Raw genomic sequence first — 230,686 nt, forward strand, 5'->3', positions numbered from 1 at the left:
CGCGGTTTTGGATCAGCTGTTGGAACGATCCGGACGCCAGGAGCAGGCGATGATGACGACCCTTGCGGGGCTGATCGTCGTTCTGATGATGATTATTCAGCAAATCAGCACTCTGTTCAAAACGATTAAATCCATATTTGGCCTGTAAAATGAATATCGTTGGAATTGCGGGAATCGCTGTTTGCGCGGCGGTGATCGCCACCATGCTGCGCCGGTACCACCAGGAATATGCCGTTTTGCTGAGCATCGCGGCCGGAATCGTCATTTTGCTGGAGATTTTTGCGAATGTCACTCCGGCTATGAAACAGCTCCGGACACTGTTTTCCGCCTCCGGTCTGCCGGTGGATTATCTGCTGATTTTATTAAAGACGCTCGGGATCAGTTTTCTGGCTCAGTTTGCGGCCGATTCCTGCCGTGACGCGGGGGAAAACGCGCTGGCTTCCAAAATGGAACTTGCCGGAAAAATATCAATCGTGGTTCTGTCGCTGCCTCTGTTTGAAAAAATTGCGGAGACGGCCGTGAACCTGATCGGTGGGTGAAGGATGAAAAAAGCGGTTTGTCTGATTTTTGCGCTAGCTTCCGTCATACTGTTTTCCTGTTCCGTGTCTGCGGCGACAAGCGGATCATCGTTGTCCCAGGATGCGGCGGAGCGGCTTTATCAGGATCAGCTCAGACAGAGCGGAGCGGACGATCTTCCGGACAGCTTATCGCCGGAGACGAAGAAAATTCTCACTGAACTCGGAGTGAATGGAACCGACTGGAACTCCATCACTTCAATCTCACCGCAAAATTATTTTCAAAAGATTCTGCAAGTTTTTTCAGGACAGGCCAGGAGTCCTTTCAAGGTCCTGTGCGGCGTCATCGCCGTGGTCCTCCTCTGCGCGCTGTTAAACGGGATGAAGCTGTCGTTTGGGGATAAGCCGATGGGCGGCGTCATCGGGATGGTGGGCACGCTCTGCGTCTGCACCATTGTCGTCGCGCCGATTGTTTCCTGCATCGGCGACGCGGCGGATGTTCTGAATGCCGCCTCCGGTTTCCTGCTTGCGTGCATTCCGGTTCTGACGGGAATTATGATCGCAGCGGGGCAGCCGGTCTCCGCCGGTTCCTACCACATTCTGATGCTTGCCGCGGGAAATGCGGTTTCGGTCCTCTCCTCGAATTTTTTCATCCCGATGCTGAACATTTTTCTGGCGCTGTCGATTGTGTCGGCTGTCTCTCCTGGAATTAACCTGAGCGGGCTGTGCGCCGCGCTCAACAAGATGGTCAAGTGGATCATGGGACTTTGCATGACGCTTTTCACCAGCCTGGTCACCATGCATTCCATTGTGGCTTCCTCGCTGGACAATACCGGCTCGAAAGCGGCGAAGTTCGTTGTCAGCAGTTTTGTTCCCGTGGTCGGCAACGCGTTGGGGGAAGCGCTTCAGACGGTAACCGGCTGCGTCAAACTGCTGAAATCCGGCGTCAGCGCGTTTGGACTTCTCGCTGGCATTTTTATTTTCCTGCCGGTTGTCGCGGAGTGCTTCCTGTGGATTCTGACGCTGAACCTGTGCGCGGGGATCGGACAGATCTTCGATCTGAGCGGCATTACCTCCCTTTTGAAGGCTTCCTCCGACGTGGTATCGACCATGCTGGCGATCCTGCTGTGCAGCATGATGATCCTGATCATTTCAACGGTCGTGATGCTGATCGTCGGAGGCGTTAAATGAGCGGGGTAAGGGAATGGGCCACGGTGATCTGCCTTGCGGCCCTGTCGGCTGCCATGCTGCAAAGCCTCGTGCCGGACGGCTCGATGGAACGAATGGCAAAATTTGTAATCGGGGCTTTTATTATATGCGCCCTGATCTCTCCGCTTTCCAAAGCCGTCCCGCAGATCAGGTCGGGGCTGGGGACGAGCAACCGACCCGCGGAGGAAAATAAAAAGCTGAATTCCACAGTGGACCGGCAGTTCAAAGACGCGGCGAAAGAAAGCATTACGGGGCTTGTTCAGGCGGAATTGAAACGAATGGGGATAAACTGTAAAAATGTTCAGGTGATAATGGATACGGACGAAAATGGCAGCATATCAATTAATAAAGTGATTGTAACCATCGAAGGAAAAACAGGATCCGGACGTGCCGGCGTGTCATCCGCGCTGGAAAAGACGCTGGGAATTCAGACGGAGGTCGTTTTCGATGAAGGCTGATGAAAGGGACGAAAAAATTCGAAAGGGCGGCCTGCTGAACCTTTTGGCCGGAAATGAGAATTGCCGTAAAATCATTCTGGGCGCCGGGCTGATCGGAATTGCTCTGATTTTTCTTTCCAGCTTTCTGACAAACAGCGGAAAGACCGAACAGAAAACGGATCCCTCCGGAACGGCTTCCACAGCGCAGGACTACGAAACGCATCTGGAAAAGGAACTGACGGATCTGATCATGAAAATACAGGGAGTCGGCAATGCCAGCGTCATGGTGACTTTGGAACAGACAAAACAATCGGTTTATGCGAAGGAAGAGAAGAACAGCGGCCAGACGACGAAAGATCAGTCCGACGGCTCGACAAGAAATGAGACGGATCAAAGCAATGAAACCAATTATATCCTGGTGAAAGGCGCCGACGGCTCCGAACAGGCGCTCGCAGTCACTGAGATCCAGCCGGTTGTCAAGGGCGTCGTGGTGGTTTGCGACGGCGGGGGCAATGCGGCGGTTCAACAGAGTGTCATCGACGCCGTCACGACGGCTCTCGATATTTCTTCCGTGCGGGTGTGCGTGATAAAAGCAAAATAAAGAAAACAGGGGGAATTCTATTATGGCAATGGGCAAACGGCAGCTTGTTCTCGCGGCTTTGGTTGTTGCGCTGGGGGCGGCCGTCTATCTGAATTGGGCGCTGTCGGGCAACACGCAGCTTCCCGCGACGGACGCCGTCACATCCGGACGGGAACTCGGAGAAACTCTGCTGGTCAACGCGTCCGGAAGTGAAAGCGGCGCAAGCTCAGGCGAAAATTCATCGGCCGTCAACACCGGAGCGAGCGTCGCGGGAGACGACTATTTTACTTCCGCAAGGCTGTCAAGAGAGAAGGCAAGGGACGAATCCGTTGAAATGCTGCAAAAAGTCGTCAGCGGCGTGAGCGAAACGGACGCGGCGAAACAGACGGCGGTTTCTCAGGCAAACACGATCGCGCAGGACATCGTAAAAGAGACGGAGATTGAAAATCTGGTCAAGGCGAAAGGATTTGCCGACTGCGTCGCATTTCTGCAGAACGGCGAGTGCAACGTCGTGGTAAAAACCAAGTCCAATACCCAGAACGACGCGATTGTCATACGGGATATCGTGTCGGATCAAACGGGGATCACCTATGATAAAATCAAGATTGTTGAGTGCGAATAGTTGTGTTCACCCGCAAATGTGGTATAATAATTCCCGTGGATGAAACGGCAAATAAATTGACCCTCCACATTGTGGAGGGTTTTTCCATTTAAAACTATAAAATCACGGGGGAAATCATGAAAAGACGCGAAGCGCGCGAACAGGCTTTTGCTCTTGTTTTTGCAAAGAGCATCAACCATGAGAACATAAAGGACATCGTAACCGCGGCAAATGAAGCCGGTGAAGTCCCGATCGACGATTTTGCGGAGGCGGCCGCGTCCGGTGTGGAGGCAAACGAAACGGCTCTGGATGGGAAGATTGAAAGTTTTATCCGCGGGTGGTCCGTAAGCCGGCTTTCGAAAGTTTCGCTTTCCATCCTGCGTTTGGCGGCGTATGAGATCCTGTTCGAGAAGGATATCCCCGCCAGCGTGTCGATCAACGAGGCGGTCGAGCTTGCCAAAAAGTACGGTACTGCCGAGGATGCGCCGTTTGTCAACGGAGTGCTGGGTTCCCTCGTGAGAAAACAGGAAGAACAGAATGTTTAGTGTTCTTGGAATCGACACCAGCAACTATACCACCTCCGCGGCACTTTGGAGGGCCGGGGCAATGCTTCAGAATAAGATACCGCTGCCGGTCAAAAAGGGGGAACTCGGCCTCCGCCAGAGCGACGCCGTTTTTCATCATGTCGTCCAGCTCCCGCAGGTCCTGTCCCGCCTTCCGATTGTGGGCGCAGAGCTCGCGGCCATAGGGGTATCCGACCGGCCCAGAAGTGCGGAAGGTTCCTACATGCCGTGTTTTCTCACTGGACTGGGAACGGCGCAGGCGATCGCGCAGGCCGGCGGCACTTCGCTCTATCGCTTTTCCCATCAGCAGGGCCACATCGCGGCGGCGCTGTACTCCGCGAACCGGCTTGATCTTTTCAGGCAAAGGTTTCTCGCGTTTCATGTCTCCGGCGGAACGACGGAAGCGGTGCTGGTGACGCCGGAGGAAAACCAGGTCTTTCGGACCGAGATCGCGGCGCGTTCTCTCGATCTGAAAGGCGGACAGGCAGTCGACCGGGTGGGGGCCATGCTGGGACTTTCGTTTCCCGCGGGAAAGGAACTGGAAGCTCTCGCGCGGCAGTCAAACCATATGGAACCTGTTCACGCGGCGATGAGAGGAGCCGACTGTTCGCTCTCTGGCATAGAGAACCGCTGCAGGGCGATGCTGGACCGGGGAACGCCGAGGGAGGAAGTCGCCGCATTCTGCCTTTCCTCGCTTCTCGCGGCGCTGGAGGGCATGACGGAAGCACTTCTGGAACGCTTCGGGACACTTCCCCTCGTTTTCGCGGGCGGCGTGATGTCTGACGGCATCCTGCGGGAAGCGATTGAGGAAAAGTACGGGGCGTTCTTCGCGCAGCCGGAGTACTCCTGCGACAACGCAGCAGGAGCCGCCGTGCTCGCCGCCTGGAAAGGGGGTCTTCTGCAATGAACCGGACTGCGCCGATGATCCTCAGCGTGACGCAGCTCAACACCTATATCCGCTCCGTTTTTGAGCAGGACCCGCATTTGACGCAGGTGTTTGTCACAGGCGAAATTTCCAACTTTAAAAACTATTACCGTTCCGGCCACCTGTATCTCTCTTTGAAGGATGACAAGAGTATTGTCAAGGCCGTGATGTTTGCTAGGTATGCGCAGCGGCTTCGCTTCATGCCGGAAGACGGCATGAAAGTCATCGCGCGCGGTTCGGTGAGTGTTTACGAAGCGTCGGGGCAATATCAGCTCTATATTGAGGATTTGCAGCCGGACGGCGTGGGCGCTCTCAGCGTTGCATTCGAACAGCTGAAAAAGAAACTGGAGTCCGAGGGGCTTTTCAGCAATAAAAAACCGATTCCGAAATTTCCGGAAACCATTGGAGTCGTTACGTCACCGTCCGGCGCCGCGGTCCGCGACATTTTCACCGTGCTCGGCAGAAGATACCCTGCGGCGCAGATCGTGTTCTGTCCGGTTGCGGTACAGGGAAGGGATGCCGCGCCCCAGATTGCGGAGGCGGTCGGACGGTTCAACCGCTTGCGCTGCGCCGACGTGCTGATCGTGGGCAGAGGCGGCGGTTCGCTGGAAGACCTGTGGCCGTTCAATGAGGAAATCGTCGCCCGCGCGGTAGCGGCATCCGAAATCCCGGTTATCTCCGCCGTCGGACACGAAACGGATTTTACCATCTGCGATTTTGCCGCGGACCTTCGGGCGCCGACCCCCTCCGCTGCGGCGGAACTGGCCGTGCCCGACCAAACGGAGCTCGTTGCGAGACTCGATCACCTCAATCGCCGTTTCAGGCAGTCGATGGAGACGGTACTTTCCGGCGCAGGCCGCCGGATGGACCGAATCTCGGAAAGCCGCGTCTTTCGGAACCCTCTGGAACGCCTGGAACTGCGGCGCATCGAAATCGACCGGCTGACTTCCGCTTTCCAGACCGGTCTGAACCGGCAGCTGGAGTGTAAAAAAAGCCTGCTGGCTTCGGCAAGCGGCCGGCTGAACGCAATGAGCCCTCTGGCTGTTTTATCGCGCGGCTACGCGCTGGCCTGCGGCGAGAACGGGAATCCGCTCAGCCGTGCTTCAGAAGCAAGACAGGGCCAATCTCTGACTCTCAAAATGAACGACGGCGACCTCGACTGTAAAGTGGAAAAAGTTACAATCCGCAGAAAGAAACGATCGGAGGCGGGCAAGCTATGAAACAGAAGATGACTTTTGAAGAGGCGGCCGCGAGGCTGGAGGAAATTGTCGGACAAATGGAAACGGGGGAACCCACACTGGAAGAATCCCTCAAGCTTTTTGAAGAAGGCTCCGCTCTGTCCTCCTTTTGTTACCGCAAGCTGTCGGAAGCGGAGCAGAAGGTCCGCCAGATTTCGGAGCTGGAGTCAAAGGAAGGAAAAAAGGATGAGCAGGATTGAACCGCAAAAATACGGCGAAGTGGTCCAGGCATACCTGGAAAAATACGTTCCGGAGGAAAAACTTCTTCAGAGCGGTCTGTTTCAGGCGATGCGCTACAGTTTGCTTGCCGGCGGCAAGCGGATCCGTCCGATCCTCCTTCTGGAATTCTGCGGCGCCTGCGGAGGGGATCAGGAATCCGCGCTTCCGTTTGCGTGCGCCGTCGAGATGATTCATTCCTACTCTTTGATCCATGACGATCTCCCCTGCATGGACAACGACGACATGAGGCGCGGAAAGCCATCCAACCATGTTGTGTTCGGCGAGGCGCAGGCCCTGCTTGCGGGAGACGCTCTGCTGACGATGGCGTTCGAGACAATGCTTTCTCCTGACAGCGTCGCCGCGGTCGGAGCGTCCCGCGCGGCCGAGGCGGCGGGAATCCTTGCAAAGGCCGCAGGCGCTTACGGCATGGCGGGCGGGCAGATGATCGATCTCCAAAGCGAGGGAAAACAGATTTCCGCCGATACGCTGATCCGGATGGACGAGTGCAAAACGGGCGCGCTGATCTGTGCCGCGTCCAAAATGGGCTGTGTTCTTGCCGGGGCGAAGGAGCGGATGCTTCACGCGGCGGAGAAATACGCGAAGGCGATCGGCCTGGCGTTCCAGATCACCGATGATATTCTGGATGTGGAGGGACAGCAGGCTCTGCTCGGCAAACCGATCGGCAGTGACCTGGAAAAAGGAAAAAGCACCTACGTATCCACTCTGGGATTGGAGAAAGCGCGCACGCTGGTGAGGGAATTGACTGACGAGGCGGTCTCCGCGCTCAGCTGCTTCGAAGAAAGCGGGGATTATCTGCGCAGTCTTGCCGTCACGCTTTCCACAAGGAAAAATTAAAACCATCCCAATTGACAAATTTGACGGGACATGATATCATAAATAAGCCGCTTATTCCGGGCTGTAAGAGGGAAACCCGCCCGAGAATAGCGAGATTGAGAAAAGGCAGGGCCTAAAATCATGTTTGCAATCATTGAAACAGGCGGCAAGCAGTACAAGGTGCAAAAAGAAGATGTCATCTTTGTGGAAAAGCTTGCGGCTGAAAAAGATTCCACCGTTCAGTTTCCGGTGCTCGCCGTGGTCGGTGAGGACGGGACAAAAGTTGGCGCGCCGTATGTGGAGGGCGCGACCGTTACCGCCAAAGTCCTGAAAGAGGGAAAAGGGAAAAAGATCACGGTCTTTACCTATAAAGCCAAGAAGAATGAAAAACGCAAAATGGGACACAGACAGCCGTACACGCAGGTTCAGATCGCGGAAATCAACGGCTGAAAACTATGATACGCGCTGAATTTTTTACGTTTTCCGATGGAGAAAGCGCCGGATTCCGCGTCAGCGGCCATTCCGGAGCAGGAGAAGCGGGCTATGACATCGTCTGCGCCGCGGTATCCTCTGCGGCTTATCTTGTGGCCAATGCGATCACGGATGTCGCCGGTATAAAGGCCTCGGTTCACGTGAAAGACGGCGATATGGATTGTAAAATTGCTCCGGAAGACGCCGAAGCCTGTGCGGTTCTTCTGAAAGGACTCCGGTTCCATTTGATGGCGCTTTCCCGGCAGTATCCTCAGAATATTCAGATCATCGATACGGAGGTGTAAAGCATGCTGCAAATCAACATTCAGCTTTTTGCTCATAAAAAGGGAATGGGTTCCACTAAAAACGGCCGCGATTCCGAGTCCAAGCGCCTTGGGGTCAAGCGTTCCGACGGCCAGTTCGTTCTTGCAGGGAATATCCTTGTCAAACAGCGCGGGACACACATTCATCCGGGCAACAATGTCGGGATCGGTTCCGATGATTCTCTGTTTGCCCTGATCAGCGGTAAGGTGAAGTTCGAGCGCTATGACCGTGACCGCAAAAAGGTCAGCGTTTACGCAGAGGAGCAGTAACTCCGCCTTACGATTGCGGACAGGATAAATCCCGGGTGGCGAACCCGGGATTTTTTTTCCGTTCCTGAGCAAAATATGATATACTGAAATGGAAAGTTATGGTTGGTTCGCAAGGGGCGAAAAGTAAGGAGTTTTTATGTTCATTGATCATGCAAAAATCAAGATCAAGGCGGGCGACGGCGGCGACGGAGCCGTTGCGTTTCACCGGGAAAAATATGTCGCCTCCGGCGGCCCCGACGGGGGAGACGGCGGACGGGGCGGAGATATTGTCTTTCAGGTGGACGACAACCAATCCACGCTGTCGGATTTTCGTTACCGCAGAAAATTCGCGGCGGAGAACGGGCAGAGTGGGTCCGGCAAACGCTGCAATGGCCGCCGCGGCAAGGACCTTGTCATCCGCGTCCCGAGGGGAACGCTGATAAAGGATGCCGAGACGGGAAGGCTGATTGCCGACCTGTCGGCGGACGAGCCCCAGGTGATTGCAAAAGGCGGGCGGGGCGGCTGGGGAAATTCCCATTTTGCGACGGCGACAAGGCAGACCCCGCGCTTTTCCAAACCAGGCGCCACGGGGGAAGCTTTTGACGTTCAGCTGGAATTGAAGCTGCTGGCGGATGTCGGTTTGGTCGGTTATCCCAGTGTGGGAAAATCCACGCTGGTTTCCGTCGTCAGCGAGGCGAAACCTCAGATCGCCGACTATCATTTTACGACGCTGACTCCGGTCCTGGGCGTTGTCCGGATGGGCTCCGAGCGGTCGTTTGTAATCGCGGATATTCCGGGGCTGATCGAGGGTGCGAACGAAGGCGCCGGGTTGGGCCACCAGTTTCTCCGCCATGTGGAGCGGTGCAGGCTGCTGGTTCACATTGTCGACATTTCAGGCAGCGAGGGAAGGGACCCGAAAGAGGATTTCCGGGTCATTAATTCGGAATTAAAAAAATTCAATCCGGAGCTTGCCGAACGGCCGATGCTGGTGGCTGGGAACAAATGCGACCTTGCAAGCGAAGAACAGATTCAGAATTTTGAACGATTTGTGCGGAATCAGGGGTACGAGTTCTTTCCGATCATGGCCGCCATCCGCTATCAGGTCGACCCGCTGCTGAACCGCATCGACGAGCTGCTTCAAAAACTTCCTCCCGTCATCCGCTACGAGCCGGAGCCGGAACCTGAGCATCCGGAAACGGCGGGCGGCGGTGAAGTGAGCGTGGAAAACCGCAACGGTGTTTACGTCGTGGAAGGACAATGGCTGATTCCTGTTCTGCGTTCCGTCAATTTTGACGACGCGGATTCCCTGCGCTATCTTGAACGTGTTCTTCTGCGCACGGGCGTGGATGACGCGCTGCGCAAGGCGGGAGTCCGCGAGGGTGACACGGTCAGCATTTATGGGATGGAATTCGATTATGTGGAGTAGGAGTGCGCCGGTTGAAACGGTTTTATGATGCTGTCTGCGACCCGAAAAGGATGGGCGCTTTATCCCTTGCCTTTATCGGTGACGCGGTTTTTGAGGTGTTTGTCAGAGAACGATTGGTCTGTCAGGCGGAGCGTCCGGTTTCCCAACTGCACCATGCCGCTGTGGAACAGGTTTGCGCGCAGGCACAGGCCGGATTCGTCCGCAAACTTTTGCCCGTTCTGACTCAGGAGGAACAGGAGATTCTCCGTCGGGGCAGGAATGCCCACAGCAACCATGTCCCCAAAAATTCGGATCCGGCCGATTATCACGCCGCAACCGCCTTTGAGTCTCTGTTCGGATATCTGTATCTAAGCGGAAGGCTGGACCGTCTGCGCGAGCTGTTTGAAGCTGTTTGCGGGGAGGATTGATTTGTTAATGCTGCCTTACCTGAAAAACGGGGCGAAAGAGCTGCTGGGTGATCTTCTCTATTATGTAGCTGCAAGCGTATTGTGTGCCGTCAGCGTCAGGATGTTTACGGCTCCGAACCACATCGCGCCGGGCGGCGTGACAGGACTCAGCACCGTGATCAATTACCTGTTCGGCCTGCCGATCGGCATGATGGGCCTGCTTCTGAACATTCCGATTTTTGTCTGGGCTATCCTGCAGATCGGCTATAAAATGGTGGGCAAAACCATAATTGCAACTGTCTTTGTCTCAAGCGCGATCGACATCCTTTCCGTCGTTATTCCGGCTTACAGCGGCAATCCAATGCTGGCGGCGATTTTCGGAGGATTTCTGGACGGCGCCGGGCTGTCCCTGGTGTTTATGAGGGGGGCGACCACCGGCGGAACGGATTTGATTGCCAGGCTTCTGAACCGCAGGGTCCGGTTCGTTTCCATGGGCAAACTGATGCTTTGCGTTGACTTTGTGATCGTCGTGATTTCCGCGTTTGCATATCGGAGCATTGAAAGCGCATTGTATGCCCTGATTGCGATCTTCGTCTCCTCCAGAATGATCGACACGATCCTTTACGGCACGGATGTCGGAACCGGAAAAGTCATTTTTATTATCTCCGAAAAAAATGAACAGATTGCCCAGGAAATTCTGACAGATCTGGAGCGCGGCGCGACCTATCTGGATTCCAGAGGGGCTTACACCGGAAAAAAAGGGGAAGTGCTTCTCTGTGCGGCCCGCCGGTACGAGGTAGTGAAAATCAAGGATATCGTCAGGTCGATTGACAAAAACGCGTTTCTGATCGTCGGGGACGCTGGGGAGATCACCGGCGAGGGGTTTCGGGAAGCCCGCCCGGAAGACAAAACGCTTCGTGAACTGATCCATAAATTAAAAATGCAAAGAAAATAGCCGGATGAAATTTCATGTTCTCATTTTTCACGGTTCCCGCTTACATGATTCTTGCCGGCGGAACGGACCGTAAAGGTATCCTGGCGGAAATTCAAATATTGCAGAATTGGGAGTCGCCATGCGAGAGCTTCGATTTACGGTTCCATCCTGCTTTCAAGGGAGCAGACTGAAGAGCTTTCTCCGCGAGTACTGCGGAATTTCCACCCGGCTCTTGGCAAAATTGAAAAGAGAGCCAATGGGGATTGCCGTAAACGGCCGGCATGCGATCGCGACCGACCGTTTGCAAAAGGGAGATCTGATTTGTCTCCGTTTGCCGCAGGACGAAAAAATACCGGAGTCGGAAAATCTTCCTTTTCCGGTTGTTTTTGAGGATCAGGATCTTCTTGTCGTGAATAAACCGGCTGGAATGCCGATGTATCCCTGCCCCGGACACGACCGGGACAGCCTTTCGAATGCGTATTCGAATTATTGCGCGGTCCGCGGGGAACCCTCTTCTTTTCGCCCTGTTTATCGGCTCGACAGGGATACGACGGGCCTTGTCGTATTGGCCAAGCATTCCTATGCGGCTTCCGCACTTGCGGGAAATGTCAGAAAAACCTATCTGGCGGTCTGTGAAGGGATTCTGCGGGACAGCGGAAAAATAGAACAGCCGATTGGAATGAAAGAAGGTTCACGGATTCAGCGCACTGTCCGGCCCGACGGAAGATATGCGCTTACCCGTTGGAGAAGCCTTAGCGCGGGGAATGGACTCAGCCTGTTGGCGCTCCGGCTGAAAACCGGGCGGACCCATCAGATCCGCGTTCATCTGTCGAACTGCGGGCACCCTTTGGCCGGCGATGATTTTTATGGCGGAAGTCTATCCCTGATCCGCAGGCAGGCCCTTCACTGTGCTGAAATCCGTTTTGTCCATCCGGTGACAAAACAAAAAATCAGATTTGTTCAAAGGTTACCAGAGGATATGGAAAAGCTTTTCCTTTTTATGCAACAATCCGTATGCAAAGAAAATATTGAATAATATTTCAATTCAATTTCATAAACTACTTGATTTATGAATAATTATGCGTTATAATGCTTTACAGTCAATGATCTTATGAAATAAACAAAGGGGCTGTTTGTTATGAAAAAAACAAAGAAGCTTGCGGCGCTTTTCCTGGCGGTCGCCATGACCGCTTCTTTGGCCGCCTGTTCGCAGGGCAGCACTTCTTCCAGTGCGGCGTCTTCGGAAGCGTCTATCACGTCTTCGTCCGCCGGTGTTTCCTCAACTGCCGCATCTGTTCAGACGATTACGGACGGTACGCTGACCATGTCCACAAACGCGGAGTTTGAACCGTTCGAGTACAAGGATAACGGCAACATCGTCGGAATTGATGTGGAAATCGCCAATAAAATTGCCCAGAAACTGGGCCTGAAGCTCAAAATCAACGATGTCAATTTTGACTCCCTCACCGTGGAACTGCAAACCAACAAGTGCGATTTTGTGGCCGCGGGCTGGTCGATCAAGCCGGACCGCCAGAAGAACGTCGATTTTTCCAATGTTTATTACGACGCTTCCCAGGCCATTATTATTCCAAAGAGCAGTTCGATCAAAGCACCCACTGACCTGAATGGTAAAACCGTCGGTGTTCAGCAGGGAACGACCGGAGACACTTACTGCACGAATGAAGACGGCAAGAGCGAAGTGAAAGTCGGCACGGTGAAACGTTACAATAAAGCGCCGGACGCCATTCTGGATTTGATCAACGGAAGAATCGACGCAGTCGTCATTGACGATTTTCCGGCAACCAAGTATGTTGGGAAGAATTCGGACAAAATTGAGAAACTGAACGATGCTCTTACCAATGAGCAGTATGCAATCGGCGTGAAAAAGGGAAACACGGCTTTATTGGATGTGATCAACGGCGTTTTAAAGGATATGGAGTCGAGCGGCGAACTGGACCAGATCGTTGAAAAGTATAAACAGGGCTAAAATCGATCCCTATCGCAAAAGTGACAAGTAAAAATGCAGGGCCGCGGAGCTGTTTCGCGCCCCTGCATATTTCTGTTTCCAGTGGGAGGATGTGCATGAACCTGCAGTTTTCTTGGATTCCGATGCCCTTGACCGCAGACACGGGCAACGGCATCGCACAGTTTTTTGTCAACTTATATTCGAATCTGTCCGACCAGTTTTATCAGTGCTTTATCTATCAGAACCGCTATCGTTACGTGACGGACGGCTTGAAAAACACCCTGATTATCACTTTCTTTGCCGTCCTGCTCGGCGTTGTGTTGGGGACCATCATTGCCCTGGTCAGGGTTGGCCATAGCAATAATCCGAAAAAGCTCAGGATCGCAAACAGTATTTGTGCGTTATATTTGACGCTGATTCGCGGGACGCCGGTTGTCGTTCAGCTGATGATTATGTATTATGTGATTCTGAGCCAGGCAAAGGTGAACGATATCACCGCGGCCATCCTGGCTTTTGGAATTAATTCAGGGGCTTATGTCGCAGAAGTGATCCGAAGCGGAATTCAATCGGTTGACAGAGGGCAGATTGAGGCGGGCCGTTCGCTTGGATTGAGTCAGCGTACGACCATGGTAAAAATCGTTTTTCCGCAGGCTTTGAAAAACGTGCTGCCGGCGATTGGAAATGAGTTTATTGCATTGCTCAAAGAAACATCTGTGGCCGGTTATATCGGGATTCAGGACCTGACAAAGAGCGGCGACATTATCCGCAGCATTACATACCTTGCCTTTACTCCCCTGCTGACGACGGCTGCGGTGTATTTGATTGTCGTCATAGGGCTGACTGCGGTTCTGGCACGCTTGGAAAGGAGGCTGCACAGAAGTGATAATCGTTAAAAATCTTTCCAAAAGCTTTCATACGCTTGACGGAGAGATAGAAGTGTTAAAGGGGATTAACCAGGAGATTGAAAAAGGAGAAAAGGTTGTGATTGTCGGACCTTCCGGCTCCGGTAAAAGCACATTTCTCCGCTGCCTGAATCTTTTGGAACAGCCGACTAAGGGCGAAATCTGGTTTGAGGGGCAGCAAATCAACACGCCGAAATGCGATATCGACCGGCACCGCCGGAAAATGGGAATGGTTTTCCAGCACTTTAATCTGTTTCCCCATCTGACTGTCAAAGCAAACATTACGCTTGCGCCTGTGACGCTGAAACTGAAATCCCCAAAGGATGCGAATCAGCAGGCGGAACGCCTTTTGGAACGGGTAGGACTTGCCGATAAGGCGGATGCTTATCCGGGGCAGCTTTCCGGCGGGCAGAAGCAGCGGATAGCGATTGTCCGCGCGCTTGCCATGGAACCGGACGTTATGCTGTTCGATGAACCAACCAGCGCGCTGGACCCGGAAATGGTAGGCGAAGTGCTGCAGGTCATGAAGGAACTGGCCGACGAGGGCATGACCATGGTCGTCGTCACGCATGAAATGGGTTTTGCCAGAGAAGTTGCAACCCGCGTACTCTTTATGTCCGACGGCCAGATTTTGGAGGAAGCAAAACCGGACGAGTTTTTCAGCCAGCCCAAAAATCCAAGGCTGCAGGACTTTTTGTCAAAGGTCCTTTAAAATTTTTCCATCCTGTGCTAAAATGAGGAATACGGCAATCGGCCGCATTCCTTTTTTTCGTTGCGGGAATACGTTGAATCATTCCGATCGCCAGAACCAGAAAAAGAGATCAGATAGCGGGGACGGTGATTGAATGCCGGCGGCGATCACGCATTATTATCAGGCGCTCAGGGTATGGGACAGCTGCAACCGGGGGATCCCGCCAAAATCAATGGACGCGTTCCTTTGGGGTGCGCAGGGACCGGATTTTCTATATTACCATCGCCTGCTTGAACCCTGGAGCAAAAACATCCGCGAAATCGGCGGTCGGCTGCACCATGAAAAACCATCCCGTCTGCTGTCTGCCATGCGCGATTATCAGAGAAACAAAGGAAATCAAATCACGGAATACTATCTTTTCGGCTTTCTTTGTCATTACAGCCTTGACCGGACCGCTCACCCGTTTGTTTACTGGGATGTAAAATCGCTGCGTGGACTTTATCCGGGCAGAGGGGACAGTTTTCTGCACAATCAGGTGGAGTCCGTGCTCGACAGTATTCTTCTTCGTTCGTTTACGGGAAAACTGGCGACTGATTTTGACCTGAAGCAGACCGCGCCGGATCATCCGGAAACGATGAGCGAAATTGCACGGCTCTATTCCGCCGTTCTTGAGCGGCTGTATGGAATTCACGGCCTTCAAAAGGCGCTTTTTCAATCCATGTCGGATTGCAGAAAAATCTGCGGCCTTCTCAATGACCGGTGGATGGTCAAAAAGCCGCTTGCGGAAGCCCTTGAGAGGCTCACGCATCACTACCTGTTTTCCAGCACGATCCGTGGAATCAGCGAACCGGATGAATTCGATTACGCCAATGTGCTGCATTCCGAGTGGAGATGGCCGGAAAGCCAATCGATATCCAGAAAAGAAAGTTTTTTTGACCTGTTTGAAGCCGCTGTCAACGAGAGCGTTTATTTTATGAATGAATTTGAAACTGCCAACCTCAGTGATTTGACACAAGACATTCCGTTTTGTTAAGGAGGAAAGAACAATGGAACGTATTGCCAGCTTTTGCGTCGACCATAACAGCCTTCTGCCCGGTATTTACACCTCCCGCATCGACGGGGACATCGTGACTTACGACATTCGGATGAGGAGACCCAATCTGCCGCCTTATCTTACGAATCCGGCTCTGCACACCATCGAGCATCTCTTTGCTACTTTCGCAAGGAATTCTGTTTGGAAAGACAATGTGATCTATTTCGGACCGATGGGATGCAGGACTGGATTTTATCTATTGCTGCGGGACATGGAGCCAGAGGATGCCATTCGCCTGATCGTCGATACCTTTCGGAAAATCGCTGATTACGCCGGACCGATTCCGGGCGCGTCCGCCTCGGAATGCGGAAATTACCGGGAACATGATTTGACTGGGGCCGTTCTGGAAGCGAAAAAGTTTCTGCCGGTCGTTCAGAACTGGAAAACGGAACAGCTAAACTATTCCGCTAAAAGTAAGTAATTCCTTTTAAAGGGTTGCAAATTTGTAACTTTTGTTATACAATTAAGGACAGGGTTACAAAGTTGTAATTATTTTGCCCTTGAAAGGATTTGTTTGAATGCAGGTCCAAAAGCTGGCCAGGCTGCCGGATGTCGACTGGGCTTCGGCCGGATTGAAGTTGCGGGATGCAAATATCTGCTTTTGCCGTTTCTTATATGTCGTAGGAGTCCAGTCGATCCGGATCATGAAGCACCTGCGCCGAAATTTGGCCATATTTTTCCGGCCGTTCACGAATGTCTGCGAGCACTTGTACTTTCTTGCGATCGGCAGAAGGCTCGTTTGGCTAAAAGAAGAAATTCATTCGATCCAAAGCGGATTTTTAATTGCAAAGCAGCGCCTTTTAAAAGCAAGAAGCCATGGAGCGCTTGCCGTTTTAAAAGAGTGTTTTCATGTTACGGGAATCAGCTTTCGTCTGCACAAAAGCTTTGTTCTATCGGTCCTCGGCGTCGCCGCTCCGTTGTTTTCGATTTTGCTTCTTTTTTTTACGGTACAATATTGGAATCACTTAAGCTACGGGTTGATTCTCGAAAACAATGGAAAGCAAATCGCATTTATCCAAAATGAGAACACCTATGAACAGGCGACGGAAATGGTGAACCAACGCATGGTTCACGATACGGTGGATGGGGAGTCCCAGCTTAAATTCAAACCGAATTTTCAGCTTTCCATTGGCGGCAGTGTTTATGCAACCGCATCTTATGTATGCAACAAACTGATAGAGCAATCAAACGGCATTATAGAAGAAGCCAGCGGCCTTTACGTGGATGGAGAACTGATGGGCGTTGTAAAAAGCGGCGCCGATCTGAGGTATTTGATTCAGAATCTGTTGGATGCCGCGAAGGAAAACGAAAAGAATGCCACGGCACAGTTTATTCAGAATGTGCAAATTGAAAACGGACTTTACCCGACGACTTCGATCATTTCCACGGACGACATGAATCAGCTTGTGACAAGTACTTCCAAAGCCGGCGTGACCTACACGGTGAAGGAAGGGGATACGGTTACTTCGATTGCCAAAGCCAATCACATGAAGATTTCCGATTTAAACAAGATCAACGGAAATCAGCTTGGCGATTCGATTCATCCGGGAGACTTGATTAATATTGAAGTTGCGGAACCGAGACTGAAAGTTGAACTGATCAAGACAGAGACGGATCAGGTATCGATTCCTTTTAAGACAGTCACCCAAAACGATGATTCACAGTATACCGATTATACAAAAGTCCTGACTCAAGGAGCCGACGGACTGCAGGAATGCGTCGAAAAAGTTTATACGGTAAACGGCATTGAAACGAAGCGCGAGACTGTCAGCAATACGATTCTGTCACAGCCGGTCGATAAGGTCGTTTTGACCGGGACCAAAAAGAGGCCTAAAACGGGAAGCGGCGTCAGCAGCGGGAGCCTGATGTGGCCGGTTCCGTCACTTCACACGATTACGACTTATTTTACCTGGCGGTGGGGACAATTCCACACTGGGATTGATATTTCCGGCTCAAGCGCGTATGGAAAAACAATTGTCGCCGCAGACGGCGGCGTTGTAATCGCAGCGGGGTGGGACGGAGGCTATGGAAATCGGGTTGTTGTCCGCCATAATGGAACTCTGAGCACTTTGTACGGCCATTGCAGCAAAATCCTTGTATCAACCGGGCAGAAGGTTTCAAAAGGCCAGGCGATTGCGCAGGTGGGCAGCACTGGAAATTCCACCGGACCGCATTGCCATTTTGAAGTGATTAAAAACGGAACAAAAGTAAATCCTATAGGATATGTACACAATTAAACGGTGATTCGCCGTTTTTAACAAACGGCGAATCATTTTTGTGTTTTTATTGACTTTTGCAAAATCCTGTATTATTATCAATAAGGTGTAATATTGCCTGATTCCCTTTCAAATGGATGTTGGCTTATACCATTTTTTATGTTCAAAATTAGATGTTTTCGTTCAAATATTTACATGTGCGGAAATGGAAAGATCATTAAATATTTGAAAAAAATTTGTTATAATAGTATTGTCAAATTAAGATTGGAGCGACCGCATTGGATAAATTCGTAATTAAAGGCGAATGCCGTCTTTCCGGTGAGGTTACCATCAGCGGAGCAAAAAATGCAGCGGTGGCAATCATCCCGGCGGCAATCCTTTCTGACGGCGTGTGCCGTATTGAAAATGTCCCCGATATCACAGATGTTTCGTCTATTACCGGCATCTTATATGATATGGGCGCCAAAATCCGTACAATTGATAGGTCCACCTTCGAGATTGATCCAGGTCCGATTCGCACCCACGTTGTTTCGGATGAGTTGGCGAGGCATATTCGCGGCTCTTATTATTTGATGGGAGCCTTGCTTGGGCGTTTTCACCATGCGGTTGTTACGATGCCGGGCGGCTGCGATTTCGGCGTGCGTCCGATTGACCAGCATTTAAAGGGCTTTTTGGCGCTGGGCGCAAAATACAAGCTGGAGAACGGAATGGTCGACGTCTCCGCCGATCATCTCAGCGGAGCCAGCATTTATCTTGACGTTGTTTCGGTCGGAGCCACGGTAAACATCATGCTTGCCGCGGTCAAGGCCGAGGGGACAACCATCATTGAAAACGCCGCCAAAGAGCCGCACATCGTTGACCTCGCCAACTTTTTGAATTCCATGGGAGCCGATATCCGCGGGGCCGGTACGGACGTAATTAAAATCTATGGAGTTCAGCATTTGAATGGCACAACCTATTCCATCATTCCCGATCAAATCGAAGCCGGAACTTATATGGTGGCCGCCGCCGCCACCAGCGGGGATGTTCTGGTTAAAAATGTGATTCCGAAACATCTGGAGTCCATTTCTGCCAAGTTGGAGGAAATGGGGGTCAAGGTGGAGGAATTTGACGATTCTATCCGCGTGGTACGCGACGGAGTTCTGAATAAATGCAATATTAAGACCATGCCGCATCCTGGATTCCCTACGGATATGCATCCTCAGATCGCAGTCCTTCTCTCCATTGCACAAGGGACAAGTATTGTAAACGAAAGCGTATGGGACAACCGTTTCCGTTATGTTGAAGAACTGAAACGGATGGGGGCTCAGATTTCCGTTGACGGCAAACTGGCCGTGATAGAAGGTGTCGACCATCTGAATGCCGCCCCCGTCCGTGCGGTTGATCTTCGTGCAGGGGCGGCAATGATTATTGCCGCTCTCTGTGCCCGCGGCACCACGCAGATTGAGGATATCCGTCATATTGAACGCGGATACGAAAATGTGGAAAGTAAGCTGCGCATGCTGGGAGCGGATATTCGCCGGATTCATATCCCCGATACCGAATCGGCCAAAGTTGTTTGAAAGCGGAGGGGTGGACAGGAGTCCTCCCTTTTTTCTTTTGTACCAATTAAGAAATCAAATTATTTGGGGGAAATCAATTGGCTCGATTTTGCGCTTTGTTCAGCGGGAGCAGCGGGAACAGTTATTACATAGGGTCCGAACGGTCGGGAATTCTGGTCGATGCCGGCAGAACGGCAAAACAGCTTGACGCCATGCTTGAAAATTGCGGAATCCGGTGTGAGGCGGTCCAGGCTGTTTTTGTGACCCATGAGCATTCCGACCATATCAAGGGCCTGAGGGTGTTTGCGTCAAAGCACCATCTGCCGGTTTTCGCATCCGCCGGTACTCTGACGGAGCTGGAACTTCTCGATTGTCTCAGTCCCAAATATGAAGCAAATGTGATCGGCGAGTCCGGAATGGAATGTGCCGGGATGTTTATCAAACCATTTCACACGTCTCACGACAGTGCGGAGAGTATCGGTTATCGAATCGAGACCCACGACGGACGGACAGTCGCCGTTTCGACGGACTTGGGATTTTTGACGGATGAGGTCCGGCAGGATTTGACCGGCGCCGATATGATCGTGTTGGAATCTAATCACGATGTCGGCATGCTGCAGAGCGGTCCGTATCCCTATTATTTAAAAAGGCGTATCCTGTCAAAAACCGGACATCTTTCCAATATGGACTGCGCGGGGGAGTTGAGCGGTTTCGCGGCCAGCGGCACGACGCGGTTTGTTTTGGCTCATCTCAGTTCGGAAAACAATACTCCGGAATTGGCTTACCAAACGTCTCTTTGTTCCCTGACCATGTCCGGGCTGAAACAGGGAACGGATTTCGAACTGTATGTTGCCCCTAAGGAAAACAGGGAAGGAAAGCTGATTCTATTTTAAAATGCTGAGATGCAATCTGATTTGTGTTGGGAAACTAAAAGAAGAATATTGGAAAAAAGCCTTTCAGGAATACGAGAAACGTCTGCAGCCGTTCTGCCGCTTTTCTGTAACCGAGCTTCCGGAGAGCTGTTTGCCGGATCAGCCGAGCGAGTCCCAGATTTCTCTGGCTCTTAACCTGGAGGCGGATCGAATTTTAGCTTCTGCGGAAGGCTCCGTTCTCATCGCTTTATGCATTGAGGGGAAATCTGTTTCTTCGGAGCAGCTGGCAAGCCAGCTCAGAGACATTGCTTTACATGGGACCAGCAAAATCAGCTTTGTCATAGGGAGTTCATTTGGACTTTCGGACAGAGTGAAACAAAAAGCATTTCTGCGGCTTTCCATGTCTGCGATGACTTTTCCGCACCAGATGGCGCGTGTTATGCTGATTGAGCAGATCTATCGTTCTTTTCAAATCATCCATAACGGTAAATATCATAAATAGCTGAAAGCATATCATAAATCACTCCCCGCATATACTTCTGCGTGGGGTGGTTGATTTTGAAGGCGACGAAAAGAGGCTTTTTGAGTAATTCGATCCCTGTTATCGTGTTGATAATTTGCTGTATAGCTTTTTTGATGCTGTCCTATTTATCTTATCACCGGATTGGCCAAATCGCTTCTACGCTCGCCGAGGGGCAGGCGCCCCGCACTGTAGTCATCGATGCAGGTCACGGCGGGGAAGACGGCGGGGCATCAGGTGCTTCCGGGGTGCCGGAAAAAGACATAAATCTTGCAATTGCAAAGGACCTGGAACAGCTGTTGACGGTTTCGGGTTACCAGGTTGTAATGACCCGAACAGACGATGCGGAGATCGGCGATAATACTTTAGGCACGATCCGCGCGCGGAAGGTCAGCGACATGCACCAGCGCCTGAAGATTCTGGAAGATCAGGGAAGCTGTATTTTTATCAGCATTCATCAGAATTTTTTTACTCAGAGCCAGTATTCCGGCACTCAGATTTTTTACTCGAAAAACAATGCGGAAAGCAAACCTCTTTCGGAGGATATCAGGGCAAGAGTGGTCGGGCTGCTGCAAAAAGACAACAAAAGGGAAACAAAACCCGCCACCAGCGCTATTTATTTGCTGTGGGAAGCGAAAGTTCCCGCGGTGTTGGTGGAATGTGGATTTTTGTCCAACGCCCAGGAGGAAGCGAAGTTGAAAGACACCTCTTATCAGCAAAAAATGGCTTTTTCCATATACAGTGGATTTTTGGATTACTGCTCCGGAATCCGCCAGCCTTCCTGAATATCCGATATATGAAATATGGCGATCATGCTGAAAGGACGTGGATTATCATGGCTGGGAAAAGAAAAAGCGTCTATATCTGTTCGGAATGCGGCTTGGAATCTCCGAAATGGTATGGAAAATGTCCCGGATGCGGCCAATGGAACACCATGAACGAGGAAATCGTAGAGTCCGCGCCCTCAAAAGCGGCGGGAAACAGTGGCGCAAGATCCGGAGGACTCGTCAGGGCGGTCTCGCTGTCGGAGCTTTCCGCCTCTGAAGAAGAGCGGTATCATACCGGAATGAGTGAGTTGGACCGTGTTCTGGGCGGAGGAATTGTCAGGGGATCTCTGGTACTTGTCAGCGGAGAGCCCGGCATTGGGAAATCAACCATTTTACTTCAAATCTGTCAGCATCTTGGACAAGCCTTAAAAATACTTTATGTTTCCGGCGAAGAATCCGGAAGGCAGATTAAGCTTCGCGCCGCGCGTCTTGGCGTGGACAGCGAAAATCTGTACATCCTGACGGAGACGGACATTCAGGCGGTTATTGAGCAGGTGCGGGAGCAGAAGCCGGATCTTCTCATGATCGATTCCATTCAGACGATGAACTTTACGGATCTGAACTCATCGCCCGGAAGCGTAACGCAGGTCAGGGAGTGCACCAATGCGATTATGCGCGCGGTAAAGTCGCTTGAAATACCGGCTTTGATCGTGGGCCATGTCAATAAGGATGGTGCCATCGCAGGGCCGAAAGTACTGGAACACATCGTCGACGCGGTCCTTTATTTCGAAGGAGACCGGCAAATGTCCTATCGTTTGCTGCGGGCCATTAAAAACAGGTACGGCTCAACCAACGAGATCGGTGTCTTCGAAATGGGGGAGGACGGCCTTCATCAGGTTGAAAATCCTTCGCAGGCCATGCTGTCCGGCCGGCCAAGCCATGTGGCGGGAACCTGCGTCACCTGTGTGATGGAAGGTTCCCGTCCGATTCTTGCGGAAATTCAGGGGCTTGCGACCACCTCCGGCTATGGGACTCCGCGCCGGATGGCCACCGGGTTTGATTACAATCGAATGTCGCTGCTTCTTGCCGTCCTTGAAAAACGGGCCGGATATTTTTTTTCCAATCTTGACGCCTATGTAAACGTCGTGGGAGGACTGCGCCTTGACGAGCCGGCCTGTGACCTTGCGGTTGCGCTGTCGTTGGTCTCCAGCCTGAAAAATAAGCCGATCACTGATTCTGCCATTGTATTCGGCGAAATCGGCCTCGCGGGGGAGTTGCGTTCCGTCACGCAGATCGATGCCCGCATCGGCGAGGCAAAACGTCTTGGCTTCAAAGTCTGCGTTCTTCCCGACCACAGCCTGAGCCGGACCCGCATCAAATGGGATGGAATCCGGCTGGTAGGTGCTAAAAATGTGAAGGAGGCGTTTGAGGCCGCGACTGATTGATATCATCCGGAGAGCGCGGCGTCACTTTAATGCAGTGAACGCATCCGTCGCCGGTGTAATTTGTAATCGCCGAGGGCGTTTCAAGGGCGCAGTAGCCGTCGTGCTGATAAATGCAGTCAACATCGCACTGAATAATACTCATGAAAATTCACCTCAATAATAGTTTGGTGGATTTCCTATGATTTATTCACCCCAGCTTTTCCGCTTGATGTTATATTTTCCCTCTCTTATCACAAAATAAGCGTGATGGGGGAATGAAAATGAAACGATATCTTTTGCTTTTCGCTTTTACACTGATTGCAGCAGCTACAATTTTCACAGCGGGCAATACGATGAAAAATTCCATTCTAAAGTTGGACGTGACAAAAATGGAACCCGTTCAGGAGGTGGAATCGGTTACCTGCACCGGAAAGGTCGAACTGTCATCGAATGGAAATGTATATGCGCCCGCTCACTCGATTGTCCAAAGGGTTTACGTCAGCTCAGGACAGAAAGTGGAGGTTGGACAGGCGTTAATGGAGGTGGACGTTCTCTCTGATGGAGAGGACGATTCTCAGGAAACCGATGCCTCCTCCTATCTGGAGCAGGAAAGCGATCTGCCGAGAACGCAGACAATCGCGGCCCCCGTCAGCGGCACGGTTTCTTCTGTTTCCGTCACGGACGCAGGTTACTATATTGATCCTACGCAGCCGGCCGTCGTCATCCGCAATTCTTCGGGACTTCAAGTCCGTTTAAACGTAAATGAATCTCAAATTTCAGATATCAAAGTGGGGCAAAAGGCAGAGATCACCGGAGTTGGTTTTAAAAGTTCCAGCTATTCCGGAAAAGTAAAGGAAATATCTTCCGAGGCAAAACAAGTGCTGACCACTTCCGGACAGGAAACGGTTGTCGAGGCTGTTGTCAGCGTGACGGATGTAAAAGAAGATATCAAGCCTGGCTTTACAGCGAAAGTGAAAATTATCACATCAAGCGATTCCTCCGTTCTGGTTGCCCCCTACAGCGCAGTCCAGGCCGACCAGGACGGAAGCGAATACGTACTCCGTGTTGTGGGGGGAAAAGCGACAAAGACTCTGGTTCAGACAGGGCGCGAATTCGACAGCGGATTTGAAATCAAGTCCGGTGTTTCCAAGGATGACAGGATTGTGACAGACGCGGAAGATATACCGGATGGTGCGCGTGTCGTTCCGGTCATCGGCAAGGCGGTGAGCGCTCAGTGATAGTGGATTTTTTGAAATCCGCATTCCGGAATTTGCGGAGAAAGAGTGCCCGAACCTTGCTCACGGTGTTGGGCATCGCAATTGGAGTTTCTTCTGTTATTATTATTGCCAATATCAGCCAGAGTGGAACGGATTCCCTGAACGACGAGCTGGAAAGCCTTGGCCTTAGCGGACTTTCCATTTCTACAAAGTCGGGAACAAATGTATCTTTGACGGAGGACGACTTGGGTTTCATCCGGAAATTCAGCCAAGTGGAACAGGCTTCTCCGGTCATGGTAGAAGATACAAGCGTCACTGTCCATGACAAGACCGCTTCCACACTGCTTTGGGGAATCGATTCCAAGGCGAGCGATATCATATCTCTGCAGGTTTTATATGGCCGCTTGTTTAATCAAAGAGACATAAACACTTGTGCGAATGTTTGTTTGGTTGACGAACAATTTTCCGAAAGCGCTTATCACAGGGGCAATATGGTCGGCAAAACCATCTCTTTTCCCTGTGGAGGAATCGAACAGGATTTTACTGTTGTGGGAGTGATTAAAACGGGAACCGGTCTTTTGCAAAATCTAATCGGAAATTACATTCCTACTTTTATCTATGTACCATACACTACGATGCAGGCTTCTACCGGCCGGGACAGTTTTGACCAAGTAGCCGTAAAAATTCATACGGGGGACAATGCTGAGAACGTAGGAAAAATGATCGTGAACCATCTGGATCTTCGCAGCGGAACAGAAGCGTTTGTATCAAATAACCTGGCAAAGCAAAAAGACGGTTTGCTGCAGGTGCTTGACCTTGTGACGCTGATTCTGTCCGCCGTCGGTTCGATTTCGCTTCTGGTCGCCAGCCTGAGCATCATGACCGTTATGCTTGTGTCGGTAAACGAGAGAACCCGTGAAATAGGAATCAAAAAAGCGCTGGGTGCAACCCGGGGCGCGATCATGCTGGAGTTTTTGTTTGAGGCGGTACTCATTTCACTGATCGGCTGCATTTTGGGAACCGGTACAGGGTACCTGATCTCCTGCGCCGGTGCGGCCTACTTTCATGTAGCGTTTCATTTCAGGATCGATATCATTTTAATGGCGGCAGGCTTTTCCATTCTTTCGGGGACTGTTTTTGGCGTATATCCGGCCTATAAGGCCGCCCGCCTGAAACCAGTGGATGCACTGCGGCAGGAGTAATCATGCGGTATATTCAAACCCCAAACCTCCCTGAGACGGATGTCAGCCTTCTCACGGCCTCCGCGGCCTATCCCGGAATATTAATGGAGCTGAAGAGATTGGGGATCAGTGCCATTCCTGTCGATCCAAGCAAATCGCTGCCGGCGCCAGTACAGGCTCACGCGGACATGCTGTGCCATCCTCTTGGCGGCCGGCGGGTTATCGTCGCGAAAGGGGAAAAAAGATTAGCGGCAGATCTGAAACAATTCGGTTTCAAAATCATAGAATCCGTCTCAAGTATTGCGGGCTCCTATCCAAATGATTCCGGACTGAACGCGGCGAGAGTTGGCAACAAATTGATTGCAAATCCCCAAATTCTTGATAAAGCGATATGGGATGATTGTTTATCAAAAGGTATAAAAATCATCGAGGTCCGGCAGGGTTATACGAAATGTTCAACCGCCGTTGTAGATGAACATTCCATTATCACATCGGATGATGGAATTGCAACGGCGGCATTCAAAGCAGGGCTGGAAGTGTTGAAAATTCAGCCGGGACATATCAGGCTTCCCGGGTATTCCTATGGATTTATCGGGGGCTGCTGCGGACTGATCGGTCGGAATCGAATGGCATTTGCAGGCAATCCGAACAGCCATCCGGATTTTTGCAGAATCAAAGAATTTCTCGACCGGAGAGAAATAGAAGTTATAATACTTTCCAAAGATTCGCTTCTGGACATCGGCGGAATGATCCCGTTGATGGAAGGGGAATAAGAGGAGTGGAAATAAATATTGACAAGAGATAAAAGAAGTGATAATATTATACAAAATAAATATTTTGTATAATTCAGGGGACCTGAATTTCCGCTTACGCATACAAAATAAGCGTTTTGTGCAAGCTGGGCAAAATGAGCGATTGATAAGCCCGCTCCATATACTTTAATACTTACTGAAAGGAACACGTTTATGAAACCAGAACTTCTCGCCGAAGCCCCCCCGGTGATCCGGGAATTTTTGGGATATATTGAAACGATCCGGGGAAAGTCGCCAAAAACAGTCGAAGAATATTATCTTGACTTAAGGACTTTTTTCCGTTACATAAAGCTGCGTCGCGGCCTTGTGCCGCCGGATACCGATTTTGAAAAAATCTGTATTTCCGATATCGACCTCGATCTGATCAAAACAATCGATTTGACGCAGGTCTTCGAGTACATGAACTATCTGAGCACCATGCGCGGAAATCGGGCGTCGACACGCTCACGAAAGGTTTCAAGTCTGCGCAGCTTTTTTAAATATTTGACTAATAAAACAGGTAAGTTGGATGTAAATCCAGTAAAGGAGCTGGAAACACCAAAACTGAAAAAATCTCTTCCCAAATATTTGTCTCTGGAACAAAGCATGGAGTTATTATCAAAGGTCGAAGGCAAAACAAAGGAACGCGACTACTGCATGCTAATTCTTTTCTTGAATTGTGGGATGCGGCTTTCAGAGTTGGTCGGGCTGAACCTGACAGATATTCATTTCGGGAATTCCACTGCCAATATCACCGGCAAGGGCAATAAAGAACGGATTGTGTATCTGAACGATGCCTGCCTCGACGCATTGAAGCGTTACCTTGCCGTCCGTCCGCGCGAGGGGGTCATCGACAAAAACGCGCTTTTTATCAGTGGGCAGCGAAAGCGGATCAGCCCGAAAACCGTTCAGCATCTCGTAAAAAAATATCTCTCTATGATAGATCTCGGCGGACCTGGCTATTCTGTACACAAGCTCCGCCACACGGCCGCGACCCTGATGTACCAGCATGGACATGTCGATATCCGGGTCCTGAAAGACATCCTGGGGCATGAGAATCTGGGAACAACCGAAATCTATACCCATCTTTCCAGTGAACAGATGGCGACGGCGGCACAGGCAAATCCGCTTTCACACGTTAAGCAGAGACCGTCTTTGGGTTCTGAAAAGCCGAAGAAAGAATAAGGAAGAGTTAGTTATAAAAAAAGAAGCGGTTTCGCTTCTTTTTTTATATGTGCAGATTATTTTTTATCCTCCGATTCCAGATCCGTTTCTTCCTTCTGAAGGCCGGTTTCCGGTTGTTTTTCCTGTTGCTTTTGATAGGGTTGAATCATCGTTTGATAGACCAAAGGATAGATGACATAATTGATCATAAAAAAGCTCAGGGAGAACAGTAATGTTGCGGCGAACAAAATTACAATTATCAGGCTGAACGGTGTGATTTGTGAGATATAAAATCCAAAATAGATTCCAAATGACAGAGCGGCCAGCAACACCGTCAGCAGGAAATTGCGCCATAGTCCTATCACCGCGAAAATCAGCGCATTTTTATAAATCTGAATCAGTTTCAGGTCGAAGGTAACGATCATGAGAGGAACGTAATATTGGGCAAAAACCAGGAATATTGCGACGGTAATGCAAAGATAGAACGCGATTGCATGGATTGCTCCGTCGGATAACCGGTCAAAATAAAACCGAATGGAAAAGTTAAGGATAAAATATAAAACATAGCAAATGAAACCGTTGATCAGGAATGCTTTCCAGTTCAGTTTCACCGCGTCGAAAAAATCAGATACCAAAAACACATGTTCTTGTTTCGCATAATTCCGTGTTACAAAAGTGATCCCGGCCAAAAACGGCGAAATCAGCAGCACGGGAATCAAACCGGACAGAAAAGGGGAAAGAAATTTTTCAGCGAAGTATGTGGTTACAAGCGAGATAGCGGCGAAAATGGAAAACAGGAGGTTCAATTCAATAAATTGGGAAAATTTCCGAAAAAAGATTAAAAAGAATCGGACGACCGCATTTTTCTCCGGTTCATCCTTTCTGACTCCTGGTCCCGGTTTATCATAATTAATGTGGAAAAGGCCCAATAAACATCCTCCCCTACCCCAGTTTTGCCCGTGGATGGCACTGGTTGTACACTTCTTTGTAATGATCGTTCAGCAGATGGACATAAATCTGTGTGGAAGAAATGTCGGCATGCCCCAGCATTGCCTGAATGTCTTTCAGCTCCGCTCCGTTTTCCAGAAGATGAAGCGCAAAGGAATGGCGAAGCGTGTGCGGCGTAATTTCCTTTACGATTTTCGCCTGTTCCGCATATCCTTTTACAATTTTCCAAAATCCCTGGCGCGTCAGCCGGCGTCCGTTCAGGTTGACAAAAAGGGCCTGTCCTCCCGCCGGGGTGATAATTTGGGACCGGACCCTCGCGATGTAATCAGAGATAGCGCTAATCGAAGTGGGGTAAACCGGGATGACGCGTTCATTTCGATCAGAACAGCACCGGAGCATTCCCGTGGAGAGGCTGATGCTTCCGATATCGAGGTCCACCAGTTCCGAAGCGCGAATCCCCGTTGCATAAAGAAGCTCCAGCATAGCCTTGTCACGGCATCCCTTGGCTTCCTGGATGTTGGGCTGGGACAACAGAAGCTCGATTTCCTTGCCGTTTAAAATCTGCGGGAACTTTTTTTCCCCTTTTTTTAAGCGGATTGATTTTGCCGGATTGGCGCTGGCAAATCCAGAAAGGACCATATACTGATAAAAGCATCGAATGGATGCGAGATTTCTTGTAATGGTAGCTTCGGATTTTTTGTTCCGTTTCATGTCTTCAATGTAGGATTTCATCGTTTCCGTGTCGGCGGAAACCGGGTCCCCTGTTCCCTTTTCGGAAAGATAAAAAATAAAATGCTCCACGTCCCTCATATAAGACTCCAATGTATTGGCAGAAACCGATTTTTGATTCACCAAATATTCGCTGAAACCAAAACAAAAATCCTTCATTTTATTTGGTCCTTTCCATTTTGTTAAAAGGAAAACAGGCCGCCGAAACAGGCGGAGAAAAGAAGGTCAATCAGCGCCGCAAAAAAGGCAATGCCCAAAACAGCGCCGAAATGCAGCAAATAAATCTTCAATTTTGAGCGACTAATCGTTTTTGAGCCGCAGGAAACCAGCAAACGAGAAAAAGCAATGCCCTCCCTGGCCGCGAGCAAAACAGACAGGCAGCAAAAGAAAGCCCCCGGCAAAATTACGACCAGATTAAATAGGATCCCATAACCGCCGTAATTCGAGTAAAGATACCCGGAAGTCAATCCGAGGCCTAAACCTCGAAAAAATGGAATGAACGGAATCAGCAACATCCCCCACAGGGATAAACCGCATAAAAAGCAGGCGAAAATAAACAGAAAAGCGGAAGCAAAGGAAGCCACAAAGATCGAAAGAAAAGAAGCAGTCATCCGCGCTTTAAAGTTCCCCGCAAAAAGAAAATCCATCCGTTCCAGCGCCTGTGGGTCCGCGTTTCTTGCGTAGACAGCTCCGACTGCCATTCCCGCCAAAAAAACAGCCGCCAACAGAACCAGCTCCCAGTTCAGACGTGCCGCTTTTATCATATCATGCCCACAGAAAGCCGATTTTTTCCGAAATCCGTGGGCAACAACCATTACCCTTCTCATACTGATCAATTCCTCCCAACGGAGATCCTATCAAAGTGTATGAGGGACAAACGGATTCTATGTTTACTTTCCCAATTCCTCAGCGCGCGCGGTGCAGGCTCTCATCGCTTTATCAATCGTCTGTTCAAAGTGATTTTTTTCCAAAACGTCCAGCGCGGCGACAGTCGTTCCGCCGCGGGACGACACCTTCCGGATCAGTTCATCCGGCGTATCCCCCGATTTCAAAAGCATTTCCGCACTGCCAATCAGCGTCTGGCAGAAAAGCGGCAGCGAAACCGACGGCTGGATCCCCTGCTGTTCGGCGCTCTCCAAAACCGCCTTGGCAAACAAATAAATATAAGCCGGGCTGCTCCCGTTTACCGCAATGACGGCGTTCATCTGGCTTTCCTCGATCTGCGACACCATGCCGCAGGATGAAAAAAGCTTTAATACCAGATGATAAGTTTCGTCCGCCACGTTTCCGGTCCGGCAAACCGCCGTGGCACCTTTTCCGAGCGTCAGCGGTGTGTTGGGCATCGCGCGGATCACGGGACAGTCGCAGGAAAGGGCGGAGACAATGGAAGAGGATGAGATCCCGGCGGCGATAGAGACCAGAGTTTTCCCCTTTTCGACTACAGGCCGGATTTCATCCAGCATGGGCGGAAAACTCTGCGGTTTTACGGCGAGAAACACAATGCTGCATGTTTTGACCAAATCACAAGCGAAATCCACAGCAAGAATGCCTGCCTTACGGTGCAGGCTCTCCCTCTTTTCCTTATGAATATCGTAGACATAGATCTGGTCCGCGGGAAAAGTCTGATTTTTCACCACTCCGCTGATGATGGCCGCCGTCATGTTCCCGCCGCCGATAAAGCCGATTTTCTGATTTTCCATTTTTCCCCTCCGGGCATTTGAGATATCTTTATACTAAACCAATTCCCTATTTGAATCAATACAAAAAGTTACAAGATTTTGATTTTTATTGGATTCGTAAAAATTCGCGATGCAAATTTATGTAAACCATCCTCTTTTATCCCTGATCCGCGAGAGCCGCCTGGATCATAATGGCGCATTCCAGTCGTTTTTTCTCCAGCGAACAGGAAATCGCATGCGGTTTGTGAAGATCGCCCTCATATTGCCAGTTGTTCGCATTGCAGCCTCCGCTGCAATAAAATTTTGCCCAGCAGTTTCTGCACTCAGGTTTTGAATAGACGTTTGCAAGGGCAAAGCGGTCCTTCATTTCCAGATTCAGGCTTCCGTCCAGCACGCTGCCCATTTTCCACTCTTCCTGTCCGACAAACTGATGACAGGGATAAATATCTCCGGAAGGAGTCACTGCGACATACTCGTTTCCGCAGCTGCACCCCCGCAGCCTTCGGATAGCGCAGGGGCCCTGGTTCAGATCGATCATAAAATGATAGAAATCAAACCCCTTCCCTTCCCTGCTCCGCTTGATAATCAGATCGGAGAGCGTATCATATTCCTCAAAGATCCGGGGCAGGTCCTCTTCCTTGACGGAATAGTCGAGCCTTTCTTCCGAAACGACGGGTTCCATGGAAATCTCATTAAAGCCCAAGTCCAACAGATGTTCAACATCCTTGGTGAAATCCAGGTTATATTTTGTAAAAGTGCCTCTCACATAATAGTCTTTGTCCCTGCTGCGTTTGGCGACCAATTTCTGGAATTTGGGAAGGACGCTGTCATAGCATCCGGATCCGTCCACGCGCGTGCGCAGCCGGTCATGAACGCTTTTTCTGCCATCAAAGGACAAAATGCAGTTTGACATTTCGCGGTTGATAAAATCGATTTTATCATCGCTGAGCAGCAGACCGTTTGTCGTTATGGTAAAACGGAAGTTCTTATCGTAAGCCTTTTCTAAGCCTCGCGCGTAGGCAACCGTCTGTTTTACCACGTCAAAATTCATCAGGGGTTCTCCGCCGAAAAAATCGACTTCCAGATTGTGGCGTCCGACGGATTTTTCAATCAGAAAATCGATGGCGCTTTTCGCCACTTCAAACGGCATCAGCATTCTTTCGCCGCCAAAATCTCCCTGCGCCGCAAAACAGTATTCGCACCGCAGGTTACAGTCGTGAGCAATATTCAGGCACATGGATTTAATGGGAGCGTTTTTCAGCATGGCCGCGAATTTCTCATATCCATCCGGTGAAAATAACTGCCCCTTTCGGTGCAGTTCCTGAATTTCCCCGTAGGCTTCCCGGAGCGTTGCCTCATCATAACGATTCTTTAAAGCGTCCATCATCGTTTCGGGCGGATGTTCAGGCACATCGGCATCAGCCAAATAATCCAATATATCAAACGGAGCGTCGTCGAAAAGGTGGACCGCGCCGCTGTTGGTATCCAAAACGATTTTATATCCGTTTAAAGAATACTTGTGAATCATTTACATTTCTCCATCCGAACAAAATTTAAGGGACAGAATCCTGTCCCTTTGCGGCTAATTCAAATAGCCTTCTGCTATCTATTCTTATTTTCGCACTTCTGGTTGGAAACCGTGCAGGAAGTTTTGCATGCCGACTGGCAGGATGCCTGGCATTCGCCGCAGCCGCCCTTCGCAGCGCTTTCCCGCAAATTCGCCTGATTCAGCGTTTTAATCTGCTTCAATTTTAAAGCCTCCGTTTCACGAGTAAGTTATGAACGAAACTATTATAGCAATGATGGAAGGAATAGTCAAAATTATTTCCGTTTCAGCTTCGTTTTTCTGCTGACGGCAAGCACGCCGCCAATGGCGCCGGACAGAACCATCACCAGCAGGCGTATTCCGCATTGAGCCGGTTCGACCGCTTTATTCGATACTGCAAGTCCGGAAAAGAGGAACAACGCAAATAAAAGCATTCCGGAAGCCGCGCCGAACAGCAGTCCGCGCTTTTTAGAGATTCTCGCCGCGATGTATCCCGCCGCAAAAGCGCTGAGAACGGATACCGCGATGACAAGAGGGGATAAAAGCCCCTGAGGAATGCTTTCCGCAGAAACAAAAACCAATGCTGAAACACCCAAAAAGACCGCACAAATCAAAGCTCCCGCAACGGAACCGATCACGATGGCGCGAATGGCATCTAACACAGGTTTTTGACGAATGGACTTTGAACTTTTCATCATAACCGCCCCCTCCAATATCCTGACAAATAGATATTCGGAAAGGGCGGCAGATATTACAAATGATCCGGGCTATTCAGCCTGATCATGAGTCGTTTCAATACTGCCGACAGCCCATTTTTTGATTTTGATCTTTGCGCGGTCCGTACCGGTTTCAATAATCAGTGTGCCTGTATCTTCTTTGATTCCAACCACACGCCCTTCAATTCCGCCGATCGTCGTGATATCGTCTCCGACCTGGACGTTGCTGCGCATCTTTTCTTCCTGCTTTTTTCTCTTTTGCTGAGGTCTCATCAAAAGGAAATAAAAGACGCCGACAATCAGGACCATATAAAGGATTGTAATCCAAAGGCTGCTGCCTGTTCCGGCAGTTCCGCCGGTCAGTAGGAAATTCATGAATACCAACACCTCTCTCTTAATGTTTAGATTATATCAGCAAATAGGATTTCATGCAAGGTTTTCTCATATTCTGCGGTTCAAAACTTCCAGATTCTCCCGATAAAACCTTTCAAATGTTTCATTCTGCAGAGAATCCCTGATTTTTTCAAAAAAGCTGTTGTAAAAATAAATATTATGCATGACGCAAAGCCTCATGGCCAGCATTTCGCCGCTTTTGAACAGGTGGTGGAGATAAGCGCGGGAAAAGTTTTTGCAGACCGGGCAATCACAGTCCGGGTCCAGCGAAGTATCGTCCAACTCGTATTTTGCGTTGAAAAGGTTGCGTCTTCCCTGCCGTGTAAAAACGTGTCCGTGCCTCGCGTTGCGGGTCGGCATCACGCAGTCAAACAGGTCCACTCCCCTCCGGACCGCTTCCAGAATGTTCCCCGGCGTTCCCACGCCCATCAGATACCTGGGTTTGTCCATCGGCATCTCCGGGACGACCGCCTCGATGATCCGGTACATTTCCTCACTGCTTTCCCCAACCGCCAAACCGCCGATCGCATAGCCGTCCAAATCGAGGTCCCGGATCCTTTTCATGCAGTCGACGCGCAGGTCCTCATAGGTGCTTCCCTGATTGATTCCAAACAGCATCTGCCTGGGATTGATGGTTCCCGGTTCCCGGTTCAGGCGGTTCATTGCCTCCTTGGAACGGCAAAGCCAGCGGACGGTGCGGGCACAGGAATCGCGCGCGTATTCGTATGGCGCGGGATTCTGGACGCACTCATCGAACGCCATGGCGATGGTCGAAGCGAGGTTCGACTGGATTTTCATGCTCTCTTCGGGCCCCATGAAAATTTTTCTTCCGTCGATGTGGGACGCGAAGGTCACACCCTCCTCCGTAATATTCCGCAATTTTGCAAGGGAAAAAACCTGAAATCCGCCGCTGTCGGTTAAAATAGGCCCATCCCATCGCGTAAAGCGGTGGAGCCCGCCCAATTTCCGGACGGTTTCATCCCCCGGGCGCAGATGCAGATGATAGGTGTTGCAAAGCTGCACCTGACATTTCAGGTCTTTTAGATCCAGCGCGGATACCGCGCCTTTTATCGCGCCTGCGGTCGCAACGTTCATAAAAGCGGGGGTCTGAATTTTGCCGTGAGGCGTGGTGAATTCCCCGCGCCGCGCCGCATCGCAGTTTTGAATCAGATGAAACATAGCTGCCACCCTTTTAATAAATCAGCATTGCGTCGCCAAAACTGAAAAACCGGTATTTTTCCTTTACCGCGACTCGATAGGCGTTCATAATATGGTCGTAGCCGGCCAGTGCGGAAACCAGCATGATCAGCGTGCTTTCCGGCAGATGAAAGTTGGTGATCAGACCATCTAGCACCTTGAATCGATAGCCGGGATAGATAAAAATATCCGTCCATCCGGCACTTTCCCGGATGCACCCCTCTTTGGTTCCGACCGCTTCCAGCGTTCTGCAGCTCGTAGTCCCGACGGCGATCACGCGGCCGCCGTTCCGCTTTGCCCGGTTGATCTGTTTCGCTGTCTGCGCGGAAAGATAGTAATGCTCGGAATGCATCTTGTGCTCCGTGACCTTTTGCGCCGTGACGGGGCGGAATGTCCCCAAGCCGACATGGAGCGTCACGAAAGCCAAGTCGATCCCCTTGTCCTTGATCTTCTGGAGCAACTCCGGAGTGAAATGAAGCCCGGCCGTCGGCGCGGCGGCGGACCCGATCTCTTTGGAATAGACCGTCTGGTAGCGCTCGTTGTCCCGGAGTTCTTCTTTGATATAATGAGGAAGCGGCATCTGCCCTATTTTGTCCAGAATTTCATAAAAATTTCCTTCGCAGGTAAAACGGGCAAGCCGATTTCCGTCCTCGATAATATCTAAGACCTCCGCGCGAAGGAGCCCGTCGCCGAAGGTGAATTTCGAACCGATCTTTGCACGCCTCCCCGGGCCGGTCAGGACCTCCCACACGTCGCCTTCCCGGTGGTTCAGCAATAAAAATTCAACTTTTGCCCCGGTTTCATCCTTGACTCCCAACAACCTGGCCGGAAGGACGCGGGAATCGTTCAGCACCAGACAATCCCCCGGATTCAGGTAATCAATAATATCGTAGAAATGCCGATGCTCCACTTCTCCCGTTTTCCGGTTCAAGGTCAGCAGGCGGGAAGAATCCCTCGGCTCCGCCGGTGACTGAGCAATCAGGTCTTCTGGCAGATCATAATAAAAATCTTTTGTTTTCAGATTGTCAAGATCCAGTTCCATTTTCATGTCTCCCATTCTGTCACAGGTAAATACCAATTGTCTATTATAAATAAATTGACAATCAATAGCAACCCATGCTATTATATTTTAGGATTTATCTTGTTGGTTTTACAGACGATGAAACTTAGGATAGAGGCGCGAATTTCAAGATGAGCGGGGCGAGGCTGCCAAAGCCGATGAACCCACGCGAAAGGGGAAATCGCCGAAGGGGATACTTTGGCAGAGTATTCGCCTGGTCAGCATGCAAACAGTGTGCGGACTGTCATCAGATTCTGATGGAGAGCTATCGACCTTTGAAAAGCGGCGCGCGCTGCTTTAAAATCGAGAAGCGCCACAATACTCTGATGACCGGTATTTTACCGGCTTTTTTATTACGCAGATATTTTTTCTTGTTCCTTTCATATATTATTTAGGAGGCCTGTTCTCATGAAAAATTATCGGGTGGGAATCGTCGGCGCGACCGGAATGGTTGGACAGCGTTTCGCCGTCCTTTTGGAAAACCATCCCTGGTTTACTGTAACCGCACTGGCCGCGAGTGAGCGGTCGGCCGGCAAAACCTACCGGGAAGCGGTCGGGAAACGCTGGCTGATGACAACCCCTATGCCGAAAAACTTGGAAAACATGGTAATCATGGACGCTGAAAAAGACAAGGACAAAATCGTGGAAATGGTGGATTTTGTCTTTTGCGCAGTCAATATGGAGAAACAGAAAACGAGAGAGCTGGAGGAGATGTATGCGAAGTCAGAATGCCCCGTCGTTTCCAATAACAGCGCGAACCGCCTGATTCCCGACGTTCCGATGCTGATTCCGGAAATCAACCCGGGGCACGCGGATATTATTCCGTTCCAGAGAAAACGGCTCGGGACAAAGCGCGGATTTATTGCCGTAAAGCCCAACTGTTCCATACAGGCTTATGTCCCTGCGGTTACACCCCTCCTTGATTTGAATGTGACAAAGATCCTTGCCTGCACCTATCAGGCGATTTCAGGAGCGGGCAAAACATTTGAAACCTGGCCGGAGATGGTTGACAACGTCATTCCGTTTATTGGAGGCGAAGAGGGAAAATCCGAAAACGAGCCGATGAAAATCTGGGGCCGCATTGAAAATGGCGCGATCGTCAACGCCGCCGCCCCCAATATCACAACGCAGTGTCTGCGTGTTCCGGTCAGCGACGGTCACATGGCCGCAGTGTTTCTGTCCTTCGAAAAGAAAATCCCCATGGATGAAATGATCGACCGATGGAATCATTTTAGCGGAGAGCCGCAGAAGCTTGCTCTCCCGAGCGCTCCCAAAAAGTTTTTGTATTATTTCCGGGAGGATGACCGGCCGCAGACTCGCCTGGACCGCAATCTGGAAAACGGCATGGCGGTTTCGATCGGACGCCTGCGCCCCGACAGCCAGTATGACGTAAAATTCGTGTGCCTGTCCCACAACACGCTTCGCGGCGCGGCCGGAGGCGGGGTTCTGATGGCTGAATATCTCTGTTCAAAGGGATTTATGGATGAATAATACTGCCAAAACCGGGAGGTAGATTTTTTATGAAAAAGCTTGTATTTACGGGTTCCGGCGTTGCATTGGTCACTCCGATGAAACAGGATGGCTCTGTAAATTACGATGTCTTGGAGCGTCTTGTCGATTTTCACCTTCAGAATGGAACCGATGCGATCGTTGCCTGTGCCACGACGGGCGAATCCCCCGTTCTCAGCCACGAGGAGCATTGCAGAATTGTTGAACTGATCGTTAAAAAAGTTCAAAAGCGGATTCCGGTCATTGCAAGCTCCGGAAGCAATGACACCCAATATGCCGTCGAGCTTTCACGCTCGCTACAGGACATCGGAGCGGACGCCCTTTTGCTGATTACGCCATATTATAATAAAACGTCTCAGACTGGGCTGATCAGACACTTTCATTATATTGCGGACCGGGTCGATCTCCCCATGATTCTCTATAATGTTCCATCCCGGACCGGCTGCAATATTCAGCCGGAAACTTATCAGGCAATTGCGGAGCATCCTAACATTGTCGGTACGAAGGAAGCGAACGGGGATTTACCCGCCTGTGCGAAAACGATTTCGCTCTGCGGGGATAATCTTACGGTTTACTCCGGAGAAGACAATCAGACTCTTCCGATTCTTTCTTTGGGAGGCAAGGGCGTCATCTCAGTTGCCGCAAATATTGTTCCAGAAGCAATGAAACAAATTTGTACCGACTACTTGAACGGAAATGTGGAAGCGTCGCGCAAATCCTTTTTAAATTATCTGGAACTGATGGACGCGCTCTTTTGGGATGTGAATCCCATTCCGGTGAAAACCGCTATGAATTACATGGGATTCAACTGCGGCGACTGCCGCCTCCCGCTCACCGGCATGAGCGGCGAGCTGAATGAAAAGCTCCTGAGGGTCCTAAAAAAATATCAGCTGATCAAATAATCAATGTAATTCAAAATAAAGGACGACTGAAACTGAAATGACAAGAATCATTCTGAGCGGCTGCGGCGGTGCCATGGGCAAGGTCGTTTCCAGTTGTGCCGCGGACCGAAGCGATATCGATCTTGTTGCGGGAATCGATCATCACGCCGATCAGGACCTTCCCTATCCGCTTTATTCATCCCCGGACAAGGTAGACAGAAAGGCCGATGTCCTGATTGATTTTTCCCACCCAACGCTGCTGTATCCGCTTTTGGAGTTCGGTAAAAAAACAAAGACTCCGCTTGTCCTCTGCACGACTGGATATGACAAGGAGCAGGTTCGGGCGGTGGAAGACGCTTCACGTGAAATACCAATCTTTTACTCGCGCAACATGTCTCTGGGGATCAATTTATTGATCGAGCTGGCCAGGAAAGCGGAAAGTGTTCTTGGCACTGGTTTCGATGTCGAAATAGTTGAGGCGCATCACAACCAAAAAATCGATGCGCCCAGCGGAACAGCCCTGATGATCGCAAACGCTGTGGCCGATGTTTCCGGCGGGCAAATGCACTATATGTATGACCGTCACTCCCAAAGGAAAAAACGTTCCGAAAACGAAATCGGAATTCATTCGATCCGCGGCGGTACCATCGTTGGCGAACATAAGGTCGTCTTTGCGGGTCCACATGAAATTCTTACAATTTCACACTCCGCACAGTCAAAAGAAATTTTTGCCCATGGAGCGCTGAATGCAGCCATATTTCTTTCACGTAAAGGAAAAGGGCTTTACTCTATGGCCGATCTCATTCGACAGGAGGATTGAAAATGAATTTGTCGCCTACAATCGCCACCGCCAATGACATTACGCTGATCACTCTTCAAAAATGCCCTTCCGAACTAAAGTTTATCGCTTATATTTTTCAAAGCATCGCCGGCTTTGACGTCGATGTGGATATGATATCCCTCGCACCGACACAAGGCGCCTATACTTCCGTTTCCTTTACGATTCCCGACGCCCATCTTGACAAGATCCTGAGCTTTACATCCGAACTCCGAAATCAAAACCAAATCAGTGCCGTTGTCAGCAGCGGCAATTGTAAAATATCCGTTTATGACGCCGGAATGAAAGACACACCGGGCATGGCTGCTGAAGTTTTTGAAGTGGCATCCTCTGCGCAGACGGATATTCGGCTCATTACCACGTCTGAAGTGGATATCTCTCTGCTTGTCACCGCCGCTGATTTTCAGGAAACTTTGGACGCTTTGAAAAACAGATTTCATAAATCTTAAAGAGATTTCCGTTAACCTTCAATCGGGAAGGCTTATTGCGGCCCCTCACATTCTTAATGTGAGGGGCTTTTTCGAATATAAACACCGATACGAATGTTCAGTTGATTTCTATTTTTGCATTGCAATCCGACGACGCAAATGCTACAATCGAATTTGGAGAAGCGAATAAAAAGAACCGGCAAGAACCCAGTTGCACTGTCACAATCATTGGAAGAATGAATAAGAATCCAGACTTTAAGTTTCGGAGGAGATGTTTGATAATGAAAACAGTGTTTTTGAATGCTCAAAAAATGGATTTTGACGAAAAGCTTGATTTTTCTGCCGTTATGCAATGCGGACCAATGGAAATCTATCCGTCGAGCGAAAACGATGAAATCATCGAGCGGGTTCAGAGCCACAATGTGGTGGTCACGAAGGAAATGCCGGTCGGAAGGGAAATGATCGGGAGGTTTCCCTCCTGCGTGAAAATGATCTGCGAAGCGGGAACCGGATATAACAATATCGATATTGCCGCGGCAAAGGATAAAGGAATTTTAGTCTGCAATATTCCAAGTTACAGTACGGATGCCGTCGCACAGCTCGCCATCACGTTCGTTTTGGCATTGAGTTCCTCCCTGACAAAACAGCAAGTCATGCTGAAGCAGAAAAATTATGATAATTTTTACCAATTCCTTGGTGTGCCGCACTCGGAAGTCAGCGGAAAGACTCTCGGTGTGATCGGTACCGGACATATCGGTCAGCGGGTCATCCATTCGGCCCGGGCGCTTGGGATGAATGTTCTGTGCTACAGCCGGACCAAAAAAGAATGGGATGACCCGAAGGTCAGTTCCGTAAGGCTTGAATCTCTTCTTTCAAAAAGCGATTTCGTGACGATCCATTGTCCGCTTACAAAAGAAACGACTCACCTGATCAACAGGGAAAAATTCGCTCTTATGAAGCCCTCGGCTTTTCTGATCAACACTTCCAGAGGCGCTGTTATCAATGAAACCGATCTGATTGAGGCTTTGAAAAACGGAGTGATTGCCGGAGCGGCACTCGATGTCCTTGAAAAAGAACCTCCGGAAAAGGACAATCCGCTGTTCTCGATGGAGCAGGTTATTCTGACCCCGCACATCGGGTGGAAATGCATCGAAACAAGGCAAAGGCTGATTGACCTGATTGCGGAGAACATTCAGGCGTTGATTAGCGGAAAACCAATTAATGTGGTGAACTGACTTAATTGCACGGTGGGCAAGTTGCAAGGAGCCCGGAAATCGCTGTAACGCGGTTATCCGGGCTTCTTAATGCTATTATTCCCACTCAATCGTAGCCGGGGGTTTGGATGTAATATCATAAACGACGCGGTTGACATTCTTTACTTCGTTAATGATACGGCTGGAAACCTGTTCGAGCACTTCGTAGGGAATCCGCGCCCAGTCCGCAGTCATGAAATCAGTGGTCGTTACGCCCCTGAGCGCAACCGTGTTGTCATAGGTCCGGCCGTCTCCCATCACACCGACACTTTTGATGCCAGTCAGCACGGCGAAATATTGGTTGATTTTTCTGTCGAGCCTTGCCCTTGCAATTTCCTCACGGAAGATGGCGTCCGCTTCCTTGAGAAGAGACAATTTTTCCGCCGTGACCTCCCCCATCACGCGAATGGCAAGCCCGGGCCCCGGAAACGGCTGGCGCCATACCAGAGTATCCGGAAGACCGAGCTCGGTACCGACCCTCCGGACTTCATCCTTGAACAGATAGCGAAGAGGTTCCACAAGCCCGGTAAAGCCGATCTCCTTTGGCAGCCCGCCGACATTGTGATGACTTTTGATCACGGCCGCATTCCCGGTCCCGCTCTCCACAACATCAGGATAGATCGTCCCCTGGCACAGAAAATCGACGCGCCCGATTTTTCCGGCCTCTTCCTCAAATACACGGATAAACTCTTCACCGATGATCTTACGCTTTTTCTCAGGCTCCGAAATGCCCTCTAAACGCTTCAAAAAACGATCCTGGGCATTCACGCGGATCAGATTCATATCAAACTGGCTGCGAAATACATGTTCAACCTCGTCGCCCTCGTCCTTCCTTAAAAGGCCGTGGTCTACAAAAATGCAGATAAGCTGTTTTCCGACCGCGCGGTGAACCAGTGCCGCCGCGACGGAGGAATCCACGCCGCCCGAAAGCGCGCAGATCACTTTTTTATCTCCAATGGACTGTTTCATCTGTTCAACCGCAGTCTGGATAAAAGAATCCATTTTCCAATCCCCGGAGCAGCGGCAGACACCATAAAGAAAATTGTGTAAGATTTCTTTTCCGTGAACGGTGTGTTCAACTTCCGGGTGGAACTGTGTGGCATAGAGTTTTCGTTCCGCATTCTCCATGGCAACCACCGGGCAGCTCGAACTGACAGCCGTGATGCGGAAACCCTCCGGCGGGGTTTTAATATAAACCGTATGGCTCATCCAGCAAACCGATTGTTTTTCAATTCCCTGAAACAATTCGGAATCCGCGGTGATCTGAAACTCTGTTTTTCCGTATTCGCGGATTGCAGCGTTGCCGGTTTCTCCGCCAAGGGAAAATGCAATCAGCTGAGCGCCGTAGCAGATACCGAGGATCGGAATTCCGAGGTTGAAAATTTTTCTGTCGCATTTCGGAGCACTTTCATCATAGACGTTATCCGGCCCGCCGGAAAAGATGATTCCTCTGTATCCGGCGGCAGCAATTTCTTCAGCAGGCGTGCGAAAAGACTTGATTTCACAGTAGACATGCTGATCGCGCACCCTGCGCGCAATCAGCTGACTGTATTGTCCGCCGAAATCCATGATTAAGACAGTCTCTTTTTGTTTCATACGGCCATTCTCCTTACTCAACGGTAACTGACTTGGACAGATTGCGCGGTCTGTCAATATCGCATCCTCTCAATGAAGCGATATCGTATGCAAGCATCTGAAGCGGGACAATCGCAAGTGACGGCATCATCATCTCGCAGATTTCAGGAAGATAGTACTGGTAGTCGGTTTCTTTCTCAAACTGTAGGTCGTTTTTGGACGTCAAAGAGAGGACGACAGCTCCGCGCGCCTTGACTTCTTTGATGTTGCTAATGACCTTACTGGTAAGGCGGCCCTGAGTAGCCGGGGCAACAACCAGAGTTCCTTCTTCAATCAGGGAAATCGTTCCATGTTTCAGTTCTCCCGCGGCGTATGCCTCGGAATGTATGTAAGCAATTTCTTTCAGCTTATGCGCGCCTTCAAGCGAAAGGGCATAATCCAGATTTCTTCCAATAAAAAAGATATCCTTGCAGTTATAAAATTTTTTGGCAAACTTTTTTACCATGTTCCGTCCGTGAAGAACCTCTTTAATTTGATCAGGAAGAATTTTCAATTGTGAAATATAATAGGCGTACTCCTTCGGGGAAAGGAATCCAAGGAGATCCGACAGGTAAATGGCAAGAAGATAAATCACCGCCAATTGTGTGCTGTAGGCCTTTGTTGCCGCAACCGCTGTTTCCGGGCCGGCCCATGTGTAAATCACATCGCTTGATTCGCGGGCAACGGAGCTGTCAATTGCGTTGACGATTGAAATCACGCGGGAACCATGCCTTTTTGCTTCCCTTAGAGCCGCGAGGGTATCCGAAGTTTCCCCGGACTGGCTGATAACGAGGGTAAGCACGTTTTGATTGATAATTGGGTGGCGGTAACGAAATTCGGAGGCCACATCCACTTCGACCGGAATCCGCGTGAACTGTTCCAGAATATATTTCGCGGCAACACCAGCATGATAAGCAGAACCACAGCCGATAATTTGGATTCTCACAATATTTTTCATCTGCTCCTGCGTTAGAACCATCCGGTCCAGCACGATTTTTCCATTCTGAATTCTGGGCGATATGGTATCGCGGACGGCCTTTGGCTGCTCCATGATTTCCTTTTCCATAAAATGGCTGTATCCGCTTTTTTCGGCAGCCGCGATATCCCAGGAAATATGGGTAGTTTTTTTGGGGATCGGATTGCCGTCCAAGCTGCGGATTTGAACGGAATCCTTTTTTATGATTGCCACTTCTTCTTGTTCCAAGCGGTAGACGTCCCGTGTTTTGCCCAAAATGGATGGAATATCGGACGCGATAAAATTTTCATTTTTTCCAATTCCGACCGCAAGAGGACTGTCCTTGCAGAAAGCGATGATCCGGTCGGGACAGTCACGGCAGAGGACGGCAAACGCGTAGGAACCCTCGATTTTTTGAATCGTTTTGAAAACGGCCTCAAGAATATCTCCCTCATAAAAAAATTCCAGCAGCTGGGCGGCTACTTCCGTATCCGTATCGGAGATAAAGTGAAACCCAATATCGGTTAAGCGATTCTTCAGCACACGATAGTTTTCAATGATGCCGTTGTGGACAACGGCAAACATTTCGGAGCCGCTCGCCTGCGGATGCGCGTTCACGTCCAGCGGCTTGCCGTGCGTCGCCCATCGGATGTGTCCAATCCCAACGGTACCCGAAACGTCGGTCCCATAATGTGTTTTTTCTTTCAGAACTTTCAGATTTCCCCTTGCCTTCGCTATTTCAAGAGAAGACCCATTGTAAACGGCAACGCCGGCTGAGTCGTATCCTTTGTATTCCAGCTTTTCCAGTCCCTGAAGTAAGATTGGGGCGGCCTGTTCCCCGCCCGCATACCCGACGATACCGCACATGGAGGATTCACCTCTTTCAGAAATTCCGTTAAAGAAAGAAATCCAAAACGCCGGCAAGGCGGGCTGCACTGGCAAAACCGCCGGGCCGGACATTTCAGGTCCCTATTGAGATTAAGAAAATTAACGATACAGGATATCTTCACGGGACGGGCCGTTGGAGACCATGTGAATCGGCACCCCGATCTCTTTTTCCGCAAACTCCACATAATTGCGGGCATTTTCCGGAAGGTCCCCGTAGCGCCGGATTCCACGGATATCACATTTCCAGCCCGGCAGCCTTTTCAGAATCGGTTTGCATCGCTTGAGATCCGGCGTGGTCGGGAAAGAATCGATTTTCTTACCGTCGAGCTCATAGGCGACACAAACCGGAATTTCATCCAGATATCCCAACGCATCCAGGACGGTAAAAGCGATGGAAGTGGCGCCCTGAACGCGGCATCCATAGCGCGAAGCGACCAGATCCAGCCAGCCCATTCTGCGCGGACGTCCCGTGGTAGCCCCAAATTCTCCGCCGTCTCCCCCTCTGTTGCGCAATTCGTCGGCTTCTTCCCCGAAAATTTCGCTGACAAATTCCCCTGCGCCAACCGCGCTGGAATATGCCTTTACAACTGTAATGATGTTTTTGATTTCATAGGGTGGAACCCCCGCTCCGACCGCACCGTAGGCAGCCAGGGTGTGCGAAGAAGTCACCATCGGGTAAATTCCGAAATCGGGGTCTTTCAAAGCGCCGAGCTGGCCTTCCAGAAGAATATTCTTTCCCTCACCGACGGCATGATAGAGAAATTCAAAAGTGTCCGCCACGTATGGTTCCAGTTCCCGCCTGTACTTTTTCAATTGTTCCATAAGTGCATCCACAGTCAGCTTCGGCTGGTGATACAAATACTCATAATAAACATTCTTCAGCGTCACGATCCGCTCCGCCTTTTCCCTCAGATCCGCCTCATCCCCAAAAAGCTCGCTGATCTGAAAGCCGATCTTTGCGAATTTGTCCGAATAAAACGGGGCGATTCCGGACCGTGTGGAACCGAATGAACGGGAGGAAAGCCTTGCCTCCTCAAACGAATCGAGCTGGATATGGTAGGGCATGACCAGCTGCGCCCGGTTTGAAACCATGATCTTCGGTTTCGGAACACCGCGCTCCTCTAAAGATTTCAATTCCGCAATAAATTTTTCCGCACTCAGGGCAACGCCGTTCCCGATAATATTGGTGGTATGATCATAGAATACTCCGGATGGAAGCTGATGCAGGGCAAATTTGCCGTAATGGTTGATTATGGTATGGCCCGCATTGCTGCCTCCCTGAAAGCGAATCACGATGTCAGACTTCGCAGCTTCCACGTCCGTGATTTTGCCTTTTCCTTCGTCTCCCCAGTTCGCACCAACAATCGCTGTAATCATTTTCTCACTCCGCCGCGCCGCTACGGTAAAAACTTACTGCCCTGCGGCCGGATTTAAGGCAGCATCCACACAACCTGTTTATCATAACATAAACGGACTGCAAAAACAAATGGTTAAACGGTAATATCGGCCTTAATTTCCTTCATCTGCCCGTATCGTTCCAGCGCGGGCTGGACGATTTCGCGGAGAAAGTCCTCCGTTTGCCGGGGGGCCCTTCCCACAAATTTCTCAGGGCTGACCGTCCGGTCCAGTTCTTCCCTGGTAACTCCGAAAGCGGGGTCGGCGGCGATCCGGTCCAGGAGATCGTTCTCTCCGCCCTCCTCTTTGACGATGCGGGAGGCCGCCATGGAATGCACCCGGATGCGCTCATGGAGCTGCTGGCGGTCGGCGCCGCGCTTGACGGCGTCCATCATGATATTTTCGGTCGCCATAAACGGCAGTTCCCGGTTCAGGTGCTGTAAAATCACTTTTGGATAAACGACCAGCCCGTCCGCCACATTCTCATAGAGATTGAGAATTCCGTCCACAGCCAAAAACGCCTCCGGAACGCTGATCCGCTTGTTCGCCGAGTCGTCCAGCGTGCGTTCAAACCATTGCGCCGCTTCGGTGATGCAGGGATTCAGGCTGTCGACGATCACATAGCGCGCAAGGGAAGCAATCCGCTCGCTGCGCATCGGATTCCTCTTGTAAGCCATCGCGGAGGAACCGATCTGATTCTTTTCGAACGGCTCCTCGACTTCCTTTAAGTGCTGAAGAAGGCGGATGTCGTTGGAAAACTTCGCGGCGCTTTGGGCAATCCCGCTCAAGACGGCCAAAATGCGGCTGTCCAGCTTTCTGGTATAGGTTTGCCCGGAAACGGCAAAGCAAGCCCTGTAGCCCATTTTCTCCGCGATGAGGTCATCCAGGCGCTTTACCTTTTCCTGGTCGCCGTCGAAAAGCTCCAAAAAACTCGCCTGCGTGCCTGTCGTCCCCTTGGAACCGAGCAGCTTCGACTGGGAAAGCAGATATTCCACGTCGTCCAGGTCCATCAGAAGGTCCTGAATCCAGAGGGTTGCGCGCTTCCCGACTGTGGTCGGCTGGGCGGGCTGAAAATGAGTAAACGCCAGCGTCGGCAGATCCTTATATTCCAGCGCAAATTTGGAAAGGACCCGGACCGTGCCGACCAGTTTGTTCCGGACAAGCCGGAGAGCTTCCGTCATTACGATAAGATCCGTGTTGTCGCCGACATAGCAGGAGGTCGCGCCAAGGTGGATGATCGGCTCCGCCTTCGGACACTGCTGTCCAAAAGCATAAACATGGGACATGACATCGTGCCGGACGATTCTTTCGCGCTCTTCGGCCACTTTGTAGTTGATATCGTCCTGATGGGCGGTCATTTCATCGATCTGTTCCTGGGTAATGTTCAGACCAAGCTCTTTTTCCGCCTGTGCCAGGGCGATCCATAGCCTGCGCCAGGTGCGGAACTTTTTATCCGGAGAAAAAAGATAACTCATTTCCTTACTGGCATATCGTTTGGAAAGAGGTGATTCATAGCTGTCTTTCAATCGTTTCGGCCTCCATGCAGATTACAGCCGTTTGATCGGCATGCAGTAATCATAATTTTTCTTGGCAACCAGATAATCCGGAACTTCAGCCGGATATTTTCCCGAAAAACAGGCGTCACAGCAGCCGCTGCACCCGATCCCTGAAAGGTCAAGCATCTTCGGCAGATTTTCAAGCCTTAGAAAATCGATTGAATCCGCGAAGCTCATCTTCCCGATTTCTTCAACGCTGTGGTGACAGGCGATCAGATCATCTTTCGAGGGAATATCGGTCCCATAGTAACAGGGCCACAGGAACGGAGGAGAGCTGATTCTCAGGTGAACCTCTTTCGCGCCGGCCTCCTTGAGCATGGACACAATGCGCGCGCTGGTCGTGCCGCGGACGATGGAATCGTCCAGCATAATGACGCGCTTCCCTTTTACCGCGGTGTGAAGGGAATTCAGCTTGATCCGCACGCTGTTTTCCCGTTCCGACTGGCTCGGCTTGATAAAAGTCCGCCCGATGTAGCTGTTTTTGACGATCCCTTTCTGATAGGGAATACCGGATTCTTCGCTGTATCCGATCGCCGCGTCGATTCCGGATTCGGGGACGCCGATGACGATATCTGCGTCGACCGGATGTTGTCTGGCAAGAAGGCGCCCTGCTTTTTTCCGCGCCTCATAGACGCTGATCCCGTCGATCACGCTGTCCGTTCTGGCAAAATAAATATACTCAAAGACACAGAGCGACTTCTTTGCCGTCACCTCGTCCCGGATGGAACGCAGCCCGTTTTCATCGGCCACAACGATTTCGCCCGGCAGCACATCCCGCACAAATTCCGCGCCGCAGGCGTCAAGCGCACAGGTTTCGGATGCAAACACATAGGAGTTGTTGATCTTACCGATGCAGAGAGGGCGGAATCCGTGAACGTCGCGCACGGCAATCAGCTTCTGCGGGCTCATGATCACCATGGAGTAGGAACCGTGGACCTTTTTGACGGCGCGGTGAACGGCTTCTTCAATGGAAGGCGCCTCGACCCGTTCCCGCGCGATCATATAGGCAAACACTTCCGTGTCGATGGTAGTTTGGAAAATGCTGCCCTGTTTGGCAAGCAGCTGATGTAATTCGTAAGCATTTGTCAGATTTCCGTTATGCGCGATGGCAAGAGTCCCCTTGATATATCGCATGACCAAGGGCTGCGCATTTTCACGCACGCTTGCCCCCGCCGTGGAATACCGGACATGACCCACCGACATCTGCCCCTTGAACCGGTCGAGAATTTCGTGATTAAATACTTCCGTAACCAGACCCATGTCCTTATAGTAGGAAATCACACCCCGGTCGTTCACTGCGATGCCGCAGCTTTCCTGCCCTCTGTGCTGGAGAGCAAGAAGGCCGTTGTAGGCCGCATAGGCGGGGTCCAGAGTGCCGTCGGAATAAACGCCGAACACGCCGCATTCCTCATGCGGATGTCCGAAATCAGGTTCCGCAACGGAACAGTTCAAAAGACCACCCTCCCTTTCTTTACAGTCCGATCCGTTCCATGACCTCTTGATAGGCTTCTTCCACTCCGCCCATGTCGCGGCGGAACCGATCCTTGTCCAGCTTCTCGTGGGTGTGAACGTCCCAGAAACGGCAGGTGTCCGGGGAGATCTCATCCGCGAGGATGATTTTGCCGTGATAGCGCCCGAACTCCAGCTTGAAATCGATCAGCTCAATATTGACCGACAGGAAAAATTCTTTCAGAATTTCATTGATCTTCAGAGCGAAAGAGGAAATTTCGTCGACTTCCGCCTTCGTTGCATATCCAACAGCCAGAACGTGGCTCTCGTTGACCATGGGGTCGTCGAGCTCGTCGCATTTATAGCTGAACTCCAAGACGGGGCGCTTCAGTTCCATTCCCTCTTTCAAACCAAGCCTTTTTGCCATGCTTCCCGCGGCCTTATTGCGGATAATCACTTCCAACGGAACGATTTCCACTTTTTTAACCAGCGTTTCACGGTCGCTGAGCTGTTCCACAAAATGGGTCGGGACTCCTTTTTCTTCCAGCAGCTTGAAAAGATAGTTGGACATTTTATTGTTGACAACGCCTTTTCCGGTAATCGTTCCCCGTTTCTGGCCGTTAAATGCGGTCGCATCGTCCTTGTAATCCACAATGCAAAGATCCCTGTCGTCGGTCGCGAAAACCTTTTTTGCTTTTCCCTCATAGAGCTGTTCCAATTTTTTCATTTTCTTTTCCTCCAGACGGTTAAATAAAGTTCAAAAAAGCGGAAACTTTCGTAATATCGATGACGGACAGCTTCATGCTGTCCACATGCAGCGCGCAGTTCAGGAACGCGTTCGCCGTGTCGAGCGAGGTCAGGCACGGAATGCCGGCCTCGACGGCGTTCCGGCGGATCAGGTATCCGTCGCGCTTGTGCTCGTCCACTTTGGACGGGGTGTTGATGACCAAGTCGATTTCCCCGGAAATGATATGATCCAGAATGTCCGGTTTCCCCGCCCCTACCTTTTTCGTCCGGATGGTGGGAATACCGTTGTCGTTCAGAAAATCGGAGGTCCCCTTGGTGGAATAGATCTTCCAGCCCAGGTCGTAAAGGCCCCGCGCGATGGGCAGCATTTCCTCCTTGTCGCCGTCTTTTACCGTAAGTATGACGTGGCCTTTCTGGATCATGTGGACTCCCGCGCCGTAAAAGGCTTTGATCAGCGCCTCGTCGTAAGTATGCGCGATGCCGAGCACCTCGCCGGTTGATTTCATTTCGGGTCCAAGATTAACATCCTGCCCGTACAGTTTTTCGAACGAGAAAACGGGCATCTTGATGGCAATGAGGTCTCTTTCGTGCTGAAGCCCGTAATGATACCCCATCTCGGGGAGTTTTTTCCCGAAAAAGGCTCTGACGGCAAGCGGGACGATCGGAATGCCGGTGACCTTGCTGATATAGGGAACCGTGCGGGAAGAGCGCGGATTCGCCTCAATCACATAGACCTCATCATCCCTGACGATATACTGAACGTTCAGAAGACCGACGACATGCAGGGCTTTCGCAAGGCGGCGCGTGTATTCCACAATCCTGTTCTGCATTGCCTTCTCCACGCCGATCGCGGGGTAAACGGAAATGCTGTCCCCGGAGTGGACACCAGCGCGTTCGATATGCTGCATGATGCCGGGGATAACCGAATCGGTGCCGTCACAGACGGCATCCACTTCCACCTCGGTCCCCATAATGTACTTATCGACTAGGATCGGATGTTCCTGAGCCACGCGGTTGATGATTCCGATCTGCTGAACAATGTCCTCGTCGGCATAGGCGATCTGCATCCCCTGTCCTCCGAGCACATAGGACGGACGCACCAGAACCGGATAGCCAAGCTCATGCGCCGCCGAGATCGCTTCATCGCAGGTGAAAACGGTCCTGCCGTCCGCTCGGGGAATGCCGCACTGATTCAGAATCGCGTCGAAACGCTCGCGGTCCTCTGCGGCATCAATGCTGTCGTAGGAGGAGCCAAGCAGCGGAATTCCCATGCCCTCGATGGCCTGCGCGAGCTTGATCGCGGTCTGGCCGCCGAACTGGACAACCGCGCCGTCCGGCTGTTCCAGTTTGATGATGTGATAGACGTCCTCTTCCGTCAGCGGCTCGAAGTACAGCTTGTCGGCGATATCGAAATCCGTGCTGACGGTTTCGGGATTGTTGTTGACGATGATGGTTTCATAGCCGAGTTCTTTCAGCGCCCAGACGCTGTGTACAGAGCAGAAGTCGAATTCGATCCCCTGCCCGATCCGGATGGGCCCGGACCCGATGACCAGAATCTTTTTGCGCTCTTTCTGCGGAACCGACTCGTTCCCGGTCCCGTAGCTGGAATAGTAATACGGGGTTTCCGCGTCAAATTCCGCGGCGCAGGTATCCACCATCTTGTAAACGGGCTGAATCTTCCATTCTTCTTCGAGAGAACGGATCTCCTCGACGCTTTTGCCGCAGAGCTTCGATATGGTTTGATCCATAAACTCATATTTCTTCGCCTTCAACAGCAGAGCGTGATCCAATTCCTTTTCGGCGAGTTCTTTTTCCACCTGAATGATATTATAAAACTTCTGTAAAAACCAACAGTCAATTTTTGTAATCTCATGAATATGATCAAACGAAACGCCGCGGCGAAGAGCCTCCGCCACCGCCCACATTCGCCGGTCGTCGATCACATGCAGCCTGTTGTCCAGCTCCGGATCGGACAGCTCTGCGAACTCGGCATCCATCAGGCTATATACGTTCTGTTCCAGGCAGCGGATTGCTTTCATCAATGCCGCCTCAAAGTCGGGCGCGATGCCCATGACTTCTCCGGTCGCTTTCATCTGGGTCCCGAGAATTCGTTTTGCAAAAATGAATTTGTCAAACGGCCAGCGCGGAATTTTTACAACGCAGTAATCCAGCGTCGGCTCAAAGCAGGCAAAGGTTTTTTGGGTGATCGCGTTCGGAATTTCATCCAGCGTGTAGCCAAGCGCGATCTTTGAGGCGACTTTCGCAATCGGATACCCGGTCGCCTTGGAGGCAAGGGCCGAGGAGCGGCTCACGCGCGGATTCACTTCAATTACAACGTACTCAAAGCTGTCCGGGTTCAGCGCAAACTGTACGTTGCAGCCGCCCTCCACCTTCAGTTCCCGAATGATGGAAAGCGCCGCGCTGCGCAGCATCTGCAATTCCTTGTCTGCAAGGGTCTGGCAGGGGGCTACGACGATGGAATCGCCGGTGTGCACGCCGACCGGGTCGATATTTTCCATGTTGCAGACGGTGATGCAGTTGTCGTTTTTGTCCCGCATCACTTCGTACTCGATTTCCTTCCAGCCCGCGATGCAGCGTTCGATCAAAACCTGATGGACACGGCTCCGGTGCAGCCCGACCGTGGCGATATTGATCAGTTCCTCCTCGTCGGCCGCGATTCCTCCGCCGGTCCCGCCGAGGGTGTATGCCGGGCGCACAACAACGGGATATCCGATCTTCTTTGCAGCCTCGACGCACTCGTCAATGCTTTCAGCGATGGAACTTTCCGCCATCGGCTGACGGATGCGCTCCATTGCCTCCTTGAAAAGCTCCCGGTCCTCCGCCATCCGTATCGTATTTGCGTCTGTGCCGATCATTTCAACATGGTTCTGTTTCAGAAAGCCGGATTCTTCAAGCTCGACCGCAAGGTTCAGCGCGTTCTGGCCGCCCAGAGTCGGAAGGACGCTGTCTGGATTTTCTTTCAGAATTACCTTTTTGATCGTCTCAATCGTCAGCGGTTCAATGTAGACCTTGTCGGCGATCTGGCGGTCCGTCATGATCGTCGCAGGATTGGAGTTGATCAGAACGACTTCGATTCCCTCTTCGCGCAGCGCGCGGCAGGCCTGGGTTCCGGCATAGTCGAATTCCGCGGCCTGGCCGATGATAATCGGCCCGGAACCGATAATAACGACTTTTTTGATATCCTGTCTTTTGCTCACAGACGGCTCCCTCCCATCAGGGCAATAAACTTGTCGAAAAGAAATCCGGTGTCGAGCGGGCCCGGCGAAGCCTCCGGATGAAATTGTACGGAAAAGACTTTGCCGTTTTTATAAGTCAATCCTTCAATGCTGCCATCGTTCATACTGGTAAAACGAATGTCCGCAACTGAAGGATCGACTGTGCCGCCATTTACCACATAGCCGTGGTTCTGGGAAGTGATAAAGACCCTGTTTTCAAAAAGGTCCTTTACAGGGTGATTAATTCCTCTGTGGCCGTATTTTAATTTATAAGTATCAAACCCCATGGCAAGCGCCATCAACTGATGTCCCAGGCAGATTGCAAAGGTAGGGATTCCGTATTCGTATACCCTTTTTAACTCCGAAATGGATTTTTTACAGTCCTTGGGATCTCCCGGACCGTTTGTCAGCATGATTCCATCCGGCTGAAATTCCATCATCTCCTCAAACGATGCGTCATAGGGGAAACGCTTCACGGTGCATCCGCGCCTGACGAGAGAACGGATGATATTGTTCTTGACCCCGTAATCCGCCAGTGCCACACGGACCGGGCCGTCGCCGTAAACGGAGCTTTCCCTGCAGCTGACAATCGGTACGGTAGGCTCCAGGACAAAAGACTGAACCTGTTTCTTCATCCTCTCCGGATCAATGGAATCCCCGTAAGCGACCATTCCGCGCATGGTCCCGCTTTCCCGCAGAATTTTCGTCAGCGCTCTCGTGTCAATTCCCTGCATCCCGGGAATATGGTTATTCTTCAAAAAAGTATTCAGGTCCACATCGCAGCGGAAGTTGCTCGATCTTTCCGATAAATCGTGAACAATGTAGGCGGAGACCCACGGCCTTGTCGATTCCATGTCGTCGTAGCAGATTCCGTAATTTCCAATCAGCGGATATGCCATCACAACGCCTTGCCCCGCGTAGGATGGGTCCGTGAGAAGCTCCGAGTAGCCGCACATTGCGCTGTTAAAAACGACCTCGCAGAGGGTATCGTGTTCGTCTCCGAAGCCTGTCCCTTCAAAAGTCATGCCGTTTTCCAGCGTCAGCAGTGCTTTCATTCCATCACCAACCATTCTAAATCTCTGTTTTATATCAATTTCTTAAAAATTCAGGATGCGGAAAAAGATTCAACGATGCGTTGAACCGCTTTCTGTGTGTTTTCCGTGGTGTTGAAGCTGGTAAGACGGAAGTAGCCCTCGCCCGCCTGTCCAAACCCGGAACCCGGCGTCCCGACGACCCCTGTTCTGGAAAGGAGAAGATCAAAAAACTCCCAGGAGGAAAAGCCTTTCGGTGTTTTCAGCCAGATGTAGGGAGAATTGGTTCCTCCGTAAACTTCGAATCCGGCCTGAGCAAGACCATCCAGGATGATTTTCGCATTGCTTTGATAATAGGCGATATTTTCGCGGATTCCCCGATGCCCTTCTTCGGAATAGACCGCCTCCGCGCCGCGCTGGACAACGTAGGAAACGCCGTTCATTTTTGTGGATTGGCGGCGTGCCCACAGGGCGTTCAGAGAGACACCGTTGACCAAAAGTTCTTTGGGAATGACCGTGAACGCGCAGCGGACTCCGGTAAAACCGGCCGTCTTGGAAAAACTGCGGAATTCGATTGCGCACCGTTTCGCCCCATCTATTTCATAGATGCTGTGCGGCATTTCAGGGTCTGTAATAAACGCCTCATACGCCGCGTCGTAAAGAATGACGGAGTGATGCTCCAAGGCGTAATCCACCCATTTTTTCAGCTCCGCTTTATGGATCCCCATGCCGGTGGGGTTATTGGGAAAACAGAGGTAGATCATATCCGCCGGCTGTTCCGGCAATTCCGGAAGAAAGCCGTTTTCTTTTCTGCAGGGCATATAGACGATTTTGCTCCATCCGGCTATTGGTGAATAGTCCCCTGCCCGTCCGGCCATCACGTTCGTATCAACATAGACCGGATACACTGGGTCGCAGACCGCCACGGTATTTTCCCGGTCGAAGATATCGCCAATATTTCCAGTATCGCATTTTGCGCCGTCGCTGACAAAGATTTCATCCGATCCGATCTCGGCGCCCCTGCTCTGATAATCATTTTGGGAAATTGCATCTCTTAAGAATAAATATCCAGCCTCAGGACCATATCCGCGAAAAGTTGAAGTATCCCCCATTTCCTGTGCGGCGTTTTTCATGGCATCGACAATTGCTTTTGGCAGAGGCCTTGTCACATCTCCTATTCCAAGCCGAAGGACTTCTTTTTCAGGATGTTGCTGTGAAAACGCTTCTACCTTTTTCGCAATATCAACAAACAGATAACTTGCGGGCAGCTTCACAAAATTCTCATTGATTTTAAGCAAATTCAGCCATTCCTTTCCCCGACAATTCAGAAGTATTCATTCCAAATGTATATTATATCAGATTTTCACCACGCCGTCAAAGACAAATTCCGCAGGTCCCTTTAAGAAAATTTCATCTGTTTCTTCGCCCCAGCGGATGGAAAGGTCCCCGCCTCTCAGATGTATTTTCACCTGCCGCCCGGTTTTCCGGTTCCACGCCGCAGCACAGGCCGCAGCACAGGCGCCGGTTCCGCAGGCAAGCGTTTCGCCGGAACCCCGCTCCCAAACACGCATTTTTAATTCATCCTTTCCCAGGATCTGAACAAATTCCGTATTGACGCGGTCTGGAAAGATCGGATGATGTTCAAACAGCGGCCCGATTTCCTCCAGCTTCAAAGCGTTTACATCCTCAACGAACACAACGCAGTGGGGGTTCCCCATGGAAACGCATGTGATCCGGTATTCCCGGCCGCCGACGGACAGCGGCTCGTTCAGGACCGCTTCTTTGGAAAAAACGACGGGAATTTCGGACGCTTTCCGGATCGGCGTCCCCATGTTCACTTCCACCGATGCCACCCGGCCGTTCCTAACGTCGAGGCGCAGGGTTTTGACACCGCTGAGGGTTTCAACTTTCAGAATTTCTTTCTGGATGATGCCGCGTTCATAGACATATTTTCCGACGCACCGGATTCCGTTGCCGCACATCTTTCCCCTGGAGCCGTCCGCATTATACATATCCATTTTACAGTCGGCAAGCTCAGACGGTTCAATCAGAATGATGCCGTCAGAACCGATGCCGAAATGGCGGTCGCTCAGTTTGACGGCAAGCTCAGACGGATGTTCAACGGCTTCGTGAAAACAGTCCACATAAATATAATCGTTGCCGATCCCCTGCATTTTCGTGAATTTCATTTCAGGCCCTCCTCAGGAATTCAGAATGATCAAGGCTGCCTCCGCCATCTTTTTTCCTTTATCCATACTTTTTTTCTGAATAAATCGATGCGCCTGCGGTTCCGTAAAGTTGTTCCGTTTCATCAGTAAATCCTTTGCATTTTTAATGGATTGTTTTTCATCTAAATTTTCTGAGGCCAGCTTTTTTTTGATTGTAAGTGAGGTGTAATCGGCCAAATTCAAAAACATATTCACCGTGGAAATCAGGTCCATTCTGCTGATCGGGAGCATCAGAGTTGCCTGTTCCAGCGATTCGCACATGGAGGCGAGCTGAGAACTGACTAAAAAGAGGAAATCATAGGCGGAACCGACCATCCGTGGAAGATTGACGGCAGCCATGTCCCGCAGTTTTACGCTGCACACCACAATTCCGCCGTGGTAATGTTTGCTGGTAAAATCCATCACTTGAGCGCCGGTTGTGCAGACGGTGCTGACATATAAGCCGCTTGACCGAAGAACCGCCGTTATTTTTTTAGCGTATTCCGGATTTGAATTTGCTACGACAATGCTGCTCATAATTAACAACTCCGAAGGGAAGGATAAGACGCTGGTTTTTAAAGCCGGTCCAAATAGCGGTGCAGTTCCCAGTCAGTCACAGCGGTGGAGTATTGACGCCACTCCTCTTCTTTCGCTTCGACATACTTGTGAAAAACAAGATCGCCCAGAACCTTTTTGACAAAAGGATCTTCTTTCATCATCCGAACCGCATCCCCCAGATCGGCTGGAAGCATCTCTGAATCCGCCGGTATCGCCTCAGGCAAATGCATCGAAACGACAGAGGGAGGCGGAAGCAGGTCGCGGTCGATTCCATCCATACCGGCGGAGAGAAGCAGCGCAAAAGAAAGATACGGATTACAGGTGGGGTCCGGACTTCTCAGATCAACGCGGCTGTCGGGGCCGAGCGGCGAGGGGACGCGAATCAGGGTCCCCCTGTGATGAAAAGACCAGCCCACCAGACTGGGAGCCCCTTCGCCGCCGGGAATCAGGCGCTTATAAGAATTCACCAGAGGATTTGTGACCGCGCAGATGCTTCTGATGTGCAGGAGCAGACCCGCTATGAAGTTCAGTGCGGTACGGCTCAGACCATTTTCAGAGGAGGCGTCATAAAAAGCATTCCGCCCATTGCGAAAAAGCGAAATGTTGATGCACATGCCCGATCCCGCGCGGCTAAAAACAGGTTTCGGCATAAAAGTAGCATATAGCCCGTTCTCATTTGCACAGGATTTGACCACCATTTTGAAAGTTAAAAAATGATCCGCGGCAGTCAGTGCTTCCGCTTCTTTGAAGTCGATTTCATGCTGCCCATAGGCAGCCTCATGATGGGATGCCTCGATTTCGAATTCCATCTGCTCAAGGTCCAGGCAGATGTCGCGCCTGGCATTTTCTCCCTGATCCGCAGGTCCGAGGTCAAAATATCCGGCAGTGTCGTTTGTCTCGGTGGTAGGATGCCCCAGTTCGTCCGTCTGAAACAGATAAAATTCACATTCCGTGCCGATATAAAAAGTAAAGCCCTGATCGGCAGCCCGCTTCAGAGTCTTTTTCAGTACGCATCTCGGGTCACCCGGATACGGAGTGCCGTCCGGCCCAATGATCTCACAGATCAGCCTTGCGGCCCGGCCGCTTTGCGTACTCCAGGGATAAATCAGAAAGGTTTCGGGATCGGGCTGCAAATACATGTCTGATTCCTGAATCCGGACGAAGCCTTCCATGGAGGAACCGTCAAACATGCATTGATTATTCAGGGCCTTTTCAATTTGATCGGCGGTGACCGTGACATTTTTAAAGGATCCAGGAATATCGGTAAACTGAAGACTTAAAAAATCGACATGATTGTCATGCAGCATTTGAATCATATCGTTTCTTCCCATGCACGGCATTTAGATACCTCCCGGAACAAACACATCATATGGTATTTGGTTTTCGTCAGGTGTGTCCTAATATAATATATTTATATTATGCTTTTTCAAAAGCCGTGTCAATCATTTTTGAATTGAAAGAACGATTTCATTCTAATGCACAAAATTCGACTGAATTTCGGCCTCTTTCCATGTTTTTGCAGCCTTTCATAAGCAAAAATGCAAAAACAGCGAAGAAATTATTCTTTATAGCTAAAAAGGAACCCTGTTGAAGAACAGGGTTCCTTCCTACCATTGTCAGTGAAAAATCGTAATTTTATGATATACTTTTTTGCCCTTTTTAATAATCAGGCAGGCTTTCCCATTTCTGTCAAAGTCCTGTTCCGTAAAGATGGCAGCCGGATCGGAGACCTTATTTCCGTCGGCGGAGATGCCTCCCTGAACGACCAGCCTTTTGGCTTCACCGCGCGACGGCGCGAGATTTGCCTTGACCAGAAGATCAAGGATCCCAATGGCTCCGTCTGCAAAATCGGAGGGCGACAGCTCCGTGGTCGGCATGTTTTCCGTATCCGTGCCGCTCCCAAAAAGCGCCCGCGCCGCATCTCTGGCTTTCACCGCCTCATCCTCTCCGTGAATCTGCTTTGTCACTTCAAAGGCCAGAAGCTCTTTCGCGGGGTTCAGCTGCTCGCCGCTCAGAGAGGAGAACGCGTTGATTTGATCCATCGGGACGAAGGTCAGAATTTTCAGGCATTTTAAAACATCGGCATCCCCGACGTTTCGCCAGTACTGATAGAACTCAAACGGCGATGTTTTTCTCGGGTCGAGCCACACGGCTCCCTTTTCCGTTTTGCCCATTTTTTTGCCCTCGCTGTTGGTCAGCAGGGTAACCGTAATCCCGAAAGCTTCCTGATTTTCTTTCCTGCGGATCAGCTCCACGCCGCCGATAATGTTGCTCCACTGGTCGTCTCCGCCAAGCTGCAATCTGCAGCCATAACGCCGGTACAGCTCCAGAAAATCATAGCTCTGCATGATCATATAATTCATCTCAAAGAAAGAAAGGCCGCGCTCCAGCCTCTGCTTGTAGCATTCGGCGTCCAGCATGCGGTTCACGGAAAAGCAAACGCCGATGTCTCGGAGAAAGCTGATATAATTCAGATTGGAGAGCCAGTCCGCGTTGTTGGCCATAATTGCCTTATCATCTGAAAAATCGATCAGCCTGGACATCTGCTTCTGAAAGCAGGAGATATTGTGCGCGATTTCCTCCTCCGTCAGCATTTTCCTCATATCGGTCTTCCCCGTCGGGTCGCCGACCATGCCGGTGCCGCCTCCGAACAACGCGATCGGCGTATGGCCGGCCCGCTGCAGATGAGCCATCACCATGATCGGAATATAATGCCCCACATGCAGGCTGTCCGCAGTTGGGTCGAATCCGACATAAAACGTCGCCTTTTCCTCGTTAAGCAGGTGGCGGACCCGTTCCCGGTCCGTTGTCTGCGCAATCAGGCCCCGCTCTTCCAAAGTCTCAAAAACACCCATTCTATCATCCTCCATTTTGTCAGGGAACAATAAAAAAGCCCCCCGCAAAGTAGTTTTTGCAGAGGGCGGAAAATTCCGCGGTACCACCTCAGTTTACCGGCTTCCTCACGGAAGCGGCCTTACGGGTACAAAACCATACCCACACGCTGTAACGTGCGTTCCTTACGGCCGGACCTACTGGACGAATTCAATCCGGCGGCTCCAGGATGTATTTCATCCGGCAACCGCGCCTACTCGCACCGACCGCAGGCTCTCTGAGCGTTTGTTCCGGAGTACTTCTTCCCTTCTCAGCTGTTGAAAAATATTATAGATGCATTCCGTTCTCTTGTCAAGCTTCCGGCCGTCTTTCCGCCATCCGAAGCATTTCCTCCGCATTTTGAAGCATCAGCGGCGTGACATTCTCTCCGCCCATGATCCGGGCGAGCTCCTTCCGCCTTCCCTCCCGGTCCAGACGGTCCACCCGTGTGAACGTGCGGTTTTCCCGGACCTGTTTGCGGATCAGAAAATGCGTGTCGGCCAGCGCGGCGATCTGCGCCAAATGCGTCACGCAGATGACCTGGCGGTTTTGGGAAACTTCCCGCAATTTTAGTCCGACTTTCTGCGCCGCGCCGCCGCTGACGCCCGTGTCCACCTCGTCGAAGATCAGGGTCCCGATATCGTCCCTGCCCGCAAGGACCGTCTTGATTGCCAGCATGATGCGCGAAAGCTCGCCGCCGGATGCCACTTTCGCAATCGGCTTGGCCGGTTCCCCCGCATTGGTGGAAATATAGAATTCAATCCTGTCGCAGCCGGTTTCATCCATCGGAATAGAATCCTGCCGGATTTCAAAAGTCACGTCCGGCATGTTGAGGAACTGAAGCTCCGCCTTTACTTTTTCCGAAAAGACCTTTGCCGCACCGGCACGCCAGCAAGAAATCTCCTCGGCGAGGGATCTTGCCTGCGAATGAAACTTTTGATAGCTTGCCCTGAATTTCGCCGCGTTTTCATCCGAAAGCCGGATTGTCTCCAGTTCCATCCGGCATTTTTCAAGGTATTCAAGCATTTTCTCGACCGAGCCGCCGTATTTCAGGCCCAAACGGTAAATCGCGTCCAGTCTTGTCTCAATTTCGTCCAGTTCCGACGGATCATATTCCAGTTGAGAGGAAAAGCCTCTCATTTCCTCTCCACAGTCGTCCAGATCGTAGGAGATGGATTGAAGGCGCTCCGCCAGGCCGTGCAGCTCCGGGAGGAACCGTTCCGCATCGTTCAGCGCGGCGGCAGCCTCTGAGACGGCCGAAACAGCCCCCAATGTTTCCTCGTCTCCGCCAAGCGCCGCTTTTGCCCGAGAAATCGCCTGCGCGACCCGCTCGGAATTGCGGTACAGATTCTTCCGGCGATCCAGCTCTTCCTGTTCGCCCGGATGAAGATCCGCAGATTCCAGCTCGTCGATCTGATAGTTCAGCAGGTCGATCTGCCGTGCCTTCTGGGCCTGGTCTGTTTGACAGGAATCCAGCCCCGCTTTTGCGGCCAGCATGGAGTGATAGGCCTCCCGATAGCGCAGAGAGAGGTCAGCGGGCAAACCCATGCTGTCCAGATAGCCGACATGCAGCTCCGGAGACAGCAGACCGTAGCTCTCATGCTGTCCGTGTATGTTGATCAGCAGACTCCCGACTTCCTTCAGTACGGAAACGGTGGAAGGCCGTGCATTGATCCTGCAGGAGGTTTTGCCATCCGGGGAAATTTCCCGCTGGACAATCACGGTCCCGTCGTCTTCCACGGAATAGCCAAGCTCCCGAATCCTGTCGGCGGCGCGGCCGTTCTCAAGCTGAAAAACCGCGGAAACCAGAGCGCGGCTTGCGCCCGTGCGAATCAGCTCCCGCGACGTTCTTTCCCCCAAAACCGCATTGATGGAATCGATGATGATGGATTTGCCGGCGCCGGTTTCACCGGTCAAGATGTTGAACCCGGTGCCAAAATCGATCTGTGCTTTTTCAATCACGGCGATGTTTTCGATATAAAGCTGTGACAGCATGGCAATCACCTGACAAATTTTTTCAGTTCTGAAGACAACCTTTCCGCGGAACTATCATCCCTGGTCAAGATAAAAATCGTGTCGTCGCCTGACAGCGTTCCCACAATATTTTCCCATTGAAGAGCATCCATCGCGGCGCACACCGCATTTGCCATTCCGGTCAGGCACTTGACCGCGACCATATTCTGCGCGTAGTCGACGGAAAGGGCGGAATCGGAAAACAGAGAATAGAATTTTGTGGTGTAATCCTTTGTCTCGTCCTGCCCCACCGTATATTTGTATTTGCCGCTCGCGGTCAGGGTCTTGATCAGACGAAGCTCCTTGATGTCACGGGAAACGGTCGCCTGAGTCACTTCATACCCCTCTTCACGCAGACGGCGGAGCAGTTCCTCCTGTGTATCAATGGAATATTTCCCAATCAGCTCCAGTATTTTGGCGTGCCGTCGTTCCTTCATGGTCCGATTCTCCTCTCTCCAAGTTTATCGGTTACAATCTCATAAAAATTATTATTCTTCAGCTTTAATATTTTAACGGTGCCGGAAGATCTGGAAAATTCGATTCGGGTTCCGTCCGGAATTTTTAAAAAGATTTCACCGTCGATCGTAAGAATAATTTCGCTTTCATAATCAGAATGTGCCCGAACGCTCAGCTTTGCGTCCGGCCCGAAAACCACCGGCCTGCTGAGCAGAGAATGAGGGCAGATGGGAGAAAGAAGAATACAGTTCATCTGAGGATCAATGATCGGACCGCCTGCGGAAAGCGAGTACGCGGTGGAACCGGTCGGCGTGGAAAAAATCAGCCCGTCGGCTCGGTAATCGCACACTTTGGTGTCATCCAGCCGGACTTTGAAATCGAGAATCCGCGAAAGCGTTCCTCTCGCGATGACGGCGTCGTTGAAAGCGGTAAATATTTTGGATTTTTCCTCCTGATCGACCCGGACTTCCAGCATCATCCGGTCTTCAATCGTATAATCTCCGCTTGTCAGCTTTTCCAGGCGGTCCATCTCGTTGGTTTCCAGTCCTGCAATATAGCCCAGCCTTCCGGTATTGATGCCTAGAATCGGCTTTTGAGCAGTCGCGGCGCTACGGGCACAGTGGATAATCGTTCCGTCCCCGCCTACGGCAATAATAATATCACAGGCCTGGATCATTTCCGCTGTGTTGGAAAAAAGCAAAATTTCCTCGCCCGGAAACGACGGCCGGAACTCGGCCTTCATCAAGACCTTAATTTCAAGCTTTCGCAGCTTCTGAATCAGTCTGCGCGTGTAATACACCGCATGGTTTCGGCTCAGATTTGGAATCACCGCAGCCTTCAATCCGTTTCACCGCCATTCAGCCGCAAATGGGACTCTTTCACCAACGCGTCAATATCCGGCGCGACAGACACGGGGCAGTCAGATTTCTGAAGATATAAAAGGTATTCTATATTCCCCTCCGGCCCCTTGACCGGGGAATATGTCAACCCAAGGACAGAAAAACCATTCTCCAGAACAAAACCTATGATATTGTTAATCACCTGAGTATGAATTCTCTTGTCTCGGACGACGCCTTTCTTTCCAACGTTTTCACGCCCCGCCTCAAACTGGGGCTTGATCAGGCAGACGGCCTGTCCGTTCCCGGATAAAAAGCGACGCGCTACAGGCAGCACCAGGCGCAGAGAAATAAAGGAGACATCCACACTGAAAAATCCGATCGGCTCCGGCACCTGCTCGTTCGTCAAGTAGCGAACATTCGTCCTCTCCAAGCTGACGACACGGGGATCAATTCGCAGTTTCCAGGCAAGCTGACCGTAACCGACATCGATGGAATAAACTTTTTTCGCTCCGTTCTGAAGCATACAGTCCGTAAATCCGCCGGTGGAAGCCCCGATATCCATCGTAACTTTTCCCCTCAGGTCAATAGGAAACGCGGCAAGCGCTTTTTCCAGCTTGAGCCCCCCGCGGCTTACATAGGGAAGCCGGTCTCCCCTCACCTCAATCTGAACTTCCACTGGAAGCAAGGTACCGGGTTTATCCTGCTTTTGTCCCTCAACATAAACCTGGCCCGCCATAATGACCGCTTTGGCTTTTTCCCTGCTCTCCATGAGTCCCCGGTCAAAAATCAGGCAGTCCAGTCTTTTTTTCTGAATCAATTCGAGCACTCCGATGCAATCAATTCGGCAATACCCCCGGCGCTGAGTCCAAGCTGTGCCAAAGCCTGGGCCATCGTTTCGTGCATGACGAAACCGTTGATCGCACGGAGGTAAAATTTGCCGGCAAAAGAAGCTTGGCTGAGAAGATAGGCGAAACATTCCCCGATGCCGCCCTGTGCAATGCCTTCTTCAAAGAAGAAAATGGTCCTGGCATTTAATACACAGCGGATTGCTTCGGGATCAATCGGGAAAATGCGGTTTAACTTCAGAATTCGGATGTTCAGCCCCTTTTCCCTGAGGTAAGTCAATGCCTGACATGCATTGGAAAACAGTCTTCCATAGGTGACAAGAACGATATCGGCAGACTCTTCTCCGTAAAGGTCAAAAGCCTCGCGGCTGCCGTGAAAGTCAAACGGGCGGAAAAGCTGTTCTCCCCTTGGATAGCGCACCGCCGCCAGCCCGTCACAGTCATAGAGTGCCTGATGGAGACAGTTCTGAAGCTCATCGTAATAAGAAGGGGAATAGATCGTGATGCCGGGAACCGTTTTAAGAAAAGCGGTGTCGAAAATCCCCTGATGCGTCTCGCCGTCTTCGCCGACGATTCCCGCCCGGTCGACCGCCAGAACAATTTTAACTCTTTGCAGTGCGACGTCGTGGATCACCTGGTCATATCCCCGTTGCAAAAAAGAGGAATACACCGCAAAGACGGGAAGCATCCCGCCGCAGGCAAGCCCTCCGGCGAAAGTGACGGCATGTTCCTCGGCGATTCCGGTATCAAAAAAGCGTTCCGGAAACTTTTCGGAAAAATCCTTCAGCCCGGTGCCTTCCTGCATGGCGGCGGTAATGGCACAGATCCTTTCGTCCTCCGACGCGAGAGAACACAATTTATTTCCGAATACCGAAGAAAAACTTCCGGCCGATTTGACCGGTTTTCCCGTTTTCACATCAAAAGAGGAGATCCCGTGAAAAGCTTTGGGATTTTCCTCGGCAAATGCATAGCCCTTTCCTTTGCGTGTCAGAACATGAATGAGGACTGGGTGCTGTATGCTTTTTACGTTATTGAATACTTCGATCAGTTTTTCCGTGTCATGACCGTCAAACGGGCCGTAGTAGTAAAAGCCCATGTCCTCAAAGATCGTGCTGTTATATAAAAGCTGCTTGAGAACAGATTTCGATTTGGTCAGCGCGTGCCGGAACGGCTTGCCGACTCCGGGAATATGATCCAGGATATTCTCAATATTTCCCTTGATTTTAAAGTAAGAGGGCTTGGTGCGGATGCGCGCCAGATAGCGGGCCATGGAGCCAACGTTGCGGGAAATAGACATCTTGTTGTCATTTAAAACGACGATAAAATTCTTATGAAGGCGGCCCGCATTATTCATCCCTTCATAAGCAAGACCGCCGGTCAGGGCGCCGTCTCCAATGACGGCGACCACATGACCCGGTTCACCCTTCAGTTCCTTGGCTTTGAAAATTCCAAGGGCAGCCGAGATGGAAGTACTGCTGTGCCCGGATGTAAACGGATCGTGAGGACTTTCCATGCGGTTTGGAAAGCCCGAGATCCCCCCGTGCGTCCGAATGGTCCCAATGCGGTCAAATCTGCCCGTCAACATTTTGTGCGTATACGACTGATGCCCCACATCCCAGACGATTTTATCCTCCGGAGAATGAAAAACCCGATGCAGGGCGACGGTCAGTTCGACAACCCCAAGGTTCGAAGCCAGGTGCCCTCCGTTCGTGGAAACCGTTTGGATGATTTGTTCCCGAATCTCGTCGCACAACTGCTTCAGCTGGCCGGGCGCAAGCCGCTGCAGATCTGTCGGGGAGGAAATTGATTTTAACAGGCTGCCCATAGAATCAGCGGACTTTCTTCTGGTCCGGAATCGCGTTTTGGATTTTCGCCGCGGTCAGAGTGTTTCTCAGAAGCATGGCGATCGTCATGGGGCCAACTCCTCCCGGAACCGGAGTAAGGTAAGACGCCAGCTTGCTGACGGGCTCAAAATCAACGTCTCCGCACAGTTTGCCGTTTTCGTCGCGGTCCATGCCCACGTCGATCACGCAGGCGCCCGGCTTGACCATGTCGGCCGTGATGAATTTCGGCTTTCCGACGGCCGCAACCAAAATATCCGCCCTTCGGCAGACTTCACCAAGGTCTTTTGTCTTGCTGTGACAGATGGTGACGGTGCCATTCTCATGCATCAGCAGCATAGCCATCGGCTTGCCGACGATGTTGCTGCGTCCCACGACAACGCAATTTTTTCCCCCGACCGGTATCTTCTCCCGGTGCAGCAGCTCCATGATCCCCGCCGGAGTGCAGGGAAGAAAACGGTAATTGCCCACCATGATCCGTCCAACATTGGAAGGATGAAACGCATCCACATCCTTCCAGGGGTCGATTGCCTCGATGACAGATTCTTCATCCAGTCCGTCAGGCAGCGGAAGCTGAACAAGAATTCCATGAATTTCTTTTTTATGGTTCAGCCGGTTCACCAATTCAAAAAGCTCATCCTGGTGGGTGCTTTCCGACAAAGCATATTTTTCAGAGTAAATGCCCACCGCCGCACAGGCTTTCTCTTTTAGATTCACATAGGTCTGGGAAGCGGGATCGCTGCCGACCAAAACCACGGCAAGACCGGGGACAATTCCCTTCTGTTTCAACTCCTGGACCTCAAGCGCAACTTCGGCTTTGATTTCCGCGGAAATCGCTTTTCCGTCAATCAGCTTTGTCATTGCCTGTTTCCTCCTTCCCTTCCGGCTTCACTTCGATGGAAGAATCCGGTTCCTCACGATTTTCTGCCGCCGGTTTTTCATTCGCTTCGCCGTTGTGAGTTTCATCAATGCCCTCCGTTTCTCCTTCAATAATGGTTTTGGCCTCGTCGGCGGAAGCAAAAATTGTGCTGGTCCCGTCGTCGGTATAGCTTTCGTCGATTTCTTCCGGTTTGACTTCATCGACAATGGAATTGAGTTCCATGATTTTGCGCGATCCGCAGCCGGTCAGAACCGTTCTGTTCCGGAAAACGATCAGAAGCGCGACAGAAGCGATCACCGCGACAACCGCAACAACCTGGGATACCCTGAGAGGAACGACCGGGGTGATGAGGCTGTCGGTCCGGAGTCCCTCGATAAAGAAACGCCCCACGCCGTACCAGAGAATATAAAGAAGGAAAACCTGTCCATCGTATCTTCTGTATTTTCTGCTGACGATATGTAGCAGGAGAAAGCCGAACAGGCACCAGAGAGACTCGTAAAGAAAGCAGGGATGTACCCCTCCCGCGGAGACGAGGTCGGTGTTTTCACTGACCATCCTCCAGGGAAGGCTGGTTCCCGTGCCAAAAGCCTCCTGATTGACAAAGTTGCCCCACCGGCCGATGGATTGTCCGATCAAAAATCCAAGGGATGCGAGATCCAGGACCGCCGGAACGCTGAGTTTCCGAAATCTGGCCATCAGCGAACCGGACAGCAGCCCGCCGATAATGCCGCCGTAGATGCCAAGGCCGCCGTTCCAGATATATAGAATGCTGACCGGGTTTTTGAGGTATTGGTCGCTTGCGTCAAAGAGGACGTAATAAAGCCGCGCCCCGATGACGCCGAAAATGATTCCGACCATGACGACGTCGACAAAACGATCAGGATCGACCCTCAATTTTTTGCAGCTTGCCATCGCATATAGAAATGCCAACAGGAATCCGGCTGCAATGATAATCCCATACCAGGCGATCGGGTGGCTCCCGATCTTGAAGGCAATGGGATTCAGGGTAATATTGATCCCCAGCCCCGGGAATTGAACATGATACATCTCGCACCACCATTTCTCCACGCAATACAGCTTTTAAGCTCTCAGTTCCGCCGGGCCTCAGCGTGGAAAGCTCCGCCGGTATCCGTTTCCTTACTGGTTTGGCAATACGACGGACAAAGAAGAGAGCTCCGGCCGCAGTTGATCCTCCAGCCTGGCCAAGATGGAATCCATATCCGCTTCCGCTACCGCGTCAATGTATTCAAATAACTCACGTCCGGAAAAAGCGAGCGAAACAAGGGAATTCGCAATGCTGCCGACATGATTGAGCGAAGCAATGTTTTTCCCGTAAACCGACTTTTTGGCACGTTCGAGCATCTGCCGGTCAAAACCGTTTTTCCGCACGTTTTCTATTTCCTGTTTGATTTCCCGCGCAACCCGCTCAGGGTCCTTGGATTCTCCTGAGAAAATGACGGAGGCATAGCCGGGCCCTTCAAAATATTCATTGCCGAAAGAGGCTTCGTTAATCAAATCCGCATCCAGCAGACGGCGAAACAGAGGCGTCGCACTGGATGACAGCGCTTCCAGTAAAATCTCGGTTTCCGCAACCTGTTTCGTCGAGGGCCTTTGTCCGACGTTGAGCTCTTTAAAGCCTAGCTCAAAAAGCGGCACCGCGACGGAAAGCTTCTGTTCCACCCGGGCTTTTATAATATGGTTCGGTTCCTCTTCAAAAATGCGGTCGATCTGGACGGGTTTAGAAGGCTTGAGCATTTTATCGCAGAGCTCCGCAACCCGGTCCGGCTGAACATTCCCCGCAATGCACAGAGCCATATTATTCAGGTTATAAAACGTATGATAGCACTGATACAGCAGTTCCGGCGTGATCTGCGCAATGCTTTTCACCGTGCCGGCGATATCCAGCCTGACCGGATGCTTCTGGTAAAGCGCTTCCAGAAGGTTGAAAAGGACCCTCCACTGGGGGTCGTCGTCATACATTTTGATTTCCTGACCGATGATCCCCTGCTCCTTCTGCACGGTCTGCTCCGTAAAATAAGGCGACTGGACAAAATCAAGCAGGATTTCAAGGGATTCGTAAACGCTTTCCGTGCACGAAAACAAATAGCACGTCATATCAAACGACGTATAAGCGTTTGCCGACGCGCCGGTTTTCGCAAAGCGCTCAAAGGCGTCGCCGTCCTCGCTTTCAAACAGCTTATGTTCCAGATAATGGGCGATGCCCGCCGGAACCCGATGAGGTTCGCTTTCATCCTTTGTTTTAAAGCAGTTGTCGATCGATCCGTATTTCGTTCCGAAGATCGCATAAGTCGAATTATTCTTTTCCTTCGGATAGACCGTTACCATCAGCCCGGAGGAGTGTTTCCCTGTAAAATAATAGTCTCCCGTGCGTTCGCTTGTTACTTTTTTCAGCCAATCCATCAGGCTTCCACCCCGCTTCCTTCCAGGCGATAAACCGTATCCAAAGTGATTTTCCTCGCCGCCTCCACGACCTGTTCCCTCGTCACACTGCCGACCAGTCCCGCTTCCTCCTCCGGCTTTTTGACTTCCGGACGGAACGTCTGGGAAAGATACCACGCTTCCAGTCCGTCGAGAGAATCGGAGAGGGTCCGGTAACTGTTGCAGAGGCTCAGTTTGGCGGCGGACAGTTCCTCTTCGTCGAAATTGCCGTCTTGAACTTCTTTCAGCTGATGAAGGATCTCCTGCTTCGCGCGGTCAATATTTTTTGTTTCCACGCCGCTTTGGACCAGCATGATGCCCTTCATCGGATTGAACGTCGAACTGCAGTAATAGCAGAGGCTCAGCTTTTCCCTGACATTCAGAAACAGTTTGGAACTCGGGGTTCCGCCAAAAAGAGCGTTGAGCAGCTTCATGGCAGGAACTTCGGCCGACGGTTCCGCGCAGGCGGTGCGGAAACCCATCACCAGCTTGGACTGCACCACATCCATCTTTTCAGCGGATTCAGCCACCTTCTGTGCGGACGGAACAACTTTGTTCGGGCACTCGACGGGGTCTGTCCGGGCAAGATTCTGAAACGCCGCGTAAAAATCCCGATAAACGGGTTCCGGGTCACAATCTCCAAGCACCATGATTTCCGCTCTGGAACGGTGGATCAGATTTTCCCACGCCGGAGTGAGTTCCTCAAGCTTCAGACCCTGAAGCTGCTGACGAGTCCCGCAGCGGCCGATCCCGTAGGGCTCCTTTGAACACATCAGCTCTTCGCATTTCAGTTTGGCGTACATGCGTTTATCGTTGAATTCAGAATCCAGCATTTCGATCAGCTGTCTTTTTTCCTGGTTAAAACCCTGAACAGAAAAAAGGCCGTTTTCAAACGGAGGATCGAAAACGATACTGCAAAGCAGCTTTGCAAGCTCCGCGGAAACACGTTCTCCCTTTAAGGAATACCGGTCGGCGATGCCGGATGCGGATATGGACAGGACCTGGACGTCTCCGAGCTTTTGCACATTTGCGTCCAACACGGCGCCGTACAGTTCCGCAAGGTGTTCATTCAATTTTGTATAATCGGGATATTTTCTGCTCGCGCGGCTTAGTAGAAATGGTAAAATCGAATGCGCGAAAACGGTTTCTTTTGCAAGAGGCCATAAAAAATGAACGGACATGCGGATTGTTTTAAAACGATCGTCACGAATGCTGCTGAAATTCACGCCGCTGCAAACAGCCCGCTGTTCAATTCCTGTCATGTTAGATTTCATCTCCAAAACAGATTCGGTGAAACAAAAATAATTATACCACAATTCAACAACATAGAAAAGAATGATTCGATAGGATTCCATTAAAATTTACAGGATAGAAAACGAACGGCTCTGTTCTGTCTTGTCGATTGCGGAAAACGGTGCTATAATGTTTTTTTATCAGACTGGGATAGAGGTGTTGTCTTGAAAATCCTGCGGAATCGGTCGGTCGCTGCCGAATTGGGAATTGTTTTGGTCACCATGATCTGGGGAAGCAGTTTTGTCGTTGTGAAAAATGCAACGGACACCATTGGGCCTGCGGCGATTATTGTTTTTCGGTTCGGCACTGCGGCTGTTTTTCTCTGCCTTTTCTTTTTTCGGCGTTTAAAAGAGATCCGGATATCACACGTCAAATGGGGATTGCTGATCGGTCTTCAGAACTTCGTCGCATACGAATTTCAGACGATTGGCGTAAAATACACAACCGCGGGAAAAAATGCATTTCTTACCGCGGTTTATTGTGTCATTGTACCGTTTTTATACTGGGCTGTCAAGAAACAGAAACCGCGCCTTTTCCATCTTATTTCCGCCTTTTTATGCATGGCGGGAGTCGGCCTTCTTTCCGTCCAAAGCGGCTTCTCCATCAATCTGGGAGACCTGCTTTCTCTCGTCTGCGGACTGTTTTTCGCCATGCAGATTGTAACCATCAGTATTCTAACCGAAAAAAGCGACCCTATACTGCTTTGCATCACACAGGCGGTCGCGACCACAATTTTAGCACTGCCGTTCGCGCTTTTCACAGAGAATTTTCCAACCGCTCTGCCGACGCAGTCGGTCTTTTCCCTTCTTTATCTCGGAGTAGTCGGGACCATGCTGACGACGGTGCTTCAGACGATCTGTCAAAAATACACACCGCCGTCCAAAGCTTCCTTGATCATGTCCCTGGAATCGGTGTTCGGCACCATCTGCGGGATTATTTTTCTGCATGAATCTCTGACCCTGCGTTCTTTCGGCGGTTTTCTGATGATTTTTCTTGCCATCCTGCTTTCAGAACGCGGAGATCTGCTGTTCGCCGCAAGAGGGAAACTGAAAACAGGCCAGAGCAGCTGATAAAATTGCCTCCCGGTTGGCTGCCGGGGGGCAATTTTTATCAATCGTCTGCGCGGGTCACATTTTTTCCAGTGAGCCGCGGATATCGTCGAGGATATCTTCTATATTTTCGATGCCGACGGACATGCGGATCATACTCGGGCTGATCCCGGCGGCTTTCAGCTGCTCGTCATTCAGCTGACGGTGAGTTGTGCTTGCGGGATGCAGCACGCAGGTGCGCAGATCCGCAACGTGAATGACGATGGAAGCAAGTTTCAGATTTTCCATAAACTTCGCCGCCGCCTCCCTGCCGCCTTTCACCCCGAAGGAGATGACACCGCAGGTTCCGTGGGGCATATATTTCATCGCAAGAGCGTGGTATTTGCTGCTTTCCAGTTCGGGGTAATTGACCCATTCTATTTGATTGCTGCTCTCCAGAAATTTCGCGACCGCCAAAGCATTGGAACAATGACGCTCCATTCGCAGCGCGAGCGTTTCGAGCCCCACATTCAGCAGGAATGCATTCATGGGAGCGGACTGCGCCCCAAGGTCGCGCATCAGGTGGACGCGCGCTTTCACAATGTAAGCGCTTTTCCCAAAATCCTTCGTATAGACCGTGCCGTGGTAGGATTCGTCAGGCTCGGTCAGCATCGGGAATTTCCCGTTTTCCCAATTGAAGTTTCCGCTGTCGACAATCACGCCGCCGACCTGCAACGCATGGCCGTCCATATACTTCGTGGTGGAATGCACGACAATATCAGCCCCGAACTGAAACGGGTGGCAGTTGACGGGAGTCGGGAACGTGTTGTCCACAATGAGCGGAACGCCGTGCGCGTGAGCAACTTTTGCGAAAAGCTCCAGATCCGTTACGACAAGAGAGGGATTGGACAGCGTCTCTGCGAACACACAGCGCGTATTTTCCCGGAACGCCGCATTCAGTTCTTCTTCCGTACATTCCGCGGAGACGAAAGTGCATTCGATTCCCATTTCACGCATCGTCTTATTGAAGAGATTGAAGGTCCCGCCGTAAATCGCGCTGCATGCAACAAAATGGTCGCCCGCATGACAGACGTTCAGAACGGAGATCAGGGAGGCGGCCTGGCCCGCAGAGGTCATCAGCGCACCGACGCCGCCTTCCAGCACGGCGATTTTCTTTTCCACGGCATCAACGGTAGGATTGCTGATTCTGGTATAAAAAAAGCCGTCCTCTTTCAGGTCGAAAATCGCACCGAGAGTTTCCGCGCTGTCATACTTGAAAGTCGTGCTTTGAACGATCGGGAGGACTCTCGATTCTCCGTTCTTCGGTTCGTATCCCGCATGGATGCAGTCGGTGTCAATATGATGTCCCATTCTTTCCAAACTCCTTTGTTTCGATTCATTTAAATGGTTGGTTTTATCAGTGGAATGCCGACTTTAAAAAATCGATCAAACGATCCGCCATCGTCACTACGGCCCAAACGAGGATTAAAAAAGCAGCAGCGGACACAATGCGCACAAAGGTGCGCTTCCAACGGCTCATGGCCGTTAAATCAGGTTCCTCTTCCGCCTGATTTTCAAAAGCGACCTTCTGTGCGGATCCACTCTCGTCCAATGCTCCGATTCCCTTAAGAATTTCCTCACAGCGTTCCACTTCTCCGTATGGCACAAAAATGTGATAAAGCGAGTTCGGCATCTTCCCATACAAAATGGAAGGCGGCGCACCGGGCCCACACATCCGCTCTTCATGCGGAATGCCGCCCTCATCAAACGCAGCGCGGATCATGCCGCATTTCGTTTCATCCGCCGTATAGAGCAAAACAGGGTCGTTTGCCTCAACCTCGCGGAGCTTTCTGTTTCCGCAAGACGGACATGCAGCCCCTGTTTTGACAAGGATCTGGCATCTTGGGCAGTAGCGCATCGGTTTCACTTCCATTTCTTTTCCATCATAACAATTTTTAAATTAAATTTCAAGCGGTGATTCTACTTTCCCCTTTCCCAAACCGGCTGAAGCTGTTCTCCTTTCAGTGCCGCCAGGGCGGCGGGCAGAATCAAACTGAAATCCGCGACCACAGAATTTGGCTTTTCTTCCGGATTATCCTGCTGCATGGGCACGAAATAAATATGTTTCGCATTCATCAGTCTTCCGAGGTTCTGCGCGGAAACCGCCAGCGCGTCATTGGTGGCGGGGGCCAGAACAATCGGAATGCCGATTCTCAGGCACGACTTTACAGCCATCGTAACCGAAGTGTCCGTGATGCCGTTCGCCAGTTTCGCGAGGGTATTGCCGGTGCACGGCGCGACGATCATCAGGTCCGCGAGCTTTTTCGGGCCGATCGGTTCTGAACCCACAATGCTGGTAATAACGTCTCTGCCGCAGATATCGCTGACCTGCCAGACGAAATCCTTCGCCCTCCCGAAACGCGTGTCGGTGGAAGATGCGTTTTCCGACATGATCGGCAGAAGCCGATACCCTTTGGCAGCAATTTTTCTCATCTCGTCCAGCACGGTATCAAATGTGCAATAGGATCCACACATGGCGAATCCGAATGTGAGCTCGTTCACAGCGCCGTCACTCCTTCAAAATGTGATAGATGGTTTCTTTGATGATTTCTCCCGCCGCCTTCGGCGCCACCTTACCGGGAAGATTCAGTGCCTGAACGACCGGGATTCCCAGTTCCTCCGCCGCCTGCCGGTCAACGCCTCCGGGCAGGGAGGCAAGGTCTATGATCAGAGGGCGGTTCTGCATCTTTGCCAGCACGGGACGGCTGAAAACCGGTGCGGGCACCGTGTTGAAGATCATGTCGCACTCTATTTCCCCGGCTTTTTCCGTCAGCACGGCGGAATATCCGTAGGACCGGATCCAGGCAAGATCCTGCGCCTTTCTCGCGCTGACGGTCACATTGGCGCCGATTCCTCTCAGCATCCAGGCAAGCACCTTTCCGATCCGTCCGAAGCCCGCCACAAGGCACCGGCTGCCGTTCAGCGTGCCGGCATATTCCCCGATCGCGATCCGGATCGCTCCTTCCGCCGTCGGGACCGCGTTCCTTACGGCAAATTCCTCCCACAGGCTGAAATCGTGGGTACGAATCGCTTCCCACAGCCTGCTCGTCTGAAAAAGCTGTTCCATTTTTCCCCCGAACACCCGTTTTTCAAGCAGCAGCTTTGCAAACCCGTCGTCCAGAACAACCTGTTCCCCGCTGTAGTCCATTTTCAAGTGGACCCCGTCCTTTGTAACCGGCAGAGGAAGAACGACGTTTTCATAGCTATTTATGGTTTCTTCCAAATCAGCCTTTTTGATCTTTCCGGTAAAATCGACGTCGTCAAATCCAAAAACAGCGACCGGATATCCATCCGAAGCGATGGACTCCGCCATCGCGATCTGCCGTCCGTCACCGCCCAGAATCCCAAAACTCCAGCCGACCGCCATATGAAAACCTCCGTTATTGTTTTTCCCTCATAATATGGAGAGCTTCTCCGCTGTGTGATTTCAGCGGAGAAGCATAAAAATATATTTTCTGTTGCATATCTTCCAAAAGATGATTATTATAAATATGTTTGGCAATATATTTATTGAGGCAATCTCTTCGCAAAAACGACGGTAAGGAGCATAACTGATGGAATTTGACGACATCCTGTCAAAAATTAAAAAAATACATTTTATTGGAATAGGCGGTTCGGGGATGTGCCCGATCGCGGAAATTCTGTTTCATAAAGGATATGAGCTGACCGGTTCCGACATCAGCGAATCGGATACTCTCGAGCGGGTCCGTTCTTACGGCATTCCTGTTTTTATGGGGCAAAGGGCCGAAAATATCGGCGAAGCGGAGCTGGTGGTTTATACCGCCGCCGTGAAACAGGATAATCCGGAACTGGTGGCGGCACGCGAAAGAAACATCCCTACGGTGGAGCGCTCCGTCATGCTCGGCATGGTGACGCAGCGCTACAAAAACGCGGTGGCGGTTTCCGGCACCCACGGCAAAACGACGACGACCGCCATGATCACCCAGGTCCTGCTGGGAGCGGGGAAAGACCCCTCCGCAATTATCGGCGGAAAGCTGCCGCTGATCGGCGGCAACGGCCGCGTGGGACGTTCCGATACCATTGTCTGTGAAGCCTGCGAATATGTGGATACGTTTCTGCAGCTCCACCCTGCGGTTTCCATTATTCTGAACATCGACAACGACCACCTCGACTATTTCGGCACGGTGGAAAACACCATCCGTTCCTTCCATCAGTTTGCCGAACAGACATCCCGGTTGATTATCGTAAACGGGGACAATGAAAACGCCAGAAAGGCGGTCGAGGGAGTCAGCGGACCGAAGATTGTCACGTATGGCTTTGGGAAAGAAAATGATTACTATGCGGACGAAATCCGCGATTCCCTGCGGGCGCGTGAACAGTTCAGCGTCTTCTATCGCGGCAGGAAACTGGCTGAAGTCGATCTGAGCGTTCCGGGAAAGCACAATATCTACAACGCTTTGGCCGCCTTTGCAGCGGCGGACGATCTGGGCGTCGACGCTCAGGACATCGCGGAAAACCTCCATCGATTTACCGGTGTTCACCGCCGGTTTGAACGCCTGGGCGAATTCGGCGGCGTGACGGTTGCGGATGATTTTGCACACCATCCGACCGAAATAGCAGCCACACTGACCGCGGCAAAGCAGATGGGCTTTTCCCGGGTATGGGCGGTTTTTCAGCCGCATACCTATTCCAGAACCTTTCTTTTGCTGGACGATTTCGCAAAAGTGCTGCGGATTGCCGACCGGGTCGTCCTCTCCGAAATTCTTGCCGTCCGGGAGACGAACACGTATAACATCTACGCGAAGGACCTTGCCGCAAAAATCCCCGGCTGCGTCTGGTTTAAGACGTTCGATGAGATCGCCGGCTATATGATCGAGAACGCAAGGGACGGCGACCTGATCTTGACCCTCGGCGGCGGCGATATCTATAAATGCGCGAATTTAATCGTCGAGAAATATCAGAAAATGGGCAAAAAATAACGGCGGAATTTTCCGCCGCAAAAATTTTCAGGAGCCGGTTCCGGCTCCCCTTTTTTATGTCAGAATTCTTTCCCCGGTCAGAAACCGCTCCAGCTCCTCCGCCCCCGCGAAACGATGTCCCTGAAAGCCCTGCCGCACCGCCTCGTCGATATTTTCCTGCATGTCGTCGATGAACAGGCATTCCGAAGGAAGAAGTTCAAATTTCTCACACAGCCGCCGGTAGATGGCCGGGTCCGGCTTTACGAGCTTTTCCTCCGCGGAAATCAGGAAGCCGTCGAAATGCCGGAACATCGCCACCTCCCCGTAAAACCGGAGGAAGCGCAGGCTTACATTCGAAAGCAGATACAGGCGGTATCCGTTTTGCCGGATCCGGTCCACCAGTTCCGGCATTCCCGGAACCGGGTCCAGAACGCAGCGCCAATGGTCCATGGCGGTCGCGACGGCTTCCGCAAACTGCGGAATGCGTTTCTGGACTTCAGACACGGCATAGCTTTCCTCTATGGTCCCGGCGTCCAGCAGCAGCCATTCCGGCCCGCCGAACAGCTCCTTCACCACGGCGTCGGCGGCCTCCGGGTCCTCCAGCAGAGATTCAGCGTATTTCCTCGGATTGTAATCGGACAGGACATTGCCCATGTCGAATACGACGTTTCGGACCACCGGACTCCCCCCTTTCTCACACGGCCGAATGATTTCCCGCCAGAATCTTTTTCAGGTACTGCCCGGTGTAGGACTCCGGCACCCGTGCCACCTCTTCCGGCGTGCCGGCCGCCACGACCTGTCCTCCCGCGTTACCGCCCTCCGGGCCTAAATCGACGATATAATCCGCCGTCTTGATCAGATCCAGATTATGCTCGATGACGAGGACCGTGTTTCCTCCGTCCACCAGCTTCTGCAATACTTCGATCAGTTTGTGAACGTCCGCGATGTGCAGGCCCGTGGTCGGCTCGTCCAGGATGTAAATAGTGCGGCCCGTCGGGCGCTTTCCCAGTTCCGCCGCCAGCTTGACACGCTGCGCCTCACCGCCGGAGAGAGTGGTCGCGGGCTGGCCGATCTTCACGTATCCAAGGCCCACGTCCTGAATCGTCTGCAGCTTGCGCGCGATGCGGGGAATTTCGGAAAAGAACTGAAGGCCTTCCTCCACAGTCATTTCGAGAACGTCGTAGATGCTTTTTCCCTTGTATTTGATTTCGAGCGTTTCCCGGTTGTACCGCTTTCCCTTGCACACGTCGCAGGGGACGTAGACGTCCGGAAGGAAATTCATCTCGATCTTGATGATACCGTCGCCCTCGCACGCCTCGCACCGTCCTCCCTTCACATTAAAGGAGAAACGGCTCGATGTATAACCGCGCAGCTTCGCATCCTGGGTGGAGGCGAACAGGATCCGGATATCGGTAAACACGCCGGTATAGGTTGCCGGATTGGAACGGGGCGTGCGGCCGATCGGCGACTGGTCGATCTGAATGACCTTGTCGAGCGCGTCAAGGCCGGTTATTTTTTTGAAAGAGCCGGGCCGGCTTTTCGCTCCGTTCAGTTCCGCGGCCAGATACTTGTAGAGGATTTCATTGATCAGCGAGGACTTGCCGGAGCCGGAGACACCGGTGACGCAGATGAATTCTCCGAGCGGAAATTCCACGCTGATGTTTTTCAGGTTGTTCTGCGAGGCCCCGGCGACGGAAAGTTTTTTCCCGTTGCCCTTGCGCCTGACTTCCGGAATTTCCACTTTCCTGCGGCCGCTCAGGTAGTCGCCCGTGACGGAGCCTTTGCAGTTCAGAATATCCTTCACCTTTCCGCTGAACACCACTTCCCCGCCGTGAACCCCGGCGCCCGGGCCGATATCGACGATGTGGTCGGCGGCCAGCATGGTCTCCTCGTCGTGCTCGACGACGATCACCGTGTTGCCGATATCCCGCAGGTGCTTCAGGGTATCCAGCAGCTTCGCGTTGTCTCTTTGATGCAGGCCGATGCTGGGCTCGTCCAGAATGTACAGCACGCCGGTCAAAGAGGAACCGATCTGCGTCGCGAGCCGGATCCGCTGGCTCTCCCCGCCGGAGAGCGTCCCCGCGGAGCGCGAAAGCGTCAGGTATTCCAGCCCGACGTTCTTCAGGAAGCCGAGGCGGCTGCGAATCTCCCGCAAAATCAATCGGGCGATCATGGTTTCCCGGTCCGTCAGCTTCAGCCCGTCAAAAAATTCAAGCGCCTCCGTCACCGATTTGCCGCACAGGTCGGCGATATTGATCCCGCCAACCGTGACGGACAGGCTGGTGGGCGACAGGCGCTTGCCGTGACAGGCATCGCAGGGGATTGCGCTCATATACGACTGGATCTCCTCTTTGATCCAGTTGCTCTGCGTGTCCCGGTAACGGCGCTCCAGGTTATTGACGATCCCCTCGAATTCCGTCTGATAAACGCTGTGCGCGTATTCGCTGCTGCGCTCCACCCGGATCTTTTCCCCGTTCGTGCCGTACAGCAGGATGTCGATCACCTGCTTCGGCAGTTCGCCGATTGGAGTGTCGAGTGAAAAATGATAATGCTTCGCAAGCGCGCGGAAATACATCGCCGCAATGGTGTTGCCCTCCATGGCCCATCCCCCCGCTTTGATGCCGCCCTGGTTGATGGAGAGGGATTTGTCCGGAAGGATCAGGTCCGGGTCGATTTTCATGAAGACGCCGAGTCCGGCGCACTTAGGGCAGGCCCCGAAGGGGTTGTTGAAGGAAAACATGCGGGGCGTCAGTTCCTCCACGCTGACGCCGTGTTCCGGGCAGGCGTAATTCTGGGAAAAAACATGGTCTTCCCCGTCCACAACGCTGACGACCGTCAGGCCGCCCGACAGTCCGGAGGCGGTTTCAATGGAATCCGCCAGACGGGAGCGCACGGAGGGATGGATTACAAGCCGGTCCACCACGATTTCAATGGTATGCTTTTTATTCTTTTCCAGCTTGATCGTCTCGGAAAGGTCATAGATGATGCCGTCCGCGCGTACACGGACATACCCGCTTTTTCTGGCGGCCTCAAACTCCTTGAGATGCTCTCCCTTTCTCTCGCGCACCACCGGCGCCAGCACCAGGATTTTTAAACCTTCCGGCAGATTCATGACCTGGTCGACGATCTGATCGACGGTCTGCTGGCGGATTTCCCGTCCGCAGACCGGGCAGTGAGGAATTCCGATCCGCGCGTACAGCAGACGCAGATAATCGTAGATTTCCGTCACCGTGCCGACCGTGGAACGCGGATTTTTCGAGGTCGTCTTCTGATCGATGGAAATCGCCGGGGACAGCCCGTCGATGGAATCGACGTCCGGCTTGTCCACCTGGCCCAGAAACTGGCGCGCGTAGGAAGAAAGCGACTCCACATATCTGCGCTGCCCTTCCGCGTAAATCGTGTCAAACGCAAGCGAGGACTTCCCGGAGCCGGAAAGTCCTGTAAAGACGATCAGCTTGTCGCGCGGAATCTCCAAATCAATATTTTTTAGATTATGTTCTCTTGCGCCTTTAATCAGAATGTTTTTTGCTGGCATAGTTCCTCCGTAATTCCCTCTATTTCCCGCTGCTGAGTTCCTTGATCCGATCGCGCAGCCATGCGGCGTGTTCAAATTCGAGCAGCTTGGCGGCCGCCTTCATTTCCCTGGTCAACTGTTCGATCATCTGTTTTCGTTCCGTGGCGGTCAGGCGTTTCCGTTTCTTTCCGCTCCCGGATTCCTCTTTCCGGGTGCTGATTTCCAGAATGTCGGAAACACCCTTGATGATCGTTTTCGGCGTGATGCCGTGTTCCCGGTTGTACTGCATCTGGATGTCCCGCCTGCGCTGTGTCTCCCGGATGGCGGCTTCCATGGAAGGGGTGACGGAATCCGCGTACATGATGACCTGCCCGTTCGCGTTTCGCGCCGCGCGCCCGATGGTCTGGATCAGCGAGCGTTCGCTGCGGAGGAAACCCTCCTTGTCCGCATCGAGGATCGCGACGAGGGAAACCTCCGGGATATCGAGCCCCTCGCGCAGCAGGTTGATGCCGACCAGCGTGTCGAATTCCCCGAGCCGCAGGTCGCGGATGATCTCCATGCGCTCGATGGTGTCGATATCGTGATGCATATAGCGCACGCGGATGCCCATCGAGTCCAGATAAGCGGTCAGGTCCTCCGCCATCTTTTTGGTCAGCGTCGTGACCAGCACGCGCTCTTTCTTCGCGGTTCTCAGGTTGATTTCCGAAATCAAGTCGTCGATCTGCCCGTCCGTCGGCTTCACGATGATCTCCGGGTCGACCAGCCCGGTCGGGCGGATCACCTGCTCGACGATCTGGGCCGACTTTTCCTTTTCGAGATCACCCGGCGTCGCGCTGACAAAGACCGCCTGATTGATATGCCGGTAAAACTCGTCGAAATTCAACGGGCGGTTGTCATAGGCGGACGGAAGGCGGAATCCGAAATCGATCAGCGTCTCCTTGCGCGCGCGGTCTCCCGCGTACATGGAGCGGACCTGCGGCAGCGTGACGTGGGACTCGTCCACGAACAAAATAAAATCCTTCGGGAAATAGTCGAGCAAGGTAAACGGAGAACTGCCGGGCGCGCGCCCGGAAAGAATTCGTGAATAGTTTTCAATCCCCTTGCAAAAACCGATTTCCCCCAGCATTTCCATATCGTATCTGGTGCGTTCCTGAATGCGCTGCGCCTCGATCAGCTTGTTCTGGCTTTGAAACAGCGCGACGCGTTTCTCCATTTCCCGGTTGATCTCTTCGATGGCACGATGCATTTTTTCCTTTGGAACAATATAATGGGATGCCGGGTAAATCGCAATGTGCTTTAAATCGGACTTGATGTCTCCGGTCAGCGGGTTGATCTCCCGGATCCTGTCGATTTCATCCCCGAAGAACTCGATCCGGACGGCGGTGTCGTTGGACTGAACGGGGAAAATCTCCACGACGTCCCCGTGAACGCGGAATTTATTGCGGATGAAGTTGACGTCGTTTCGCTCATATTGGATTTCCACCAGCTTTTTCAGCAGTTCGTCCCGGTTCTTCTTCATGCCCGGACGAAGGGAAATGACCATGGTGCGGTAATCGATCGGGTCGCCCAGGCTGTAAATGCAGGATACGCTGGCAACGATGATCACGTCCCTGCGCTCCGAGAGTGCGGAAGTCGCGGAGTGCCTCAGCTTGTCGATCTCATCGTTGATCGCGGAGTCCTTTTCAATGTAGGTGTCCGTCGTCGGGATATAGGCTTCCGGCTGATAATAATCGTAATAGCTGACAAAATACTCCACGGCGTTTTCCGGAAAAAATTCACGGAATTCAGAGCAGAGCTGGGCGGCGAGGGTTTTGTTGTGGGCCAGAACCAGCGCGGGGCGGTTCATCTGCGCAATCACGTTCGCCATGGTGAACGTTTTGCCGGAGCCGGTCACGCCCAGCAGGGTCTGCTCCCGGTCTCCTTTGTGGAGGCCGTCCACCAGCCGGCAAATCGCCTTCGGCTGGTCGCCGGTCGGCTGATATTTGGAAACCAATTTGAAATCCATGTTTTTACTCCAGTTCCGAGTTGAAGAGCTCCGGCATCAGCTTGCTCTGCGCGATGGACAGATAATCGTTGCCGCTGACAATAATATGGTCGATCAGCCGCACCTCCACGGTATCGAGCGCCTCGTAAACCCAGCGCGTCGTGCTCAGATCCTGCTTGGACGGCAGACAGCTTCCGCTCGGATGGTTATGGGACAGAATCGCGTAAGAGGCGTCGTACTGCACGGAAAGCCTGACGATTTTTTTGATATAGATATTGGCGGAGTTGACGGATCCCTCGTCTACGACGTCGCAGAAAAGGATCCGGGTCTTACTGTCGAGCAGCATTAGGACGACGACCTCGTTCTGCCGGCCGATGAATTTGTTGACCAGCCGCTTTCCCGCTTCATCATAGCTGTAAATGACGATCTTGTCTCTGTCAATATCTTCCTGGTACCGGCGGCAGATCTGCGGGATCAGCTTGATCAGCGTCGCGGCGGATCTTCCGATCCCGTCCACTTTCAGAAGCTCTTCATACGGCGCGTCGAAAGTGCCGGACAGGGAACCGAATTTCTGAAGAAGCTGATGCGCGATCGGATTGGTGTCCTTGAGCGGGATTGCGTAATAAAGAAGAAGCTCCAGAATAGAATGAGGCTGAAAAGAATCCAATCCGTTTTTCAGGAACTGACTTTTTACCCGTTCCCTGTGTCCGCCATGCAAGGATTTTGCTTCGGGCTGTTTTCGATTTTCATCAACGGGCTTTTTCTCCAAAACAGCCGCTCCCTTTTTCACGAATCAGCTTTTCCTGCTTCCCGGCTTCACGGGCGCCGGGGCTCCCGCTTTACACAAAGGGCAGTCCCGCGGTTCCCATGACTCGACTTCCAGTGAGACGACCGCCTGATACGGCACACCGAAATCGATTTTTCCTCCCGTGCGGTCCACGATGGAGCCGATGCCGGCGACTGCGCCGCCGCTTTGCCGGACCAGCTCCATCACTTCCCGGACGGAACCGCCGGTTGTGACGACATCCTCCACAATCAGCACGCGCTGCCCCGGATGGACGGCAAATCCCCGGCGCAAGGCCATTTTTCCGTCTTCGCCGCGCTCGGTAAAAAAATTCTCGCAATGAAGCGCGCGGCTGACCTCGTAGGCCATCTGCACCGCGCCCATTGCCGGGCCGATCACGACCTCGATTCCGTCTTTTTGATACTTTTCGGCAAGAGCGGCGCAGAGCTCTTCACTATATCTGGTATTGCGGAAAACCTTCGCGCATTGAAGGTATCGGTTGCTGTGGCGTCCGGAAGTCAGCTTGAAATGCCCTTCCAGCAGCACGCCCGCCTCCCTGAAAATTTCCAAGGCCCGTTCCTGAGTCATCTATCGAATCTCCTTTGTGCTTTGCAGTTTTTTTCTATTATATACTAAAATAATTTTTTTGAAAAGCCTTTTCGCCTTTTCGGTCCTCCCAAATCATGCTATAATCGATTCCAAAGTCTATGATTTGCAGGAGAACACACACATGAGAAAAACAATGATCATCGGCGCAAACGATGCGGGACAGCGCCTGGATAAATTTCTGACGAAATCCTTTCCGAACCTGCCGCAGTCCATGCTGTACAAAAGCATCCGGAAAAAGGATATCAGGCTCAACGGCAGGCGATGCGAAATCTCGGCCCGGCTCTCGGAAAACGACGTGCTTTCCATGTATCTGAAGGACGAATTTTTGCAGAAGGAACCGAAGGAATATGATTTTTTGAAAGCGCCCAACCGGCTGAACATCGCCTACGAGGACCAAAACCTTCTTGTTTTGGACAAGCAGCCCGGGCTGATCGTCCACCCGGACGAAACCTATCATTTCGATTCCCTGATCGCAAGGGTCCAGCACTATCTTTACGAAAAGGGAGAATACGACCCTGACGCGGAAAATTCCTTCGCCCCGGCTCTGATCAATCGTATCGACCGCAATACGGGCGGCCTTGTGCTGGCGGCGAAAAACGCGGAAACGCTTCGCATCATGAACGAGAAGGTGAAGCAGAGGGAGCTGCAGAAGCTCTATCTCTGCGTCGTCTGCGGCGTTCCGCAGAAAAAGGAAGCCACGCTGGAAGGATATCTGCAAAAGAACGAAAAGCAGAACCGGGTCTATATTTCGGACGGGCCGACGCGCGACGCGCGGATGATCCGGACAAAATACCGGGTTCTGGCGCAGCGGAGAGCGTTCAGCCTGCTGGAGGTCGAGCTGCTGACCGGCCGGACCCACCAGATCAGGGCGCACCTGGCCTCCATCGGGCATCCTCTGGCTGGGGACGGAAAATACGGAACGAACGCCCAAAATAAAGCCTCCGGCTTTCCCTATCAGGCGCTTTACTCCTATAAGCTGAAATTCCGGTTCACGTCGGACGCCGGAATCCTGGAGTACCTGAACGGAAAGGAAATCGAGGCAAAGGACATCTGGTTTTTAAAGGAGTTTTACCGGTTCCCCGAAGCGGACGGCCGGAACAGGGAGGAAACGAAATGCTGACGAAGGAAGGATTTGACCGGTGGGCGGGGGATTACGAAACGCCGCCCGGACTTTTTGATCCGGGCGGCGTTTTTCATGTATTCCTATCGACCTGATGGAATTTTTTGAGATTCCCCGTCTTTTCGCTCCGCTTTTCCAGTTCCGTTTCCACTTCCTCCAACGAAATTCCTTCATTGGCCATCAGTACGGTCAGATGATAAAGCAAATCGGAAATTTCTGAAACCGTGTCGGAATTTTTCCCGTTTTTCGCCGCGATGATCACTTCGCTGCACTCTTCCCCGCACTTTTTCAGGATCTTGTCCAGCCCTTGCTCAAACAGATAACAGGTATAGGAACCTTCGAGATGCTCCTTCTTGCGGTCCAGAACGGTTTGGTACAGGTTCTGCAATGCGTCATTCATTGGTGTCCCTCCAGATTTCGTTGAAAAAGCAGCTGTGGGAACCGGTATGGCACGCGGCGCCGGTCTGATGGACGACAACCAGAAGCGTGTCGCTGTCGCAGTCCCCCAGAATGCGTGTCACTTTCTGCACATGGCCTGAGGTGGCGCCCTTGTTCCACAGTTCCCCGCGCGAACGGCTGTAAAACCACGTGTATCCCGTTTCCAGAGTCTTCCGCATGGACTGCCGGTTCATGTAAGCAAGCATCAACACCTCGCCGGTCTCCGCCTCCTGAACGATCGCCGGGAGCAGATCCGCCTTTTGAAAAAAAGGCTCGATCGCATCCTCCGGAATCTCGGTCCGATACAGATTCACTTTGTTTCAATCTCCTTCTGTCTTTCCGCAGAGAGCAACCGCTTCCCTCAGATCGAGGCCACCGGAATAAAGCGATTTGCCGCAGATCGCCCCATACAGTTTTAAATCCCGGAGATCCTTGATATCTTTCAGGCCACTGACGCCGCCGCTCGCGATAATCCGGCAGGAAACACTGTTTTGAAGCTGTTTCAGCATCGAGAGGTTCGGGCCCGTCAGGGTTCCATCTCTGGAGATGTCCGTAAAGATAATATACTTTACGCCCACCAGCTCCATGTGTTTCGCCATGCTGAGATAATCGATAGAGGAAGTTTCGGTCCATCCTTTCTGTGCGACCATCCCGTCCCTCGCGTCGACGCCGACGGCGATCCTGTCCCCGTATTTTTCCACCGCCGAAACGACAAGTTCGGGGCTGGTCACCGCGGCCGTTCCGAGGATCACCCGGGAAATGCCGTTTTTCAGATAAAAATCAACAGTTTCCATATCCCGGATGCCGCCGCCGACCTCCAGCCGGAGCCCCGACGTTTTCCGAATGCGGAACATCAGGTCCGCGTTCACCGGCTTCGCGGCCTTCGCCCCGTTCAAATCGACGACGTGCAACCATTCGGCTCCGGCCTCCCGAAACGCGTGCGCCGTTTCCAGCGCGTCCTCGGCGACGCGGCGGGCCGTGCTGTAATCGCCCTGAAACAGGCGGACGCACTCCCCGTCCTTCAAATCAATTGCCGGCAAGAGTATCACAGCAGTTCCTCCAAATTATAAAGTTCCTTTTGTTGAAAGAGTGCCTTGCCCGGTAGGCGAAACCGCAAGGCGCATGGCATGCCCCGCCGCCTTGAAGAGAGCTTCCGTCTGGTGATGCGCGTTGGTCCCGTATTTTACCGAAGCATGGAGAGTGATCCCGGCGTTCATGGCAAACGCTCTCATGAATTCCTCCGTCAGACAGGAATCGTAATCGCCGATCCGGTCCTGGCGGAAGTCGGCGCCAAAGACAAGAAAGGGGCGCCCGCTGATATCGACGGCGGCAAATGCAAGCGCTTCGTCCATCGGAACATAGAAACTTCCGAAGCGCGCGATTCCGGACCGGTCCCCCAGCGCCCCGGCAAACGCCCTGCCCAGGACAATGCCCGTATCCTCCACCGTGTGATGCCCGTCCACATTCAGGTCGCCGGAAACCGCGATTTTTAAGCCGAAGCCTCCGTGTACCGCAAACGAATTCAGCATATGGTCAAAAAAGCCGATCCCCGTTGAAATTTCCACTTTCCCGCCATCCAGGTTCAACTGCACGGAGCAGTCGGTCTCTTTTGTCTTTCGGATCTGTTCGGAAGTCCTCACGGCGTGCGCCTCCCTTTTATAATACCGCTTCAAGCCGACGGATCAGTTCCATGTTTTCTTCCGGGGTGCCGGCGGTAATCCGAAGGTAATCCCCCATATACCGGACGACGATCCCCGCTTTCATCAGGCCCTCAAAAACACGCCTGCTTCCTGCGGCGCCGATCAGCGTGAAATTGGTCACGCTGTCATAGACATGGATTTGGCTTGGATGACGGGCCTCCAGAGATTTCAGCATGGTAAAAAGCTCTTTTTGCGATGCCTGGATTTCCGCAAGGCCGGAACGGATCCAGTCCCTTTCCCTCAGCACAACGGAACCGATTTTCTGTGAACACGCGTTGACATTGTAAGGGGATTTGACGGCGCGGATTGCTGCGGTCAGCGCCGGGTTCGCGACCGCGAAGCCCAGGCGGAGCGCGGCCATTCCGAACATCTTGGAGCAGGTCCGGAGAAGAATCAGATTATCGTACTGTTCCGCTTCGCGAATCAGGGACTGATCCCAGAAATCCATGTACGCCTCGTCCAGAACGACGAGCGCGTCGACACTGCCGACCAGCTTCCGCACCTCTTCCCTTGTGAGTCCCCGCCCGGTCGGATTGCAGGGATTCGAGAAGACCAAAGCCCTGACGCCGCTTCCCCGAACAGAAGCAATCAGCTCATCCGGATCGACGGAAAAGTCCGGATTTTTGGGGTATTCCAGACACTTTGCTTCATTCAGGTAGCCGTAAAAGCGGTACATGGAAAAGTCGGGGGAAAGCGTCATCACGGGATCGCCATTCATTATGAAAGCGCCGAGAATGACGGAAATCAGCTCGTCGGAACCGTTTCCGGCGGTGACGTTCGATCGATCCACGCCGTAGTAATCGGCAAAAGCGGCGCAGAGCTCCTCCGCATAAGGGTCGGGATACCGGTTGAACGCAGCGCTTGCCGCGGCATTTCTGATTTTTTCAAGGATTTCCTCCGTCGGACGCCGAAAGGATTCGTTCGCGTCCAGGCGGATCGGATACCGGCCGGTGACCGGCTCATAGGGCTTCAGGTCTCTGATTTTCGAGTTCAGACGATACGCCATCGGAATCCCTCACTTCAATTGAATTGGCGTGCGCGGTCAGGCCCTCCGTCCGGGCAAGCGTGATGATATCGCTTTTTGCCGAATTCAGAGCTTTTGGGGTATAGTACAGAAAACTTGACTTTTTTACAAAACTGTCCACGGAAAGCGGGGAACAAAACCGCGCGGTTCCGCTTGTGGGCAGCACGTGGTTTGGCCCCGCAAAATAGTCGCCGAGCGGTTCCGGGGAGTATTCGCCGAGGAAAACCGAACCCGCGTTGTCAATTCTTCCCAGGTATTCCATTGGCCTTTCAACACACAGTTCCAGATGCTCCGGGGCAAGCTCGTTGGCAAAGGCGACGGCGTCCTCCATGTTTTTACAAACTACAACGGCCCCGTAGTTTTCCAGGGATTTTTCGATCAGCTCCCGGCGGGAAAGCGCTTGAATCTGGCGGGAAATCTCCGCGACTGTTTTCTCCGCAACGCTTCGGGAGGTCGTCAGAAGAACCGCGGAAGCAAGGACGTCGTGCTCGGCCTGCGACATCAGGTCGGCGGCCAGAAAAACGGGATTCGCGGTTTCATCCGCCAGAATCAGGATCTCGCTCGGCCCGGCAACCATGTCGATCCCGACCGTGCCGTAAAGCTGTTTTTTGGCCGTCGCGACATAGATGTTTCCCGGTCCGACGATCTTATCGACCGTCGGAACCGTTTCGGTCCCGAACGCCAGCGCGGCTACCGCCTGCGCCCCGCCGATCTGAAAGATCCGGTCCACGCCCGCCGTATAGGCCGCCGCCAGGATGTTCGGATTCGGTTTTCCGTTTTTGCCCGGCGGCGTCGCCATCACGATCTCACCCACTCCGGCGATTTTCGCGGGGATCGCGTTCATCAGCACGGAGGAAGGATACGCCGCCGTGCCGCCCGGAACATAAATGCCGACGCGCCTGAGGCCGCGGACCCGCTGTCCCATCATCACGCCGTCCGGGCCGGTCGTAAACCAGCTCTGCTGCTTCTGCCGTTCGTGGAAATCCCTGATATTCGCCGAGGCGCGGTCAAGGGCAGCGAGGAAGGCGGGTTTGCAGCCCTGCGCGGCGGCCTTCATCTCTTCCCTGCCGAGTTTCAACGGTTCCGGGATCGAACCGTCGAACTTCATGGTATATTCGCGAACCGCCGCGTCGCCGCGCTCCCGGACCTCCGCAACGATCTCCGCGACGGTCTGTTCGATCTCCGGGCTTGACTTGCCCCCGCGCCGTTTCAGCTGAGCAATCAACTCCCTGCCGGCATCACCGTTTCCGTCCAGAATCTTCAGCATATTTTTTCCTCCCTTTCGCGGGAAGACGACCGGTGAATGAACTGTTCCATCCGGCCGGTCAGGGTCTCGATCTCCGTTTTCCTGAGTTTCATGCTCGCCGCGTTGACGATCAGCCGCGCGGAAACATCGCAGATGGTTTCGATCACCGCAAGCCCGTTTTCCCTCAGAGTCGTTCCCGTCTCGACAAGATCGACGATTGCGTCGGCAAGGCCGAGGAGCGGGGCCAGCTCGACGGACCCTTCGATCCTGATGATCCGGACGTCCATCGCCTTGCTCTCAAAATAATTCCGCGCGACCCGGGGATATTTCGTCGCGATGGTCTTGGCGGAATACCCGCTGAAAAAATCAACATTTTTCGGACCGGCTAAAGCAAATCTGCACCTGCCGAAGCCTAAATCCAACACCTCATAAAAGCTTCCGCCTTTTTCAAGGATCGTATCTTTGCCGACCACGCCGAGGTCGCAGACGCCGTATTCCACATAGGTGATAACGTCCGCCGCTTTCGCAAGGACGACTTCCATTCCGTCTCCGACCGGAAGGATCAGTTTCCTTCCCTTGTTCCGGACCGCCGAGCAGTCGCAGCCGATTTTCTCAAGAAGGCCGACCGTGCTGTCTTCCAGCCTGCCCTTTGTCAGGGCGATTCTCAGTGGTTTCATCTTTTCCCGCCTTATATCAGATTGATCGTCTTCACGGTTTCGCCGACAAAATCGATCCGTTTGATTCCGCTTGTCTGCGCATAAGCGATCGCATCGTCCTGCGTTTCGAACACGCTGGTTTCGCAGTGCAGCCCCTTTGAAATCAGATCGGAGGCATATTCGAGGGCCTTGACCTCGCAGCCTGCGTCCCCGTGGACCAGAATGTCCATCGGGAGAACCGGGCAGACATTTCCCCGGTCCAGCAGGGTCTTGGCAATCGCGTCCACGTTCACGGCGAATCCGATGGCGGGCATCGGCTGACCGAAGTGCCCCAGCAGATTGTCGTAACGGCCTCCCAGCAGAACGGCGTCGCCGAATTCCTCCACATAGGCGCTGAACACGATGCCGGTATAGTAGTCGTTTCTCTGTACCAGTCCCAAATCGATCATCAACTGGCCGCTCTGTTCCAGCTCGGAAAGAGATCGATATACTCCCCGCAGATAGTCAAGGATGCCGGCAAGCCTCTCATCGCCGCACAGATGCGAAGCGCGGTCGAACACTTCCTCGCCGCCGAAGAGCCTTGGCAGTTCCCGCAGCGCGAGCACGTCCCTGCTCTCCGGCAGTCCGTCCAGAATGCCGTTCAGGCGGGCGTAATTTTTCGTTTCGATCGCGCTTCGAATCTCTTCCCTCAGATTTTCCCCGGCTGGAATCCGCCCGGCAAGGGTACGGAAAAATCCGGCGTGGCCGATTTCCAGGCGGTATCCAGGCAAGCATTTTCCCAGCGCTTCCAGCGCCGTCGCAATCACGTCAAGGTCGGCACGGAGTCCTGAGGCGCCCAGAAGCTCGATTCCGGTCTGTACGGATTCGTCGCTTCGGCCGGTCAGCCCCGGATTGTTCCGATAGATCGGCTGCGTATAGTACAGCCGGATCGGTTTCGGCAGATTTTGAAGCCGGGTCGCGGTCAGGCGCGCGATCGGCAGCGTCGAGTCCGGACGCATGACGATCAGCCGCCCGTGCTTATCCGACATTTTGTACATGACGTCCTGGGAGATGCCTGAAAAATCCGGATCAAAAACATCATAAAACTCCAGCCCCGGGGTTACCACCTCATGAAACCCGCGGGAGGAGAAGACATCGCCGATCGTTCTTTCAATATATCTTCTTGTCAGGCACTCTTCAAATAAAAAGTCCTTGGTGCCCTCCGGCGTGATCCTGTCATTTTTCTTCATGAATGCGCTCCTTGTTTTCCCGCGGTACGCTTTACCGTGCTAATAGGATAGCATACTAAAATACTGTTGTCAACTAAAACAGAGACATCTGGCTGCTCTTGGGCAAATCTTTCAGCACTCCGGCCGTTTCAAAGGTTTCAATGACGGATTTTGACACTTTAGACCTGCCCTGCAGGTCATCCACGGAGATATACGGTCCCTTTTTCCCGGCTTCCGCAAGGCTGTTTGCGGCGGCTTCGCCGACCCCGGAAAGCGAGAGGAACGGAAGCCGGATCTTTCCGTCCTCCACCAGAAACTTCTTCGCGTCAGACCGGTGCAAGTCAAGCGGAAGGACTTCGATTTTCCTGGCCAGCATCTCATTGACGATCTGCAGCGTGGAATAGGCGGATTCCTCCTTGGCGGAGGCTTCTTTGCCCTTCATGGCGATTTCGCTCATTTTTCGCCGCACCGCCTCCCTGCCCTGCATCACGAGCGCGCCGTCGAAATCCTCGCCGCGCACGGTGAAGTAAGCGGCATAGTATTCCACCGGGCGGTGGACCTTGTACCATCCAAGCCGAAGGGTCGAAATCATGTAGGCCGCGGCGTGAGCCTTGGGGAACATGTACTTGATCTTCATGCAGGAGTCGATGTACCACTGGGGCACGCCGTGATCTTTCATGGCCTGAATGTAGTCCTCGGTCAGCAGCTTCGGCGCCTTGCCCTTTCGGGTGATCTCCATGATCTTGAACGCCATTTTCGGTTCCAGCCCTTTATGGAGCAGATATGTCATGATGCTGTCGCGCGTTCCGATGACCTCCGAAATCGTGCAGGTCCCGTTCTTGATCAGTTCCTGCGCGTTGCCGAGCCAGACATCCGTGCCGTGGGACAGCCCTGAAATCTGAAGAAGGTCGGAGAAAGTCTTCGGATTGGAGTCGAGCAGCATCTGGCGGACAAAGCTGGTGCCGACTTCAGGCAGCGAAAACGTGCCGGTCTGGGAATCGATATCCTCCGGCTTCACGCCGAGCGCTTCCGTGGAGGTGAACAGGGACATCACCTGCGGGTCGCTCATGGAAACGTCCATCACGGGAATGCCGGTGTAATCCTCCAGATAGCGGTAAATGGTCGGAACATCGTGTCCGAGCTCGTCCAGCTTGCAGATGGTGTCGTGGATGGAATGGAAGTCGAAATGCGTCGTGATGCTGTCGGAGTTCTGGTCGTTGGCCGGGTGCTGCACCGGGCAGAAATCAAAAACTTCCTTGCCCTTCGGCACAACGACCATGCCCCCCGGGTGCTGGCCCGTGGTGCGCTTGACGCCGGTGCAGCCCGCCGCGAGGCGCAGTTCCTCCGCACGGTGCAGCACCAGCCCCTTTTCCTCCTCGTATTTCTTGACAAAACCGAGCGCTGTCTTGTCGGCCACCGTCGCGATCGTTCCGGCTTTGAACACATGGTCTTTGCCGAACAGCGTCTCCGTGTAGCGGTGGGCGCTCGACTGATATTCGCCGGAAAAATTCAGATCGATATCGGGGGTCTTGTCCCCGTCGAACCCGAGAAAGGTCTCGAACGGGATCGTATGGCCGTCCCGGCTATACTCCGCTCCGCAGACGGGGCACTTCTTCGGCGGAAGGTCGAAGCCGCTGCCGATGCTGCCGTCGGTGATGAACTCGCTGTGTTTGCAGTTCGGGCAGACATAGTGCGGGTCCAGCGGATTCACTTCGGAGATTCCCGCCAGATTCGCGACGAAGGAAGAGCCGACCGAGCCGCGCGAGCCGACCAGATATCCGTGCGCAACGGAATCCGCAACCAGCTTCTGCGCGATCATATACAGGATGGAAAAGCCGTGCTTCGTGATGGAACCGAGTTCCCGCTCCAGCCGCTTTTGGACCAGTTCGGGCAGCGGATCGCCGTACAGTTCCTTGGCGCGCGTCCAGGAAATTTCAGTGAGCTGCTCCTCCGCGCCCTCGATGAACGGGGGAAAAGTCCCCTCCGGAATCGGCCGGATTTCCTCGATCCCATCCGCGATCCGGTTTGGATTCGTCACGACGACCTCATATGCCTTTTCCTTGCCCAGATAGGAAAACTCCCGCAGCATTTCCTTTGTGGTCCTGAAATAAAGCGGAGCCTGCTCATCCGTATCTTTGAAGCCGAGGCCCTGCATCAGGATTTTGCGGTAGTCCCCGTCCTTCGGGTCCATGAAATGAACGTCGCAGGTCGCGACGACGGGCAGATTCAGCTTTTCGCCCAGCCTGACCACCGTGCGGTTGAATTCACGGATTTTCTCCTCGTCCGGAACCAGCCCTTCCCGCACCATGAACCGGTTGTTCCCGATCGGCTGAATTTCCAGATAATCGTAAAACGACGCGATTTCGCACAGGGCGGACCACGGCTGCGCGCCGGAAATCGCTCTGTAAAGCTCACCGGCTTCACAGGCGCTGCCGACTATAAGGCCCTCACGGTATTTCAATAATTCAGACTTCGGAATCCGGGGATTTCGATAAAAATAATCCAGGTGTGATTTGGAAATCAGCTTGTATAGATTTTTAAGGCCTGTCTGGTTTTTTGCCAGCAGAATCATATGGTAGGATTTCATTTTTTTGATATCCCCGCCGGCAAGGCAGCTATTGATATCCTGCACCGTTTTCGCGCCGGTATCCTCTTTGAGCTGCTGAACCAGCCTTAAAAAAATCTGCCCGAGCACCGCGGCGTCGTCACAGGCGCGGTGGTGGTTGAACGGGTCGAGCTTCAGATATTTCGCGACGGTGTCCAGCTTCGCGTTTTTGATCCCCTTTAAAAGGGAGCGGCACATCGGAACGGTGTCTATGTAGGTGTTCTCAAATTCAAATCCGCTCCGCCCGGCGGCAATCCGGATAAAGGATGTGTCGAAATCCGCGTTGTGGGCAATCAGCACCGCGTCTTTTCCGCAGAATTCAAAAAATTGCCGCAGAGCCTGGGACTCCGACGGAGCGTCCCGCACCATTTGATCCGTAATTCCGGTCAGCTCCGTGATTTTCGCGGGGATGCCGCGTTCCGGATTGACAAACGTGTCGAAGGAATCTTTGACTTCTCCGTCCACGATGCGGACCGCGCCGATTTCTGTAATGCGGTCGGCGTTAGGGCTCAGTCCCGTCGTTTCAATATCGAAGGAAATGAATTCGCCCGAAAGCTCCCGGTTGTCGCTGCCCTTGACGGCCGGCACCAGATCGTTGACAAAATAGGCTTCCGTGCCGTAGAGAATTTTGATCGGCTGATCTTTCTTTTTCAATTCCTCCGCGGTGTTCATCGCATCCGGAAACGCCTGCACAACGCCGTGGTCGGTCACGGCGACGGCCTTATGCCCCCATTTTGCCGCCCGGCGGATCAGATCGGACACGGAGTTGACCCCGTCCATTGCGGACATGTTGGAGTGAAGATGCAGTTCCACGCGCTTTTCCTGCGCGTCATCCATCACTTCCACCTGCCTGACCGTCGCGATGCTCTTGGGCCGGAGGACGATCTCATGGTCGTATTTATCGTATTCCACATCTCCGCGAACTAAAACGGACATCCCTTTGGCCAGCGTGTCCAGCATTTTGCATTGGGTCGCCATCTCGATGATCTTCAGCGTAATGGAACCGGTGTAATCCGTCACGTTGACGGAATAAATTTTCCGCTGCCTGTCCCGGGTCGCCTTCTGATCGACGGAAAAGATTTCGCCCCAGATGGTGGCGCTTCCGATATCGGGCGTGATTTTGGAAATCGGGATCGGCTTGGCGCGCGGCAGATGTCCGTAAATTTCCCTGGCGCTGTCCGGAATGATGGTCGGATAAAGGGTTTCCCCTTCCCTTACGCTGATGGTTTTTGGGGTCGTTTTTTGCTGAAGGGAACGCTCCGCCGAATCCACATTTTCTGTAATCTCTTCCCTGCGGCGCGCCTCTTCCCTCACGATCTTCCGATTGATGAACGCGGCGGCCCCCGGTTCAGCCGCCAGAACACCGCCGAATTCAACGGCAAGGCTGAGTCCGAACTCCTCGCGGATCAGTCCGGAAAGAAGCCGATCCACGCGGCGGGTCTTCAGAATCTCTCCGCCGCCGTGTTTTAAAGTGATCAGAAGCCTGCCATCTTTCAGTTCCGCAATGGAATCCGTAAAAGTTCCGTTCAGGCTCGCCTCCCGGCGTTTCAATTCGGCAATCAAGCTCGGATAATAATCGGTTGAAAAAGAAGCCTGCGGAAAGGTTGGTTTCACGCAGGCTTTGGAGAGCCGGAGCGGCTTGCAGGAAACAATGCTGCGTTCCACATGGTCCAGTACGTTCCGCTCCACCAAGGCCGGAAAAAGGACGTTGGCCGTGAGCGTCCTGACGGCCGAATCAATCTGGAGGGAAGCGATCGCCCCTTCGCGGACCGGTTCCGGCAGCCGTGAAACATCTATGTATTCATGAAAAAAATCTCCAAACTTCTTCAATGACCTTCATCCTTTACATTTGGTCGATTTCCCCCAGCAGGGCTTCAACCAGCTTATCCTCCGGGACTCTGCGGACGATTTCGCCCTTTTTAAAAATCAGCCCGGCTCCGTCGCCCCCGGCAATCCCGATATCCGCTTCCCGCGCCTCTCCCGGTCCATTGACCGCACAACCCATCAAAGCTACCGTCAAATCCTTTTGAGAACCGGCAAGACGCTTTTCCACTTCATCCGCAATGGAAATCAGGTCTATTTTGGTCCTGCCGCAGGTCGGGCAGGAGACGATCCGAATGCCGCCGCGCAGAGAAAGCGCTTTGAGCAGGTCGATTCCGGCTGCCACCTCGCGCACTGGATCGGCCGTCAGGGAAACCCTGATCGTATCTCCGATTCCCCTCTGCAGCAGGGAGCCGATGCCGATCGCAGACTTCATGATTCCCATCCGTTCGCTGCCGGCTTCCGTCACGCCGAGGTGGAGCGGATAGCCGCACTGGCCCGCGACCAGTTCGTTCGCCTGAATCATCCGGTTCACATCGGACGATTTAATGGAAATGACAATATCTTCAAAATGGGATTTTTCCAGCAAGGCCGCGTGTCGCAGGGCGCTTTCCGCCAACGCTTCCGGAGCCGGTCCTCCGTATTTCGCCAGCAGGTCCTTTTCCAGCGAACCGGAGTTCACGCCGATCCGGATCGGAATTCCGCGTTCGGAACAGGCTGCGGCAACTTCCCGGACGCGTCCGTCCGAACCGATATTTCCCGGGTTGATCCGCACGGCATCCACCCCCGACTCCGCGCACGCGAGTGCAAGCCGGTAGTCAAAATGGATATCCGCCACAAGGGGAATCTTCACCGCTTTTTTGATCGCGGGCACCAGTTTCACCGCGTTTTCATCCGGCACCGCGACGCGCAGGATCTCGCATCCGGCGCGTTCCAGCGCTTCGGCCTGCCGCACATTCCCCGGAATGTCACCCGCGGGCCGGTTCAGCATCGACTGCACTGTGATTCTGGCTCCCCCGCCGACGGCGACGGGACCGACATGAACCGTTCTTGAGATTCTCACGTTCAGCCCAAGCCCTTTCCGGTGATCAGCCTCAAAATATCGCTGTAAGTCACAACCACCATAAAGCCCATCAAAAGGCAGAAACCCGCCGTCTCCACAATTCCGACATATTTCTGCTGCAGAGGCTTGCGGCGAATTGCTTCCACGAGCAAAAACAGAACTTTGCCTCCGTCCAGCGCCGGGAACGGCATCAAATTGACCACGCCGAGGTTGACGGTCAGGACCATAATCATATAGAGAATATTGTCAAGGCCTGCGACAAAGCTCTGGGCAAGCCCCGCGGAAGCCGCCTGGTTGATCGCGCTGACCGCCCCGACCGGACCGGCGACATCGTTGAATCCAAATTTGCCGGTCGCAAATCCGACCAGGCTGTACCAGACCATACGGACGGTGGATACCGTATCCTGAAAGGATTTGGTAATCAGCGTGCCGAAATTCTTTTTTATCGGCATCACATAAAAATCGAGGGTCAGATAATTTTTTCCGTTCACTTTGCGGCTGTTGAATTTCACGTTGTCAAACGCAAGTTTTTTGCCGTTCCTCAGCACTTCGATGTCGACGGAATCGGGATTCGCCGTCGCAAGAGCGAAGCTCAGATCCCGGTCCCCATAGATATGGTAGTGGTCGACGGAGACAAATTCGTCTCCCCGTTTCAGGCCGGCCTGCTGAAGAGCGGAGTTCTGATCGAACTGTGAAATCGTGGTGGAGGAAAACGCGGTTTCCTGCCCCAGAATCGTCATCATCAAAACAAGCCCGAGCAAAATATTCATCAGGGCGCCCATCACGACAACCAGCAGGCGCTTCCATACCGGCTTTTTCCCGAAGGAGCGTTCGTCCCCGCTCTCCTCGTCCTCCCCCTCCATGGCGCAGAATCCGCCGATCGGCAGCAGGCGCAGGGAGTAGCGGGTTTCTTTTCCCTGCTTATGAAACAGGGTGGGACCCATTCCGATCGCAAACTCGTTGACGCGGATCCCGCATAACTTCGCCGTGAAAAAATGACCGAATTCGTGGATAAAAATCATAAAGCCAAACAACAGAACCGCGATGATAATCAGAATTGCTTTTATGATGACACTCACCTCTCAGGGATTCACTGTATGGTAAACGTAACTGCGCGCCCGCGCATCCGCTTCCAGAATTTCTTCCATCTCTTTCACTTGTTCCACATCCGGTTGGCGTTCCGTCGCTTCCCATACCAGGTCGCCGATCTCGCAGAAGGAAATCCGGTGATCCAGGAACAGCTTTACCGCGGCTTCATTCGCCCCGTTCGCCGCCGCAGGCGCGAGGCCGCCGCGCCGCAGCGCGCGCCGGCAGGCTGCAAGGCAGCGAAAGGTTTTTTCATCCGGCCTTGCGAAGCTCAGCGTACCGTATGCCGCAAGGTCGAGCTCCTCCGTCTGGGAAGGAAGCCGTTCCGGCCAGGTGATGGCGTACTGGATCGGAAGACGCATATCCGGCACACCCATCTGGGCGATCACGGACCGGTCCTGGAATTCCACCATCGAATGAATCACGCTTTCCCTCTGCACCAAGACGTCGATTCTGTCGTCCGCTACGTCAAACAGCCGGGAAGCTTCGATCACTTCAAGGCCCTTGTTCATCATGGTGGCAGAATCGATGGTTACTTTCGGTCCCATATGCCAGTTCGGATGTTTCAGCGCCTGTTCCGGCGTCACATCACGAAGCGCCTCGGAGCTCTTTCCAAAAAAAGGCCCGCCGGAGGCCGTGAGGATAATACGGCGCACCGCCCGCTTTCCCGGGCTGCCCTGCAAACATTGAAACACGGCGGAATGCTCGCTGTCGACGGGAAGGATTTTGACATGGTGTTCCTCTGCCTCCCGCATAACCAGGGCCCCGCCGGCCACAAGAGTTTCCTTGTTGGAAAGCGCGACGTTCTTTCCGGCACGGACGGCGGCAAGCGTCGGCTTCAAGCCGACCATTCCGACAACGGAATTGCAAACAAGGCCTGCCGTTGGCAGGCAGGCCGCTTCGCACAGGCCGTCCATTCCCTGCACTACCCGGACGGGCAGGTCTCTGACCGCCGTTTTCAGTTGTTTTGCGGCGGCCGGATCAAAAACCGCGGCGACCTGCGGATGAAATTCCCTGATCTGCCGCTCCAGCAAAGCGACGTTCTTCTCAGCCGCCAGCGCGCAGATTTTCAGACCAAGGCCGCGCGCAACATCCAAAGTCTGGGTGCCGATAGACCCCGTGGAACCAAGAACAGATAAAGGTTGTTTCATTATTATTCACCAAATGTTTCGATTATTGCAATCCCGCGGCAAAATACTCACTGAACAATGGGAAGAACCTGCACAAGGAGATAAACGAAAGGAGCTTCAAAGATCACGCTGTCAAAACGATCCAGAATCCCGCCATGTCCCGGGATGATTTCACTGAAGTCCTTGATATGACAGCTTCGTTTGATCAGCGAAAAGCTGAGGTCCCCCAAAATAGAGATCACCGTTCCAAAAATGCCAATCAGCAAGAGGGGCAGATAGGAAACCCGGACGCTGTAGGCATAATAGATCGCGTGAAACAAGTAGCCGAAGACCAGCATCGCGGCCGTATTGAGCAGAAGGCCGCCCGCCGCACCCTCAATGGTCTTATTGGGGCTGATCGTAGGACAGAGTTTGTGTTTCCCCCAAAAAGTCCCGGCAAAAAAAGCGCCGACATCGGCCGTCCATGCGGAAAAGATCCCGATGATCACATAAAACATGCCGTGCTCGCCGCCGATATCCCGGAGGCTGATGATGGTTCCCAACGCGGAAGGAATCAGCAGGGACATGCTGTAGATGACTCCGACTTCACGGAATGTAATTTCGGAATGGTAAAAAATCAGCGCGGCGAAGATTACGACGGTATATAAAAAATACGCGACATCATGCCGGAAAGGAGTTGAAAGAAACGGAAATACCGCTGAAAAAAGCAGGCTCGGAATCAGAAGAATCAGATTTTTGGCAAGACCCAGCGCGGTGATGATCTCATTGACCGCGAGAACGGAGATAAGCCCAATCGCAAAATTCAAGGCAAGCGGAAGCGTGCTGTTGCAGATGACGATCGCAGCCAAAAAGATAGTCAAGGTAATTGCCGAAGAAATTCTCGTTCTCAATCAAATCCCTCCGAAACGCCTGTTGCGGGCGGCATAGAGTTCCAGTGCCCGGTCCAAATCCTCCGGCCTGAAATCAGGCCAGAGAATATCCATAAAAATAAATTCCGAATAAGCGGACTGCCACAGAAGAAAATTGGAGATTCTCTTCTCTCCGCTCGGGCGGATGATCAGATCCGGGTCGGGCTGGCCGGCCGTATATAATTTTTGTGAAAAAGCCTTTTCGTCAATTTTTTCCGGGGACAGAACTCCATCTTGAACGTCTTGAGCCAACAGCTTCGCCGCATTGAGAATCTCGGCGCGCCCGCCGTAGTTCAGCGCAATATTGAGAACCATGCCAGTTCTGTTTTTGGAAACCTCTGCGGTTTCGTCGATCAATTCTCTCAGACGGGGATCGAAGGCGGTCTCGTCACCCAGAAAACGGACCTGAATGTTTTCATCCAAAAAATTCGTGAGCGCATCGCTGAGATACTGCTTAAACAGCTTCATCAGGGTAAGGACTTCATCCTGCGGCCGCTTCCAGTTTTCCGTCGAAAAAGCATAAACCGTCAAATGCCGGATTCCGATTTTGCTGCAGTAACGGACGATGGTTTTAAAGACCGCCGCGCCGGCCGCATGGCCGGCGGACCGGGGAAGCCCCCGTTTCTTTGCCCAGCGGCCGTTGCCGTCCATAATGATCCCAACATGTGCAGGCAATTCCTTCATCGACATCGATTCTATATCTCCAAAATTTCCTTCTTCTTATTTTCCAAAACCTGGTCCGCTTCTTTGCAGTATTTGTCGGTCAGCTCCTGCGTCTGTTTCTCGGCAGTCTTTAAATCGTCTTCCGTCAGTTCGGAATTTTTTTTCTTCGCTTTCAGCTTCTCCATGGAATCGCGCCGGATGGAGCGAATCGCCACCTTGCACTCTTCCGCCATTTTGCCGATCTCCTTGACCAGGTCGCGCCGCCTTTCTTCCGAAAGCTGAGGAAACGTGAGCCGGATCACCTTGCCGTCGCTTTGGGGATTGATGCCAAGGTCGGAAGTCTCAATCGCGCGTTCGATCACCTTGCAGAGAGAAATGTCCCATGGCTGAATGGTCAGCACGCGCGCTTCGCTGACGGAAACGGCGGCAACCTGACTGATCGGGGTCGGTGATCCGTAATAATCCACCCGGATCTTATCCAGCACGGCGGGATTGGCCCTGCCCGCGCGAATCGCGCCATAATCACCCGAAAGGACGGAAACGCTCTTTTTCATACGGCTTTCCGCATCAGACAATATTTCTTTCATGACTCATCCTCCTTTATATCTTTTACGATGGTTCCGATCGGTTCTCCGCAGACCGCCCGGATAATATTTTCCGGCTGGTCAATGCTGAAAACCAGAATCGGTATGTGGTTATCCATGCAAAGCGAAGCGGCGGTGCTGTCCATGACCTGAAGCCCGCGGTTGAGCACATCCAGAAAGGAAAGGGAACTGAACTTGACCGCGTTTTTGTTTGTCCTGGGATCACAGTCATAAACCCCATCCACCATGGTGGCCTTCAGAACGATATCCGCGTCAATTTCGGCAGCTCTGAGAGCCGCGGCCGTATCGGTGGAGAAGAAAGGGTTTCCCGTGCCGCAGCCGAACACCACAACTCTTCCCTTCTCCATATGCCGGACCGCGCGGTTGCGGATATACGGCTCCGCGATCTGTCTCATCTCAATGGCGGTCTGGACGCGGACCTGGACGCCGAGCTGTTCCAGAGCGTCCGCCACGCCGAGCGCATTGATCGTGGTGGCGAGCATTCCCATATGATCCGCGCGCGTCCGGTCCATTTTTCCGCTGCTGCGCCCGCGCCAGAAATTTCCGCCGCCGACAACAATGCCGATCTGCACTCCCATTTCGGCGCACTCCTTGACCGGTTTGCAGATTTCCAGGACCCTGTCGAAATCGATCCCGTGGGTCTTGGCTCCGGCCAGACTTTCGCCGCTGAGCTTGAGCAATATTCTTTTATATTTTGGCTGCAATTCCAACACTCCTATTCAGTTTCTCTTATTTTACATGATGGATTGTGCAAAGTAAAGCGTTTCATCGCTAAATATAGTTATTCTTGCCAGGTTGCGGCTGACAAAGACAACCCTGGAAAACCTTTTTCAGCCGGTCATAAAAACAGCCGCCCAACTTCTTCACAATTGGCGGCTGGACATCCGTTTCCCAAGCGGTGAAAAACGGATTATTTAGATTTGCTCTTTATGATCCGATTCAACTCGTCCATAAACGTGTTGACATCTTTAAACTGGCGGTATACAGAGGCAAAGCGCACATAGGCCACTTCGTCCACCGTTTTCAGCTTTTCCATCGCATACTGGCCGATCAGGCTCGACGGAATTTCACGGTCCAGCGAATTTTGAAGCATGTTCTCGATTTCGTCGACGATCTTTTCCAGCGTTTCGATGGAGACAGGGCGCTTTTCACAGGCGCGCAAAAGGCCGTTCATCAGCTTATTGCGGTCGAACGCCTCTCTGGATTTATCTTTTTTGATTACGATGATGGGCACCGTCTCAATCACCTCATAGGTGGTAAAGCGCTTGGAACATTTCAGGCATTCCCTGCGTCTGCGAATCCGTTCTCCCTCATCCGTCGGGCGGGAATCAATTACCTTGCTTTCTGCGTAACCGCAATATGGGCACTTCATCGGTCGGATCACCTCTGGCTTATTATACCAATTTTCCTTATCAATATCAAGCGAAACTATGAAATCCTTCCTGTTAATTCTTCAACCACCCGTTTCGCCGCAAGCAGTTCTTCCAAACGGTTAAAGTTGTGCCGGTATACTTCAATAATAAAGTCTCCGCTGTAGTGAAAACTTTTCAGAAGACGCAGCAGCGCCGGATAATCCATGGTCCCGCAGCCGGGAAGCAGACAGTCAAAACCGGGCCTGTTGTCATTCATGTGCACATGGACGATTTGATCCCCCATCGCGGCGCAAAGCCGGAACGGGTCCTGCCCGCCGCGGACCGCCTGCTTGATGTCCAGCACAAACGCGCAGTCCTGGCCGCAGTATTTTTTCATTTTTAAAAGGAAAGCAGGATCGTCGCTCAGAAACTGATTGACATTTTCCTGTGCCACCGTGACGCCGAATTTCCTGCCGAGCTGAAATAAATCTCCGTACCGGTCAAAATACTGCTCCTCTGAAACCGGAGAATGCTTGTCGTTCCTTTTGCCATGAAGGACGAGAAAATCGGCTCCCAGCAAGTTGCAGACCTCCAGGTAGCGTTTGTAAAATTCCAGCCCGTCCTGAAACCTTCTTTCGTAATCGGAAAAAAGGAGAAAGCTTTCATAGCCGGAAGTAAATGGATGCAGCGACTTGACGCGGCTGCCGGTATCCGCGGCTTTCAGCCGGAGATCCCTGACAAAATCCGGTTTCAGTTCACTGAATGTATTGATAAAGATTTCAAATTCATGAAATCCCAACTGCAGCAATGTGGAAAAAGCGTCTTCCAAGAGCATGGGGTACAAACAGGCAGTAGAAATGCCAGCCTTCATAAAACCACCTCTAAATGATTATATCATATCGCCGACGGGGTGAAAAGTCCAGATTAAACCGCCTTGCATCCGGGCATCCTATTATTTGGTCAAGAACCGGGAGGAAGGCTGTAATGAAGCGAAAGAAAAAAAGGAATCTGATTACCGCGGAACTGTTACGGGTCTCCCGGTTAAGCATGGAAGCGGCCGAGCTGGTCCTTCCGGTCATCCGGGATGAAAATCTGAAGTACCAGGTGGAACGGCAGCGGGAAGCATACCGCACCGCCGCAGCGCGGTCCGCCGAGCTTCTCCGGAAAAACGGATTGGATCCCATCGAACAGCCGGATTTAATGGAGCGGGTTCTCCGCGGCTCCATTAAAACGGACACTTTCTGGAACAAGAGCGCTCCCCATATCGCGCAGATCGCCATTCACTGCACGGATGCCGCGATGAAGGATCTGGCCAAAACGATGAACCTGTCCGCCGACGAGGGAACGGAAAGCCGAAAGCTTGCGGAAGAGTTCCTGGACGCGGGGCAAAGGAACATCGACCTTCTGAAGCAATACCTGTAAGAATGCAGGCGGCGTCTGTCCGCTTGATTTCGACCCTCGATTCCGTTATAATAAGGAAAAAGCGGGAATGCCGCGTTCTGCGCGGGTCCGCAGTACATAGGAAGGGCATTGCATGGGCTACCTCAGTGTTGGAAATCTGGCAAAGTCGTTCGGGACCCAAACGGTTTTGAACGGCGTTTCTTTTGAAATACAGGAAAACGACAGGGTCGGTCTTATCGGAAGCAACGGCTCCGGCAAAACGACGCTGTTTAAATTGATTGCAGGAGAATTGAATCCGGATACGGGAACCATCTCCATGGCAGGCAAAACGGCGCTTGGCTATATGGAGCAACATGTTTGCCGCGACCTGGACCGGAGCGCGGTCGACGAGGTTCTGACGGTGTTTTCGCCGCTGATTTCCCAGGAGCGCGAATTGGAGGAAATCGGGCGGACCCTGCGAAGCGGCGCCGCGGACAACCTAGACGCCCTGGTGGAACGCCAGACCGCCCTGAACGACCGATTTATCGCGAACGGCGGCCTGACATTCCGAAGCCGGGCCCGTTCCGCCCTCCTTGGCCTTGGTTTCGCGGAGGAACAGGCCGGGGTTCCTGTGGGAAAGCTGAGCGGCGGGCAGCGCGCAAAACTGCAGCTGGCCAGACTGCTTCTCAGCGGCGCCAACCTGATGCTGCTCGACGAGCCGACCAACCATCTCGATCTTGCGTCCGTCGAATGGCTGGAGGAATTTCTCCTCTCTTCCAAAGCGGCATTTCTGGTCATCTCCCACGACCGCTTTTTTCTGGACCGGGTGACAAACCGGACTTTTGAACTGAAGAATCACAAATTAAGTCTTTACAAAGGAAGCTATACTTCCTATTCGGAACAAAAAGATCACAAGGAACTGTCTTTAAGGCGAAGCTATGAGAATACGAAAAAGGAAATCAACCGGCTCGAAGGCATCGTGGAACAGCAGCGCAGATGGAACCGCGAAAAAAATATCAAAACGGCGGAAAGCAAGCAGAAGATGATTAACCGGCTGGAACAGACGCTTGTAAAACCGGACGCTCAGGAGGAGGCGCTCTGTTTCCATTTCGGAACCGGCCCGCGCAGCGGAAACGACGTGCTGACAACAAAAGGGCTTGACCTGTCGTTTGGGGAAAACCGCCTGTTCCGAAACGTTTCGTTTGACATCCACCGCGGAGACCGGATCTTTCTGATCGGACCGAACGGCTGCGGCAAAACTTCCCTGTTCAAAGTGCTGCTCGGCCAGATTTCCCCCGACCATGGGTTCTGCCGTATCGGGACCGGCGTGAAAATCGGTTACTACGACCAGCTGCAAACCGGACTGAATCCGGAAAAGCGGGTCATTGATGAAATTTGGGATTATTATCCCCGGATGACGGAAACACAGGTCCGCAGCGCGCTCGCGGTTTTCCTGTTTCAGGGGGACGACGTTTTCAAGCAGACCTCCGCGCTCAGCGGCGGCGAACGGGCAAGAGTCCTGCTGCTGCGTCTGATGCTTTCCCAGGCCAACTTTCTCTTGCTGGACGAGCCGACCAATCATCTTGATCTCCCGTCGTGCGAAGCGCTGGAAGCCGCACTGAAGGATTACGACGGAACTCTGTTCGTCATTTCCCACGACCGGTATTTCATCAATAAAACTGCCAGCAGGATCTATGCTCTGAAGCCCGAGGGAGTCGAAGATTGCGGCGAAAGCTACTCTGAATATCTGGACCGGGTCAAGGGAGAGCGATCCGATCCTTTCGTCCGTGAAGTCCGCGGGGACAGCGGCTACAAAATGAAAAAAAAGCAGGAAGCAGCTCTTCGGAAACAAAAATCCGCCATTCTTCGCCTGGAACGGCAGATCGAGCAAAACGAAACTGAAATCGCGGATTTGCAGGAAAAGTTTTCCGATCCCGCCACCGCGAGCGACTACCAGGCGGCAATGGAACTAACGGAAAAAATCGACGCGATGAAAGCGGAAAACGAAAAGCTTTTCGAGGAATGGAGCCGGCTCTCCCAAAGCCAGGAGGCATAAAAAAACAGCGCCGGTCTTTTCGGGCCGCGCTGTACCTCTCATTTTAAGCTTTTACCGGTATGGGATCACATTGGAACTGTTGTAACTGCCTGATAAAATCATCCGCATTATTGCTGTCGACTTCGATTTTCAACGGCTTGGACAAATCAAGGCTGAAAATTCCCATAATCGATTTTGCATCGATTTTGTACTTGTCGGTAGCAAGATTGATCGGAAAATTATAACTGTTTGTCAATGTTACAAATTTTTTCACTGCTTCAATGCTGGAAAGAAGAATCGAAGACGTGTACATACAGTTACCTCCCTTAGTAATTTATCAGTACAAATATATATCAAATTTGACAAGAGGTCAATATTCAATCTGCCTAATAGATTTTTTATTAAGGTAAAACAAAATATCTACTTTTTAAAGGTGTGCAAATGAAAGTAACCGTCATTACCCTTGGATGCAAGGTCAATCAATATGAATCCCAGGTTCTGCTGAACCGTCTGCAAGCGGCCGGTTTTACCGAATGCGGCCCTTTGGAGGAAAGCGACGTCGTCATCCTGAACACTTGCACGGTGACGTCGATGAGCGACCGGAAAACGCGCCAGATGCTTCACAAGGCACGCAGGGAAAATCCGGACGCCGTTCTGATTGCGACCGGATGTCTGCCGCAGGCGTTTCCCGGGGCGGCGGACGACCAGCTAGCCGAAGCCGACATCGTTCTGGGAAACTCCAACCGTTCCTCCCTCCTGCCGGACCTGCAGAAATTCTTAAGGGACCGCCGGAGGATCGTCGATATTGTCCCCCATGAAAAAGACGAAAAATTCGAACCGATGAGCACGAACGGTTTTTTTGAACGGACCCGCGCTTTTCTGAAAATAGAAGACGGCTGCAACCGGTATTGCTCTTATTGCATCATCCCCTATGCGCGAGGTGCGGTGCGTTCCAAGCCTCTGGCCGAGCTGAAAGCTGAACTGAGGGAGTTGGCTGCCGGAGGATACCTGGAAGTAGTATTAACCGGAATCAACCTGTCCGCTTATGGCCAGGACCTAGGCCTGACACTCTGCGACGCGGTGGAAGCCGCCTGCGCGACGGAGGGAATCCGGCGTGTCAGGCTCGGTTCCCTGGAACCTGAGCAGTTGGATGAATCCGTAATCGCGAGGATGCGGCGTCAGGAAAAACTTTGCCCGCAGTTCCATCTTTCCCTCCAGAGCGGCTGCGACGAAACCTTAAAACGCATGAACCGTCATTACGACACGGAGGAATACCGCGGGATCGTATCCAACCTGCGCCGGGAATTCGCAAACGCGGCCATCACGACGGATATCATGGTGGGATTTCCGGGTGAGACCGAAGAGGAATTCATGAAATCAAGAGCATTTCTGGAAGAAATCGGTTTTGCAAAGGCGCATGTTTTCGCTTACTCCCGGCGGCCCGGCACCGCCGCCGACCGCGCTCCGGGACAAGTGGACCCGAAAGGGAAAGAGGACCGCAGCCGCCGCATGATCGAAGCCGCCCAAAAAACGAGGTCGGCTTTTTTGCAGAGCCAACGCGGGCTGACGGAGTCCGTCCTGTTTGAGCAAAAATGCTCCGCCGGCGTCTACGAAGGTTACACGGCGAATTACACGCCAGTCAGAACGCACAGCGCAGAAGACCTCCGCGGAAAAATCCTGCCGGTCCATATTTCCGAAGCTACGGAGGACTTCTGTCTTGCGGAACCGGTTCAGGGCGAGCGCGCCAAAGCTTCCACAACGTTCTGAACCTCCTGCTTGGTCTGGTCTTTGTCCAGATAATCGGAGGAATAGAACATAAAGCCGTCGCAGGAGGTCTGGCGCCCGTATTCGACCTGGCTGGCCAGGATTCCGCTGGAGTCTTTCCATGTGCCGCTGTCCGCGTCGGAACCCGCCTTATAGACCGCAAGCCCTAAGTATAATTTGATGTCTTTGCCGGTGACCAATTGCCTCCATGTTTTTGCAGCAGTGTCGAACGGCAGAACCGGATTTTCAAAGTTTACATAAAGCTGAGGACAAATATAATCCACATATCCGGATACGGAGCACCATTCCGTGACGTCCGCACCCATCGCCAGGTCGTTCTGGACATTGCCCTGCGGCGCGATTCCAAACGGCATGGAAGGTTTGACGGATTTTATCTCCTGATACACCAGAGAGACCATTGCGCTGATATTGGCCTGCCGCCAGTCGGCCAGCGCCATCGGCGTTCCGGTTTTAGCGGCGGACGTCTTGTACGCGGCATACGCCGTCTGGTCGAACGATGCGTCCTGCGTCGGATAGAAATAGTCGTCGAATTGAATTCCGTCCACATCGTATTTTTGGGCAATTTCTTTTGTGCCGTCGGCAACCAGCCGGCGGACGCCGTCGTAAGCCGGGTTGAGATATTTGCCGCCCTCAAAGTCAACCGCCCAGTCGGATTTTCCGGAATCATTTTTCCAGGTGTTGTAGATATTGTTCACCGCTAAAATCGAAGGCGTATTGGAAACCTGGATCCGCAGAGGATTCACCCACGCCTGAATTTTCAGCCCGGCCTGATGGGAGGCTTTTACCATATCTGCCAAAGGGTCATACCCCGGATTGACTCCCTGCGTTCCGCCGACAACATGACTCCACGGAAAATAGGAGGACGGATAGAGCGCATCCGCGAAAGGCCTTACCTGGACAATCAGAGTGTTCATGCCGCATTTTTTCGCATTTCCGACAATCGTGTTGAACTTTTTCAGGAAAGCCTGTTCGCTTTTATCGTCGTCCCTGCTCATATTCAGGCTCAGATAGGGCACCCAGACCGCCCGCATCTCATCCGTGCTTCCCAAATTTTGAACGGCGGCTTCCACAGAGGAAACCGCACCGGCCGCGCCGGCTGATCCGGAAACCTCGGACAAAGATCCGGAAACGGTTTGGCTGCGGTTTAAGTTGACCGCCATGGTGACTGCGATCACAACCGCAAGGAGAAAAAAGCAAACAAAAATACTGTGCCGGTTAAACAGTCTGATTACCATTTTTTTCATCCTTTCCATCATTTGACAGGAACGGGATTATCGTGTAGAATAAGGCTCTCGGAGGTGGCAGCATGTTTTTCATCATTGGAATTACCAGCGGTACAAGGGAACTCGGCCTGCGAGACTGCGGCTTTTTCCCCTGTTGTTCCATCCGGGGAAGCAGAGCTCTTGTCACATGCGTTTACCGCCAGTTTACCTTCTTCTTTCTGCCTCTGTTCCGTTTTGGAAAACGATATTTTGTCTCCTGCCCCAACTGCGGCGCGGTATATGAAATCAACCGGGAGGAAGGCAGGCGGATCGAGCGCGACCCCTCCGCCGAAATCGATCCGGACGCGGTCTTCCGCGTGGCAGGGCGTGCAGCGCGGTTCTGCCCGAACTGCGGAACACAGGTTGACCCGGAGAGCCGCTACTGCCCGCACTGTGGGGCAAAGCTGTAAGGATAAAGGAAAAAACGATGCCTGATTATATATATTGGACTTCCTATCTGATTATTATTAATCTTGCCGCGGCGGCGGCCGTTGTTCTGGATAAACACCGGGCAAAACGTCATTTGTGGCGGGTTCCGGAAAGCAGGCTCCTGCTTCTTTCCGCTCTCGGCGGCTCCCCCGCGATGCTGCTCACCATGCTTTTGATCCGCCACAAGACAAAACACGCAAAATTCATGGTTGGGATCCCGGCAATTATGACCGTGCAGGGATTCCTTCTGTATGTTGGATTTCGATTCTTAAAGTAGCCATGAAGCAGCCGATGAAAAAAATACGCGGCGTAATCGCCGCGCTTATCGCACAAAAATGCGCTTTGAAAGATTTTAATCTATTCAAAGCGCATTTTGCAAAATAGTAATATTTATTTTTGGTTTTTTATCTACGGCAAGTATTGTTCTTCTACAGCGCTGGCCACACCATTTTGAATTGTCAGCCAAAACACAGAAGTCGATGATGCGGAAATTCTGTCCGCCAATCCGTTTAGGTCCGATTGAAACGGCGTGCCGCTTGTGTCTCTGAAAATGCTGATTTTCGCATCCTTTGCAATCTCTATGGGATTTGTCTCCTTTTTAGAATTATAAATATAAAATCCATCCGGCATATCGTCTTGGGTTAAATGCAGTTCTTCCATACGCTTTTGATCGGAAGCCGTAACCCATTCCACTCGATCAGCCGCAACGGTTCCCGACTTGCAATCACAGCGGCTGAGATACGCGATGAATTTTTCCTCACGGAGAGAGTCAGACGCTTGCTGACCATGATCCGGTTGAGAAGAAGAAACAGATACAGAGCCGACCGGCTCACTGTCGAAAGGAGCTTTTGCAGAACAGGAACTCTCAAATCCGGCAATCAGCAATGCCAGCACACAAATGCACGCAATCCGGAGGCATACAGGAATATTTGAAAACAACCCTATCACCCCGCAGAAAAAAATCAGTTACCGAACAACCAGATTGACCAGTTTCGCCGGGACATAAATTTCCTTAACCAGTTTCTTCCCTTCTATTTCAGCGGAAATCTTACCGTTCGCCTTCGCCTGGGAAAGGGCGTCCTCTTTCGCGATGTCCGCCGGGACCGTCAGCCGCGCGCGGACCTTGCCATTGACCTGGACGGCGATTTCGATGGTTTCATCCACGCATTTCGCCTCGTCAAATTCCGGCCACTCCTGCTGGCAGACCATGCCGCCGAATCGCTGGTTTTCCCAGACCTCCTCGCAGACATGGGGAGCGAACAGGTTCAGAAGGAGAGTGAAAGTTCTGAGTTCTCCTTTCGTAATGGAGCCGGCCGCCGTAACATCGTTGATCAGCGACATCAGAGCCGCGATGGCCGTGTTGAATTTCAGGTTTTCAACGTCTTCTCCGACCTTTTTGATTGCCTTGTTGAACGGCACTTCCAGCTCCCTGCGGATTTCATCCCCTCCGCAGACGATGTCCTGAAGGTTCCAGAACCGCTCGACAAAGCGGCGGCAGCCTTTGATTCCGTTGGTACTCCACGGCGCGGCCTTCTCAAAATCGCCGATGAACATCTCGTAAAGGCGCATCGTGTCGGCGCCGTATTCACGGACGATATCGTCCGGGTTGACAACGTTGCCGCGCGACTTGCTCATTTTTTCACCGTTTTCGCCGAGGATCATCCCGTGGCTGGTCCGCTTGGCATACGGCTCCGGAGTGGGCACGACGCCGATGTCGTAAAGGAACTTGTGCCAAAAGCGGCTGTACAGCACGTGAAGCGTCGTATGCTCCATCCCGCCGTTGTACCAGTCGACCGGAGTCCAGTATTTCAGCGCATCCTGGGACGCGAGCGCGTCATGGTCGTGCGCGTCGGTGTACCGCAGGAAATACCAGGAAGAACCGGCCCACTGGGGCATGGTGTCGGTTTCGCGCTGCGCCGGGCCGCCGCAGTGCGGGCAGGTGGTGTTGACCCAATCCGTCATGTGGGCCAGCGGCGACTCACCGTTGTCGGTCGGCTCATAGGACTTGACGTTCGGCAGCCGGATCGGCAGTTCGCTTTCAGGAACGGGCACATAGCCGCACTTCGGGCATTTGACGATCGGGATCGGCTCCCCCCAGTAGCGCTGGCGGGAGAAGACCCAGTCGCGCAGCTTGAAGTTGACCTTCGCGCGCCCGATCCCCTTTTCGATCAGAGCATCAATGATTTTTTTCTTTGCTTCCTCGACCGAAAGCCCGTTCAGGATCCCTGAGTTGACCAGAATCCCGGTTCCGCAGTCTGTAAAGGCCTCTTCCTGTACACTGCCGCCTTTGACGACCTCGATGATGGGAAGACCGAACTTTTTGGCGAATTCCCAGTCGCGGGTATCGTGCGCCGGAACAGCCATGATCGCGCCGGTTCCGTAGGAGACCAGAACATAGTCGGAAATGAAAATCGGGATTTCCGTCCCGTTGACCGGGTTGATCGCGCTGATTCCGTCCAGCCGGACCCCGGTTTTGTCCTTTGCGACTTCCGTGCGCTCAAAATCCGACTTTTTGGACGCTTCCTCCTGATAGGCGGAAACCTCGTCCGGATTTTTGACCATTCCCTTCCATTTTTCGAGGAGCGGATGCTCCGGGGAAACGACCATGTAGGTCACGCCGTAGAGCGTGTCGGGCCGCGTGGTGTAAACGGTGAGTTGATCCCCCGCCGTCGTGGCGAAATCGACCTCCGCGCCCGTGGAGCGGCCGATCCAGTTGATCTGCTGCGATTTGACCCGGTCCGGGTAATCCACCAGTGCGAGATCGTCGATGAGGCGCTGCGCATACTCCGTGATTTTCAGCATCCACTGCGATTTTACCTTGCGGACCACTTCGCTTCCGCAGCGCTCGCAAACGCCGTTGACAACCTCTTCGTTGGCCAGGACGCATTTGCAGGAGGTGCACCAGTTGACCGCCATCTCTTTTTTATAGGCGAGGCCGTGCTTGAACAGCTGCAAAAAGATCCACTGGGTCCATTTATAATACTCCGGATCGGTCGTATTGATCTCGCGCGTCCAATCGAACGACAGGCCCAGGGATTTCAGCTGCTCCTTAAAGCGGGCCACATTCTTTTTGGTCACCTCAGCCGGGTGCACATGATTTTTAATCGCATAGTTCTCGCTGGGCAGCCCGAACGCGTCCCAGCCGATCGGATACAGAACGTTGTAACCCTGCATGCGCCGCTTGCGCGCGATGATATCCATTGCCGTGTACGACCGCGGGTGTCCCACATGGAGTCCCTGCCCAGATGGATAGGGAAACTCGATCAGCGTGTAGTATTTCGGCATGTCATGACGGTCGGAGGCGTGAAAAACCCCGGCTTCTTCCCAGCGGTCCTGCCACTTTTTTTCAATTGGTCTGTGATCATATTTCATTGATTCATACGCCCCTAAATTTGTATCATTTTGCGCGGCAAAGGAACTCCGCCGCGCTGAAAGTCAATTTAAATATGGGGATAGATACACAATCTCTCCATCCTGCCAAAGCCTGTCCAGATCGTAAAATTTTCTGGATTCTTCTGTAAAAACATGGACCACTACATTCCCGTAGTCAAGCAGGACCCAGGAGTTGGAGCGGTATCCTTCCTTATGGCCGGGTTTGAGCCCGGATTCCTCAAGCTGAAATTCCGTTTCATCCGCAAGCGCCTTTACGTGCGTGCTGCTGGTGCCGGTTGCCAGGACAAAATAATCGGCAAGGATCGACACATCCCGGATTCCGATGATCTTGAGATCCTTCGCCTTTTTGCTGTCCAATATTTTCGCAGCCTTTGCGGCCAGTTCCAGTGACGTCATTCCCAACAACCTTTCTGATTCCGTTTTCTAAGATTGATTCTGCAAAATCGTATGGTTATAGGCCGCGATGGTGTCGGGGTGGATCGGCCGTTTCGCATCGGCCAAATCCTTGATCGTGAAGACGATCCCCGCGATCATGGCCTCTTCAAGACTGTTCCTCGCGGCTTCCCGCATCCGCTCCACGCCGGGGTAATCCCTGTCGTCCGAAATAAAATCGGCGATAAACAGAATTTTATCCAAAAGTGTCATGTTCTCCCGTCCCGTTGTGTGATAACGTACGGCCTGCAGGATTTCAGGATCGGTTACGCCCAATTCCCGGCGGATGTATTCCGCGCCCAGCATCGCATGCCACAGCTTCGGGGCACACCGCTCCACTTCCGTGAGACGGATGCCATACCGGTCCATGAGGTTTCTCTGCTCTTCCCGGGGAAGGTCCTTCATGATGTCGTGAAGGATCCCGGCGGTCTCCGCCTTCTTTTCGTCCGCGCCGTACCGACGGGCCAGCTGAGCCGCCGCACGGGAAACGCATACGGAATGCTCGTAACGCTGATCCCCCAGAAGGGTTCGGATCGCTGATTGATAGGACTCAAAGTTCATATGATTCCTCCGAATACAGGTGATGTCGGTAAATGTAATCGGCGACCGCCTGCGGGACATAAGCGGAAAGGTTTTCTTTTTTCCGAGCGGCATTCCGAACCATTGTGGAAGAAATCGGCAAAAATTCGATATCGCAGATCATCGTTTTCGCCCCCGCCCTTCCGACTCTTTCCGCATATTCGTTCAGCGCTTCGCACCCACGTTCGCTCCGCGGCGCGGCGCAGACCGTTGCCAAAGAATAAATCTTCTCCGGTTCGTGCCACTTCCCCAAAGTCAGAAACATGTCCTCCCCCGTAATGAAAAACAGCTCCGAACCGGGATTCTCCCGCTTCACAGCCAAAAGCGTGTCGGAGGTATAGCTCGGGCCGTCCCGTTCGATCTCGATGGCGCTGACCTCAAATCCGTCCCGCTCCACCGCAAGCCGGCACATCTCCAGCCGGTCCCGCGCCGGCGCCAAATCCCGGATGACTTTATGCGGCGGAATTTTTGTGGGAATCAGCAGGACGCGGTCCGCCCCGATCCTCTGCGCGAACTGGCGGACCAAATGCAGATGCCCGTTATGGACCGGATTAAAGGTTCCGCCAAAGACCGCTAGTTTCTGCATTGTTTTCACCCGGAACTCCCTTGTTTTTTTATCATATTACTTTTTTCCCGCTTTGGGAAGCATTATTTTCGGGTCCTTTTCGTTTTTGCGGTACAAAACGAACCGGGAACCGATCACCTGCACGGATTCGGCGTGAACCAGGGCGGCGATCCGGTCCGCCGCTTCCCGGGCGGAAACGGGCGAAGTTTCCAGCACTCTTCCCTTGATCAGTTCCCGCGCGGTCAGTGCATCGCCGGCCTGTTTGACCAGATCGTCCCCGATCCCGGATTTTCCAACGATCAGGATCGTATCGATCGGATTGGCAAGCGAGCGCAGATAGGCGCGCTGTTTTCCCGTCAGCATTTTGATTGCTCCTCATACTCTTTCAATTTTTCAGCAAAATCGCGCAGCGCGCGCCCCCGGTGGCTGATTCTGTCCTTTTCTTCTCCCGACAGTTCCCCGAACGACTTGTCCCCGACCAGAAACAGCGGATCGTAGCCAAACCCGCCTTCGCCCTTTGTGGCAAAGGCGATGGAACCCGCGCATTCGCCCCGCGCCGTGATCCTGCCGCCATTCGGGAACGCGCAGCAGATCGCGCAGACGAACCGTGCGCCGCGTTTTTCCACGGGGACGTCCCGGAGTGCGCTGAGCAGCTTTTGATTGCGGTCGGAGCTGCTGGCTCCTTCCCCGGCATACCGTGCGGAATAAACGCCCGGCTGCCCGTTCAGGGCGTCCACCGCGATCCCGGAATCATCTGCGACGGCAGGAAGCCCGGTAGCCCGGCAGGCGGCTTCCGCCTTTAGACGGGCATTTTCTTCAAAGGTCCGGCCGGTTTCTTCCACTTCCTCAAGCTCCGCCGTTTCCACCGACACGGACAGAGGCGATAAAATTCTTTGAAATTCCACGACTTTGTCTGGATTATGCGTCGCCACGATCAATCTCATCCGATTCTTCCTTTCTTTCAAACAATGCCCTCGCGAATTGGTCCGCATCAAATGCCTGAAGATCATCCACCTGCTCTCCAACCCCGATAAATTTTACCGGCAGGTTCAGCTCCTCCCGAATGGACAGAATTACGCCGCCCTTCGGGGTTCCGTCCAGCTTTGTCAGCACGATCCCCGTGATGTCGGCGGCGGCCTGAAATTCCCGCGCCTGATTGACGGCGTTCTGCCCGGTGGCCGCGTCCAGGACCAGAAGGACCTCTCGGTCTGCGTCCGGCGCTTCCCGCTGAATCACGCGGTTGATTTTGGCAAGCTCCTCCATCAAGTTCTTTTTATTGTGAAGCCGTCCGGCCGTATCGCAGATAACGACATCCGCTCCCCGGGCCTTGGCGGCGGCGACGGAGTCGAACACCACGGAAGCCGGATCGCTGCCCTGCGTCTGTTTGACCAGCTCCGCCCCGGAGCGCCGCGCCCACACTTCCAGCTGTTCGATCGCGGCGGCGCGGAAGGTATCCGCCGCGCCCAGGATCACTTTTTTTCCCTGCTTTTCCAGCAGGGCCGCAAGCTTGCCGATTGTCGTGGTCTTGCCCACGCCGTTGACCCCGATGACCAGAATCACGGAGGGTTTGGTTTCGATTTTCAGTTCTTCTCCGCCGCGGAGCAGATCCGCCACAATGGAGCGAAGCAGATCATAAACGGCGTTCGGGTCCTTTACCCCCTGTTCCCTGACTTTCCGGCGGAGCTCGTCGCAGATGCGGCCGGCAGTCGCAACCCCGACATCCCCCAGAATCAAGAGCTCCTCCAGCTCCTCAAACAGGGACTCGTCTATTTGGGTAAAAGAACTCAGCATGGCCGAAACGGAAGCGCCCATGCTTTCCCTTGTTCTTTTCAGGCCGTCCCTGATTTTTGAAAATAGTCCCACGGGTTTCCCCTCCTTGCCCCTCAGGGCTTGATTCCCATTTTTATCTCCAGTTCGGACGCCGGCATTTCCAGCATTTTGGAAACGCCCTCCTCCTGCATGGTCACGCCGTACAGAACGTCGGCTTCCTCCATGCTTCCGCGCCGGTGCGTGATGACGATAAACTGCGTGTTTTCCGTCATTCTGCGCAGATAAGCGGCAAACCGATTGACGTTCACGTCGTCGAGAGCCGCCTCGATCTCATCCAAAACGCAGAACGGCGGCGGATTCACTTTCATAATGGCAAAATACAGCGCAATTGCCACCAAAGCCTTTTCTCCGCCGGAAAGCGCCTCCAGATGAGAGACGATTTTCCCCGGCGGCTGAACGGAAATTTCGATTCCGGAACCAAGAACGTCGTCCGGCTCACTGAGGGAAAGCCCCGCTTCGCCGCCCTCGAACAGGTCGCGGAAGGTCTCGGAGAAACAGCGGTTGATCTGCTCGAACCGGACCGAAAACAGGTCGCGCATCCGGCCGGTCAGATCGCCGATCAGCTTTTTCAGCTCATCCCGGGACTGCTCGACGTCCGCGATCTGCGCCTTCATAAATTCGTACCGTTCGGAAACCTCCTTGTATTCCTCCACGGCAGAAAGGTTGACCGTGCCGAGCGATTTAATTCTGCTTTTCAGCTCGCTCAGCCTGCGCTGCGCTTCCTTTGGGTCCTGTGCGGGTTCCGCCTCCTGTTCCGCCTCCCGGCGGGTCAACTCGTACTCCTCCCACAGACGGGAAATAATCTCATCGTATTCCTTCTGGAGGTTGTTCCTGCGCTCTTCCAGGCGAGCCAGCTCGTGGCCGATTTTTTCCTTTTCCTCTGACTTTTCCCGTTCGGAAGCGCGCAGCTCCACCGACTTTTTCTCCAGCTCCATGCGCTCCCGGTTCAGACCATCGGCTTTTTCGGCCGCTTCCTTCGATTGGTTCCGCAATTCGCCGGCCTCCTGGCCAAGGCGTTCGATCCTGGCGTTCAGTTCGGCGTTGGAAGTTTCAATTTCCTTGATCTGATCCGCGAGGACGCCAAGTTTTTCCTTCTGCCCCAAACTGCGTTTTTCCAGATCCCCCACGGTATCCCGAAGAGACTGCGCGTCTTTCCGTGCGGAGAGGCGGTCCAGCTCGATTTGCTTCAGATCGGCGGTCAGCCTGTCCAGTTCCGTGCTGATTTCATCCCGGCTGCCCCCGGCCTTTTCAAGCTCCGTTTTCAGGGCTTCTATCTGACCGTTCAGTCTTTCCGATTCCGTCTGCGCGTTCCGGACGGCTTTTCCCTGCTCTTCCAGACGCGCATTTGCCGTCGCTTCCTCCTGCTTCAGGCTGATTGCGCTCTTCTCCGCGGTTTGCAGGTCCGCAAGGATTCTGCGGTGCTCCGCGTCGGCATGGACTCTTTCCTCCTGAACTGTCGCAAGTTCTCCCTTGGACGCCGAAAGGCCGGCTTCTTCCGATGAGACTTCCTGTGCGGCTGCTTTCAGCGTCTGGGCGGCAGCGTCAGCTTTTACGCGCAGCTCTTCCGCCTGCTTTTTCAGAGCCTCGATCTCGGAAGCTCTGCTCAGAAGACCGGAATTTTTCGCCAGGGAACCTCCCGTCAGGGAACCCCCCGCGTTCACCACCTGGCCATCCAGCGTTACAACACGGAACCGATACCCGTATTTCCCCGCAATCTGAACGGCAAAATCAAGATTTTCCGCGACGGCGATTCTGCCCAGAAGGGATTTTAAAATCTCCTGATACCGCGGGTCACAGGAGCAGAGTCCGGAGGCAACTCCGACAAAACCCGGGCATCCGGACAAACCCGGCTCCGCCAGAACCCTGCCTTTGATCACGGAGAGCGGAAGGAAGGTGGCACGGCCGGAATTTCTGTCCTTTAGAAAACCGATGGCGCGTTTGGCGTCCTGCTCCGTACCGACAACAATATTCTGCATGGAGGCGCCGAGCGCCGTTTCAACGGCCACGGCATATTCCTTCGGAACGCGGATCAGCCTGGAAACCGGGCCGTGAACTCCGTTTAATGCACCGCGGGAGGCCTCCTTCATCACCGCCTTGACGCTTTGGGAAAATCCTTCCAGATTGCGTTCCAAATCCTCCAACAGGCGGGCCCTGCGAAGGTGGTCCTCCAGATCAAGACGGAGACCGTCGCTTTGCCTGCGGGATGCTTCCAAGCGGTCCCGGCGGGTCTTCAAGCGCATTTCGTGTCCCTGCACCGTATTGCCGAGCGCTTCGATCCGTCGGTCATAATTTTCCAGCTTTTGTAAGTATTCTTTCTCTTTTTCTTTCAGCGATTCATGCTTTAATCGGATTTCTTCCGCATTTTTATGTATTTCATTCAGGCGGAGCCGGATCTCCGCAATGGACGCGGACGCCGTCATTTCGAGCATTCTGAAATCCGTAGCCTGAGAGGACAGTTCTGTCATTTCGCGGGTAAAGCCGTCCATCCTGCCCGCCGTTTCGCTCAGGCTGCCCTTCAATTGCTCCAGCCTCGCGGAACAGTCGGCAAAATCTGCGTCTCTCTTTTTGACATATCCGTTTTTTTCTTCGATCTGTTTTTCCTTATCCTGAATCATGCGCAGAAGCTCTTCCCCGGAAAGGCGGCTCTGCTCCATTTCGGTTTGAATGCGCTCTATGTTCTCGCGGTTGTGGAGAATGTCGTTTTTCAATACGGATGCTTCGGCGTCTTTTTGCGCGGCACTCTCCTGCAGCTCCGTCCCAAGCCTTCTTGTCTCGTCGATGCTCGCGGAAAATTGGTTTGACCGGCTGAAGATTTTTTCCAGTTCCTCGTCCAGCGAAAGGATCGACTGTTCCGCCGCGTCATGCTGGGACTTTGCCGCCAGAATTTTATCCTCCTGCTCCCGCAGAATGAGCGCGGATTGGTTCAGGGTCCTCAGCCACAGGCTGATTTCGGCCTTTCTTTTTTCCTCTGACAGTTTCAGGTATTCCTTCGCCTTTTCCGCCTGCTCCCCCAGCGGTCCCACCCGGCTTTCCAGCTCCGCCAGAATGTCGTTGAGGCGCAGCAGGTTGTCCTCCGCCTGGGAAAGACGGCGCTCGGACTCCTCCCTGCGGTAGCGGAAGCGGGAAATTCCCGCCGCTTCTTCAAAAATTTCCCGCCGGTCTTCGCTGCGGGCCGCGACGATGGCGTCGATCCTGCCCTGCCCGATCATGGAATACCCGTCCCGGCCGAGGCCGGTATCCATGAACAGCTCGTTGACATCCTTTAAGCGGACGTTCGTTTTATTGATCAGATATTCGCTCTCTCCGGAACGATAATAGCGGCGCGTTACGGCGACGCCGTCGGACTCAAAGGGAAGCTGACGCCCGGTGTTGTCGATATTCAGAGTGACCTCAGCAAAGCCGAGCGCCTTTCTGGCCGGCGTTCCTCCAAAGATGACATCCTCCATTTTCGTGCAGCGCAGGGAGCGGACGGACTGTTCCCCGAGCACCCAGCGGACCGCGTCGCTGATATTGCTCTTTCCGCTTCCGTTCGGTCCGACCACCGCTGTGATTCCGTCGTGAAAAGTCAGCGTCGTCCGGTCCGGAAACGTTTTAAAGCCCTGGAGCTCCAGCGATTTCAGCAGCAAGCCTTTTCCCTCCCGCATCACAAATTTGAAAATCCCCCCTGCTCAGGGCCGCGTCCTGTTCCAGCGCCGCGGAATAGCCGAATGCCGACAGCGCCTTCAGATTGCGCTTTTTCTGTCCGTTCGCAACAGAGATGCTTTTCGGATTGACCCGGATCACGATCCGGCCCTTCGGCACTCCGCTCACCGTCAGGCTGCGGGTGATCCTGTCCAGCATTCTCCGGCTTTCGCAAAGCTCTCGGAACGCCGGATGCCAGGGTCCCGCCAGAGTGTCCCGCTCCAGCTCCGGCGAAGCATGCAGCCCAAGGCGGATCACCGGAATGCGCCTCTCTTCAAAAAAATCGAGCAATCCGGCGCACAGGCTGACCGTTTCCTCCATTCCTGGCGGATGATATTTTCCCAGTAGGAACAATTCGCCCAGCTTCGTCCCCTTGAGGACAATGGTCGGGTAAATCCTCACACAGTCGGGGGATAAGGCAGCCAGTTCCTCCGCCGTATTCCATGCGCCGGATACGGTATCGCCATACAGGCCGGTCATCATCTGCAGGCCGAGAGAAAAGCCATAGGTATGGATCAGGGCGGCGGCACTTTTTACCTGCCGCGCGGTGTGCCCTCTTTCGTTCAGAGCCAGCACGCGGTCGTCCATGCTCTGGGCGCCGAGTTCAATGGTGGTCACACCGTAATTCCGCAGAATCGAAAGAATTTCAGAATCGACCGCGTCTGGGCGGGTGGAAAGCCGGATACCTGCAAAGGATCCCCTTTTTATATACGGATACGCCGCCTCCAGAAGCGAGATCATGTAAGTCCGTTCCAACGCGGTGAAGCTGCCGCCGAAAAAAGCAATCTCAGCGGATTTTGCCCGCTCCCCCAAACTGGACAAAGCCGTTTCAGCCGCGGAAATCACGTCGGCGGGCTCCGGCTGAACGGCTTTTCCCGTAATGCTCTTCTGGCTGCAGAAGCTGCATGCGTGAGGACAGCCGTTGTTCGGCACGAAGAGAGCCACGTTTGCGTGCCGCATCAGTGTCCCATCAATTCCAGAGCCTCGCGCGCCGCCTGCTGCTCCGCTTCCTTTTTGCTGCGGCCGCCGCCCTTGCCGATCACGTTGTTGTCCAGCCGGACCTCGACCGTAAAATGCTTGTCGTGGTCCGGACCGCTTTCTCCGGTCAAAACGTATTCAAGAATTTCTTCCGGATTTTTCTGTACGATTTCCTGCAGGAAGGTCTTATAATCCTTAAAAACTCTCGGCCTGGTCTCCTGTAAGAGAGGCAGAACAAAACCCAGGATGAATTTCCGGCTTTCCTCCATCCCGCCGTCCAGATAGATGGCGGCGGTGATGGATTCAAACGCATCCGCTAGAATCGAGGAGCGGGTTCTCCCGCCTGAGTTCTGTTCTCCCCGGCTTAACAGGAGATACTTTCCCACGCCAAGCTGCCGGGAAAACCCGCAGCAGGCTTTCTCACAGACCAAAGCCGCCCGTTTCTTGGTCAGGTCGCCCTCAGGCAGGTGGGGAAAGCTTTTGTACAGATAATCAGCCACCACCAGCCCGAGGATGGAATCGCCTAAAAATTCCAGCCTTTCGTTGCTCCCGCCGGGGACTTTGTTTTCGTTTGCGTAAGAAGAATGGGTCAATGCCGTTTTCAGATACTCCTGATCTCTAAAATGGTAACCGAGCTTTTCTTCCAGTTCAGTCAACCGAAACGCCCCCTTTCGTAGGTAATCGTCAGTCTTTCTTTTCCGACGAGCCGTATTTCGCGACACTGGAGGCAATTTCGTCCACGACATTGCCTTCCACATACGCCTTCGTCAATCGCAGAGCGTTATAAACCGTTTTCGCTTTCGCGCTGCCGTGCGTCTTGAAGACCGGCCTGGAGCAACCCATCAGCGGAGCTCCGCCGTATTCGTTATAGTCGAAATTCTTTTTCAGCGCCTTCACATCGCTGAGCAAAACGGCAGCCGCCAGCTTGTTTTTAACGCTGTGCGTGAAAATGTTTTTCAATTTTCCCATCAGCATCATCGCCACTCCCTCGAACATCTTCAGAATGACGTTGCCGGTAAAGCCGTCCGCCACAATCACGTCTCCGGCGTCGTTGGGAATATCGCGGGCTTCAACATTGCCGACAAAATTGAGTCCGCAGTTTTTCAGCAGGGAGAACGCGCCGTGCTGGAGCTCTCCGCCCTTATGGTCCTCCGTTCCGATGTTCGCGAGCGCCACGCGGGGATTTTTGATCCCCATGACCTTCTCCATATAAATGGAACCCATGATGCCGAACTGCTGCAGCATTTCCGGTTTGCAGTCCACATTGGCGCCGCTGTCGATCAGCATAAAGCAGCCTTTGTTTTTCGGCATGACAGGCGCGAAGGCGATGCGCCGGACCCCCTTGATCCGCTTGACGATCAGCGTCGCCCCGACCACCAGCGCTCCGCTGTTCCCGCCGGAGACAAAGGCGTCCCCCTTTCCCTGTGCGAGAAGGCGCAGGCCGAGGGCCATGGAGGAATCCGATTTTGCTTTCACGATATCGCCGGCGGAATCCTCCATCGTAATGATTTCCGGGGCGTCGCAGATTTCCATCCGCTCCAGGGACACGCCGCTTTCCTTCGCGACCGTGCGGATTTCCTGCTCCCGACCGGTCAGAACGATGTCGACGTCCAACCCTTTCACGGCATCCGCGCATCCTTTGATAATTTCAAGCGGAGCGTTGTCTCCGCCGAACGCATCGACGATGATTTTCATATCCAGCACCTCGATTCAATTGAACGTCTCTTTTTCTTCCGCCAAAACCCGGTCCAGATCGTTCAGCGCGCGCGCCGCCAGAGCGGCACAGCGTTCCCGCTTGTCCCTGATTTTTTCCGGCAGCGGCGGGATCACGCCAAAATTCGCGCCCATCGGCTGAAACGCCCCGGCCCCGCCGGATTCGACATAACGGCTGAGCGCGCCGATCATGGTCGTCTCCGGCAGGATCAGAGGTTCCCCGCCGGACCGGCGCCTAACGGCATTGATCCCGGCCATGATTCCGGACGCGGCGGATTCCATGTAGCCCTCCACGCCTGTCATCTGTCCCGCAAAAAACAGGTTGGGATTTTCCCGGAAAGCAAAGCCGGAGGTAAGGACTTTCGGCGAATTTAAAAATGTGTTCCTGTGCATCACGCCGTATCTCGCATATTCGGCACGCTCCAACCCGGGTATCATACCAAACACGCGTTTTTGCTCCGGAAACTTCAGGTTGGTCTGGAAGCCGACTAAATTATACATCGTGCCCGATTCATTTTCCTTCCGCAGTTGAAGCACCGCCCATGGCCGGTGCCCTGTCGCCGGATCGCGCAGGCCGACCGGCTTCATTGGCCCGAACCGCAGGGTATCGGGTCCGCGCCGGGCCAGAATTTCGACCGGCATGCAGCCCTCGTACACCTTCGGGTCGGCGATATCGAACTCGCGGACCGGGGCGCGCTCGGCGGAAATCAGCTCCGCATAAAAGGCTTCGTACTCCCCGCGGTCCATCGGGCAGTTCAGGTAGTCGTCCTCTTCCCCCTTGCCATATCGGGACGCGGCGAAAATCCGTTCCCGATTCAGGCTGTCCGCCGTTACGATCGGGGCCGCCGCATCGAAAAAGCTGAGGCTTCCGCCGCAGAGAGCGGAAATTTTCTCCGCCAGCGCGTCGGAAGTCAACGGCCCCGTCGCGACCACAGCAATGCCGTCCGGTGGGAGCTCCGTCAATTCTTCCCGGACCACATGGATCATCGGATGAGAAGCGATTTTTTCCGTGACCGCTTTTGCGAATGCGTCACGGTCAACTGCGAGCGCGCCCCCGGCAGGCACGCGGCAGGCGTCCGCGCAAGGCAGCAGCACCGATCCAAGCCTTCTCATCTCCTCCTTTAACAGCCCGGCGGCGCTCTCCCGCCGCTCCGCTTTCAGGGAATTGGAACAGACAAGCTCCGCGAAATTCCCGTTCCGGTGCGCCGGAGAAAATCGGAGCGGCTTCATCTCATACAGTTCGACCGGAATCCCGGCCTCTGCGATCCGCCAAGCCGCTTCGCAGCCGGCAAAGCCGGCTCCGATCACCCGGATGCTCATTCTTCCTCCGTTTTTTCATATCCGCAGTCCGGCGTGACGCAGTACAGCTTCGGATGCTTTCCCTTTTTCTTCAGAAGCGTTTTGCCGCATTTCGGACACTTTTCCATGGAAGGTTCGTCCCAGGAGACAAAATCGCAGTTCGGGTAATTGGAGCAGCCGTAAAAGACGCGCCCTTTTTTGGTTTTTTTAACAATGACCTTTCCGCCGCATTTCGGGCATTCGGCACCGGTTTCCTGCACGTATTTTTTCACATTTTTGCACTCCGGATATCCGGGACAGGCCAGGAACTTTCCGTAACGGCCGTTTTTAATCACCATATGGCGCCCGCACTTTTCACAGATGACGTCGGTCACATCCTCCTTAAGCTGGATCTTGACCCCCTGCATCTCTTCTTTGGCGGTTTTCAGCGTTTTGTCAAAATCTCCGTAAAAAACCTCCAGCGTTTCGACCCAGTCCGTTTTCCCGCTCTGAACCGCGTCGAGATCATCTTCTACCTGCGCGGTAAATTTGACGTTGACGATTTTCGGGAACCGTTCCTTCATCAGGTTGGTGACAGTCTCTCCCAGTTCCGTCGGCTTCAAAGCCTTTCCGTCGCGGACCACGTACTCTCTTCCCGTAATGGTGGAAATCGTCGCGGCGTAAGTGGACGGGCGCCCGATGCCGTTTTCTTCCAGCGCCTTGATGAGAGAGGCCTCCGTATAGCGCGGGGGCGGCTGCGTGAAGTGCTGGCTGCCCGCGATCTCCTTCAGCTTCAGCGGCATGCCGGCTTCCAGTTCGGGCAGGGCCGTACCTTCTTCTTCCTTTTCGTCCTTGGCTTCTTCGTAAAGCACGGTAAATCCGTCGAAGGTGACCGTGAATCCGGAGGCTTTGAAAATGTAGTTCTTTGCCTGAATATCGGCCTGCGTGGTGCTTTGCAGGCAATTCGACATCTGGCTGGCCAAAAACCGTTCCCAAATGAGTTTATAAAGCTTATACTGGTCGGACGAAAGGCTTTCCTTCACCTTTTCCGGGGGAAGAGACGGCATGCTGGGCCGGATCGCTTCGTGGCCGTCCTGAGCATTTGCCCTCGACTTGTAATGGCGGGGAGAATCCGGAAGATATTTGTTCCCCCACCGCTCCCGGATATAATCGCCCGCCTCCTTGATCGCGTCCTCCGAAATGCGCAGCGAATCCGTTCTCATATAGGTGATCAGGCCGACGGCCCCAAGTCCCGGGACCTCCACGCCTTCGTACAGCTCCTGTGCAGCCTTCATCGTCCGCCTGGCCTGAAATCCGAGCCGGCGCGACGCTTCCTGCTGAAGGGTCGAAGTGATAAACGGAGGCGCCGGGGATTTGCGCCTCGTTCCCTTTTTGACCTTGACAACGCTGAAATCGGCGCCCTTCAACTCTTCCAGAATCCGATTGGACTCCTCTTCGCTGGAGATCTTCATTTTGCCGTTCTCATCGCCGTAAAAAGTTGCGGCAAAAACCTTGCGGGATCCTTTTGGAATCAGTTTCGCGTCGATCGTCCAGTATTCTTCCGGAACGAAGCCGCGGATCTCGTTTTCCCGGTCCACAATAATGCGCACCGCGACGGACTGCACCCGCCCCGCGGACAGCCCCCGCCTGATTTTCTGTGACAGAAACGGGCTGAGCTTGTAACCGACCAGCCGGTCCAGAATGCGGCGCGCCTGCTGCGCGTTGACCAGGTCAAGGTCGATGTTCCGGGGATTCTGCATCCCGTTTGAAACGCCGGTTTTTGTTATTTCATTGAAAGTGACGCGGTTTTTCTGGTTCATATCCAAGCCGAGGATATAGGCCAGATGCCATGAGATCGCCTCGCCCTCCCGGTCCGGGTCGGTCGCGAGAAGGATGGAATCGCTTTTGCCCGCCAGGTCTTTCAGTTCCTGTACCAGCTTCTCCTTTCCCTTGATAATTTCGTATTTCGGCTTGAACTTATTTTTGATATCCACGCTTAAACGGTTTTCCGGCAGATCGCGCACATGGCCCATGGACGCCACGACATCGAAACCGGTCCCGAGATATTTTTTAATCGTCTTCGCTTTCGCCGGAGATTCCACAATCACCAGCTTGGACATAAAACCACCTCGCATTGATTCACATTTTCCGCTCCATACCGGGCAAGCGGCAAGAAGAGCGTCAGCGCCGCAGACTGTAGCGGCGGCCCGAATGGGATTCGACCGCGCCTTCCAGTTCCAATTCAGTCACGGCGGAAAGCAGCCTCGCAGCCGGAAGCCGGGTGACTTCGGCCAGTTCGGCAATCGGGCACGGCCTGTCGGTCAAACCGGACAATAGTATTTGCGCATCCGGCGAAAATTTATCCTCACAGGGCACAGCCCGCTTTTTATTTTCCAAAGAAGAATCGCTTTTCACGCTATTCTCTTCTATAATAACATTTGTTTTTGTATCGTCAAGGAAAAATTTACTTTTTCTCCATTCAGGGTATTCCTCAAGGATCTCTTTTGCTCCGCTGACCGGCTTTGCTCCGGACTTGATCAGATTGTTTGCGCCGGCCGAGACGGGACTGAAAATACCGCACGGGACCGCAAAAACATCGCGCCCCTGTTCCAGCGCGTAATCCGCCGTGATCAGGGAACCGCTCTTCGCGGCGGCCTCCACCACAAGGGTCCCGAACGACAATCCGGAAATGATCCGGTTCCGGATCGGAAAATTGGAGCCGGACGCCTGTGTCTGGGGAGGAAATTCAGAAATCAGCGCCCCTTTTTCCGCTATGACGCCGCGCAGGGATGCGTTTGCCATCAGATAGTCCGTGTCGATTCCGCAACCTAGGACGCAGACGGTTTTCCCTTCCGCCTGGAGAGCGCCCTGATGGGCCGCGGTGTCGATTCCAAGCGCGCCGCCGCTGACAACGACCACTCCGTTCTGAGCCAGTTCATACGCAAAGCTGCGCGCGGCGGCCTTGCCGGTCTGCGTCGCTTTTCTGGTCCCGACAATCGATATGGCGGGCTCGCTTGAAAAATCGGGAAGGATTCCCTTGTAATAAAGTGCGCACGGCGGATTGTGGATCTGACGCAATGGGCCGGGGTAATCGTCGCAATCGGGAGCCGTCACCTTTTGACCGATCTTTTCGCAGTAAGCCAAAAGAGCCTGTGCATCGGAAATGGAATAGGTTTCCATACCGCGGAGCTCTTTCGCGGTAAAATATCCCTCCAGCAGCCAGGCTTCCCGGCCAGCCGCATAAAAATCCTCCAGATTTCTCCATCCTTCAAGGATGCGGTTTTGCTTGGAGCTTCCGGCTCCGAGCGCATGCTGCAGCCAGAGCCAGAAAGCCTTTGGGTCATAATCGCTCATGTCGCGGCGCCCCCCGCCCTGTTTCTCATCATTTCCCAGATCAGAATCGCCGCCGCCGCGGATGCGTTCAGCGATTCCGCTCTTCCCGTCATCGGGATGGTGATCTCTCTGGAACAAGCTTCCCTTGTTTCCCGCGTCAGCCCGTTTCCTTCGTTTCCGACCGCCAGCACGCACGGCGCTGAAAGATCCGTTTCCGTCGCCGGCAAAGCGTCGCGGTCGGGGACAGCCGCGGCTGTGGTGAACCCGCGCCGGTTCAGATCCGGAAACAGCTCCGGCAGACTCTCTTCCCTATAAATCGGCAGGCGGAACACCGCCCCCATGGACGCGCGGAGGACCTTGGGGGAATAAAGATCGCAGCAGTCGCCTCCCAGCAGGACCCCTCCGACTCCCAACGCTTCCGCCGTGCGTAAAATCGTTCCCATGTTGGCGGGGTCCTGAAGGTTTTCCAGGGCAAGATAGGAGCCGGACGCCGGCAGCTCGGAGCCTTTCAGGATTTTGCGCGGCATCTCGCAGATGCAGAAAATCCCCTGGGGCGTCTTGGTGCGTGACAGGGCCTGCGCCGCCTGTGGGCCGACCAGATAGGATTCCCGCGCGTTTTTGAAAAGCGGAGCGAGGTATTTTCCGTATTTTCCCCCTGCGGATTCCGTATACAGCAGCATTCGGATCGTTACGCCGCTGAACGCCGCGTCCGCGCAAAGCCGCGCCCCCTCCAGGAAATACAGTCCGCGCTCCCTGCGGCACTCCGCGGAGCCGGACAGCCGGACGGCATTTTGAATAATTTCATTTCTGCGGCTTAAAATGATCTCGGGCATACGGTCAAAACCCCCAACGGATAAAATGAGCGCCCGGAACCAGCCGGGCGCAGCTTTCGGTATTTATACCGCGGATTTTGCTTTTTCGATCAGGCTTTTAAAAGCGGCTTCATCGGCAACGGCAATCTCCGCAAGCATTTTACGGTTCAGCGTGATTCCGGCCTTTTTCAGTCCGTTCATGAACATGGAATAACTCACGCCGTTCGCGCGGCAGGCGGCCGAAATCCGGGTGATCCACAGGCGGCGGAAATCTCTTTTTCTGGCCTTGCGTCCGACAAACGCGTAGTTGCCTGATTTCATGACGGCCTGTTTGGCCATTTTAAAGTGACGGCTCTTGGCGCCAAAATAACCTTTTGCAAGTTTTAATGTCTTTTTTCTTCTTTTGCGCGTCATCAACGCGCCTTTCACACGTGCCATTCTATAATACCTCCAATAAATGGTAGATTTCCGTTTTACGAGCAGTATTTACTTATAAGGAATCAGCTTTTTAATCGTTGCCACGTTCGTCTTGTCGGCCAGGGTCGTTTTGCGCAGGCCGCGCTTGCGTTTGGTGGTCTTTTTATTCAAGATATGAGATTTATAGGCATGGGCACGGATCACCTTGCCGTTTTTTGAAAGTTTAAAGCGCTTTTTCGCACCGGTATGTGTTTTGATTTTAGGCATAACTGCCCCTCCTTATCGAAACTTTACTTAACGGGTTTGGATGCAAGGAACATCAACATGTTGCGTCCCTCCAGCTTAGGCGGTTTTTCAACATTGGCAATTTCGCTCAGGGCCTCCGCAAAGCGTTTCATGGTTTCATAGCCCTGCTCCGGGTGACCCATCTCGCGTCCGCGAAACCGGATGGAAGCCTTGACCTTGTCACCGCTTTTCAAAAACTTTTCCGCATGGCCGAGCTTCGTATTGAAATCGTGCACATCAATATTCAGCGAAAGGCGGATTTCCTTGATCTCAACGGTATGCTGATTCTTTCTGGCTTCCTTGTCGCGTTTGGCCTGTTCAAACCTGAACTTGCCGTAATCGATGATTTTGCAGACCGGCGGAGTCGCCTGGGGAGCGATTTTCACCAGATCCAGATTCATTTCCATGGCTTTCTGCAAAGCCTGGGCGGACGACATCAGGCCGAGCTGGCTGCCATCCGAGCCGATTAACCGCACCTGCCTGTCGCGGATCTGTTCGTTAATCTGAAGTTCCTTGTTGCTAATAGCTAAGCACCTCCATAACACGTCAATCTCAGAATAAAAAACGCGGGCCAACCATCCGCCCGCGCATCAATACCCACTTAGCCCCCAGAGGGGCATCCGAATGTATTGACCCGTGACGGACAAAACCCCACAGGTGGAAATACTGTTTTTTAAACCGTACTCCGCTTTGTTTTACAGTGAATTATTATAACCAGATTTTACGTTTTTGTCAAGAATTATTTCCCGTAATTTCAGCGCCCAGCGCAAAGGAATAGAGCAGACACTGCTTCACTTCCTTTTCCGTGCAAATTTCCAGAGCGCGGCGATACCATTCCAGCTGCTCCCTGTAGCGCATCCAGAGTTCCGACGGGTCCCGCGTCCGGTCTGTTTTGTAATCGACGATGACAAGGCCGTCCGGTTCCTCGAAAACGCAGTCCACCGCTCCCTGCAGGATCACGGCTTCCTCCGCCGGTCCGCCCGTCAGCCCCGGACGTATTTCGCCCGCCGGGATCTCAACGGAAAATCGGAACTCCCGTTCCATCCGGCTGGAAGCGAGAATCCGTTTTGCCAGCCCGCTCCGGAAAAACGCGCCGACAGCTCCGAGGTCGACCGCCTGCGCCTGCCAGGAAGTCAGGAAACCCTCTTCCACCAGCCGGGAAAGTTCCCGTTCGGGGTCTGCGGACGCTCCGCGGTAATCCGCGAACTGAAGATAGGCGTGCAGCGCCGTGCCGCGCTCCGCCGGAGTCAGCCCTCCCTCCCCGAGAAACGCGGGGCGGGAAGACGCGGCATACCGGGCGGAAAACTTCCCGGCAGCCAGTTCGGAGGCGGCGACCTTCGCACACATCCCGCTGATTCCGGAATAAGAATAGGCGAAGTTCAAATCGGACTCCAGCCTTGCAAGAAGCACCGCGTCCGGTTCCGCCGGGCGCCGTATCTCCAATTCCGTTTCCTCCGCCGGTCCGCCCTCCTTGGGCCGGGTAACGAAAAAGGACCAGTGTCCCTCGTCCGGAACCGCAATTGTCCCGGAAACGCCCGCCATATCCCGAAGAATTCCGGCCTCCGGATGCCTCAGGGCGCAAAGAAGCAGCCAGTCGGAAATGCTGGAAGCTCCGCGCACAACATAGGGTGGAATCCGTTCCCCGCCCGTCAGCCGGGAAGCAAGAGATCGAAGCGTCTTCCGGGCGTCGTCAAGCGTCGTCACCAGAATCAGCTTCTCCTTTGCACGCGTCATCGCAACATAGAGGACGCGCAGCTCCTCGCTCATCTCGTCCCGCTCCTGTTCCAGCGCGACGGCCTCCCGCACCATGGTGGAACGTCGCGCGCCGGTGGCGGGGTCCCTGAGCCGGATGCCCGGGCCGAGCTCCGGGTGCAGCAGCACGTCCGAGCGTTCCTTGTGAAAACCGCGCGAACATCCCGCCAAAATGCAGATTGGGAATTCGAGGCCCTTGGAATGATGCACACTCATCACCCGCACCACGTTGGCCGATTCGCTGATGGTGGACGCCGCGGACAGATCGGCGCGTCTCCTCTGCATCCGCTCGAGAAAGCGAAGAAAACCGGACAGTCCGTTGTAGCCCGAGGACTCGTATTTGCGGGCGTAGGAGAGCAGAAGCCGCAGATTTGCCAGGCGCAGTTCCCCGTTCGGCATGGCCTGAACCAGATTGGAAAGGCCGGTTCTGGCGTAAGCGGACCGAATCAGCCGGTCGGACGGCATGGTGGCCGCCAGCGTCCGGAACCGTTTGATCTCGCCGAGGAACCCGGCGGCCTTCCCGTCCCCGTCCCGGGCTGCCGCCGCGACGGCGGGATACAGCCGGCCCGCGCGGGTATGCAGCCTGATTTCCGACACCTCGTCCGGGGTAAATCCGTAAATCGGACTCATCATCACGGCAAGAAGAGGAATATCCTGCATCGGGTTGTCGATCGCCTGAAGCAGCGACAAAGCGGTGCGGATTTCACCCGCGGCGAAAAAGCCCCCTGCCGTGTCGGCCCAGGCCGGAATTCCGAGCGCAGAAAGCTCTTTTGCGTATTCTGGCGCGTACTGGTTGGCGCTCCGCAGCAAAATACAGAAATCGCGGTAGACCGCCGGCCTTTGCCTGCCGTGATCCGTCACCGAATCCGAACCGGACGTCATGGAATAAATGAGGTCCGCGATGCGCAGGCATTCCGTCCGGATCAGATCGGAATCCTTCTTGAATTCCGTTCCGGAAAGGTCGATGATTTCCAAATCAACCGAGGGCTCCGCCTCCGGGGGATAATCCGCGCCGGGGACCAGCTCCTCCGATTTCGTGTAATCCAGCTCGCCCGCCTTTTTGCTCATCAGCTGCCGGAAGACGAAGTTCACCGCCCCGGTCACGCCGCTCCGGCTGCGGAAGTTGCGGTCCAGCACCACGCAGGACGGAAACGCGGGATGAACGGGATCGTAATCCGGCAGGACGGCGCGGCGGCGAAGAAAAATCTGCGGCATGGCCTGGCGGAACCGGTAGATGCTCTGTTTGACGTCCCCGACGAGGAACAGATTGGTTTCGCCGCGGGAAATGGCGCGGAAAATCATGTCCTGAGCCTCGTTGGTATCCTGATATTCGTCCACCATGATCTCTTCATACCGTTCGGAAAGTTCCAGCGCGTCCGGGGTCCGCTCAAACCCGTTCCCCGCGTCGCGGACCAGCAGCTTCAGCGCCCAGTGCTCCAGATCGCTGAAATCCGCGGCGCGGCGCTCCGTCTTCCTCTGGGCCAGGAGTGCGCCGAAGCGCTCGGTCACCCGGAACAGCATCCGGACGCACGGGGCGAGCCGTGACATCTCTTCCGCCCATTCCTCCCGGGAACAGGAAAAAAAGGAGGAAAGGCGGCCAGCCATGGCTTTGATCTCTTTTCTGGCATCCGCGACAGAGTTCTTCAGCGGGTCTTCCGAACGCCCCCGGACCGGCCGGAATTTTGGAAATGAAAAGTCCGCACAGCGGCGCGCGCAGAGTTCCCAGTCTCCGGATGCGACCGCCTCCCCAAGTGACGTCAGATCGGCAAGGTCAGACCGAAAGGCGTCGGAATAAGCGGTGAGAAGCTCTTCGTCTCCGCTGATTCGCGCAAGGGAACTTTGAGTGACCGAAACGCCGTACTCCACCGCCTCCTCCGCGAAAGAAAGGATCGTCCGGCCCCAGACAGTCTGTTCCGCGGGGACGGCGCTGTCATACAGAGCCGACTTTTGGGAAAGCCATCGTCCGGGGAACGGATGGGAACGGACAAAATCGTACAGGCGGTTCACGGTTTCGGCAATGCGGCCGTCGTCCCGGCCCGAAGAAAATTCTTCGACAAAGTTAAAAAAGGAGGGATCCGCTTCCGCGTAAAACTCGTCCAGAGTATCGGAAACCGTCTGAGAGCGCAGGACGGCCATTTCCCCGTTGTCCAGGATGCGGAAATCCGGAGCGATTCCGAGCTTGAAGAAATTTTCGCGCACCAAGTCGCTGCAAAAGGAATCGATCGTCCCGATCTTCGCCCTGGAAAGCAGAATCTGCTGACGCTGCAGCCGGACGTTGCCCGGGTCGTTTTCCAGCATGGACGCGATCTCAGCCGCGATGCGCCCGTTCATTTCCGCCGCCGCGGCTTTCGTGAACGTGACGACCAGCATCCGGTCCGCGTCGACCGGGCTGACCGGGTCGGTGATACGCTCGATGACGCGCTGCACCAGAACCGCCGTTTTGCCGGAGCCGGCCGCGGCCGAAACGAGGAGGGCCCCGCCGCGGGCATGGATCGCATTCTTCTGGCTCTGAGTCCAGTTCCTGCTCATTCCGTCTCCCCTCCTTTCGAAAATTCCCCGATCACGGCGTCACGGTCCCATTTCTGCATTTCACGCTCCAGGTCGTCGCGCTCGTGGCCGCAAACTGCTCCATAGGGACACCATGCGCACGCGTCGTAATCTCCGGACAACGGCACGGCGGCGATTTTTCCCCGCTTCAATTCTTCCGCCATATCCGCAACGAGCCTACGAATATAATGGAAGGCCTGTTCCAGTTCCCGTTCCGTAATCAGATGCCCCTCGCCCGAAGGAACGCCTCCTTTCAGCGTGACCGGGAGATAAGTCCCTTTTCCATCCGGCTCCATCGCGGCGACTACCTCCGCATCGTTTAAGATCAGACCGTCCATGCGAAGTTTCCTTCCGAAATCCTTTTCCAGCTTCTTTCCGTCATCCTCCCGCTTTGCAGCAGCAGACGGGCGGTTGGCAGGCATGTACAGCACCCCGGCCGGAAGCACCTCGCCGTAGCGTCTCTTCCCGTTTTCACAAAGTGCCGCCAGATAAATCAGCATCTGCAGATTCATGCCGTAAATCACGTCGGAGAGGCGGAATTCTTTCTGTCCCGTTTTATAGTCCACCACGCGAAGATACCGGACCCCGTTTCGGGCCATCACGTCCACCCGGTCGATTTTTCCGTCGATCTCCACCTTGCCGCCGTCCGGCAGCGGAATGGTCAGCGGAGGAATCTCGCCGCCGATGGACAGTTCAAAATCCACCGGTTCAAATCCGCTCTGCGCAAGCTCTTCGGCGATGCGCCTGGCAACGATCTGTGCGGAGTCCGCCAGCCGGGAAATCAGGTAGGCAAAGCGCGGCGTCCGGTTTTTCAGCCCGCCGAATCTCGCCTCCACATAATCTTCGAGAAATTTCAGAATGACGCCGCGGAGCTCACGGTCCGTGACGCCGTTAATTTGAGCGCTTCCGATCTCCTGAAACAGCCGCTGCAGCAGATAATGCATCAGGCTGCCGTACTCGAGCGCGTTGAGTTCGGCGGTTTTGCGTTCCCGGGCGCCGAGCCCGTAGCGGCAGAAATACTGGAACCGGCAGAGATGATAGATCTCAATCTGGGTGGCGGAAACCTGCATTTCCCTGCTGAAAAGGCTTGTCGCTTTACGCGGATCGTGAAACGCAAAGGGCCGCTTTTCCGCCGCTCCGGCAAGAGAAGCGAGTTCTCTGTCCTTTCCCCGGCGGCGCAGAAGCTCTTTCAGCGTTTCGGAAAAGGGGTCGCCGCCGTGCCATTTCTGAGCGGACAGTTCCATGACCGGTTTTAGCGCCGTGGCAAAATAGGTCTGTTCCAGCAGAAGTTCATTCCATATCTGCACTCCCGGAAGAACGGCGCGGGTTTCCGTAAGGATGGAAGAGGGGGAATTTGCTTTTCCATCCTCATCGGAGACCGGATAGCACAGAAAAAGCCGTTGGGAAGCCGTACACATGGCGGAATAGGCCAGAAAACGTTCCTGTACCGCCGCTCCCTCCCCCGTGTCGTTCAGTTCCAGCCCCAGTCCGATCAGCTCATGGCGCTCCCTGTCGCTGATCAGCCCGCCGGAGCCGGAGACCATCGGAAACTGGCCCTGCGCGCATCCCACAAGGAATACCACCTTGGGATCCGCGGGCCGGGAGCGGTCCGCCGCGCCGACGGTTACCTCGTCCAGCCCCTGCGGGATGCTCGCGATCCGGCTGGAGAGCACCACCATCCGAAGCAGCTCGGCGTATCGCATCCCTGTCACTTTGTTTTTTCCGAGAACAAGGGCAGTCTGGTCCAGAATCCCCATCAGCAGATCCCAGACGCGCAGTTCCCGTTCCGCCAGCGCAGGATTTCCGTCGTCGGAAAGCTGTTTGGCGAACTGTTTCAGATGTTCCGCCGCGTGCAGTTCTTCCAGCAATCGATACACGGCCCCCGCCATTTCTTCCCCGTCCGCGTCCGCCGTTCTGCCCGCGAATCGCTCCAAAGGGGCAACTACCGCGATCCTGAGTTCATTGAGCTCTTTCAGCTGCGCAGCGCCGCCGGGTTTTGTTTCTTCGGCAAAGCCCTCCGGGCTGTCCTTCCATTCCTCCCGCCATTTTTTTCCCGACAGATTCCATAGGAACGTATAATTTTCCAGCAGGGAGATTTGCTCCGGCGTCAGCCCGCACAGTCCCGTTTTCAGATAAAGGAACACATCGTCGGAGCGGAAGCCGTTCTGGGTGATGCGGAACGCCGAAAGGACCAAGCGCATCAGCGGTTCCGCGTCGATTTCCTCCGGCCTGTCCATAAAATACGGTATTTCCCAGTTTTCCAGCGCCGCGTCGAGAATCCCACGGTAGGATTCCTGACTGCGGGCAACCACCGCAAAGTCCCGGTAGCGGTATCCCCCGTCGATCATCAGACGGCGAATCGTCGCGGCCACAAACGCCGACTCGTCATAGCTGTTTTTCGCCTCGTAAATGGAAATCGCTTTACAGGCTCCGGAAAATGGCTTTCTATGAGAGGGCCGATAAATTCCCTCCTCCAGAGCTTTCAGATCCTCGCTCTGAAAGCGGGTTCCGCTTTCCAATATAATCGGAGCCGCAACCGGGACCCCATTTTGTTTTGCAAGACGAATCAGGATTTTTGCCGTCCTGCGAACCAGGGAAAACAGCCCCGCGCCGCACTCCGGGTCATCGAGCCGGTCCGCGCACAGCGCGGCGCGGACTTCCTTTGCCTGTCTGAGAATCAGGGAAAGCACGTCATATTCCTGAACGGTAAAGCTCTGAAAAGAATCCACCATCACGGTATAGCCCGAAAAGAAGTCGTTCTGTTCCAGCTTTTCCTTTAACCGTGTCAGGTCGTCGAGCGGATCTATGTAGCTCTGTGCCACCAGCGCATCGTAAGCCGAAAGGATCAGCGACAGCTCGGAAACTTTTCTTCGCAGCGTCCCGTCCGGCATTTTTTCCGCCGCTTTGAAAAGATCCTCCGGCGCGACGGCACACATCTTGAATTCCGCGCAAGTATCGAGAAGGAGGCCGATCAGCTCCGTGCTTTCCGCGTTCCGGCGGTAAATGTCGAGGCGGTCCTTCACCTGCTCGAGCGCCAGACTCATGAAAATGCTGCGGCCTCCGTCGTCCAGCCGCCTTCCGGCAAAGCCGCCGTAATGCCGCAGCACCTCTTCCGCCAGCCGGGAAAAGCTCACGACGCTCACGCGGCGGGCCAGCACCGGCCCAAGCAGCCGGAGCATGGCGCGCTCGTTCTCGAACGACGCCTGCTCCGGGACGATCAGCATCAGCTTGTCGTCGCCGGAGCCGGCCAAATCTTTGAGCGCGTTCCGCACGGCCATCGTCTTGCCGCTTCCGGCGCGGCCCAAAAGTAAACGCAGCATTTTATGCCCCACATCCTTTGAAAGAAAGTATAGCATAAAATGCCGCATGAAAAAAGTCTGCCGAATCTGCGCCTTACCGCTGGCCCAGCCACTGTTTCAGCTGTTCGTAATATTCGACCGTCTTGAATTTTACCTGATAGCCTCCTCCGTCCCGGACGATTTTCAATTCGTTCGGGTTCAAAACATCCTCAAGCTGTTTTTTATCCTGAGCGGCCGGAAGACAGAGCTGCGGAAAAATGACGCACCACCAGTTGTGCCCTTCTCCGGAACCGATGGTCACTTCCAGGGCGTCGTATTCTCCGGCGGGCAAAGTCACGTCGCCATATGTCCGGGTGGTAAAGTATGTTTTGGCAAGCCGGACCGTCACCGGATACCCATAGCCCTGCCGTTTCACTTCATCCTGCGCGGCCTCCTGCAGCTGATCCAGCCTTTGGCGGACCGCTTTTTCCGCCTCTTCCCTGTCCTTCACATTGTCCAGCATCCCACGGCTTTCCTCAAGGATTCTGTCTCGGACTTTCAGCTTCAGGCTCTGATCCTGCTGGGAATCGGAGTTGGCAAGGACGTGCAGCCGGAGCACCTGCGACGGGATTTCCTCACAGCCCGCTGTAAACCCGGTAAAGTTCAGCAAAACGGCAAAAACAAAAGCCAAGCACAATGCTTTTCCAAATGTTTTCATAAAACAGCTCCTTTTTGATTTTCATCAGGAGCTTTGACCAAAATTTTCCATTTTATTCTTTTTTCCATAACTTTTATTCGCTATAATGAGGATAAAAAAAGTAAGGAGTGTTATTATGCAGGAATCGTTTCTCAATCTGCTGGTCCGGCTCAAGGACCTCCTTTTTCAAGGATCGCTGAACCTGACCGGTGCTTTGCTGTGGGGGATGATCCTTTATTTGATCTGCCTGCCCCTGTTCTTCCGAAAAAAGGAGTTTCCCCAGAATCTCTGCATTGCCGTATTGTTTTTGTACACCGCCGCGCTTTTGCAGTCCTGCCAGTGCCTGACCGTCCCGAAATCCTGGAATCCGGACGGGCCTTCCATCGCCGCGGCCTTCGGCGCCATGGAGTGGAATCCCTTTCTTTTCTCCTCATTCGGCGTCAGCGGTTTGTGGACATCCCTTCTTTCTGATTTCCTGGTTTTGATGCCAATCGGCTTTTTGGTTCCGATGGCCAGCTTTCGGGTCCGGTTTTGGAAAATGATCCTGATCGCCCTGCTGTGCGGCACCGGTCTGGAGGCTGTCCAGCTGCTTGCGAACATTCTGACACAAAGCGCTTCCCGCAGCGTCAGTACGGGAGAAGCCATTTTAAGCGCCGCGGGTTGTCTGACCGGCTATTTAATTTTCTCCGGATTGAAAAAGCTTCCCGTTATCCGGCACAGAGCGCGGGCCCGTCATTACACACATCCCGGACAAGCCGTGTAAAAGCCTAACAAGAAGAATAAGGCTCACACAGAAAAACCTCCGGGTAAATTCCAGAAAGGTCCTTGGCACAGGTCTGAGCCTGTCCAATCCGCTCAAACAGCCCGAATACGGCGGAGCCTGTCCCCGTCATGCAGGCGGCCGCCGCCCCGGACTTCAGCATTCGCGTTTTAATTTGCGGAATTTCCGGCAACAAGGCCAGAGGTTCAAACACATTGCCCGCGTATTTCGCGATTTCGGTTAAATCCCCTCCGCGGAGCGCTCCCAGCATCGGCTCCGTAAAGCGGTCGCCAAACGTTCCGTCCCGGTCCAGGGCCCGATACGCTTCCTTCGTCCCGATCCCGGCGGCAGGTTTGCAAAGAAGGATATGACAGGCGGAAAGCGGCGGCAGGCGCGTCAGCCGTTCGCCGATTCCCTCGGCCAGCATTGTCCCGTTTGTCAGACAAAACGGCACGTCGGCGCCTATGTTCAGTCCAACCTCAGACAGTTCCGCTCCGCTCAGGGGAAAAGAAAAGCGTCTGTTTAAAAGCCGAAGGGCCGAGGCCGCATCCGCGCTTCCTCCGCCAAGGCCAGCCTGCCAGGGAATCCGTTTTTCCAGCAGAAGGAAAACACCGGGATTTTGGATCCCGGCCGCCCTGAAAAAAGCCTCCGCCGCGCGGTGCACCGTGTTGTCCCGTCCGCAGGACAGCCTTGGGCGGTCGCTGGCGACACGGATCTCACCCTCCGGCCCGCTCAGAAGAGTGAGCCGGTCACATAGCGTGATGCTTTGGAAGACGGAGCGGATTGTGTGATAGCCGTCCGGGCGCTTCCCCGTGACGTCCAGCGTCAGATTGATCTTCGCATAGGCGTTCTCGACGAGATCAGGCATTGGAGCCTCCAGACAGCGTCCGGATAAAGTGTTCGATCCTTGAAAGCGCCTCCGTAATATGCCGGATGGAGTAGGAATAGGAAACACGGACATATCCTTCGCCGCAGTCCCCGAATGCGCTGCCGGGCACCACGGCCACTTTTTCAGCGTAAAGCAGCTTTTCGCAGAATTCTTCCGAGTTCATCCCCGTGCTTTTGATGCATGGAAAAACATAAAACGCCCCCTCCGGCTCGAAACAGGTCAGGCCCATCGCGTTAAAGCCGTCGACAATCAGCCGTCTGCGCAGATCGTACTGATCCCGCATGGAATTGATATCCCCGTCTCCGTTTTTCAGCGCCTCGATGGCGGCGTACTGCGCCGTCGTCGGGGCGCTCATGATCCCGAACTGATGCAGCTTTGTCATCTGCCCGATAATTTCCTTCGGACCCGCGGCGTAGCCGAGGCGCCATCCGGTCATGGCAAACGCCTTGGAAAAACCGTTGACCAGGATGGTGCGTTCCTTCATCCCGTCGATTTCCGAAAAGGATACATGGCGGTAATCGCCGTAAGTAAGCTCCCCATAGATCTCGTCCGAAAGCACCAGCAGATTATGTTCCAAAACCACCCGGGCCACCGCTTCCAGGTTCTTCCGCCGCATCACGGCCCCGGTCGGATTATTGGGATATGGAAGAATCAGCAGCTTCGTCTTCGGCGTTATTTTCTTTTCCAGTTCTTCCGCCGTCAGCCGGAACAGGTCCTCCTGCCGGGTCACAACCGGAACCGGCACGCCCCTCGCCGCGAGAGTCAGCGGTTTGTAACAGACAAAACTCGGCTCCGGGATCAGGACTTCTTCCCCCGGCTCCACCAGACTGCGGATCGTCAGGTCGATCGCCTCGCTGCCGCCGACCGTAACGACAAGATCCGTTTTCGGGTCGTAGTCCAAATGATAATGGCGCTTTAAAAAAAGGCAGATTTCCTGCCGAAGCTCGAAAAAACCGCGGTTTGGCGAGTACCACGTTTTGCCGTCCTCCAGGGAATGGATTCCCTCCTCCCGCACATGCCACGGGGTTGTAAAGTCCGGTTCGCCGATCGACAGGGAAATCACGTTGTCCATTTCATTCGCGATGTCGAAAAAGCGCCGGATCCCGGAGGGCTTCATTTTCTGTACGTTGCTGTTGAGCATGCGCTGATAGTCAATCACAGAGCACACTCCTTCTTTCATCCTTCTCATCCTCCGTATTGAGGATCACATTGCCGTCCTTGTAACGGGTCAGGATGAAATGCGTCGCGGTGGAAAGCACGGAATCCAGCGTAGAGAGGCGGCGCATGACAAACATTGCGATATCCTGCATGCTTTTCCCGTGGACCTTGACCGCAAGGTCATAACCCCCGGACATCAGGTAGACGCTCTCCACCTCCTCGAACTGCATGATCTTGCCCGCGATTTCATCAAAGCCGCGCTCTCTCTTGGGCGAAACCCGCAGCTCAATCAGGGCGATCGCCTTATTTTTGTCAATCTTTTCCCAGTTGATCAGCGCTTTATATCCCCGGATCACCCCCGCTTTTTCATAGGCCGCAATGGCATCCTCGATTTCATGTTCCGTTTTTCCAAGCATTACGGCAAGCTGCCTGTTCGACAGTCTTGCATTTTCATTTAAAAGAGCCAGAAGACGATCCATTTTCATACACTCCTTAACGTTATGAATTATTCAACCGGCAGAAACTGTGGTTTTCGGCCGGAATAGACTGCATAGTGCTGAAATCCCGCTTTGCGGAGAAGCTCCAGGCCCTGTTCTACGCCCCCTCCGACATCCGCCCAGCGATGGGCGTCGGACCCGATGGTAATCAGGCTGCCGCCCAGTTCCCGATAGCGCCGAATGACAGGATAGTCCGGCATGGAGACTCCCAGCTTCTGGCGGAAACCGGATGTGTTTACCTCAAGGGCGATCTTTTTTCTAACCAGGCTTTTCAGAACCTCTTCGATTTTGTAAAGATACCGGGAAGTTGGAATAGAAAGGCCAGATTTCCCGACGATATAGCGCCAGGGGTAGGTTAAATGGGCGAGGGAATCAAATTTTCCCCATTCGATCATTTCCATGATCTCATCAAAATATCTGCCCAAAATGACGTCCATCTTTTCCGTGGAATAATCCAGTTCAAAAAAATCCTCTTTCTCTTTTATATTGTGCAGAGAAGCAAGAATAAAATCATAGCTGAAACAGTTCAGAACGTCTTCAGCAGCTTCCGGGTCCTGCATCGGCTGGCCCAGTTCGATGCCGGAGAGCACGTGGAGCCTTCCCTGAAACGCCGCGGCGGCTTTTCTCGACTCATAGCATGACTGACGGATGGATTTGTCATATCCGTCCTTGCGATAGGAATTGCATTCACAGTGATCCGTGATAGCAACGGCATAAAATCCCAGCCGTGCGGCGCTTTCGCACATCATCATCGCGGAATCGGCGCCGTCCGGGGAACAGTCCGTATGAATGTGGCAGTCCGAAAGATATTGAATATTCATTGCACTCTCCTATCCGCTGTTTTTATCTTATTTTTTATTTTACATTTAAAGCAAGGTTTTAAAAGTTTCATATTGAAATACTATCACATCTCAGCATAAAATCATAGATGAATCATTCCCATGTTCAAAGCGCAGTTTTTTCCTTTTTTTTGACATAATGTCATTCACGAATCCAAGGCCCCGGCTTGACAGAGACTTGACAAGGAGGCTTTTTCCGCACATAATAAATTTATTGATATTGCGTTTCGCCCGGAGGTGCCAAAATGCGAGCTGTCATCACTGTTATCGGCAAGGACATGGTCGGAATTCTCGCGCGTATTTCTTCTGTCTGCGCGGAAAATGAAGTAAACGTGGTGGAAGTGACCCAGTCGATTCTCCAGGACCTTTTTGCCATGATTATGCTTGTCGATATTTCAAAATGCCGGGTCCCTTTCCCGGAACTCTCGGAACGGCTGACCCGCGCCGGAAAAGACTTGAATCTTTCCGTCCATGTAATGCATGAGGACATTTTCAATTCCATGCACCGCATCTAAACGGATTTCAGAGGAAGGCTGGAGAATTCATACATGATAAATTCCCGCGATATTTTAGAAACCATACGGATGATCGACAATGAAAACCTTGACGTGCGGACTATCACGATGGGAATTTCTCTGCTTGACTGCACTGACCCGGACATCGGCCGCGCATGCGACAAGATCTACGACAAAATCTGCCGCTATGCCAAGGATCTTGTCAGGACCGGCGAGGCAATCAGCGCAGAATACGGCATTCCGATCATCCACAAGCGCATTTCCGTCACGCCGATCGCCATGATCGCAGCGGCCTGTCCCGACAAAAGCCCCGTTCGTTTTGCGAAGGCGTTGGACCGCGCCGCCAAAACGACCGGAGTTAATTTTATCGGCGGATATTCCGCCCTGGTTCACAAGGGGTTCGGCCCCGGCGATTATGCCGTGATCGAAAGCATCCCACAGGCGCTGAGCGAAACGGAACTGGTCTGTTCCTCCGTCAATATCGGCTCCACAAAAGCAGGGATCAACATGGACGCCGTGGAAAAAATGGGCCGCATCGTCCTCGATACCGCCAGGAAAACCGCCGACCGGGAATGCATCGGCGCGGCAAAGCTGGTTGTTTTCTGCAACGCGCCGGAAGACAATCCCTTCATGGCGGGCGCGTTCCACGGTCCCGGAGAGCCCGACTGTGTGATCAATGTCGGCGTTTCCGGCCCCGGCGTCGTTCGCGCGGCGCTGGCAAAGGCGGGGGATTGCAAAATGGACGAGGTCGCCAACATCATCAAGAAAACGGCGTTCAAAGTGACGCGGATGGGCCAGCTGGTGGCGCAGGAAGCCTCCCGTCGGCTCTGCGTTCCGTTCGGGATCATCGATTTGTCCCTGGCGCCGACCCCCGCGGTCGGAGATTCCGTCGCCCATATTCTCGAGGAAATGGGGCTGGAAAGCTGCGGCGCGCATGGTACTACCGCGGCACTGGCGCTTTTGAACGACGCCGTGAAAAAGGGCGGAGTCATGGCTTCTTCCCACGTCGGCGGCCTATCCGGCGCCTTTATTCCCGTCACGGAAGACGCCGGAATGATCGACGCTGCCCGCTGCGGTTCCCTCAGCCTGACGAAACTGGAAGCAATGACCGCGGTCTGCTCGGTAGGGCTTGACATGATCGCCGTCCCCGGTGACATCCCGGCCGAGATTATTTCGGCCATCATCGCGGATGAGGCCGCCATCGGCATGGTCAATTCCAAAACGACCGCCGTCCGGCTGATTCCCGCAATCGGCAAAAAAGCCGGCGATGAACTGAACTTCGGAGGTCTGCTTGGCGGAGGCCCCGTCATGGAGGTCAACCGCTATTCTCCGCTGAAGATGATCCGGCGGGGAGGAAGGATTCCGGCTCCGATCCAAAGTTTAAAAAATTAATCTTTTACAATTTTCTTCTATTTATTTATAAATTTTAGACATGTTTGATAAATCTTCTATCATTCTGATCGACTTTTCTTTTATTCAATTATAACTCAGGATTTCCGGTCTATTATTGCAGATATCCAATTCGGCACAGCGGTAATCATAGACTTTGCTTTAAAATACAAAAAATTAAATCTTTTATAATTTTTTGTGAATTTGTTTTTAAATACTGGACATATATAATAGATTTTTTTTCATTCTGATCGGCTTTTTTCATTTTTTTAATTATAATTTCAATTATAATTTCTCATCTTCAATTATAATTCCGCATTTATGGTATAATAATTATGAATTGGACGAAACAGCGGAATGCAAAGTTGTATTCCGCCAAATCGAAACATGCCGATCGATCTATGGGAGGTATTGCCATATGCAGGATCTGATGAAGCAGATCATTGAAATGGACCGGAAAGCCCGGCAGATCACGGAATCCGCTCAGCGGGAAAAAGTGGATTCCGAAAAGGAAATACAGAAAAGACGCGAGGAAATCCGGCAGAAATACCTTGAGGAAGCGCGAAGAAGAATTGCAGCGAACGAGCCGAAAGAACGCGCTGCCGCCGAGACGACATGGGAAGAGAAAAGGAAACAGAGCGAGGAGGTGGCCAATCATCTGGACCAGCTTTACCTCGAAAACGGAGACCGGTGGGTTGACCAAATTGTCGCAAGGGTTTTAGGGGAGTGATGGAAAAGGATGTTTTCCGAATTTTCTTCAAACGTTGTCCTCTCCAAAGCCCGCGCGATGTATGGAAAAAGGCTGACCGAACAAAATTATAACGACCTGCTCGCCTGCCAGTCGGTCGGTGAAGTTGCGGTCTATCTGAAAGACAATACGGCATACGGAAAAGTTCTTTCCGGGATCGAGGAGTCGGAAATTCACCGTGGCCAGCTTGAGGCAAAACTGAGACAGAAGCTCTTGGAAGACTACGCTTCCCTTTGTCATTACGAAATCACCGTGGGCGAGCATTTTTCGCAGTATTTTATCAAAAGAAACGAGATCGACCAGATTCTGCGCGCCATTCTTTTACTGGACGCGGGCATGCCGGAAGAGTATCTGTTCAACATGCCTTCCTATCTTCTCCGCCATACAAAAATCGACCTGAAATCCCTGAGCAAAATCAAGAATTTTGAAGATCTTCTCCGCGCTTTGGGTCATACCGACTACCGCCGGCTTCTGGAGCCCTTTCAGCCGGATGAAAACGGCTGGATCAATTATACGGGGATCGAAAGCGCGCTTTATTCCTATCTGTATTCGAACATGTTCCGAATCATCCAGAAGTATACGCATGGAGAAGCTGCCGCTCAACTGAATGACATTTTAAAGTCATTTATCGACCTCACCAATTTCACCAGAATTGTCAGGTTGAAAATCTCCTACCACGCAGACCCGGAATTTATCAAAAAGGCATTGTTTCCATACGGCACTTTCAAGGAACACCTGTTGGACAAAATGATCGAGGCGGAAGGCGAAGAAGGAATCACTGCGGTCCTCGAAACCACGGAAATCGGAAAACGCGCCTTAAAATTCGAGCACGGCTACGCCGGGGAAATCCAGCGCCGCATGAACTTCCGCAACTGCCACCACTACATTGATTTTTCTACGCATCCTTCCGTTGTCCTGATTTCCTACATCTTTACAAGTGAAGCGGAAATCAGCGATATCATCACGATTGTTGAGGGAATCCGCTATCGGCTGGCAACGGATGAGATTAAGAAACTGCTCATTATCGTGAATAATTAGTTGAGAAAGAGAGGGACCTAAGCATGGCCGTTGTGAAAATAAAAATCCTCAACGTCATCGGGAGGTTGTCCGAACTGGACGAAGTGACCACAGCACTTGGCAAATCCGGGGTTTTCCATCCGGATAACGCTTTGGCCTTTTACTCTGATACTTCCGAGTTTATCCCGTTAAACGACGAAAATCCTTATACGGACGCTCTGCATCTGATGGATGAAACCTTAAAATCCATCGACAGGCATGTCGATCTCCTGAATAGCCGCACGGTTGAAAAGATAGCGCCCACCATCAAAAACTGGCGTTCTTATGTCAAGAATTTTTCGGCTTCCGTCAATAATCTTTTAAAAAGCCGGGATGAAATCGACAAAAAGATCGCCGACGACAGCAGGGAACTCGAAAAGGTCGGCCGCTTTAAGGACCTGGACCTGAACCTCGACGACCTGCGCGAATGTAAATTCATCAAAATCCGTTTTGGTTCCCTGCCGCATGAAAGCTACGACAAACTCGCAAGCTATGACAAAGACCCCTATGTCGTTTTCTTCCCCGGCAGCAGGGATGAAGAGCGTTACTGGGGAATGTACTGCGCCCCCACCGAACGGATCGCGGAAGTGGACCGGATTTTCTCAGGCCTTTATTTTGAACGCACCCGCCTGCACGAACTGACCGGCACAATGAAGACCGCCCTCAGTCAGCTGGCAAGCCGACGCGAGAGCGAAGCAGCCCAAAGGGAAGAAATCGGACGGCAGCTCGACAACCTTTGGGAAAAAGAAAAGCAGACGGTCCAAAACATATATTCTTGGCTTTCGGAAGAGTATGTCTACTATAACATACGCCGTTATGCCGCGAGATACGGCGACAATTTCATTCTGACGGGGTGGATCCCCGCCGATCGGGAAAACCAGATTCAGGCGCAGATGAATGAACTTCAAACGGTCAAGTGCACTTTTGACCACGCGGAAAACCCCGAAGTCCTGATGCATTCGCCGCCGGTCAAGCTCAAAAACAAAAAACTCTTCCGGCCGTTTGAGTATTTTGTGGAAATATATGGCCTGCCTTCCTATGATGAGATTGACCCCACCGTCCTGGTGGCCATCACCTATTTTTTACTGTTCGGAATTATGTTCGCCGACTTGGGCCAGGGGCTCTGTGTGATAGCCGCAGGTTACTATATGTGGAAAAAGCTGAAGATGAAACTTGGAAGAATTTTGATTCCATGCGGAGTCAGTTCCTCCTTTTTCGGCATTCTGTTCGGTTCTTTCTTCGGATTTGAACATTTTTTGGATCCCTTTTATCACGCCGTTTTCGGCCTTGAAGAAAAGCCGATTTCCGTCTTGGAGCCGGAGACCACCAACTATATCATTCTTTTTTCCGTGGCGGTCGGCATTTCACTGGTTATGATCGCAATGCTGATCAATATCTATTCCTCGCTGAAAAGGAAGAATTACACCAACGCTTTCTTCGGGCCGAACGGAGTCGCCGGGTTGATTTTTTACTCGTCGATCGTATTCGGCTTTGGCGGACAGATCCTGCTTGGATGGAAGATCGTCACCCTTCCCTACGTTCTATGCCTGATCGTACTTCCTCTGATTGTCATGTTTTTTCGCGAAGTGCTGGGCGGACTGGCGGAGGCGCGCCCCGATTGGAAACCGGAAAAATGGGGCGACTACATCATGCAGAATTTCTTCGAGGTTTTTGAGTTCCTGTTGAGTTTTTTGACCAATACCATGAGCTTCATCCGTGTCGGAGCATTTGTCCTTGTGCATGCCGGGATGATGATGGTTGTGTTCATGTTGGCAGAAATGTCCTCCGGCCTCGGCTTCGCGCTGATCGTTTTGATCGGCAATATTTTCGTCATCGCTCTGGAGGGCCTGCTGGTCGGCATTCAGGCTTTAAGGCTCGAATTCTATGAGATGTTCAGCCGATTCTTCGATGGGGAGGGCCGGCCTTTTCTTCCGGTCGTTGTCCGTCAGGAATCCTGATGCATGAGTTACATATTTTCATTTAGGAGGATTTATTTATGAATTATGTTTATCTTTCTTTGCCGGTGCTCTTTCTGATCGTTTCCACATTTCTCGCCATCCGCGCAGTGAAGCGGGGCCGCAAAAAGCGCAGCGCGCTGCTTGCTCAGCTTTTTGCCTTTCTTGCCGTCTGCCTGATTTCCTTCGCTGCTCCGGCTGTCGCACATGCCGTCGTCCCTGTTGTCAATGCAACGCCTACTGAGGCAGCCACACAAACTGCTGCCGCCACGACAGACTCCTCCTCTTCTCTCGGATTTACCATGCTGGCTGCGGCCCTTTCCACCGGTCTTGCCGCAATCGGCGGCGGCATTGCCGTCGCGGCCTCCGCTCCCGCCGCAATCGGGGCAACCAGTGAGGATCCCAAGGCTTTCGGTAAAGCGCTGATCTTTGTTGCTCTCGGAGAAGGCATCGCAATCTACGGACTTCTGATGTCCATCCTGATTCTGAACAAAGTCTGACCATGATTGGGGAAACGGAGGCCGGTTTATGCGCTTTTATGTAATCAGCGACAACGTGGACACTCAGGTTGGAATGCGCCTCGCGGGCATTGAAGGCGTTGTGGTTCATACGGAAGACGAGGTAAAACAGGCTCTCCAGGCGGCGATGAACCAGGAAGATATCGCTGTGGTTCTGATTACCGAAACCCTGCTCTCCCTCTGCTCCGAAATGATTTATAACGTGAAGCTGAACCACAGGCGGCCGCTGATTGTCGAGATCCCCGACCGCCATGGCAACGGGCGCACCAAGGATTCGATCACCCGCTATGTCAGGGAAGCGATTGGCGTTAAGATATAGCCAAATTAAATTGGTCGAACGGGGGTTCATAAATGGCTTATACCGACGAGAAAAAAGATAAATTTTATATCGCCATTAATCATTATGCCGAAGAGCAGCGCAAAAAAATTGAAGACGAGATCGTCGCATTTAAGGAAAAAGAACTCGGCGAAGCAGAAATAGAGGTTCTGACGGAATGCTACCTCATGATCCAAAAGGAAATGACCCAGATGCGGACGGGGATTTCCCGGGAGCTGGCTGTCCGGGAGATGGATATGAAGCGGAGGCTGTTGGAAAAACGGCAGGAAATAGCCGGCAGGGTCTTTCAGCGGGCCGCCGAAAAATTGATTGAATTTACAAAGACGGATCGTTATGCCGACTTTCTGAAAGAATCGGCGGAACAGTTTTCAAAAACTCTGCAGGGAAAACAGGATACTGTGATTTTCATAAAGCCAGGCGACGAAAAATATGAAGAAATGATTCGCAGCGCCTTTCAGGGTCCCTGTTCTTTCCAGCCGCTTGAAAGCATCCGCATCGGCGGAATCAGAGCCCGGAACGACAGTTTGGGCCTTTTTGCCGATGAAACGCTCGACACCCTGCTGGAAAACCAGCACGATTGGTTTGAAGAGCAGTCCGGGATGGCCGTTGTCTAATGATACGGATTAGTTTTTCGGAGATGAAGTTATGGATTATAAGGATACAATATACGGAATCAACGGGCCGGTCGTGACCATCAGGAACTCCCGCAGTTTTTCCATGATGGAAATGGTATTTGTCGGGAAGGAGCGCCTGGTTGGCGAAGTAATCGGTGTTTCCAACGATATGACCACGATTCAGGTCTATGAAGAAACAACCGGCCTGCGTCCCGGCGAACCGGTTTATGGCACCGGAAGCCCGATGAACGTCACTCTTGGCCCCGGAATCCTGGACAATATATTCGACGGCATCGAGCGGCCTTTAAAGGAAATCGCCAAAAGATCCGGCTCATTCATAGCGCGCGGCAGCAATATTCCCGCCCTTGACGAAAATCGGGAGTGGGATGTTACGGTCACGGCTAAACCGGGAGACCATCTCAAGGGCGGGGACATCTATGCCGAACTGCCGGAGACTCCGGTCATCCGTCACAAGTGCATGGTGCCGCCCGGACTGTCGGGGACGGTCCTTTCCGTCAAACAAAACGGCAAATATCATGTAAACGATACAGTCGTTGAATTAAAGGACGATCTGGGAAAAGTGCATGAGCTCTCCCTCTGCCAAAAGTGGCCCATCCGCTCTCCCCGCCCCGTTGCGGGACACTTGCCGCCCAATATTCCCCTCATCACCGGCCAGCGCGTCATCGATACCCTATTCCCTGTTTCCAAGGGGGGCACGGCGGCAATTCCGGGCGGCTTTGGAACCGGCAAGACCATGACCCAGCATCAGCTTGCAAAATGGTGCGATGCGGATATTATCATCTATGTCGGATGCGGGGAACGCGGCAACGAAATGAGCGAGGTGCTGCAGGAATTTGCCGAACTGACCGATCCCAAGACAGGCCGCCTCCTGATGGACCGGACTGCACTGATCGCAAATACGAGCAACATGCCCGTGTCCGCACGCGAGGCTTCCATTTACACGGGGATTACGCTCGGAGAATACTATCGTGACATGGGGTATCACGTTGCCCTGATGGCCGATTCCACTTCCCGTTGGGCGGAAGCTCTGCGCGAGATTTCCGGCCGCCTGGAAGAAATGCCGGCGGAGGAGGGATTTCCCGCCTACCTGCCGAGCCGTCTTGCCGAGTTTTACGAACGCGCGGGCATGGTTAAAAACCTGAACGATACGGACGGCTCCATTACGATTATCGGGGCCGTGTCCCCGCAGGGCTCCGATTTTTCCGAACCTGTCACTCAGAATACAAAACGCTTTACCCGCTGTTTCTGGGCGCTCGACAAGGCATTGTCCTATGCCAGGCATTATCCCGCGATCAACTGGATGCAAAGCTACAGCGAATATTTTCCCGATCTCGACCCCTGGTATGCCAAGAATGCCGGAGAGGATTTTATCCATTATCGGAAAAAAATCAATCATATTCTCCAGCAGGAAAACAAACTGATGGAAATCGTGAAATTGATTGGGTCCGACGTGCTTCCTGACGACCAAAAACTGATCATAGAAACCGCCAGGGTAATCCGGGTCGGTTTTCTGCAGCAAAACGCGTTCCATGCGGAGGACACCTATGTCCCGCTGGAAAAACAAAAGCTGATGATGAAGGTGATTCTTCATCTGTATCAAAAGTCGAAACAGTTGATTTCGGCCAGCATCCCGATTTCAAGCATTATGAAAACCGGCCTGTTTGACAAATTAGTCAAGATGAAATATGACATCCCGAACAATAAGCCGGAGATGTTTGATGACTATATGAAAGAGATTGACAGCGTCCTCTCTAAAGTTGTATCCGGTTAGCGGGCTTGGCAGTCCCGTTAAACCTGCGCTGTAAAAATGATTCATTGGAAGGCGGTTTTACATGATTCTTGATTATATCGGTGTAAAAGATATCAACGGCCCCTTGATTGTACTGGACAACGTTCAGGACGCTTTCTTTGAAGAAGTCGTGGACATCCGGCTGGAAGACGGCAGCGTTCGCCAGGGCCGCATCGTTCAAATGGAAGGGAACCGTGCCGTGATCCAGGTCTTTGAAGGGACCCGCGGTCTTTCGCTGACCAACACAAGAACAAGGCTGACAGGGCACCCAATGGAAATGTCCCTGTCCCCCGAGCTTCTTGGCCGCACTTTCGATGGCTCCGGACGGCCGATCGACGGATTGGGAGATATCTTTCCCGTGAAAAGGGCCAATGTGAACGGAACCCCGATCAATCCTTACTCAAGAATCTATCCGAAAAATTATATCAATACCGGAATTTCAACCATTGACACTTTAATGACGCTGATCCGGGGACAAAAGCTTCCGATTTTTTCCGGCTCCGGCATGAAGCACAATGAGCTGGCCGTTCAGATCGCCCGCCAGGCGAGAATCAGTGACGAGGAAAGCGGTTTTGCCATTGTTTTTGCCGCCATGGGCGTCAAAAACGACGTTGCGGATTACTTCCGCCGTTCTTTTAATGAATCCGGGATTCTGCGCCGGGTCGTCATGTTCCTGAACCTTGCAAACGACCCGATTATAGAAAGGATCCTGACACCCCGGTGCGCGCTGACGGCCGCCGAGTATCTGGCCTTTGAACTCAATATGCATATTCTTGTCATCATGACCGATATGACCGCTTACGCCGAGGCTCTCCGTGAATTCAGCTCCTCAAAAGGCGAAATTCCCGGCAGAAAGGGATATCCGGGATATCTTTATTCCGATCTTGCCTCTCTTTACGAACGCGCCGGAATGGTGAATGGAAAAACCGGTTCCGTCACACAGCTTCCGATTCTGACCATGCCGAACGACGACGTGACTCATCCCGTCCCCGATCTCACCGGCTATATCACGGAAGGCCAGATTGTTCTTGACCGCTCCCTGGACGGACAGGGGGTTTATCCTCCCGTCGCCGTGCTTCCTTCCCTCTCGCGTCTGATGAAAGACGGCATTGGCGAAGGTTATACCAGGGAAGACCACTCCGCGCTCTCCAATCAGCTTTTCGCTTCCTATGCCAAGGTAATGGATGTCCGTTCCCTGGCTTCCGTCATCGGCGAAGAAGAATTGTCGCCTGAAGACAAAAAATATCTGGAATTCGGTAAAATGTTCGAGGCCAAGTTTGTAAATCAGGGCCCTTTGGAAAACCGCTCCATTGAGCAAAGCCTTGACCTTGGATGGGAGCTTCTCTCCACCCTGCCCCGCGAAACTTTGGACCGGGTTGACGATTCTACGCTGGATAAATATTACGAGCCGGCAAAGACGCGTCTTTTAAGCCGCGATAACTCGAAAAAGGGTGCCTCCCAGGCAATATGGGACCGCCTGAACCGGATCGACGGCGGTTCGAGTGAAGAAGACAGTGAAGACAGTGAGGACGATATGGAAGACAACGGCAGCGGAGGCGTTGAAAATGAGTGATCAGACCGTCCCCACCAAGGGCAATCTTCTGTCGGTTAAAAAGACCCTCGAGCTTTCGCGCTCCGGATTTGACCTGCTGGACCGAAAACGCAACATTCTGATCCGTGAAATGATGTCCTTGATCGAAAGGGCAAACCAATTACAGGGAAAAATCGATACGGCTTACGAAGAAGCATATGCGGCCTTGCAGCGCGCCAATATAACGCTCGGCATTGTCAAGGAACTTTCGCAGACCGTTCCAATAGAAAACGGATTGAACGTGGCTTATCGCAGCGTAATGGGCGTGGAAATTCCAATGGTATCTTTTCATCCGGAGGAAGTCCAGCTTCCCTTCGGATTGGTTTCAACCAATATCCTTTTGGATCGCGCTTATTTGAAATTCGATGAGGTCAAAAAATTAACGGCGGAACTCGCCGAGGTCGAAAACAGTGTTTATCGTTTGGCTTATGCGGTGAAAAAGACCCAAAAGCGTGCAAATGCGCTCAAGAACATTATGATTCCCCGTTTTGAACAAACAGTAAAGACCATCACGGAGGCGCTTGAGGAAAAGGACCGTGAAGATTTTTCGCGGATGAAAATTATAAAACACCATAAGACCAGCAAAACGGCGTAAAAGAGCTTCCCTTCAGGGAAGCTCTTTTTTCCTCTTATTAATTCATGCAGTCCTGATACAGATCTTTCAACGCCGCTTCTCAGACGTCTTCAAGGTCAACGTTTGTCTTGTCCGGAGTGGAAGCATACACAAGCCTGCTTACAATATCCTTCGTGTCGCGGGCAATGACAAGCTCTTCATTCGTATTGATCACGTATACGGATACGGTCGAATCAAAGGAGGAGATTTTCCCCTCTTTGCCAAGAATCAACTCGTCATTTCGGATCGGATCGATTTTAACGCCGAGATATTTCAGATTCTTGCAGATGCTATAACGCATCGGCGGCTGATTTTCTCCCAGCCCCGCGGTAAAGACAATGCAGTCCACCCCGTTCATCGCCGCCGTATAAGCGCCGATTTGTTTGGAAATCTGATAATTCAGCATTTCATGGGCTAGGATCGCCTTCGGGTCTCCTCCGATCTCCGCCTTTGTTACGTCCCGGTCGTCGCTGTAGCCACAGATACCGTACATTCCGGATTTGCGGTTCAGAATCTCATCCATCTGCTTCGGAGTCAGGCCCTCTTTCTCCATAATAAACGTCACAATGGACGGGTCGAGCGAGCCGGAGCGCGTCCCCATCATAAAGCCGTCCAGCGGGGTGAGGCCCATGCTGGTATCGATAACCTTTCCATTCAATATTGCCGTAATGGAAGAACCATTGCCGATATGACAGGTTATCATTTTAATATCTTCGAGCGGCTGATGCATCAAATGCGCACAGTGAAGGCTCACATAACGATGGGAAGTCCCGTGAAATCCATAGCGGCGGATATGATATTTTTCATAATACTCATATGGAATGGCATACATATAGGCCCTCGGGGGCATCGACGCATGAAACGATGTGTCGAAAACAACACACTGAGGCTTTTCCTTGCCGAATACTTTCTGGCACGCCAGAATTGCGGTTACCTCAGGGCCGTTGTGGAGCGGGGCAAGGGGAATCAGGCGCTCAATCTGATGGATCACCTCATCCGTCACCAGAACGGATTTGTCAAAAGCGGCTCCCCCCTGAACAACGCGGTGGCCAATCGCGGAAATCTCATCCAGGCTGGAAATCACTCCCGTTTCCTTGTCGACAAGGGCATCCGTAACAAGATGAAACGCGGCCATATGATCATCAATTTCAGTTGTAATCTTTTTCTCGCGGCCGTCAAAGGTTTTGTGCTTAAATACGCCGTCCACGCCGATTCGGTCGCAGACTCCCTTTGCAAGCCATTTTTCCGTATTCATATCAATCAACTGATACTTCAGGGAAGAGCTGCCCGCATTAATAACCAATACTTTCATTTATTTTCCTCCATTATTTCACGCATTCATAGAAGAACTGTTGTAAGAACCTTTAGAATCGTGTAATATAAATATATCATAATACAGGAAAGGTATAATTTCAAGGATATCTTATAAAATGTTATCAGCAGGAATTATCTGTGAGTACAATCCATTCCATCTCGGGCACAGCTATTTAATCCGCCGGCTCCGGGAATACGGAGCGACGCATATCGTCGCCGTCATGAGCGGCAATTTTGTGCAGCGCGGAGATGCGGCAATCCTCTCCAAGCCTGCCAGAGCCCTCCAGGCGCTTCTTTGCGGCGCGGATCTTGTGGTGGAGCTTCCCCTCCCCTGGGCCGTTTCCGGTGCGGAGCGGTTTGCGCTGGGCGGCGTTTCGTTGCTTGACGCCATCGGTGTCGACCTCATCGGATTCGGAAGCGAGTGCGGAAGCGTGGAACGTTTAAAAGAAGCGTCCCTGGCGCTTTCCTCTCCGTCGCTGCGGGAGGCCATGCGCCAATCTCTCGCGAAAGGGTCAACCTTCGCCGCGGCACGGCAGCGGGCCGTTGAACAACTGTACGGAATGAAAACGGCAGAACTGCTCCGCGACCCTAACAATATTCTTGGGATCGAATATTTAAAGGCAGTCGGCCGGATCGGTTCCGGCATCGCCCCCGTAACGGTTCAACGCTACGGCTCCGCTCACGGCGGCGAGTCCGGAAGCGGGCCTTATGCTTCTTCCGGACAGATCCGAAATATGCTGCAAAATGGGCGGGACTGTTCCGCACTGATGCCGCCCGCGGCATTCTCCGTTCTGCAGGAGGAGATCAGGTTGGAAAGAGCACCGGCAAGCCTGTTCCGCGCAGAACGTGCCATTCTTGCCCAGCTTCGGCGCATGACCCGGCATGATTTTGCGCTGCTGCCCGATATCAGTGAGGGGTTGGAAAACAGGATTCTGAATGCGGTCAGACAAGCGGCAGGTCTCGAGGATCTATATTTCCTTGCAAAAACCAAACGCTACCCTCTCGCAAGGATCCGCCGCATCGTCCTTTCCGCATTTCTGGGTCTGAAAGCCGGATCCGCCTCCGGGTTTCCTCCCTATATCCGCGTCCTCGGCATCGGAGAACGGGGGCCGGAGATTCTGCAAAAAGCCAAGGCCGCCGCAAAACTGCCGATTGTTTCCCGCCCCGCCGATCTGAATGCCCTTGGGGATCGGGCCAGGGAGATCGCGGACCTTGAAAACAGGGCCGCGGATTTATATGCACTGTGCCTTCCGAAGGTCGCTCCCTGCGGCCTTGACCGGACTGAAAAAATCATTACGCTTCCATATCGAAAAGGGGGTCCCGGCTCATGGAATTGACAGAACAGGAATATGAAAATTTCGGCCGCTGCGTCAGGATCACCAACGGCGTCATCGACTGCATTGTCTCGATTGAAATCGGGCCCCGAATTTTACGTTTTGGATTCGTTGGAGAAAAGAACATTTTATATACTGACCTGAAACGCAAGTATCAGCGTCCGGCAGACGAGGCTTCGGCAGCTTCCGATAAAAATACAATCTACTACCTGTACGGAGGGCACCGCCTTCAGATACGCCAATCACCGCAGGTCGATTTTCCTGACAATTCTTCAGTGGTCTATGGCACTCCGGCGGAAGGCGTTACTTTTACAGCGCCAAAGCTGAAAAAAAAAGAAGTCCAGCTCTCCTACGAGATTATCATGGGAAAAGACGCCTCGGATATCATGATTGTTCACGCAGCTAAAAACTGCTCCAAAGAGACAATGCTGCTCGGCCTGTCTCCGGCCACCCTTCTTGAAGGCGGCGGAGTCGCCGTGATTCCACAAAATCAGCAGACGCAATCCGGGCCGCCGAGCAAAACCCTGAATCTTTGGCCGGATACGGACATTAACGACCGCAGAATCTTTTATGGAAACCGCTTTCTCACCGTCCGGCATGAGCCCGGAAATGAAAAGCCTCTTAGAATCGGCACCAACAATTTTTCGGGCTGGACCGCCTATGCGGGGAGCGGTTTTACACTGGTCAAGAGGTTCGTGGCGAATCCTCAGGCCGCCTATCCGGACTCCGGAAGCTCCGGGGAAATTTGTCTCACCCCGGACTTCGTCGAGCTTTCCACCTTAAGCCCCCTGTACGAGGTAAATCCCGGCGAAACCATCAAACACGTTGAGAATCTGTTACTCTGCCGAAGCGGCATGGTCCCCGCTTTTTCCGGAGAAGACGAGATCGGGAAATGGACAGATGAAATACTAACTTAGCGTAGAGACGCGGAAATCTGGAAGCAAAATGCGTTTTGATGCGGATTTTTCTCGCATCAAAACGCATTTTTTGTCTTCGAGCCAAAGTTTTAATCTGTTTTTCAGAGTGCCTGTTCATCGGACACCGCCGCCACCGCCGCCGCCAAAGCCGCCGCCGCCACCGGAGAAACCTCCTCCTCCGAGGCCGCCGCCGCCGAAACCGCCGAATCCGCCGAATTTTCCGCCGCCGTTCATCGCCGGATTGGAAAGCCTTGTGGCAGCCGAACCAATCTGCTGAAAGGAACTGCCCAGAGCGGCGCCAAAATCAAAGGTGCCCCGCGCCGGCGCGAGCCCTCCCCAGTAAATTCTTGGCCCGAACATAAAATACAGGTAACTGCCGGTAAAATACTGATCACGAAAAGCGGCCTCCCCAAGCTGGGGATACGCCATCCTCAATTGTTTACAGACCTCGCCGGAAACACCCATCATGGTCGCGTAAACCAAATACTCCTCCCAGAGTTCGAGCTGCGGCACCCCGTATTCTTTCATCCGGGAAAACTCAACCATATATTTTTTCAGGCCGTGCCACACGCCGTATTCATACTCTCCCCTTTCGCTCAGCTTCATTTTCGCGGACCCGCCGACCCATAGCAGAGCGCCGGAAATTAACAGGGAAAGCGGCAGATAGACCAGCAGGGCATTCAAAAAGCTCGTCGACAGAAATACGGCGGCCGCAAGAAAGACAAGCAGGGCGCCAACCCATTTGGAAGTAGAAAACAAAATCGGCCTTGCTTCATAATACCCCCGCTTTGAAATTTCCCGCTTTGCCGCAGCCAGAAAATCCTCCATTTTGCTGCTGACATATGAGCCATGCTGCTGTGCGTATTCTTCGAATTCTTTCATCGTAAAAGAATTTTCCGATTCCTCGCCCACTGTGAAAATCAGCTCGAAAAAGACCTTTTCACTCTCCGTCAGTTCCTTTCCATCGCTGTCCCCGGTCAAGATCACGGACAGCCGGTCCCCGCTGCTTTCAAAACGGACAAGGCCCTTCCGTGCAAGGCTTAATAGAGTGGCGCTAAACATCCTGTTTTTTTCTTTTTCACGCAGACCCGAATAAAAATAATATAGGTTGGCGATGCCGCCCGGACTGTTTCCCGGAGGTATTTCGCGGGTGTATTCCGGAACGGTAACAGGGTACCTTCTGTTTTTTTTGCGAAGCCTGAAAAAGAAATACAAGCTCAGGATGATCACAAGAACCGCGCTGACGGCATCAAGGATTCCAAGCACGAATTCCCTGTGGAGCTTCTGCGCATATTCGTCAGCCCATTGCTGCTCTTCCTTCTGGATTCCGGATAAAACGGACTGGGAGGAAATCTTTCCGGAAGACGGAAAGAGCTGCGGGGGCATGCAAAGGCGCACTTCCACGGAATGCCCGGCCGGGATGGAAGAAGCACGAAATCCGATCTGATCGGCCGAATCGATCGACAGATTGCTGCTCACATCCGTATGAAGCCAGGCATTCACATTGTCCTTCAAGCCGCCGGACGGGAAGCGGACGGTACCGCTGAGCGACGTGATGGGCATACTGAAATTGTTCGACAGAAAATAGTTGTATAGAACCGCCGTGTCTGCATAGACACTGACGATATTTTTCAGCCTGTAAGAAAAAGTAAAGGTCCGGACGCCCCTTTTGAGCGCGGGCATGAACCAGCCGATTTCAACGTCTTGCCCCGACCGGTGCAAATAACACCGATCCTGCATCTCGTCTCCGGAAACACTTTCCGGGTCCACATCCCCCGCGAACGAATAGGAAATCCTGCGGTCTTCGTCGTAGACAGTCAAATCCGTGATGTCGTCCGCTTTTTCGGCGTCCATCGGAAAACTACGGTACAAATTGCGGTAAGGCCTGTTCCGGTCTTTCAGATCGACTTTCCAGGTCTCCGAAACCGTCATATCGCCGTTTTCCATCAGAACGGCGGAGATGTTCAGCTGATCCAGAACCTGCTTGGAATGTTGGCCATAGTCCGAACAGCCGGAAAGCGGGATCATGCTGAAAAGCATCGCCGTGAAAAGAATCAGTCTGCCAAATCTAGCTTTTGAAACCATACGCGGGACATTCCATTTATTTAATCTCAAAACTTTACCTGCGGCACAGACCGGTCCGCTTCTTCGACTTCAAAATATTTCTTTCGTTCAAAGTGAAAAACCGACGCGATCAGATTCGATGGAAAATGCATGACATATTCATTGTATTTCATGGCAGTATCGTTATAGAACTGACGGGACATCGCGATTTTTCCTTCAATCTCACGCAGCTGTCCCTGCAGGTCCAGAAAGTTCTGATTTGCCTTCAATTCGGGATATTGTTCAGCGGTGGCGAAAAGATTGAAAATAGCCTTTGATAGCTTCGCATTATTTTCCATTGCCTCTTCCGGGGTTTTGGAATTCATTGCCGCGCTGCGCCATTTCGTCACCTCTGACAGAGTTGACTTTTCGTGAGCGGCATAGCCCTTCACGGTCTCTACCAAATTCGGAATCAAATCGACTCTTTTTTTCAGCTGCACATCGATCTGAGCCCATCCATTGTCGACGCGGACGGAAAACGATACTAATTTGTTATACGCGGAAACGCACCAGATAATCAAAATCAGCAAAATCCCCAAAAGTACTGCCAGCGGAATCCAACCCATTAAATCCCCCCTTTATCCACATTTTCTCCATGATATCAGAAATATATGATATTGATCGGTGAAAAGTGTAAAATTATTTTAAAGTCTTATTGGAAATGCGGTAACACAATGTCATCAGGCTGTCATTCAAATGCACGTTCTCGACGATGGCATCCGGATATTGCATGGAAATATCATAATGGCTGAAATTCCAAAAATTTCGGATTCCCAAACTGTAGAGTTTTTCAGCCAGTTCCGCCGCCGCGCTTGGGGGAAGACAGAAAATAGCCATTACGGGTTTTTCCTTTTTGCAGAATTCCTCCATCTCTGAAACGTCCTTCACCTTGAGATTGGCCAGTTCCATCCCGATCCGGTCAGGGGAGCTGTCAAAGATGCCGATCAAATGAAAGCCTTCCATTTCAAAAGACATATGGGTCCCGATCGCGCGGCCGAGGTTGCCGGCCCCAAACAGCACCGTAGGGTATTGGCTGGCAAGGCTGAGAATATTGGCGATTTCATCGCAAAGCTGGCTGACAATATACCCATATCCCTGCTGGCCGAATCCGCCGAAGCAGTTCAGATCCTGGCGGATCTGGGAAGCGGTAAGCCCCAGCTTGGCGGAAAGCTCCGTCGAAGAAATTCTTGTCACCCCTTTGTCCTTCAAATGGCTCAGGAAACGGTAATATCGGGGCAGCCTCCTGATAACAGACATTGAAACATTTTCACGTCTTGGCATGACGCATTCCTCCATTCCTCATCATGTGAAACATGAAATTTATTACGACTGATTCATTCGCGAACGTACGGCGTACAAAAAAGTTTCCGTATCGACTGTTTCTTTGCTTTGCAGCGTCGAAATACCCGCGAGGTCCCCCGTCATGATTCCGCTCTCGACAGTCCGAAGCAACGCCGCCTCCAGTTGATCCGCAAAACCGGAAAGCTCCGGCGTTCCGTCGAGCTCGCCCCTCTTTTTCAAGGCGCCGGTCCAGGCGCACAGGGTCGCAATCGGATTCGTCGAAGTTTTTTCCCCTTTCAGATAGCGGTAATAGTGGCGCTGTACCGTTCCGTGCGCCGCTTCATATTCATAGATGCCCTTCGGGGAAACCAGCACGCTGGTCATCATGGCAAGGCTTCCAAACGCCGTGGCGATCAGGTCGCTCATGACGTCGCCGTCATAATTTTTGCAGGCCCAGATAAAACCGCCGTCCGAACGGACGACGCGCGCGACGGCGTCGTCAATCAGCGTATAGAAATAAGTAATTCCCGCGCGTTTAAATTTTTCTTCGTATTCTTCTTCAAATATTTTCTGAAAAATATCTTTAAATCTGTGATCGTAGGTTTTGGAAATCGTGTCCTTTGTAGAAAACCAGAGATCCTCCTTCGCCTCCAGTGCATACTGAAAGCAAGAGTGGGCAAAATCGGCAATACTCTGATCCAGGTTGTGAACGCCCTGTACAACTCCGGCGGACTGAAAATCATGAATTGTCGTCCGGCTTTCCTTCCCGGAAGCATCCGTAACGACCAGTTCGGCTTTGGAGCCCGCCGGAGCGGTCATTTCAACATTTTTATACACATCGCCGTACGCGTGTCTGGCGACCGTAATCGGCTTTTTCCAAGACGGCACCAACGGGGTAATTCCCCTGACCAGAATCGGCTTGCGAAAAACCGTTCCGTCCAGTATGGAGCGGATCGTGCCGTTTGGCGATCTCCACATCTTCTTGAGCTGATATTCCTTCACACGGTCCGCATTGGGCGTGATCGTGGCACATTTGACGCCGACGCCGTATTTTTCGATCGCCCGCGCCGCTTCCTCCGTAACGCGGTCCTCCGTTTCATCGCGGTGCTTCAGGCCCAGATCATAATACTCGGTTTTCAGATCAACATACGGAGTGAGAAGAATATCTTTGATCTGTTTCCAGATAATACGTGTCATCTCGTCCCCGTCCATCTCTACGAGCGGGGTCCGCATCTTTATTTTTTCCGCCATAAAGAACCTCCTATACTGCTAGATAAATCTTGAGCAATCCCAGCGCCAGCAAATGCGCCGGATAAAAAATGTAAAATGTCCATTTGGACGTCCGTCCGCCGCCACGCCGCCCGTTGTAAAGAATAAGGACCGGGAGACACAGCAGCACTCCAAATTGAAATAGCTGGCTGTAAATCGGGTAACCTTCAGAAACCGACAAAAAGGTCTCTGCCAAAACCATACTCACGGCCAGAATGGAAAACGACTGGATCTGCCGGGACAATTCTCCCCTGTTCTGCCAAAAGCTCAGTGCAAAAAGGATGTCGAAGAACATCCAATCTCCGGGAAGCGAGAGAAGGCACAACCCGAAAACCGCCAGGAATCTGAGTTTCCTGCTGTTTATCCTGTCACAGGCCCGAATGGCCAGAAGGCTTAAAAACAGCGTATAGATCACATTGAGGGTTTCCGAAGAATTCCCGCCCACGATAAATTGCAGCTTTCCCGTTTCAAACAATGTGAACGGAACCTGTGAAATCAGGGCAAAGGCATCGAGGCGAAACGCGTATTTTCGAAAGCTGTGCGTGTGCGCATATCCTTCCGCGAGGAAGAAGCACATGGTCGGCGCCGTAATCCTGCCCACGATGTGCATCAGCTGCCCCAGCGCGGAATACGTCGGCACAAACCCCCATGCGATATGATCGATCAGCATGGCGGCAATCGCAATCCATTTCACAGCGTTTGCCGTCAGTCCCCGCGCCGGCTGCTCCAAACCTTTACACCCTTTCGCTCCGCTCCCTTGTGTCGTTCAGCAGCCCGCCCGCCAGGACGATTCTGCGCTGACGTTCGCTGAGAACGGGCTTCGCGCGGAAAGAAGTCCCCTTCGTCCGATCGGCGACCGTGACAGATTCCCCATTGCGAACTGCCTGCCGGACATTTTTCAGTTCCAATTCATCCATCTGGTCGATTCCGTCATAATCCGCTTCGTTTTCAAAAACCAGGGGAAGAATTCCGGCGTTGACCAGATTGGCGCAGTGAATCCGGGCAAAGCTTTTTACGATGACGGCCCTGATCCCAAGGTACAGCGGGACCAGCGCGGCGTGTTCGCGCGAGGATCCCTGTCCGTAATTGGAACCGCCTATGATGATCCCACCGCCGTTTTCCTTGCAGCGCCCGGCGAACGATTGATCACACACGGCGAAGCAGAATTGAGAAAGATAAGGAATATTCGACCGATAAGGCAATATTTTGGAACCTGCCGGCATAATGTGGTCCGTCGTGATATTGTCCCCCGCCTTCAGAATCGCTTTCGCGGAAACAGACTCCGGCAGCGGCTCCGCGACCGGCAATCCTTTAATGTTTGGCCCGCGGAGCACGGAAAGGTCCCTCGCCTCTTCTACGGAAACCGGCGGAATGATCATATTGTCGTTAATCTCAAAATGGTCCGGAAGCTCAACTTCCGGTTCCTTTCCCAGCGTTCTGGGGTCCGTCAGCACGCCCGCCAGCGCGGAAGCGGCCGCAGTTTCCGGCCCAACCAAGTAGATCTGGGCGTCGGCCGTTCCGGAACGCCCGAGAAAATTCCGGTTGAAAGTCCGCAGGGAAATCCCCGCCGAATTCGGGGACTGGCCCATGCCGATGCAGGGGCCGCAGGCACATTCCAGAATTCTGGCCCCCGCACCGGCCAGGTCGGCGAGCGCGCCGTTTTCGGCAAGCATGCTGTAAACCTGCCGGGAACCGGGGGCGATGGCAAGGCTGACGCCGGGGCTGATCGTCTTCCCCTTTAAAATGGAGGCCACGCGCATCATGTCGCGCAGCGAGGAATTCGTGCAGGAACCGATGCAGACCTGATCGACCGCAATCGGTCCGATCTCCCGAACCGGCCTGACCGCATCCGGGCTGTGAGGGCACGCAGCCAGGGGCTCGACGGAAGAAAGGTCGATTTCAATCGTCTCGTTGTAAACGGCATCCGGATCCGGGGCAAGTTCCGTCCAGCCGCTCTCCCTGCCCTGCGCCTTTAAAAATTCACGGGTGACTTCATCGGACGGGAAGATGGAAGTCGTGGCGCCGAGTTCGGCACCCATATTTGTAATTGTCGCGCGCTCCGGAACAGTCAGGGTTTTGACCCCCGCACCGGCATATTCCAGTATTTTCCCAACTCCGCCTTTGACGGAAAGACGCCGAAGGACCTCCAAGATGACGTCCTTGGCGCTGACCCATGGAGAGAGGGAACCTGTCAGAACCACCCGCAGAATCTCCGGCATCGTTATGTAATACGGGCCTCCGCCCATCGCAACGGCAACGTCAAGTCCGCCGGCACCGATGGCAAGCATGCCGATGCCGCCCCCGGTCGGGGTATGGCTGTCGGAACCGATCAGGGTTTTCCCCGGAACGCCGAACCGCTCCAGGTGGACCTGATGGCAAATTCCGTTTCCCGGCCTCGAGTAATAGATGCCATATTTTTTCGCGGCCGACTGAATGAAACGGTGATCATCCGCATTTTCAAACCCGGTCTGCAGCGTGTTGTGATCGACATAGGCAACGGAACGCTCCGTTCGCACGCGGGGGATGCCCATGGCCTCAAATTCAATGTAAGCCATCGTACCAGTGGCATCCTGCGTTAGAGTCTGATCGATCTTGAGGCCGATTTCGCTGCCGACGTTCATTGATCCGCTGACAAGGTGTTTTTTAATGATTTTCTGGGACAGTGTCAAACCCATATCGGAGTCCTCTCTTCATTTCGAATCGTCCGCGTTGAAAACCTGCAAACGTATAAACAAAACCATTATGTAATAAAAATCGATGCTTGTCAATCAATTAACGTTTTATTGAGAATTTTTTTTTCAATTTAATTGAATTTGTTGATGAAAATGGCAACAAATGCTATAATATCAATGAATTGGCGGGCGCGGCCGTCCGGCATGTATGTTATGCGCTTCCGCAGGCAAACTAAGCCTTGTTGGAGGTGCCGTTATGAGCGAAGAAGAAAATAAAGAGGAAAGAACGAACCAGTCCATGGACCGCATTGTGGATTCCGGTTCCATCATCACGGGGGATGGCAAGCATCTGATCCAGTGCATGACCATCATCGGACAAATCGAGGGGCACACCGTTCTCCCCTCTCAGAATAAGACGACAAAATATGAGCACGTAATCCCCCAATTGGTTGCGATTGAGGAAGACAGGCAGATTGAAGGCCTGCTGATCCTGCTGAACACCGTTGGCGGCGACGTGGAAGCCGGGCTTGCCATCGCGGAGCTGATTGCGGGAATGGAAAAACCAACCGTGTCCGTCGTTTTGGGCGGAGGGCATTCCATCGGGGTCCCTCTCGCCGTCGCGGCGAAGCATTCGTTTATCGTTCCAAGCGCAACCATGACGCTGCATCCCGTGCGGATGAACGGCCTGACCCTTGGTGTTCCTCAGACGCTGGACTATTTTGAACGGATGCAAAAAAGGATTACGAAATTTATCACCGCTCATTCCAAAATTTCAGCCGAGCGCCTTACGGAGCTTTCGATGAACACGGAGGAGCTCGTACTGGACATCGGCTCCGTTCTGGAGGGAATGGACGCAGTCAGGGAAGGGCTGATCGATTCCCTCGGAAGCCTGTCGGATGCGATCGAATGCCTTTATGAAATGATTGACGAGAAAAAGAAGAAAAACAAAAAGAAAGCTCCGGTGCCGCAAAAACCAGTGAAATCGAAATAATCGATCCCGTATTTTGGACGGCCTTGCCGCCGTCCCTACATAGAGAAGGCGAAATCACCGCTTCGGATTGATCCTTTTTGCCGGGAACACAGTTACAAAGCCGCATCCCGCCGGTCTTACAGCTCGAATACACTGAACTTTAACGGATAGAGGTGTGCCGTTTGGCAAATAAAAAATTGAATCGGAACAACCGGAAAGCTGCAAAAAAGGCACGGTCAGGTGCCGCACCCTCCGCGAAAGACGCCGCTTCCGCGGCAATGCGGAACGCACAGGCAAATAAACAGCGAAACCAGATCAGCGCCGTGATCCTGTTCGCCTGCTCCATTCTGATGTTCTGCCTGGTCCTGATCAGCGGCGACCACGTATGGCGGTGGTTTCACAATATTCTTCTCGGCCTGTTCGGCAGTTGGGCCATTCTTTGGCCGATCCTGCTCCTGTACATATCGATTATCACCGCTCTGGAGCGCCAGGGGGCGCACACCGGCGGCAAGCTGATTCTGATGATCGTGATCATCGCGCTCTTTTGCGCTTCGGCCTATATTTTTTCCGTCAGCGGCAATGTGACCCTTCATTCTTTCTGGGCCAGTCTTGTGAACCTTTATACGGAGGGCACGGAGCACGCCGGCTCCGGATTCTTCAGCGGCCTTCTCGGAATCCCGATCGTCGCCGCGCTCGGGCCGCTGGGAGCGAAAATCGTCATTCTGCTTTTGCTTTTCGTCGCCGTCATGATTCTTACGGGGACAAGCCTGATCCAGCTTTTCCGGACGGTTGCAAAACCAGCCGGAATGGTAAAAACCGGTTTTGATTCCGCCCGTGAAAAAAGGATCGAACGCAACCGTGAAAACCTTGACATCGATATCGCGCTGGACGGCGAGGAGCTTCCCCCTCACCCGGTCCGCTCTGCCGGAAAAAAGCCGGCTCAGAAAAATGAAAAGCTGGAACACCTGGAAAAACTGTTTTCTGTCGGCGAAGCGCGGACCTCAACGCCGGCCTCGGCGGGAATGCCCGATCCTCCTGCGCCTCCCCAGGCGGAAAAAGAACCTGATTCCCCCGTCAAATCCGAATCAGCACCCGCGGCGCAAAAAAGCGCCCCGGAAAAACCTGTTCCTTTTTCCAACGATCCGCCGCAGGACGGCGAATATCATTTTCCGCCCGTTTCCATGTTGGAAACGACGCATGAACTGAGCGAACAGGAAGCGATCAGCGAAATCCAGACCAACGGGCGCATGCTGGTCGACACGCTGCAAAGTTTCGGCGTCCAGACTTCCTTTGTCGGCTACAGCCGCGGTCCCGCCGTCACCCGCTATGAGCTGCAGCCCGCCAGCGGGGTGAAAATCAGCAAGATCACCAACCTCTCCGACGATCTCTCCATGAATCTCGCCACGGCGGGAATCCGTATCGAAGCGCCTATTCCGGGCAAGGCGGCAGTCGGGATTGAAGTTCCAAATAAGAAAAACACTGTTGTGCGCATGCGGGAGCTGGTTGAAAGCAACAGCTTCACCGCAGCGAAAAGCCGTCTGACCGTCGCCCTCGGACGCGACATCGCGGGCGGCGTCGCCGTCGCCGACCTTTCCAAAATGCCCCACCTGCTGATTGCGGGCGCCACGGGCTCCGGAAAATCGGTCTGCATCAACTCCATGATTATCAGCCTGCTCTACAAATCCTCCCCGGAGGACGTCCGCTTTCTGATGATCGACCCGAAGGTTGTGGAGCTCGGCGTCTACAACGGCATTCCCCACCTCTTGGTCCCCGTCGTCACCGATCCCCGCAAGGCCGCGGGAGCGCTGAGCTGGGCAGTCAGCGAAATGCTGAAACGGTACAAAATTTTCGCATCGTACAATGTCCGCGACCTGTCCGCTTACAATTCGCTCGCAGCCCACCGCAGCTACAAGGATGACGACGGCCAGCCGATGGAGCACATGCCGCAGATCGTGATCATCATCGACGAGCTCGCCGACCTGATGATGGCCGCGCCGAACGAGGTGGAAGACTCCATCTGCCGTCTAGCGCAAATGGCGCGTGCCGCCGGGATGCATCTGGTCATCGCCACCCAGCGGCCGTCGGTGGACGTCATCACGGGCATTATCAAGGCGAATATCCCCAGCCGCATCGCCTTCGCGGTCTCCTCTCAGGTGGATTCCCGCACCATTCTGGATATGGGCGGCGCCGAAAAGCTCCTGGGGCGCGGTGACATGCTCTTCTCCCCCGTCGGCTCTCAGAAACCGATCCGGATTCAGGGGTGCTTTGTCAGCGACAGCGAAATCGAATCCATCGCCGGATTCGTGAAAAAGGCGCAGGAAGCGGATTATAATGAAAACATCGCCGAGGAAATCGAGCGCAATGCGGCGGCAGAAAAAGGCGATTCTTCTTCCGGCGAACCGGAGGAAAGCGGCGACCCGATGATGCCGGACGCCATCAAATGCATCGTGGAAGCCGGACAGGCCTCCACTTCCCTGCTTCAGCGCCGTCTGCGGCTGGGGTACGCGCGCGCCGGACGGCTGATCGACGAAATGGAGCAGATGGGCGTCATCGGTCCGCGGGACGGCTCCAAACCACGCCAAGTGCTGATTACCTACCAGCAATGGCTTGAGATGAACATGCAGAAGTCCGACGCGGAACAGGAAACCGGTTCATGACCGCCATGCGTCCTTTCCGCATCAAACACAGACTCGGGCGCGCCGCGGCGGCAGTTCTTCTGATCGGGGCCCTGGCCGCGTCCGCGCTTCCCTTTGGGGCTTCCTCCATTTGGAATCAGGTGCTTTCCCTTTTCGGGATCGGCAGTTTCTCTTCCTGCGCCGACAGTTGGCCGGTATCCGTCCATGTCCTGGACGTCGGAAAAGCGGACAGCATTCTGATCGAATGCGAAGGACACAGGATGCTGGTGGACGGCGGTACGCCGGAAAATGGGAAAAGCGTTGTCAGGTACTTGGCGCAGCGCGAAACCTCGAAATTGGAATATGTTGTCAACACGCATCCGGATGAAGATCATATCGGCGGTCTAAAATATGTTGTGGAGCGTTTTCCGGTCGGACACTATCTGACAACGAAAGTCAGAACGGATCTTCTGCCGGAGGATTCCGCCTATCTCGGTACGATGGAGGCGCTGCGGCAAAAGAAAATTTCCGAAGAGATATCAAAAGCCGGGGATAAATTCCCGCTGGGCGGCATGGACGTCCGGGTGCTGGGTCCGGTCGTCCCCGGCGACAGCACCAACAACAGTTCCCTTGTGCTCCTTCTGCGCTACCGCAACGTCCGAATCCTATTGATGGGCGACGCGGAAAAGGAGGAAGAACAGAGCCTGATCGACGCGGGAGCGGACCTTTCCGCCGACATCCTGAAAGTGGGGCACCACGGCAGCAGCACATCGACCACCGCCGAATTTTTAAACGCGGTCCGGCCTGAATACGCGGCGATTTCGGTCGGGTACGACCGGAACAAGCTTCCGAGACAGGACGTGCTGGAACGGCTGTACCGCGCCGGAATCAAAACTTACCGGACCGACGTCAGCGGAACGGTCATTTTTCTCACCGACGGAAAAACAATTTCCGTAAAGACAGAAAAAGGATAAAGAAAATCATTCCGATTCATTATTAGGAGAGTGGCTTTCATGAAAACAATGACCATCAGCCGTATGGAAGGCATCTATGCGATCTGCGAGGATGAAAACCAGAAGTTTTACGCCATAGAAATTTCCGAACTGCCAAAAGGAGCCTCCGCCGGCGACGTTTTACAGGTGGACGATGTGGAGGGAACTTTGACGGTCGACCAGGAAGCCACCATGGCCAGAAGAAAAAAGAAAAAATAATTCGAGAGCAGCTCCGCAGACTCCAAATCCTTCGGAACTGCTCTCGAATTTTTAAAATATCTTATGAAATATTCCTTCGTTTCAAAACAACCTTATCCGTATTGACGCGGTGCATAAAGACATTCAAAACCAGGCCGAATCCAAAATAAAGGCAGACGGCGGAAGAACCGCCGTAGCTGAAAAACGGCAGAGTCACACCCATGACGGGCAAAAGGTCCAGACACATCCCCAGATTGAAAACGGCCTGCGCCGCAATCATGCCGAAAAAGCCCATGCAAATGCTGCTGCCAAGAAGATCCGTCGTTTTGCGGGAAACCCTCAGCGTGTGCAGAAGGTAAATCAGAATCAGGAGCAGAATCGCCGCGCAGCCGATGAATCCAAGCTGTTCCCCGGCGACGGCAAAGATGAAATCGCTCTGCTGGACCGGAACCGCCGAGTGGTTGACCCGCGGACTCTGAAACAAACCGCGCCCCCACAGCCCGCCGCTTCCGATGGAAAGACGGCCTTGAATCTGCTGGTAAGCGTACTGCAAAGCCGCGTTCGGGTCGGAATCCAGCCGGTAAGTGATCAGCAGCCGCTCCTTCTGGTAATCCTTCACGACGTATTTCCACGCAAGCGGAAACGCAACCCCGATCGCGGCGAACAGCGCCGCAAAATACCGCAGCTGGATGCCCGCCCCGAACGCCATGGCGAGGAACATGCAGAAAAAGATGACCGCGCCTCCGTCGTCCCCCTGGTTGTGGACCAGAACGACAGGGATCATGGCGTGAAGAGCAAGCAGGACAACATGGAGCGGAGACTTGAGAAGCCCTCGCTCCTCCAAAGCGGAAAGGTGCTTGGAAAAAGTCAGGATAAATCCGATTTTGACCAGCTCGCTCGGCTGGAACGTCAGGCCGCCCGGCAGGGAGATCCACGCCTTGGCATTCACGCCCCCGCTGTTGACGACGGCGGACCCGAAAATCTGTGTATAGATAATTAAAAACAAACAAAATCCGGCAACCACATACCAGAAATTGCAGATTTCCCTGTAATCGATCAAAGAAAAAAGCACCGCTCCGATCAGACCGCCGACGACCGCCACCAGCATGGTGGTAAAATACCCCATGGTCCTTCCTTCGGGATTGGGAACAGTCCTCATCAGCAGCAGGCTGTAGGAGGAAATCAGCAGCATATAAAGCCAGTAAAGCTTGTCCGTCCGTCTGATGTAATTCGAGATAGATTTCAGTACACGCATTGTTTCTCCTCTTTAGAACATCCACATCTTACGATAGTTTATTATATGATACCTGGCACAAACTTGCAAGGCATCCGGAATAATAACCGCAAGGGATTTCCTATCCGCTCGAATTGTGTTATAATTTTGATCAAGATACATGATGTATGAGGAGAAATGCCAATGCTCACGGACATAGAAATTGCACAGCGGGTACAGCCGAAACCGATCCGGCAGATTGCGGAAGCCGTCGGAATTCGGGAAGAAGAGCTGGAGCCCTACGGAAGATTCAAGGCGAAGCTGAACGATTCCCTGTACCGAAGAATCTCGAACCGGAAAGACGGAAAACTGATTCTGGTGACTGCCATCAATCCCACTCCGGCCGGCGAGGGAAAAACGACGACCGCCATCGGCCTGGGCGACGCACTGAGAAGGATCGGAAAAAAGGCCGTCATCGCCCTGCGGGAACCTTCTCTCGGACCGGTTTTCGGAATCAAGGGCGGCGCCACGGGAGGCGGATACGCCCAGGTGATCCCAATGGAGGACATCAACCTCCATTTTACCGGGGATTTTCACGCGATCACCTCAGCCAACAATCTTCTCTGCGCAATGCTGGATAACCATATTCAGCAGGGAAACGCGCTAAATATTGATCCGCGCAGAGTTCTGATCCAACGCTGTATGGATATGAACGACCGCCAGCTTCGCGGCATTGTCTGCGGGCTTGGGGGAAAACAGAACGGCGTTCCGCGGGAAGACGGCTTCTGCATTACGGTCGCGACGGAGGTCATGGCGATTTTCTGTCTTACCAAAGACCTGAGCGATCTGAAGAAAAGGCTCGGAAGAATTCTGGTCGCCTACAGCACGGACGGCGAACCGGTTTACGCGCATCAGTTAAAAGCGGAAGGCGCCATGACGGCTTTGCTGAAGGATGCCGTTCAACCGAACCTGGTGCAAACGCTGGAAGGGACTCCCGCGCTGATCCACGGCGGACCGTTCGCGAATATCGCACACGGATGCAACTCCGTCCGTGCGACGCGCTATGCCCTGAAGCTGGCTGATTACTGCGTGACGGAAGCCGGCTTCGGTTCCGACCTCGGCGCGGAAAAATTTATGGACATCAACTGCCGTCTTGGCGGATTCAGGCCGGACGCGGCGGTCCTTGTTGCGACCGCGCGCGCCCTAAAATACAACGGCGGCGTGCCAAAAGCGGAAACCGGAAGGGAAAACCCGACCGCCCTGCGGGCGGGAATTGAAAATCTTGGCGCGCATATTGCCGGACTGAAAAAATACGGCGTGCCTATCGTGGTGGCGATCAACCGCTTTGAAAGCGACTCTGAGGAAGAGCTTGCCCTGATCGAACAATACTGCCATGAAAACGGAGCGGACTTTGCCCTTTCCGAAGTGTTTTCAAAAGGCGGCGAGGGCGGAACGGAACTGGCAAGGAAGGTCTGTGAGGCCGTGGACCGGAAGTCCGGCGTCCGGCTTCTCTATGCCGACGACGCCCCGATCTCGGAAAAAATTGAAACCGTGGCAAGAGAGATTTACGGCGCGGACGGGGTAACCTATTCGCAGCAGGCTCTTCGTTCGCTGGGGGAAATCGAATCGCTCGGCGGCAGTCAATTGCCCGTCTGCATTGCCAAGACGCAGTATTCCCTCTCGGACGATCCGAAGCTGCTCGGCAGGCCAAAGGGCTTTCGAATCGCCATCCGCGACGCAAAGCTGAACAGCGGGGCCGGGTTTGTCGTCGCGTACGCGGGCAATATCCTGACGATGCCGGGCCTGCCCTCCCATCCAGCCGCGGAGCAGATCGACGTGGATGAGAGCGGCAAAATCTCCGGACTGTTTTAAGACGTCCACGAAAGGTGATTCGATGCGGGAATATAGGACCTCCTCCCCGGAGGAAACCGAGGTGCTTGGGGAGCGGATCGCGGCTACCTTGAAAGGCGGAGAAGTCCTTGCGCTGTTCGGTGGCATGGGGATGGGAAAAACCGCCCTGACCCGCGGCATCGCCAGGGGACTTGGAATCCCAGAGGGCGTTTCCAGCCCGACGTTCGCCCTGGTCCACGAGTACCGGGGACGTCTGACCGTATATCATTTCGATATGTACCGCGTCACGAGTTGGGACGACCTTGCCTCCACCGGATTTTTTGACGATCTGGATACCGGCGCGGTCCTTGTGGTGGAATGGAGCGAAAACATTGAAAACGCGCTTCCTCCCGAATCGATCCGGATTCATCTCAGCCGGGGCGAAACGGAAAACGAACGCGTGATTGCCGTTGAGGGGATATGGGATGAAAATACTGGCGATTGATTCTTCAGCAATAACCGCCTCCGCCGCTTTGACGGAAGATGGAAAGATCCTGGGCGAATATTTTTTAAACACGGGACTGACACACAGCGAAACGCTGATGCCGATGATTGAAAGCGTCCTGCGCCGCGTCAAGGTCCGTCTTTCGGACATCGGACTGTTTGCCGTTTCGTCCGGACCCGGCTCTTTCACCGGGATCCGGATCGGAATCGCAAGCATCAAAGGACTGGCCATGCCGTTTCAGACACCCTGCGCGGGAGTTTCCACGCTCGAGGCCATCGCCCACAATCTGGAACATATTGACTGCCTGGTCTGCGCCGTCATGGACGCCCGGTGCGGGCAGGTTTACAACGCTCTTTTCCGCGCCCGGCAGGGCCGCCTCGAGAGGCTGACTCCCGACCGGGCCATCTCGATCAAAGACCTGGCGGAGGAATGCGGGACCATGGACGGACCGCTTTACCTTGCCGGCGACGGAGCGAAGCTCTGCGCGAAAGCGGAGCCTTTTCAAACAATCGGCGCCGTCCTGCCGCCGGAACCGCTGATTTACCAGAGGGCCTGGGGGGTGGCAAAAACCGCCGAACAAGCGGCTCGGGAACACCGGACGGTCTCCCCCGCTGCGTTGATGCCGTTCTATCTCCGCCCGGCACAGGCCGAGCGTTCCTTAAAAAAACAACTTGGAGGGAAACAAGAATGATTGCATTGGGAGCTGACCACGGGGGCTTCACTCTGAAAGAGGCCATCCGGCACTATCTCGACTCGGAAAAAATCGCATACCGGGATTTCGGCACATTCGATCAAAACTCGGTCGACTATCCGCCGATCGCCGCTCAGGTCGCCCATTTCATCGCGGACGGCAGCGCCGAGCTGGGAATCCTGTGCTGCGGCACGGGAATCGGCATGAGCATCGCCGCCAATAAAGTGAAAGGCATCCGCGCCGCCGTCTGCACCGACGCCTACTGCGCGGAAATCACACGCCACCACAACAACGCCAATATTCTCTGTCTGGGCGGCAGGGTCATCAGCGAAGATCAGGCGGTCGAATTTGCAAAGCTGTTTCTGAACACTTCGTTCGACGGCGGCCGCCATCAGCGCCGGGTTGATGAAATCTCTGACATCGAGCAGGGCAGGCTTTAAAGCAATTTAAATGGAGGACGTCAAAATGGAAAAACAGGTATTGATTATGGACCATCCGCTGATTCAGCACAAACTGACTTATCTGAGGGATAAAAACACAGGGTCCAAGGATTTCCGCCAGCTGGTCAGCGAAATCGCGATGCTCCTCTGCTATGAGGCGACACGCGATCTCCCACTGGAGGAAACAACCGTGGAAACCCCGGTCGCCACCGCCAAAACCAAAGTGATCGAAGGCCGAAAACTGGCTTTTGTCCCGATTCTGCGCGCCGGTCTGGGAATGGTGGACGGTGTGCTTCAGCTGGTTCCGGCGGCAAAGGTCGGCCATATCGGGCTGTACCGCGACCCCAAAACGCTGAAGCCCGTCGAATATTACAGCAAGCTCCCCTGCGACATAGACCAGCGCGACGTGATTGTTCTGGACCCGATGCTTGCGACCGGAGGTTCCTCCGTCGATGCGATTTCCATTATCAAACGCAGCAATCCGAAAAGCATCAAGTTCATGTGCATCATTGCCGCGCCGGAGGGAATCAAAGCCCTGACAAAGTCCCATCCAGACGTTCAGCTTTACTGCGCCGCGGTAGACGACCATCTGAATGAACACGGTTACATCGTTCCCGGGCTGGGCGACGCGGGAGACCGTATTTTCGGTACACTCTGAGCGGAGAAACCGCATCTTTTCAAAGCCGGACAGATTCTTTGCCGGCCGGCTTGGCAAGGAGTAAAAAATGTTTGAGTACTATCCGGAAGGCTGGATGATCGACACGCCTGAGAACCGCGCGGCAACACAAAGTATCTCCGCGGTCAACGACGTCTGCCGGGACGGTCGGATTCTGGAGGGACGCGCGATCGTTTTACGGCCGGAATGGATATCCGCGCGGTGATCAAATCCGCGGAAAGCAATCGGATCACTTTAAGCCACAAGGAGCTTCTGGGGAACTGGGAAGAAAATGCCGCCATGCTTTCCGCCGGGGAAACGGTCGCAGGGATCGTTCGTTCCGTGGAGCCCCCGAAATTTTTGTGGAGCTTACGCGCAAACCTCACCGGGCTTGCGAAAATAAAGGAGGATGTTTTCCCCGGCCAGCAAGCGAGCGTTTACATAAAAAGCATTCTCCCGGCCCGTATGAAAGTGAGTCTGGCGATCATTGATACATTCGACTTTTCATACCGGCCTTCCGCTCCGAAATACTTTTTCAGCGGGAAGCACATGGACCGCTTCGTCTATTCCCCTCCTGAAAGCGGAAAAGAGATCACGGTGGATTTTTAAGAGCCGCTTATCATGATTCGCGCATGCGGGACGGTAAGCCGTCCTCTTTTTCCGCTTCCTCCCATATGACAAAACACTGCAAAGAACGCCGCTGGAATTGAAATTCCGACGGCGTTCTTTCCGTACCCGGAGGAGAGGCGACGACTTTCTCATTCGTGTTTTTTTAATTTTAGCAAATTTTTACAGAATCATACTTGACAAAGTTTATCCAGAATGATATATTATAAATATCATAAAACAATTTGGAGGAAGCAATGTGCTAATTACACGGGAAACGGACTATGCCATACGAATTCTCCGCGCACTCGCCGGCGAAACGCAAATCACGACCGCCGAAATCTGCAAGAAAGAGTTGCTTCCGCAGCAGTTTGCGTATAAGATTCTGAAAAAACTGCAAAAGAGCGGGCTTGTCAGTGTCACCCGAGGAAAAGACGGAGGATGCCGCCTGATAGGAGATCTCCGAAAAGTAAGCCTCTACGATCTGATGGAGATTACGGATTCCGACAAATCCGTCAGCGCCTGCACCCAGCCCGGATTTCCCTGCGCGTGGCGTCAAAAATACGGCAAGCCGTGCAAGGTTCATCAGCATCTGCAGCGGCTGCAGGACAGGCTGGATCAGGAATTAAAGGCGGTTTTGCTTTCTGAAATCTTATCTGACTGCGATTGAGCAATTTAAAATCGCCTGAAATTTTTCAGGCATTAAAGTGGATAGACATTGTCAAGCATAGTTTCGGCCAATTTCCATCCGGAATTCAGCATCCAGACATGATCGGGGCTGAATTTCATAAAATACAACACAATCATGATTTAAGGAGGCAGTTGAATGTTTTTCAAAACTACGGAAGAACAGGAAGCATTTCGCGCAGAAATCCGCGAGTTCGCGGAGTCTGAAATCAAGCCCCTGACATCCGCTCTTGACGAGGAAAACCGGTTTCCGGCGGAGATTGTCCAAAAGATGGGCGAACTGGGATGGATGGGCGTCCCCTACCCCAAAGAATACGGCGGCATGGGACTTGACATCACCAGCTACGCCATCGCCGTGGAGGAGCTTTCCCGGGTTGACGGCGGTACCGGCGTCATCCTGTCGGCCCACGTTTCGCTCGGCTCCTGGCCGATCTTCGCCTATGGCACGGAAGAACAGAAACAAAAATATCTGGTTCCTCTGGCAAAAGGTGAAAAACTGGGCGCATTCGGCCTGACGGAATCAAATGCCGGGAGCGACGCCAGCGGGACGGAAACCATCGCGGTGCGCGACGGAGACGATTACATGCTCAACGGCGGAAAAATCTTTATCACCAACGCCGACATTGCCGACACCTACGTTGTCTTTGCCGTCACGACCCCCGACATCGGCTCGCACGGCATCAGCGCTTTCATTGTGGAGAAGGGCTGGAAAGGGTTCACGTTCGGCGAGCATTACAACAAAATGGGAATCCGCTCCTCCTCCACCGCCGAGCTGATTTTTAACGACGTCAGAGTTCCAAAGGAAAACCTTCTTGGGAAAGAAGGAGACGGATTTAAAATCGCCATGTCCACTCTGGACGGAGGCAGGATCGGAATTGCCTCCCAGGCGCTGGGCATCGCCCAGGGCGCCTATGAGAGCGCGCTGGACTACTCCAAGGACCGGATTCAGTTCGGGCGGCCGATCGCCCAGCAGCAAAGCATCGCCTTCAAGCTGGCGGACATGGCGACTAAGCTCCGCGCGGCGCGCTTCCTGGTGTACAGCGCGGCGGAGCTCAAGGAAAACCATGAGCCTTACGGGATGGAATCGGCGATGGCAAAGCAGTACGCTTCCGACAGCGCGCTGGAGATCGTCAACGACGCGCTTCAGATCTACGGCGGCAGCGGCTACATCAAGGGCATCGACGTGGAGCGCGCGTATCGCGACGCAAAGATCTGCACCATCTACGAAGGAACCAATGAAATCCAAAGAGTCGTCATCGCCTCCCATATCATCGGCCGGATGCCGAAGGAAGCCGCGACCGCAAAGCAGCACGGACCGGTCACCGGCGTTCGCAAGAAGATGATCTTCAAGGAAGGGACCGCGAAGGACCAGGTCAACGCTCTGGTCGAATCCCTGAAAGCGGACGGGTACGACTTTACGGTCGGGATCAACATCGATACGCCGATCGTCAAAGCGGAGCGCGTGGTCAGCGCCGGCCGCGGAATCGGAGACAAAAAGAACATGGAGCTCGTCAGGGCTCTCGCCGTTCAGGCCGGCGCCGCCGTCGGTTCTTCCCGCCCGGTTGCCGAGACCCTGCACTATGTGCCTTTAAACCGCTATGTCGGCATGTCCGGCCAGAAATTCAGCGGCAACCTTTATATCGCGTGCGGCATTTCAGGCGCCGGACAGCATCTGAAAGGCATCAAGGATGCGACGACCATCGTCGCGATCAACACGAATCCCAACGCGCCGATTTTCAAAAACTGCGATTACGGCATCGTCGGGGACGTCTTGGAAATCCTCCCGCTGCTGACGGCTGCGCTGGACAACGGAGAGGCGAAACAGCCGGCGCCTCCGATGAAGAAGATGAAGCGCGCCATGCCCAGGAAGATCAAGCACGACTGGAAGCATTATGTCTGCAACGGCTGCGGCTACGAGTACGACCCCGCTGTCGGAGATCCGGAGAGCGATATCCAGCCGGGCACGCTGTTCGAGGCGCTTCCCGAAGAATGGATCTGCCCGGAATGCGGCGAAGAAAAAGAGAATTTCATTGAAGCGTAGGTTCCTGTTTCAAGAAAAGATATGACTGCCGAATCGATTAAAGGGGGATTTGCATTATGTATAGTGTCAGACAGGTAACGGATGATTTGTACTGGGTCGGCGCCAATGACCATCGGCTTGCGCTCTTCGAGAACATCTTTCCCATCCCGGACGGCGTTTCGTATAACTCCTATCTGCTTCTCGATGAACAAACGGTTTTGTTCGATACGGTTGACTGGTCGGCATGCCGGCAGCTCCTGCAGAATGTGGAGCACGTCCTGAACGGCAGGCCGCTGAACTATCTGGTCATCAACCATATGGAGCCGGACCACGGCGCTTCCATCGAAGAAATACTTCTTCGTTACCCGAAAGTCAAAATCATCACCACGGAAAAGGCCGTCATGCTGATGCACCAGTTCGGGTTCCACGTGGACGGACACACGGAAACGGTCAAGGAAGGCGACACAAAATCCTTCGGCAAGCACACGGTCGCGTTTGTCGCCGCACCGATGGTGCACTGGCCGGAAGCCATGGTGACTTTCGACGCCACCAGCGGCGTTCTGTTCTCCGCGGACGCCTTCGGCTCCTTCAAGGCGCTGGACGGCAAGCTGTTCAGCGACGAGGTCAATTTCGACCGCGACTGGATTGACGAAGCCAGAAGGTACTTCACCAACATCGTCGGCAAATACGGCCCGTTTGTCCAGGCATTGCTGAAAAAGGCTTCCACAATCGAAATCAAAACCATTTGCCCGCTTCACGGCCTGATCTGGCGCTCGAATCTCGGCTATTTCCTGGACAAATACGACAAATGGAGCAGATATGAGCCGGAGGAAAAGGGCGTCATGATCGTCTACGCCTCCATGTACGGAAACACGGAGAGCGCGGTCGACGCGCTGGCCGGCAAAATCGTGGAAAAAGGCATGCCGAATGTCGTGATGTACGATGTCTCCAAAACCGACGTATCCTATCTGATCTCGGAAGCATTCCGCCTCAGCCACCTTGTTCTGGCGTCGGTTACGTACAATCTGGGCATTTATCCGCCAATGAAAAACTTTATGATGGACATGAAAGCATTAAATGTTCAGAATCGAACCGTCGCCATTGTTGAAAACGGTTCGTGGGCCTGCAAATCCGGCACGCTGATGCGCGAATTCCTGGAAAACGAAATGAAAGAGATCAACGTCTTGGACGACAAACTGACGCTCAACTCTTCCATGAACGAAGACAATCTTCCAGACCTGGATGCACTGGCCGAAAGCATCGTGCAATCCATGAAATAAGCTTCCAAAGAAAAGTGCCGTTTGCAAAACAGCCTCACTGAAAAGCAACACACAAAAATGCGTCTTGAGCCGGCCTTATTGCCGTTTCAAGACGCATTTCCTTATCTTGGGACTAATATTAAAATATAATGCAAATCATACAACGGCTCCTTACGTTTCTTCCGTGCCGCCTGGATGGTCCGGCTTGTTCCGAAGAGAAAAACCGCCCCCAAAAAGGGACGGTGTAATGCCTTATTCTGGGATCTTCAACTGTTCATCCCGGCTTGAATGGTATTCCTTGGCAGCGCCGATCAGTCCCTGAAACAGTGGATGCGGGCGGTTCGGGCGGGACCTGAGCTCCGGATGGAACTGGGACCCCACAAACCAGGGATGATCCGGCAGCTCCATCATCTCTACAATGCGGTCGTCGGGAGATCTTCCGCAAAAAACGACGCCCGCTTTTTCAAACCGCTCCCTGTAATCGTTGTTGACCTCAAAGCGGTGGCGGTGGCGTTCATAAATCAGAGGGGCGCCTCCGTACATCCGGTATGCTTTTGTGCCCTGCACCAGTTTGCAGGGATATTTTCCTAAACGCATGGTGCCGCCGAGCTGAACCACATCCTTCTGTTCCGGCATCAGATCGATGACATGATTGTTGCTCTGCGGATCGAATTCCGCGGAATTGGCGTCCGTCAAACCAAGAACAAAACGCGCGTATTCCACGAGGGCAAGCTGCATGCCAAGGCAAATGCCCAAAAACGGAATGCCGTTCACACGCGCATAATGAATCGCCGTAATTTTGCCCTCGATCCCTCTCTGCCCAAAACCGCCGGGAACCAGGACACCATCCACATCCGCAAGAATTTCCGAGACATTCTCCTCATTGATCGATTCGGAATCGACCCATTTGATGTCCACTTTCACTTTATTGCCGAATCCGCCGTGAGTCAGCGCTTCGGCGACGCTGAGATAAGCGTCGTGAAGCTCGATATACTTGCCGACCAGCGCGATCGTCACGCTGTCGGTCAGCGACATGGCCGTATTGACCATGGAAATCCATTCAGACAGGTCGGGACCCGGCGTGTCAAGGCCAAAGTGTTTGCAGACAATATCGTCCAGACGCTCTTCGCGCAGGGCAAGCGGAATCGAATATAAAAGAGGCAGGTCAAGGTTTTCAATCACGCAGTTTTCGGCAACATTGCAGAACAGGGCGATTTTTTTCCTGATTTCCGCCCCGATTTCCTTTTCGGACCGCAAAACGATAATGTCCGGCTGGATTCCGATGGAGAGCAGTTCCTTCACGCTGTGCTGGGTCGGTTTGGACTTATGTTCATGGGAACATGCAAGATAAGGAACCAGCGTAACGTGAATAAACAGGCAGTTGGAACGTCCGACTTCCGTGGCGAACTGGCGGATGGCTTCTAAAAACGGCTGGCTTTCAATATCCCCCACCGTTCCGCCGACCTCGATGATCGCTACGTCCACGTTTTCTTTTCCGGCGTAAATGCGGGATTTGATTTCGTTTGTGATGTGAGGGATAACCTGAACGGTTCCCCCGCCGTAATCGCCGTTGCGCTCCTTTTGGATCACGCTCCAGTAAACCCGCCCTGCCGTCACATTGCTGTTCTGGGTCAGATTTTCATCAATAAAACGCTCGTAATGCCCTAAGTCAAGGTCGGTTTCAGCGCCGTCGTCAGTAACAAAAACCTCGCCGTGCTGAAACGGATTCATGGTCCCCGGATCGACGTTCAAATAGGGATCAAACTTCTGCATCGTGATCCTGAGACCTCTGGATTTCAGCAGCCGCCCAAGGGACGCCGCCGTAATCCCCTTTCCCAAACCGGAAACCACGCCGCCTGTTACAAATACATATTTCGCTGACATATTGCCCTCCATCATCTATCTTTATTATTTCATTCTATTGCCGCATCAAACAATACAAAATGATATCGCCCACTGTTCAGCTTTTCAACGGGCGATAGAAATGAATTTATCAAATTAATGTACAACGGTGAACAGACTCCCAATCAGCGGCAGGGGTTCCCTTTTCCCCTGTGCTGCGTGAACCACCCCTATGATCATATAAGATACGATCAGACACCATCCCGTAAACGACAGCAGCCCGCCGATCGCCGTTCCCATCCAGGACAGGACCCCGATTCCGCCGAAAACAAAACCGAAAATTCCCTCTATCATTGCTTTCGCAATCGCCAGTGAGAACATAAGCGCAAATTCAAAAATACTGAGGATGATTCCCTGATTGACGTGAAAGACAACATTCCGGTTTTCACGGTCGGCCAACAGCCCTACAAGCCACAGAATTCCAATGTAGGAAAGGATGGCGAATGCTTTTTCGTCGCTGGGAGGCAAGGGGCCGGCCTTTGGATCCCTTCTCTGCCAATCCTGCGGCGCGCCCATGTAAGGGCCCCGGTAGGTTCGTCTCCAGTCATATCCGCCGCCGGGGTAAGGCTGCCCGCAGCCCGGCTGCCTTTGTTCGGTTGGTGCCTCATTTTGTTCGTTCTGATTCTTTTCATCCATAGCGGAACTGTTCACCCCTCATATTTGACGATTTCCGCTTTTTGAATGGTAACGGTTTCCGTGGGCTTGTCCTGACCGTCCGTGGAAACCGCGGCGATCTTGTCGACCGCATCCATGCCGTCGAAAACCTGGCCGAATACAGTGTACCCCTGTTCAACCACATTATAGTAACCGTCCAGCGCGGGATTTCCTCCGTATTTTGCGTAGGCATCCTTATATTCCTGCGTCACCTTGCTCATATCGACCCAATTTGTACCGTATTGGGAAAGAAACGCTTCCTGATTCTGCTGGTACGCCTCATAGGCTTTCTGATAATTATCCCAGCCGGAAAATGCGGAAGCGGGCGCCTGATTGATGAAAAACTGGCTGCCGTTCGTGTCTTTTCCGGAGTTCGCCATCGCCAAGGCTCCGCGAAAATTCAGCAGGTTGCCGTTAAATTCATCCGCGAATTTCTTGCCCCAAATGCTTTCTCCACCGGTTCCGTTGCCGTTCGGGTCGCCGGTTTGGATCATAAAGTTCTGAATCACTCTGTGGAATATAAGATTGTTGTAATAACCCTTTTGGACCAGCCCCTTGAAATTTTCGACGGCTTTCGGCGCGGCATCCGGAAACAACCGGATTCGGATGGTTCCCATGCTGGTTGTCAGGGCTGCGATTTCCTCGCCTTTCTGCGGGAGTTCCATCTGATAACCGATCTTTTTCCCGTCATCGGGGCGAAGGCGGTTATCCGAAGCGGAGGACGCATTTCCGGAACAAGCCGTTAAAAAAAGCAGTAAGGCACCGAGGCCGATTGATAAAATGCGATTTCTTTTTTCCATTATCATAAATCCTTCCGAAATCACTATCTTGTCTATTTTATAATAGAACCGGCGCAGAATCAAGTATAGAAAGAATTTTTTACAATTTAATAATTATTTTAAGACGTATGACCCATAAAAACAGCGCATATAGATAATCGAAGAAAAAAAGGAGGGAAAAAAATGTTTGAGTACTATCCGGAAGGTTGGATGATCGACACACCCGAAAACCGCGCGGCAACACAAAGTATCTCCGCGGTCAACGACGCCTGCCGGGATGGCCAGATTTTGGAGGGACGTGCGCTGGTCTGTGACGGTTCACATAATCTGCTGGTAGACCTGGGATGCATGAAGGGAATGATTCCCCGCGAAGAAGGAGCCCTCGGAATTCGGGAGGGCACGACGCGGGATATTGCGATTATTTCCAGGGTCAATCGCCCTGTCTGCTTTCTTGTAACCGGCTTTGAAAAAAAAACCGACGGAAACATTACGGCAATCCTTTCCCGGAGGGCAGCCCAGGAAAAATGCATGAAAGAGCACATTTCCAAACTGGTCCCCGGGGATGTGATCGACGCCCGGATCACCCACCTTGAAAACTTCGGCGCTTTCGCGGATATCGGCTGCGGAATCGTCGCCCTTCTCCCGATCGACGCGATCTCCGTGTCGCGTATCGATCATCCGCGCGAGCGCTTTACGGTCGGCATGGACATCCGCACGGTGATTAAATCCGTGGAAAGCAATCGGATCACTTTAAGCCACAAGGAGCTTCTGGGGACCTGGGAAGAAAATGTCGCCATGTTTTCCGCCGGGGAAACGGTCGCCGGGATTGTCCGCTCCGTGGAGCCCTATGGCATTTTCGTCGAGCTCTCTCCGAATCTTGCCGGGCTGGCCGAGACGAAGGAAGACGTTTTTTCCGGCCAGCAGGCGAGTGTTTACATAAAAAGCATTCTTCCGGCCCGCATGAAAGTAAAGCTGGTGATCATCGACACGTTCGATTTTTCCTATCGGCCCGCAGCTCCCAAATACTTTTTCAGCGGAAATCATATGGACCGCTTTGTCTACTCCCCTCCCGGAAGCGAAAAGGAGATTGCGACGGATTTTAAGGAGCACGGCCCATAACTCAGCAGATGCAAAAACGGCGGACTGCCCTGTGAAGTGACGGGCGGTCCGCCGTTTTTCTATATTTCCGTTTTCCTTTTTTGCAGTTTTAAAATATAGGATTCAAGCAGTTCCTTGAAAATTCCGTTCCATTGTATTTTTCCCGTGGGATCCCTATACTTGATCGGATCATAATAAGGGCTGCCGCGCTGCTGAAGAAGAAAATTCAGAGTCTCCGTCCTCCCCCGGAAGCGGAGAAGCACTTCAGCGGCCTTGATGACGGCCATAGCGTTATACGGCACCAGCTCGTAAGCACGCAGGTAATTAGAGTAAGACTCCCTCAGTTCCCCGATCTCTTCCTGCGCCTTCGCAAGATCAATCAACACGCCGGCCCGCCTGGATTCCCCGTAATCCACCTGGATTCCTTCGACCATTTCCATCCTTCCGGAAAGGTCTTCCCAGCCGTCGCTTTCCAGATAACGCTCCGCAAATTGAATCGTCTGCCTGCAGTAGTTTTTTCCAAGCCAGCTGTACGCCTTTTCGCACAGATACAGTTCCATCGGCCCGGCCGGCTTCCCGCACAGTTCGATAATCCTCAGAAAAAGCTCTTCATGGCCGCCCGCCACGTTCTGAATCTGGCCGGCCTCCTTTTCCAGCTTCGGGTCATGAGGGACAGGCTCGCCCAACAGATAGAGCAGCGCGGCCGCGAGTTCAGGATTTTTGTTATTATCGTTTTGCATTAAAATCCTCCGTTCCTTGTTTCAAACCCTCGCGTATCATACGCGCGCGGAGTTTCTGGCGTTCTTCTTCGGTGAGAGCCTCGCCGTTTTCAAAAACCAAAGTTGCCGGCTGGGCTTTGCAGATCATTGTATCCATTTCGCAAACGTCGATTCCTCCGATCAGCCCCGCAGAAATTCCAAGCCGCACGGAACTGGCCCGCCGCAAAAATTCATCAAAGGATAGCAACCTGGCCTTCTGCAGAATCCCAAGGTCGCGAAGAATCGTATCCTGCACAGAAAGCTGACAGATCAAAGCGTCTCTTATTTCGTGTTCACGGGCAATAAGCTGACCGGCCATGCTGAAAAGGTTTGTCAAAGCCTCCTGTTCCGAAAGGCCCATGGTGACCTGATTGGAAAGATGGAAAAACGCCCCTCTCGGGTTCGGTCCAGGCCCGTATGCTCCCCGCAGCGTCAGCCCAAGCTTTGAAAGGTTGTTCGCAATCCTTCCAGTGGACCCGGATTCCATCAAAGCGGGCAGGTGAAGGCGCAGAGTCGCAATCATACCGGTGCCTAAATAGAATGGATTCTGAGACAAATATCCAAGCTGAGAGTCGAAAGCGAAAGACAGCAGCCTGTCGAGGTATGTGTCCAGCTCATCCGCTGAGAAATAAGCCTTTTTCAGCCGTATTCCCGCAGCCCTGGACTGAATGAGCAGATGGTCTTCTCCGTTGACGGCCACGGAAAGGGATTCGTCTTTCGATACCATCAGGCCCCGGCCGTGCCTGTCCGTTGCCATCTCGGCACTGATCAGGCCGTTTTCCGCCAGCGCTACCGCCTGAGCCTCCGACGCAGATTCGAGATCGATCTCGGCAAAATGCGCGTATTCGGAGTCCTGATCCTTTCTAAGCGCCGTCCTGATTTTTTCCAGAACGAAGCGCCGGTCCGACATACTCATTCTGGACGGAAACGGAACGCCGGTAAGATTGCGGGCAAGATTGACAAAGGTACCCGTCGAGACATCGGCATCTTTCTCCGTTGTTTCATACCACTTTTTCATTGCCCGCCTCCCTCCAGTTTGTGGATTTTATCCCGCAAAGCCGCGGCCTGCTCATAATTTTCGCTTTGGATCGCTTCGCGGAGCTGCTGGTGCATCACACTCAGCTGAGCCTTCGGAAGGACCTGCGGCAGGTCTCCTCCCGCCGTCTTGCCTCGGTGTGAAACACTGCCATGTACTTTTCGGAGAAAAGGAGCAAGCTGATTGGCAAAAGTCCGGTAGCATTCCGCACACCCAATCTTCCCGCAGCGTAGAATATCCTGAAAAGCCGATCCACAGCACGGACAGCGCAGCACTCCGGTACTGTTTTCCCCATCCGGAAAAAAATCATTCAAAGTGCTTTCGTATCCGGACAGCATGACAAACAAGAGGTTGGCATATCCCAGTTCACGGGCACATTCCGCGCAGAGCGAATATTCGACCGGTTCTCCGTTTATAATTGCCTTCACCCGGATCACAGACGGTTTTTTCCCGCACGATTCACACAGCACGCCCAACACCTCCCTGTTTCACAGCGTTTGAATTTTTAAGCGTCCCTCCAAGAAAACTTGTAACACGATTTGTTCGACTGCAATATTATATACTGTAAACCGAAAGGAGGAAATTAATAATGTGTAACAGTGGTTTCTTTGGTTGCGGTAACAATAGTTGCACCTGGGTTATTCTTCTGATTATCATTTGGGTCTGCTGTGCCGGCGGGAACAACTGCGGTTGCGGATGTGGCTGCGGCGGTGGCTGCGGTGACAATTGCGGCGGCGGCTGCGGTTGCTAAGTTCAAAAGGGGCTGCGATCTTTGTTCGCAGCCCTCAGCTTATTTTGACGCCGCTTTTTCTCGAGCCTGCATGAGGGCCTTTGCCAATTGGTCGGGACAGGAAGTAGGCCTGGAACCGCAGCGGATTCCGGAAAAGCGCCGAATTACCTCGTCAGCCTTCATTCCTTCGATCAGCGCGCAGATTCCCTGCAAATTGCCGCTGCAGCCGCCCATGATCCGAACCGAGCGGATTATGTCTCCGTCCAGTTCAATCAGCATCTCCGAAGAGCAGGTCCCGTGTGTTTTATAACGATACGTCAAGATACTTCCCCCATTGCGGCGATAATCCGGCGCGGCGCGCACCTAATTCGATCAGTCTTTTCAATTGGCCGTCCGGCGTCGTGCAGGTACCGAGCGGCACCCCCCTTTTCCGATACATTCCGTGGAAATCGGTTCCGCCCGTCATGATCAATCCATATTTTCGCGCTGTTTCCGAAAAGCTCCGTTCGTCGCCTTCCCTGTTTTTTGGGTGCCAGACTTCCACTCCGTCTATCTCGTGATCTTGGGCAAGCTGTTCCAAAAGCGCATAGCTGTCATATTCGCCGGGATGGGCCAGCACGGCAATGCCGTCCGCCTCGCGGATCCGTGCCGTCACTTCATGAACATCCGGGTAATGGACCGGCACATAGGCAAGGCCGTCCTGAGGATTGAACAAACGATGATATACGGTTCCGTAAAATTCATCCGCATCGCCCGCATCCATCAGCGCATGCATGATGTGCTGCTTGTAAACCGTCGTGCTGCCTTTCGCACGGCGTAAGATCATCTCTTTGGAAACCGGATAAATTTCAGTTACCTTTCGCATCATCATTTCCGCCGCGCGGTCCCGTTCCGCTTTCATGCGCATGCAGAGACCTTCCAAACGGCGCGGTTCTTTACAAAAATAGCACAAGATATGCGCCTTGCGCCCGGTCAGCGGGTCCACCGAGGAAAACTCCGCGCCCGGGATTACCCCGACTCCATATTTTTCCCCGGCCACCGCGGCCCCGGCAGAGCCGGAAAAGGTATCATGGTCCGTAACGGATATCACGGGGATGCCGCTTTGCGCTGCAAGCATGAGAATTTCGTCGGCCTCAACAGACCCGTCGGATATTTTTGTGTGGCAATGCAAATCCGCAGCCAATCCGGTCCTTCCTTTCAGATTTCTGATTGATTTTCCCTATTATAATCCGAAATCCGCGCGAAGGCAACTCATTGCAAAAGTTTTTCCGGAGTGAACAGACGGGCTGAAAAAAAACAGATCAGGAAGTCAGCCACAAACAAAGCGCAGGAAATCCACAGTAAAAGAATGGCTCCAACCTGATACAAACCGGTAAACTGGCCCGTAAATAAAAGCACGAATGGGAGGACGAGATAGCCGGATGTCTGGACCGATTCCACATAACTTTTGCTTTTGGCCGAAACCAAGGCCATAAAGACAACGCCGAAAACGGTTACCGCCGGAGACAGCAGGAAAAACAGGACAAGCCAGTTCCAGTTCAAAAAGAACGGCATGGCAAGCAGGACATCGCCCACAGCCATTACGATGGAAAACAAAAGAAACGAACCGGCGGTTGTGACGGCGGACAGAAAGACGCATCCCATCACCTTGGCTTTAAAGATCTTCCGTACGCTCATCGGCGTCAGAAGCAGCGTTTCCAGCGTGCCGCGCTCCTTTTCCCCCACAAAGCTGCACGCGGCGGAAACACTGGCGGACATGAGAGGAATCATCAGAAAAAACATCGGACAGATCAGATTGGTCATCAGATAAAAAATGCTCTGGCGATTGTCCAGCCCTGCCGCCTGAGGGGGCAGCAGCTTGAGCATCTGTTCCATCCCGTTCATCTTGTCCATCGGCACGTTGAGCAGAAGGGAGAGAAAAAAAACGGGCAGAACCAGGACCATGACCAGAGGGACCAGGATCAGGATACTCCGGGCCATTTTATTCTCCCAGACATCCCCGAAATCTTTACGGGCCAAAGCCTTTTCGGCGGAAGTCATCAGCTTCATTTCGCATCCCCCTTCCATTCGGCCATTCTGAAATAAATATCCTCGAGCGAAGGGCGCGCGACCTGCGCTTCATAAATGTCAAAGCCGGAGGAAACCAGATCTTTCAGCAGTCCCGGCATTTCTTCCTGATCGGCAAGGTCCCTGGCCCACCATCCGCCGTCCAGCCGTTCCAGCTTTTCCGGCGTCTGTCCTTCGCGCAGGCGGAATTTCGCGCGAAGAGGCATTCCGACTTCCCTGCTGAGGGATTCCAGATCGCCGCACGCCAGCATTCTGCCCTTGCTGATAATTCCATAGCTGTCGCACAGATCCTGCGCGCAGCTGAGCTGATGCGTACACAAAAAAACAGTGACGCCCTCCTGCCCGGCAAGCTGTGTCATCAGCGAATTGACACGCAGCACGGATTCCGGGTCCAGCCCGACGGTCGGCTCGTCCAGCAGGAGCAGCCTGGGTTTCGCAATCATGGCGCGGGCGATCGACAGCCGCTGCGCCATTCCGGTCGGGTAAGCGGAAAGCGGCTTGTCACGCGAATCCCACAAGTCAAGGCATTTCAACAACGCCTCCGCCTGCTGCCTGCATTCCCTTCTCGCCAGCCCCAGGGCCTGTCCGAAAAAAAGCATGTTTTCCATCCCGGTCAGACGGCTGTACATTTTCGCGGTTTCGGTCACAACGCCGCAGATCCGGTGGACCTCCGACGGCTTCTTCTCCGGTGAAAGGCCGAATATGGTACAGGAACCCCCCGTAGGCTTCAGCAGCCCGGCAAGCAGCTTGACCGTGGTGGTTTTTCCCGCTCCATTGGGACCAAGGAATCCAAAGACGGCACCGGAGGGAATCTCCAGTGAAAGATCATGGAGCGCATACACGGTGCCGTCGTAGGATTTCCCCAATTCCTGTGCATGAATCGCAATTTCGCTCATCCGAAATCACCTCAGTATGAGGATATCACATTTTCGGCAATTATTCCATTTTAACCTGAGAGAAATCGTGTTTCTTCTGAATATTTTCGGAAATCGACCGTTGATCCGCCCTTGCGAGAATCGCAGCGCGGTTCTTTTTCAGCTTCATCGGCTCCTCAATCCCGGCGGGACCGGCGACGCACCCGCCCTCGCAGGCCATTCCTTCCACAAAGTTTTCCGCAAGGCGTCCGGCATTCAGAATTGCCAGCGTTTTTTTGCACTCCTGAGCGCCGTTGCATTTGACGCAGGTAAAAGGCAGGTCAGCTTTTTCCTCCTGAAACACCTGGGCCACCGCGCCGGCCACACCGCCGCTTTGGGCAAACCCCTTTCCCGCGCGGCTGCCGTCCTGCTCCGTTTCCGGTTCCGCTTCCACATCGATTCCGCGGGCTGTAAACAGCGCGGCCAGCTCTTCAAAGGTAAGCACATAATCCGCAGTGTCCGGAACCTTTTGAATTTCATTTTTCTTTGCAACGCAAGGGCCGATGAATACGACTTTCGTCCGCGGATTCTGAAGGCGGAGATATCGGGCCGCCGCCGTCATAGGAGAAACCGTGTGGGACATCAGATCTTTCAGCTTGGGATAATGCTTTTCAATCAATTCCACAAAGGCAGGACAGCAGGACGTCGTCATTTTCCGTTCCGCCTCAAGCGCCTCCCTGAGTTCCCGCGCTTCCTGGGACGCGACCGCGTCCGCACCCAGAGAAACCTCCAGCGCTTCCGCAAATCCCAGCTTTTTCAGAGCACTTTTGATCATACCCGCGTCCGCCTTGCCGAAATGCCCTTCCGCCGCGGGGGCAAAACAGGCAGCGACCCGGGTTCCGTTTTTGATCGATTCTATGATCTGCAGGATTTGGGACCGGTCCGTGATGGCGCCGAACGGACAGTTTTTCATGCATGCCCCGCAGCTGATGCAGCTGGAATAATCGATCACCGACCGCTTGTACTGATCCTTTTTAATCGCGTTGACCGGGCAGGAGCGAACACAGGGCCGCAGCGTGTCGGAAATGGCGTTGTAAGGGCAAGCCGCCGCGCAGCGTCCGCATTCTCTGCACTTCTGCGGATCGATGTACGCCCCTTTGGGCGTGATGGAAATCGCGCCGAACGGGCAGGCCTCGCGACATTTTTGGGCAAGGCAGTGCTGACAATTATCCGTGACGCGGAACCGGCTGATCGGACATCCCTCGCAGGCTGCCGGAAGAACGCCGATCACATTGCAGTCCCCTTGCCCGGGCAGATTGCCGCCGCGGGCCGAAACCATACGTTCCCTGATGATTTCACGTTCCCGATAGACACAGCAGCGGAACGTGGGAAGGGGGCCCGGGATAATCTCGTACGGAATAGAGTCAAGATGTTCTTCCAAGGTTCCGTCGAAAGCATACCTTGCGACTCTGGTCAAAACCTCGAATTTCAACTGTTTGGCTTCGTTATCGTACTCAAATTTCATAGGTTCCCTCAAATTCTTATTAATAGCGTGTAAAAAGTGTGTTAAATTTTTAACGGTTTTATGGTCTTATTATATCATTGCTCTTTTTCTTTTACAAGGGTTTGCTTCATTAAAATGCTGCAAAATTGATGTAATTTTTTGTGCATTATTTCACCTGTTTCCTATGCCGATCAAGTTGCCATGCAATGCGACATCCAAAAGCTCCTGCCCAGGGAAAATCCTGAAATCCGTTCTAGGGTATCTAGACACAGAAAATCGGCCGGCACTGTCTTTCGGATAGCGCCGGCCGATTAAATTGATCTGATTCCTCTCTGTAACGGATCATTTCTATTTTCCAATGTCATGGCGATAGAAAGCGCCCTCAAAATGGATTCCGGAAGCGGCCTGATAGGCCCTTTCCAAAGCCTGAGTAAGATTTTTCCCCAATGAAGTTACACCGAGTACGCGTCCGCCGTTGGTATAAAATTTGCCGTCCCGGAACACCGTCCCGGCATGGTAAACCACAGCGCCATCGGCCTGTCCGTTTTTGTCGAGTCCGGAAATTTCAAGTCCCTTTCGATACGCGGCCGGATATCCTCCGGACGCCAGAATAACACACGCGCAGGCTTCTTCCCTCCACTCGATCGGCTGCTGCTCCAGCTTTTCCTCAGAGACAGCTTCCATGATGTCCACCAGATCGGTTCTCAGCCTCGGCAGAACCACCTGTGCCTCCGGATCGCCAAACCGGGAATTGTATTCGATGACCTTCGGCCCGTCCGCAGTCAGCATCAGGCCGAAATACAGACAGCCCTTGAACGGACGGCCTTCCTCATTCATCGCCCGGACCGTCGGCAGGAAAATTTCGTCCATACATTGTTCGGCCAGCTCCGGCGTGTAATACGGATTGGGGCTGATGGTTCCCATTCCGCCGGTATTGAGGCCCCGGTCGCCGTCCTGAGCGCGCTTATGGTCCTTGGAAGAAACCATCGGACGGATGCATTTCCCGTCTGTAAACGCGAGGACGGAAACCTCCGGCCCGGTCAGGAACTCTTCCACCACAACACGGTTGCCGGAAGCGCCGAATATTTTGTCCTCCATGATGGTTTTAATCCCCGACTGCGCCTCCTGAAAATCAGAGGCGATGATCACGCCCTTGCCGAGCGCCAGCCCGTCCGCCTTGATGACGGCGGGGTACCGGTCCTGTTCCCGAAGATAGGCAAGCGCCGCGTCCGGCCGGTCAAACACCTCATATCCCGCCGTCGGGATTCCGTATTTTTTCATCAGGTTTTTGGAAAACACCTTGCTGCTTTCAATTTCCGCCGCATTTGCCCTCGGACCAAATGCACGGATGCCGGCATCTTCCAGCGCGTCGACCATTCCCGCGGCAAGCGGATCGTCCGGCGCAACAACGACAAGGCCGATTTGATTCTCTTTTGCAAAGGACACGATCCCTTTTATGTCCGTCGCGGCAATTGGCACGCATTCGGCATCCCGGGAAATGCCGCCGTTCCCCGGCGCGCAGTAGATTGCCTCGGCTCTGGGGCTTTCTTTCAGCTTACGCACCAGCACATGCTCGCGGCCGCCGCCGCCGACCACCAGTATTTTCATTTTCTTCCCCGCCTCCCGCTCAGTGGTGGAACAGGCGAAGGCCCGTAAACGCCATGACAATGCCGTACTTGTCACAGGTCTCGATCACATTGTCGTCCCGGATCGAGCCGCCCGGCTGCGCGATATAGGAAACACCCGACCGATGCGCGCGCTCGATGTTGTCCCCAAACGGGAAAAAAGCGTCGGAGCCAAGCGAAACGCCGGTCTGCTTCGCAAGCCATTCCTTTTTTTCCTCACGGGTCAGAGGTTCCGGTTTCACGGTGAAGAAATTCTGCCAAATGCCATTCGCCAAAACATCCTGGGCATCGTCGGAGATATATACATCAATCGTGTTGTCGCGGTCGGGGCGGCGGATGTCCCCGCGGAACGGAAGCTCCATCACCTTCGGATGCTGGCGGAGGAGCCAGTTGTCGGCCTTGTTCCCCGCGAGGCGCGTGCAGTGGATCCGGGACTGCTGCCCGGCCCCGACTCCTATGGTCCTTCCGCCCTGCGCATAGCACACGGAGTTGGACTGCGTGTATTTCAGCGCGATCAGAGAGAGGATCAGGTCGCGCTTGGCCTCTTCGGGAAGACCGCAGTTTTTCGTCACGATCTTTGTCAACAGCTCCGGGCCGATGGCAGCCTCGTTGCGTCCCTGCTCAAACGTGACGCCAAACACATCCTTATGCTCCACAGGGGCCGGTCTGTAATCCGGATCGATCCGGATGATATTGTAAGTGCCTTTCCGTTTGGATTTCAGAATTTCCAGCGCCCTTTCCGTGTAGCCAGGGGCAATCACCCCGTCGGAAACCTCTCTCTTTAAAACCAGCGCCGTCTGCTCGTCGCAGACGTCCGACAGGGCCGCGAAATCGCCGTAGGAGGACATCCGGTCCGCCCCGCGCGCCGTCGCGTAGGCAGCCGCCAGCGGTGAAAGCTCCAGATCGTCCACAAAACAGATTTTTTTCACCGTTTCGGACAGATCCACCCCAAGCGCGGCCCCCGCAGGGCTGACATGTTTAAACGATGCAGCGGCCGGAAGACTGCACGCCGCCTTTAATTCCCGCACGAGCTGCCAGCTGTTGAACGCATCCAGAAAATTGATGTAGCCCGGACGTCCGTTCAGAACTTCTATCGGCAAGTCTCCGCCGTCCTTCATAAAGATCCGCGCAGGCTTCTGATTCGGATTGCAGCCGTATTTGAGCATGAATTCGTTTGCCATCTGGAGTTCCTCTCTTTCAGCGGTTTTTATTCAGAATTCTGGTTTCCGTCAGCCCGGTTTTCAGGCTGATAAAGCGGACAAAAAGCGATATTTTATTGTCTTCGTTCAAGGCGTTCCATATTCTGTGCGTCAGTTCGTCGATGGAGCCGTCCACCGCGACGCATACCGGTTCCCCCGCAAACGAAGGGAGCGGGTCCCCGTCTCCGGAATATGTATGAATCAGCCGTCCCTCTCCATCTGCCGGAGAAGCGTATTCAAAGAATTCCCGAACCGTGGTTCCCGATGTTTCCCCGCTTTTCAAAATGGACAGGGTGAACCGGAACCCGTTTTCCGTTTCCACGATCCCGGAAATTCGCGGAGTAAAATTCGGAGCATCCGGTTCAAATGTACGCGTCAGCAGCGCTTCCTCAAATGTTTTTCCAGCCTCCAGGTATTCGCAGACCGTGTCGGTCTGGTCCCCGTTCGTCACGACCGTGCGGTTTTCCAACACCCGCACCGGCGAATAGATGATAAGGGAAGGATCGCTCAGCTTCGATTCGTCAAACGCCTTGGTCCGAAGGCCCTGTCCCTCTTCTTCAAACACGCGGTTCCGGCTGTTTTCGCTGCGCCCCATAATAAAATAGGCGATCACCGCATTCCTTCCGTCTTCGCTTCTGCCGAGCAAAATTCCTCTTCCCGGGTATGGATTCCCGCCCAGGTAATCTTCCAAATTCATTCGCTGCAAGACAAATCCCCCTTTACCTTCACAATCCCGTTTTCAACTTCCAACAGTCCGGCGCAAAACAGCGCGGCCGCCTTTGGCAGCAGCTTCCATTCCGCCTGCTCCATCACCCTGCGCTGCAGAGTTTCCGGTGTGTCATCCGGAAGAACCGCCACCGCCTTTTGCAAGATAATCGGCCCGCCGTCGCAGATTTCATTGACAAAATGCACCGTCGCTCCCGTCACTTTGACCCCCTTTTTCAACGCGGCCTGATGCACGCGCAGTCCGTAGCAGCCCTCGCCGCAGAAAGAGGGAATCAGGGACGGATGGATATTGATGATTCTGTTTCGGTACCGGTCGATCACCCGCGGGCTGATGATGGTCATAAAGCCCGCGAGCACAACCAGCCCGATCCGCTCCCGTTCCAGCAGTCCGAGAAGCTCCGCGTCATAATCGTCCTGCCCGGTAAAATCGCGGCGCAGAAGCACCTTGGCCGGGATCCCGGCCCGCTCCGCGCGGGTCACCGCATAGGCGTCCTCCCGGCTTGAAATAACCAGCGTGATCCGTCCGTCCGGAATTTTTCCCGCCTTCTGCGCGTCGATCAGCGCCTGAAGGTTGGTTCCGCCGCCGGAAACCAGAACGGCGATATTCAGCATAATTCTACGCCTTCCCCGCCTTCGGCAATGCTGCCGATCACACGCGCCGGGGTCCCGCATCCATTCAGAAATTCCACGGCCCGGTCCGCGTCCACTGCCGAAACGGCGGCGCACATGCCGATCCCCATGTTGAACGTATTATACATATCGTGTTCCGGGATATTTCCCTGGCGCTGCAGAAGAGAAAAGATCGGCATCTGCGGCAGCCTGCTCTTTTCAATTTTCGCCGTCACGCCCTGCGGCAGCATCCGCGGAACGTTTTCATAAAATCCGCCTCCGGTAATATGGGAAACCGCCTTGACCTCGACTTGTTTCATCAGTTCCAGCATCGGTTTTACATAAATCCTGGTAGGTTTCAAAAGTTCTTCCCCCAGCGTGCAGCCAAGCTCGCCGATCAGCATGTTCACATTGCGCTCACCGACATTGAACACCTTGCGCACCAGAGAAAATCCGTTGGAATGCAGCCCGGAGGATTCCAGCCCGATCAGGGCGTCCCCGGGGCGGATCGATCCGCCGTCCAGAATCTTCTCCCGGTCCACCACGCCGACGGAAAACCCCGCAAGGTCGTACTCGTCTGCCGGATAAAAGCCCGGCATTTCGGCGGTTTCTCCTCCGACCAGGGCACAGCCGGCCTGCACGCAGCCGTCCGCGACGCCGGAAACGATTTTTTCAATGCTCTCCGGATGATTTTTTCCCACGGCGAGGTAGTCGAGAAAGAACAGCGGCTTCGCGCCGCAGCAGACAACGTCATTCACGCACATGGCGACACAGTCGATCCCGATGGTGTCGTGTTTGTCCATTAAAAAAGCAATCTTCAGCTTGGTCCCGACTCCGTCGGTCCCGCTGACAAAAACGGGCGCTTTCATTTCAGAAAGATCGGGCTGGAACAAACCCCCGAAGCCGCCGATTCCGGACAAAACCCCCGGAATGCTTGTCCGTTCCACATGGCTTTTGATTCGTTCCACGGCCTGATACCCCGCCGTCACATCCACGCCGGCGGCCTTGTAACTTTCACTGTAGCTTTTCATTCTGCCCTCCAAAATCCTGATCGTATGTTAGAGCTGCTCCGCCTGAGCGCGGATGTCAGCGTCTTTTGCAGAGACTTTTTCCTGCATTTGGCATTTCATTTGTTCCAGCTTTGCCGACAATTCCCCGTTTTCCACGGCGAGAATCTGAGCCGCAAGAACGGCGGCATTCTCCGCGCCGTTAATCGCGACGGTCGCCACCGGAATCCCGCCCGGCATCTGTACAGTGGCAAGCAATGCGTCCAGTCCCTCCAAAGCGGAGGATTTCATGGGGACCCCAATCACCGGAAGAGTCGTATACGAGGCGAGCACACCGGCAAGGTGAGCCGCCATTCCCGCTGCCGCGATGATGACCCCGAAGCCCTTTGATCTGGCGCTTTTGGCAAATTCAGCAGCCTCGGCCGGCGTCCTGTGCGCGGAAAGGACATGAACTTCGAAAGGGATTTCAAAAGATTTCAGCTTTTTAACGGCTGCCGAAACAACCGGAAAATCACTGTCACTCCCCATAATAACGGCTACTTTTTTCAGTTCCCGCATTTTCCTTCTCCTTTTCATATGCAAAAATCAATGTGAACTACCGGATTCCCCGCAGTGCGGCAAACGGCTGTGATTCACGGAAGAAAAACCAGCAGCAAAATAAAAAGAGACTGCGCCCTTCCCCGGCGCAGCCCGCGGTTCTACTGTAAAGTTTTCGCCCGCTCGGCAGATTCAGCATCGGCAGCATTCTTCCGCATGGAATTTTCTCCAAAACCTGCCATTGCGTCCACCTCCGAAACAATTCTTCTCTATTTTAGGCGATTCCGGTGCCAAATTCAACGGTCCTGCCGGCAATTCGGATTTTTTCGACTCTTTGGCAAGAGATGTCAATTCAAGCCAGTTCAATTTTGTGCAGACTAACCTTTTGGGTCCTCTTTCGGATCGTCGGTGACCAATTCTTTCAGCGAAGTCGCAAGGCCTGCCAGAGCCTGAATCTGGGACGGGATAATAATTTTGGTTGCCTTCCCATCCGCCGCTTTCTGAAATGCCTCCAGGCTTTTCAGCGCAATCACATTTTCGGTGGGATTTGACTGGTTGAGCAGAACGATGCTGTCCGCCAGAGCCTTCTGCACCAGCGCAATTGCTTCCGCCTGTCCCTGGGCTTCCAGAATCTTGGTCTGCTTGGTGGCATCCGCGCGCAGGATGGCGGACTCCTTTTCGCCTTCCGCAATCAAAATCGCGCTGCGCTTTTCGCCTTCTGCCGTCAGGATCTGGGCGCGGCGTTCGCGCTCGGCTTTCATCTGCTTTTCCATGGAATCCTGAATTTCCTTCGGCGGAATGATATTTTTCAGTTCCACGCGGTTGACCTTGATGCCCCAGGCATCAGTCGCCTCATCCAGGATCGTGCGGATCTGCGTATTGATCGTATCGCGGGACGTCAGCGTATGATCGAGTTCCAGATCGCCGATGATATTTCGCAGCGTCGTGGCCGAAAGATTCTCAATCGCCGAAAGCGGGCGTTCCACACCGTAAGCGTAGAGCTTCGGGTCCGTGATCTGAAAATAGACGACCGTGTCGATCTGCATGGTGACATTGTCTTTCGTAATGACCGGCTGCGGCGGAAAGTCGATCACCTGCTCTTTCAGCGACACTCTTTTAGAAATTTTGTCAATGAACGGCACTTTGACGTGAAGCCCGGTATTCCATGTGACATGGTATGCGCCCAGCCGCTCCATGACATAGGCGTGCGCCTGCGGCACCACCTTGATATTGGAAATCAGCAGAATTACAACCAAGAGGATAATAATAGCCCCAACAATAAAACCACCCATGAAGTTCCCTCCGTTTACATCAGTCTGTTTTCGGTCTGACAATCAGTTTCACGCCGTCTATGGATTCCACAAAGACGCGCGCTCCGACAGGAACGACGGAGCCGTCGGACGACCGGGCGGTCCAGATGCTGCCGAGCACATTGACCTGGCCCGTTCCCAGCGTGTTGTTGATCTCAACGGTAACAATGGCGATCTTGCCGAGATATCGGTCCGCATTGGTTCCGGTTGTTTTAAAATCCAGGATCTTTTTGACAAAGGGCCTGGTGGCCACCAGAGTCGCCGCCGATACAAGCGCAAACACGAGAATCTGCACGGACTGCGGCGCGCCAAACAGGCTTGCGATCAGCCCCCCTGCGCCTCCCGCGACAAACCAGATGGAGACAAGCTGAGCCGTAGCCGCTTCCAGAACGCCTGCCGCAACCATAACGGCAATCCAGACAAAAGGCATGTAAATGAATAAAACCCCCTTTATTGGGCCACTGTTTCCGGTCTATACTCCATTATTATGGTACCATAAAACTGAAAAAGATGCAATTGTCTTTCAAATTTCAGTGCAGTACCGCCTTTCCGGCTAACAGGGATTCATCGTTCAGGATACCGTAATGGAGCCGCGAATCTGCTCGAAAATCTTATCCCCGATGCCCGAAACATTTTTGATCTCTTCAATCGAATAGAACGGCCCGTTCTTTTCACGATATTCCACGATCCGCCCGGACAGAACGTCCCCGATCCCATCCAGTCCGTTGCTGAGCTCTTCTGCCGATGCCGTGTTGATATTGATCTTTCCCCGAATCTGTGAAGCAGAAGACGGCAGACCGGACGCAACCTTTTCGGAGGGGCTTTTCGATTGTAAAAGGCCGGAAGAGGCGGAAACGGAGGCCGCCCGATTTCCTTCCACGGCGGCGGAACGGGATGAGCCTGAGGAAGAGACGTTCTGTGCCCAGGCAATGGCCGCATCCGGCACATAAAAGGCGTTGTAGCCGATCATCACCGCGCAGACCACCGACGCCAGCAAAATCAAAATCCTTTTTTGCCGGGATTCCTCGTCCATGCCGGTTTTTTCCTCCCTTTTCGGGCCGCCAAAGCTCTACAATAAAGTCAGCCGGTTCAGAAAATCCGTAAAATACGCCGGAAGTTCGCTGGTGAATTCCAGGTATCTCCCGTCGCGGGGATGCTTGAAACCGATTACTTTGGCATGCAGGCACTGCCCATCCAAACCCGGCGCGGGCTTTTTGGGCCCGTACACCGGGTCCCCCGCAACCGGATGCCCCAAATACGCCATATGAACTCTGATCTGGTGGGTCCGCCCCGTTTCAAGTCTGAGCCTCACATGGGTAAAACCGCGGTATCTCGCAAGCACCTGATAATGGGTCACGGCGTCCCTGGAATGCTCCCGGGTAACCGCCATCCTTTTGCGCTCGACCGGGTGACGGCCGATCGGAGCGTCCACCGTGCCGCTGTCTTCTTTCAGGGTCCCGTGTACCACCGCTTCGTAAATCCGCGTAAAGCTGTGGTCCTTGATCTGAGCCGCCAGCTTCTGGTGGGCGAAATCATTTTTCGCAACAATAAGCAGGCCGCTGGTGTCCTTATCGATCCGATGCAGGATTCCGGGCCTCAATACGCCGTTAATCCCGGAAAGGGAGGCCCCGCAGTGCGCGAGCAGCGCATTTACAAGCGTTTTGTCCGGATGCCCCGGAGCCGGATGGACCACCATTCCCTTCGGTTTGTTGACCACCAGCAAATCGCCGTCCTCATAGGCGATTTCAAGCGGGATCTCCTCTGGGACGGCCGAAAGTGGAGCCGGGTCTGGAATCATGATTTCAATCCGGTCGCCCTCGACGCATCGGTAGCTTTTGCCCAGAGAACGGCCGTCTTTTGTAACAAGCCCCTGAACAATCCATTTTTCCGCCGCCGACCGGGTCGGTCCGTCCGCTTGCAGACTGAGAAATTTATCCAGCCGCAGGCCGGCCTGCTCTGCTTCAACGATTTTATGCCGCAGTTCCATTTTATTTTGTCCGCAGGACTTTTTCCGCTCCGTGCCCATCCTCCGCAAAAAACAGGACATGGATGATCAGAAAAATTGTCCCCACCGTCACGCAGCAGTCGCCGAAGTTGAAAATCGCCGGAAAAAAGGACACATGAATATAATCCACCACAAAGCCGTGAAAAATGCGGTCGATCAGGTTTCCGATCCCGCCCCCCACGATCAGGGCCGAAGCCGCATAGGAAAAAAATTCATGATTTTTGTAATGAAACAGCGCGTAAATAATCAATGCGGAAATGACGATCGTAATGCCGACAAACAACCATCTCTGATTTTGAAGGATGCTGAATGCCGCCCCCCGGTTTTCCACATATTGAAAAGACAGCAGACCGCCAACCAGCGTGATAACTCCGTCCGGCTTCAGGTTTTCGACCGCCAGAAGCTTTAAAATCTGGTCGGCCGCAACAAACAGAACCGACAGAAGAAGTACGATGAAAGGCAAGAGAACATCTCCTTATTGCTCATTTTACAGGAGCTCGACTTTAGTTCCATTATATAGGAGCGCCGATGGTTTGTCCACTGAAAAGGCCAAATGCAGGTCGACAGAAAACGTGCCGGACAGCCAATTCCGGCTGCCGGCACAATTTCAGTCGTTTTTATTACCCGAGTACTTTTGCGCAGCGGGCACAGATATCCGGATGCTCCGGGTCGCTGCCGACCGTGTCGCTGTAACACCAGCAGCGGCTGCATTTTTCTCCGTGCGCATGAACCACAGTGACGGAAAGCTCCGGAAGCTCTTCTCCCCGGAAGGTGCCTGAACCCTCGCGGAATACCTCAACGCCGGAGGCGATCAGAACGGTTTTCAATTCGCTTTCCACTGATTTTACAAAATCATAAAGTTCTCCGGCGCAGTAGAGACGGACTTCCGCATCCAGTGATGCGCCGATCGTTTTTTCCTTGCGCGCGATTTCCAGCGCTTTCTTCACTTCGTCACGGACTTGATGCATCCGGTCCCACTTAGCGATGAATTCTTTGTCCGCCTTGACATCCACTGGCTGCGGGAGGTCGTTCAACATCACATATTCAACATTTTCGCCGGACAGGTGAGGCATATTGTGCCAGATTTCGTCGGAAGTAAACGCAAGGATCGGAGCGACCAGCCGGGTCAGTCCGGAAAGGATCAGAAACATCGCCGTCTGGGCCGCGCGGCGTTCCTCACAGTCCGCCCTTTCCACATAAAGCCTGTCTTTCAGCACGTCCAGATAAAAGTTGGACATATCCACCACGCAGAAGTTGTGAATGGCATGATAGGCGGTGTGGAATTCAAAGGTATCATAAGCCTTGCCCACTTCCCGAATCAGATCGTTGAAACGGTTGAGCGCCCAGCGGTCGATCGGCAGAAGGCGGTCGAGAGAGACCATATCTTGATCCGGGTCGAAGTCGGAAAGATTCCCGAGGATAAAACGCGCGGTATTACGGATCTTGCGGTACGCATCGGAAAGCTGTTTCAAAATTTCATTGGAAATCCTGACGTCGCTCTGATAGTCGCTGGAGGCGACCCAGAGGCGCAGGATATCCGCGCCGTATTTCTGAACCACTTCTCCGGGGGCGATGCCGTTGCCGAGGGACTTGGACATCTTGCGCCCTTCCAGATCGATGACCATGCCGTGCGTCAGGACGGTTTTATAGGGAGCCTGTCCCCTCCAGGCGACGCTGGTCAGCAGCGAGGACTGGAACCATCCGCGGTGCTGGTCGTTCCCTTCCAGATAAAGCTCGGCCGGCCAGTGCAGGTCGCCGCGGGTCGTCAGCACGGCGGCATGGCTGCACCCGGAATCGAACCAGACATCCATGACATCGGTTTCCTTGGTAAATTCCGTGCAGCCGCAGCTGCAATGGGTTCCTTCGGGAAGGAGTTTCTCCGCGGAATGGCTGAACCAGGCATTGGAGCCCTCTTTGCGGAAAATGGACGCAACCGCGTCGATTGTCTCGCGGGTCACCAGCTCTTTGCCGCATTTTTTGCAGTAAAAGATCGGAATCGGCACGCCCCAGAGGCGCTGGCGTGAGATGCACCAGTCCTTGCGTTCGCGCACCATAGAGGTAATGCGGTCGCGGCCCCACCCGGGAATCCACTGAACCTTGTCGATTTCCTTAACCGTCTGATCCTTGATCGCTTCCACGGAACAAAACCACTGCTCCGTGGCGCGGAACAGGACCGGATGCTTGCAGCGCCAGCAGTGGGGGTACTGGTGAACAATGTGTTTGACGGCAAGCAGCGCCCCGATTTCCTTCAGATAATCCCGGATGACAGGATTGGCCTCCTCGGTCGTCAGCCCTTCAAAACGTTTTCCGGCCTCCGCAGTCATCCTTCCCTGGCTGTCGACCGGGACAATCACGGGGATTTCCGGATAATGATTATGGCAGACATCGTAGTCCTCGATGCCGTGTCCCGGCGCGGTATGGACACAGCCGGTGCCGCTCTCCAGCGTAACATGATCGCCCAGGATGATCGGAGACGCGCGGTCGATAAACGGATGCGCCGTCCGGATATGCTCAAGCTCGCTCCCTTTATATTCGGCGATTTTTTCGTATTCGCCAATTCCGGCTTCCTTCATGGTCTCTTCGGTCAGCGCGGTGGCCATCACATAGTATTCGTCCCCCGCCCTGACCAGCGAATAGTCGAAATCCGGGCCGAGGCAGATCGCCGTATTGGCCGGAATCGTCCACGTCGTGGTGGTCCAGATGACAAAATACGTTTTGGAAAGATCCGCACCTTTCGCCGTCAAAAGACCCTTGTCATCCGTCACGCGGAATTTGACATAGATGGAATCGCAGGGGTCCTCGCTGTACTCGATCTCCGCTTCGGCCAAGGCCGTCTCATCGTGCGCGCACCAGTAAACAGGCTTGAGTCCTTTATAAATATAGCCCTTTAAGGCCATTTCTCCAAATACTTCGATCTGCTTTGCTTCAAAATCGTGGGTGAGCGTCTCATAAGGATGGTCCCAGTCGCCGATCACGCCCAAACGCTGAAACTGTTCGGTCATGCTTTTGATGTGCGTCAGAGCAAAATCTTTGCATTGGTCACGAAAGTAAACGGGATCGTCGCTTCTGCTGTCCAATCCAACGCTTTCGATCGCCTTGCGCTCGATGGGAAGGCCATGCGTGTCCCATCCTGGAACATAGGGAGACTTGTATCCGGCCATATTGCGGTAGCGTACAATGATGTCCTTCAAAATCTTATTGAGAGCGGTTCCCAAATGGATGTTTCCGTTCGCATAGGGCGGGCCATCGTGAAGCACATAAAGAGGCCGGCCTTCGTTTTTCTTCATTACCTTGCCATAGATATCGTCTTCCCGCCACTTTCCAAGCAGGTCCGGTTCCCGTTTCGGCAGACCCGCCTGCATCGGAAAATCCGTTTTTGGAAGGTTCAGGGTGCTTTTATAATCCATCGGTTGACTCTCTCCTTAAGATTTAGAATTCATGCGAGCAAGATCAGTTTTGGGCCGGCTCGGCCTCAAAACAGGAAATGTCGGCCTGAAACATCTCAGGGGCTTCCTCCGTGGCGGCGGCTTCCGGCTCTTCTTTCGGCTCCGGCTGGGGCTCGGAGGCGGCGGTTGGGGCGGGGGATGTTTCCTGCTGAGGTTCCGGCTTGCTGGAAGGCAGGGCGTCAATCAGCGTAAGATGCTCCTTATAAGCGGCGAGCAGACGGGCGCGGAAATCCGAAACGGACCGCTGCAAACGCTCCATTTCCCTTTTCTGCTCCACGGTCTTCTCCTGCGCTTCCTGTTCGATGTGTTCCGCTTTCAGATTGGCGTCCTTGAGGATGATCTCGGCCCGGTGGCGCGCTTCGCGCACGGAAGCATCCCCGACTTTCTGGGCGCTGATCAGCGCATTCTTGATTTCATCCTCCTCAGAACGGAACTGTTCCACCCTGTCCGCAAGGATTTTTACCTTTTCGGTCAGCTGCTGATTTTCAGCTTTCAGCTTTTCCGCCAGTTCATCCTGCTCGACCTCTTTCTTCTGCATTTGGTCGACAGTGTCCCTGACCTGATCGATAAAAACGTCCACATCGTCGGTTTTGTATCCGGAAAAACCAGATTTGCGAAAACTGACATTGATAATGTCGTTCATCGAAAGCATAAAAAACACACCCTTACTACAAATATTTTCGGCCCCGTAAGATCAGTCTGCCTTTTTTCGTAACCGGTCCCACCTGATCTAGGGCAAAACGGCCTTTTCCCCTTACGGAAATCGTATCGCCCTCCCGCACTTCTTCAGAGGGGGAGACAACAGTTTCATGATTCAGCTGTACCAGGCCGGAGCGGATCATCGCGGATGCCTTTTCCCGGCTGGTGGAAACAGCCGCAGCCGCAGCGCAGTCCAGCCTGGCGGAAGCAACCACGGCATCCCATTCTTCAAAGCGGCGCGCCTCAGGCAGAGGCCCGTCAAAGCCCTTCGTCATCCGCACCCCGGTGCCGCCGATTTTAGAAATCTGCAAAAGCAGAAAATCAGAAATTTCGCGGCGGCAGAAAAAAACGCATCGGCCCTCCCCGACAAGGATATCGCCGAGCGCACTTCGCTCCATTCCCGTGTGAAGCAGCGCGCCGAGAAAATCCCTGTGGGAAAGCCTGTCGCATTTGCGGAAAACCGCCGTAACGGCATCGACGGGAAACTCCGCTTCATCCGGCCGGATAAAATCCGGAAACACGCCGAGCATCACGCGCTCCGCTTCGGGATAGCCTCCCCACAGAAGAATATTTCCGGCCTTTTCGCGCTCTGCAAGCTTCCGCGCCTCAAAAGCTTCCCTCTCATCGAGAAAGGCTGAAAACCTGGCCCTGCCTCCGGCTGCACAAAGGCGCACGAGGTCGCGGAACCTTGTTTCCAGCACTGAGGCACCCGGTTTCCGCTCCACTAAAAATAAACGCCGTTGTTTTCCAATTCGTCCAGAACGTCATCCCCGGTCAGGTCGACGTTGTACGGCGTGATAATAAACGTGCTGGTCGCGACGCGCTTGATTTTACCCCCGTTCGCATAGGCCACACCGCTGAGAAAGTCGATGATTCTGCGCGAAACATCCTTGTTGGTGTTTTCCAGATTCAAAACCACCGTGTGCATTTTCAGCAGCTCGTCCGCGATTGCGCAGGTCTCCTCCCCAAAGCGTTCCGGTTTGAAAAGCACCACCTGAAGCTGGGCCGTCGCGTGGATGTTGACCACCTTGTTTCCGGAATTGATGGCCTGCATGCGCCTGACCGCTTCGCGCTGCTGAAGCTCGGACTCACTTTCCTGTTTTTCGCCAGCCATTGAATTTACCTCTTCCGGTTCTTCTTCGTAGCCGTATTCATATTCGTCCTCGGGCGGATTCCACATATCCTTGATTTTTTCTACAAATCCGGGCATAAACGAACACCTCCATAAGCCTATCTGTTATAATTTCTCGGTCCAAACAGCGCTGTTCCCACGCGAACCAGGTTTGCGCCTGTCAGAATTGCCTGAAAATAGTCCGCGGACATCCCCATCGACAGGAAGTCCATAGTTACATTATCTATTTTTTTGCTCTTTATGTCAATAAAATATTGGTTCATCCGCGAAAAATAATTCATTGTCTCCCGCTCCGGGGCCCCCGCCGGAGGAATCGCCATCAGCCCGCGGATCCGAATCCCGGGAAGGGAACGGACAGATTCGAGCAGCTCGTAAAGATTCTGGGGCAAAACGCCGGATTTATTCGGTTCCTGCCCGATATTGACTTCAATCAGTATATCGGTTACAAGACTCCGCTTTTCACTTAACTGGGAAATTTCTTTTGCGAGTTTCAGCTGATCGACAGACTGGATCATGGAAACCCGGCCGATCAGATACTTTACCTTGTTGGTCTGCAGATGGCCGATGAACTGAAGCTCGCAGTTCGAAAGATCATAAGAATCATATTTATCACACAGCTCCTGCACCCGGTTCTCTCCGATATGGTCGATCCCGAGCTCTATCCCGTGGTTGATGACCTCGGCCGGCACAGTCTTGGTCGCGGCCAGGAGAGTGATGTTCTCCGGTGTCCTGCCGCTTTTTACGGCGGCCTCCGCGACCCTGCCGCGCACCGCTTTCAGATTCTCTTCCACATCCAAAAAACGCCGTTCCAGTTCACTGGACAACCTTTCCGTCATATAAATCGGTCCCTTCCACAACAACTTCATCGTGCAGTTTGAGCGTTTCGTCCGTCATCAGGCCGTCCGAGCTGGGGTTTGGGTCGCAAATGACATAATCGTCCGTGCTGTAAAGCGGCACGACCTGGCGAAAACTAATTTGATTTCCATGTAGAATGTATACCCCGCTCACTTCCTTCTTTACCGTTTTTGCTTTTCCTTTTTCGTCCTTTGTCGTTTTGGAGACAGTTTCAAAATGAAGTGACTTTTGGCTGATGCGGATTCCCGTATACTGATGTACCACCACCTGCGCCGTCTCCTTGCGAATATCTGCCAGCTCCGAATTCATGTAGTTGCATTCAAGAATCACCGCTGCCGGCGAATCGGAGCCCGACTGGTTTACCGCCGCGACGGACGCCGGAACCGTCAGGTTGGAAACAAACGGAAACTGAAGAGAAACGGTGCCTCCGTCTGCCAGCTGCCGGAAACCGGTCGCCTGCCCCGAGGATACGTTGAAAACAAAGTACCATTCATAATCTTTACTGATTTTCCCAGGGGATCCGCCGGCAGCCGCCTTGGCACCCAGCGCTGTCTGTATCTGATCACAGGTCAGCCCCTGGACCTTGGTAAAATCAATTGCCGTTTCCAGTCCGTCGGTGGAGGAAATGAAATATCCGGAAGCCGGGGATACGATCTTGCCGAGAGCGGCGCCCGCCTGTTTTTTCAGCTCGTCGAGCTTTGCCTGCAGATTTTTCAGCCTGGAACTGAAATCCGTCACCTTTCCGGTGATGATCTGGCGCTCGTTCAGCAGGTATTGAAGGTCCTCCCGCGACTGAGTCAGAGAAAGGAAGGAACCCGCAACCGTTTGACCGGCCATCTCGGATATCTGGCGGTGAATCTGTTCATCCAGGGAATCCGGGCTGGCCGCGTAGGTGTCGCCCGGCGACTGGAGCGCCTCCAGCTGATTGATCTCACTGTTCACGGTTTCCATCTCATGCCGCGCGGCCACCTGCTGCGCGCTGGAATAAATTTCCGCGACGGTTCCCCCCTTGGCGACCTTGTCGCCGGCGGAAAGGACGTAATCGATCACGCCGCCGTCCCCGCCCTTCAGCAGGGCTTCGTCGCGCACGGCGATTCCACTGACCATCACGGAATCGGACGCGGTAAAGTAAGCGGCGGTTTCCGTCTGGATGCCGGTGTGATGGGACCGGTAAATCTGATAGCCGACATAGAAGAGGAGCAAAAAGGCAATCGCCGACGCGGCGATCCTCCGGAGAAGAGGGTTGTTCATGACCGATTCCATCCCTTTCTGCAAAGAATCTCTTCCGCTTTTTGGGAAACGGATAAAAAATCCGGTTCTTCATCGATCTCAATCCATTCCGCCTGCTCCTGCCTCCGAAACCAGGTCCGCTGCCGCTTGGCATAGCGCCTGCTCTCCCGCTTCACCTGTTCCACAGCCTCCGTTAAGCCGCATTTTCCTTCAAAATAAGGGAGGAATTCCTTATAACCGATCGCCTGGCGGGCAGTCGTTCCCTCGGGAAGATTCAAAACCATTTCCGCCTCCGGCAGAAGCCCGGTTTCCATCATTTTGTCGACGCGGAGATCGATCGCCCGGTATAATTTACACCTGTCACGGTAATCCAAGCCGATCAGACATGCGTCATAGGGCGAAGGCTCCCGGCGGGAACGCTCCATTTGTTCCGTCATGGTTATCCCGGTTTCGCGGTAAATCTCAATGGACCGCACAAGCCTCCCGACGTTGTTCGGATGGATCCGCTCCGCGGACTGCGGGTCAAAACTTCTGAGTTCCTCCCAAAGGACCTTCGGGCCTTCCTTCCCGGCTCTCCGGAGCAGTTCCGCGCGCAGCGCCTCATTCCGCCCTTCCGGCGAAAAACTCAGATGGCGAAGCAGGGAGCCGACGTACAGGCCGGTCCCGCCCGCCAACACGGGGAGGCGGCCCCGCTCCCGGATCCCGCGGATACATTCCGAAGCCAGGGCGACGTAATCGGCGACGCTGAACGGCTTTTCCGGGTCATGGAATCCGATCAGATGGTGAGGAACGCCCTTCCTTTCCTCTTTCGCCGGCTGGGCCGTCCCGATCGGAAGGCCGCGGTAAATCTGCATGGAATCGGCGGAAACGACCTCCCCGTGAAAGCGCAGGGCGAGTTCGACCGCGAGCCGGCTTTTGCCCGTGGCGGTCGGCCCGACGACCGCCGCGACCGGAATCCGTTCCATCACTGGATTCTCCCGAACTGGCGCTCCAGATCCTTCCTCCGAAGCAAAAAGGAAACGGGTCTTCCGTGCGGGCAGTACCGGACGTCCTCCCGTTCCACTCTCCGGGCAAGCGCGGCAAGCTCCATCGGAGAAGTGTCGTCGCCCGCCTTCACCGCCGCGCGGCAGGCCACGTTGTGATACAGCCAATCGATCTTCTGAGTCGTCAGGTCGCTTTTGTTTTCCGCAAGATAACCCGCGATTTCCATCACCGCCCCGGAGACGTCCTCGTTTCCGAGGATCATCGGCGCGCTGCGCACCAGCACCGTCCCGCCGCCGAAATCCTCCAGTTCGAATCCCGCCTGCCTGCAAAGTTCGAGCGACTCGAGAACCGCCGAGTATTCGTTCTTTTCCAAGGTGACGGGGACCGGTTCGATCAGCATTTGACAGAACGCTTCCCCGCCTCCGCTTTTCAGCTTTTCATACAGCATCCGCTCGTGCGCCGCGTGTTTGTCGACAAATACAAGGCAGTCGCCGCGTTCCAGAACAATGTAAGTCCCGAACGCCTCCCCGATCAGACGCTCCGGAACTTCTTCCTCTTCCTGCTTTTCCGGCTGCGGCGCATCGGCCGGAGCGGCTTGAATTCCGGGGGCTGTGCCGGAGAACGAAGCGGGAAGCGGCTCCGTCAAATTTCCTTCGTTCTTGACACTTGCGAAGCTGGAAGCCGGCACCGCGCGGGGCGGCGTCGGATCCGGAAGGTCGTCGGCTTCGATGTCGCAGACGGAATCATGCACGGCGCAGCTCCTCTCCCGCACCGGCGGAGGAACCTGCGGAAAGCGCGTTTCCCCGTCCTCCCGTTCCCGCTGCGCCGCGAAGCGCACCTGCGTGACGCTCTCCTCCTGAAAGCGCGGCTCCTGCCGCTCCTTCGGCAGGTTAATCACCGGCGGTCTGTCTCCGCGGTTCAAAGCCGTTTTCACGCCGTGATAAACCGCGTCGAACACAGGCTTTTCATTGATAAAACGCACTTCCATCTTGGTCGGGTGGACATTGACGTCCACCGTGCCGAGCGGAATTTCCAGGTGGAGCACGCAGGCCGGAATCTTCCCCACCATCAGCGAGCCTTTGAACGCTTCCTCAAGCGCGACGGAAGCGGTCCGCGTCCGGACATAGCGGCCGTTGATAAAGAAATTCTGCATGCTCCGGTTCGGCCGGGCGGCGGAAGGCCTGGAAATAAAACCGCTGAGCCCGATTCCGTTCAGCTCGTAGTCAGCCGGAATCAGACCGTCGGTGAATTCCTTTCCATAGACCGCGTAAACGGCGGATTTCAGCCGACCGTCCCCCGGCGTGTGGAGCGTTTCCCTTCCGTCCCGAAGAAGCCGGAACGAAACCTCCGGATGGGACAGGGCCGCTTTGTCCACGACGGCCGCGACCGCGTTTCCCTCGGTCACATCCTTTTTCAGGAATTTCATCCGGGCCGGCGTGTTGTAAAACAGGTCGCGCACCACGATGGTCGTCCCCTGGGGGCATCCGGCGTCCTCGCAGGCCTTCTCCCCTTCTCCGTCGATCACATAGCGGGTGCCCGCAAGCTCGCCCTCCGTGCGGGTCAGGAGTTCCACATGGGCCACGGCGGCGACGGAGGCCAGAGCCTCCCCGCGAAAACCGAGCGTCCCGATGCGGTCCAGGTCTTCGCGGCCCGAAATCTTGCTGGTCGCATGCCGCAGGAACGCGAGCGGCACATCCTCGCGCGCGATGCCGCAGCCGTCGTCCGCCACGCGCAGAAAAGTGGTTCCCCCGTTCCGGATTTCGACCGTGACGCCGGACGCGCCCGCATCCACGGCGTTTTCCACCAGTTCTTTGGCGACGGAGGCCGGGCGCTCCACCACTTCGCCCGCGGCGATCAGCTCCGCGACATGTTTGTCCAGCACATTGATTTTTCCCACAGCGCGCCCTTCTTTCCGATTCGCAGGATGTTTACAGATACAGATCCATGATGAGATCGTCGTAATAATGGCCGCCGACCCGAAAATAGTTTTTCAGCCGCCCCACGGTCTGAAACCCGAACTTCTCATACAGCCGGATGGCGTTTTCATTATTCCCGTAGACATCAAGATGGATCACTTTCAGAATTTTATTCTCTTTGGCAAAACGGATGAGTTCGGCCAGCAGGGCGCTCGCCGCACCCTGGTTCCAGTATTTTTCCCGCACGGTGATGCCCAGTTCGCAGTTGTGGGCAAGCCTCTCCTTGCTTTCCCCGGCAAGATTCGCGGAGCAAACCAGCTCCCCGCCGACAAAGCCGACTAGAAAAAGACTGGACGGACTGCTTTTCTGATCCCGGAGAAACTGTCTTTCCCCCTCCGCGGTAAAGCGGCATTCGTCTTTTCCATAAGTGAGGAAATCGCTTTCCCCGCCGACAAGGTTCAGATATGCGATCAATTGTTCCGCGTCGCTTTCCTCCGCCCGGCGGATCAAAAGTTCACGGCCGTCTCTTAAAATCGACTTTGTCAAAATGATTCCCCCTTTTTCGGAGTCCGCCGGCTATTTTGCAAGCTTGGTCAGTTCAAACAGCGCGTTCATGCACTCGATCGGCGTCAGGGTATTGACGTCCAGCGTTCCGAGCCTGTCCAGGATTTCCGAATGGTTCGGAGGAGTCAGCGCCATCTGCAGATCGTCCTCTTCTTCCCCGGATTTCGCCGCGCGCCGTTTGGGCGGGGAAATCTCGTCCCCATTGTCCAGTTCGGAGAGGATCTGCTTTGCGCGCGTGATGATCCGGTTCGGCACGCCGGCGAGCTTCGCGACTTCGATGCCGTAGCTGTCGTCTGCGCCGCCCCGCACGATGCGGCGCAGAAAGGTGATGTCGTCCCCGCGCTTTTTGACCGCGATATTGTAATTTTTGACGCCCGGAATCAGGTCTTCGAGCTCGGTCAGCTCGTGGTAATGGGTCGCGAACAGCGTTTTTGCGCCGAGCTGCTTTCGGTCCGCCACATATTCCAGGACCGCGCGGGCGATGCTCATGCCGTCGAACGTGGAGGTCCCGCGGCCGATCTCATCCAGGATCAGCAGGCTGTCCTTTGTCGCCTCCCTGACGATCTCCGCCACCTCCGACATCTCCACCATAAAGGTAGACTGGCCGGAGGCCAGATCGTCCGACGCGCCGACGCGGGTGAAGATCGCGTCCACGATCCCGATTTCCGCGGCCGAGGCCGGAACAAAGCAGCCGGTCTGCGCCATGATGACGATCAGGGCGATCTGCCGCATATAAGTGGATTTTCCCGCCATGTTCGGCCCGGTGATGATCGCGACCCGGTTTTCCTCCCGGTCCAGCTCCGCGTCGTTCGGAACGAACGGTTCCTCCGAAAGCGCCTCCACGACGGGGTGGCGGCTTTCCTTCAGAACGATTTTCCCGCTCAGGTTCACGACGGGACGGATGTATTTGCGGTCCACGGAAACCTGTGCGAACGAAAGCAGGACGTCCAGGCGGGCGACGGCCGCCGCCGTTCTCTGAACCCGGCTCATCTGGGAGGCGACCTGCTTCCGGACGGAGTCGAAGAGCTGATACTCAAGCTGGACGGATTTGTCGTGCGCGCCGAGGATGCGGCCCTCCAGCTCCTTGAGCTCCGGGGTGATGAAACGCTCACAGTTCGTCAGCGTCTGTTTGCGGATGTATTCGGGCGGCGCCTGGTCCTTATAGGCGTTGCTGATCTCTATGTAGTACCCGAAGACGCGGTTGTAACCGACTTTCAGCTTCGGGATGCCGGTTTTCTCCCGTTCCTGCGCCTCGATTTTCGCAATCACGCCGCGCCCGTCGCTCATGTCCCCTTTGAGCAGGTCCAGTTCCGCGCTGAAGCCGGGGCGGATCACGCCGCCCTCCCGGATGGAAAACGGTGGCTCGTCCACAATCGCCCGCTCGATCAGTTCCCGGACATCCTGAAGCTCGTCGAGATCCGCCCAGATTCCCCGGAGCAGCTCGGAGCGGGAATCCTTCAAAAGGGATTTGAGCATGGGGAGCGATTCGCACGCAAAGGAAAGGCTTTTGAGCTCCCTGCCGTTTGAAGTCCCGTAAACAATGCGGGACATCAGCCGCTCCAGGTCGTGGATGCCGGAAAGCCGGCCGGAAAGCCCGTCCCGCAGGATGCTGTCCTCGGAAAGCTCCTCCACCGCGTTCAGCCTCCGGCCGATCTGCGCCGGACTGAGCAGCGGGTTTTCAATCCAGCTGCGGATCAGGCGCTTGCCCATCGCGGTTTTCGTGCGGTCCAGAACCCACAGAAGCGAGCCGCGCTTTTCCTTGCTGCGCATGGTTTCCAGCAGTTCCAGGTTTCGCCGCGTGTTCAGGCTGAGGCGCATGTACTGGGTCCCGCTGTAAAGGTCCAGCTCCTCCATGCGCTCCAGTCCGGTCTTCTCGGTCCGCTTCAGATATTTGAGCAGCGCGCCGACCGCGCGCGTGATCTCCGGCTTTTCGGAAAGGTCCAGGTCCTCCAGGCTGTTTTTGTGAAACTGCTCCAGGACCAGCGGCGCGCAGGTCTCCGATGCAAAATCGTCGCCGGAAAGCAGCTCCAGGCTGACGCTCAGCCTCTTTTTGATAAAATCGGGAAGCGTGCTCAGGTCAAGCGCCTCCTGTCCGATCAGGATTTCCCTCGGAGAGAAGCGGCTCAGTTCATTGATCAGCCGCTGGGTCAGTTCCTCCGCGTTTTTCCCGGTCAGCGTGGTCGCGTGCAGTTCCCCCGTGGAAACATCCGCGAAGCAGACGCCGGCCTGCGTGCCGGAAACGCAGAGGGAACAGATGTAATTGTTGCGCGATTCGTCCAGCATGCTGCTTTCCAGAACGGTTCCGGGCGTCACGACGCGGATGATGTCCCGCTTGACCAGCCCCTTCGCAAGCGCCGGATCCTCCATCTGCTCGCAGATGGCGACCTTGTACCCCTTCGCGATCAGGCGCGCGACGTAAGTCTCATAGCTGTGAAACGGGACGCCGCACATCGGCGCCCGCTCCGGCTGGCCGCAGTCGCGCCCCGTCAGCGTCAGTTCCAGCTCGCGGGACGCAAGCTTCGCGTCGTCGTAAAACATCTCGTAAAAGTCTCCGAGGCGGAAGAACAGGATCGTGTCCGGATATTGTTTTTTCACTTCAAAATACTGCTTCATCATGGGGGATAATTCCGCCATACTCGCTGACCGCCTCCATTTCCCTTCAAATCCGCATTCGCTCCGTCTTTGCGGGATGAATCCCACTCATTAGTGGCATCCGCTGCAGGAGCCGCATTCGCCGCCGCAGGAATGCTCGACGTAATCCGCCGTCTCCGGGTCCGCGCCGTTCGCGCTCTGCTCGATGATCGCGTTGACGCGGCGCAGCAGGGTGTCCATCTGGGCCTTGGCTTCGTTGTACGCAGCCATGCTCGGAACCTTCATGATGGTTTCATACAGGCTGTTCAGCTCCTGCTGATAAGCCTGAAGCTTTTCCTGATCGCGGTCCTGTTTCCTGGCCTCCGATTCCAACGACATTCTTTTCAGGTTATACTGGCCGATCAGGTCCTGCAGGCCCTCGTCGTCATCCGTATTCTGAACCGCAAGCTGCATTTTCAGGTATCTGTCGTCCTTCTGAATTTCCTTGCCCAAATCCCTTGTCATCTGAATAATATCCATATCGTCTCTCCTTCATAAAAATGTCAGATCAGTTCCCCGCTCAGAATCCAGTTGCGCGCGCCGGTGACGCGGACGTCGGCAAACCCGCCGGTCAGGGCGGGTTTGCCCGGAAAATCGACCACGATGTTTCCGTCCGTGCGGCCGGTCAGGAGCCCCGTCTTCGGATTTTGCCTTTCGATCAGCACTCTCTGCACCGTCCCGACGGAAGAGGCGCAGCGCCTTGCGGCAATCGCCTCCTGCTCCGCGCACAGTTCCTGAAACCACTTGGTTTTTTCGCCCATCGGCACAGGATCCGGCAATCCGGCCGCTCTTGTCCCCGTGCGGGGCGAATAGATAAAAGTAAACAGGGAAGTAAATTCCACGCGCCGGATCAGATCGACCGTATCGAGGAACTCTTCATAGCTTTCCCCGGGAAATCCGACAATCACGTCGGAAGTAAGGGAAAGATCGGAAATTTTTTCTTTCGCGTAAGCAGTCAGGTCCAGGTATTGCTCCCTCGTGTAACCGCGGTTCATCTCTTTCAGAACCCGGTTGTTTCCCGACTGGAACGGCAGGTGGAGATGATGGCTGATATGCCTGCCCGCCGCGATGGTATCGATCAGCTCTTTGGTCAGGTCCTTGGGATGAGAGGTCATAAAACGGATGCGGTAATCGCCCTCGGCTTCGTCCAGCATGCGCAGGAGAGCGGCAAAGCTGACCGGGTGTGCAAGGGATTTGCCATAGGAGTTGACATTCTGGCCCAGCAGGGTAATGTCTTTGTATCCGTCCCGGACAAGCCCCCGGAATTCCTCCAGAATCGCCTCCGGCTCGCGGCTGCGCTCCCGTCCCCGAACATAGGGCACGATGCAGTAGGAACAGAAATTGTCGCAGCCGTACATGGCGGTGAGCCACGCCTTGACTTTTCCGTCCCGCTGGACCGGAAGGCCCTCCGCGATCTCGCGGTCCCCGCTGTCGTCCCCGCGCTCGAACACGCGCCCGCTTTCCGTCAGCGCGCGCAGCAGAAGCTGCGGGAAGCGGTGGATCACGTGGGTCCCGAACACAAGACCGACAAACGGAAACACGGAACGAATCCGCTCGGCGGCTTTTTCCTCCTCCATCATGCAGCCGCAGACGGCGATCAGCGTGGACGGATGCCGGCGTTTCACATTCTTCAGCGCGCCGACGTTTCCGAACACCCGGTCCTCCGCATGTTCGCGCACCGCGCAGGTATTGAACAAAATAAAATCCGCGTCTTCCTCGTTTTCCGTAAACGAAAATCCCATTTGAGCAAGGAAGCCCTTGATCTTTTCGCTGTCGGAAACATTCTGCTGGCAGCCGTAAGTGCGCACCAGCGCCAACGGCGGGCCGCCGCGCGTCCGCATCGCCATGATTTCTCGAACCCGCCGGACGGCTTCGCCGTTATCCGGCGCCGGTAGATGAGACAGGAACGGGGCTTCTTCTGGCAAACGGAATTCCTCCCATGTGTTTGGATTACAAATTATTATAACATGAACCGCGGAGCCGCATAAAAACGCGTGATCAGCCCGCAATCATGGTTCAATGTTCTCTCAGGCGTCGGAAGCTCTGCTTCCGCTTACGCCGTGAGGTTATTATAGCATAGCGCCAAACGGGCTTCAAGAAAAAAGCGGAAAAAGCCCCGTGACTTTCCAATTTGGAGCCTCGGGGCGATCTCTTGATTTTGTTGGAATTGAATCTGATCATTGCATTTGACGTGCTGACGGAAAGTCTTTTGTTTCCGCCGGAATGGCTTCACAGGTTGCTGGCGGCGCCGCTGGTGTGGGACCTCACTCCGTCGGTCATTGCGCTCAAAAGCTGGCCCGTTGTGACTAAAAACAGCCGGCTTGCCGACGCAATTAACGGGGACGGTACAGCCCGGGGGAAAAACGCCACAGCAGGATGCTCCTACGAAGCTTCGGGTCCATTCTGCGGTCCGCCGTCAGAAGACGGTTATATCCGAAGGCCTGAAGGCAGCCGCGGACGGAACGCGCATCGTTGCCCTCGCGCAGAAGGACGTCCACCGCGTTCATAACGGCCTGCGGCACTCTGATCCGTTCCACAAGCCGAAGCAGTTCCGCATCCTCCGGGCAGTTGCTCCTGACCGCGTCCGCAATGCGGAGGACCGACTCCACGCGCTGGAAAATATCCGTCCCGGCGGGCTTCTGCTTGCCGCGTTTCAGCTCGCAGGTTTCATTCCTTCTAAGCACCACAGGCGCCTGAACCACGGCGTCAGAAAGCAGCAGACACCGGGCGATGAATTCCTCCGAATACCCGTAGCGGCAGGCTTCCTCAAATTCAATCTGTCGTTCCAGCAGGAAGGATCGCCGAATCAGCACTGCGGAGATATCGATCGCCGCGCCCCGCAGAATCCAGCTTTTCAGATACTGATTTCCGCCGTGGTGAAGGATCGCGCTGCTCAGCGAACGCCGTTCCGCCGACCGGGCTTCCTCGCGGCCGGTGCAGCCAAATACAAAATCCGCCTTGGTCCGCTTTGCGGTTTCCAAAAAAGCAGGGACAAAGTTTTCATACAGCCTGCGGGCAAAAATAAAAGAAATATAACTGCCGTCGGCTTTCTGAATTCCCGTATTCAGCGCCGCGGAAGCCGTCGAATTCCCATTCTGGATCACATAACCGTGGAGTCCCATCTCTTTCATCTGCCGCACCGCCTGCAAAACGGTACGATCCACCGAACCCATATCGACAACGATCAGTTCCGAGTTCAGTTCTTCAGCCTGCTTCTGAACAAAACGAAGGATCCCGACAATCTCTTCTTCCACATTTTTAACCGGCAAGATCAAAGAAAGTTCCATAGCCTGCACTGTAATATACACCTCTGCTTCTATCAGCCATGATCCGCAAACAAAGTATACCATATTATCCACGGGATAAAAGTCTTAATTTACACAGATCGATTGGTGGAATTTCAGTTTTCTTGTTTGATTTCCACTTGGAATGAAACAATCCGACGAAAGCGTAAGAATTTGTTACACTCTTGTAAAATTGTCTATTTTATCTTCACAGAAAAGAATGTAATTTTGTCTGGGAGTGACCGATATGGAATTTGACGCGGTAATGAAACGTGCCGCCATCAGTGCGACAGTGGACCTTTCCCTTCACGGGATTGTAACCGATCCACGGCGCAGTATGAAGAACGCGGTGGATTTGTTCAGCTATCTGACGGAAGATATTTTCGGTGAAAGCATTATTTCAAAAGTCCGCCAAGAAGCGAAAAATCCCAGGAGCTGTTTTTATCGGATGATTACCTCCATGGTTCAGAACGTTGACCATTCCATTTTAAAGGAAATCGGAACCAACATGTGTTTTAACCGGGCGGCCGTCCTTACGGACCAGGTCCAGGAGCCGGAGGCGGCGGAAAGAAAAAACCTGTGGAGGATCTCACCGGAAAATTTATGTGAAGCGGTAGAATTTATTAAAAAAGAGGGGGTCTATTTTTTCGTTATCTGCGGTTTACACCCCCTCCGTTACCAGGACAAGATTTTCGAAGCGTGCAGAAAAAACCACGACTGTGTGTTTTATATCACTTCCGAAGGCTGCGACATCAGCGACAGCCTGGCGCAGAAAATCATCGAAACCGGAAATATTATTTTATCCGTGAGGATCAACACTTTCGCCGACCCGGAAAAAATGGCGGAAGGGTGCGGCCGCTCTTTTCATATTCTAAAAAGCAGGAAATGTCTCTTCGGATACATCGCGGAAATCGGCTCACCCGCTGCAAAATCATGCTGCAGCGACGGTTTCATCAACTGCATGGCAAATTACGGTTGCCTTTTCGGCTGGTACTATATTTCAAAAGCCGGACAGAAGATCGATTCCTGCCGTCTGGCGGTAAGTAAGCTGATGAATTCCTCTCTGACCTCGCGCAGCAAGCCTCTTCTCCTCCTCAGTCCCGAAACGGACCGCATGATCTTAAAGAGATTTGTAACCGGAGGGCGGTGCTATCTGATTGATTCCAGCCAGGGCATCCGGTGCCGGTATTGTACCCAGAAAGCGCGGTAAAATCAACGGCGGTCCGACCCGCCGCTTTCCCCTGTCAGCTTTCCCAAATATCGGGCGGCTGTAAACTGTTTGCTGTCATCGATAAAGTATTTTAATTTATCGACGAGTTCCTTCGGCTGTTCCTTCATTCCGTTACGCGCCCATTGTATCACAATTCCGACAAGGCCGTACGTGTAAAACTCGGCGATAAAATTTTTATCGTTCTCACGAATTCCTTTCCCATCCTCCATCTCCCCTATGATTTCAATCAACAGGCTTTTGGTGAGGTTGAAGAAGTAGTCCTGAAAGGCATTTTGCCCTGTCACGTTAAATGCGTTTCTGTAAAAGCATTTTTCCCTCTTCATTGTGCTCAGAATATCCAGCATGACGTCGCTCCAGTCATGAAAAGTTTTTTGAGAGGATACGGCGGAGACCACTTCGTTATAATAAATCCAGTTGACCAAATCATACTTATCTTTAAAATGATAATAAAATGTCTGGCGGTTGACGCCGCATTTCTTCACGATATCTGAAACCGATATTTTTCTTAGGTCCTCTTTTTTCATTAGTTCCTTAACGGATTGGGCAATCGCCTTTTTCGTAATCAATGATTCTGACATAAGCGTCCCCTTTCCCGGCTGAATGTCTGAAAAGCAAATTTTCAGTCCGCTGCTTCCCGAATGGGCTCAGGAAGTTGGATCGATACCATCGTGGCCCGTCTGGCCGCCGCTTTTGTAACCGTGAATTTCATCTTTTGAAATTCGAAATTATCGCCTGCAGCCGGAATTTTGCCAAGCCGCTCCATGACCCACCCGCTGACTGTTACGGAGTCGGACTCGTCCTCTGATTGATCTATTTTAAAGAAATCGAACATATCGTCAAGGCTGACGGCACAGTTTACCTCATAGGACAAATCATTTATTTTCTTAAAATAATCTATCACTTCATCGTGTTCATCCCAGATATCGCCTACGAGCTCTTCCAAAATATCCTCCATTGTGACGATGCCTTCCGTCCCTCCGAATTCATCCACAACAACCGCCATATGGGTTTTCATTTGCTGTAAAAGGCGCAGAAGGTCCGATATTTTCATGCCGGTTCCAACATAGGAAACTTTTTTGACTATCTGCGCGATTGCGGTTTCCCCTTTGTAAAGAGCCCGGAAATAGTCTTTTTCATGAATCATGCCAACAATGTTATCTATGGAATCTTCATAGACCGGCAGCCGTGAGTAACTTGTCTCAAGAAAAAGATCAGTAATTTTATCCATGGGCATTTTTCGGTCTACCGCGACGATATTAACCCTTGGAGTCAATATGTCATTTGCATCCAAATCATTAAATTCTATTGCGGAGCGGATCAGTTCACCGTTGCGTTCGTCAATTCCCCCATCACTCTGGGCCTCATCGACAAAAGTCATCAGTTCCTCCTGCGTAACTTTTTTTTCATCCCTGCGTTTAAAAACGTGGCCCAGCAGTTTTTTCCAGCCGGAAAAAAGATAGTTCAGAGGAGTAAACAGCATTACAAAAAAGTTTAAAATCGGTGTTGCCGACAGTGCGAAACTTTCAGGACTTTCTTTCGCCAGAAATTTTGGCGATATCTCACCAAAAATCAATACTATTGCAGTCATAGCGGCCGTCGAAACAGTGACACCTGCGCCCCCGAACAGGCTTGTAAAAAGAATGGTTGCGACGGAGGCACTGGCAATATTTACGATATTGTTGCCAATCAGTATGGTGGACAGCAGGCTGTCATAATTTTCCGCAAGCATTAGTGTGACGGCTGCACGGGTATTTCCGTTATTGGCCAGGCTTTTAATTCTCACCTTATTCAAAGTAGTAAACGCTGTTTCACTTGCTGAAAAAAACGCTGACATAAGGATAAACAACAGGATCAACAATATTTGAGACGTGGATTTATCCATGGAGGTCCCCTTAACTCTTAAAGTTTTTTTTATATTATCATAATTTCCATATTTTTTCAATTTCATTTTATTCTCAGAAACTTTTTGTAATAATTCGTTTTGACTCTTGCAAACAATCCGTAAATATGATACTATGTTAAAGCTGTCGAAAAACATGACAGACGGGGTATTAGCTCAGCTGGGAGCGCAAGCTGCCACCTGTACTCCCCCACAAGAAAAAGACAAACGAAAAATTGGAAAATCCGGAAAACCGCATGAATACTAGGTTTTCTGACATGAGGGGCATTAGCTCAGCTGGGAGCGCAACGTATCGGCTGTGCAACACCTCAAAAGTAAGCAAGTCAGAAAATTGAATATGCCGCAAATGCCTCAAAGTCAGGGGGTATTGCTAAATGGGGGTATAGCTCAGCTGGGAGCGCAACGTATCGGCTGTGCAACACCTCAAAAGTAAGCAAGTCAGAAAATTGAATATGCCGCAAATGCCTCAAAGTCAGGGGGTATTGCTAAATGGGGGTATAGCTCAGCTGGGAGAGCGCCTGCATGGCATGCAGGAGGTCAGCGGTTCGATCCCGCTTATCTCCACCAAAAACAATAAGCCACAAGGCCAAAACCTTGTGGCTTGCGTTTTATCTACGGTGACCGGGCACTTGATAAATATCAGGGGAATGCGGAGATCAGTCATCTCATGATGGGTACTCCCTGATATCCTCATTTTCATAGAGCAATCCCATTACCAAAAGCGAGGAAAGAGCTATGTTTTCCAATTGGAGGACATAGCTCTTTTTGGTACTCTAAAAGCGTAGATGTAAGACGCCGACGGGCGTTTCGCATTTGCGCTTATTCTTTTACAATAAGAGAGTAATTGGTCCGGCGTGGCTCTTTTTGGAGCGAAGCCTCCGACATAAAAACTGCCGGCCATCCCTTATTGTAAACGTTCGATTAAGCAGGTTGAAACCCTACGGGGCTTTCGCGTAACGAACCAAACTGAATCGCAATAAGCGCAGATGGGCAACAATTACAAACATCTATTCAGGAGGTTCGGAATGATCAGCGTGGGTATCGACGTGTCAAAAGAAAAGAGCACTGTCTGCATAGTGATCCATGGTAATTGCTCCGTGATATGATTTTTTTATCGTCGGATTTGTCAGATTTTCGATATCATATCCGGCCGTCAAGACAAGCTGGTCGGTCACAAGCCGTTTATCCACCAGATCAAGCACCAGCAGATCGGTCATTTCCCGCACGATCAGCTTCGCTTTGTCAAAAGTATAGGCGGATTGCAGCACCTGCCCCGATCCAACACTGTTTGAGCCTGGCTTATATGCTTTAATATCGGCAATCGTGCATGGCTCCCACCCCCATGCGTGGTCGATCAGCAACTCGGCGTTGACGCCGAACAGCCTGTACAGTAAATCCTCGTTATAGTAATCGGTAGGTTTACCGAGAGAGCATCTCGCAATATCCCCCATCGTAAAGAGGCCGTGTTCCTCCAGCTTCTTGGCATATCCTTTTCCAACACGCCAAAAATCTGTTAAAGGCCGGTGCGACCACAGCAGGCGACGGTAGCTCATTTCGTCTAATTCGGCGATCCGCATACCGTTGTTATCAGCTGGTATGTGCTTTGCCTGGATATCCATAGCGATCTTGCTGAGGTACAGGTTTGTGCCAATTCCAGCCGTTGCTGTAATGCCAGTTGTTTTGAGTACATCCAGAATCATTTCCTTGGCAAGCTCACGGGCTGAGAGATTGTAGGTGTTCAGATATGCGGTGGCATCAATAAATACCTCGTCAATGGAGTAGACATGAATATCCTCGGGTGCGATGTACTTCAAATAAATATTGTAAATCCGTGTGCTGTACTCTATATAATAGGCCATCCTCGGCGTTGCGACAATATAATCCAACGAAAGACCCGGTGAGGATTTCAGTTCGGTATCGTTACAGGAGGCACCGGAAAAGGCTCGTCCCGGTGCTTTGCGCAGCCGTCCCGCATTTACTTCCTTGACCTTCTGTACGACCTCAAACAGCCTCGCCCTGCCGGGGATGCCGTATGCTTTGAGGGAAGGAGAGACGGCGAGGCAGATGGTTTTTTCGGTGCGGCTTGCATCAGCGACAACGAGGTTGGTGGTCAGCGGATCAAGCCCTCGTTCCACGCACTCGACCGAAGCGTAGAAGGATTTTAGATCGATTGCGATATAGGTCCTGTTCTCCATGCTTATTCTCCGGCCTCCTCCTTTAAAAGTCATCTGTTTGCAGATTGAAATTACAGAGTTCCCATTTTACGTTTCCCCACTATGCTTCATGAAAAACCACGTTTCAGGGGTACCATTCGTTGAAATATATAGTACATTACCCTAAAATTAGAAACCAAGTTGTTTCAGCGTTTTCACAATGTCTGATAAAGTGCATTTAACATCGCACTTATTATACCATGCTTAACCGCAAGAGGGTCCGTGCCGTCACAGAGATGTGGCGGTTTTTTTATCCAAAATCCAATCGGGAAGGAAGATGCCAAATGGCAAAGCAGCAGAAGACGAAAATGCCGCCGCAGGAGGATATCCGCATGCAGGAATTTCTGGACATGATCGCACCCTCGGTGATCAAGTTTTTCACGGATTATTTTATCTGCGGCAACACATTTCGGTGCGTTTGGGCTTTGCGTGAATACCCGACGACGACCGATGAGCAGGCCATCTTACGCTATCTCGGAGAAAAAGACGGCGTAACCCTGCACCTCTACACCAGGCACGTCACACCCATGGAGGAAAGGAAAATCATCTCAAATGCTGCGAACAAAAACCGTATGCAGCGGAGCAGCACACAGGATCTTCAACAAACCGTCACAGCTGAGTCGAATTTACAAGACGTCACCACCCTTGTCACACAGATGCACCGGAGTAAGGAGCCGCTTCTGCATACGGCGGTTTACATCGAGCTCTCCGCCCACAGTCTGGAACAGCTCGGTCTGCTTCAAACCGAAGTGCTGACAGAACTCATTCGTTCCAAGCTCAATGTAGATAAACTCCTGCTCCGCCAGCAGCAGGGATTCCAGAGCGTCATCCCCTCCGGCTGGAATGCGTTTTCCAGCCAATTTGAGCGGGTCCTGCCCGCAAGCTCCGCCGCCAACCTGTACCCGTTCAACTATTCGGGCAAAACAGATCCCCATGGCTTTTACCTGGGCCGCGATAAGTTCGGCTCAAACGTAATCGTGGACTTTGATAAGCGGGACGATGATAAAACCAACAGCAATATTTTGATCCTTGGCAATAGCGGCCAGGGCAAAAGCCACCTTTTGAAGCTGATCCTCTGCAATATCCTTGAATCCGGAAAAAGCGTGATCGGCCTCGATCCGGAACATGAATACGTTGATCTGGCCGAAAACCTCGGGGGATGCTTTGCCGACCTCATGAGCGGCCAGTATATGATCAACCCTTTGGAACCCAAGACCTGGGACGAAGGCGGCAGCCCCGAGGACAAGGAAGCGCCCCAGGCATTCCGGCAGCGCACAAAGCTCAGCCAGCATATTTCTTTCCTGAAGGACTTTTTCCGCTGTTACAAGAATTTTTCCGACCGCCACATCGATGTTATCGAAATCATGCTGGGTAAGCTCTATGAAAAATGGGGGCTCAGCGACCGCACCGATTTCAGCAAGCTGGAGGCCGCTGATTACCCCATCCTTTCCGACCTGTACGCGCTGATTGAGGATGAGTACAAAAGCTACGACCAGGCAAAATATCAGCTCTACACCGCCGAGCTCCTGCAGGAAATCCTGCTGGGGCTCCACTCCATGTGCCAGGGCGCCGAGAGCAAATTCTTCAACGGCCATACCAATGTGACTTCCAACCGCTTTATTGTGTTTGGCGTCAAGGGATTACTGCAGGCCAGCCGGAATGTCAAGAGCGCTCTCCTGTTCAACGTCCTTTCCTTTATGTCCGACAAACTGCTGACCGAAGGCAATACGGCCGCCAGCATCGACGAGCTGTATCTGTTCCTGACCAACAATGGCGGCGGGAACGGTAACAATTATGTGGTCATTGAGTATATTCGAAGCTGCATGAAGCGGGTACGGAAAAAGGACTCCGCCATGATTCTGGCCTCGCAGAATCTCGAAGATTTCAACATCGAGGGCATCAGGGAGCTGACGAAGCCGCTGTTTTCCATCCCCACGCACGCGTTCCTCTTCAACGCTGGCAACATCGACAAGCATTTTTACATCGACTCCCTGCAGCTCGAGGAATCCGAGTACAACCTGATCCGTTACCCCCAGCGGGGCGTCTGCTTGTATAAATGCGGCAACGAGCGGTATAACCTGATGGTCACCGCACCGGAGTACAAATCAAAACTCTTCGGTACGGCCGGAGGCCGCTGATCATCGGAAAAGAGATGAAAAATTTTGGACATGAAAGAACAGCGGTTCGGGATTGAAATCGAGATGACAGGCTTGACCCGTGAGGCTGCTGCACGGGTGCTGTCCGAACATTTCGGGAATCCCGTCAGCCGCGACGGGGGGTATTACGGCGAATATTCTGTTTTGGACAGTGAGAGCCGCCGCTGGAAGGTCATGAGCGACGGCAGCATCACCTGTCAGAAAAAAGAAGGAGGCAGGCTTGTTCCCGCGGACCATGATTACAGTGTGGAGCTGGTCAGCCCCATCTGCCATTGGGGTGACATCGAAATCATCCAGGAAATCGTGCGGAAACTGCGCGGCGCCGGAATGATCGCCGATAAAAGCTGTGGGATCCATGTGCATGTGGACGCCTCTCCGCACAACGCGAACACTCTGCGCAACATCACCAATATCATGGCTGCGAAAGAGGATCTGATCTATAAGGCCATGCAGGTGGAGGTTGCCCGCGAGCACCAATATTGCAGAAAGGTCGATCAGCGTTTTCTTGAAGAACTCAATCGCAAAAAACCCAGAACGCTCAATGAGGTCAGCCGCATCTGGTACGGAGGCGCAGACCGGAGCTACCACCATTACGACGATTCCCGTTACCACTGCCTGAACTTACATAGCGTGTTCCAAAAGGGCACAATTGAGTTCAGGCTTTTTAATTCCACCACTCATGCTGGAAAGATCAAGGCATATATCCAGTTCTGCCTCGCCATTTCCGCGCAGGCCCTCAACCAGCGCTGCGCCAGCAGGCAGAAAACCCACAGCACCAATGAAAAATATACTTTCCGCACCTGGCTTTTACGGCTTGGGCTGATTGGGGATGAATTCAAAACCGCCCGGCTGCATCTGCTGGAGCATCTGGACGGCTGTATCGCGTGGAAAAACCCCGAGCAGGCTATACAGCAAAAGCAAAGGTTACGGCAGAAAAAAGAAAAAGAACTGGAATCGGCCGCAGAAAGCCAAGCCCAACAGGAGACTGCAACGGCCACTCCACAGCAGGAACCGGCCGGGGAGGACGAGTCCCCGGCCCTTGTCATGCGTATGTAAACATATAAAGGAGATGTGTTTTTGTGAGCAAATCTATGCTGTATATCGCTTACGGCAGCAACCTTAACCTTCCGCAGATGGCTTACCGCTGCCCGACCGCCAAAGTGGTTGGAACAAGCGAGATCAGGGATTATGAACTGCTGTTCCGCGGCGGACGCCGTGGGGCGGTTGCCACCGTGGAGCCGCTCAAGGGGGCAAATGTTCCCATTCTGTTATGGAAGATCCGGCCTGCCGACGAGCAGGCACTCGACCGGTATGAAGGATACCCCCATTTTTATCACAAAGAGATCCTGCCGGTGCAACTTGGGGGAAAGACACAACCGGCCATGGTCTACATCATGAACGACAGGCATCCCTTCGGGACCCCTTCGGATTACTACCTGGGAGTCATCATGGAGGGTTATAAAACGGCGAACTTTGATACGGATTTTCTGGAAAGGTCCGTGGAAAAGTCCATCCGTCTGGCCGAAGAACAAGAGCAGTCCGAACAGGAATCATCGGATCTGGAACAAGGCAGTCTGTTCAATATGAAATGGAAATAACGCTCAATCGATTATTGCAATAGGAGCGTAAAGCGGACGCCCTACTACCCGCCGGGGTGTCTGTTCTTTTCTGCCCAAAGGAGGAATGCTTCATGGCCGCACCCGCTGTGGCCCTTGCAGTTAAGGCGGCGGTTGCCGCCGCCACAGACAAACGGACGTGGAAGGTGATCGCAGTAACCATCACCGCTGTCCTGATGCCCTTTATTCTTGCCGTACTTTTACTCATGAGTTTTCTCTCCGGGGGCGCGGCACACAACAACGACGCTGTGAATCTCGCCTTCCACGGAGGGACGATCTCCTCGGATGTTCCCTCTGAATATCGGCAGCATATTGAAGAAATGCAAGATGCGTTCAGCCAGCTGGACGATGCGATCGCACAGCTACATATTGAATCCGGGGACGGAAGCCTCGACTCCACGCGGGTCAAGGCTGCTTTTTATTCTCTGTATTTCGGCGCCGACTCCCTGCAGGGGGTGGACTACGATTCGTTTGCCGGCTGCTTTGCAAAAACGGAAACCCGCACCCGCACTGTTCAGAATCCGGATGGAACCCATACTGAACAGAGCTATGACGCAGCTGTTCCGCTGACTGATCTCAATCAGGTCTATAAGAATCTTGACAGACTCCTCGGCCGGACCGTCACGGACGATGAAAAATCCAATGCCGATGAAATCTGTAAAAGAGCTTTGGGCGAAACCGGCACAGGGCCCACCGTCTCATCGCAAGTCCCCTCCACTGCCGGCCTGATTTCCCCTGTCGGAAGTAACTGGCGAGCACTGGTCACCTCGGAATTCGGACCCCGCATTGACCCGATCAACGGAAAAGCCACTGTCCATACAGGCATCGATCTGGGCGTACCGACCGGCACACAGGTCCATGCGGCGAAGGATGGAACTGTTTCCAAGATTGCCTGGGATCCTGACGGCTATGGGAATTATCTTATGATCGACCATGGCGGCGGGCTGGTCACGCTGTACGGACACTGCTCCCAAATTATCGCCCATGCAGGGCAAGCTGTCAAAGCCGGCGACGTCGTCGCACTTTCTGGAAACACCGGCCACAGCACAGGCAGCCACCTGCACTTTGAAGTGCGCATCGGCGGCAAGGCAGTCAACCCCAGAGGGTATCTGCCGTAAAGCAAGCCCCGTATATACAGGAGACCTTTTAATATAAAACGATCGAAGCCGTCTCTTGGGAGGCGGCTTTTTGTGCTTCGAAGGAGGTAAAGCATGCTGAACTCAGTGGCATGTAATCCGGGAAGCAATCATATGGAGGCAGGCCATGCGACTTGTCTATATTTTTCAAGAGAGGTGTGATTCAGATGGTGATCAAACTCGGTGTGGATAACGGCAACTACAACACCAAATCCTCAGAGGGGATGCTGTACGCCTCCGGGTACGCGGCAAGCGATAAGGAATTCATCACGGATGAGATGCAGCTCTGCTATGGCGGCAGATATTACGCCATCGGTGAAAAGCGAGTGCGGTTTCAGCAGGATAAGACGAAAGCTCCTGATACCTTTCTTCTGACGTTGCCGGCCATTGCGTCCGCCATGAAAAAGGCGGGTGTTCGGGAAGCCGATGTCATTCTGGGCGTAGGGTTGCCCATCGAAGCATACGGAATGCAGAAAGACGCCTTCCGCCAATATTTTCTGCGCGGAAATCTGACTTTCCGGTTTGAAGGAACGGATTACCACTGCCACATTGCGGACTGCAAGGTGTTCGCCCAGGGGCATGCGGCGCTGTGCCGGTATTACCCTCAGCTCCGGGCATACCGCAGCATCACTCTGGCGGACATCGGGGGGTATACGGTAGATGTTCTAACCATGCATGGCTCCAAGCTGGACCGATCAAACTGCACAAGCCTCCGGATGGGCACCATTACGCTCTATACCCGCATTCAGGACATCCTGCGGCGGCGGGACATCCTGCTGACCGACGAGCTTGTCACCGACGCCATCCGCGGTAAAATTCAGCACGCGGATCAGGATTTCATCCGGCAGACCGTGGAGCAGGAGATGCAGAAGTATATCAGGGAATTGTTCAACACGCTGCGGGAACGGGGCCTCGACCTGAAGCTCCCCACCGTGTTCGCGGGTGGCGGCGCGGAACTGCTCGGCGGCATGCTGCGTGACAGCAGCGTCAATACAGTGGCCGTTCTGAACCGCTTCGCCAATGCGGACGGTTATCGTCTGCTGTTGGGGTGAGCAGGATGAGAAAACGCTTCAATGTCTCCTTCGATTTGCAAGCCGCGCGGCACAGAGAAGCGGCCCGCCTGCTCGATGAGCAGCCCGTCGGGCAGCGCACGGAATTTATTGTGGATTGTATCCTGCGATATGACCAGGCGGTGAAACTGGAAAAGATCGTCCGCATGACCATTCAGGAGGGACTGCGGTATTTCACCGATTACCAAGCGCCGTCCGACCCGCCTGCCTTCTCTGCTGTTCTGCAACTGGATGAGGCAAATCTTTCGGATGTGCCGGACAGCCTGCTCCACGCGATGGATGACCCATAACTCCGCTCATACGCCTTGTTGGGTGTTTGGAGCAACAATTCGCGCCTGCTCAACTTCTGTATGCACCCTGTCAGGTGTCTGGCCTTGTACCCTTCAAGCTCTGTCAGTTGCAGGACCAATACGGAAATCCCGGCAACTTGGGAGGAATTGAGGGGCCAGACTGTCGAGAGTTGCCATTACCATCCGGCTGACCGAAGCTGGAACCTGCTGACAGATGATCCCTCCCTGAGCCAGCCGACCCAGGCGCCCGAGATACGAATGTAAAGTGTCGACATAGGATCAAAGGCCGTAGACGTTGGTTTGAAAACAGAAAAGCCTGCTCCTCGCCCATGTCGCCGCCCGTGTGGCCCCGTGTCGCACTTTCTCCGCAGAGGTCACACAGCTGCACCGTGAGACGGTAAGGCCCGGTGCTGGGGCTTTGTGCGGAAATCTGCACAGCCAAACGCTCCGCTTTCGGGGAGTGAACCATGGGGTCGAAAACGATGCGGGTTAAAGCAGCGGGGTCGCGGTGCGCCCCCGCTGCGGCTCACACCGCCCCGCAATGCGGGTCGGGGAACGATTTGCTCCGGGGTCGGATTTCGGCCCCTGGGGTCGGTTCCGGGGTCGGCGGCTGAAAAAACAACCGTAAACCCGCATCTTTACGCCTTTACAGAGGGGTCATGACAGGAGTCATGGCCCTTTTTGTATAAAACAGAATGGAGGAAAACAATGCCGGAAGAAAGAGTAAACAAGAAGAAATTCCCGCTGTGGATGTACCCGGAAACACGCACTCTGATCGAGAAATGGTACAAACAGGACAACTGCCAGAGCCAGAGCGAGTTCATCGAAAAGGCCGTCCGTTTCTACTGCGGCTACATTTCGGCGGAGGACGGCGTGCGCTATCTGCCCGCCGCCATCACGTCCGCCATGACCGGAATGGTGGACAGTCTGGAAAGCCGGATGGCTCGCCTTATTTTCAAACTGGCTGTCGAGATGAGCATGATGATGAACATCCTCGCGGCAAACGTAGATGTGGACGAAGCCATGTTGCGCAGGCTGCGTGGCAAGTGCGTGAACGACGTTAAAAGGTCTGTCGGTTCCGTCACCTTCGAGGATGTGGTGAAATTCCAGAAGGGTGAGTAACGGCCATGCCGAAAATCATCTTTAAGTGCCGGTATCTCAAGGACGGAACCCATGCCGCCAACCTCGTGGAATACATGGCGACGCGCGAGGGCGTGGAGAAGCTTCCGGCGAATATCCGCGCCCTGCCCTCCACGGCAAAACAGCAGCGGCTCATCGGTGATCTGTTGGCTCAGTTTCCCGATACCGCGGACCTGTTCGAATATGAGGACTTCCAGAAGCGGTCTACCATTGAGAACGCCTCGGAATTCATCACGGCGGCGTTGGAACAAAATCTGGATCAGCTCGGGCACAAGGACGTGTACGTGCAATATATCGCCACCCGCCCTCATGTGGAGAAATCCGGCACGCACGGCCTGTTTTCAGATGCCGGGGCGCCACCAGTATTGTCCGAAGTGGCGGAGGAAGTCTCCCATCACACGGGAAACGTCTGGACGCCGATTATCAGCCTGCGGCGGGAGGACGCCGCCCGGCTCGGGTATGACCATGCCGCGGCGTGGATGGCGCTTCTGCGCAAACAGCGCAACCTGTTCTCCGAGCAGATGAAGATCTCCCCGGAAAACCTGCGCTGGTACGCGGCTTTTCACGATGAGGGCCATCATCCACACTGCCACATGATCGTCTATTCCATCGATCCCCGTGAGGGTTACGTTACCAAACCCGCCATCAACAAAATGCGGAGTACGCTGGCGCATGAAATCTTCCAGCAGGACCTGATGCAGATCTATCCGGAGCAGACCGCACGCCGCAACGAGCTCGCCGAACAGAGCCGTGCCGCGCTTTCCGAAATCATCGGGCAGATGGAATCCGGTGTCTACGAAAACAAGGTTATTGAAGATCTGATCTCCCGGCTTGTCGAACGCCTGAAATACACCTCGGGCAGAAAACAGTACGGTTACCTCAAGGCCGAGCTCAAGACCATCGTCGATCAGATCGTGGATGAGCTGTCAAAGGACGCGCGGGTGGCGGAAGCCTACCAGGCATGGTACGAACTACAAAACGAGGTTCTGCACACTTACGCCGACAAGCTGCCCGGCCCGCTTCCGCTTTCCCAACAGAAGGAATTCAAGCACATCAAGAACATCGTGATCGAGGAAGCCCTGCGCATCAATGAACGGCAGATCACGTTTGAGGGCGACGAGGGCATTGAGGCTCAGGCGGATACGGCAGCTGATCAGGCCGATCGGGTGTATGAGCCGGAGGATGAGCCAGACGATGAATCCCCAGAAGACGGGAATTTTCCGGACAGCACATCAGAAGGCCCGGAACCCATTGAAAGTCCGCCCGCGACACCCCACCCATATATCGAATGGAGCGACCGCTACAAACAGGCCCGTGAATTTTTGTACGGGAAAGACGATATGGAGCCGGATTTAGCTCAGACGCTCCGGCTGTTTCAAGAAGAAGCCGATGCTGGAAACGCACTCGCCATGCATGATCTCGGACGCATGTACGCAGACGGACTGGGGATAGAAGCCGATGCGGGGATTTCTTTCACCTGGTACGAAAAGGCCCTCACAGCCTTTTATGAGATTGAAACGGGGAAAAGCCACCGCTATGTGGAATACCGCATCGGCAAGATGCATGCGGCTGGCAACGGCACCGATCAGGATTATGAAGAAGCGGCGGGCTGGTTTGAGAAATCTGCCTCGGAGAATTACAAGTACGCGCAGTATTCCCTCGCCGGCCTGTATTACCGTGGCCAGGGCTTGGAACAGAACTACAATACGGCGTTTGTTCTCTATGACAAAGCGGCGCGGCAGCACTTCCCATATGCGTCCTACGAACTGGCGAAGATGTACCGCGACGGTATCGGCACGGCAAAAAATCATGATGCGGCCGCCGCCTGCTTCCGGGAAGCCTTTCTCGGCTTTCAGCAACTGGAGGCTCAGAGCCGCGACGATAAGCTCCAGTACCGCCTCGGACAAATGCTTTATACGGGCACCGGAACGGAACAGAATATCGGCGCGGCGGTGCAATACCTCGAGAAATCGGCCAAGCTCGGGAATGCCTATGCCCAATGTCTGCTTGGAAAAATTTATCTGGCTGTTGAAAGTCCGTTGAATCCGGTTGAAAACTCCTATGCGAACCCCGAAAGTGGCATCTTCTGGCTCACCAAAGCTGCGGATGCCGGAAATGACTCCGCAGAGTATCTATTAGGAAAGCTCTACCGGGACGGCCTGTATGTGGAGCGGAACTCGGAAAAAGCCGTCGCACTGTTCACCGCGGCGGCCAAACAGAAGAACCCCTACGCCGCCTACGCCCTGGGAAAGTTGTACCTCGAAGGAACGGCTGTCGTAAAGGATACGGGTGCCGCAGCCAGATGGCTGACATTCTCGGCCGGCCTCGGCAATGCGTATGCGCAGTACGCGCTGGCAAAGCTGTATCTGGCCGACGAAGATGTGCCAAAGGATGTTCCGCGGGCGGTGGATTTACTCACAAAGGCGGCCCTGCAGAACAATTCCTTTGCCCAATACCGGATCGGCAAGCTGTACCTTCTGGGAGAGGAAGTTTCCAAAGATATGGATGCCGCCTTCCGGTGGCTCACAGACGCAGCGGAACAGAACAACCAATATGCCCAGTACATGCTCGGCAAGCTCTATCTGATGGGGCAGGATGTTCCCCGCGACCGCGAGGCCGCCGCCCGATGGCTGACGGCTTCCGCCGGGCAGGGCAATCCATACGCCCAAATTTTTCTCAATCATCTGGACTCGTTCCGTGATCCGTCCCCGATGCTGGCGGTTACCCGGCTCCTGCACCATCTGAGCCGGATCTTCCGGCAGCAGCAAGGCAGACTGTACGGAGGCCCCTCCATGGAGACGGACAGCAAGCTCCGCCGCCGGCTTCGACAGAAGAAGATGGCAATGGGCCATGCGCCCGACGAGCGGGCGCCCGAACAAACCTATTAAAAGGAGATGCACACCTGATGCAAAAGCATTATCCACAGGCAAAAGAGATCCCGCCCGCCAAAATCAATATGGTGCCGGAAAAGCCGTCCGTACATCAGCGGACGGCCTTTTTTCGCCGGTGCGGGAAACGCAAACGCTGAAAGGAAGGATCCTTCATGTCCTATATCCCGTTCACAGAGGAAGAAAAGCAAAGGGCCAACTCGGTTGACCTGGTGGATTTTTTGCAGAGGCAGGGCGAGCAGCTCGTCCGCTCCGGGCATGAGTGGCGTTGGAAACGGCACGACAGCGTGACGATCCGCGGCAGCGAGTGGTTTCGGCATTCCCGCAAGGAAGGAGGCCACGCGATTGACTTCGTCCAACGGTTTTACGACATGGATTTCCCCGGAGCGGTCACCTTTCTGCTCGGAGGCGAAGGCGGCCTGGAATGGAACCAGACCGCGAAAAGCGCGCCGCCGCCCAAAAAGAACTTCGCGCTTCCGGAGGCCAATCCGGACATGCGCCGGGTGTTTGCCTATCTTCTCAAACAGCGGTTCATCGACCCGAGCGTGCTGTCGTATTTCGCGCGCGAACACCTGATCTACGAGGACAAAGAATACCATAACGCCGTATTCGTTGGTCTGGATGAGGATGGTGCCGCCCGGCATGCGCACAAGCGCGGCACCTATACCAAGGGCGAGCCTTACAAGGGTAATGTCGAGGAAAGCGATCCGAAATACAGCTTTCACTACATTGGCGAGGACGACACCCTTTATGTGTTCGAAGCGCCGATCGATATGCTCTCTTTTATTTCCCTTCACCTGAAGGACTGGCAAAAACACAGCTATGTCACGCTGGACGGTGTGTCTGAGCACGCGATGCTGCAACAGCTGAAAAGCCATTCGAACCTGAAAAAGATTGTGCTGTGCCTTGATCACGACGAGGCCGGGATTGAGGCCACCGGCAGACTGAAGGACATCCTTGCGGAACACGATTATTACGCCCCCGCTTATATGGACATTCCTGTTTTGCAATCCCGGTACAAGGACTGGAACGAGGATATCAAGGCAAAACACGGCATTACCCCCATCCCTGCCGGGGAGCATCCGAAGCTCGTCCTGCTGCCGGAGATCTGCGAGAATCTGTTCTCCGCGTGCGAAACCCTGTCGGCCGTTCCGGATCCGAACGCTGTCATTCGGGAATATCACCGGAGGCTGACGCCGCTGGTCGATTCCGAAAAGCTCGCTGCCGCGAATCCGGAAATCGTGGGAGCCTGTCTGCAGAAGATGGCGGCGGGCGCGTTGCTGGCCGCTCAGCGGGAGCTTCGGCAAATGGAACGACCGGAAACGCTCGGGCAGCTGGTCGGAAACCTGCGGGACAGCTACAGGCCCCACCTGGACCGGGGCTGGATGCGAACCAAAGCGGAAGATATTCGCGAGGATGCGGTGAATATAGACCGGCAGTTATTCGCACCCGGCATCCGCACGCTGCAGGAGCGGCTGGCATTGGTTTCGGATTACAGGCGCCTCGCGCTTGACTG

The 230,686-nt window shown here is 53.4% G+C and carries 217 protein-coding genes, 1 tRNA gene, 1 pseudogene, 1 riboswitch and 1 other annotated feature (2 of these 221 running past the window's edge); of the genes and pseudogenes, 86 read left to right on the forward strand and 133 right to left on the reverse strand.

Features of this window, described 5'->3' with window-relative positions; translation table 11 throughout:
* The 33 genes from spoIIIAC to EQM14_RS07845 all read left to right on the forward strand — a co-directional run.
* On the forward strand, nucleotides 1-148 hold the 3' portion of the coding sequence (spoIIIAC, locus tag EQM14_RS07685; RefSeq protein WP_128742396.1) for a stage III sporulation protein AC. Its footprint begins 47 nt before the window's first position; the window shows 148 of its 195 coding nt (coding positions 48-195); its start codon lies off the left edge, out of view; its stop codon occupies nucleotides 146-148.
* A 1-nt stretch (nucleotide 149) separates the two neighbouring features.
* Entirely contained in the window at nucleotides 150-539 is a 390-nt protein-coding gene (locus tag EQM14_RS07690) for a SpoIIIAC/SpoIIIAD family protein (RefSeq protein ID WP_128742397.1), read from the forward strand.
* Between the two features lie 3 nt (nucleotides 540-542).
* Nucleotides 543-1,706 carry a stage III sporulation protein AE gene (locus tag EQM14_RS07695; protein WP_128742398.1) on the forward strand — a complete coding sequence of 388 codons (1,164 nt, stop codon included), beginning with the start codon at nucleotides 543-545 and terminating at the stop codon, nucleotides 1,704-1,706.
* Nucleotides 1,703-2,182: a stage III sporulation protein AF gene (locus EQM14_RS07700; protein WP_128742399.1), complete on the forward strand. Its 480-nt coding sequence runs from the start codon at nucleotides 1,703-1,705 to the stop codon at nucleotides 2,180-2,182. The genes EQM14_RS07695 and EQM14_RS07700 overlap by 4 nt, the downstream gene beginning before the upstream one ends.
* Nucleotides 2,172-2,762: a stage III sporulation protein AG gene (locus EQM14_RS07705; protein ID WP_128742400.1), complete on the forward strand. Its 591-nt coding sequence runs from the start codon at nucleotides 2,172-2,174 to the stop codon at nucleotides 2,760-2,762. Before EQM14_RS07700 ends, EQM14_RS07705 begins: the two co-directional genes overlap by 11 nt.
* A gap of 22 nt (nucleotides 2,763-2,784) precedes the next feature.
* On the forward strand, nucleotides 2,785-3,363 hold the full coding sequence (locus EQM14_RS07710; protein ID WP_128742401.1) for a SpoIIIAH-like family protein: 579 nt from the start codon (nucleotides 2,785-2,787) through the stop codon (nucleotides 3,361-3,363).
* A 116-nt stretch (nucleotides 3,364-3,479) separates the two neighbouring features.
* A complete protein-coding gene (gene nusB / locus EQM14_RS07715; RefSeq protein ID WP_243112709.1) occupies nucleotides 3,480-3,887 on the forward strand; it encodes a transcription antitermination factor NusB in 408 nt (135 codons plus the stop codon).
* Nucleotides 3,880-4,812, forward strand: coding sequence for a peptidase M22 (locus EQM14_RS07720; RefSeq protein WP_128742403.1), 933 nt, complete (start codon nucleotides 3,880-3,882; stop codon nucleotides 4,810-4,812). The genes nusB and EQM14_RS07720 overlap by 8 nt, the downstream gene beginning before the upstream one ends.
* Nucleotides 4,809-6,050, forward strand: a complete 1,242-nt coding sequence (gene xseA / locus EQM14_RS07725; RefSeq protein ID WP_128742404.1) for an exodeoxyribonuclease VII large subunit — start codon at nucleotides 4,809-4,811, stop codon at nucleotides 6,048-6,050. The genes EQM14_RS07720 and xseA overlap by 4 nt, the downstream gene beginning before the upstream one ends.
* Entirely contained in the window at nucleotides 6,047-6,268 is a 222-nt protein-coding gene (gene xseB, locus EQM14_RS07730; RefSeq protein WP_128742405.1) for an exodeoxyribonuclease VII small subunit, read from the forward strand. The genes xseA and xseB overlap by 4 nt, the downstream gene beginning before the upstream one ends.
* Nucleotides 6,255-7,142 (forward strand): polyprenyl synthetase family protein, encoded by an 888-nt coding sequence (locus EQM14_RS07735; protein WP_128742406.1) that lies wholly within the window; start codon nucleotides 6,255-6,257, stop codon nucleotides 7,140-7,142. Before xseB ends, EQM14_RS07735 begins: the two co-directional genes overlap by 14 nt.
* Nucleotides 7,143-7,262: 120 nt before the next feature.
* Nucleotides 7,263-7,571, forward strand: a complete 309-nt coding sequence (rplU, locus tag EQM14_RS07740; RefSeq protein ID WP_128742407.1) for a 50S ribosomal protein L21 — start codon at nucleotides 7,263-7,265, stop codon at nucleotides 7,569-7,571.
* Nucleotides 7,572-7,576: 5 nt separating this feature from the next.
* Nucleotides 7,577-7,897, forward strand: coding sequence for a ribosomal-processing cysteine protease Prp (locus tag EQM14_RS07745; protein WP_128742408.1), 321 nt, complete (start codon nucleotides 7,577-7,579; stop codon nucleotides 7,895-7,897).
* 3 nt (nucleotides 7,898-7,900) lie between these two features.
* Nucleotides 7,901-8,185 (forward strand): 50S ribosomal protein L27, encoded by a 285-nt coding sequence (gene rpmA / locus EQM14_RS07750; protein WP_128742409.1) that lies wholly within the window; start codon nucleotides 7,901-7,903, stop codon nucleotides 8,183-8,185.
* Nucleotides 8,186-8,321: 136 nt separating this feature from the next.
* On the forward strand, nucleotides 8,322-9,590 hold the full coding sequence (obgE, locus tag EQM14_RS07755) for a GTPase ObgE (RefSeq protein WP_128742410.1): 1,269 nt from the start codon (nucleotides 8,322-8,324) through the stop codon (nucleotides 9,588-9,590).
* An 11-nt stretch (nucleotides 9,591-9,601) separates the two neighbouring features.
* Entirely contained in the window at nucleotides 9,602-9,997 is a 396-nt protein-coding gene (locus EQM14_RS07760) for a Mini-ribonuclease 3 (protein ID WP_128742411.1), read from the forward strand.
* A gap of 7 nt (nucleotides 9,998-10,004) precedes the next feature.
* A complete protein-coding gene (locus tag EQM14_RS07765) occupies nucleotides 10,005-10,931 on the forward strand; it encodes a YitT family protein (RefSeq protein WP_128744277.1) in 927 nt (308 codons plus the stop codon).
* 118 nt (nucleotides 10,932-11,049) lie between these two features.
* Nucleotides 11,050-11,946 (forward strand): RluA family pseudouridine synthase, encoded by an 897-nt coding sequence (locus EQM14_RS07770; protein WP_128742412.1) that lies wholly within the window; start codon nucleotides 11,050-11,052, stop codon nucleotides 11,944-11,946.
* Between the two features lie 102 nt (nucleotides 11,947-12,048).
* Nucleotides 12,049-12,897, forward strand: coding sequence for a transporter substrate-binding domain-containing protein (locus EQM14_RS07775; protein ID WP_128742413.1), 849 nt, complete (start codon nucleotides 12,049-12,051; stop codon nucleotides 12,895-12,897).
* A 95-nt stretch (nucleotides 12,898-12,992) separates the two neighbouring features.
* On the forward strand, nucleotides 12,993-13,769 hold the full coding sequence (locus EQM14_RS07780; protein WP_243112711.1) for an amino acid ABC transporter permease: 777 nt from the start codon (nucleotides 12,993-12,995) through the stop codon (nucleotides 13,767-13,769).
* Complete coding sequence (locus tag EQM14_RS07785; protein ID WP_128742414.1) at nucleotides 13,756-14,490, forward strand: amino acid ABC transporter ATP-binding protein; 735 nt, start codon at nucleotides 13,756-13,758, stop codon at nucleotides 14,488-14,490. The genes EQM14_RS07780 and EQM14_RS07785 overlap by 14 nt, the downstream gene beginning before the upstream one ends.
* A 133-nt stretch (nucleotides 14,491-14,623) precedes the next feature.
* Nucleotides 14,624-15,502: a zinc dependent phospholipase C family protein gene (locus tag EQM14_RS07790; RefSeq protein ID WP_128742415.1), complete on the forward strand. Its 879-nt coding sequence runs from the start codon at nucleotides 14,624-14,626 to the stop codon at nucleotides 15,500-15,502.
* Nucleotides 15,503-15,515: 13 nt separating this feature from the next.
* Nucleotides 15,516-15,983 (forward strand): S-ribosylhomocysteine lyase, encoded by a 468-nt coding sequence (locus EQM14_RS07795; protein ID WP_128742416.1) that lies wholly within the window; start codon nucleotides 15,516-15,518, stop codon nucleotides 15,981-15,983.
* 97 nt (nucleotides 15,984-16,080) lie between these two features.
* Entirely contained in the window at nucleotides 16,081-17,799 is a 1,719-nt protein-coding gene (locus EQM14_RS16840) for a M23 family metallopeptidase (protein ID WP_128742417.1), read from the forward strand.
* Nucleotides 17,800-18,056: 257 nt separating this feature from the next.
* Nucleotides 18,057-19,340, forward strand: a complete 1,284-nt coding sequence (locus tag EQM14_RS07805; RefSeq protein WP_128742418.1) for a UDP-N-acetylglucosamine 1-carboxyvinyltransferase — start codon at nucleotides 18,057-18,059, stop codon at nucleotides 19,338-19,340.
* Nucleotides 19,341-19,417: 77 nt separating this feature from the next.
* On the forward strand, nucleotides 19,418-20,212 hold the full coding sequence (locus EQM14_RS07810; RefSeq protein ID WP_128742419.1) for an MBL fold metallo-hydrolase: 795 nt from the start codon (nucleotides 19,418-19,420) through the stop codon (nucleotides 20,210-20,212).
* A 1-nt stretch (nucleotide 20,213) separates the two neighbouring features.
* Nucleotides 20,214-20,693, forward strand: a complete 480-nt coding sequence (rlmH, locus tag EQM14_RS07815) for a 23S rRNA (pseudouridine(1915)-N(3))-methyltransferase RlmH (RefSeq protein ID WP_128742420.1) — start codon at nucleotides 20,214-20,216, stop codon at nucleotides 20,691-20,693.
* Nucleotides 20,694-20,827: 134 nt separating this feature from the next.
* Nucleotides 20,828-21,496 (forward strand): N-acetylmuramoyl-L-alanine amidase, encoded by a 669-nt coding sequence (locus EQM14_RS07820; RefSeq protein ID WP_128744279.1) that lies wholly within the window; start codon nucleotides 20,828-20,830, stop codon nucleotides 21,494-21,496.
* Between the two features lie 50 nt (nucleotides 21,497-21,546).
* A complete protein-coding gene (gene radA, locus EQM14_RS07825) occupies nucleotides 21,547-22,923 on the forward strand; it encodes a DNA repair protein RadA (RefSeq protein ID WP_128742421.1) in 1,377 nt (458 codons plus the stop codon).
* Nucleotides 22,924-23,183: 260 nt separating this feature from the next.
* Nucleotides 23,184-24,140, forward strand: a complete 957-nt coding sequence (locus EQM14_RS07830) for an efflux RND transporter periplasmic adaptor subunit (RefSeq protein WP_164919008.1) — start codon at nucleotides 23,184-23,186, stop codon at nucleotides 24,138-24,140.
* A gap of 65 nt (nucleotides 24,141-24,205) precedes the next feature.
* A complete protein-coding gene (locus EQM14_RS07835; RefSeq protein WP_243112784.1) occupies nucleotides 24,206-25,321 on the forward strand; it encodes an ABC transporter permease in 1,116 nt (371 codons plus the stop codon).
* 2 nt (nucleotides 25,322-25,323) lie between these two features.
* Nucleotides 25,324-26,073: a DUF6873 family GME fold protein gene (locus tag EQM14_RS07840; RefSeq protein WP_128742423.1), complete on the forward strand. Its 750-nt coding sequence runs from the start codon at nucleotides 25,324-25,326 to the stop codon at nucleotides 26,071-26,073.
* A gap of 192 nt (nucleotides 26,074-26,265) precedes the next feature.
* A complete protein-coding gene (locus tag EQM14_RS07845; RefSeq protein ID WP_128742424.1) occupies nucleotides 26,266-27,276 on the forward strand; it encodes a tyrosine recombinase XerC in 1,011 nt (336 codons plus the stop codon).
* 56 nt (nucleotides 27,277-27,332) lie between these two features.
* Here the strand turns inward: EQM14_RS07845 and EQM14_RS07850 are convergent, their stop codons facing one another.
* The 10 genes from EQM14_RS07850 to queA form a co-directional block, all read right to left on the reverse strand.
* The gene (locus EQM14_RS07850; RefSeq protein ID WP_326974484.1) at nucleotides 27,333-27,965 is read right to left on the reverse strand and encodes a DUF624 domain-containing protein; all 633 of its coding nucleotides are present in this window, start codon (nucleotides 27,963-27,965) and stop codon (nucleotides 27,333-27,335) included.
* A 232-nt stretch (nucleotides 27,966-28,197) separates the two neighbouring features.
* Nucleotides 28,198-29,091 (reverse strand): tyrosine recombinase, encoded by an 894-nt coding sequence (locus EQM14_RS07855; RefSeq protein WP_128742426.1) that lies wholly within the window; start codon nucleotides 29,089-29,091, stop codon nucleotides 28,198-28,200.
* Between the two features lie 23 nt (nucleotides 29,092-29,114).
* Nucleotides 29,115-29,759 carry a stage II sporulation protein M gene (locus EQM14_RS07860; protein ID WP_128742427.1) on the reverse strand — a complete coding sequence of 215 codons (645 nt, stop codon included), beginning with the start codon at nucleotides 29,757-29,759 and terminating at the stop codon, nucleotides 29,115-29,117.
* A gap of 63 nt (nucleotides 29,760-29,822) precedes the next feature.
* Nucleotides 29,823-30,632, reverse strand: coding sequence for a pyrroline-5-carboxylate reductase (gene proC, locus EQM14_RS07865; RefSeq protein WP_128742428.1), 810 nt, complete (start codon nucleotides 30,630-30,632; stop codon nucleotides 29,823-29,825).
* A 136-nt stretch (nucleotides 30,633-30,768) separates the two neighbouring features.
* Nucleotides 30,769-32,139, reverse strand: coding sequence for a thioether cross-link-forming SCIFF peptide maturase (gene scfB / locus EQM14_RS07870; protein ID WP_128742429.1), 1,371 nt, complete (start codon nucleotides 32,137-32,139; stop codon nucleotides 30,769-30,771).
* 74 nt (nucleotides 32,140-32,213) lie between these two features.
* Nucleotides 32,214-32,360 (reverse strand): six-cysteine ranthipeptide SCIFF, encoded by a 147-nt coding sequence (gene scfA, locus EQM14_RS07875; RefSeq protein WP_128742430.1) that lies wholly within the window; start codon nucleotides 32,358-32,360, stop codon nucleotides 32,214-32,216.
* A 72-nt stretch (nucleotides 32,361-32,432) separates the two neighbouring features.
* Complete coding sequence (locus EQM14_RS07880; protein WP_128742431.1) at nucleotides 32,433-32,855, reverse strand: TIGR04086 family membrane protein; 423 nt, start codon at nucleotides 32,853-32,855, stop codon at nucleotides 32,433-32,435.
* A gap of 69 nt (nucleotides 32,856-32,924) precedes the next feature.
* Nucleotides 32,925-33,248, reverse strand: coding sequence for a preprotein translocase subunit YajC (gene yajC, locus EQM14_RS07885; protein ID WP_128742432.1), 324 nt, complete (start codon nucleotides 33,246-33,248; stop codon nucleotides 32,925-32,927).
* A gap of 66 nt (nucleotides 33,249-33,314) precedes the next feature.
* Complete coding sequence (gene tgt, locus EQM14_RS07890; protein ID WP_128742433.1) at nucleotides 33,315-34,445, reverse strand: tRNA guanosine(34) transglycosylase Tgt; 1,131 nt, start codon at nucleotides 34,443-34,445, stop codon at nucleotides 33,315-33,317.
* Nucleotides 34,446-34,458: 13 nt separating this feature from the next.
* On the reverse strand, nucleotides 34,459-35,484 hold the full coding sequence (gene queA / locus EQM14_RS07895; protein ID WP_128744281.1) for a tRNA preQ1(34) S-adenosylmethionine ribosyltransferase-isomerase QueA: 1,026 nt from the start codon (nucleotides 35,482-35,484) through the stop codon (nucleotides 34,459-34,461).
* 143 nt (nucleotides 35,485-35,627) lie between these two features.
* Nucleotides 35,628-35,799: riboswitch (Lysine riboswitch) on the forward strand.
* A gap of 132 nt (nucleotides 35,800-35,931) precedes the next feature.
* On the opposite strand from queA, the gene asd reads away from it, so the two are divergent.
* The 5 genes from asd (at nucleotide 35,932) to EQM14_RS07920 (ending at nucleotide 40,414) form a co-directional block, all read left to right on the forward strand.
* Nucleotides 35,932-37,014, forward strand: a complete 1,083-nt coding sequence (gene asd, locus EQM14_RS07900; protein WP_128742434.1) for an aspartate-semialdehyde dehydrogenase — start codon at nucleotides 35,932-35,934, stop codon at nucleotides 37,012-37,014.
* 29 nt (nucleotides 37,015-37,043) lie between these two features.
* On the forward strand, nucleotides 37,044-37,934 hold the full coding sequence (gene dapA / locus EQM14_RS07905) for a 4-hydroxy-tetrahydrodipicolinate synthase (RefSeq protein WP_128742435.1): 891 nt from the start codon (nucleotides 37,044-37,046) through the stop codon (nucleotides 37,932-37,934).
* 37 nt (nucleotides 37,935-37,971) lie between these two features.
* Nucleotides 37,972-38,733 carry a 4-hydroxy-tetrahydrodipicolinate reductase gene (gene dapB / locus EQM14_RS07910; protein WP_128742436.1) on the forward strand — a complete coding sequence of 254 codons (762 nt, stop codon included), beginning with the start codon at nucleotides 37,972-37,974 and terminating at the stop codon, nucleotides 38,731-38,733.
* A 2-nt stretch (nucleotides 38,734-38,735) separates the two neighbouring features.
* A complete protein-coding gene (locus EQM14_RS07915; RefSeq protein ID WP_128742437.1) occupies nucleotides 38,736-39,200 on the forward strand; it encodes an ACT domain-containing protein in 465 nt (154 codons plus the stop codon).
* 257 nt (nucleotides 39,201-39,457) lie between these two features.
* A complete protein-coding gene (locus tag EQM14_RS07920) occupies nucleotides 39,458-40,414 on the forward strand; it encodes a 2-hydroxyacid dehydrogenase (protein WP_128744282.1) in 957 nt (318 codons plus the stop codon).
* Nucleotides 40,415-40,489: 75 nt separating this feature from the next.
* Here EQM14_RS07920 and guaA read toward each other — a convergent pair whose 3' ends face one another.
* The 22 genes from guaA to yfmF all read right to left on the reverse strand — a co-directional run bounded on the left by guaA (nucleotide 40,490) and on the right by yfmF (nucleotide 69,514).
* Nucleotides 40,490-42,028 (reverse strand): glutamine-hydrolyzing GMP synthase, encoded by a 1,539-nt coding sequence (gene guaA / locus EQM14_RS07925; protein ID WP_128742438.1) that lies wholly within the window; start codon nucleotides 42,026-42,028, stop codon nucleotides 40,490-40,492.
* A gap of 13 nt (nucleotides 42,029-42,041) precedes the next feature.
* Nucleotides 42,042-43,868 (reverse strand): glutamine--fructose-6-phosphate transaminase (isomerizing), encoded by a 1,827-nt coding sequence (gene glmS / locus EQM14_RS07930; RefSeq protein ID WP_128742439.1) that lies wholly within the window; start codon nucleotides 43,866-43,868, stop codon nucleotides 42,042-42,044.
* Nucleotides 43,869-43,988: 120 nt separating this feature from the next.
* Nucleotides 43,989-45,266, reverse strand: a complete 1,278-nt coding sequence (locus EQM14_RS07935; protein WP_128742440.1) for an adenylosuccinate synthase — start codon at nucleotides 45,264-45,266, stop codon at nucleotides 43,989-43,991.
* Nucleotides 45,267-45,379: 113 nt separating this feature from the next.
* Nucleotides 45,380-46,810, reverse strand: coding sequence for an adenylosuccinate lyase (purB, locus tag EQM14_RS07940; protein ID WP_128742441.1), 1,431 nt, complete (start codon nucleotides 46,808-46,810; stop codon nucleotides 45,380-45,382).
* Between the two features lie 21 nt (nucleotides 46,811-46,831).
* Nucleotides 46,832-48,292, reverse strand: coding sequence for an amidophosphoribosyltransferase (gene purF, locus EQM14_RS07945; protein WP_128742442.1), 1,461 nt, complete (start codon nucleotides 48,290-48,292; stop codon nucleotides 46,832-46,834).
* Nucleotides 48,293-48,311: 19 nt separating this feature from the next.
* Nucleotides 48,312-49,016 carry a phosphoribosylaminoimidazolesuccinocarboxamide synthase gene (purC, locus tag EQM14_RS07950; protein ID WP_128742443.1) on the reverse strand — a complete coding sequence of 235 codons (705 nt, stop codon included), beginning with the start codon at nucleotides 49,014-49,016 and terminating at the stop codon, nucleotides 48,312-48,314.
* 19 nt (nucleotides 49,017-49,035) lie between these two features.
* Nucleotides 49,036-52,254 carry a carbamoyl-phosphate synthase large subunit gene (gene carB / locus EQM14_RS07955; RefSeq protein ID WP_128742444.1) on the reverse strand — a complete coding sequence of 1,073 codons (3,219 nt, stop codon included), beginning with the start codon at nucleotides 52,252-52,254 and terminating at the stop codon, nucleotides 49,036-49,038.
* The gene (locus EQM14_RS07960) at nucleotides 52,251-53,327 is read right to left on the reverse strand and encodes a carbamoyl phosphate synthase small subunit (RefSeq protein WP_128744283.1); all 1,077 of its coding nucleotides are present in this window, start codon (nucleotides 53,325-53,327) and stop codon (nucleotides 52,251-52,253) included. Before EQM14_RS07960 ends, carB begins: the two co-directional genes overlap by 4 nt.
* 50 nt (nucleotides 53,328-53,377) lie before the next feature.
* Complete coding sequence (locus EQM14_RS07965) at nucleotides 53,378-54,601, reverse strand: LL-diaminopimelate aminotransferase (protein ID WP_128742445.1); 1,224 nt, start codon at nucleotides 54,599-54,601, stop codon at nucleotides 53,378-53,380.
* Between the two features lie 57 nt (nucleotides 54,602-54,658).
* Nucleotides 54,659-55,492 carry a diaminopimelate epimerase gene (dapF, locus tag EQM14_RS07970; protein WP_128742446.1) on the reverse strand — a complete coding sequence of 278 codons (834 nt, stop codon included), beginning with the start codon at nucleotides 55,490-55,492 and terminating at the stop codon, nucleotides 54,659-54,661.
* Between the two features lie 12 nt (nucleotides 55,493-55,504).
* Nucleotides 55,505-56,047, reverse strand: a complete 543-nt coding sequence (locus EQM14_RS07975; protein WP_128742447.1) for an ANTAR domain-containing response regulator — start codon at nucleotides 56,045-56,047, stop codon at nucleotides 55,505-55,507.
* 38 nt (nucleotides 56,048-56,085) lie between these two features.
* Complete coding sequence (gene glnA, locus EQM14_RS07980) at nucleotides 56,086-57,408, reverse strand: type I glutamate--ammonia ligase (protein WP_128742448.1); 1,323 nt, start codon at nucleotides 57,406-57,408, stop codon at nucleotides 56,086-56,088.
* 276 nt (nucleotides 57,409-57,684) lie between these two features.
* Nucleotides 57,685-58,923, reverse strand: a complete 1,239-nt coding sequence (tyrS, locus tag EQM14_RS07985) for a tyrosine--tRNA ligase (RefSeq protein ID WP_128742449.1) — start codon at nucleotides 58,921-58,923, stop codon at nucleotides 57,685-57,687.
* A gap of 58 nt (nucleotides 58,924-58,981) precedes the next feature.
* Nucleotides 58,982-59,221: a binding site (T-box leader), on the reverse strand.
* 30 nt (nucleotides 59,222-59,251) lie between these two features.
* Nucleotides 59,252-60,934 (reverse strand): DNA repair protein RecN, encoded by a 1,683-nt coding sequence (gene recN, locus EQM14_RS07990; protein WP_128742450.1) that lies wholly within the window; start codon nucleotides 60,932-60,934, stop codon nucleotides 59,252-59,254.
* Between the two features lie 5 nt (nucleotides 60,935-60,939).
* Complete coding sequence (locus EQM14_RS07995) at nucleotides 60,940-61,389, reverse strand: arginine repressor (protein WP_128742451.1); 450 nt, start codon at nucleotides 61,387-61,389, stop codon at nucleotides 60,940-60,942.
* Nucleotides 61,386-62,249 carry an NAD(+)/NADH kinase gene (locus EQM14_RS08000; RefSeq protein WP_128742452.1) on the reverse strand — a complete coding sequence of 288 codons (864 nt, stop codon included), beginning with the start codon at nucleotides 62,247-62,249 and terminating at the stop codon, nucleotides 61,386-61,388. The genes EQM14_RS07995 and EQM14_RS08000 overlap by 4 nt, the downstream gene beginning before the upstream one ends.
* Nucleotides 62,246-63,064, reverse strand: a complete 819-nt coding sequence (locus EQM14_RS08005; protein ID WP_128742453.1) for a TlyA family RNA methyltransferase — start codon at nucleotides 63,062-63,064, stop codon at nucleotides 62,246-62,248. The genes EQM14_RS08000 and EQM14_RS08005 overlap by 4 nt, the downstream gene beginning before the upstream one ends.
* The gene (gene dxs, locus EQM14_RS08010) at nucleotides 63,061-64,917 is read right to left on the reverse strand and encodes a 1-deoxy-D-xylulose-5-phosphate synthase (protein WP_128742454.1); all 1,857 of its coding nucleotides are present in this window, start codon (nucleotides 64,915-64,917) and stop codon (nucleotides 63,061-63,063) included. The genes EQM14_RS08005 and dxs overlap by 4 nt, the downstream gene beginning before the upstream one ends.
* A 4-nt stretch (nucleotides 64,918-64,921) precedes the next feature.
* A complete protein-coding gene (gene folD, locus EQM14_RS08015; protein WP_128742455.1) occupies nucleotides 64,922-65,794 on the reverse strand; it encodes a bifunctional methylenetetrahydrofolate dehydrogenase/methenyltetrahydrofolate cyclohydrolase FolD in 873 nt (290 codons plus the stop codon).
* Nucleotides 65,778-66,860 carry a prolipoprotein diacylglyceryl transferase gene (gene lgt, locus EQM14_RS08020; protein WP_128742456.1) on the reverse strand — a complete coding sequence of 361 codons (1,083 nt, stop codon included), beginning with the start codon at nucleotides 66,858-66,860 and terminating at the stop codon, nucleotides 65,778-65,780. Before lgt ends, folD begins: the two co-directional genes overlap by 17 nt.
* Nucleotides 66,861-66,950: 90 nt before the next feature.
* On the reverse strand, nucleotides 66,951-68,234 hold the full coding sequence (gene yfmH, locus EQM14_RS08025) for an EF-P 5-aminopentanol modification-associated protein YfmH (RefSeq protein ID WP_128742457.1): 1,284 nt from the start codon (nucleotides 68,232-68,234) through the stop codon (nucleotides 66,951-66,953).
* A complete protein-coding gene (yfmF, locus tag EQM14_RS08030) occupies nucleotides 68,234-69,514 on the reverse strand; it encodes an EF-P 5-aminopentanol modification-associated protein YfmF (protein ID WP_243112467.1) in 1,281 nt (426 codons plus the stop codon). Before yfmF ends, yfmH begins: the two co-directional genes overlap by 1 nt.
* Before the next feature lie 195 nt (nucleotides 69,515-69,709).
* Here yfmF and EQM14_RS08035 point away from each other — a divergent pair, with 195 nt between their 5' ends.
* Entirely contained in the window at nucleotides 69,710-70,615 is a 906-nt protein-coding gene (locus EQM14_RS08035) for a DMT family transporter (RefSeq protein WP_128742459.1), read from the forward strand.
* Nucleotides 70,616-70,672: 57 nt separating this feature from the next.
* On the opposite strand, the gene EQM14_RS08040 is transcribed toward EQM14_RS08035, so the two are convergent.
* The 4 genes from EQM14_RS08040 to EQM14_RS08055 are packed head-to-tail and all read right to left on the reverse strand — an operon-like array spanning nucleotide 70,673 to nucleotide 74,000.
* On the reverse strand, nucleotides 70,673-71,944 hold the full coding sequence (locus EQM14_RS08040; RefSeq protein WP_128742460.1) for an O-acetylhomoserine aminocarboxypropyltransferase/cysteine synthase family protein: 1,272 nt from the start codon (nucleotides 71,942-71,944) through the stop codon (nucleotides 70,673-70,675).
* 46 nt (nucleotides 71,945-71,990) lie between these two features.
* Nucleotides 71,991-72,506 (reverse strand): hypothetical protein, encoded by a 516-nt coding sequence (locus EQM14_RS08045; protein ID WP_128742461.1) that lies wholly within the window; start codon nucleotides 72,504-72,506, stop codon nucleotides 71,991-71,993.
* A gap of 47 nt (nucleotides 72,507-72,553) precedes the next feature.
* Nucleotides 72,554-73,135 carry a dipicolinate synthase subunit B gene (locus EQM14_RS08050; protein ID WP_128742462.1) on the reverse strand — a complete coding sequence of 194 codons (582 nt, stop codon included), beginning with the start codon at nucleotides 73,133-73,135 and terminating at the stop codon, nucleotides 72,554-72,556.
* A 7-nt stretch (nucleotides 73,136-73,142) separates the two neighbouring features.
* Nucleotides 73,143-74,000, reverse strand: coding sequence for a dipicolinate synthase subunit DpsA (locus tag EQM14_RS08055; RefSeq protein WP_128742463.1), 858 nt, complete (start codon nucleotides 73,998-74,000; stop codon nucleotides 73,143-73,145).
* A gap of 187 nt (nucleotides 74,001-74,187) precedes the next feature.
* Here EQM14_RS08055 and murC point away from each other — a divergent pair, with 187 nt between their 5' ends.
* Nucleotides 74,188-75,573 (forward strand): UDP-N-acetylmuramate--L-alanine ligase, encoded by a 1,386-nt coding sequence (gene murC, locus EQM14_RS08060; RefSeq protein ID WP_128742464.1) that lies wholly within the window; start codon nucleotides 74,188-74,190, stop codon nucleotides 75,571-75,573.
* Nucleotides 75,574-75,627: 54 nt separating this feature from the next.
* Here the strand turns inward: murC and EQM14_RS08065 are convergent, their stop codons facing one another.
* Genes EQM14_RS08065 through pyrE form a run of 5 tightly spaced genes read right to left on the reverse strand, consistent with a single transcriptional unit; the run spans nucleotide 75,628 to nucleotide 82,422 of the window.
* Nucleotides 75,628-76,230: an HAD family hydrolase gene (locus EQM14_RS08065; RefSeq protein WP_128742465.1), complete on the reverse strand. Its 603-nt coding sequence runs from the start codon at nucleotides 76,228-76,230 to the stop codon at nucleotides 75,628-75,630.
* Between the two features lie 16 nt (nucleotides 76,231-76,246).
* Complete coding sequence (gene uvrA / locus EQM14_RS08070; RefSeq protein ID WP_128742466.1) at nucleotides 76,247-79,087, reverse strand: excinuclease ABC subunit UvrA; 2,841 nt, start codon at nucleotides 79,085-79,087, stop codon at nucleotides 76,247-76,249.
* Nucleotides 79,088-79,106: 19 nt separating this feature from the next.
* Entirely contained in the window at nucleotides 79,107-81,071 is a 1,965-nt protein-coding gene (uvrB, locus tag EQM14_RS08075) for an excinuclease ABC subunit UvrB (protein WP_128742467.1), read from the reverse strand.
* Between the two features lie 4 nt (nucleotides 81,072-81,075).
* Nucleotides 81,076-81,840: a JAB domain-containing protein gene (locus EQM14_RS08080; protein WP_128742468.1), complete on the reverse strand. Its 765-nt coding sequence runs from the start codon at nucleotides 81,838-81,840 to the stop codon at nucleotides 81,076-81,078.
* Nucleotides 81,841-81,843: 3 nt separating this feature from the next.
* Nucleotides 81,844-82,422, reverse strand: a complete 579-nt coding sequence (gene pyrE / locus EQM14_RS08085; protein WP_128742469.1) for an orotate phosphoribosyltransferase — start codon at nucleotides 82,420-82,422, stop codon at nucleotides 81,844-81,846.
* A gap of 142 nt (nucleotides 82,423-82,564) precedes the next feature.
* Between pyrE and EQM14_RS08090 the strand changes: the two genes are divergently transcribed.
* A complete protein-coding gene (locus EQM14_RS08090) occupies nucleotides 82,565-83,563 on the forward strand; it encodes an RluA family pseudouridine synthase (RefSeq protein WP_128742470.1) in 999 nt (332 codons plus the stop codon).
* 73 nt (nucleotides 83,564-83,636) lie between these two features.
* Here the strand turns inward: EQM14_RS08090 and hisE are convergent, their stop codons facing one another.
* The 18 genes from hisE to EQM14_RS08180 all read right to left on the reverse strand — a co-directional run bounded on the left by hisE (nucleotide 83,637) and on the right by EQM14_RS08180 (nucleotide 101,939).
* Nucleotides 83,637-83,963: a phosphoribosyl-ATP diphosphatase gene (gene hisE, locus EQM14_RS08095; RefSeq protein WP_128742471.1), complete on the reverse strand. Its 327-nt coding sequence runs from the start codon at nucleotides 83,961-83,963 to the stop codon at nucleotides 83,637-83,639.
* Entirely contained in the window at nucleotides 83,956-84,315 is a 360-nt protein-coding gene (gene hisI / locus EQM14_RS08100; protein WP_128742472.1) for a phosphoribosyl-AMP cyclohydrolase, read from the reverse strand. Before hisI ends, hisE begins: the two co-directional genes overlap by 8 nt.
* A 6-nt stretch (nucleotides 84,316-84,321) precedes the next feature.
* The gene (hisA, locus tag EQM14_RS08105) at nucleotides 84,322-85,050 is read right to left on the reverse strand and encodes a 1-(5-phosphoribosyl)-5-[(5-phosphoribosylamino)methylideneamino]imidazole-4-carboxamide isomerase (protein ID WP_128742473.1); all 729 of its coding nucleotides are present in this window, start codon (nucleotides 85,048-85,050) and stop codon (nucleotides 84,322-84,324) included.
* Between the two features lie 15 nt (nucleotides 85,051-85,065).
* Nucleotides 85,066-85,641 (reverse strand): imidazoleglycerol-phosphate dehydratase HisB, encoded by a 576-nt coding sequence (gene hisB / locus EQM14_RS08110; RefSeq protein WP_128742474.1) that lies wholly within the window; start codon nucleotides 85,639-85,641, stop codon nucleotides 85,066-85,068.
* Nucleotides 85,642-85,657: 16 nt separating this feature from the next.
* Nucleotides 85,658-86,707, reverse strand: a complete 1,050-nt coding sequence (hisC, locus tag EQM14_RS08115) for a histidinol-phosphate transaminase (protein WP_128742475.1) — start codon at nucleotides 86,705-86,707, stop codon at nucleotides 85,658-85,660.
* Nucleotides 86,661-87,992: a histidinol dehydrogenase gene (hisD, locus tag EQM14_RS08120; protein WP_128742476.1), complete on the reverse strand. Its 1,332-nt coding sequence runs from the start codon at nucleotides 87,990-87,992 to the stop codon at nucleotides 86,661-86,663. Before hisD ends, hisC begins: the two co-directional genes overlap by 47 nt.
* The gene (gene hisG / locus EQM14_RS08125; RefSeq protein ID WP_128742477.1) at nucleotides 87,986-88,648 is read right to left on the reverse strand and encodes an ATP phosphoribosyltransferase; all 663 of its coding nucleotides are present in this window, start codon (nucleotides 88,646-88,648) and stop codon (nucleotides 87,986-87,988) included. The genes hisD and hisG overlap by 7 nt, the downstream gene beginning before the upstream one ends.
* An 11-nt stretch (nucleotides 88,649-88,659) precedes the next feature.
* Nucleotides 88,660-89,856, reverse strand: coding sequence for an ATP phosphoribosyltransferase regulatory subunit (hisZ, locus tag EQM14_RS08130; protein ID WP_128742478.1), 1,197 nt, complete (start codon nucleotides 89,854-89,856; stop codon nucleotides 88,660-88,662).
* A gap of 73 nt (nucleotides 89,857-89,929) precedes the next feature.
* Entirely contained in the window at nucleotides 89,930-94,270 is a 4,341-nt protein-coding gene (locus tag EQM14_RS08135) for a PolC-type DNA polymerase III (protein WP_243112468.1), read from the reverse strand.
* A gap of 13 nt (nucleotides 94,271-94,283) precedes the next feature.
* Nucleotides 94,284-95,330, reverse strand: a complete 1,047-nt coding sequence (gene ispG, locus EQM14_RS08140; protein WP_128742479.1) for a flavodoxin-dependent (E)-4-hydroxy-3-methylbut-2-enyl-diphosphate synthase — start codon at nucleotides 95,328-95,330, stop codon at nucleotides 94,284-94,286.
* Nucleotides 95,327-96,403: a M50 family metallopeptidase gene (locus EQM14_RS08145; protein WP_243112469.1), complete on the reverse strand. Its 1,077-nt coding sequence runs from the start codon at nucleotides 96,401-96,403 to the stop codon at nucleotides 95,327-95,329. The genes ispG and EQM14_RS08145 overlap by 4 nt, the downstream gene beginning before the upstream one ends.
* A 3-nt stretch (nucleotides 96,404-96,406) precedes the next feature.
* Nucleotides 96,407-97,561 carry a 1-deoxy-D-xylulose-5-phosphate reductoisomerase gene (locus EQM14_RS08150; RefSeq protein WP_128742480.1) on the reverse strand — a complete coding sequence of 385 codons (1,155 nt, stop codon included), beginning with the start codon at nucleotides 97,559-97,561 and terminating at the stop codon, nucleotides 96,407-96,409.
* A gap of 47 nt (nucleotides 97,562-97,608) precedes the next feature.
* Nucleotides 97,609-98,430 carry a phosphatidate cytidylyltransferase gene (locus EQM14_RS08155; protein WP_128742481.1) on the reverse strand — a complete coding sequence of 274 codons (822 nt, stop codon included), beginning with the start codon at nucleotides 98,428-98,430 and terminating at the stop codon, nucleotides 97,609-97,611.
* Complete coding sequence (locus EQM14_RS08160) at nucleotides 98,431-99,138, reverse strand: isoprenyl transferase (protein WP_128742482.1); 708 nt, start codon at nucleotides 99,136-99,138, stop codon at nucleotides 98,431-98,433.
* 5 nt (nucleotides 99,139-99,143) lie between these two features.
* On the reverse strand, nucleotides 99,144-99,698 hold the full coding sequence (gene frr / locus EQM14_RS08165; protein ID WP_128742483.1) for a ribosome recycling factor: 555 nt from the start codon (nucleotides 99,696-99,698) through the stop codon (nucleotides 99,144-99,146).
* Nucleotides 99,695-100,420, reverse strand: a complete 726-nt coding sequence (gene pyrH / locus EQM14_RS08170) for a UMP kinase (RefSeq protein ID WP_128742484.1) — start codon at nucleotides 100,418-100,420, stop codon at nucleotides 99,695-99,697. Before pyrH ends, frr begins: the two co-directional genes overlap by 4 nt.
* A gap of 206 nt (nucleotides 100,421-100,626) precedes the next feature.
* Nucleotides 100,627-101,088 (reverse strand): transcriptional regulator NrdR, encoded by a 462-nt coding sequence (gene nrdR / locus EQM14_RS08175; protein ID WP_128742485.1) that lies wholly within the window; start codon nucleotides 101,086-101,088, stop codon nucleotides 100,627-100,629.
* A 56-nt stretch (nucleotides 101,089-101,144) separates the two neighbouring features.
* Nucleotides 101,145-101,939 (reverse strand): sugar phosphate isomerase/epimerase family protein, encoded by a 795-nt coding sequence (locus EQM14_RS08180; protein ID WP_243112470.1) that lies wholly within the window; start codon nucleotides 101,937-101,939, stop codon nucleotides 101,145-101,147.
* A gap of 113 nt (nucleotides 101,940-102,052) precedes the next feature.
* On the opposite strand from EQM14_RS08180, the gene EQM14_RS08185 reads away from it, so the two are divergent.
* Entirely contained in the window at nucleotides 102,053-102,490 is a 438-nt protein-coding gene (locus tag EQM14_RS08185) for a hypothetical protein (RefSeq protein ID WP_128742486.1), read from the forward strand.
* Between the two features lie 112 nt (nucleotides 102,491-102,602).
* Nucleotides 102,603-104,504: a ribosomal protection-like ABC-F family protein gene (gene abc-f / locus EQM14_RS08190; RefSeq protein ID WP_128742487.1), complete on the forward strand. Its 1,902-nt coding sequence runs from the start codon at nucleotides 102,603-102,605 to the stop codon at nucleotides 104,502-104,504.
* Between the two features lie 43 nt (nucleotides 104,505-104,547).
* Here the strand turns inward: abc-f and EQM14_RS08195 are convergent, their stop codons facing one another.
* Nucleotides 104,548-104,796, reverse strand: a complete 249-nt coding sequence (locus tag EQM14_RS08195) for an HPr family phosphocarrier protein (protein WP_128742488.1) — start codon at nucleotides 104,794-104,796, stop codon at nucleotides 104,548-104,550.
* A 128-nt stretch (nucleotides 104,797-104,924) separates the two neighbouring features.
* On the opposite strand from EQM14_RS08195, the gene mtaB reads away from it, so the two are divergent.
* Nucleotides 104,925-106,250, forward strand: coding sequence for a tRNA (N(6)-L-threonylcarbamoyladenosine(37)-C(2))-methylthiotransferase MtaB (gene mtaB, locus EQM14_RS08200; RefSeq protein WP_128742489.1), 1,326 nt, complete (start codon nucleotides 104,925-104,927; stop codon nucleotides 106,248-106,250).
* Here mtaB and EQM14_RS08205 read toward each other — a convergent pair.
* On the reverse strand, nucleotides 106,214-107,503 hold the full coding sequence (locus tag EQM14_RS08205; protein ID WP_243112471.1) for a glycoside hydrolase family 10 protein: 1,290 nt from the start codon (nucleotides 107,501-107,503) through the stop codon (nucleotides 106,214-106,216). The genes mtaB and EQM14_RS08205 overlap by 37 nt on opposite strands.
* 71 nt (nucleotides 107,504-107,574) lie before the next feature.
* On the opposite strand from EQM14_RS08205, the gene EQM14_RS08210 reads away from it, so the two are divergent.
* A complete protein-coding gene (locus EQM14_RS08210; RefSeq protein WP_128742491.1) occupies nucleotides 107,575-107,940 on the forward strand; it encodes a zinc ribbon domain-containing protein in 366 nt (121 codons plus the stop codon).
* 17 nt (nucleotides 107,941-107,957) lie between these two features.
* Nucleotides 107,958-108,236, forward strand: coding sequence for a DUF1294 domain-containing protein (locus EQM14_RS08215; RefSeq protein WP_128742492.1), 279 nt, complete (start codon nucleotides 107,958-107,960; stop codon nucleotides 108,234-108,236).
* A 131-nt stretch (nucleotides 108,237-108,367) separates the two neighbouring features.
* On the opposite strand, the gene EQM14_RS08220 is transcribed toward EQM14_RS08215, so the two are convergent.
* From EQM14_RS08220 to spoIIR, 22 genes are all read right to left on the reverse strand, one after another.
* The gene (locus EQM14_RS08220) at nucleotides 108,368-108,853 is read right to left on the reverse strand and encodes a hypothetical protein (RefSeq protein ID WP_128742493.1); all 486 of its coding nucleotides are present in this window, start codon (nucleotides 108,851-108,853) and stop codon (nucleotides 108,368-108,370) included.
* Nucleotides 108,854-108,925: 72 nt separating this feature from the next.
* Nucleotides 108,926-111,331 carry a leucine--tRNA ligase gene (gene leuS / locus EQM14_RS08225; protein WP_128742494.1) on the reverse strand — a complete coding sequence of 802 codons (2,406 nt, stop codon included), beginning with the start codon at nucleotides 111,329-111,331 and terminating at the stop codon, nucleotides 108,926-108,928.
* A 63-nt stretch (nucleotides 111,332-111,394) separates the two neighbouring features.
* A complete protein-coding gene (rsfS, locus tag EQM14_RS08230) occupies nucleotides 111,395-111,748 on the reverse strand; it encodes a ribosome silencing factor (protein WP_128742495.1) in 354 nt (117 codons plus the stop codon).
* A 27-nt stretch (nucleotides 111,749-111,775) separates the two neighbouring features.
* Nucleotides 111,776-112,345: a bis(5'-nucleosyl)-tetraphosphatase (symmetrical) YqeK gene (gene yqeK, locus EQM14_RS08235; protein ID WP_128742496.1), complete on the reverse strand. Its 570-nt coding sequence runs from the start codon at nucleotides 112,343-112,345 to the stop codon at nucleotides 111,776-111,778.
* Nucleotides 112,335-112,949, reverse strand: coding sequence for a nicotinate-nucleotide adenylyltransferase (gene nadD, locus EQM14_RS08240; RefSeq protein WP_128742497.1), 615 nt, complete (start codon nucleotides 112,947-112,949; stop codon nucleotides 112,335-112,337). Before nadD ends, yqeK begins: the two co-directional genes overlap by 11 nt.
* Nucleotides 112,950-112,985: 36 nt before the next feature.
* On the reverse strand, nucleotides 112,986-113,291 hold the full coding sequence (locus tag EQM14_RS08245) for a YhbY family RNA-binding protein (RefSeq protein WP_128742498.1): 306 nt from the start codon (nucleotides 113,289-113,291) through the stop codon (nucleotides 112,986-112,988).
* On the reverse strand, nucleotides 113,285-113,872 hold the full coding sequence (gene rdgB, locus EQM14_RS08250; protein ID WP_128742499.1) for an RdgB/HAM1 family non-canonical purine NTP pyrophosphatase: 588 nt from the start codon (nucleotides 113,870-113,872) through the stop codon (nucleotides 113,285-113,287). The genes EQM14_RS08245 and rdgB overlap by 7 nt, the downstream gene beginning before the upstream one ends.
* Nucleotides 113,847-114,791, reverse strand: coding sequence for a signal recognition particle-docking protein FtsY (gene ftsY / locus EQM14_RS08255; protein WP_207668575.1), 945 nt, complete (start codon nucleotides 114,789-114,791; stop codon nucleotides 113,847-113,849). The genes rdgB and ftsY overlap by 26 nt, the downstream gene beginning before the upstream one ends.
* 20 nt (nucleotides 114,792-114,811) lie before the next feature.
* Nucleotides 114,812-118,384, reverse strand: a complete 3,573-nt coding sequence (smc, locus tag EQM14_RS08260; RefSeq protein WP_128742501.1) for a chromosome segregation protein SMC — start codon at nucleotides 118,382-118,384, stop codon at nucleotides 114,812-114,814.
* Nucleotides 118,350-119,399 (reverse strand): elongator complex protein 3, encoded by a 1,050-nt coding sequence (locus tag EQM14_RS08265; RefSeq protein ID WP_128742502.1) that lies wholly within the window; start codon nucleotides 119,397-119,399, stop codon nucleotides 118,350-118,352. Before EQM14_RS08265 ends, smc begins: the two co-directional genes overlap by 35 nt.
* Nucleotides 119,399-120,073, reverse strand: a complete 675-nt coding sequence (gene rnc / locus EQM14_RS08270) for a ribonuclease III (protein WP_243112472.1) — start codon at nucleotides 120,071-120,073, stop codon at nucleotides 119,399-119,401. Before rnc ends, EQM14_RS08265 begins: the two co-directional genes overlap by 1 nt.
* A gap of 28 nt (nucleotides 120,074-120,101) precedes the next feature.
* Nucleotides 120,102-121,112 (reverse strand): phosphate acyltransferase PlsX, encoded by a 1,011-nt coding sequence (gene plsX, locus EQM14_RS08275; RefSeq protein ID WP_128742504.1) that lies wholly within the window; start codon nucleotides 121,110-121,112, stop codon nucleotides 120,102-120,104.
* Nucleotides 121,113-121,127: 15 nt separating this feature from the next.
* Nucleotides 121,128-122,450 (reverse strand): methylenetetrahydrofolate--tRNA-(uracil(54)-C(5))-methyltransferase (FADH(2)-oxidizing) TrmFO, encoded by a 1,323-nt coding sequence (trmFO, locus tag EQM14_RS08280; protein ID WP_128742505.1) that lies wholly within the window; start codon nucleotides 122,448-122,450, stop codon nucleotides 121,128-121,130.
* Nucleotides 122,447-124,528, reverse strand: a complete 2,082-nt coding sequence (gene topA / locus EQM14_RS08285; protein WP_128742506.1) for a type I DNA topoisomerase — start codon at nucleotides 124,526-124,528, stop codon at nucleotides 122,447-122,449. Before topA ends, trmFO begins: the two co-directional genes overlap by 4 nt.
* 61 nt (nucleotides 124,529-124,589) lie before the next feature.
* Nucleotides 124,590-125,762, reverse strand: a complete 1,173-nt coding sequence (dprA, locus tag EQM14_RS08290; RefSeq protein WP_128742507.1) for a DNA-processing protein DprA — start codon at nucleotides 125,760-125,762, stop codon at nucleotides 124,590-124,592.
* Entirely contained in the window at nucleotides 125,759-126,574 is an 816-nt protein-coding gene (locus tag EQM14_RS08295; protein ID WP_128742508.1) for a TrmH family RNA methyltransferase, read from the reverse strand. The genes dprA and EQM14_RS08295 overlap by 4 nt, the downstream gene beginning before the upstream one ends.
* 63 nt (nucleotides 126,575-126,637) lie before the next feature.
* Nucleotides 126,638-126,991 (reverse strand): 50S ribosomal protein L20, encoded by a 354-nt coding sequence (gene rplT / locus EQM14_RS08300; protein WP_128742509.1) that lies wholly within the window; start codon nucleotides 126,989-126,991, stop codon nucleotides 126,638-126,640.
* Between the two features lie 48 nt (nucleotides 126,992-127,039).
* Entirely contained in the window at nucleotides 127,040-127,237 is a 198-nt protein-coding gene (gene rpmI / locus EQM14_RS08305; protein WP_128742510.1) for a 50S ribosomal protein L35, read from the reverse strand.
* A 23-nt stretch (nucleotides 127,238-127,260) separates the two neighbouring features.
* A complete protein-coding gene (infC, locus tag EQM14_RS08310; protein ID WP_243112473.1) occupies nucleotides 127,261-127,800 on the reverse strand; it encodes a translation initiation factor IF-3 in 540 nt (179 codons plus the stop codon).
* Nucleotides 127,801-127,987: 187 nt separating this feature from the next.
* Nucleotides 127,988-131,536, reverse strand: coding sequence for a helicase-exonuclease AddAB subunit AddA (addA, locus tag EQM14_RS08315; RefSeq protein WP_128742512.1), 3,549 nt, complete (start codon nucleotides 131,534-131,536; stop codon nucleotides 127,988-127,990).
* Entirely contained in the window at nucleotides 131,533-134,874 is a 3,342-nt protein-coding gene (locus tag EQM14_RS08320) for a PD-(D/E)XK nuclease family protein (RefSeq protein ID WP_164919011.1), read from the reverse strand. The genes addA and EQM14_RS08320 overlap by 4 nt, the downstream gene beginning before the upstream one ends.
* A 73-nt stretch (nucleotides 134,875-134,947) precedes the next feature.
* The gene (gene spoIIR / locus EQM14_RS08325; RefSeq protein ID WP_128742514.1) at nucleotides 134,948-135,550 is read right to left on the reverse strand and encodes a stage II sporulation protein R; all 603 of its coding nucleotides are present in this window, start codon (nucleotides 135,548-135,550) and stop codon (nucleotides 134,948-134,950) included.
* A gap of 115 nt (nucleotides 135,551-135,665) precedes the next feature.
* Here spoIIR and EQM14_RS08330 point away from each other — a divergent pair, with 115 nt between their 5' ends.
* Nucleotides 135,666-136,292, forward strand: a complete 627-nt coding sequence (locus tag EQM14_RS08330) for a VanZ family protein (RefSeq protein ID WP_164919012.1) — start codon at nucleotides 135,666-135,668, stop codon at nucleotides 136,290-136,292.
* 4 nt (nucleotides 136,293-136,296) lie between these two features.
* On the opposite strand, the gene ispE is transcribed toward EQM14_RS08330, so the two are convergent.
* The 4 genes from ispE to EQM14_RS08350 are packed head-to-tail and all read right to left on the reverse strand — an operon-like array spanning nucleotide 136,297 to nucleotide 139,654.
* Nucleotides 136,297-137,157, reverse strand: a complete 861-nt coding sequence (gene ispE, locus EQM14_RS08335; RefSeq protein WP_164919013.1) for a 4-(cytidine 5'-diphospho)-2-C-methyl-D-erythritol kinase — start codon at nucleotides 137,155-137,157, stop codon at nucleotides 136,297-136,299.
* Nucleotides 137,150-138,358: an aminotransferase class I/II-fold pyridoxal phosphate-dependent enzyme gene (locus tag EQM14_RS08340; RefSeq protein WP_128742517.1), complete on the reverse strand. Its 1,209-nt coding sequence runs from the start codon at nucleotides 138,356-138,358 to the stop codon at nucleotides 137,150-137,152. Before EQM14_RS08340 ends, ispE begins: the two co-directional genes overlap by 8 nt.
* Nucleotides 138,330-138,815: an Lrp/AsnC family transcriptional regulator gene (locus EQM14_RS08345; RefSeq protein ID WP_128742518.1), complete on the reverse strand. Its 486-nt coding sequence runs from the start codon at nucleotides 138,813-138,815 to the stop codon at nucleotides 138,330-138,332. The genes EQM14_RS08340 and EQM14_RS08345 overlap by 29 nt, the downstream gene beginning before the upstream one ends.
* 26 nt (nucleotides 138,816-138,841) lie before the next feature.
* Nucleotides 138,842-139,654: a histidinol-phosphatase HisJ family protein gene (locus EQM14_RS08350; protein ID WP_128742519.1), complete on the reverse strand. Its 813-nt coding sequence runs from the start codon at nucleotides 139,652-139,654 to the stop codon at nucleotides 138,842-138,844.
* Nucleotides 139,655-139,917: 263 nt separating this feature from the next.
* Between EQM14_RS08350 and EQM14_RS08355 the strand changes: the two genes are divergently transcribed.
* The 11 genes from EQM14_RS08355 (at nucleotide 139,918) to EQM14_RS08405 (ending at nucleotide 150,800) form a co-directional block, all read left to right on the forward strand.
* Nucleotides 139,918-140,187, forward strand: coding sequence for an ACT domain-containing protein (locus EQM14_RS08355; RefSeq protein WP_128742520.1), 270 nt, complete (start codon nucleotides 139,918-139,920; stop codon nucleotides 140,185-140,187).
* A gap of 33 nt (nucleotides 140,188-140,220) precedes the next feature.
* A complete protein-coding gene (locus EQM14_RS08360; RefSeq protein WP_128742521.1) occupies nucleotides 140,221-141,579 on the forward strand; it encodes a PFL family protein in 1,359 nt (452 codons plus the stop codon).
* A 415-nt stretch (nucleotides 141,580-141,994) separates the two neighbouring features.
* Nucleotides 141,995-142,306, forward strand: a complete 312-nt coding sequence (locus tag EQM14_RS08365) for a hypothetical protein (RefSeq protein ID WP_128742522.1) — start codon at nucleotides 141,995-141,997, stop codon at nucleotides 142,304-142,306.
* A 9-nt stretch (nucleotides 142,307-142,315) separates the two neighbouring features.
* Nucleotides 142,316-143,362: a V-type ATPase subunit gene (locus EQM14_RS08370; protein ID WP_128742523.1), complete on the forward strand. Its 1,047-nt coding sequence runs from the start codon at nucleotides 142,316-142,318 to the stop codon at nucleotides 143,360-143,362.
* A gap of 23 nt (nucleotides 143,363-143,385) precedes the next feature.
* Nucleotides 143,386-145,338 carry a V-type ATP synthase subunit I gene (locus EQM14_RS08375; RefSeq protein ID WP_128742524.1) on the forward strand — a complete coding sequence of 651 codons (1,953 nt, stop codon included), beginning with the start codon at nucleotides 143,386-143,388 and terminating at the stop codon, nucleotides 145,336-145,338.
* Between the two features lie 38 nt (nucleotides 145,339-145,376).
* Nucleotides 145,377-145,835: an ATP synthase subunit C gene (locus tag EQM14_RS08380; protein WP_128742525.1), complete on the forward strand. Its 459-nt coding sequence runs from the start codon at nucleotides 145,377-145,379 to the stop codon at nucleotides 145,833-145,835.
* Between the two features lie 28 nt (nucleotides 145,836-145,863).
* On the forward strand, nucleotides 145,864-146,172 hold the full coding sequence (locus EQM14_RS08385; protein WP_128742526.1) for a V-type ATP synthase subunit F: 309 nt from the start codon (nucleotides 145,864-145,866) through the stop codon (nucleotides 146,170-146,172).
* A gap of 32 nt (nucleotides 146,173-146,204) precedes the next feature.
* Nucleotides 146,205-146,804 carry a V-type ATP synthase subunit E gene (locus tag EQM14_RS08390; protein ID WP_128742527.1) on the forward strand — a complete coding sequence of 200 codons (600 nt, stop codon included), beginning with the start codon at nucleotides 146,205-146,207 and terminating at the stop codon, nucleotides 146,802-146,804.
* Nucleotides 146,805-146,835: 31 nt separating this feature from the next.
* Entirely contained in the window at nucleotides 146,836-148,596 is a 1,761-nt protein-coding gene (locus EQM14_RS08395) for a V-type ATP synthase subunit A (RefSeq protein WP_128742528.1), read from the forward strand.
* A 61-nt stretch (nucleotides 148,597-148,657) separates the two neighbouring features.
* Nucleotides 148,658-150,187 (forward strand): V-type ATP synthase subunit B, encoded by a 1,530-nt coding sequence (locus EQM14_RS08400; protein ID WP_128742529.1) that lies wholly within the window; start codon nucleotides 148,658-148,660, stop codon nucleotides 150,185-150,187.
* A complete protein-coding gene (locus EQM14_RS08405) occupies nucleotides 150,180-150,800 on the forward strand; it encodes a V-type ATP synthase subunit D (protein WP_128742530.1) in 621 nt (206 codons plus the stop codon). The genes EQM14_RS08400 and EQM14_RS08405 overlap by 8 nt, the downstream gene beginning before the upstream one ends.
* 79 nt (nucleotides 150,801-150,879) lie before the next feature.
* Here the strand turns inward: EQM14_RS08405 and EQM14_RS08410 are convergent, their stop codons facing one another.
* The gene (locus EQM14_RS08410) at nucleotides 150,880-152,130 is read right to left on the reverse strand and encodes an acetate/propionate family kinase (protein ID WP_128742531.1); all 1,251 of its coding nucleotides are present in this window, start codon (nucleotides 152,128-152,130) and stop codon (nucleotides 150,880-150,882) included.
* A 118-nt stretch (nucleotides 152,131-152,248) separates the two neighbouring features.
* Here EQM14_RS08410 and EQM14_RS08415 point away from each other — a divergent pair, with 118 nt between their 5' ends.
* Nucleotides 152,249-153,469 (forward strand): tRNA(Met) cytidine acetate ligase, encoded by a 1,221-nt coding sequence (locus tag EQM14_RS08415; protein WP_128742532.1) that lies wholly within the window; start codon nucleotides 152,249-152,251, stop codon nucleotides 153,467-153,469.
* Nucleotides 153,460-154,383 (forward strand): hypothetical protein, encoded by a 924-nt coding sequence (locus tag EQM14_RS08420; protein ID WP_128742533.1) that lies wholly within the window; start codon nucleotides 153,460-153,462, stop codon nucleotides 154,381-154,383. Before EQM14_RS08415 ends, EQM14_RS08420 begins: the two co-directional genes overlap by 10 nt.
* A 114-nt stretch (nucleotides 154,384-154,497) precedes the next feature.
* On the opposite strand, the gene EQM14_RS08425 is transcribed toward EQM14_RS08420, so the two are convergent.
* From EQM14_RS08425 to EQM14_RS08450, 6 genes are all read right to left on the reverse strand, one after another.
* Nucleotides 154,498-156,468, reverse strand: coding sequence for a DUF2207 domain-containing protein (locus EQM14_RS08425; protein ID WP_128742534.1), 1,971 nt, complete (start codon nucleotides 156,466-156,468; stop codon nucleotides 154,498-154,500).
* A gap of 26 nt (nucleotides 156,469-156,494) precedes the next feature.
* A complete protein-coding gene (locus EQM14_RS08430) occupies nucleotides 156,495-157,052 on the reverse strand; it encodes a LemA family protein (RefSeq protein WP_128742535.1) in 558 nt (185 codons plus the stop codon).
* A 73-nt stretch (nucleotides 157,053-157,125) separates the two neighbouring features.
* Complete coding sequence (locus EQM14_RS08435; RefSeq protein WP_128742536.1) at nucleotides 157,126-157,767, reverse strand: redox-sensing transcriptional repressor Rex; 642 nt, start codon at nucleotides 157,765-157,767, stop codon at nucleotides 157,126-157,128.
* 42 nt (nucleotides 157,768-157,809) lie between these two features.
* On the reverse strand, nucleotides 157,810-159,018 hold the full coding sequence (locus EQM14_RS08440) for an NADP-dependent isocitrate dehydrogenase (RefSeq protein WP_128742537.1): 1,209 nt from the start codon (nucleotides 159,016-159,018) through the stop codon (nucleotides 157,810-157,812).
* Nucleotides 159,019-159,028: 10 nt separating this feature from the next.
* Nucleotides 159,029-159,766, reverse strand: a complete 738-nt coding sequence (locus EQM14_RS08445) for a TraX family protein (RefSeq protein WP_128742538.1) — start codon at nucleotides 159,764-159,766, stop codon at nucleotides 159,029-159,031.
* Between the two features lie 4 nt (nucleotides 159,767-159,770).
* Nucleotides 159,771-161,711 (reverse strand): aconitate hydratase, encoded by a 1,941-nt coding sequence (locus EQM14_RS08450; RefSeq protein ID WP_128742539.1) that lies wholly within the window; start codon nucleotides 161,709-161,711, stop codon nucleotides 159,771-159,773.
* A gap of 253 nt (nucleotides 161,712-161,964) precedes the next feature.
* Between EQM14_RS08450 and EQM14_RS08455 the strand changes: the two genes are divergently transcribed.
* The 4 genes from EQM14_RS08455 (at nucleotide 161,965) to EQM14_RS08470 (ending at nucleotide 166,504) form a co-directional block, all read left to right on the forward strand.
* Nucleotides 161,965-162,699, forward strand: coding sequence for a ClpP family protease (locus EQM14_RS08455; RefSeq protein WP_128742540.1), 735 nt, complete (start codon nucleotides 161,965-161,967; stop codon nucleotides 162,697-162,699).
* A 161-nt stretch (nucleotides 162,700-162,860) separates the two neighbouring features.
* A complete protein-coding gene (locus tag EQM14_RS08460) occupies nucleotides 162,861-165,335 on the forward strand; it encodes an FtsK/SpoIIIE family DNA translocase (RefSeq protein ID WP_243112474.1) in 2,475 nt (824 codons plus the stop codon).
* On the forward strand, nucleotides 165,332-166,267 hold the full coding sequence (locus EQM14_RS08465) for a ComEC/Rec2 family competence protein (RefSeq protein WP_128742541.1): 936 nt from the start codon (nucleotides 165,332-165,334) through the stop codon (nucleotides 166,265-166,267). Before EQM14_RS08460 ends, EQM14_RS08465 begins: the two co-directional genes overlap by 4 nt.
* Nucleotides 166,268-166,306: 39 nt before the next feature.
* On the forward strand, nucleotides 166,307-166,504 hold the full coding sequence (locus EQM14_RS08470; protein ID WP_128742542.1) for a DUF3006 domain-containing protein: 198 nt from the start codon (nucleotides 166,307-166,309) through the stop codon (nucleotides 166,502-166,504).
* Between the two features lie 61 nt (nucleotides 166,505-166,565).
* Here EQM14_RS08470 and EQM14_RS08475 read toward each other — a convergent pair whose 3' ends face one another.
* On the reverse strand, nucleotides 166,566-167,738 hold the full coding sequence (locus EQM14_RS08475) for an FtsW/RodA/SpoVE family cell cycle protein (protein ID WP_128742543.1): 1,173 nt from the start codon (nucleotides 167,736-167,738) through the stop codon (nucleotides 166,566-166,568).
* Nucleotides 167,739-167,900: 162 nt separating this feature from the next.
* Here EQM14_RS08475 and EQM14_RS08480 point away from each other — a divergent pair, with 162 nt between their 5' ends.
* The 10 genes from EQM14_RS08480 (at nucleotide 167,901) to EQM14_RS08520 (ending at nucleotide 176,410) form a co-directional block, all read left to right on the forward strand.
* Nucleotides 167,901-169,568 (forward strand): formate--tetrahydrofolate ligase, encoded by a 1,668-nt coding sequence (locus EQM14_RS08480; RefSeq protein WP_128742544.1) that lies wholly within the window; start codon nucleotides 167,901-167,903, stop codon nucleotides 169,566-169,568.
* 22 nt (nucleotides 169,569-169,590) lie between these two features.
* Nucleotides 169,591-170,031 carry a tRNA (adenosine(37)-N6)-threonylcarbamoyltransferase complex ATPase subunit type 1 TsaE gene (gene tsaE / locus EQM14_RS08485; protein WP_128742545.1) on the forward strand — a complete coding sequence of 147 codons (441 nt, stop codon included), beginning with the start codon at nucleotides 169,591-169,593 and terminating at the stop codon, nucleotides 170,029-170,031.
* Nucleotides 170,012-170,722, forward strand: coding sequence for a tRNA (adenosine(37)-N6)-threonylcarbamoyltransferase complex dimerization subunit type 1 TsaB (tsaB, locus tag EQM14_RS08490; protein ID WP_128742546.1), 711 nt, complete (start codon nucleotides 170,012-170,014; stop codon nucleotides 170,720-170,722). Before tsaE ends, tsaB begins: the two co-directional genes overlap by 20 nt.
* The gene (gene rpiB, locus EQM14_RS08495) at nucleotides 170,719-171,162 is read left to right on the forward strand and encodes a ribose 5-phosphate isomerase B (RefSeq protein WP_128742547.1); all 444 of its coding nucleotides are present in this window, start codon (nucleotides 170,719-170,721) and stop codon (nucleotides 171,160-171,162) included. The genes tsaB and rpiB overlap by 4 nt, the downstream gene beginning before the upstream one ends.
* Nucleotides 171,163-171,187: 25 nt before the next feature.
* Nucleotides 171,188-171,820: a uracil phosphoribosyltransferase gene (gene upp, locus EQM14_RS08500; RefSeq protein WP_128742548.1), complete on the forward strand. Its 633-nt coding sequence runs from the start codon at nucleotides 171,188-171,190 to the stop codon at nucleotides 171,818-171,820.
* Nucleotides 171,821-171,887: 67 nt separating this feature from the next.
* Entirely contained in the window at nucleotides 171,888-172,043 is a 156-nt protein-coding gene (locus tag EQM14_RS16655) for a hypothetical protein (protein ID WP_243112475.1), read from the forward strand.
* On the forward strand, nucleotides 172,040-172,426 hold the full coding sequence (locus EQM14_RS08505) for a hypothetical protein (protein ID WP_243112476.1): 387 nt from the start codon (nucleotides 172,040-172,042) through the stop codon (nucleotides 172,424-172,426). The genes EQM14_RS16655 and EQM14_RS08505 overlap by 4 nt, the downstream gene beginning before the upstream one ends.
* A 256-nt stretch (nucleotides 172,427-172,682) precedes the next feature.
* The gene (locus EQM14_RS08510; protein WP_128742549.1) at nucleotides 172,683-173,093 is read left to right on the forward strand and encodes an RrF2 family transcriptional regulator; all 411 of its coding nucleotides are present in this window, start codon (nucleotides 172,683-172,685) and stop codon (nucleotides 173,091-173,093) included.
* 156 nt (nucleotides 173,094-173,249) lie between these two features.
* On the forward strand, nucleotides 173,250-175,151 hold the full coding sequence (locus EQM14_RS08515) for an acyl-CoA dehydrogenase family protein (RefSeq protein ID WP_128742550.1): 1,902 nt from the start codon (nucleotides 173,250-173,252) through the stop codon (nucleotides 175,149-175,151).
* A 56-nt stretch (nucleotides 175,152-175,207) separates the two neighbouring features.
* Nucleotides 175,208-176,410 (forward strand): FprA family A-type flavoprotein, encoded by a 1,203-nt coding sequence (locus EQM14_RS08520; protein ID WP_128742551.1) that lies wholly within the window; start codon nucleotides 175,208-175,210, stop codon nucleotides 176,408-176,410.
* A gap of 231 nt (nucleotides 176,411-176,641) precedes the next feature.
* On the opposite strand, the gene EQM14_RS08525 is transcribed toward EQM14_RS08520, so the two are convergent.
* The 3 genes from EQM14_RS08525 to EQM14_RS08535 form a co-directional block, all read right to left on the reverse strand.
* Nucleotides 176,642-178,273 carry a CTP synthase gene (locus tag EQM14_RS08525; protein WP_128742552.1) on the reverse strand — a complete coding sequence of 544 codons (1,632 nt, stop codon included), beginning with the start codon at nucleotides 178,271-178,273 and terminating at the stop codon, nucleotides 176,642-176,644.
* A 114-nt stretch (nucleotides 178,274-178,387) separates the two neighbouring features.
* Nucleotides 178,388-178,927, reverse strand: coding sequence for a DUF4870 domain-containing protein (locus EQM14_RS08530; RefSeq protein WP_128742553.1), 540 nt, complete (start codon nucleotides 178,925-178,927; stop codon nucleotides 178,388-178,390).
* Nucleotides 178,928-178,938: 11 nt separating this feature from the next.
* A complete protein-coding gene (locus EQM14_RS08535) occupies nucleotides 178,939-179,745 on the reverse strand; it encodes a peptidylprolyl isomerase (RefSeq protein ID WP_128742554.1) in 807 nt (268 codons plus the stop codon).
* Between the two features lie 162 nt (nucleotides 179,746-179,907).
* On the opposite strand from EQM14_RS08535, the gene EQM14_RS08540 reads away from it, so the two are divergent.
* Entirely contained in the window at nucleotides 179,908-180,843 is a 936-nt protein-coding gene (locus EQM14_RS08540; RefSeq protein WP_128742555.1) for a S1 RNA-binding domain-containing protein, read from the forward strand.
* A gap of 59 nt (nucleotides 180,844-180,902) precedes the next feature.
* Here the strand turns inward: EQM14_RS08540 and EQM14_RS08545 are convergent, their stop codons facing one another.
* From EQM14_RS08545 to EQM14_RS08700, 32 genes are all read right to left on the reverse strand, one after another.
* Nucleotides 180,903-181,562 carry a hypothetical protein gene (locus tag EQM14_RS08545; protein ID WP_128742556.1) on the reverse strand — a complete coding sequence of 220 codons (660 nt, stop codon included), beginning with the start codon at nucleotides 181,560-181,562 and terminating at the stop codon, nucleotides 180,903-180,905.
* A complete protein-coding gene (locus tag EQM14_RS08550) occupies nucleotides 181,549-182,598 on the reverse strand; it encodes an ATP--guanido phosphotransferase (RefSeq protein WP_128742557.1) in 1,050 nt (349 codons plus the stop codon). The genes EQM14_RS08545 and EQM14_RS08550 overlap by 14 nt, the downstream gene beginning before the upstream one ends.
* The gene (locus EQM14_RS08555; protein ID WP_128742558.1) at nucleotides 182,595-183,086 is read right to left on the reverse strand and encodes a UvrB/UvrC motif-containing protein; all 492 of its coding nucleotides are present in this window, start codon (nucleotides 183,084-183,086) and stop codon (nucleotides 182,595-182,597) included. Before EQM14_RS08555 ends, EQM14_RS08550 begins: the two co-directional genes overlap by 4 nt.
* 320 nt (nucleotides 183,087-183,406) lie before the next feature.
* A complete protein-coding gene (locus tag EQM14_RS08560) occupies nucleotides 183,407-183,667 on the reverse strand; it encodes a TIGR03905 family TSCPD domain-containing protein (RefSeq protein ID WP_128742559.1) in 261 nt (86 codons plus the stop codon).
* Nucleotides 183,651-184,529 (reverse strand): PHP domain-containing protein, encoded by an 879-nt coding sequence (locus EQM14_RS08565; protein WP_128742560.1) that lies wholly within the window; start codon nucleotides 184,527-184,529, stop codon nucleotides 183,651-183,653. Before EQM14_RS08565 ends, EQM14_RS08560 begins: the two co-directional genes overlap by 17 nt.
* Before the next feature lie 68 nt (nucleotides 184,530-184,597).
* Complete coding sequence (locus EQM14_RS08570) at nucleotides 184,598-185,395, reverse strand: ABC transporter permease subunit (protein WP_128742561.1); 798 nt, start codon at nucleotides 185,393-185,395, stop codon at nucleotides 184,598-184,600.
* Nucleotides 185,392-186,309, reverse strand: a complete 918-nt coding sequence (locus EQM14_RS08575; protein ID WP_128742562.1) for an ABC transporter ATP-binding protein — start codon at nucleotides 186,307-186,309, stop codon at nucleotides 185,392-185,394. Before EQM14_RS08575 ends, EQM14_RS08570 begins: the two co-directional genes overlap by 4 nt.
* 40 nt (nucleotides 186,310-186,349) lie before the next feature.
* Entirely contained in the window at nucleotides 186,350-187,792 is a 1,443-nt protein-coding gene (locus tag EQM14_RS08580) for a 4Fe-4S dicluster domain-containing protein (protein ID WP_128742563.1), read from the reverse strand.
* Nucleotides 187,793-188,119: 327 nt separating this feature from the next.
* Nucleotides 188,120-189,379 carry a phosphoribosylamine--glycine ligase gene (gene purD / locus EQM14_RS08585; protein WP_128742564.1) on the reverse strand — a complete coding sequence of 420 codons (1,260 nt, stop codon included), beginning with the start codon at nucleotides 189,377-189,379 and terminating at the stop codon, nucleotides 188,120-188,122.
* A gap of 19 nt (nucleotides 189,380-189,398) precedes the next feature.
* Complete coding sequence (locus EQM14_RS08590; RefSeq protein WP_128742565.1) at nucleotides 189,399-190,577, reverse strand: phosphoribosylaminoimidazolecarboxamide formyltransferase; 1,179 nt, start codon at nucleotides 190,575-190,577, stop codon at nucleotides 189,399-189,401.
* 16 nt (nucleotides 190,578-190,593) lie between these two features.
* Nucleotides 190,594-191,301, reverse strand: a complete 708-nt coding sequence (locus tag EQM14_RS08595; protein ID WP_128742566.1) for an IMP cyclohydrolase — start codon at nucleotides 191,299-191,301, stop codon at nucleotides 190,594-190,596.
* Nucleotides 191,289-191,933 (reverse strand): phosphoribosylglycinamide formyltransferase, encoded by a 645-nt coding sequence (gene purN / locus EQM14_RS08600; protein ID WP_128742567.1) that lies wholly within the window; start codon nucleotides 191,931-191,933, stop codon nucleotides 191,289-191,291. Before purN ends, EQM14_RS08595 begins: the two co-directional genes overlap by 13 nt.
* A complete protein-coding gene (purM, locus tag EQM14_RS08605) occupies nucleotides 191,927-192,961 on the reverse strand; it encodes a phosphoribosylformylglycinamidine cyclo-ligase (RefSeq protein WP_128742568.1) in 1,035 nt (344 codons plus the stop codon). Before purM ends, purN begins: the two co-directional genes overlap by 7 nt.
* Before the next feature lie 27 nt (nucleotides 192,962-192,988).
* The gene (gene purE / locus EQM14_RS08610) at nucleotides 192,989-193,495 is read right to left on the reverse strand and encodes a 5-(carboxyamino)imidazole ribonucleotide mutase (RefSeq protein WP_205703157.1); all 507 of its coding nucleotides are present in this window, start codon (nucleotides 193,493-193,495) and stop codon (nucleotides 192,989-192,991) included.
* Nucleotides 193,496-193,851: 356 nt separating this feature from the next.
* Nucleotides 193,852-194,766 carry an SPFH domain-containing protein gene (locus EQM14_RS08615; protein ID WP_128742569.1) on the reverse strand — a complete coding sequence of 305 codons (915 nt, stop codon included), beginning with the start codon at nucleotides 194,764-194,766 and terminating at the stop codon, nucleotides 193,852-193,854.
* A 19-nt stretch (nucleotides 194,767-194,785) separates the two neighbouring features.
* Nucleotides 194,786-195,214 carry an NfeD family protein gene (locus EQM14_RS08620; protein WP_128742570.1) on the reverse strand — a complete coding sequence of 143 codons (429 nt, stop codon included), beginning with the start codon at nucleotides 195,212-195,214 and terminating at the stop codon, nucleotides 194,786-194,788.
* 141 nt (nucleotides 195,215-195,355) lie between these two features.
* Nucleotides 195,356-195,817, reverse strand: a complete 462-nt coding sequence (locus tag EQM14_RS16970; protein WP_128742571.1) for a ComEA family DNA-binding protein — start codon at nucleotides 195,815-195,817, stop codon at nucleotides 195,356-195,358.
* A gap of 36 nt (nucleotides 195,818-195,853) precedes the next feature.
* On the reverse strand, nucleotides 195,854-196,771 hold the full coding sequence (locus EQM14_RS08630; RefSeq protein WP_128742572.1) for an RluA family pseudouridine synthase: 918 nt from the start codon (nucleotides 196,769-196,771) through the stop codon (nucleotides 195,854-195,856).
* Between the two features lies 1 nt (nucleotide 196,772).
* Nucleotides 196,773-197,252 carry a signal peptidase II gene (gene lspA, locus EQM14_RS08635; RefSeq protein ID WP_128742573.1) on the reverse strand — a complete coding sequence of 160 codons (480 nt, stop codon included), beginning with the start codon at nucleotides 197,250-197,252 and terminating at the stop codon, nucleotides 196,773-196,775.
* Between the two features lie 157 nt (nucleotides 197,253-197,409).
* Nucleotides 197,410-200,196: an isoleucine--tRNA ligase gene (gene ileS, locus EQM14_RS08640; RefSeq protein ID WP_128742574.1), complete on the reverse strand. Its 2,787-nt coding sequence runs from the start codon at nucleotides 200,194-200,196 to the stop codon at nucleotides 197,410-197,412.
* A gap of 43 nt (nucleotides 200,197-200,239) precedes the next feature.
* On the reverse strand, nucleotides 200,240-200,887 hold the full coding sequence (locus EQM14_RS08645) for a DivIVA domain-containing protein (protein WP_128742575.1): 648 nt from the start codon (nucleotides 200,885-200,887) through the stop codon (nucleotides 200,240-200,242).
* A 16-nt stretch (nucleotides 200,888-200,903) separates the two neighbouring features.
* Nucleotides 200,904-201,635: a YlmH family RNA-binding protein gene (locus tag EQM14_RS08650; RefSeq protein ID WP_128742576.1), complete on the reverse strand. Its 732-nt coding sequence runs from the start codon at nucleotides 201,633-201,635 to the stop codon at nucleotides 200,904-200,906.
* A gap of 23 nt (nucleotides 201,636-201,658) precedes the next feature.
* The gene (locus EQM14_RS08655) at nucleotides 201,659-202,144 is read right to left on the reverse strand and encodes a cell division protein SepF (protein WP_128742577.1); all 486 of its coding nucleotides are present in this window, start codon (nucleotides 202,142-202,144) and stop codon (nucleotides 201,659-201,661) included.
* A gap of 20 nt (nucleotides 202,145-202,164) precedes the next feature.
* Nucleotides 202,165-202,902: a YggS family pyridoxal phosphate-dependent enzyme gene (locus EQM14_RS08660; RefSeq protein ID WP_128742578.1), complete on the reverse strand. Its 738-nt coding sequence runs from the start codon at nucleotides 202,900-202,902 to the stop codon at nucleotides 202,165-202,167.
* A complete protein-coding gene (locus EQM14_RS08665; RefSeq protein ID WP_128742579.1) occupies nucleotides 202,880-204,196 on the reverse strand; it encodes an HlyD family efflux transporter periplasmic adaptor subunit in 1,317 nt (438 codons plus the stop codon). Before EQM14_RS08665 ends, EQM14_RS08660 begins: the two co-directional genes overlap by 23 nt.
* The gene (gene miaA / locus EQM14_RS08670) at nucleotides 204,169-205,116 is read right to left on the reverse strand and encodes a tRNA (adenosine(37)-N6)-dimethylallyltransferase MiaA (RefSeq protein WP_128742580.1); all 948 of its coding nucleotides are present in this window, start codon (nucleotides 205,114-205,116) and stop codon (nucleotides 204,169-204,171) included. Before miaA ends, EQM14_RS08665 begins: the two co-directional genes overlap by 28 nt.
* Nucleotides 205,116-207,032 (reverse strand): DNA mismatch repair endonuclease MutL, encoded by a 1,917-nt coding sequence (mutL, locus tag EQM14_RS08675; protein WP_128742581.1) that lies wholly within the window; start codon nucleotides 207,030-207,032, stop codon nucleotides 205,116-205,118. The genes miaA and mutL overlap by 1 nt, the downstream gene beginning before the upstream one ends.
* 31 nt (nucleotides 207,033-207,063) lie before the next feature.
* Entirely contained in the window at nucleotides 207,064-207,597 is a 534-nt protein-coding gene (locus EQM14_RS08680) for a GNAT family N-acetyltransferase (RefSeq protein WP_164919014.1), read from the reverse strand.
* A gap of 30 nt (nucleotides 207,598-207,627) precedes the next feature.
* A complete protein-coding gene (gene mutS, locus EQM14_RS08685) occupies nucleotides 207,628-210,249 on the reverse strand; it encodes a DNA mismatch repair protein MutS (RefSeq protein ID WP_128742583.1) in 2,622 nt (873 codons plus the stop codon).
* A 69-nt stretch (nucleotides 210,250-210,318) separates the two neighbouring features.
* Nucleotides 210,319-210,726, reverse strand: a complete 408-nt coding sequence (locus EQM14_RS08690) for a YlbF family regulator (protein ID WP_128742584.1) — start codon at nucleotides 210,724-210,726, stop codon at nucleotides 210,319-210,321.
* A gap of 23 nt (nucleotides 210,727-210,749) precedes the next feature.
* A complete protein-coding gene (gene miaB, locus EQM14_RS08695) occupies nucleotides 210,750-212,171 on the reverse strand; it encodes a tRNA (N6-isopentenyl adenosine(37)-C2)-methylthiotransferase MiaB (RefSeq protein ID WP_243112477.1) in 1,422 nt (473 codons plus the stop codon).
* Nucleotides 212,172-212,579: 408 nt separating this feature from the next.
* A complete protein-coding gene (locus EQM14_RS08700) occupies nucleotides 212,580-213,533 on the reverse strand; it encodes a glycosyltransferase family 2 protein (protein WP_243112791.1) in 954 nt (317 codons plus the stop codon).
* Between the two features lie 244 nt (nucleotides 213,534-213,777).
* On the opposite strand from EQM14_RS08700, the gene EQM14_RS08705 reads away from it, so the two are divergent.
* A complete protein-coding gene (locus EQM14_RS08705; protein WP_128742586.1) occupies nucleotides 213,778-214,740 on the forward strand; it encodes a hypothetical protein in 963 nt (320 codons plus the stop codon).
* Between the two features lie 2 nt (nucleotides 214,741-214,742).
* Here EQM14_RS08705 and dhaS read toward each other — a convergent pair whose 3' ends face one another.
* Nucleotides 214,743-215,339 (reverse strand): dihydroxyacetone kinase transcriptional activator DhaS, encoded by a 597-nt coding sequence (gene dhaS / locus EQM14_RS08710; RefSeq protein ID WP_128742587.1) that lies wholly within the window; start codon nucleotides 215,337-215,339, stop codon nucleotides 214,743-214,745.
* Between the two features lie 41 nt (nucleotides 215,340-215,380).
* A complete protein-coding gene (locus tag EQM14_RS08715; protein ID WP_128742588.1) occupies nucleotides 215,381-216,643 on the reverse strand; it encodes an HlyC/CorC family transporter in 1,263 nt (420 codons plus the stop codon).
* A 509-nt stretch (nucleotides 216,644-217,152) separates the two neighbouring features.
* Here EQM14_RS08715 and EQM14_RS08720 point away from each other — a divergent pair.
* Nucleotides 217,153-217,228 (forward strand) — tRNA-Ala (locus tag EQM14_RS08720).
* Between the two features lie 506 nt (nucleotides 217,229-217,734).
* On the opposite strand, the pseudogene EQM14_RS08725 reads toward EQM14_RS08720, so the two are convergent.
* Nucleotides 217,735-218,856, reverse strand: a pseudogene (locus tag EQM14_RS08725) (Y-family DNA polymerase); the annotation flags it as partial.
* Between the two features lie 302 nt (nucleotides 218,857-219,158).
* Between EQM14_RS08725 and EQM14_RS08730 the strand changes: the two are divergent.
* From EQM14_RS08730 to EQM14_RS08770, 9 genes are all read left to right on the forward strand, one after another.
* Nucleotides 219,159-221,012 (forward strand): VirB4 family type IV secretion system protein, encoded by a 1,854-nt coding sequence (locus EQM14_RS08730; protein WP_128742589.1) that lies wholly within the window; start codon nucleotides 219,159-219,161, stop codon nucleotides 221,010-221,012.
* 24 nt (nucleotides 221,013-221,036) lie between these two features.
* A complete protein-coding gene (locus EQM14_RS08735; RefSeq protein WP_128742590.1) occupies nucleotides 221,037-222,086 on the forward strand; it encodes an amidoligase family protein in 1,050 nt (349 codons plus the stop codon).
* 23 nt (nucleotides 222,087-222,109) lie between these two features.
* The gene (locus EQM14_RS08740; protein WP_243112478.1) at nucleotides 222,110-222,628 is read left to right on the forward strand and encodes a gamma-glutamylcyclotransferase family protein; all 519 of its coding nucleotides are present in this window, start codon (nucleotides 222,110-222,112) and stop codon (nucleotides 222,626-222,628) included.
* Between the two features lie 92 nt (nucleotides 222,629-222,720).
* Nucleotides 222,721-223,764 carry a M23 family metallopeptidase gene (locus EQM14_RS08745; RefSeq protein ID WP_128742591.1) on the forward strand — a complete coding sequence of 348 codons (1,044 nt, stop codon included), beginning with the start codon at nucleotides 222,721-222,723 and terminating at the stop codon, nucleotides 223,762-223,764.
* A gap of 185 nt (nucleotides 223,765-223,949) precedes the next feature.
* A complete protein-coding gene (locus EQM14_RS08750) occupies nucleotides 223,950-224,834 on the forward strand; it encodes a ParM/StbA family protein (RefSeq protein WP_236849654.1) in 885 nt (294 codons plus the stop codon).
* A 5-nt stretch (nucleotides 224,835-224,839) separates the two neighbouring features.
* Nucleotides 224,840-225,142, forward strand: a complete 303-nt coding sequence (locus EQM14_RS08755; protein WP_086035604.1) for a hypothetical protein — start codon at nucleotides 224,840-224,842, stop codon at nucleotides 225,140-225,142.
* Between the two features lie 708 nt (nucleotides 225,143-225,850).
* Complete coding sequence (locus EQM14_RS08760; protein ID WP_086035603.1) at nucleotides 225,851-226,264, forward strand: hypothetical protein; 414 nt, start codon at nucleotides 225,851-225,853, stop codon at nucleotides 226,262-226,264.
* Between the two features lie 5 nt (nucleotides 226,265-226,269).
* Nucleotides 226,270-229,170 (forward strand): MobP3 family relaxase, encoded by a 2,901-nt coding sequence (mobP3, locus tag EQM14_RS08765; RefSeq protein ID WP_128742592.1) that lies wholly within the window; start codon nucleotides 226,270-226,272, stop codon nucleotides 229,168-229,170.
* A gap of 155 nt (nucleotides 229,171-229,325) precedes the next feature.
* Nucleotides 229,326-230,686, forward strand: the 5' portion of a protein-coding gene (locus EQM14_RS08770) for a DUF3991 and toprim domain-containing protein (RefSeq protein ID WP_128742593.1). Its footprint extends 91 nt past the window's final position; 1,361 of the gene's 1,452 nt are visible here — the first part of the coding sequence; its start codon is at nucleotides 229,326-229,328; its stop codon lies off the right edge, out of view.

The sequence above is a fragment of the Caproiciproducens sp. NJN-50 genome (genome assembly GCF_004103755.1).
Classification (GTDB): domain Bacteria; phylum Bacillota; class Clostridia; order Oscillospirales; family Acutalibacteraceae; genus Caproicibacter.

What these genes read in the sequence shown, in the direction of transcription:
- EQM14_RS08550 (WP_128742557.1), bottom strand. Translation starts at nt 182,598, where the DNA reads ATGAAAAAGTGGTATGAAACAACGGAGAAAGATGCCGATGTCTCGACG.
- EQM14_RS08380 (WP_128742525.1), top strand. Translation starts at nt 145,377, where the DNA reads ATGAATTATGTTTATCTTTCTTTGCCGGTGCTCTTTCTGATCGTTTCC.
- EQM14_RS07795 (WP_128742416.1), top strand. Translation starts at nt 15,516, where the DNA reads ATGGAACGTATTGCCAGCTTTTGCGTCGACCATAACAGCCTTCTGCCC.
- ileS (WP_128742574.1), bottom strand. Translation starts at nt 200,196, where the DNA reads ATGGATTATAAAAGCACCCTGAACCTTCCAAAAACGGATTTTCCGATG.
- rplT (WP_128742509.1), bottom strand. Translation starts at nt 126,991, where the DNA reads ATGGCACGTGTGAAAGGCGCGTTGATGACGCGCAAAAGAAGAAAAAAG.
- EQM14_RS08210 (WP_128742491.1), top strand. Translation starts at nt 107,575, where the DNA reads ATGTTTTTCATCATTGGAATTACCAGCGGTACAAGGGAACTCGGCCTG.
- rpmA (WP_128742409.1), top strand. Translation starts at nt 7,901, where the DNA reads ATGCTGCAAATCAACATTCAGCTTTTTGCTCATAAAAAGGGAATGGGT.
- hisD (WP_128742476.1), bottom strand. Translation starts at nt 87,992, where the DNA reads ATGCTGAAGATTCTGGACGGAAACGGTGATGCCGGCAGGGAGTTGATT.
- scfB (WP_128742429.1), bottom strand. Translation starts at nt 32,139, where the DNA reads ATGATTCACAAGTATTCTTTAAACGGATATAAAATCGTTTTGGATACC.
- EQM14_RS08265 (WP_128742502.1), bottom strand. Translation starts at nt 119,399, where the DNA reads ATGCGGCACGCAAACGTGGCTCTCTTCGTGCCGAACAACGGCTGTCCT.
- EQM14_RS08755 (WP_086035604.1), top strand. Translation starts at nt 224,840, where the DNA reads ATGAGAAAACGCTTCAATGTCTCCTTCGATTTGCAAGCCGCGCGGCAC.
- EQM14_RS08645 (WP_128742575.1), bottom strand. Translation starts at nt 200,887, where the DNA reads ATGCTTTCGATGAACGACATTATCAATGTCAGTTTTCGCAAATCTGGT.
- EQM14_RS08475 (WP_128742543.1), bottom strand. Translation starts at nt 167,738, where the DNA reads ATGCGTGTACTGAAATCTATCTCGAATTACATCAGACGGACGGACAAG.
- EQM14_RS07845 (WP_128742424.1), top strand. Translation starts at nt 26,266, where the DNA reads ATGAAACCAGAACTTCTCGCCGAAGCCCCCCCGGTGATCCGGGAATTT.
- EQM14_RS08425 (WP_128742534.1), bottom strand. Translation starts at nt 156,468, where the DNA reads ATGGTTTCAAAAGCTAGATTTGGCAGACTGATTCTTTTCACGGCGATG.
- EQM14_RS07855 (WP_128742426.1), bottom strand. Translation starts at nt 29,091, where the DNA reads ATGAAGGATTTTTGTTTTGGTTTCAGCGAATATTTGGTGAATCAAAAA.
- EQM14_RS08715 (WP_128742588.1), bottom strand. Translation starts at nt 216,643, where the DNA reads ATGGATAAATCCACGTCTCAAATATTGTTGATCCTGTTGTTTATCCTT.
- purN (WP_128742567.1), bottom strand. Translation starts at nt 191,933, where the DNA reads ATGCTGAATATCGCCGTTCTGGTTTCCGGCGGCGGAACCAACCTTCAG.
- EQM14_RS08545 (WP_128742556.1), bottom strand. Translation starts at nt 181,562, where the DNA reads ATGCAAAACGATAATAACAAAAATCCTGAACTCGCGGCCGCGCTGCTC.
- tsaE (WP_128742545.1), top strand. Translation starts at nt 169,591, where the DNA reads ATGCGGGAATATAGGACCTCCTCCCCGGAGGAAACCGAGGTGCTTGGG.
- tyrS (WP_128742449.1), bottom strand. Translation starts at nt 58,923, where the DNA reads ATGGGTGTTTTTGAGACTTTGGAAGAGCGGGGCCTGATTGCGCAGACA.
- EQM14_RS08045 (WP_128742461.1), bottom strand. Translation starts at nt 72,506, where the DNA reads ATGGAAGTGAAACCGATGCGCTACTGCCCAAGATGCCAGATCCTTGTC.
- EQM14_RS08435 (WP_128742536.1), bottom strand. Translation starts at nt 157,767, where the DNA reads ATGCCAAGACGTGAAAATGTTTCAATGTCTGTTATCAGGAGGCTGCCC.
- EQM14_RS08705 (WP_128742586.1), top strand. Translation starts at nt 213,778, where the DNA reads ATGGAATTTGACGCGGTAATGAAACGTGCCGCCATCAGTGCGACAGTG.
- EQM14_RS16655 (WP_243112475.1), top strand. Translation starts at nt 171,888, where the DNA reads ATGTTTGAGTACTATCCGGAAGGCTGGATGATCGACACGCCTGAGAAC.
- EQM14_RS08575 (WP_128742562.1), bottom strand. Translation starts at nt 186,309, where the DNA reads ATGAGCGAAATTGCGATTCATGCACAGGAATTGGGGAAATCCTACGAC.
- EQM14_RS08590 (WP_128742565.1), bottom strand. Translation starts at nt 190,577, where the DNA reads ATGGCAAACGAATTCATGCTCAAATACGGCTGCAATCCGAATCAGAAG.
- spoIIR (WP_128742514.1), bottom strand. Translation starts at nt 135,550, where the DNA reads ATGAAAACATTTGGAAAAGCATTGTGCTTGGCTTTTGTTTTTGCCGTT.
- nrdR (WP_128742485.1), bottom strand. Translation starts at nt 101,088, where the DNA reads ATGAAGTGCCCATATTGCGGTTACGCAGAAAGCAAGGTAATTGATTCC.
- yfmF (WP_243112467.1), bottom strand. Translation starts at nt 69,514, where the DNA reads ATGACAGGAATTGAACAGCGGGCTGTTTGCAGCGGCGTGAATTTCAGC.
- EQM14_RS08405 (WP_128742530.1), top strand. Translation starts at nt 150,180, where the DNA reads ATGAGTGATCAGACCGTCCCCACCAAGGGCAATCTTCTGTCGGTTAAA.
- ispE (WP_164919013.1), bottom strand. Translation starts at nt 137,157, where the DNA reads ATGCCTGATCTCGTCGAGAACGCCTATGCGAAGATCAATCTGACGCTG.
- purD (WP_128742564.1), bottom strand. Translation starts at nt 189,379, where the DNA reads ATGAAAATACTGGTGGTCGGCGGCGGCGGCCGCGAGCATGTGCTGGTG.
- EQM14_RS07695 (WP_128742398.1), top strand. Translation starts at nt 543, where the DNA reads ATGAAAAAAGCGGTTTGTCTGATTTTTGCGCTAGCTTCCGTCATACTG.
- EQM14_RS08320 (WP_164919011.1), bottom strand. Translation starts at nt 134,874, where the DNA reads ATGCTGCGTTTACTTTTGGGCCGCGCCGGAAGCGGCAAGACGATGGCC.
- topA (WP_128742506.1), bottom strand. Translation starts at nt 124,528, where the DNA reads ATGTCCAAGCTGGTGATTGTGGAATCTCCGGCGAAAGCGAAGACGATT.
- nadD (WP_128742497.1), bottom strand. Translation starts at nt 112,949, where the DNA reads ATGCAGAAACTAGCGGTCTTTGGCGGAACCTTTAATCCGGTCCATAAC.
- EQM14_RS08340 (WP_128742517.1), bottom strand. Translation starts at nt 138,358, where the DNA reads ATGAAAGAAGGAGTGTGCTCTGTGATTGACTATCAGCGCATGCTCAAC.
- EQM14_RS08690 (WP_128742584.1), bottom strand. Translation starts at nt 210,726, where the DNA reads ATGGATATTATTCAGATGACAAGGGATTTGGGCAAGGAAATTCAGAAG.
- EQM14_RS08390 (WP_128742527.1), top strand. Translation starts at nt 146,205, where the DNA reads ATGGCTTATACCGACGAGAAAAAAGATAAATTTTATATCGCCATTAAT.
- EQM14_RS07960 (WP_128744283.1), bottom strand. Translation starts at nt 53,327, where the DNA reads ATGAAAGCACTGCTGACGCTGGAAAACGGCATGACTTTTGAAGGGACA.
- dapA (WP_128742435.1), top strand. Translation starts at nt 37,044, where the DNA reads ATGAAAAAGCTTGTATTTACGGGTTCCGGCGTTGCATTGGTCACTCCG.
- EQM14_RS08470 (WP_128742542.1), top strand. Translation starts at nt 166,307, where the DNA reads ATGAAAACAATGACCATCAGCCGTATGGAAGGCATCTATGCGATCTGC.
- EQM14_RS08410 (WP_128742531.1), bottom strand. Translation starts at nt 152,130, where the DNA reads ATGAAAGTATTGGTTATTAATGCGGGCAGCTCTTCCCTGAAGTATCAG.
- EQM14_RS08450 (WP_128742539.1), bottom strand. Translation starts at nt 161,711, where the DNA reads ATGGGTTTGACACTGTCCCAGAAAATCATTAAAAAACACCTTGTCAGC.
- glmS (WP_128742439.1), bottom strand. Translation starts at nt 43,868, where the DNA reads ATGTGCGGTATCGTCGGGTATGCGGGCGGGGAACAGGCCGCCCCAATC.
- proC (WP_128742428.1), bottom strand. Translation starts at nt 30,632, where the DNA reads ATGGAAAATCAGAAAATCGGCTTTATCGGCGGCGGGAACATGACGGCG.
- lgt (WP_128742456.1), bottom strand. Translation starts at nt 66,860, where the DNA reads ATGTATCATGTTCAATTCCCGGGGCTGGGGATCAATATTACCCTGAAT.
- murC (WP_128742464.1), top strand. Translation starts at nt 74,188, where the DNA reads ATGGAATTTGACGACATCCTGTCAAAAATTAAAAAAATACATTTTATT.
- mtaB (WP_128742489.1), top strand. Translation starts at nt 104,925, where the DNA reads ATGAAAGTAACCGTCATTACCCTTGGATGCAAGGTCAATCAATATGAA.
- EQM14_RS07820 (WP_128744279.1), top strand. Translation starts at nt 20,828, where the DNA reads ATGCTGTCCTATTTATCTTATCACCGGATTGGCCAAATCGCTTCTACG.
- rpmI (WP_128742510.1), bottom strand. Translation starts at nt 127,237, where the DNA reads ATGCCTAAAATCAAAACACATACCGGTGCGAAAAAGCGCTTTAAACTT.
- EQM14_RS08540 (WP_128742555.1), top strand. Translation starts at nt 179,908, where the DNA reads ATGTTTGAGTACTATCCGGAAGGTTGGATGATCGACACACCCGAAAAC.
- nusB (WP_243112709.1), top strand. Translation starts at nt 3,480, where the DNA reads ATGAAAAGACGCGAAGCGCGCGAACAGGCTTTTGCTCTTGTTTTTGCA.
- yqeK (WP_128742496.1), bottom strand. Translation starts at nt 112,345, where the DNA reads ATGAACTTTGAGTCCTATCAATCAGCGATCCGAACCCTTCTGGGGGAT.
- EQM14_RS08480 (WP_128742544.1), top strand. Translation starts at nt 167,901, where the DNA reads ATGCTCACGGACATAGAAATTGCACAGCGGGTACAGCCGAAACCGATC.
- rpiB (WP_128742547.1), top strand. Translation starts at nt 170,719, where the DNA reads ATGATTGCATTGGGAGCTGACCACGGGGGCTTCACTCTGAAAGAGGCC.
- xseA (WP_128742404.1), top strand. Translation starts at nt 4,809, where the DNA reads ATGAACCGGACTGCGCCGATGATCCTCAGCGTGACGCAGCTCAACACC.
- hisC (WP_128742475.1), bottom strand. Translation starts at nt 86,707, where the DNA reads ATGGCGTATCGTCTGAACTCGAAAATCAGAGACCTGAAGCCCTATGAG.
- EQM14_RS08655 (WP_128742577.1), bottom strand. Translation starts at nt 202,144, where the DNA reads ATGCCCGGATTTGTAGAAAAAATCAAGGATATGTGGAATCCGCCCGAG.
- hisG (WP_128742477.1), bottom strand. Translation starts at nt 88,648, where the DNA reads ATGAAACCACTGAGAATCGCCCTGACAAAGGGCAGGCTGGAAGACAGC.
- EQM14_RS08375 (WP_128742524.1), top strand. Translation starts at nt 143,386, where the DNA reads ATGGCCGTTGTGAAAATAAAAATCCTCAACGTCATCGGGAGGTTGTCC.
- EQM14_RS08630 (WP_128742572.1), bottom strand. Translation starts at nt 196,771, where the DNA reads ATGGAACTGCGGCATAAAATCGTTGAAGCAGAGCAGGCCGGCCTGCGG.
- EQM14_RS07775 (WP_128742413.1), top strand. Translation starts at nt 12,049, where the DNA reads ATGAAAAAAACAAAGAAGCTTGCGGCGCTTTTCCTGGCGGTCGCCATG.
- EQM14_RS07790 (WP_128742415.1), top strand. Translation starts at nt 14,624, where the DNA reads ATGCCGGCGGCGATCACGCATTATTATCAGGCGCTCAGGGTATGGGAC.
- EQM14_RS07700 (WP_128742399.1), top strand. Translation starts at nt 1,703, where the DNA reads ATGAGCGGGGTAAGGGAATGGGCCACGGTGATCTGCCTTGCGGCCCTG.
- EQM14_RS08520 (WP_128742551.1), top strand. Translation starts at nt 175,208, where the DNA reads ATGTATAGTGTCAGACAGGTAACGGATGATTTGTACTGGGTCGGCGCC.
- EQM14_RS07995 (WP_128742451.1), bottom strand. Translation starts at nt 61,389, where the DNA reads ATGAAGGAACGACGGCACGCCAAAATACTGGAGCTGATTGGGAAATAT.
- folD (WP_128742455.1), bottom strand. Translation starts at nt 65,794, where the DNA reads ATGACAAAGCTGATTGACGGAAAAGCGATTTCCGCGGAAATCAAAGCC.
- purC (WP_128742443.1), bottom strand. Translation starts at nt 49,016, where the DNA reads ATGAAAAAATTGGAACAGCTCTATGAGGGAAAAGCAAAAAAGGTTTTC.
- EQM14_RS07720 (WP_128742403.1), top strand. Translation starts at nt 3,880, where the DNA reads ATGTTTAGTGTTCTTGGAATCGACACCAGCAACTATACCACCTCCGCG.
- EQM14_RS08245 (WP_128742498.1), bottom strand. Translation starts at nt 113,291, where the DNA reads ATGCTGACGGGAAAACAGCGCGCCTATCTGCGCTCGCTTGCCAATCCG.
- EQM14_RS08330 (WP_164919012.1), top strand. Translation starts at nt 135,666, where the DNA reads ATGCAGGAATCGTTTCTCAATCTGCTGGTCCGGCTCAAGGACCTCCTT.
- guaA (WP_128742438.1), bottom strand. Translation starts at nt 42,028, where the DNA reads ATGAAACAAAAAGAGACTGTCTTAATCATGGATTTCGGCGGACAATAC.
- abc-f (WP_128742487.1), top strand. Translation starts at nt 102,603, where the DNA reads ATGGGCTACCTCAGTGTTGGAAATCTGGCAAAGTCGTTCGGGACCCAA.
- rdgB (WP_128742499.1), bottom strand. Translation starts at nt 113,872, where the DNA reads ATGAGATTGATCGTGGCGACGCATAATCCAGACAAAGTCGTGGAATTT.
- hisZ (WP_128742478.1), bottom strand. Translation starts at nt 89,856, where the DNA reads ATGAAGAAAAATGACAGGATCACGCCGGAGGGCACCAAGGACTTTTTA.
- xseB (WP_128742405.1), top strand. Translation starts at nt 6,047, where the DNA reads ATGAAACAGAAGATGACTTTTGAAGAGGCGGCCGCGAGGCTGGAGGAA.
- radA (WP_128742421.1), top strand. Translation starts at nt 21,547, where the DNA reads ATGGCTGGGAAAAGAAAAAGCGTCTATATCTGTTCGGAATGCGGCTTG.
- uvrB (WP_128742467.1), bottom strand. Translation starts at nt 81,071, where the DNA reads ATGGATTTCAAATTGGTTTCCAAATATCAGCCGACCGGCGACCAGCCG.
- EQM14_RS08400 (WP_128742529.1), top strand. Translation starts at nt 148,658, where the DNA reads ATGATTCTTGATTATATCGGTGTAAAAGATATCAACGGCCCCTTGATT.
- EQM14_RS08580 (WP_128742563.1), bottom strand. Translation starts at nt 187,792, where the DNA reads ATGAAATTTGAGTACGATAACGAAGCCAAACAGTTGAAATTCGAGGTT.
- EQM14_RS08345 (WP_128742518.1), bottom strand. Translation starts at nt 138,815, where the DNA reads ATGGATCGTCTTCTGGCTCTTTTAAATGAAAATGCAAGACTGTCGAAC.
- tsaB (WP_128742546.1), top strand. Translation starts at nt 170,012, where the DNA reads ATGAAAATACTGGCGATTGATTCTTCAGCAATAACCGCCTCCGCCGCT.
- EQM14_RS08620 (WP_128742570.1), bottom strand. Translation starts at nt 195,214, where the DNA reads ATGCCTTTTGTCTGGATTGCCGTTATGGTTGCGGCAGGCGTTCTGGAA.
- EQM14_RS08150 (WP_128742480.1), bottom strand. Translation starts at nt 97,561, where the DNA reads ATGAAACAACCTTTATCTGTTCTTGGTTCCACGGGGTCTATCGGCACC.
- mobP3 (WP_128742592.1), top strand. Translation starts at nt 226,270, where the DNA reads ATGCCGAAAATCATCTTTAAGTGCCGGTATCTCAAGGACGGAACCCAT.
- EQM14_RS08570 (WP_128742561.1), bottom strand. Translation starts at nt 185,395, where the DNA reads ATGAAGCTGATGACTTCCGCCGAAAAGGCTTTGGCCCGTAAAGATTTC.
- purE (WP_205703157.1), bottom strand. Translation starts at nt 193,495, where the DNA reads ATGCGGGAACTGAAAAAAGTAGCCGTTATTATGGGGAGTGACAGTGAT.
- hisE (WP_128742471.1), bottom strand. Translation starts at nt 83,963, where the DNA reads ATGAATGACGCATTGCAGAACCTGTACCAAACCGTTCTGGACCGCAAG.
- EQM14_RS07770 (WP_128742412.1), top strand. Translation starts at nt 11,050, where the DNA reads ATGCGAGAGCTTCGATTTACGGTTCCATCCTGCTTTCAAGGGAGCAGA.
- EQM14_RS08420 (WP_128742533.1), top strand. Translation starts at nt 153,460, where the DNA reads ATGGAATTGACAGAACAGGAATATGAAAATTTCGGCCGCTGCGTCAGG.
- EQM14_RS08350 (WP_128742519.1), bottom strand. Translation starts at nt 139,654, where the DNA reads ATGAATATTCAATATCTTTCGGACTGCCACATTCATACGGACTGTTCC.
- addA (WP_128742512.1), bottom strand. Translation starts at nt 131,536, where the DNA reads ATGAGCAGGAACTGGACTCAGAGCCAGAAGAATGCGATCCATGCCCGC.
- EQM14_RS08745 (WP_128742591.1), top strand. Translation starts at nt 222,721, where the DNA reads ATGGCCGCACCCGCTGTGGCCCTTGCAGTTAAGGCGGCGGTTGCCGCC.
- EQM14_RS08205 (WP_243112471.1), bottom strand. Translation starts at nt 107,503, where the DNA reads ATGGTAATCAGACTGTTTAACCGGCACAGTATTTTTGTTTGCTTTTTT.
- tgt (WP_128742433.1), bottom strand. Translation starts at nt 34,445, where the DNA reads ATGTTTCATCTGATTCAAAACTGCGATGCGGCGCGGCGCGGGGAATTC.
- dprA (WP_128742507.1), bottom strand. Translation starts at nt 125,762, where the DNA reads ATGAGCGATTATGACCCAAAGGCTTTCTGGCTCTGGCTGCAGCATGCG.
- mutS (WP_128742583.1), bottom strand. Translation starts at nt 210,249, where the DNA reads ATGGCGGAATTATCCCCCATGATGAAGCAGTATTTTGAAGTGAAAAAA.
- dapB (WP_128742436.1), top strand. Translation starts at nt 37,972, where the DNA reads ATGACAAGAATCATTCTGAGCGGCTGCGGCGGTGCCATGGGCAAGGTC.
- dhaS (WP_128742587.1), bottom strand. Translation starts at nt 215,339, where the DNA reads ATGTCAGAATCATTGATTACGAAAAAGGCGATTGCCCAATCCGTTAAG.
- EQM14_RS07830 (WP_164919008.1), top strand. Translation starts at nt 23,184, where the DNA reads ATGAAACGATATCTTTTGCTTTTCGCTTTTACACTGATTGCAGCAGCT.
- EQM14_RS08365 (WP_128742522.1), top strand. Translation starts at nt 141,995, where the DNA reads ATGCAGGATCTGATGAAGCAGATCATTGAAATGGACCGGAAAGCCCGG.
- EQM14_RS08185 (WP_128742486.1), top strand. Translation starts at nt 102,053, where the DNA reads ATGAAGCGAAAGAAAAAAAGGAATCTGATTACCGCGGAACTGTTACGG.
- EQM14_RS08750 (WP_236849654.1), top strand. Translation starts at nt 223,950, where the DNA reads ATGGTGATCAAACTCGGTGTGGATAACGGCAACTACAACACCAAATCC.
- EQM14_RS08535 (WP_128742554.1), bottom strand. Translation starts at nt 179,745, where the DNA reads ATGGAAAAAAGAAATCGCATTTTATCAATCGGCCTCGGTGCCTTACTG.
- miaA (WP_128742580.1), bottom strand. Translation starts at nt 205,116, where the DNA reads ATGGAACGGATTCCGGTCGCGGCGGTCGTCGGGCCGACCGCCACGGGC.
- rlmH (WP_128742420.1), top strand. Translation starts at nt 20,214, where the DNA reads ATGCTGAGATGCAATCTGATTTGTGTTGGGAAACTAAAAGAAGAATAT.
- EQM14_RS08090 (WP_128742470.1), top strand. Translation starts at nt 82,565, where the DNA reads ATGAGAAAAACAATGATCATCGGCGCAAACGATGCGGGACAGCGCCTG.
- EQM14_RS07780 (WP_243112711.1), top strand. Translation starts at nt 12,993, where the DNA reads ATGAACCTGCAGTTTTCTTGGATTCCGATGCCCTTGACCGCAGACACG.
- EQM14_RS16970 (WP_128742571.1), bottom strand. Translation starts at nt 195,817, where the DNA reads ATGGACGAGGAATCCCGGCAAAAAAGGATTTTGATTTTGCTGGCGTCG.
- EQM14_RS08440 (WP_128742537.1), bottom strand. Translation starts at nt 159,018, where the DNA reads ATGGCGGAAAAAATAAAGATGCGGACCCCGCTCGTAGAGATGGACGGG.
- EQM14_RS08530 (WP_128742553.1), bottom strand. Translation starts at nt 178,927, where the DNA reads ATGGATGAAAAGAATCAGAACGAACAAAATGAGGCACCAACCGAACAA.
- EQM14_RS08355 (WP_128742520.1), top strand. Translation starts at nt 139,918, where the DNA reads ATGCGAGCTGTCATCACTGTTATCGGCAAGGACATGGTCGGAATTCTC.
- EQM14_RS16840 (WP_128742417.1), top strand. Translation starts at nt 16,081, where the DNA reads ATGCAGGTCCAAAAGCTGGCCAGGCTGCCGGATGTCGACTGGGCTTCG.
- EQM14_RS07735 (WP_128742406.1), top strand. Translation starts at nt 6,255, where the DNA reads ATGAGCAGGATTGAACCGCAAAAATACGGCGAAGTGGTCCAGGCATAC.
- EQM14_RS07915 (WP_128742437.1), top strand. Translation starts at nt 38,736, where the DNA reads ATGAATTTGTCGCCTACAATCGCCACCGCCAATGACATTACGCTGATC.
- pyrE (WP_128742469.1), bottom strand. Translation starts at nt 82,422, where the DNA reads ATGACTCAGGAACGGGCCTTGGAAATTTTCAGGGAGGCGGGCGTGCTG.
- EQM14_RS08055 (WP_128742463.1), bottom strand. Translation starts at nt 74,000, where the DNA reads ATGGCGGTCGGCTGGAGTTTTGGGATTCTGGGCGGTGACGGACGGCAG.
- EQM14_RS07880 (WP_128742431.1), bottom strand. Translation starts at nt 32,855, where the DNA reads ATGATGAAAAGTTCAAAGTCCATTCGTCAAAAACCTGTGTTAGATGCC.
- EQM14_RS08615 (WP_128742569.1), bottom strand. Translation starts at nt 194,766, where the DNA reads ATGGGTGGTTTTATTGTTGGGGCTATTATTATCCTCTTGGTTGTAATT.
- EQM14_RS08660 (WP_128742578.1), bottom strand. Translation starts at nt 202,902, where the DNA reads ATGACGGAAAGGTTGTCCAGTGAACTGGAACGGCGTTTTTTGGATGTG.
- asd (WP_128742434.1), top strand. Translation starts at nt 35,932, where the DNA reads ATGAAAAATTATCGGGTGGGAATCGTCGGCGCGACCGGAATGGTTGGA.
- EQM14_RS08760 (WP_086035603.1), top strand. Translation starts at nt 225,851, where the DNA reads ATGCCGGAAGAAAGAGTAAACAAGAAGAAATTCCCGCTGTGGATGTAC.
- frr (WP_128742483.1), bottom strand. Translation starts at nt 99,698, where the DNA reads ATGAAAGAAATATTGTCTGATGCGGAAAGCCGTATGAAAAAGAGCGTT.
- upp (WP_128742548.1), top strand. Translation starts at nt 171,188, where the DNA reads ATGGAAAAACAGGTATTGATTATGGACCATCCGCTGATTCAGCACAAA.
- EQM14_RS08730 (WP_128742589.1), top strand. Translation starts at nt 219,159, where the DNA reads ATGGCAAAGCAGCAGAAGACGAAAATGCCGCCGCAGGAGGATATCCGC.
- EQM14_RS08465 (WP_128742541.1), top strand. Translation starts at nt 165,332, where the DNA reads ATGACCGCCATGCGTCCTTTCCGCATCAAACACAGACTCGGGCGCGCC.
- dapF (WP_128742446.1), bottom strand. Translation starts at nt 55,492, where the DNA reads ATGAAATTCACGAAAATGCAGGGGATCGGCAACGATTATATTTATGTG.
- uvrA (WP_128742466.1), bottom strand. Translation starts at nt 79,087, where the DNA reads ATGCCAGCAAAAAACATTCTGATTAAAGGCGCAAGAGAACATAATCTA.
- recN (WP_128742450.1), bottom strand. Translation starts at nt 60,934, where the DNA reads ATGCTGTCACAGCTTTATATCGAAAACATCGCCGTGATTGAAAAAGCA.
- EQM14_RS07705 (WP_128742400.1), top strand. Translation starts at nt 2,172, where the DNA reads ATGAAGGCTGATGAAAGGGACGAAAAAATTCGAAAGGGCGGCCTGCTG.
- yfmH (WP_128742457.1), bottom strand. Translation starts at nt 68,234, where the DNA reads ATGGATTGGCTGAAAAAAGTAACAAGCGAACGCACGGGAGACTATTAT.
- trmFO (WP_128742505.1), bottom strand. Translation starts at nt 122,450, where the DNA reads ATGAGCATCCGGGTGATCGGAGCCGGCTTTGCCGGCTGCGAAGCGGCT.
- EQM14_RS08160 (WP_128742482.1), bottom strand. Translation starts at nt 99,138, where the DNA reads ATGTCGATGAAGGAATTGCCTGCACATGTTGGGATCATTATGGACGGC.
- EQM14_RS08385 (WP_128742526.1), top strand. Translation starts at nt 145,864, where the DNA reads ATGCGCTTTTATGTAATCAGCGACAACGTGGACACTCAGGTTGGAATG.
- purM (WP_128742568.1), bottom strand. Translation starts at nt 192,961, where the DNA reads ATGAAAAGCTACAGTGAAAGTTACAAGGCCGCCGGCGTGGATGTGACG.
- EQM14_RS07765 (WP_128744277.1), top strand. Translation starts at nt 10,005, where the DNA reads ATGCTGCCTTACCTGAAAAACGGGGCGAAAGAGCTGCTGGGTGATCTT.
- EQM14_RS08415 (WP_128742532.1), top strand. Translation starts at nt 152,249, where the DNA reads ATGTTATCAGCAGGAATTATCTGTGAGTACAATCCATTCCATCTCGGG.
- plsX (WP_128742504.1), bottom strand. Translation starts at nt 121,112, where the DNA reads ATGAAAATCATCGTCGATGCGTTCGGCGGAGACAACGCTCCGCTTGAA.
- EQM14_RS08700 (WP_243112791.1), bottom strand. Translation starts at nt 213,533, where the DNA reads ATGGAACTTTCTTTGATCTTGCCGGTTAAAAATGTGGAAGAAGAGATT.
- EQM14_RS07860 (WP_128742427.1), bottom strand. Translation starts at nt 29,759, where the DNA reads ATGAGAAGGGTAATGGTTGTTGCCCACGGATTTCGGAAAAAATCGGCT.
- EQM14_RS07975 (WP_128742447.1), bottom strand. Translation starts at nt 56,047, where the DNA reads ATGAGCAGCATTGTCGTAGCAAATTCAAATCCGGAATACGCTAAAAAA.
- EQM14_RS07710 (WP_128742401.1), top strand. Translation starts at nt 2,785, where the DNA reads ATGGCAATGGGCAAACGGCAGCTTGTTCTCGCGGCTTTGGTTGTTGCG.
- EQM14_RS08455 (WP_128742540.1), top strand. Translation starts at nt 161,965, where the DNA reads ATGAGCGAAGAAGAAAATAAAGAGGAAAGAACGAACCAGTCCATGGAC.
- EQM14_RS08525 (WP_128742552.1), bottom strand. Translation starts at nt 178,273, where the DNA reads ATGTCAGCGAAATATGTATTTGTAACAGGCGGCGTGGTTTCCGGTTTG.
- EQM14_RS08430 (WP_128742535.1), bottom strand. Translation starts at nt 157,052, where the DNA reads ATGGGTTGGATTCCGCTGGCAGTACTTTTGGGGATTTTGCTGATTTTG.
- EQM14_RS08295 (WP_128742508.1), bottom strand. Translation starts at nt 126,574, where the DNA reads ATGCCCGAGATCATTTTAAGCCGCAGAAATGAAATTATTCAAAATGCC.
- glnA (WP_128742448.1), bottom strand. Translation starts at nt 57,408, where the DNA reads ATGCCGTGCATGGGAAGAAACGATATGATTCAAATGCTGCATGACAAT.
- EQM14_RS08515 (WP_128742550.1), top strand. Translation starts at nt 173,250, where the DNA reads ATGTTTTTCAAAACTACGGAAGAACAGGAAGCATTTCGCGCAGAAATC.
- rsfS (WP_128742495.1), bottom strand. Translation starts at nt 111,748, where the DNA reads ATGACGTCACTGGAACTGGCCGCAAAGGCTGCGAAAATATTGGACAGC.
- yajC (WP_128742432.1), bottom strand. Translation starts at nt 33,248, where the DNA reads ATGAATTTCCTACTGACCGGCGGAACTGCCGGAACAGGCAGCAGCCTT.
- EQM14_RS07690 (WP_128742397.1), top strand. Translation starts at nt 150, where the DNA reads ATGAATATCGTTGGAATTGCGGGAATCGCTGTTTGCGCGGCGGTGATC.
- EQM14_RS08370 (WP_128742523.1), top strand. Translation starts at nt 142,316, where the DNA reads ATGTTTTCCGAATTTTCTTCAAACGTTGTCCTCTCCAAAGCCCGCGCG.
- EQM14_RS08360 (WP_128742521.1), top strand. Translation starts at nt 140,221, where the DNA reads ATGATAAATTCCCGCGATATTTTAGAAACCATACGGATGATCGACAAT.
- EQM14_RS07840 (WP_128742423.1), top strand. Translation starts at nt 25,324, where the DNA reads ATGCGGTATATTCAAACCCCAAACCTCCCTGAGACGGATGTCAGCCTT.
- leuS (WP_128742494.1), bottom strand. Translation starts at nt 111,331, where the DNA reads ATGAAATATGATCACAGACCAATTGAAAAAAAGTGGCAGGACCGCTGG.
- EQM14_RS08180 (WP_243112470.1), bottom strand. Translation starts at nt 101,939, where the DNA reads ATGAAGGCTGGCATTTCTACTGCCTGTTTGTACCCCATGCTCTTGGAA.
- EQM14_RS08195 (WP_128742488.1), bottom strand. Translation starts at nt 104,796, where the DNA reads ATGTACACGTCTTCGATTCTTCTTTCCAGCATTGAAGCAGTGAAAAAA.
- rplU (WP_128742407.1), top strand. Translation starts at nt 7,263, where the DNA reads ATGTTTGCAATCATTGAAACAGGCGGCAAGCAGTACAAGGTGCAAAAA.
- EQM14_RS07745 (WP_128742408.1), top strand. Translation starts at nt 7,577, where the DNA reads ATGATACGCGCTGAATTTTTTACGTTTTCCGATGGAGAAAGCGCCGGA.
- EQM14_RS08215 (WP_128742492.1), top strand. Translation starts at nt 107,958, where the DNA reads ATGCCTGATTATATATATTGGACTTCCTATCTGATTATTATTAATCTT.
- EQM14_RS07935 (WP_128742440.1), bottom strand. Translation starts at nt 45,266, where the DNA reads ATGATTACAGCGATTGTTGGTGCGAACTGGGGAGACGAAGGAAAAGGC.
- dxs (WP_128742454.1), bottom strand. Translation starts at nt 64,917, where the DNA reads ATGGGCAGCCTGTTAAAATCAATTTCCTCCCCGACAGATCTGCAGCGG.
- obgE (WP_128742410.1), top strand. Translation starts at nt 8,322, where the DNA reads ATGTTCATTGATCATGCAAAAATCAAGATCAAGGCGGGCGACGGCGGC.
- EQM14_RS08395 (WP_128742528.1), top strand. Translation starts at nt 146,836, where the DNA reads ATGGATTATAAGGATACAATATACGGAATCAACGGGCCGGTCGTGACC.
- EQM14_RS08040 (WP_128742460.1), bottom strand. Translation starts at nt 71,944, where the DNA reads ATGGGACATCATATTGACACCGACTGCATCCATGCGGGATACGAACCG.